206 protein-coding genes, 1 tRNA gene and 1 pseudogene (2 of these 208 cut by a window edge) are annotated in these 230,686 nt (G+C 41.4%); 95 read left to right on the top strand and 113 right to left on the bottom strand.

Going from position 1 to position 230,686, the window contains the following annotated elements; genetic code table 11:
• On the bottom strand, positions 1-72 hold the beginning of the coding sequence (locus ACN222_RS12890; RefSeq protein WP_044521420.1) for a TonB-dependent siderophore receptor. The gene continues 2,553 nt to the left of window position 1, outside the view; 72 of the gene's 2,625 nt are visible here — the first part of the coding sequence; it begins with the start codon at positions 70-72; the stop codon falls past the left edge of the window.
• A gap of 484 nt (positions 73-556) precedes the next feature.
• Here ACN222_RS12890 and ACN222_RS12885 point away from each other — a divergent pair, with 484 nt between their 5' ends.
• Positions 557-1,546, top strand: coding sequence for a helix-turn-helix transcriptional regulator (locus ACN222_RS12885; RefSeq protein ID WP_010996736.1), 990 nt, complete (start codon positions 557-559; stop codon positions 1,544-1,546).
• Between the two features lie 159 nt (positions 1,547-1,705).
• On the top strand, positions 1,706-3,517 hold the full coding sequence (locus tag ACN222_RS12880) for a TonB-dependent receptor plug domain-containing protein (RefSeq protein ID WP_049942437.1): 1,812 nt from the start codon (positions 1,706-1,708) through the stop codon (positions 3,515-3,517).
• A 178-nt stretch (positions 3,518-3,695) separates the two neighbouring features.
• On the opposite strand, the gene ACN222_RS12875 is transcribed toward ACN222_RS12880, so the two are convergent.
• The 4 genes from ACN222_RS12875 to ACN222_RS12860 all read right to left on the bottom strand — a co-directional run bounded on the left by ACN222_RS12875 (position 3,696) and on the right by ACN222_RS12860 (position 8,073).
• Positions 3,696-4,532, bottom strand: a complete 837-nt coding sequence (locus tag ACN222_RS12875) for an Rpn family recombination-promoting nuclease/putative transposase (RefSeq protein ID WP_010996733.1) — start codon at positions 4,530-4,532, stop codon at positions 3,696-3,698.
• Between the two features lie 93 nt (positions 4,533-4,625).
• Positions 4,626-5,564, bottom strand: a complete 939-nt coding sequence (locus tag ACN222_RS12870; RefSeq protein WP_231865561.1) for a DUF4351 domain-containing protein — start codon at positions 5,562-5,564, stop codon at positions 4,626-4,628.
• 120 nt (positions 5,565-5,684) lie between these two features.
• A complete protein-coding gene (locus ACN222_RS12865; RefSeq protein ID WP_010996731.1) occupies positions 5,685-6,704 on the bottom strand; it encodes a helix-turn-helix transcriptional regulator in 1,020 nt (339 codons plus the stop codon).
• A 490-nt stretch (positions 6,705-7,194) separates the two neighbouring features.
• Positions 7,195-8,073: a DUF4231 domain-containing protein gene (locus ACN222_RS12860; RefSeq protein ID WP_010996730.1), complete on the bottom strand. Its 879-nt coding sequence runs from the start codon at positions 8,071-8,073 to the stop codon at positions 7,195-7,197.
• Between the two features lie 775 nt (positions 8,074-8,848).
• On the opposite strand from ACN222_RS12860, the gene ACN222_RS12855 reads away from it, so the two are divergent.
• A complete protein-coding gene (locus tag ACN222_RS12855) occupies positions 8,849-9,418 on the top strand; it encodes a retropepsin-like aspartic protease family protein (protein ID WP_010996729.1) in 570 nt (189 codons plus the stop codon).
• A gap of 92 nt (positions 9,419-9,510) precedes the next feature.
• On the opposite strand, the gene ACN222_RS12850 is transcribed toward ACN222_RS12855, so the two are convergent.
• Positions 9,511-11,013: a sensor histidine kinase gene (locus ACN222_RS12850; RefSeq protein WP_010996728.1), complete on the bottom strand. Its 1,503-nt coding sequence runs from the start codon at positions 11,011-11,013 to the stop codon at positions 9,511-9,513.
• Positions 11,014-11,619: 606 nt separating this feature from the next.
• Here ACN222_RS12850 and ACN222_RS12845 point away from each other — a divergent pair.
• On the top strand, positions 11,620-12,069 hold the full coding sequence (locus ACN222_RS12845; protein WP_010996727.1) for a BON domain-containing protein: 450 nt from the start codon (positions 11,620-11,622) through the stop codon (positions 12,067-12,069).
• A 185-nt stretch (positions 12,070-12,254) separates the two neighbouring features.
• Here the strand turns inward: ACN222_RS12845 and ACN222_RS12840 are convergent, their stop codons facing one another.
• Positions 12,255-13,100, bottom strand: a complete 846-nt coding sequence (locus ACN222_RS12840; RefSeq protein ID WP_044521418.1) for a M56 family metallopeptidase — start codon at positions 13,098-13,100, stop codon at positions 12,255-12,257.
• Complete coding sequence (locus tag ACN222_RS12835) at positions 13,100-13,519, bottom strand: BlaI/MecI/CopY family transcriptional regulator (protein WP_010996725.1); 420 nt, start codon at positions 13,517-13,519, stop codon at positions 13,100-13,102. Before ACN222_RS12835 ends, ACN222_RS12840 begins: the two co-directional genes overlap by 1 nt.
• Positions 13,520-13,983: 464 nt before the next feature.
• Between ACN222_RS12835 and ACN222_RS12830 the strand changes: the two genes are divergently transcribed.
• The 5 genes from ACN222_RS12830 to ACN222_RS12810 all read left to right on the top strand — a co-directional run bounded on the left by ACN222_RS12830 (position 13,984) and on the right by ACN222_RS12810 (position 21,905).
• Positions 13,984-14,721, top strand: coding sequence for a 2-phosphosulfolactate phosphatase family protein (locus tag ACN222_RS12830; RefSeq protein ID WP_010996724.1), 738 nt, complete (start codon positions 13,984-13,986; stop codon positions 14,719-14,721).
• 629 nt (positions 14,722-15,350) lie between these two features.
• Positions 15,351-17,732, top strand: coding sequence for a phosphoketolase (locus tag ACN222_RS12825; RefSeq protein WP_010996723.1), 2,382 nt, complete (start codon positions 15,351-15,353; stop codon positions 17,730-17,732).
• Between the two features lie 206 nt (positions 17,733-17,938).
• Positions 17,939-18,970 (top strand): type I glyceraldehyde-3-phosphate dehydrogenase, encoded by a 1,032-nt coding sequence (gene gap, locus ACN222_RS12820; protein ID WP_010996722.1) that lies wholly within the window; start codon positions 17,939-17,941, stop codon positions 18,968-18,970.
• 231 nt (positions 18,971-19,201) lie between these two features.
• Entirely contained in the window at positions 19,202-20,632 is a 1,431-nt protein-coding gene (pyk, locus tag ACN222_RS12815; RefSeq protein WP_010996720.1) for a pyruvate kinase, read from the top strand.
• 274 nt (positions 20,633-20,906) lie between these two features.
• Positions 20,907-21,905 (top strand): transaldolase, encoded by a 999-nt coding sequence (locus ACN222_RS12810; protein ID WP_010996719.1) that lies wholly within the window; start codon positions 20,907-20,909, stop codon positions 21,903-21,905.
• Between the two features lie 148 nt (positions 21,906-22,053).
• Here the strand turns inward: ACN222_RS12810 and ACN222_RS12805 are convergent, their stop codons facing one another.
• Both ACN222_RS12805 and ACN222_RS12800 read right to left on the bottom strand, forming a co-directional pair.
• Positions 22,054-22,425: a hypothetical protein gene (locus tag ACN222_RS12805; RefSeq protein ID WP_126987023.1), complete on the bottom strand. Its 372-nt coding sequence runs from the start codon at positions 22,423-22,425 to the stop codon at positions 22,054-22,056.
• A gap of 271 nt (positions 22,426-22,696) precedes the next feature.
• Entirely contained in the window at positions 22,697-23,092 is a 396-nt protein-coding gene (locus ACN222_RS12800) for a hypothetical protein (RefSeq protein ID WP_044521417.1), read from the bottom strand.
• Between the two features lie 100 nt (positions 23,093-23,192).
• On the opposite strand from ACN222_RS12800, the gene ACN222_RS12795 reads away from it, so the two are divergent.
• On the top strand, positions 23,193-24,410 hold the full coding sequence (locus ACN222_RS12795; protein ID WP_010996717.1) for an acetate kinase: 1,218 nt from the start codon (positions 23,193-23,195) through the stop codon (positions 24,408-24,410).
• On the opposite strand, the gene ACN222_RS12790 is transcribed toward ACN222_RS12795, so the two are convergent.
• The 3 genes from ACN222_RS12790 to ACN222_RS12780 all read right to left on the bottom strand — a co-directional run bounded on the left by ACN222_RS12790 (position 24,399) and on the right by ACN222_RS12780 (position 26,816).
• Positions 24,399-25,358, bottom strand: coding sequence for a hypothetical protein (locus tag ACN222_RS12790; protein ID WP_010996716.1), 960 nt, complete (start codon positions 25,356-25,358; stop codon positions 24,399-24,401). The genes ACN222_RS12795 and ACN222_RS12790 overlap by 12 nt on opposite strands.
• Positions 25,345-26,256 carry a hypothetical protein gene (locus ACN222_RS12785; protein WP_049942433.1) on the bottom strand — a complete coding sequence of 304 codons (912 nt, stop codon included), beginning with the start codon at positions 26,254-26,256 and terminating at the stop codon, positions 25,345-25,347. The genes ACN222_RS12790 and ACN222_RS12785 overlap by 14 nt, the downstream gene beginning before the upstream one ends.
• 98 nt (positions 26,257-26,354) lie before the next feature.
• Complete coding sequence (locus ACN222_RS12780; RefSeq protein WP_010996714.1) at positions 26,355-26,816, bottom strand: hypothetical protein; 462 nt, start codon at positions 26,814-26,816, stop codon at positions 26,355-26,357.
• 289 nt (positions 26,817-27,105) lie between these two features.
• On the opposite strand from ACN222_RS12780, the gene sipA reads away from it, so the two are divergent.
• Together sipA and ACN222_RS12770 are read left to right on the top strand one after the other, a co-directional pair.
• Positions 27,106-27,348, top strand: a complete 243-nt coding sequence (gene sipA, locus ACN222_RS12775; protein WP_010996713.1) for a regulatory protein SipA — start codon at positions 27,106-27,108, stop codon at positions 27,346-27,348.
• Between the two features lie 87 nt (positions 27,349-27,435).
• Positions 27,436-27,993 carry a peroxiredoxin gene (locus tag ACN222_RS12770; RefSeq protein ID WP_010996712.1) on the top strand — a complete coding sequence of 186 codons (558 nt, stop codon included), beginning with the start codon at positions 27,436-27,438 and terminating at the stop codon, positions 27,991-27,993.
• A 167-nt stretch (positions 27,994-28,160) separates the two neighbouring features.
• On the opposite strand, the gene ACN222_RS12765 is transcribed toward ACN222_RS12770, so the two are convergent.
• Complete coding sequence (locus ACN222_RS12765; protein ID WP_010996710.1) at positions 28,161-29,402, bottom strand: hypothetical protein; 1,242 nt, start codon at positions 29,400-29,402, stop codon at positions 28,161-28,163.
• Positions 29,403-30,515: 1,113 nt separating this feature from the next.
• Here ACN222_RS12765 and ACN222_RS12760 point away from each other — a divergent pair.
• From ACN222_RS12760 to ACN222_RS12725, 8 genes are all read left to right on the top strand, one after another.
• Positions 30,516-30,779, top strand: coding sequence for a helix-turn-helix domain-containing protein (locus tag ACN222_RS12760; RefSeq protein ID WP_010996707.1), 264 nt, complete (start codon positions 30,516-30,518; stop codon positions 30,777-30,779).
• 571 nt (positions 30,780-31,350) lie between these two features.
• Positions 31,351-32,010, top strand: coding sequence for a DUF6391 domain-containing protein (locus ACN222_RS12755; protein WP_010996706.1), 660 nt, complete (start codon positions 31,351-31,353; stop codon positions 32,008-32,010).
• A 69-nt stretch (positions 32,011-32,079) separates the two neighbouring features.
• The gene (locus ACN222_RS12750) at positions 32,080-33,081 is read left to right on the top strand and encodes a glycosyltransferase (RefSeq protein ID WP_010996705.1); all 1,002 of its coding nucleotides are present in this window, start codon (positions 32,080-32,082) and stop codon (positions 33,079-33,081) included.
• A gap of 140 nt (positions 33,082-33,221) precedes the next feature.
• Positions 33,222-33,542: a hypothetical protein gene (locus ACN222_RS12745; protein ID WP_010996704.1), complete on the top strand. Its 321-nt coding sequence runs from the start codon at positions 33,222-33,224 to the stop codon at positions 33,540-33,542.
• Between the two features lie 140 nt (positions 33,543-33,682).
• Positions 33,683-34,033, top strand: a complete 351-nt coding sequence (locus tag ACN222_RS12740) for a YtxH domain-containing protein (protein WP_010996703.1) — start codon at positions 33,683-33,685, stop codon at positions 34,031-34,033.
• A gap of 84 nt (positions 34,034-34,117) precedes the next feature.
• On the top strand, positions 34,118-34,663 hold the full coding sequence (locus ACN222_RS12735) for a hypothetical protein (RefSeq protein WP_010996702.1): 546 nt from the start codon (positions 34,118-34,120) through the stop codon (positions 34,661-34,663).
• A gap of 232 nt (positions 34,664-34,895) precedes the next feature.
• Positions 34,896-35,705, top strand: coding sequence for a TPM domain-containing protein (locus ACN222_RS12730; RefSeq protein WP_010996701.1), 810 nt, complete (start codon positions 34,896-34,898; stop codon positions 35,703-35,705).
• 147 nt (positions 35,706-35,852) lie between these two features.
• Positions 35,853-36,473: a precorrin-8X methylmutase gene (locus ACN222_RS12725; RefSeq protein WP_010996700.1), complete on the top strand. Its 621-nt coding sequence runs from the start codon at positions 35,853-35,855 to the stop codon at positions 36,471-36,473.
• Positions 36,474-36,645: 172 nt separating this feature from the next.
• Here ACN222_RS12725 and ACN222_RS12720 read toward each other — a convergent pair whose 3' ends face one another.
• The 3 genes from ACN222_RS12720 to ACN222_RS12710 all read right to left on the bottom strand — a co-directional run bounded on the left by ACN222_RS12720 (position 36,646) and on the right by ACN222_RS12710 (position 39,016).
• A complete protein-coding gene (locus ACN222_RS12720) occupies positions 36,646-37,329 on the bottom strand; it encodes a hypothetical protein (protein ID WP_010996699.1) in 684 nt (227 codons plus the stop codon).
• Between the two features lie 25 nt (positions 37,330-37,354).
• Positions 37,355-38,191, bottom strand: coding sequence for a 4-hydroxy-tetrahydrodipicolinate reductase (gene dapB / locus ACN222_RS12715; RefSeq protein ID WP_010996698.1), 837 nt, complete (start codon positions 38,189-38,191; stop codon positions 37,355-37,357).
• Positions 38,192-38,269: 78 nt separating this feature from the next.
• A complete protein-coding gene (locus ACN222_RS12710; RefSeq protein WP_044522999.1) occupies positions 38,270-39,016 on the bottom strand; it encodes an ABC transporter ATP-binding protein in 747 nt (248 codons plus the stop codon).
• Positions 39,017-39,160: 144 nt separating this feature from the next.
• Between ACN222_RS12710 and ACN222_RS12705 the strand changes: the two genes are divergently transcribed.
• Entirely contained in the window at positions 39,161-39,382 is a 222-nt protein-coding gene (locus ACN222_RS12705; RefSeq protein ID WP_309295003.1) for a DUF4351 domain-containing protein, read from the top strand.
• Between the two features lie 16 nt (positions 39,383-39,398).
• Here the strand turns inward: ACN222_RS12705 and ACN222_RS12700 are convergent, their stop codons facing one another.
• The 5 genes from ACN222_RS12700 to ACN222_RS12680 all read right to left on the bottom strand — a co-directional run bounded on the left by ACN222_RS12700 (position 39,399) and on the right by ACN222_RS12680 (position 44,018).
• Positions 39,399-40,178, bottom strand: coding sequence for an ABC transporter ATP-binding protein (locus ACN222_RS12700; RefSeq protein WP_010996695.1), 780 nt, complete (start codon positions 40,176-40,178; stop codon positions 39,399-39,401).
• Positions 40,175-41,101: a branched-chain amino acid ABC transporter permease gene (locus ACN222_RS12695; RefSeq protein WP_010996694.1), complete on the bottom strand. Its 927-nt coding sequence runs from the start codon at positions 41,099-41,101 to the stop codon at positions 40,175-40,177. The genes ACN222_RS12700 and ACN222_RS12695 overlap by 4 nt, the downstream gene beginning before the upstream one ends.
• 22 nt (positions 41,102-41,123) lie before the next feature.
• Positions 41,124-41,726, bottom strand: coding sequence for a Uma2 family endonuclease (locus ACN222_RS12690; RefSeq protein ID WP_010996693.1), 603 nt, complete (start codon positions 41,724-41,726; stop codon positions 41,124-41,126).
• An 11-nt stretch (positions 41,727-41,737) separates the two neighbouring features.
• Positions 41,738-42,688, bottom strand: coding sequence for a branched-chain amino acid ABC transporter permease (locus tag ACN222_RS12685; RefSeq protein WP_010996692.1), 951 nt, complete (start codon positions 42,686-42,688; stop codon positions 41,738-41,740).
• 79 nt (positions 42,689-42,767) lie between these two features.
• Entirely contained in the window at positions 42,768-44,018 is a 1,251-nt protein-coding gene (locus ACN222_RS12680) for an ABC transporter substrate-binding protein (protein ID WP_044521412.1), read from the bottom strand.
• 440 nt (positions 44,019-44,458) lie between these two features.
• On the opposite strand from ACN222_RS12680, the gene ACN222_RS12675 reads away from it, so the two are divergent.
• Positions 44,459-46,528 (top strand): prolyl oligopeptidase family serine peptidase, encoded by a 2,070-nt coding sequence (locus ACN222_RS12675; protein WP_010996689.1) that lies wholly within the window; start codon positions 44,459-44,461, stop codon positions 46,526-46,528.
• A gap of 165 nt (positions 46,529-46,693) precedes the next feature.
• Here ACN222_RS12675 and ACN222_RS12670 read toward each other — a convergent pair whose 3' ends face one another.
• Positions 46,694-47,599 (bottom strand): carbohydrate ABC transporter permease, encoded by a 906-nt coding sequence (locus ACN222_RS12670; protein ID WP_010996688.1) that lies wholly within the window; start codon positions 47,597-47,599, stop codon positions 46,694-46,696.
• Positions 47,600-48,039: 440 nt separating this feature from the next.
• Between ACN222_RS12670 and nifX the strand changes: the two genes are divergently transcribed.
• The 3 genes from nifX (at position 48,040) to ACN222_RS12655 (ending at position 51,958) form a co-directional block, all read left to right on the top strand.
• Entirely contained in the window at positions 48,040-48,546 is a 507-nt protein-coding gene (gene nifX, locus ACN222_RS12665; RefSeq protein ID WP_010996687.1) for a nitrogen fixation protein NifX, read from the top strand.
• Positions 48,547-49,429: 883 nt separating this feature from the next.
• A complete protein-coding gene (locus ACN222_RS12660; protein ID WP_010996685.1) occupies positions 49,430-50,791 on the top strand; it encodes a hypothetical protein in 1,362 nt (453 codons plus the stop codon).
• A gap of 480 nt (positions 50,792-51,271) precedes the next feature.
• A complete protein-coding gene (locus ACN222_RS12655; protein WP_010996684.1) occupies positions 51,272-51,958 on the top strand; it encodes a Coq4 family protein in 687 nt (228 codons plus the stop codon).
• A gap of 81 nt (positions 51,959-52,039) precedes the next feature.
• On the opposite strand, the gene ACN222_RS12650 is transcribed toward ACN222_RS12655, so the two are convergent.
• From ACN222_RS12650 to ACN222_RS12625, 6 genes are all read right to left on the bottom strand, one after another.
• Positions 52,040-52,411 (bottom strand): hypothetical protein, encoded by a 372-nt coding sequence (locus ACN222_RS12650; protein WP_011317341.1) that lies wholly within the window; start codon positions 52,409-52,411, stop codon positions 52,040-52,042.
• The gene (locus ACN222_RS12645) at positions 52,404-53,405 is read right to left on the bottom strand and encodes an LLM class flavin-dependent oxidoreductase (RefSeq protein ID WP_010996682.1); all 1,002 of its coding nucleotides are present in this window, start codon (positions 53,403-53,405) and stop codon (positions 52,404-52,406) included. Before ACN222_RS12645 ends, ACN222_RS12650 begins: the two co-directional genes overlap by 8 nt.
• A gap of 98 nt (positions 53,406-53,503) precedes the next feature.
• Entirely contained in the window at positions 53,504-53,839 is a 336-nt protein-coding gene (locus ACN222_RS12640) for a hypothetical protein (RefSeq protein ID WP_010996681.1), read from the bottom strand.
• Between the two features lie 220 nt (positions 53,840-54,059).
• Positions 54,060-54,371, bottom strand: a complete 312-nt coding sequence (locus ACN222_RS12635; protein WP_010996680.1) for a hypothetical protein — start codon at positions 54,369-54,371, stop codon at positions 54,060-54,062.
• Between the two features lie 2 nt (positions 54,372-54,373).
• On the bottom strand, positions 54,374-54,649 hold the full coding sequence (locus tag ACN222_RS12630; protein ID WP_010996679.1) for a hypothetical protein: 276 nt from the start codon (positions 54,647-54,649) through the stop codon (positions 54,374-54,376).
• 147 nt (positions 54,650-54,796) lie between these two features.
• On the bottom strand, positions 54,797-55,222 hold the full coding sequence (locus tag ACN222_RS12625; protein ID WP_010996678.1) for a hypothetical protein: 426 nt from the start codon (positions 55,220-55,222) through the stop codon (positions 54,797-54,799).
• 1,000 nt (positions 55,223-56,222) lie between these two features.
• Here ACN222_RS12625 and cysK point away from each other — a divergent pair.
• Positions 56,223-57,182 (top strand): cysteine synthase A, encoded by a 960-nt coding sequence (gene cysK, locus ACN222_RS12620; RefSeq protein ID WP_010996677.1) that lies wholly within the window; start codon positions 56,223-56,225, stop codon positions 57,180-57,182.
• Between the two features lie 79 nt (positions 57,183-57,261).
• Here the strand turns inward: cysK and ACN222_RS12615 are convergent, their stop codons facing one another.
• Positions 57,262-57,777: an ArsC/Spx/MgsR family protein gene (locus ACN222_RS12615; protein ID WP_010996676.1), complete on the bottom strand. Its 516-nt coding sequence runs from the start codon at positions 57,775-57,777 to the stop codon at positions 57,262-57,264.
• Positions 57,778-57,853: 76 nt separating this feature from the next.
• On the opposite strand from ACN222_RS12615, the gene ACN222_RS12610 reads away from it, so the two are divergent.
• Positions 57,854-58,084 carry a hypothetical protein gene (locus tag ACN222_RS12610; protein WP_010996675.1) on the top strand — a complete coding sequence of 77 codons (231 nt, stop codon included), beginning with the start codon at positions 57,854-57,856 and terminating at the stop codon, positions 58,082-58,084.
• A 214-nt stretch (positions 58,085-58,298) separates the two neighbouring features.
• On the opposite strand, the gene ACN222_RS12605 is transcribed toward ACN222_RS12610, so the two are convergent.
• The 6 genes from ACN222_RS12605 to fdxB all read right to left on the bottom strand — a co-directional run bounded on the left by ACN222_RS12605 (position 58,299) and on the right by fdxB (position 64,120).
• The gene (locus ACN222_RS12605; RefSeq protein ID WP_010996674.1) at positions 58,299-58,910 is read right to left on the bottom strand and encodes a cupin domain-containing protein; all 612 of its coding nucleotides are present in this window, start codon (positions 58,908-58,910) and stop codon (positions 58,299-58,301) included.
• Positions 58,911-59,237: 327 nt separating this feature from the next.
• Complete coding sequence (locus ACN222_RS12600) at positions 59,238-59,723, bottom strand: hypothetical protein (protein WP_010996673.1); 486 nt, start codon at positions 59,721-59,723, stop codon at positions 59,238-59,240.
• An 89-nt stretch (positions 59,724-59,812) separates the two neighbouring features.
• Positions 59,813-60,406 carry a cytochrome c oxidase subunit 3 gene (locus ACN222_RS12595; protein ID WP_010996672.1) on the bottom strand — a complete coding sequence of 198 codons (594 nt, stop codon included), beginning with the start codon at positions 60,404-60,406 and terminating at the stop codon, positions 59,813-59,815.
• A gap of 143 nt (positions 60,407-60,549) precedes the next feature.
• Entirely contained in the window at positions 60,550-62,229 is a 1,680-nt protein-coding gene (gene ctaD, locus ACN222_RS12590; RefSeq protein WP_010996671.1) for a cytochrome c oxidase subunit I, read from the bottom strand.
• Positions 62,230-62,261: 32 nt separating this feature from the next.
• Positions 62,262-63,245, bottom strand: a complete 984-nt coding sequence (locus ACN222_RS12585) for a cytochrome c oxidase subunit II (protein ID WP_010996670.1) — start codon at positions 63,243-63,245, stop codon at positions 62,262-62,264.
• Positions 63,246-63,826: 581 nt separating this feature from the next.
• The gene (gene fdxB, locus ACN222_RS12580; RefSeq protein ID WP_010996669.1) at positions 63,827-64,120 is read right to left on the bottom strand and encodes a ferredoxin III, nif-specific; all 294 of its coding nucleotides are present in this window, start codon (positions 64,118-64,120) and stop codon (positions 63,827-63,829) included.
• 898 nt (positions 64,121-65,018) lie between these two features.
• Here fdxB and ACN222_RS12575 point away from each other — a divergent pair.
• Both ACN222_RS12575 and ACN222_RS12570 read left to right on the top strand, forming a co-directional pair.
• On the top strand, positions 65,019-66,608 hold the full coding sequence (locus ACN222_RS12575) for a helix-turn-helix domain-containing protein (RefSeq protein WP_010996668.1): 1,590 nt from the start codon (positions 65,019-65,021) through the stop codon (positions 66,606-66,608).
• A gap of 404 nt (positions 66,609-67,012) precedes the next feature.
• Positions 67,013-67,627, top strand: coding sequence for a hypothetical protein (locus tag ACN222_RS12570; protein ID WP_010996667.1), 615 nt, complete (start codon positions 67,013-67,015; stop codon positions 67,625-67,627).
• Positions 67,628-67,672: 45 nt separating this feature from the next.
• Here the strand turns inward: ACN222_RS12570 and ACN222_RS12565 are convergent, their stop codons facing one another.
• Positions 67,673-68,623 carry an SGNH/GDSL hydrolase family protein gene (locus ACN222_RS12565; RefSeq protein ID WP_010996666.1) on the bottom strand — a complete coding sequence of 317 codons (951 nt, stop codon included), beginning with the start codon at positions 68,621-68,623 and terminating at the stop codon, positions 67,673-67,675.
• A gap of 368 nt (positions 68,624-68,991) precedes the next feature.
• On the opposite strand from ACN222_RS12565, the gene ACN222_RS12560 reads away from it, so the two are divergent.
• The 5 genes from ACN222_RS12560 (at position 68,992) to ACN222_RS12540 (ending at position 77,343) form a co-directional block, all read left to right on the top strand.
• On the top strand, positions 68,992-69,108 hold the full coding sequence (locus ACN222_RS12560; protein ID WP_162470531.1) for an RNA polymerase subunit sigma: 117 nt from the start codon (positions 68,992-68,994) through the stop codon (positions 69,106-69,108).
• A 287-nt stretch (positions 69,109-69,395) separates the two neighbouring features.
• Positions 69,396-72,287, top strand: a complete 2,892-nt coding sequence (locus ACN222_RS12555) for a glycerol-3-phosphate acyltransferase (protein ID WP_010996665.1) — start codon at positions 69,396-69,398, stop codon at positions 72,285-72,287.
• Positions 72,288-72,497: 210 nt separating this feature from the next.
• On the top strand, positions 72,498-74,309 hold the full coding sequence (gene lepA / locus ACN222_RS12550; protein WP_010996664.1) for a translation elongation factor 4: 1,812 nt from the start codon (positions 72,498-72,500) through the stop codon (positions 74,307-74,309).
• A 710-nt stretch (positions 74,310-75,019) separates the two neighbouring features.
• Positions 75,020-76,207 carry a glycosyltransferase family 4 protein gene (locus tag ACN222_RS12545; protein WP_010996663.1) on the top strand — a complete coding sequence of 396 codons (1,188 nt, stop codon included), beginning with the start codon at positions 75,020-75,022 and terminating at the stop codon, positions 76,205-76,207.
• A 164-nt stretch (positions 76,208-76,371) separates the two neighbouring features.
• A complete protein-coding gene (locus ACN222_RS12540; RefSeq protein ID WP_010996662.1) occupies positions 76,372-77,343 on the top strand; it encodes a cyanophycinase in 972 nt (323 codons plus the stop codon).
• A gap of 32 nt (positions 77,344-77,375) precedes the next feature.
• Here ACN222_RS12540 and ACN222_RS12535 read toward each other — a convergent pair whose 3' ends face one another.
• The 4 genes from ACN222_RS12535 to ACN222_RS12520 form a co-directional block, all read right to left on the bottom strand.
• Positions 77,376-78,542 carry a cysteine desulfurase family protein gene (locus tag ACN222_RS12535; protein WP_010996661.1) on the bottom strand — a complete coding sequence of 389 codons (1,167 nt, stop codon included), beginning with the start codon at positions 78,540-78,542 and terminating at the stop codon, positions 77,376-77,378.
• Between the two features lie 57 nt (positions 78,543-78,599).
• Complete coding sequence (locus ACN222_RS12530) at positions 78,600-78,821, bottom strand: hypothetical protein (protein WP_010996660.1); 222 nt, start codon at positions 78,819-78,821, stop codon at positions 78,600-78,602.
• A gap of 235 nt (positions 78,822-79,056) precedes the next feature.
• Positions 79,057-79,536, bottom strand: coding sequence for a thioredoxin-dependent thiol peroxidase (gene bcp, locus ACN222_RS12525; RefSeq protein WP_010996659.1), 480 nt, complete (start codon positions 79,534-79,536; stop codon positions 79,057-79,059).
• 61 nt (positions 79,537-79,597) lie between these two features.
• On the bottom strand, positions 79,598-81,646 hold the full coding sequence (locus tag ACN222_RS12520; protein ID WP_010996658.1) for a pectinesterase family protein: 2,049 nt from the start codon (positions 81,644-81,646) through the stop codon (positions 79,598-79,600).
• 241 nt (positions 81,647-81,887) lie between these two features.
• Between ACN222_RS12520 and ispG the strand changes: the two genes are divergently transcribed.
• Both ispG and ctpC read left to right on the top strand, forming a co-directional pair.
• Positions 81,888-83,114, top strand: a complete 1,227-nt coding sequence (gene ispG, locus ACN222_RS12515) for a (E)-4-hydroxy-3-methylbut-2-enyl-diphosphate synthase (protein WP_010996657.1) — start codon at positions 81,888-81,890, stop codon at positions 83,112-83,114.
• 201 nt (positions 83,115-83,315) lie between these two features.
• On the top strand, positions 83,316-84,602 hold the full coding sequence (ctpC, locus tag ACN222_RS12510; RefSeq protein ID WP_010996656.1) for a carboxyl-terminal processing protease CtpC: 1,287 nt from the start codon (positions 83,316-83,318) through the stop codon (positions 84,600-84,602).
• A gap of 43 nt (positions 84,603-84,645) precedes the next feature.
• Here the strand turns inward: ctpC and ACN222_RS12505 are convergent, their stop codons facing one another.
• Complete coding sequence (locus ACN222_RS12505; RefSeq protein WP_010996655.1) at positions 84,646-84,831, bottom strand: DDE transposase family protein; 186 nt, start codon at positions 84,829-84,831, stop codon at positions 84,646-84,648.
• A 248-nt stretch (positions 84,832-85,079) separates the two neighbouring features.
• On the opposite strand from ACN222_RS12505, the gene argC reads away from it, so the two are divergent.
• Together argC and wecB are read left to right on the top strand one after the other, a co-directional pair.
• Positions 85,080-86,048 (top strand): N-acetyl-gamma-glutamyl-phosphate reductase, encoded by a 969-nt coding sequence (gene argC, locus ACN222_RS12500; protein ID WP_010996654.1) that lies wholly within the window; start codon positions 85,080-85,082, stop codon positions 86,046-86,048.
• Between the two features lie 59 nt (positions 86,049-86,107).
• On the top strand, positions 86,108-87,220 hold the full coding sequence (wecB, locus tag ACN222_RS12495) for a non-hydrolyzing UDP-N-acetylglucosamine 2-epimerase (protein ID WP_010996653.1): 1,113 nt from the start codon (positions 86,108-86,110) through the stop codon (positions 87,218-87,220).
• An 83-nt stretch (positions 87,221-87,303) separates the two neighbouring features.
• Here wecB and ACN222_RS12490 read toward each other — a convergent pair whose 3' ends face one another.
• The 5 genes from ACN222_RS12490 to sufB form a co-directional block, all read right to left on the bottom strand.
• A complete protein-coding gene (locus ACN222_RS12490) occupies positions 87,304-87,753 on the bottom strand; it encodes a hypothetical protein (RefSeq protein ID WP_044521398.1) in 450 nt (149 codons plus the stop codon).
• Positions 87,754-87,786: 33 nt separating this feature from the next.
• Positions 87,787-89,049 carry a cysteine desulfurase gene (locus ACN222_RS12485; protein ID WP_010996651.1) on the bottom strand — a complete coding sequence of 421 codons (1,263 nt, stop codon included), beginning with the start codon at positions 89,047-89,049 and terminating at the stop codon, positions 87,787-87,789.
• Positions 89,050-89,082: 33 nt separating this feature from the next.
• Positions 89,083-90,444, bottom strand: coding sequence for a Fe-S cluster assembly protein SufD (gene sufD, locus ACN222_RS12480; RefSeq protein WP_010996650.1), 1,362 nt, complete (start codon positions 90,442-90,444; stop codon positions 89,083-89,085).
• On the bottom strand, positions 90,444-91,232 hold the full coding sequence (gene sufC / locus ACN222_RS12475; protein WP_010996649.1) for a Fe-S cluster assembly ATPase SufC: 789 nt from the start codon (positions 91,230-91,232) through the stop codon (positions 90,444-90,446). The genes sufD and sufC overlap by 1 nt, the downstream gene beginning before the upstream one ends.
• Before the next feature lie 82 nt (positions 91,233-91,314).
• Positions 91,315-92,754 (bottom strand): Fe-S cluster assembly protein SufB, encoded by a 1,440-nt coding sequence (sufB, locus tag ACN222_RS12470; protein WP_010996648.1) that lies wholly within the window; start codon positions 92,752-92,754, stop codon positions 91,315-91,317.
• A gap of 225 nt (positions 92,755-92,979) precedes the next feature.
• Between sufB and sufR the strand changes: the two genes are divergently transcribed.
• Both sufR and ACN222_RS12460 read left to right on the top strand, forming a co-directional pair.
• Entirely contained in the window at positions 92,980-93,663 is a 684-nt protein-coding gene (sufR, locus tag ACN222_RS12465; protein WP_010996647.1) for an iron-sulfur cluster biosynthesis transcriptional regulator SufR, read from the top strand.
• Positions 93,664-93,770: 107 nt separating this feature from the next.
• On the top strand, positions 93,771-94,031 hold the full coding sequence (locus tag ACN222_RS12460) for a hypothetical protein (protein ID WP_010996646.1): 261 nt from the start codon (positions 93,771-93,773) through the stop codon (positions 94,029-94,031).
• 188 nt (positions 94,032-94,219) lie between these two features.
• Here the strand turns inward: ACN222_RS12460 and ACN222_RS12455 are convergent, their stop codons facing one another.
• Together ACN222_RS12455 and ACN222_RS12450 are read right to left on the bottom strand one after the other, a co-directional pair.
• Positions 94,220-94,855, bottom strand: coding sequence for a hypothetical protein (locus ACN222_RS12455; RefSeq protein ID WP_010996645.1), 636 nt, complete (start codon positions 94,853-94,855; stop codon positions 94,220-94,222).
• 359 nt (positions 94,856-95,214) lie between these two features.
• Complete coding sequence (locus ACN222_RS12450; protein WP_010996644.1) at positions 95,215-95,541, bottom strand: YbjQ family protein; 327 nt, start codon at positions 95,539-95,541, stop codon at positions 95,215-95,217.
• Between the two features lie 262 nt (positions 95,542-95,803).
• Here ACN222_RS12450 and ACN222_RS12445 point away from each other — a divergent pair, with 262 nt between their 5' ends.
• Positions 95,804-96,478 (top strand): tetratricopeptide repeat protein, encoded by a 675-nt coding sequence (locus ACN222_RS12445; RefSeq protein ID WP_010996643.1) that lies wholly within the window; start codon positions 95,804-95,806, stop codon positions 96,476-96,478.
• 7 nt (positions 96,479-96,485) lie between these two features.
• On the opposite strand, the gene ACN222_RS12440 is transcribed toward ACN222_RS12445, so the two are convergent.
• From ACN222_RS12440 to ACN222_RS12420, 5 genes are all read right to left on the bottom strand, one after another.
• Positions 96,486-97,388, bottom strand: a complete 903-nt coding sequence (locus ACN222_RS12440; RefSeq protein ID WP_010996642.1) for an ABC transporter ATP-binding protein — start codon at positions 97,386-97,388, stop codon at positions 96,486-96,488.
• Between the two features lie 57 nt (positions 97,389-97,445).
• Positions 97,446-99,146: an NAD+ synthase gene (locus tag ACN222_RS12435; RefSeq protein WP_010996641.1), complete on the bottom strand. Its 1,701-nt coding sequence runs from the start codon at positions 99,144-99,146 to the stop codon at positions 97,446-97,448.
• Positions 99,147-99,222: 76 nt separating this feature from the next.
• Positions 99,223-99,969: an NUDIX hydrolase gene (locus ACN222_RS12430; protein WP_010996640.1), complete on the bottom strand. Its 747-nt coding sequence runs from the start codon at positions 99,967-99,969 to the stop codon at positions 99,223-99,225.
• Positions 99,930-100,532: a nicotinate-nucleotide adenylyltransferase gene (locus ACN222_RS12425; RefSeq protein ID WP_010996639.1), complete on the bottom strand. Its 603-nt coding sequence runs from the start codon at positions 100,530-100,532 to the stop codon at positions 99,930-99,932. The genes ACN222_RS12430 and ACN222_RS12425 overlap by 40 nt, the downstream gene beginning before the upstream one ends.
• 12 nt (positions 100,533-100,544) lie before the next feature.
• Positions 100,545-101,924, bottom strand: a complete 1,380-nt coding sequence (locus tag ACN222_RS12420; RefSeq protein WP_010996638.1) for a nicotinate phosphoribosyltransferase — start codon at positions 101,922-101,924, stop codon at positions 100,545-100,547.
• 467 nt (positions 101,925-102,391) lie between these two features.
• Between ACN222_RS12420 and ACN222_RS12415 the strand changes: the two genes are divergently transcribed.
• On the top strand, positions 102,392-102,544 hold the full coding sequence (locus ACN222_RS12415) for a hypothetical protein (RefSeq protein ID WP_044521395.1): 153 nt from the start codon (positions 102,392-102,394) through the stop codon (positions 102,542-102,544).
• 278 nt (positions 102,545-102,822) lie between these two features.
• Here ACN222_RS12415 and ACN222_RS12410 read toward each other — a convergent pair whose 3' ends face one another.
• On the bottom strand, positions 102,823-104,940 hold the full coding sequence (locus ACN222_RS12410; RefSeq protein WP_010996637.1) for a PAS domain-containing sensor histidine kinase: 2,118 nt from the start codon (positions 104,938-104,940) through the stop codon (positions 102,823-102,825).
• 607 nt (positions 104,941-105,547) lie between these two features.
• Here ACN222_RS12410 and blaOXA point away from each other — a divergent pair.
• Entirely contained in the window at positions 105,548-106,399 is an 852-nt protein-coding gene (gene blaOXA, locus ACN222_RS12405; RefSeq protein ID WP_010996636.1) for a class D beta-lactamase, read from the top strand.
• 148 nt (positions 106,400-106,547) lie between these two features.
• On the opposite strand, the gene ACN222_RS12400 is transcribed toward blaOXA, so the two are convergent.
• Both ACN222_RS12400 and ACN222_RS12395 read right to left on the bottom strand, forming a co-directional pair.
• Positions 106,548-107,966 carry an LCP family protein gene (locus tag ACN222_RS12400; protein WP_044521393.1) on the bottom strand — a complete coding sequence of 473 codons (1,419 nt, stop codon included), beginning with the start codon at positions 107,964-107,966 and terminating at the stop codon, positions 106,548-106,550.
• Between the two features lie 279 nt (positions 107,967-108,245).
• The gene (locus ACN222_RS12395; protein WP_010996634.1) at positions 108,246-108,641 is read right to left on the bottom strand and encodes a hypothetical protein; all 396 of its coding nucleotides are present in this window, start codon (positions 108,639-108,641) and stop codon (positions 108,246-108,248) included.
• 108 nt (positions 108,642-108,749) lie between these two features.
• Here ACN222_RS12395 and ACN222_RS12390 point away from each other — a divergent pair, with 108 nt between their 5' ends.
• Entirely contained in the window at positions 108,750-109,913 is a 1,164-nt protein-coding gene (locus tag ACN222_RS12390) for an AI-2E family transporter (RefSeq protein ID WP_010996633.1), read from the top strand.
• A 60-nt stretch (positions 109,914-109,973) separates the two neighbouring features.
• Here ACN222_RS12390 and ACN222_RS12385 read toward each other — a convergent pair whose 3' ends face one another.
• The 3 genes from ACN222_RS12385 to purS form a co-directional block, all read right to left on the bottom strand.
• Positions 109,974-111,890: a hypothetical protein gene (locus tag ACN222_RS12385; protein WP_010996632.1), complete on the bottom strand. Its 1,917-nt coding sequence runs from the start codon at positions 111,888-111,890 to the stop codon at positions 109,974-109,976.
• A gap of 96 nt (positions 111,891-111,986) precedes the next feature.
• Entirely contained in the window at positions 111,987-112,661 is a 675-nt protein-coding gene (purQ, locus tag ACN222_RS12380; RefSeq protein ID WP_010996631.1) for a phosphoribosylformylglycinamidine synthase subunit PurQ, read from the bottom strand.
• 164 nt (positions 112,662-112,825) lie between these two features.
• Entirely contained in the window at positions 112,826-113,104 is a 279-nt protein-coding gene (gene purS / locus ACN222_RS12375) for a phosphoribosylformylglycinamidine synthase subunit PurS (RefSeq protein WP_010996630.1), read from the bottom strand.
• 144 nt (positions 113,105-113,248) lie between these two features.
• On the opposite strand from purS, the gene ACN222_RS12370 reads away from it, so the two are divergent.
• Positions 113,249-113,647 carry a Fur family transcriptional regulator gene (locus ACN222_RS12370; protein WP_010996629.1) on the top strand — a complete coding sequence of 133 codons (399 nt, stop codon included), beginning with the start codon at positions 113,249-113,251 and terminating at the stop codon, positions 113,645-113,647.
• Positions 113,648-113,660: 13 nt separating this feature from the next.
• On the opposite strand, the gene ACN222_RS12365 is transcribed toward ACN222_RS12370, so the two are convergent.
• Together ACN222_RS12365 and ACN222_RS12360 are read right to left on the bottom strand one after the other, a co-directional pair.
• Positions 113,661-114,629, bottom strand: a complete 969-nt coding sequence (locus ACN222_RS12365) for an SPFH domain-containing protein (RefSeq protein WP_010996628.1) — start codon at positions 114,627-114,629, stop codon at positions 113,661-113,663.
• Positions 114,630-114,803: 174 nt separating this feature from the next.
• The gene (locus ACN222_RS12360) at positions 114,804-115,241 is read right to left on the bottom strand and encodes an NfeD family protein (RefSeq protein ID WP_010996627.1); all 438 of its coding nucleotides are present in this window, start codon (positions 115,239-115,241) and stop codon (positions 114,804-114,806) included.
• A 266-nt stretch (positions 115,242-115,507) separates the two neighbouring features.
• Between ACN222_RS12360 and ACN222_RS12355 the strand changes: the two genes are divergently transcribed.
• Complete coding sequence (locus ACN222_RS12355) at positions 115,508-117,451, top strand: PP2C family protein-serine/threonine phosphatase (protein ID WP_010996626.1); 1,944 nt, start codon at positions 115,508-115,510, stop codon at positions 117,449-117,451.
• 307 nt (positions 117,452-117,758) lie between these two features.
• Positions 117,759-118,022 carry a ferredoxin-thioredoxin reductase variable chain gene (locus tag ACN222_RS12350; RefSeq protein WP_044521388.1) on the top strand — a complete coding sequence of 88 codons (264 nt, stop codon included), beginning with the start codon at positions 117,759-117,761 and terminating at the stop codon, positions 118,020-118,022.
• Positions 118,023-118,027: 5 nt separating this feature from the next.
• Here the strand turns inward: ACN222_RS12350 and ACN222_RS12345 are convergent, their stop codons facing one another.
• Both ACN222_RS12345 and ACN222_RS12340 read right to left on the bottom strand, forming a co-directional pair.
• Entirely contained in the window at positions 118,028-118,258 is a 231-nt protein-coding gene (locus tag ACN222_RS12345; RefSeq protein ID WP_010996624.1) for a hypothetical protein, read from the bottom strand.
• Positions 118,259-118,374: 116 nt separating this feature from the next.
• Complete coding sequence (locus ACN222_RS12340; RefSeq protein WP_010996623.1) at positions 118,375-119,166, bottom strand: YdcF family protein; 792 nt, start codon at positions 119,164-119,166, stop codon at positions 118,375-118,377.
• 80 nt (positions 119,167-119,246) lie between these two features.
• On the opposite strand from ACN222_RS12340, the gene ACN222_RS12335 reads away from it, so the two are divergent.
• Entirely contained in the window at positions 119,247-120,101 is an 855-nt protein-coding gene (locus tag ACN222_RS12335; RefSeq protein ID WP_010996622.1) for an HIT family protein, read from the top strand.
• 55 nt (positions 120,102-120,156) lie between these two features.
• Here the strand turns inward: ACN222_RS12335 and ACN222_RS12330 are convergent, their stop codons facing one another.
• The 4 genes from ACN222_RS12330 to ACN222_RS12315 form a co-directional block, all read right to left on the bottom strand.
• Positions 120,157-120,603, bottom strand: coding sequence for an acyl-CoA thioesterase (locus ACN222_RS12330; protein WP_010996621.1), 447 nt, complete (start codon positions 120,601-120,603; stop codon positions 120,157-120,159).
• Positions 120,604-120,679: 76 nt separating this feature from the next.
• Positions 120,680-121,768, bottom strand: coding sequence for a T3SS effector HopA1 family protein (locus ACN222_RS12325; RefSeq protein WP_010996620.1), 1,089 nt, complete (start codon positions 121,766-121,768; stop codon positions 120,680-120,682).
• A 140-nt stretch (positions 121,769-121,908) separates the two neighbouring features.
• Positions 121,909-123,144 carry a phosphotransferase family protein gene (locus tag ACN222_RS12320; protein ID WP_010996619.1) on the bottom strand — a complete coding sequence of 412 codons (1,236 nt, stop codon included), beginning with the start codon at positions 123,142-123,144 and terminating at the stop codon, positions 121,909-121,911.
• A 1,146-nt stretch (positions 123,145-124,290) separates the two neighbouring features.
• Positions 124,291-124,611 (bottom strand): TMEM14 family protein, encoded by a 321-nt coding sequence (locus tag ACN222_RS12315; protein WP_010996618.1) that lies wholly within the window; start codon positions 124,609-124,611, stop codon positions 124,291-124,293.
• A 113-nt stretch (positions 124,612-124,724) separates the two neighbouring features.
• Between ACN222_RS12315 and ACN222_RS12310 the strand changes: the two genes are divergently transcribed.
• The 3 genes from ACN222_RS12310 to ACN222_RS12300 all read left to right on the top strand — a co-directional run bounded on the left by ACN222_RS12310 (position 124,725) and on the right by ACN222_RS12300 (position 129,068).
• Complete coding sequence (locus ACN222_RS12310) at positions 124,725-126,071, top strand: ATP-binding protein (RefSeq protein WP_010996617.1); 1,347 nt, start codon at positions 124,725-124,727, stop codon at positions 126,069-126,071.
• A 153-nt stretch (positions 126,072-126,224) separates the two neighbouring features.
• Positions 126,225-127,505: a tellurite resistance TerB C-terminal domain-containing protein gene (locus tag ACN222_RS12305; RefSeq protein WP_010996616.1), complete on the top strand. Its 1,281-nt coding sequence runs from the start codon at positions 126,225-126,227 to the stop codon at positions 127,503-127,505.
• A 234-nt stretch (positions 127,506-127,739) separates the two neighbouring features.
• The gene (locus tag ACN222_RS12300; protein ID WP_010996615.1) at positions 127,740-129,068 is read left to right on the top strand and encodes an ATP-binding protein; all 1,329 of its coding nucleotides are present in this window, start codon (positions 127,740-127,742) and stop codon (positions 129,066-129,068) included.
• 111 nt (positions 129,069-129,179) lie between these two features.
• Here ACN222_RS12300 and ACN222_RS12295 read toward each other — a convergent pair.
• Positions 129,180-129,261: transfer RNA gene (locus tag ACN222_RS12295), tRNA-Leu, on the bottom strand.
• Between the two features lie 80 nt (positions 129,262-129,341).
• The gene (alr, locus tag ACN222_RS12290; RefSeq protein WP_044521383.1) at positions 129,342-130,529 is read right to left on the bottom strand and encodes an alanine racemase; all 1,188 of its coding nucleotides are present in this window, start codon (positions 130,527-130,529) and stop codon (positions 129,342-129,344) included.
• 475 nt (positions 130,530-131,004) lie between these two features.
• On the opposite strand from alr, the gene ACN222_RS12285 reads away from it, so the two are divergent.
• Positions 131,005-131,502 carry an HNH endonuclease gene (locus ACN222_RS12285; protein ID WP_010996613.1) on the top strand — a complete coding sequence of 166 codons (498 nt, stop codon included), beginning with the start codon at positions 131,005-131,007 and terminating at the stop codon, positions 131,500-131,502.
• A 290-nt stretch (positions 131,503-131,792) separates the two neighbouring features.
• Here the strand turns inward: ACN222_RS12285 and ACN222_RS12280 are convergent, their stop codons facing one another.
• On the bottom strand, positions 131,793-132,023 hold the full coding sequence (locus ACN222_RS12280) for a hypothetical protein (protein WP_044522996.1): 231 nt from the start codon (positions 132,021-132,023) through the stop codon (positions 131,793-131,795).
• Positions 132,024-132,438: 415 nt separating this feature from the next.
• On the opposite strand from ACN222_RS12280, the gene tatC reads away from it, so the two are divergent.
• Positions 132,439-133,233 carry a twin-arginine translocase subunit TatC gene (gene tatC, locus ACN222_RS12275; protein WP_010996612.1) on the top strand — a complete coding sequence of 265 codons (795 nt, stop codon included), beginning with the start codon at positions 132,439-132,441 and terminating at the stop codon, positions 133,231-133,233.
• A gap of 766 nt (positions 133,234-133,999) precedes the next feature.
• On the opposite strand, the gene ACN222_RS12270 is transcribed toward tatC, so the two are convergent.
• Positions 134,000-134,308, bottom strand: a complete 309-nt coding sequence (locus ACN222_RS12270; RefSeq protein WP_010996610.1) for a DUF3067 family protein — start codon at positions 134,306-134,308, stop codon at positions 134,000-134,002.
• Between the two features lie 228 nt (positions 134,309-134,536).
• Here ACN222_RS12270 and petC point away from each other — a divergent pair, with 228 nt between their 5' ends.
• On the top strand, positions 134,537-135,076 hold the full coding sequence (gene petC / locus ACN222_RS12265) for a cytochrome b6-f complex iron-sulfur subunit (RefSeq protein WP_010996609.1): 540 nt from the start codon (positions 134,537-134,539) through the stop codon (positions 135,074-135,076).
• Positions 135,077-135,097: 21 nt separating this feature from the next.
• Here petC and ACN222_RS12260 read toward each other — a convergent pair whose 3' ends face one another.
• A complete protein-coding gene (locus tag ACN222_RS12260; protein WP_162470530.1) occupies positions 135,098-135,256 on the bottom strand; it encodes a hypothetical protein in 159 nt (52 codons plus the stop codon).
• On the opposite strand from ACN222_RS12260, the gene petA reads away from it, so the two are divergent.
• Both petA and ACN222_RS12250 read left to right on the top strand, forming a co-directional pair.
• On the top strand, positions 135,189-136,190 hold the full coding sequence (petA, locus tag ACN222_RS12255; protein ID WP_010996608.1) for a cytochrome f: 1,002 nt from the start codon (positions 135,189-135,191) through the stop codon (positions 136,188-136,190). The genes ACN222_RS12260 and petA overlap by 68 nt on opposite strands.
• Positions 136,191-136,439: 249 nt before the next feature.
• The gene (locus ACN222_RS12250; protein WP_011317267.1) at positions 136,440-136,667 is read left to right on the top strand and encodes a photosystem II protein, Psb35-related; all 228 of its coding nucleotides are present in this window, start codon (positions 136,440-136,442) and stop codon (positions 136,665-136,667) included.
• A 131-nt stretch (positions 136,668-136,798) separates the two neighbouring features.
• Here the strand turns inward: ACN222_RS12250 and ACN222_RS12245 are convergent, their stop codons facing one another.
• The 6 genes from ACN222_RS12245 to grpE form a co-directional block, all read right to left on the bottom strand.
• The gene (locus ACN222_RS12245) at positions 136,799-138,388 is read right to left on the bottom strand and encodes a glycoside hydrolase family 57 protein (RefSeq protein WP_010996606.1); all 1,590 of its coding nucleotides are present in this window, start codon (positions 138,386-138,388) and stop codon (positions 136,799-136,801) included.
• Positions 138,389-138,586: 198 nt separating this feature from the next.
• The gene (rsgA, locus tag ACN222_RS12240; RefSeq protein WP_010996605.1) at positions 138,587-139,699 is read right to left on the bottom strand and encodes a small ribosomal subunit biogenesis GTPase RsgA; all 1,113 of its coding nucleotides are present in this window, start codon (positions 139,697-139,699) and stop codon (positions 138,587-138,589) included.
• Positions 139,696-139,953 (bottom strand): sulfurtransferase TusA family protein, encoded by a 258-nt coding sequence (locus ACN222_RS12235; protein ID WP_010996604.1) that lies wholly within the window; start codon positions 139,951-139,953, stop codon positions 139,696-139,698. Before ACN222_RS12235 ends, rsgA begins: the two co-directional genes overlap by 4 nt.
• Positions 139,953-141,083 (bottom strand): molecular chaperone DnaJ, encoded by a 1,131-nt coding sequence (dnaJ, locus tag ACN222_RS12230; protein ID WP_010996603.1) that lies wholly within the window; start codon positions 141,081-141,083, stop codon positions 139,953-139,955. Before dnaJ ends, ACN222_RS12235 begins: the two co-directional genes overlap by 1 nt.
• A gap of 625 nt (positions 141,084-141,708) precedes the next feature.
• A complete protein-coding gene (dnaK, locus tag ACN222_RS12225) occupies positions 141,709-143,670 on the bottom strand; it encodes a molecular chaperone DnaK (protein WP_010996602.1) in 1,962 nt (653 codons plus the stop codon).
• Positions 143,671-143,952: 282 nt separating this feature from the next.
• Positions 143,953-144,699: a nucleotide exchange factor GrpE gene (gene grpE / locus ACN222_RS12220; protein ID WP_010996601.1), complete on the bottom strand. Its 747-nt coding sequence runs from the start codon at positions 144,697-144,699 to the stop codon at positions 143,953-143,955.
• Between the two features lie 385 nt (positions 144,700-145,084).
• Between grpE and ACN222_RS12215 the strand changes: the two genes are divergently transcribed.
• From ACN222_RS12215 to ACN222_RS12200, 4 genes and pseudogenes are all read left to right on the top strand, one after another.
• Positions 145,085-147,097, top strand: a complete 2,013-nt coding sequence (locus ACN222_RS12215) for a GspE/PulE family protein (RefSeq protein ID WP_010996600.1) — start codon at positions 145,085-145,087, stop codon at positions 147,095-147,097.
• 47 nt (positions 147,098-147,144) lie between these two features.
• Entirely contained in the window at positions 147,145-148,263 is a 1,119-nt protein-coding gene (locus ACN222_RS12210; protein ID WP_010996599.1) for a type IV pilus twitching motility protein PilT, read from the top strand.
• Between the two features lie 107 nt (positions 148,264-148,370).
• Positions 148,371-149,595: pseudogene (locus ACN222_RS12205) on the top strand (type II secretion system F family protein).
• Between the two features lie 283 nt (positions 149,596-149,878).
• Positions 149,879-150,433: a hypothetical protein gene (locus ACN222_RS12200; protein ID WP_010996597.1), complete on the top strand. Its 555-nt coding sequence runs from the start codon at positions 149,879-149,881 to the stop codon at positions 150,431-150,433.
• 67 nt (positions 150,434-150,500) lie between these two features.
• On the opposite strand, the gene bioU is transcribed toward ACN222_RS12200, so the two are convergent.
• Complete coding sequence (gene bioU / locus ACN222_RS12195) at positions 150,501-151,505, bottom strand: (S)-8-amino-7-oxononanoate synthase BioU (RefSeq protein WP_010996596.1); 1,005 nt, start codon at positions 151,503-151,505, stop codon at positions 150,501-150,503.
• A gap of 362 nt (positions 151,506-151,867) precedes the next feature.
• Here bioU and ACN222_RS12190 point away from each other — a divergent pair, with 362 nt between their 5' ends.
• The 5 genes from ACN222_RS12190 (at position 151,868) to ACN222_RS12170 (ending at position 155,618) form a co-directional block, all read left to right on the top strand.
• Positions 151,868-152,347 (top strand): hypothetical protein, encoded by a 480-nt coding sequence (locus ACN222_RS12190; RefSeq protein WP_126987027.1) that lies wholly within the window; start codon positions 151,868-151,870, stop codon positions 152,345-152,347.
• A 151-nt stretch (positions 152,348-152,498) separates the two neighbouring features.
• Positions 152,499-153,095, top strand: coding sequence for a Uma2 family endonuclease (locus ACN222_RS12185; RefSeq protein ID WP_010996594.1), 597 nt, complete (start codon positions 152,499-152,501; stop codon positions 153,093-153,095).
• Positions 153,096-153,144: 49 nt separating this feature from the next.
• A complete protein-coding gene (locus ACN222_RS12180; RefSeq protein ID WP_010996593.1) occupies positions 153,145-153,339 on the top strand; it encodes a type II toxin-antitoxin system HicB family antitoxin in 195 nt (64 codons plus the stop codon).
• Positions 153,340-153,500: 161 nt separating this feature from the next.
• Positions 153,501-155,288, top strand: coding sequence for an aspartate--tRNA ligase (gene aspS / locus ACN222_RS12175; RefSeq protein ID WP_010996592.1), 1,788 nt, complete (start codon positions 153,501-153,503; stop codon positions 155,286-155,288).
• A gap of 120 nt (positions 155,289-155,408) precedes the next feature.
• Entirely contained in the window at positions 155,409-155,618 is a 210-nt protein-coding gene (locus tag ACN222_RS12170) for a hypothetical protein (protein WP_010996591.1), read from the top strand.
• Between the two features lie 40 nt (positions 155,619-155,658).
• Here ACN222_RS12170 and ACN222_RS12165 read toward each other — a convergent pair whose 3' ends face one another.
• The 4 genes from ACN222_RS12165 to ACN222_RS12150 all read right to left on the bottom strand — a co-directional run bounded on the left by ACN222_RS12165 (position 155,659) and on the right by ACN222_RS12150 (position 160,569).
• On the bottom strand, positions 155,659-156,852 hold the full coding sequence (locus ACN222_RS12165) for an MFS transporter (RefSeq protein WP_010996590.1): 1,194 nt from the start codon (positions 156,850-156,852) through the stop codon (positions 155,659-155,661).
• Positions 156,853-157,106: 254 nt separating this feature from the next.
• On the bottom strand, positions 157,107-158,912 hold the full coding sequence (gene modB, locus ACN222_RS12160) for a molybdate ABC transporter permease subunit (protein ID WP_010996589.1): 1,806 nt from the start codon (positions 158,910-158,912) through the stop codon (positions 157,107-157,109).
• A gap of 206 nt (positions 158,913-159,118) precedes the next feature.
• The gene (gene murQ, locus ACN222_RS12155) at positions 159,119-160,042 is read right to left on the bottom strand and encodes an N-acetylmuramic acid 6-phosphate etherase (protein ID WP_010996588.1); all 924 of its coding nucleotides are present in this window, start codon (positions 160,040-160,042) and stop codon (positions 159,119-159,121) included.
• A 92-nt stretch (positions 160,043-160,134) separates the two neighbouring features.
• Positions 160,135-160,569, bottom strand: a complete 435-nt coding sequence (locus tag ACN222_RS12150; RefSeq protein ID WP_010996587.1) for a DUF3110 domain-containing protein — start codon at positions 160,567-160,569, stop codon at positions 160,135-160,137.
• A gap of 333 nt (positions 160,570-160,902) precedes the next feature.
• Here ACN222_RS12150 and ACN222_RS12145 point away from each other — a divergent pair, with 333 nt between their 5' ends.
• Entirely contained in the window at positions 160,903-167,049 is a 6,147-nt protein-coding gene (locus ACN222_RS12145) for a translocation/assembly module TamB domain-containing protein (RefSeq protein ID WP_010996586.1), read from the top strand.
• Between the two features lie 34 nt (positions 167,050-167,083).
• Here ACN222_RS12145 and ACN222_RS12140 read toward each other — a convergent pair whose 3' ends face one another.
• The 4 genes from ACN222_RS12140 to ACN222_RS12125 all read right to left on the bottom strand — a co-directional run bounded on the left by ACN222_RS12140 (position 167,084) and on the right by ACN222_RS12125 (position 173,572).
• Positions 167,084-167,467 carry a response regulator gene (locus ACN222_RS12140; protein WP_010996585.1) on the bottom strand — a complete coding sequence of 128 codons (384 nt, stop codon included), beginning with the start codon at positions 167,465-167,467 and terminating at the stop codon, positions 167,084-167,086.
• Positions 167,468-167,579: 112 nt separating this feature from the next.
• Positions 167,580-172,463: a response regulator gene (locus tag ACN222_RS12135; protein WP_010996584.1), complete on the bottom strand. Its 4,884-nt coding sequence runs from the start codon at positions 172,461-172,463 to the stop codon at positions 167,580-167,582.
• A gap of 345 nt (positions 172,464-172,808) precedes the next feature.
• Entirely contained in the window at positions 172,809-173,045 is a 237-nt protein-coding gene (locus ACN222_RS12130; RefSeq protein WP_010996583.1) for a DUF6737 family protein, read from the bottom strand.
• Positions 173,046-173,083: 38 nt separating this feature from the next.
• On the bottom strand, positions 173,084-173,572 hold the full coding sequence (locus ACN222_RS12125) for a hypothetical protein (protein WP_044521360.1): 489 nt from the start codon (positions 173,570-173,572) through the stop codon (positions 173,084-173,086).
• Between the two features lie 561 nt (positions 173,573-174,133).
• On the opposite strand from ACN222_RS12125, the gene ACN222_RS12120 reads away from it, so the two are divergent.
• The 7 genes from ACN222_RS12120 to ACN222_RS12090 all read left to right on the top strand — a co-directional run bounded on the left by ACN222_RS12120 (position 174,134) and on the right by ACN222_RS12090 (position 180,012).
• A complete protein-coding gene (locus ACN222_RS12120) occupies positions 174,134-174,901 on the top strand; it encodes a D-Ala-D-Ala carboxypeptidase family metallohydrolase (RefSeq protein WP_010996581.1) in 768 nt (255 codons plus the stop codon).
• A 407-nt stretch (positions 174,902-175,308) separates the two neighbouring features.
• Positions 175,309-175,743 (top strand): hypothetical protein, encoded by a 435-nt coding sequence (locus tag ACN222_RS12115; protein ID WP_010996580.1) that lies wholly within the window; start codon positions 175,309-175,311, stop codon positions 175,741-175,743.
• Positions 175,744-175,790: 47 nt separating this feature from the next.
• A complete protein-coding gene (locus tag ACN222_RS12110) occupies positions 175,791-178,214 on the top strand; it encodes a tetratricopeptide repeat protein (RefSeq protein WP_231865540.1) in 2,424 nt (807 codons plus the stop codon).
• A gap of 31 nt (positions 178,215-178,245) precedes the next feature.
• Positions 178,246-178,641 (top strand): type II toxin-antitoxin system VapB15 family antitoxin, encoded by a 396-nt coding sequence (vap15, locus tag ACN222_RS12105; protein ID WP_010996578.1) that lies wholly within the window; start codon positions 178,246-178,248, stop codon positions 178,639-178,641.
• The gene (locus ACN222_RS12100; protein ID WP_010996577.1) at positions 178,607-179,023 is read left to right on the top strand and encodes a putative toxin-antitoxin system toxin component, PIN family; all 417 of its coding nucleotides are present in this window, start codon (positions 178,607-178,609) and stop codon (positions 179,021-179,023) included. Before vap15 ends, ACN222_RS12100 begins: the two co-directional genes overlap by 35 nt.
• A gap of 256 nt (positions 179,024-179,279) precedes the next feature.
• Entirely contained in the window at positions 179,280-179,546 is a 267-nt protein-coding gene (locus ACN222_RS12095) for a hypothetical protein (RefSeq protein ID WP_010996576.1), read from the top strand.
• 16 nt (positions 179,547-179,562) lie between these two features.
• Positions 179,563-180,012 (top strand): HNH endonuclease, encoded by a 450-nt coding sequence (locus ACN222_RS12090; RefSeq protein ID WP_010996575.1) that lies wholly within the window; start codon positions 179,563-179,565, stop codon positions 180,010-180,012.
• A 317-nt stretch (positions 180,013-180,329) separates the two neighbouring features.
• On the opposite strand, the gene alaS is transcribed toward ACN222_RS12090, so the two are convergent.
• Positions 180,330-182,972: an alanine--tRNA ligase gene (alaS, locus tag ACN222_RS12085; protein WP_010996574.1), complete on the bottom strand. Its 2,643-nt coding sequence runs from the start codon at positions 182,970-182,972 to the stop codon at positions 180,330-180,332.
• 359 nt (positions 182,973-183,331) lie between these two features.
• On the opposite strand from alaS, the gene ACN222_RS12080 reads away from it, so the two are divergent.
• From ACN222_RS12080 to ACN222_RS12070, 3 genes are all read left to right on the top strand, one after another.
• Entirely contained in the window at positions 183,332-183,532 is a 201-nt protein-coding gene (locus ACN222_RS12080; protein ID WP_010996573.1) for a heavy-metal-associated domain-containing protein, read from the top strand.
• A gap of 789 nt (positions 183,533-184,321) precedes the next feature.
• The gene (locus ACN222_RS12075) at positions 184,322-185,320 is read left to right on the top strand and encodes a GGDEF domain-containing protein (RefSeq protein ID WP_010996572.1); all 999 of its coding nucleotides are present in this window, start codon (positions 184,322-184,324) and stop codon (positions 185,318-185,320) included.
• A gap of 655 nt (positions 185,321-185,975) precedes the next feature.
• The gene (locus ACN222_RS12070) at positions 185,976-186,737 is read left to right on the top strand and encodes a hypothetical protein (protein WP_010996571.1); all 762 of its coding nucleotides are present in this window, start codon (positions 185,976-185,978) and stop codon (positions 186,735-186,737) included.
• Between the two features lie 69 nt (positions 186,738-186,806).
• Here ACN222_RS12070 and ACN222_RS12065 read toward each other — a convergent pair whose 3' ends face one another.
• The gene (locus ACN222_RS12065) at positions 186,807-187,493 is read right to left on the bottom strand and encodes a hypothetical protein (protein ID WP_010996570.1); all 687 of its coding nucleotides are present in this window, start codon (positions 187,491-187,493) and stop codon (positions 186,807-186,809) included.
• A gap of 157 nt (positions 187,494-187,650) precedes the next feature.
• Here ACN222_RS12065 and ACN222_RS12060 point away from each other — a divergent pair, with 157 nt between their 5' ends.
• Positions 187,651-188,853 carry a DUF4336 domain-containing protein gene (locus ACN222_RS12060; protein WP_010996569.1) on the top strand — a complete coding sequence of 401 codons (1,203 nt, stop codon included), beginning with the start codon at positions 187,651-187,653 and terminating at the stop codon, positions 188,851-188,853.
• Between the two features lie 118 nt (positions 188,854-188,971).
• On the opposite strand, the gene ACN222_RS12055 is transcribed toward ACN222_RS12060, so the two are convergent.
• Positions 188,972-191,086, bottom strand: coding sequence for a serine/threonine-protein kinase (locus ACN222_RS12055; protein ID WP_010996568.1), 2,115 nt, complete (start codon positions 191,084-191,086; stop codon positions 188,972-188,974).
• A 71-nt stretch (positions 191,087-191,157) separates the two neighbouring features.
• Positions 191,158-192,849 carry a serine/threonine-protein kinase gene (locus ACN222_RS12050; RefSeq protein WP_044521355.1) on the bottom strand — a complete coding sequence of 564 codons (1,692 nt, stop codon included), beginning with the start codon at positions 192,847-192,849 and terminating at the stop codon, positions 191,158-191,160.
• Positions 192,850-193,088: 239 nt separating this feature from the next.
• On the opposite strand from ACN222_RS12050, the gene ACN222_RS12045 reads away from it, so the two are divergent.
• Both ACN222_RS12045 and ACN222_RS12040 read left to right on the top strand, forming a co-directional pair.
• Positions 193,089-194,606: a phenylacetate--CoA ligase family protein gene (locus ACN222_RS12045; protein ID WP_010996566.1), complete on the top strand. Its 1,518-nt coding sequence runs from the start codon at positions 193,089-193,091 to the stop codon at positions 194,604-194,606.
• 163 nt (positions 194,607-194,769) lie between these two features.
• Positions 194,770-195,510 carry a DUF547 domain-containing protein gene (locus ACN222_RS12040; RefSeq protein WP_231865539.1) on the top strand — a complete coding sequence of 247 codons (741 nt, stop codon included), beginning with the start codon at positions 194,770-194,772 and terminating at the stop codon, positions 195,508-195,510.
• Here ACN222_RS12040 and ACN222_RS12035 read toward each other — a convergent pair.
• The 5 genes from ACN222_RS12035 to ACN222_RS12015 all read right to left on the bottom strand — a co-directional run bounded on the left by ACN222_RS12035 (position 195,495) and on the right by ACN222_RS12015 (position 199,755).
• Positions 195,495-196,250 (bottom strand): TIGR04283 family arsenosugar biosynthesis glycosyltransferase, encoded by a 756-nt coding sequence (locus ACN222_RS12035; protein WP_010996564.1) that lies wholly within the window; start codon positions 196,248-196,250, stop codon positions 195,495-195,497. The genes ACN222_RS12040 and ACN222_RS12035 overlap by 16 nt on opposite strands.
• Before the next feature lie 56 nt (positions 196,251-196,306).
• Positions 196,307-196,762: a rhodanese-like domain-containing protein gene (locus ACN222_RS12030; RefSeq protein WP_010996563.1), complete on the bottom strand. Its 456-nt coding sequence runs from the start codon at positions 196,760-196,762 to the stop codon at positions 196,307-196,309.
• Positions 196,763-196,970: 208 nt separating this feature from the next.
• Positions 196,971-197,723 (bottom strand): thioesterase domain-containing protein, encoded by a 753-nt coding sequence (locus ACN222_RS12025; RefSeq protein ID WP_010996562.1) that lies wholly within the window; start codon positions 197,721-197,723, stop codon positions 196,971-196,973.
• 144 nt (positions 197,724-197,867) lie between these two features.
• Positions 197,868-198,380: a flavodoxin FldA gene (gene fldA / locus ACN222_RS12020; RefSeq protein WP_010996561.1), complete on the bottom strand. Its 513-nt coding sequence runs from the start codon at positions 198,378-198,380 to the stop codon at positions 197,868-197,870.
• 433 nt (positions 198,381-198,813) lie between these two features.
• Positions 198,814-199,755 carry a DUF1338 domain-containing protein gene (locus tag ACN222_RS12015; protein WP_010996560.1) on the bottom strand — a complete coding sequence of 314 codons (942 nt, stop codon included), beginning with the start codon at positions 199,753-199,755 and terminating at the stop codon, positions 198,814-198,816.
• Between the two features lie 152 nt (positions 199,756-199,907).
• On the opposite strand from ACN222_RS12015, the gene ACN222_RS12010 reads away from it, so the two are divergent.
• The 5 genes from ACN222_RS12010 to ACN222_RS11990 all read left to right on the top strand — a co-directional run bounded on the left by ACN222_RS12010 (position 199,908) and on the right by ACN222_RS11990 (position 201,990).
• Positions 199,908-200,201, top strand: coding sequence for a DUF433 domain-containing protein (locus tag ACN222_RS12010; RefSeq protein ID WP_010996559.1), 294 nt, complete (start codon positions 199,908-199,910; stop codon positions 200,199-200,201).
• 21 nt (positions 200,202-200,222) lie between these two features.
• A complete protein-coding gene (locus ACN222_RS12005; protein ID WP_010996558.1) occupies positions 200,223-200,561 on the top strand; it encodes a type II toxin-antitoxin system RelE/ParE family toxin in 339 nt (112 codons plus the stop codon).
• Positions 200,554-200,847: a DNA-binding protein gene (locus tag ACN222_RS12000; protein ID WP_044521352.1), complete on the top strand. Its 294-nt coding sequence runs from the start codon at positions 200,554-200,556 to the stop codon at positions 200,845-200,847. Before ACN222_RS12005 ends, ACN222_RS12000 begins: the two co-directional genes overlap by 8 nt.
• A 53-nt stretch (positions 200,848-200,900) precedes the next feature.
• Positions 200,901-201,113, top strand: a complete 213-nt coding sequence (locus ACN222_RS11995; RefSeq protein ID WP_010996556.1) for a hypothetical protein — start codon at positions 200,901-200,903, stop codon at positions 201,111-201,113.
• Positions 201,114-201,231: 118 nt separating this feature from the next.
• On the top strand, positions 201,232-201,990 hold the full coding sequence (locus ACN222_RS11990; RefSeq protein WP_010996555.1) for a Uma2 family endonuclease: 759 nt from the start codon (positions 201,232-201,234) through the stop codon (positions 201,988-201,990).
• Between the two features lie 49 nt (positions 201,991-202,039).
• Here ACN222_RS11990 and ACN222_RS11985 read toward each other — a convergent pair whose 3' ends face one another.
• Positions 202,040-203,335 (bottom strand): acetyl ornithine aminotransferase family protein, encoded by a 1,296-nt coding sequence (locus ACN222_RS11985; protein ID WP_010996554.1) that lies wholly within the window; start codon positions 203,333-203,335, stop codon positions 202,040-202,042.
• 394 nt (positions 203,336-203,729) lie between these two features.
• On the opposite strand from ACN222_RS11985, the gene ACN222_RS11980 reads away from it, so the two are divergent.
• Together ACN222_RS11980 and ACN222_RS11975 are read left to right on the top strand one after the other, a co-directional pair.
• Positions 203,730-205,094 (top strand): hypothetical protein, encoded by a 1,365-nt coding sequence (locus tag ACN222_RS11980; RefSeq protein ID WP_010996552.1) that lies wholly within the window; start codon positions 203,730-203,732, stop codon positions 205,092-205,094.
• A 275-nt stretch (positions 205,095-205,369) separates the two neighbouring features.
• Positions 205,370-206,029, top strand: coding sequence for a pentapeptide repeat-containing protein (locus tag ACN222_RS11975; protein ID WP_044521349.1), 660 nt, complete (start codon positions 205,370-205,372; stop codon positions 206,027-206,029).
• A 1-nt stretch (position 206,030) separates the two neighbouring features.
• Here the strand turns inward: ACN222_RS11975 and ACN222_RS11970 are convergent, their stop codons facing one another.
• Genes ACN222_RS11970 through fraC form a run of 3 tightly spaced genes read right to left on the bottom strand, consistent with a single transcriptional unit; the run spans position 206,031 to position 208,449 of the window.
• Positions 206,031-206,810: an ABC transporter permease gene (locus tag ACN222_RS11970; protein ID WP_044521348.1), complete on the bottom strand. Its 780-nt coding sequence runs from the start codon at positions 206,808-206,810 to the stop codon at positions 206,031-206,033.
• 20 nt (positions 206,811-206,830) lie between these two features.
• The gene (gene fraD, locus ACN222_RS11965) at positions 206,831-207,862 is read right to left on the bottom strand and encodes a filament integrity protein FraD (protein ID WP_010996549.1); all 1,032 of its coding nucleotides are present in this window, start codon (positions 207,860-207,862) and stop codon (positions 206,831-206,833) included.
• Between the two features lie 47 nt (positions 207,863-207,909).
• A complete protein-coding gene (gene fraC / locus ACN222_RS11960; RefSeq protein ID WP_010996548.1) occupies positions 207,910-208,449 on the bottom strand; it encodes a filament integrity protein FraC in 540 nt (179 codons plus the stop codon).
• A gap of 272 nt (positions 208,450-208,721) precedes the next feature.
• On the opposite strand from fraC, the gene ACN222_RS11955 reads away from it, so the two are divergent.
• Entirely contained in the window at positions 208,722-209,858 is a 1,137-nt protein-coding gene (locus tag ACN222_RS11955) for a cob(I)yrinic acid a,c-diamide adenosyltransferase (RefSeq protein WP_010996547.1), read from the top strand.
• 107 nt (positions 209,859-209,965) lie between these two features.
• A complete protein-coding gene (locus tag ACN222_RS11950) occupies positions 209,966-210,886 on the top strand; it encodes a TIGR01777 family oxidoreductase (RefSeq protein ID WP_010996546.1) in 921 nt (306 codons plus the stop codon).
• 10 nt (positions 210,887-210,896) lie between these two features.
• Here ACN222_RS11950 and ACN222_RS11945 read toward each other — a convergent pair whose 3' ends face one another.
• From ACN222_RS11945 to ACN222_RS11925, 5 genes are all read right to left on the bottom strand, one after another.
• The gene (locus ACN222_RS11945; protein ID WP_010996545.1) at positions 210,897-211,079 is read right to left on the bottom strand and encodes a DUF6887 family protein; all 183 of its coding nucleotides are present in this window, start codon (positions 211,077-211,079) and stop codon (positions 210,897-210,899) included.
• Positions 211,076-211,252, bottom strand: coding sequence for a DUF6888 family protein (locus ACN222_RS11940; RefSeq protein WP_010996544.1), 177 nt, complete (start codon positions 211,250-211,252; stop codon positions 211,076-211,078). Before ACN222_RS11940 ends, ACN222_RS11945 begins: the two co-directional genes overlap by 4 nt.
• A 21-nt stretch (positions 211,253-211,273) precedes the next feature.
• Positions 211,274-211,519, bottom strand: a complete 246-nt coding sequence (locus tag ACN222_RS11935; RefSeq protein WP_010996543.1) for a hypothetical protein — start codon at positions 211,517-211,519, stop codon at positions 211,274-211,276.
• Between the two features lie 102 nt (positions 211,520-211,621).
• A complete protein-coding gene (locus ACN222_RS11930) occupies positions 211,622-212,044 on the bottom strand; it encodes a tetratricopeptide repeat protein (RefSeq protein ID WP_010996542.1) in 423 nt (140 codons plus the stop codon).
• Between the two features lie 78 nt (positions 212,045-212,122).
• Positions 212,123-212,479 carry an iron-sulfur cluster assembly accessory protein gene (locus tag ACN222_RS11925; protein WP_010996541.1) on the bottom strand — a complete coding sequence of 119 codons (357 nt, stop codon included), beginning with the start codon at positions 212,477-212,479 and terminating at the stop codon, positions 212,123-212,125.
• Between the two features lie 303 nt (positions 212,480-212,782).
• On the opposite strand from ACN222_RS11925, the gene ACN222_RS11920 reads away from it, so the two are divergent.
• The 5 genes from ACN222_RS11920 to ACN222_RS11900 all read left to right on the top strand — a co-directional run bounded on the left by ACN222_RS11920 (position 212,783) and on the right by ACN222_RS11900 (position 224,093).
• Positions 212,783-214,423: a DUF6930 domain-containing protein gene (locus ACN222_RS11920; protein WP_010996540.1), complete on the top strand. Its 1,641-nt coding sequence runs from the start codon at positions 212,783-212,785 to the stop codon at positions 214,421-214,423.
• Positions 214,424-216,645: 2,222 nt separating this feature from the next.
• Positions 216,646-216,822, top strand: coding sequence for a ribbon-helix-helix protein, CopG family (locus ACN222_RS11915; protein ID WP_010996539.1), 177 nt, complete (start codon positions 216,646-216,648; stop codon positions 216,820-216,822).
• A 294-nt stretch (positions 216,823-217,116) separates the two neighbouring features.
• The gene (zds, locus tag ACN222_RS11910) at positions 217,117-218,556 is read left to right on the top strand and encodes a 9,9'-di-cis-zeta-carotene desaturase (RefSeq protein ID WP_010996538.1); all 1,440 of its coding nucleotides are present in this window, start codon (positions 217,117-217,119) and stop codon (positions 218,554-218,556) included.
• Between the two features lie 43 nt (positions 218,557-218,599).
• Positions 218,600-219,055: an SRPBCC family protein gene (locus ACN222_RS11905; protein WP_010996537.1), complete on the top strand. Its 456-nt coding sequence runs from the start codon at positions 218,600-218,602 to the stop codon at positions 219,053-219,055.
• A gap of 1,003 nt (positions 219,056-220,058) precedes the next feature.
• The gene (locus ACN222_RS11900; protein WP_010996535.1) at positions 220,059-224,093 is read left to right on the top strand and encodes a PAS domain S-box protein; all 4,035 of its coding nucleotides are present in this window, start codon (positions 220,059-220,061) and stop codon (positions 224,091-224,093) included.
• A gap of 181 nt (positions 224,094-224,274) precedes the next feature.
• On the opposite strand, the gene ACN222_RS11895 is transcribed toward ACN222_RS11900, so the two are convergent.
• The 3 genes from ACN222_RS11895 to ACN222_RS11885 form a co-directional block, all read right to left on the bottom strand.
• A complete protein-coding gene (locus tag ACN222_RS11895; protein WP_010996534.1) occupies positions 224,275-224,514 on the bottom strand; it encodes a 2Fe-2S iron-sulfur cluster-binding protein in 240 nt (79 codons plus the stop codon).
• Positions 224,515-224,529: 15 nt separating this feature from the next.
• A complete protein-coding gene (gene cobQ / locus ACN222_RS11890; RefSeq protein ID WP_044521345.1) occupies positions 224,530-226,005 on the bottom strand; it encodes a cobyric acid synthase CobQ in 1,476 nt (491 codons plus the stop codon).
• A gap of 451 nt (positions 226,006-226,456) precedes the next feature.
• Positions 226,457-226,861, bottom strand: a complete 405-nt coding sequence (locus tag ACN222_RS11885) for an Npun_F0494 family protein (protein ID WP_010996532.1) — start codon at positions 226,859-226,861, stop codon at positions 226,457-226,459.
• A 156-nt stretch (positions 226,862-227,017) separates the two neighbouring features.
• Here ACN222_RS11885 and ACN222_RS11880 point away from each other — a divergent pair, with 156 nt between their 5' ends.
• The gene (locus tag ACN222_RS11880; RefSeq protein WP_010996531.1) at positions 227,018-227,455 is read left to right on the top strand and encodes a peroxiredoxin; all 438 of its coding nucleotides are present in this window, start codon (positions 227,018-227,020) and stop codon (positions 227,453-227,455) included.
• Between the two features lie 67 nt (positions 227,456-227,522).
• On the opposite strand, the gene ACN222_RS11875 is transcribed toward ACN222_RS11880, so the two are convergent.
• The 4 genes from ACN222_RS11875 to ACN222_RS11860 all read right to left on the bottom strand — a co-directional run bounded on the left by ACN222_RS11875 (position 227,523) and on the right by ACN222_RS11860 (position 230,184).
• Complete coding sequence (locus ACN222_RS11875) at positions 227,523-227,912, bottom strand: hypothetical protein (RefSeq protein ID WP_010996530.1); 390 nt, start codon at positions 227,910-227,912, stop codon at positions 227,523-227,525.
• 44 nt (positions 227,913-227,956) lie between these two features.
• Positions 227,957-228,844 carry an ABC transporter permease gene (locus ACN222_RS11870; RefSeq protein WP_096637144.1) on the bottom strand — a complete coding sequence of 296 codons (888 nt, stop codon included), beginning with the start codon at positions 228,842-228,844 and terminating at the stop codon, positions 227,957-227,959.
• Positions 228,845-228,959: 115 nt separating this feature from the next.
• The gene (locus ACN222_RS11865) at positions 228,960-229,979 is read right to left on the bottom strand and encodes a daunorubicin resistance protein DrrA family ABC transporter ATP-binding protein (protein ID WP_010996528.1); all 1,020 of its coding nucleotides are present in this window, start codon (positions 229,977-229,979) and stop codon (positions 228,960-228,962) included.
• Between the two features lie 100 nt (positions 229,980-230,079).
• Entirely contained in the window at positions 230,080-230,184 is a 105-nt protein-coding gene (locus ACN222_RS11860) for a hypothetical protein (protein WP_323790858.1), read from the bottom strand.
• Positions 230,185-230,589: 405 nt separating this feature from the next.
• On the opposite strand from ACN222_RS11860, the gene ACN222_RS11855 reads away from it, so the two are divergent.
• Positions 230,590-230,686, top strand: the beginning of a protein-coding gene (locus ACN222_RS11855) for a hypothetical protein (RefSeq protein ID WP_010996527.1). Its footprint extends 317 nt past the window's final position; 97 of the gene's 414 nt are visible here — the first part of the coding sequence; it begins with the start codon at positions 230,590-230,592; its stop codon lies off the right edge, out of view.

The following is a 230,686-nucleotide window of genomic DNA, read 5'->3' as shown; positions in this document are numbered from 1 at the left end:
TTGCACTAGCAATGATATGCACGAAAACACAAGACTTGCTGAAATGATTTCCTTCTGTTGCCAAGACTTCATACCGCTCACTCTTCTCACTATCCGAACTTTATATTGCAATTAATTTGCAAATATCTTGAGAAAGAGTGTACGTAATTTCCGATATAGAAGTCTACTCACAGACGGAGATTTTTGATCCCAAGCGGGAGGGATGAGGGACTGGGATAAAATCTACTCGGCTTTCCGGCTTCTTCTTTTACCCCAGGGAGAAATTCCACGCACCTATTTCTCTGAGTTATATTAATTTCCCAAATTCAGCAACCCTTGTAAAATTTGGCTCTCTTCAATTATGACCAATCTTTGACATTAGAGGGTTCTTAACCGCCTAGTCCCAGCACTGTCTCTTTTCTCTCAGGGAATAAGCTAATCAGCATTTAAGTTGCATAAATCCAGGGCTAAAGCCCTTACTACAAGCAAATCAGTCTGGAAAAATGCTGCGATCGCTCTTTTCTTCTTTATTGAGAAATAATATCATTATTTGCATAATGTCAACTTAAAACCAGCTATGACAGTCACTCTAACCCATGACGAATGGAATGAACTTCTTGGTGAGCCTATACACACAAACGAATTTGATTCTGGGTCGAAGTTGACTGAATTTTTATGGAAAGTACCACGGAAATTGGGTGAAGGTTATCGTCAAGAAATGGATTTGCATTCCGATATCTGGCTGGACTTTACTGATTTGGAATATAACGATGATGTATTTATAACATCTCCTGAAGGTCAACATGATCTACATTTTGATGTTTTGCTTTCAGGAAAAATTGTGACTGAACGCGGTCAATGTGGAGAAAGTTATACTTTGGTTTGTGGTGGTGGGATTCAACAGAAAACTGTTGCTCAAATCCAAAAAAATCAACGCCTTGTGGGGTTGACCATTGGGGTATCCCGTCAACTCCTAGCAAATTTGTTTCCAGGAAAAGATGGAGACTTGATACCACAACTGCGGAAATTATTTAAGGATGATGATTTACATCCAGTATTTTATCCCCAAAGTACCCCAACAATATATGGAGTAGCGCAACAAATTATCAATTGTCCCTTTCATGGGGTGACAAAACAAATATATTTGCAGGGGAAAATATTTGAGTTAATCGCCTTGCAGTTAGCTCCCCTTTTGGAGAATGAAGAGAAAAAGCAAACACCATCACTGAGACCAGATACGATTGCGCGAATTCATCAGGCTAGGGAAGTTTTGCGATCGCGGATGGACAATCCACCATCATCATTAGAGTTAGCACAAATAGTTGGAGTCAGCGATCGCACCCTTCGACGTGGTTTCCGGGAACTGTTTGGTACGACTGTATTTAGTTACCTAACTGTTATGCGGATGGAACAAGCCGAAAAACTTTTGCGGGAAGGAAAGCTTACTGTCGCAGAAGTGGCGAATATTGTGGGTTATTCTCATTTAAGTTTATTCGCCAGCGTGTTTAAGCGGCAGTATGGTATCCGTCCCAAAGAATGTTTAATGGGGAAAAAGTCCGTATCTTGATAGTGGTGACGAAATATAGATAGATTTTTTTCCTGGCTATTTTGTATACTCACTTTTACAAATATTTAGTAATTATTTGCAATAAGCTTGAATTCTTGGGCTTTCTGTGATGACAGAGAGTGGAAGTTGGCGTGTGAGGAGCTATTTTGAGGATAAAATATGAAATTTTGGCAATTTTCTACTAATTGTAATTTCAGACTATTAGTAATTTTATCAGGATGTTTGAGTGCTTTGGTAATCCAGCCAGGATGGGCGCAGGGAAAATCTCGCCTTCCCACTTCTCCCCCTACAACAAAAGTGGAAGATAAAGGGTTGCCAATTCCCCAACTCAGCGAAATAGAACTTCCTGCAACTAGCGCAAAATTATTAGTACAGCAACCCGCACCCATCAACACCAACCCCCCTTCCCAAGATGAGCAACAGGGGAGTGTCGCAATTACGGGAGTCAAAGCCAATCCCACAGATAAAGGTGTGGAGGTAATTTTAGAGACAACCGCAGGAGATAAACTGCAAGTTGCTAACCGCAGTACGGGGAATAATTTTATCGTTGATGTGGCTGGTGGGCAATTACGTTTACCCAATGGGGATGCTTTCACGTTTAAGTCAGAAAAGCCCATCGAGGGAATTACCGAAATTACAGCTACAAATATTGATGTGAATACCGTGCGGGTAACGGTGGTTGGAGAGAAAGCCTTACCTGCGGTTGAGTTATTTGATGATGATACGGGGTTGATTTTTGCAGTTGCATCGAAAGCCATATCTGCACAAACCCCGGAAACACCAACCGAAGAAAAACCAGCAGAAGAGAAACCGGAAGAACAACCCGCAGCGCAGCAGGATGACCCAATTGAGTTGGTGGTGACGGGGGAAGCAGATAGTTATGGCGTACCGAATGCAAGTACAGCGACGCGGACGGATACGCCATTGCGGGATATTCCCCAATCGATTCAGGTTGTACCCCAGGAAGTATTGCGCGATCGCAAGGTCAGAAGCGTGAATGAGGCAGTGCAAACAGTCAGTGGTGTTGTTGACGGTGGAACCATTTATGGTGCGCCTTCAGGAATTAAGACTATTCGAGGATTCACTCAAGGATTTGCAGTGGGAGGCACCGAAAACTTACGCAACGGGGTTCCTGATGCGGATTATATTGACATTGTTCCCATCGGAACGATCGAGCAAGTGGAAGTTCTCAAAGGACCCGCTTCAGTTCTATTCGGAGGTGTGGAACCTGGTGGAGTAATTAACACCATTACGAAGCAACCTCTGGGTGAACCCTATTACCAAATTGCGTTTGAGGCAGGAAATTACGGATACTATCAGCCTAGCATCGATCTATCAGGCCCTCTCACCGCAGATAAGACTGTACTTTATCGCTTGATTGCGGGCTACGAACATTCTAATAATATCCAAACTCCTTTTCCTCCCATTGGTTGGAAGTATGAACTACAAGAACTTGCTCAGATTTTAGGCAAAGAAACAGTGAGTCAGCAGCTTATTGATCGCTCTTCGCAACGGATTGAACAACTCAAGCAAGCACTGGGTGATCGTCGCCATACCCTTACGGTTTCTGTCGTAGCCACTGGAGAAGGTATATTCTGGGGGTATGGGCAAAAGCATTATTCAGGGACGATTCTGGAAGAAATTGGTCTGCAACGTCCGCGATCGCAAATGGGAGATTTGTTTTACCTAGAAAATATTTCGGAAGAGATGTTATCTGATATTGATGGCGATGTTCTCTTTTTTACGCTTTGGGGAAATCGAGCCAAGACAACCTTAGATAAGCTTCAGCGTAGACCCCTATGGCAACAGCTAAATGCTGTTCAACGCAATCAGGTCTATTTTGTCGGTGAACATTGGCATGAACCCGATATTTTCGCGATTAATGCGATCCTGGATGATCTCGAAAAGTACCTTATCAATTCTCAAAAAAACCAGTGCGATCGCATATCTTGTAGGTTGGGTGAAACGTAGTGCAACCCAACAAAACCGACACAGAAAATCAATCTACAAGGTTTAACGATGAAAAACTACTGCTTTAATCGCTCTAATTCTTCTCGGAAAATATGACGCAAATCCTCTTTCAAATCGTGATTGCGAATATATTCTGACAATGCCTCATTAATTAATGTTTGATAACCGCGATCGCTGCTTAAGAATTAGCATCCAACCCCGACAACCAAGCATCTAAATCAGCCATGCTGGTAAAATCAAGCAACGCTTCACCGAGATTTTCCAATTGTTCTAAGGGAAGGGATTCGATACGCGATCGCACTTCCTGCGGTAACTCCCCTACACGACGATTTAATTGACGCAAAATCAGCGATCGCGCTTCTACTTCCCTAATTTCTCTATAAACCCGCGTTTCTTGCAGTGTAATTCCTAACATCTCTTCTACCTCACGTTGACTCTTGCCTTCAAACTTGTACACCATAATCGTTGTTAATAAATCTATGATGGCACGATTTTCACCTTGAGGTACTTCCTGCTGACTCCTAGCTAGCAAATACCTAGCTTCTTCGGTTGCACGATTTTCTTCCAGGGTAGTTAAAACCATCAATGCAACCCACACAGGTAAAGAACGAATATCACCCAACTCATCTAAATATATGCGATTTACCTGGTCTCCATTCAACAGACTCCGAAAAGGACGAACTTCATCTTGTTCGATGCTGCGGGATGGGTAGATAATGACTATATGTAGGTCATTAAATCTATTCCGGTTACGATAAAAATATAAGTGAGATTCCGCAAATAATCGTTCGTAAAGCCTTTTATCTTCCTGGAACTGCACCTCACAGAAATAAACTGTACCCGGATTTGCGCTTTCGGGCGGCAAAAATACACCATCAATTTCAAATTTAGGTTCTTTGACTGCTACAGAATCAAATTTATATTCATCTGCATTTTCTGGCGGGTTTGTCAATAGTTGAAATAATAAACTTGGTGATTGTTGAAACAGCTTATAAAATATCGAATCTCGGCGCATGAAAAGTCTGCCTAAACCTTTGGAGGATTTTAGCAGCAAATATGCGTTAGAGGGAAGCTTAGTGTTAGCGATCGCCTACTAAATCCTTTATCTTCAAGCTTGTACACCATGATTATCATTAGCGTGATTTGCGTCTAGCCAGTTGAATAAGTCAGAGATCGCACTAAAATCTAATAAAGCCTCACCCAGTGTTGCCAACTGTTCTAGAGAAAGACTTTGAATCTGTTCCCGAACTTCTGCGGGTAAATCTCCCACCCGTTTTTGCAGTAACCGTAGTACAAGTGCTTGCGCTTGTTTTAGTTGCCCTTCTTCTTTGCCACGCTCGTAGCCAATGCGCTCACCTGTGGTAATGTAACTCATGGTACGCTCCTGCTCAAATTGTTTAAACTCTTGCCAAAATTCTGCTTCTAACGCTTTTGGTAAAATCATAACCCAATCAATAAAACGATAAAGGTTACGAATATCCCTTTCTTGTAGTCCTTGTGCGTACAGTCGCCGAATTAAGCTAAATTTCCATGCTTTGCGTTCTCCTGGTTGCTTAGTGGTTTGCTGTGTCTTTAAATGTGCCATTAACACCGTAGCAAAAGGATTATCGCTAGCTTCTAATTCTGCCCATCGATTTTGATAATCGAGTAGCTTGACACTACCAAATCGAAAGTCCAAACTACAGTCAGGATAATTGTAACTGTATTGATTTGGTCGCCAAGTTGAGTCAGCATCACACAAAATTGCTAGACTGATGGCGGGTTGACCAAATTTGTCAAAGATTCGCAGGTTATAAGAAAACATCCTTTCGGCAAAGTCATCTTCTGGTTTGGCTTGGATTTCTACATGAATCAATAACCAAACTTCCTCTCCTTGAAGTTGCCAAACTTTGACTAATTTATCGGCGTATCTTCTACCCTGTTCCGCTTCCCTGGCTATTTGTTGAAATTCCTTGTCGAGAAATTCATAGGGACGTTCCCAGTTAATTAGTGGGGCTGTTTGGGGGAAGAAAAACTTCATTGCTTGGGGAAAGTAGGCTTCTAAAATTTATTTCCACGGTGAATCATTATCGGCTCTTTCTCTTTCCTCGCTCATGGGTTAACTGCTAGATTTGTGTTTATCATCATCATGTTAAAACATCATGCAATTTAAGATTTTGTAGATTAATTAAGCCGTTTTTCTTCCTAATCTACACACTTTCGGACTCATGCCAAATTTCCGCTTGAATGCGGCTGCAAAATGCCCTGGGTTAGAATATCCCACATGAGATGCTACCTCAGCTACACTTTGTTTACCTTCCTGTAAAAGCATTTGCGCCATTTCCATGCGGTAGTTATGTAAGTAGCCAAAGACTGTTGTACCAAAGACTTCCCGAAAACCTAATTTTAATTTATTGTCATTGACACCTACTCTTCTGGCTAAATCTAGCAGTGTCGGCGGATTATCATATTGACTAATTAAAATGTCTTTGGCGTGATAAATTCTTTCAATGTCAGAGGCTTTGAGGTTAATTAAAGTTTGGCGATTTTGTTCAGTTTCCAATATTTGCGCTAATTGCAAAGCCAGCAGTTCCAGCACCTTGCTTTCTAGATAAATGCGTTGCACCATACCTTGATAGGGTGCATTTAAAAGCTGTGATAGTATAGTTTGCATGGTGGGCGTGATTTTACCCACAGGCAGATGAAAACGCGGTGGATGATCACTTTCTAGCAAAGGTTGCAATTGATTGGGAACAGGTGTCAACCCAGTAACAAAATTTCTGAGGAAATTGATGTCAAAAATAATTCTGATTATATAATAGCGATCGCCTGCAAAATATTGCTCGATTTCTTCAATATCTGGTAAGTAAAATAAATAATTATTGCCTCCTGTTTCTTGATATTTTTCCCTAACTCCTGCAATACCAGGGCAAATTACACTATGATTTCCAGCTAGATAAAATTTTGCGATTAGTGGATATTCTTCGTCATGATTATTTTGAATATTTACTTGGCGATATTGAGTTTTATCAAAAATTTCTAGAGATAATCCTGGGCGTAGCTGCACTTCCTGATAGGAAGTACGAGTAAAGTGACTTTCCCATTTATATACAAAGTCGAAGGACTGACTAGGATCTACAGCCTGTAACATCTGCAAGCTGCCTTCTACAACTTCATCGTATTGTTCTTTCGTCAGAATTTCCAACATTATTTGGCAGCAATTTCAAACAAATAATTGCTAAAATTTTCTATTTATGAAAATATTACCTGATAATTTACCCTATTTTAGGAATAATCACAATAGAGAATATATCTCATTTGCAATATCCATTACTTAAGGCAGTATATTTTTCCCGGAATGTTGAAATAGTTAACAAATTTGTTCTGCCACTATTAATTGTCAAAGAATTAAACTATTCGCAATGGGCTTCTCTGCGAGACGCTAAAAGCGAACGCCCCGCTACGCTAACGCAATACCGCAAGCGGTGAACGCGGTAGCGTTCTGTAGGAAAGACTAACGCCAATGCAACGCCGCTTTTTCCGTGATGTAACGAGGATTTAGCGCAAAGTCAGAGATTACGCCAAGAGGGTTTCCCCCATGTTGGCGTAAGCCTTCCCGTAAGGATCAAACTTGGGTAAATTTTCAAGATAGTTGCTCGGATAACTGACGCAAAGTAATTACTAATTACAAATTAGGATTAAGTCCTGTCATCTGTCTCAGAATTATTATTGTTAGTTTTTTCCGATTCTTTCTTCTCTTGCTGAATTTCACTAGCTTGCTGTACTTGTTGGAGATGAATATTATTTACCTGTACAATAAATTGTTCTATGGACTGGCTGGCTTTTTGTTGCTGCTGGCTAATGTCAGACAAATCATAGCAACGATAAGCTGGTGTCACTCCCAAAATGAATTTTTCTTGTTCAGCCTCTAATAATTCCAAAGTTGTGTTAGCTGCTACCCAATTTTTTTGGAAAGGAAATGAGGTGACAATACTCGCAACTATTGAGGCAATAGCAGGACAAATTACAGGTAGCCATTTCAGCCAAGCTTGTCCTGCTTCTAGTTTATCTACCAAAACTAAAATCGGGGTAATTCCTGATAAAATAACAGTGGAAATTTGCAGAACATAATAAAGATTTCGGGAAAGGTTACGAGCCTTTTTATAATCGTCAATCAAATCTTGGCAATACTGCAAAGCTTTTTCTCTGGCAGGAACTATCTGATTACTATCAAAAACAGAATTATTATTACTTAATAAATAACTGTAAAGTTCTGCTTTTTTGCTAATACTATACCGATAAGCAGTATTTTGTGAGTCCTGAAATAATTGTCTGTTGAACAGAAACAAGAAACTCAGAATCGTTAAAGCAATGATTCCACTAATTAGCAAGTTTTTGTTATCTGCATAAACGGTGAGGACGATACCAGCGCAAACAAAAGCTGCTGCTAACAAATATTCAAATAGTTTGAGGATGAATAATGTTTTCTGCCCAGCTAAGGAGGAGAGGGTTTCTAAGCCGGAGGAAATTTCTCTTTGCGGTTGCTGTTCAAGACTAGTGATGTCGGAAGTAATCATGATTGTGTTCTCAGTAATTTCTTCAGTAAAAGACAATACGTTTTAGCGAGAATGGAAATTAATCATAATTTCCATAAACCTTTTTAAATCAGGACTATAAAGATAAATATTTATTCAGCCCTTATTCACACAGAGTGCTTTAAAACACATTCTGCGTAGCACATTAGTATGTTATAACACGTCGATTTTGCAACTGTGTAGAAAAGCTACTAAGTCTCTTTGCTCACGTTTTAGTAGTAGATTACACCTATACCAACAGTCAGTATTTACCTAGTCAAGATCACTGTGAAAAAGATTCTGATTTTGACAGCTAATCCCACAAACACCAAGTCCGGGAAATTCAGACAGGATTAAAATATTCAAGAAACTGAGATCAGTGGGAAATTATTGCCAAATGGGCGGTGCGCCCTGAAGATTTGCGGCGATCGCTTTTAGAGGATGAACCGCACACTATAGCTTTATAAATGGTCTGTGAGTATCTATTTTAGGCACTCGTATTTTTATTGAGTCTTCACTTAATCTTTAATTTATTGGTAAGTGAATATATGTAATATATAGTAAGTTCTCCATAAGAAGCTCTATATTTTTAACAGTTAAACAATAAATAAATTTTCTGTAAAAAATCCTATAAATCAATTTTATTACCTGAAATTATTGTTTTTTATAGAAAAAATACTATAAGAACTAATGATTTAATTCTTTTCTAGATAGTTTCATATATCTAGGTAAACAGATTTTCTATAAATATTCCAGAAACATAATTGAGAACAAAATAATGATAAAAAATGACTGGAGGCAGGAAAAGAAAAATATTAAATTAGCTGTAATAGCAGTGATACCAACACTGTTGTGTTTGATGTTTTCCCACACTGTTAATGCTGAAGATCCAGGCGAATGTTTTATGATTACTACCTCTGGTAGAACCATTCCCTTGAGAAAGCTGTGTGGTGGTACAAAGACAGTTCAAAACAACGCAGAGAGAGTTTTTCGGGTTCCTATCAAACGGCGATTGGGTAGAACGCCTGTGATTGATGTGACCTTCAATGATAAGAAAACCTTTGAAATGATTGTCGACACAGGTGCGAACAATACCTTAATACCTCTAAAGTTAGCGATCGCTCTCCAACTCCAGCCTACAGGGGTGATGAAGGCTCAAATTGCTGATGGTACACAAGTGGAATTTTCTACTAGTAAGGTGAAATCGATCGCAGCTGGTGGAGCCATAGCTAAAAACATCCAAGTGGCGATCGCACCAAAAGCAGAATTTGGTCTACTAGGGCATGATTTTTTTGGCAACTACGACATCAAGATTTTAGAAACAGAGGTAGAGTTTCATCCTCGGTAATTGTTAGAGACGCGATTAATCGCTCGGTAATTGTTAGAGAGACGCGATTAATCGCGTCTGTACAATTAATTGTGAAAAATAGCGCGGTAAGCTTACCTCTTTATAGTTAAGTTTTGCTTGTTACTGACTTCTAGCGGTAAGAAAATAGTTAATACTTCGCCGTAGTGTGGGCGTTGGCGGACGATTAACTTACCACCGATCGCTTGAAATAAGTGCTTGGTAGCAGCGATATTTAAACTAATTGTGCCTGTTTCTGGTTGGAACATGAGTAATTGTCCCAAAGCTTTACGGATGGGTGGTGTAACTGGTGCGCTGGCTTTATTGCTATCTTTGCAGTGAGTGTGAGGAGACAATTGTAACTTTAATTGATCTCCTGCCGGAATCACTTGTACTTGAATATGGCTCCCGGCTGGTAAACTGCGGGTAAAATTCTCCATCAACCCTGTAAGTACACGATCCAGCATATTAGGATTGCTCACCACAGTGGGTAATTGTTGGGGTAAAACTACATCTAGGGTCAAGTTTCGCCGTTCGGCTGCTTGTTGCCAACGAGGGATACTTTGTTGCAACACTTGATCCAAAGACATTGCTGTTAAATGAGGATTCGCAGATTTCCCGGAAGTAGATGTTTCTAGTTCTGCTGCTTTAAATAGCAACTCCATGCGATCAATTTGCTCAGTACACTCATGATCGATAATTTCTAGACGATTCATCACATTGGCTGGTAAATCACGCCGCTTCAGCAGCAGACGAGTCATAGTACGAATAGTAGTCAACGGTGTACGGACTTCGTGAGCAAAAGCTTGCAATAATTCTACATCAGGTTTGATTGATGGAGGATTAGGTATGGGACATTGGACATTAGGTATGGGACATTGAGGATAGGGAATTTCCTCTACTCTGTTACCTTGCTCCTCTCCTCCCCGGCTTCTTCCTAATCCCCAATCTCTAGTTTCTTCCTCTGGTAATTCTTGGAGTAAAAATTGGCTAAACTGGAGTACTGTCAGGTAATCAGGTGCGATCGCTGGATACTGTTGTACTAAACTATCCAACTCCGTGAACAAATCAGGATTAGTCAGCATTACCCGCGCGCCTAGCGATCGCCAAGCCTGCTGGACTATCTCTGGCTCAAAGGAAAACGAGAAAGCTTTTTTACCGTTTTTATGTGTGGCGAGAACTAAAACTAATCTAAATTTATCTGTAAATATTAAACAAAATTGCTCAGATGCCAAAGGATCGGCAGGTAGTAAAGGTAATACAGGCTCACAAAGGGCAGTTTTTGACTCTGTAGAGGCGATCGCACTTGGCATTTGAAATGGCATCAATGCCAAAGGGTTAAACGGCCTGGCTGTAAAAGTAATCGTCTGTAAGTTTTGAGTGAGGATAGGTTGACTAAAGAGGGGTGCAGGTGCAGCTAAAACTAATCCTTGAAGCGCCTCAGATCCAACAGCAACTAAACTGTTAATGAGCAAATGTTCTGTCGCGGCTAGACTCATGCGCCACTGTCGCTCTGCTTTGGTTGGTGAGCATTCAGCCACAGTTCCCTGACCTTCGGCTAAAACTTCACTCAGACTTGGCAATATCCATTCGTACACAGAACTTCACCCCTTCTTTCAAGAGCGACTAGCAGCTCGGAAAATTCAAAATTTCTTTACTACCTATGAGCGTATAGTTATTTATGCCCTAATAACAGTCGTATAACCGAACAAGATAGGCGCAATTTCCCCTGTAATGGTTTTTAACGTCTACTATCTCAAGTATGAAGTTTTTGTGAATTGGTGGGACAGAATGAATGGAGGTACAGTTTTCAACTTTATCGCTTCAGATAAATAGATTTTTATACAAGTATAAAATAAGTTAAAAATAAAACTATATTAATACTTTTCATCTAAGACTATGTTTAAAAATTTATATGAAATTTGGCATATAAAGACTTCATTTTTAAGAAAATCTGATAGCATCTAACAACTGCCCTATTACAAGTATTGTTAGTTGGTGGTTTTGACTAAAACTAACTAGAAACTTTTAAGAAAAAGTTTGCGGATTTGAGTCCCAATGAGTGATCTAAGTTGTTAGTCTTACCTAATTTTTGCCTGCATCAACCATCTTGTACTGACAAGTTTAATGTTTATTTAGGATTTGCTCCTCCACGCGACACACAGGTAAATCTATCGCTTCAATTATTCCATTTGGAGACAAAAATGAAAAAAGTGTTTTCCCTATTAGTGACCGGCTTTCTATTAGTTGGTAATTTTGGCTGCCAAGAAGCTCCCACAAACACCAGTGGAGCTAATCAAGTACCTGCAAAACAGGCATCTGAAACGACAAAAACCACAGGTAAAATCATCAAATCTACTGTCAAAGAAACCCCAATTTCCGTAATTAATAGCAATACCAAAGATAAAACGGGAACAAATAAAACCGTAGCCACAAAAACTGAAGGAGATATAAAAGCCTTAGTTAGCAATAAATTACAGGTAGGTATCCCAGGTAATAAGCTTGTAGTAGAAAATCAACAAGGTGAAATTACCATCAAAGGTATAGCAAGTTCTCAGCAAGAACTAGAAAAGGCTGAAAAATTGGTCAAAGAAGTAAAAGGCGTTAAGACTGTAAAAGTAGAAGCTAAAGTTGAGCCTAGCAACAGGTCTTAGGTAATTAGGGAACACCAACAAATAAACTATTCCAATTTGACGGTTAGTAGGGTGTGTCAGTATAAATAATTTCTTGGTACAGCTAAGTTTTCTCGCACTGACGCACCCTACATTTTGGTTATTTTTTAATGAAAATGGATCACAAAGCCTTAGTTGAATGCTGACGCTGCGCTCCACATTTTTGTTCAAGTGTGAAATATGACAGTTAGTAAGGGCAGCAGCGCCAAAATAAAACCATGCCAAGATGGGAATTTGGCTTCTGGGGTGTGATTTGGTGGTGCTAATAAGGCTTCTATTCTTTGTTCCAATCGATCGCCTACACTATCACCCAAAGCTGCACAGCAAATTTCTGATTGTGAAAATACAGAACCATTACTAACCACTAATAACAGTGATTCTGCTAGTAACAGGGGATCAACTTGGGATGCGGCGTAACTATCGGCACGAAGTTCGCGCAAAACTAAAAGTTCTTGCCACAAAGCATCTGTATTTGGTAGCCAAGCAGTGCAAGAACGCACCCAACCCAGCCAGAAAAACCAAAAGGTGTCCCGATAATAAAAATGTCCTTGTTCGTGGGCGAGAACGCTTTCTACATGGTTGGGAGACAGCGTTTGTAGTAATCCTTGACTAACTACAAGTTCGGGTTGCCAGAAACCAATTTGTCCAGCAAATAGGGCTGCTGTGTTGAGTAGCCTGACTTGTTTACCTTCAAGATGAACTAAAGGGCAGTGGCGGGCGGATTGTAGTGATCGCCAGCCTTGAATAGCTAGTGTGGCAAACAAACAAGAGAAAATTCCCAGAAAAGTTAAAGCTAGTGCATAGCTGAACCAACCTGTATATAGTCCTCCCATTTTGCCTTGCGGCCCCATAAATAAGAGAGCGATCGCTGTCATCAAAATTAACAACGGTGGAAACAGAAAGAAAAACAATGTTCTTTGCCACCGTGCATCCCAATTGTCTTGGGGGTTAGTCCAAGAACTTCTGAAAATCCACGAAACCACCAAAGCTGTCAAAATCATCAGCAAGTGCATCATTGTTCCTCCCTGGCTTGGCGCGCAGCTTGAATACGTTTGGCGATCGCTTCTATTTGTTCGCTAGCTGCTTCATCAAGGCTATCAGCAAAAGCTGCCACTACATCAGGGTTACCCACTGCTAGAAAGCTATGTAATTGATCGTGGGCTTTAATTACCTGGGCTTGTTGTTTTGATAGTAATGGCCGCCAATAAAATGCCCGCCCTTTTTTATCACAAGCTAACCAACCTTTGTCTGTGAGGCGACGTAACACTGTAGTCACGGAAGTATAAGCTAATTCGCGGTTAGGGTCAGCCAGAATGCGATCGTGGACATCTTTGACGGTAGCTGAACCTACTTCCCAGACAATATTTAAAATTTCTGCTTCCAAAGGGCCTACAGACATTTGTTTAGGACGATAGTCGGGTAAAGGAGCCATATCAGTTGTGCATTGGATTATAGAGTTTGGATATTGGACTAGATGCTGAGATTCCCTTCTTTAATAATTATGTATAGGACTTGTGCATGAAAACGAAAGATCAAGGGTTTGGACAAGGGTATAGGGTACAGATGTATAAATGTTTGAAACCCTTACACCCCTATACCCTTACCCCCTTACACCAGGTCTCAACAGACAACTTGGGTGCGTAAGTCCTAATGTAGTGGGGAAGGTGGGGTTCCCTTTGAGGATAAGGGGTCAAGGGGAATGCTGAATCAGAATTTCTTCTTCTGCCTGCTGACCCTGGCCTTTTTTCAGATTACAGTCATTTGATAGAGATTGCACAATAGCAAATACTCTTGCCTAACTATAAAAAATAAGCTCAATTCAGCTGTCATGATGGGTAATGACACCCATTAGAATGTAATCTCGACAGTAGTATTTAGAGCAGGTGTATCCCCCGCGTGAAGCTATTTGTATACCATACTCCGGAATTAACCCCCAAAGATCAGGTTCCCGACTGCGCGATCGCGGTCGATGTCTTACGAGCTACCAGCACAATTGCCACAGTCCTTTCTGCTGGTGGCGAAGCTGTGCAAGTCTTCAGCGATTTGGATGAACTCATTGCAGTTAGTGAAGCATGGCCTCCACAAAAACGGCTACGAGCCGGAGAGCGTGGTGGTGGGAAAGTCACTGGTTTTGAACTGGGTAACTCTCCCCTTGACTGCACACCAGAACTGGTGGAGGGACGACGCTTGTTTATTAGTACTACTAATGGTACTCGTGCTTTAAAACGAGTACAAGACTCTGCCACTGTTCTCACAGCCGCCTTTATTAACCGGGCAGCAGTAGTACAATATCTTCTAGAAAAACAACCAGAAATAGTCTGGATTGTCGGCTCAGGCTGGGAAGGTAGTTATTCTTTAGAAGATACCGCTTGTGCTGGGGCGATCGCCCATAGTGTTGTGGAAAAATCCCAGCTACCCCCTGAGGAATTAGCTGGTAATGACGAAGTGATTAGTGCGATCGCTCTTTACTCACAATGGCAAAACAATTTATTAGGATTATTCCATCATGCTAGTCACGGCAAACGTTTGTTACGCCTTGAATGTTATGAAGACCTAAAATATTGTTCCCAAACCGATGTTTTAACTGTCTTGCCCATTCAGCAAGAAGCAGGTGTATTTAAAACTAAAAACTAAATATGCAAAATCCGTAACTAAAGAAATTTTCTGTTTTTTTAGATTTAGCATTTTTTAGGATTGTCACAGGATCAACGAAACAACCAAGGTTTGAGTCAGGGGTGTAACTTGGAATACTTACACCCCTGACAATTTTTATGGCGTGGCCCGTTGCCTATTCTCTGTTCCCTTTACTCTGCTTGAATACTTTCCTGACGGGCTGTTGTTAGGTTTTGTGCCACCGACCACTGAATCCTCACAACTAACAAAAACTCTATCCCTCTGTGGGTAGAGTTTTTTATTAACAATTTTTGGCAATTGTCTCAAAAGCTCCATTTAGTCATACCGAAAAACAAATAGTAGTTATTTGTTTTTTGAATTACGTTGTGACTTTCTTAACATTACCTAAAATTAATGTTAAAAATTACTCGCTAAAATGTGAAGTCTGTTAACCTTTCAGGGGAGCCAGTAACAGAATTTCTTTAGCCTTATTTTAGATGGGTACAAATGTATAAAATTGGCTAATCACGCCTAAAGTCCCTGTTAGCCACTGGAAAAATTCGTCACAAGTAAGATGAATCGCATCCCGTAGATCACTAAACTGGCATACTAACGAATCCGGCAAAATAATTGTGTAATTGGAGATTGATATGACTTTAGCAAGTCCTCCACAGATAAAGCCTTTAACAGACGAAGAACTGCATAAAATCAACGCCTACTGGCGTGCAGCCAACTATTTGTCAGTTGGACAAATTTATCTACTTGATAATCCCTTACTAAGAGAACCACTCAACAAAGAACACGTTAAACCCCGTCTCTTAGGACACTGGGGAACTACGCCAGGACTGAACTTTATTTATGTCCATCTCAATCGGATTATCAAGAAATACGACCAGAGTATGGTTTATATCGCCGGCCCTGGTCACGGCGGGCCTGGACTGGTAGCGAATACTTATCTAGAAGGGACATACAGCGAGTATTACCCCAACATCTCCCAAGATGCTGGCGGGATGCAGAAACTTTTCAAACAGTTCTCCTTCCCTGGTGGTATTCCCAGCCACGTAGCACCGGAAACCCCTGGTTCAATTCATGAGGGTGGTGAACTGGGTTATGCTCTTGTTCATGCCTTTGGTGCGGCTTTTGATAATCCTGATTTAATTGTGGCGGCTGTTGTTGGTGATGGGGAAGCGGAAACAGGCGCATTAGCTACTAGTTGGCATTCCAACAAGTTCCTCAACCCGGCTAGTGATGGCGCAGTACTGCCAATTCTCCACCTCAATGGGTATAAAATTGCTAACCCCACAGTCCTAGCACGGTTAAGCTACGAAGAGTTAGAAAGCTTATTTGTCGGCTATGGATACAAACCTTATTTTGTCGAAGGTTCTGATCCCGCCCTTGTGCATCAACAGATGGCAGCTATTTTAGATACAGTGATTGCGGAAATTCACAGTATCCAAAGAGAAGCCCGTGTACATGGATTTAGCAAGCGTCCCCAGTGGCCGATGATTATCCTCAGGACTCCCAAAGGATGGACAGGGCCAAAAGAAGTAGATGGCAAGAAAACAGAAGATTACTGGCGATCGCACCAAGTACCCTTTGGCAATGTTACAGGTAATCCAGAACACCTGAAATTACTAGAAGAATGGCTCAAGAGTTACAAACCAGAAGAACTCTTTGATGCTAACGGCAAACTCATACCAGAATTAGCAGAATTAGCACCAAAAGGCGATCGGCGTATGGGAGATAATCCCCACGCTAACGGCGGTATCCTGTTGCGTGACCTGGTGATGCCAGATTTTCAAAACTACGCCATTGAAGTTCCCCAACCAGGTAGAGTCATGGCGGAAGCCACCCAAGTCACAGGCAAATTCCTGCGGGATGTGATGAAGCTCAACCTAGACAGCCGTAACTTCCGTGTCTTCGGCCCTGATGAAACAGCATCAAATCGCATCAACGCCGTCTTAGATGTCACCGATAGAACTTGGGTTGCTCAAAAGCTACCAGAAGATGACCACCTTGATCCCAGTGGTCGGGTGATGGAAATCCTCAGTGAAACCTGCTGTCAAGGATGGTTAGAAGGATATCTGCTGACAGGTCGTCATGGATTCTTCTCCTGTTACGAAGCCTTTATCCATATCATTGACTCCATGTTCAACCAGCACGCCAAATGGTTGAAAACCACCCGCCACATTTCATGGCGCAGACCTGTGGCTTCCCTCAACTACCTACTGACCTCCCACGTTTGGCGACAAGACCATAACGGATTCTCTCACCAAGACCCCGGATTTATCGATCATGTAGTTAACAAAAAATCTGAGATCATTCGGGTATATCTTCCCCCCGATGCCAACACCTTATTATCGGTGACAGACCACTGTTTAAGAAGCCGTAACTATGTCAACGTCATAGTTGCAGGTAAACAGCCAGCATTACAATTCCTAGACATGGATGCAGCAGTTAAACACTGCACCAAAGGCATTGGTATTTGGGAATGGGCTAGCAACGACCAAGGTAGTGAACCAGATGTAGTCATGGCTTGCGCCGGAGATGTTCCCACCCTAGAAACTTTGGCAGCTGTAGACATTTTGCGCCAACACTTCCCGGATTTAAAAGTACGGGTAGTCAATGTTGTCGATTTGATGACACTACAACCCAAAACAGAACATCCCCACGGTCTAAATCCCAAAGACTTCGAGACTATTTTCACTACCGACAAACCCATTATTTTCGCCTTTCATGGCTACCCTTGGCTAATCCATCGCCTAACCTATCGCCAACCCAACCACAACAACCTCCATGTGCGCGGTTACAAGGAAGAAGGAACCACCACCACTCCCTTTGATATGGTTGTGCTGAACGACCTCGATCGCTTCCATCTAGTCATGGACGTAATTGATCGCGTACCAAAACTGGGCTACAAAGCAGCCTACGTCAAGCAACAACTACAAGACAAGCTCATCGAACACAAACACTACATTTCCCAACACGGCGAAGATATGCCAGACATTAGTGACTGGCAATGGCCGTATTAGGGACTAGGGAGGATCTCAGATCCCCGACTTCTTGAAGAAGTCGGGGATCTCGCAACCAAAACCTTAAAATATGCCAAGTAATTGGGCTTAAAGCGTCTGGGGCTGTCACGATCAGCTCAGTCAGACTAAAATTCACCTGGCTATTTGCAGTGTTGAAGCTAGGGTAAACGCCCAGATTAATTTGACAAAAATGTAGGAGGTTAGTTTTGGCGAAATTAAAAGTTGGCATCAATGGATTCGGTCGTATCGGGCGACTTGTGCTTCGTGCTGGCATTAACAACCCCAACATTGAGTTTGTCGGGATTAACGACCTCGTACCACCCGATAACCTAGCTTACTTATTAAAGTACGACTCTACCCACGGTAGGTTAAGAAGCCAGGTTGAAACCAAAGATGATGGTATTGTTATCGATGGACATTTTATTCCCTGTGTATCAGTCAGAAACCCAGCAGAATTACCTTGGGGAAAATTAGGTGCTGATTACGTCGTAGAATCGACTGGATTATTTACTGATTCTGAGGGCGCATCTAAGCATCTACAAGCAGGGGCGAGGCGCGTCATAATTTCCGCACCTACCAAAGACCCGGATAGAGTGCGGACGCTGTTGGTTGGGGTGAACCATGATTTATTTGACCCCAGCAAAGATTTAATTGTCTCCAATGCTAGCTGTACCACTAACTGCCTAGCACCCATTGCTAAGGTAATCAACGACAACTTTGGTTTAACCGAAGGGTTAATGACCACAGTTCATGCCATGACTGCTACCCAACCCACGGTAGACGGCCCCAGCAAAAAAGACTGGCGCGGTGGTAGAGGTGCAGCCCAAAATATTATTCCCTCTTCCACAGGTGCAGCCAAAGCAGTGGCGTTGGTTTTACCAGAGTTGAAAGGTAAGTTAACTGGTATGGCTTTCCGCGTTCCTACCCCAGATGTTTCCGTTGTAGATTTAACATTCAAAACTGCCAAAGCCACCAGCTACAAAGAAATTTGTGCAGCGATGAAGCAAGCATCTGAAGGTTCACTAGCTGGTATTCTTGGTTACACCGACGAAGAAGTAGTTTCCACAGATTTTCAGGGTGATACTCATTCCAGCATCTTCGACGCAGGCGCGGGGATCGAGCTAAACTCCAACTTCTTCAAGGTAGTAGCTTGGTATGACAACGAGTGGGGCTACTCTAATCGTGTAGTTGACCTGATGTTGTCAATGGTACAAAAAGAACAACTGGCTGCTGTTTAACAGTTATCAGTTATTCGGTGAGCAGTTAGTCTGACTTTTCACTGTATCTGGAAAACCCCTCTCCAAACCTCTCCCCTGCAAGGAGAGAGGCTTTGATTGCTCCCCCTTCCCTGGTAGGGAAGGGGGCTGGGGGGTTAGGTTTGGCGTTAACTTTTCCACATGACGCGAAAAGTTAGAACAGTTAGTCAGTCGTAACTGTTCACTGTTCACTATCCCCTATCCCCAATATCTATGCGTCGAACTAAAATTATCTGTACTGTAGGCCCGGCTACATCTGCACCAGAACGTTTAGAAGCGTTGGTAGAAGCTGGGATGAATGTAGCACGGCTGAATTTTTCTCATGGAGCTTATGACTTCCATGCCCAAACTGCTCAGTATTTGCGGCAAATCAGTGCTGACAGACAAAAGCCTGTGGCGATTATGCAAGACCTATGCGGGCCGAAGATTCGCTTGGGAACTTTACCACCAGAAGGGTTAATGGTAGAGGCTGGTCAGGAAGTGACTTTTGTCTTGCAAGAAAAGGGTAGTAGTCTTGATGAATTGCCTTTACCTTTGCCGACCTTGTTCGCAATGGTACGACCTGGGGAACCAATCTTAATTAATGATGGTCGTGTCAAGTTGATTGTGACAGATCGCGATGCCGATCGCATTCGGGCTATTGCCAAAATCGGGGGTCTTCTTTCTACCCGTAAGGGTGTTAACCTGCCAGCGACTCGTTTACCTGTCAGTTCCATCACCGAAAAGGACTTGCAGGATTTGCGTTTTGGCATCGATTTGAGTGTAGATTGGGTGGCGGTGTCTTTTGTGCGATCGCCTTATGACCTCGAACCAGCGCAACGGATGATTGAAGCGGCGGGGAAAACTATTCGGGTAATCGCCAAAATTGAACGTCCAGAAGCCGTTGAGCAAATTGATTCTATCATCGACGTTGCTGATGCGATTATGATTGCTCGTGGTGACTTGGGTGTGGAAATGCCTATCCATGAAGTCCCATTGATTCAAAAGGACATCATTCGCCGTTGCAACCAAGCTGGTAAGCCCGTGATTACAGCAACGCAAATGCTAGAGTCGATGATTAGCGCTCCCGATCCCACCCGTGCGGAGGCTACAGACGTTGCTAACTCTATTCTCGATGGTACAGATGCCGTCATGCTCTCTGGGGAAACGGCTGTAGGACAATATCCCGTCGCCGCCGTCCAGGTTATGCACGATATCGCCGTGACTACAGAAAAGTCTTTGCAAGAGGGTAGTAAACATTGCTTATCCCATGAAGCAGGTGGTCTGAGTGTCACCGAATCTGTAGCTGAAGCGGTCTGTCGTATCGCCTACGAAACAGGCGCAAAAGCGATTCTTTGCAACACCACATCAGGGAGTACAGCAAAGCTCGTGTCGAAATATCGTCCGACTACACCCATTTTTGCGTTGACCCCCGACGAAACCGCCTACCATCAGTTAGCACTTTCTTGGGGTGTGGAACCTTTATTAACCCCACCAGTCCACAATGCGGAAGAAATGTTTATGAATCTCATCAACACCGCCGTGAGAACGGGTTTGGTGCATGACGGTGACAAGGTAGTTATTACTTCTGGAGTGCCAATTGGTAAATCAGGCACAACTAGTTTAATTAAAGTGCATTCTATTGGACAACCAATCACCGCCTAATATTCCTAGAATAAGTCTGAGGCTTTTGCTTCTTAGCCAAATTGGGCAATGGTTAAGAAAAGTTGCCAAAATCAGAATTGTAAGGAATCAAAAAGGGTGTGAAGAAGAGGGGATAGGGTAAATCCTAAACAAAATGGGCTTACGCAGGTGTTATGGATTTTTTATTAGTCCAAAGCAATAACTAACGGTGGTCAGATTCCCGACTACTTCAAGAAGTCGGGGATCTAGCAACCAAGCAAGTAAGTCTTAACAAACTAAAATCATGGAGTATTTTATGACTAAAAATCTACTAGAACAATTGCGAGAAATGACTGTAGTAGTTGCTGATACAGGTGATATTCAAGCAATTGAAAAGTTTACACCCCGCGACGCGACCACCAATCCCTCTCTGATTACGGCAGCCGCTAAAATGCCAGAATATCAGGAAATTGTTGATCAAACCTTACTCCAAGCTAAAAAAGACGCAGGCGCAGGGGCTAGCAAAGGTCAAATTGTCTCCCTCGCTTTCGACCGTCTGGCGGTATCCTTTGGATTAAAGATTTTACAAATTATCCCTGGTCGCGTTTCTACAGAAGTAGATGCCCGCTTGTCTTACGATACTGAAGCTACTATCACCAAAGCACGGGAATTAATCGCTCAATATAAAGCGGCTGGTATTGGCCCAGAACGGGTTTTGATTAAAATTGCCTCTACTTGGGAAGGTATCAAGGCTGCGGAAATTCTGGAAAAAGAGGGTATTCATTGTAACTTGACATTGTTGTTTGGATTGCATCAGGCGATCGCTTGTGCCGAAGCCGGTATCACCTTAATTTCTCCCTTCGTTGGTCGGATTCTCGACTGGTACAAAAAAGAAACCGGACGTGATAGCTACCCTTCTGCGGAAGACCCAGGTGTATTATCAGTTACTACAATTTACAACTACTACAAGAAGTTTGGCTATAAGACCGAAGTTATGGGAGCTAGTTTCCGTAACATTGGTGAAATTACTGAACTAGCAGGTAGCGATTTACTAACGATTTCCCCTGGTTTATTAGGTGAACTACAAGCCACCATTGGTGAACTACCCCGTAAACTCGACCCAGCTAAAGCAGCAACTTTGGATATAGACAAGATTTCCATCGATAAAGCTACATTTGACAAAATGCACGCTGCCGATCGCATGGCTTATGACAAACTAGATGAAGGTATCAAAGGTTTTACCAAAGCACTAGAAGAGTTAGAAACACTACTAGCAGAAAGACTAGCTCGTCTAGAAGTAGTAGCAAGTCACTAGTACTTGGTAGCTTAGTGGTTAGTGGAATAACTAGCCACTAACTACTAAATCTTCAGCCCTGAATCCTGATATTCTTCCCCCAAAGGATTTAACATATCCAAACCCAGAAATTTAGACTAAATCGGTCTTTCTTAATGATGAATTGGTATTAACGACGGATATATCTTCCACGCACGACCGGACGGACATATCTTCCACGCACAACTGGACGGACATATCTTCCACGTACAACTGGACGAGTATATCTTCCACGTACAACTGGACGAGTATATCTTCCACGCACAACTGGACGAGTATATCTTCCACGCACAACTGGACGGACATATCTTCTACGCACACTCCGACGTTGAGCAAGTAAAAAACCTTCAGTTTGATTACTAATTAGGTTTGCATCTGTTTCAATACTTTGTTGATCAATACTATTGTTGATAGTGGTAGCTTTTGCCTCAGTGAGCAGGGGGGGATAAACTAAGCTACAAAGTAATATGGCGATTGAAGATAGTTTGGTAACACTTTTCATTTTGTTAAGCTTTAGTAAAAAATTTATACCAGTGATAAACATAGAATTTTAGTAAATACCTATGTCTCTATCTTCAGAATGATATTTTTGTTACCTATAAGTTCATCAAATAATAGAGAAGCAACTCATACCACAGATATAAATCATGAATAATTCAGTTAAATTACTTACCAATCAAACCATCTTTGATGATGGGTGGGGACTGATTGTTGATAACGTCCCCAACCTACGCAAATCATAGCTTTCTGGTTATCTACACACCCTTTAGGTATTAACGCTGCCAATCATACATTAATCGTCCATGACGGTCACGAACAAGTTCCCATCCTCCACGACGATAGTATTGACCGCGATAATTTGCTCTACGATAATGCCGACCACGATAACGTCCATTACGATAGTAATGCCTGTAATAATGCCGATTATGATAGCGCCGTCTGTGGTAATGCCGTCTAGCCCGTCTTCTTCCGTGATAACGCCGTCTATATTGTCGGTGAGCTATTAATGTTTCTTTGTGTTCACCTTCGACTAAGTTTGTTTCTGCTTCAATAGTTTGCTCATTCAAAGCATTATTGAGAGTATTCTCTTTAGCTTCAACTAATGTAGGCGGATAGATGAAAGCTAATAACAGGAACACGATTGAGGATAGCTTTTGGAAACGGTTCACGTCTTTGCTTTTCCTAAAATATCGGTAATAAGTTTAATAAATACCTGAAATTAGGAAATGATATAGCTCACACTTCACAAACCTGAATCACGTAAATGTAATGAAAGTACTAATTTTGAATGCTGGTTCAAGCAGCCAAAAGAGTTGTCTATATGAAATTCCCGATGATGCTCTCCTGAGTGAAGCACCCCAGCCGCTTTGGGAAGGGAAAGTTAACTGGACTCAAGACAGAAGTGTGGCGGAAATTGAGGTCAAAACAGCTAGAGGTGAAACGCTCCATGAGTCTATATATGGTGATTCCCGTCAAGCACACGTCACCTATATGCTTTATACCCTCAGTCGCGGTGCAACTAAGGTTATCGGTCAATTATCCGAAATCGATGTGGTGGGACATCGGGTGGTACATGGTGGGCAAAATTACCGCCATAGTGTAATTATTACTGAAGAAGTGAAACAGGCGATCGCTAAATTATCCAACCTCGCCCCAGCACATAATCCTGCCGCCTTGGAAGGTATCGAAGCTATCGAAAAAAGTTTGGGTGATGTTCCCCAAGTAGCAGTGTTTGATACTGGCTTCCATGCCACTCTACCCGATGCCGCCGCTATTTATCCCGGCCCTTTTGAATGGGTGGAACAAGGTATCCGCCGCTATGGATTTCATGGCATTAGTCACCAATACTGTTCGGCTCGTGCGGCTCAAATCCTTGGTCGAGATTTGGCATCTCTGCGGATAATTACCTGCCATCTGGGCAATGGTTGCTCTTTGGCAGCAATTAAAAATGGTCGCAGTATTGACACTACAATGGGTTTCACACCTTTAGATGGGTTGATGATGGGTAGTCGTTCCGGTGCCATCGATCCGGGGATCATTGTTCACTTAATGCGACAATCAGATTACTCTGCTGAAAGATTGGACTATGTTTTAAATAAAGCTTCCGGCTTACGCGGTATTTCTGGGGTTTCCAGCGATTTACCCCAGGTCATAGAAGCCATTACCCAAGGTAACTACCGCGCCCAACTGGCGTGGGATATGTACGTACATCGGCTGCGTTCTGGGATTGGTTCCATGTTGGCGAGTCTGGGGGGTTTGGATGTGTTGGTGTTTACCGCAGGCGTAGGGGAAAAATCAGCAGGTATTCGCCAAGCAGCTTGTGAAGCCTTTGGGTTTTTAGGGTTAAAACTTGACCCAGAAAAGAACCAAAACAAACCAGTAGATATAGATATCGCCACTGCTGATTCTACAGTACGGGTGTTAGTAATTCATACTCAAGAAGATTGGGCGATCGCACAACAATGTTGGCATTTGTTAAAAAGGTAAGCGGGAGAGTGAGCGTATCATGAATTTACCTAGTAGTGGCCAGATATAACGTAAAGTACGTTTGACAATTTCTGGTGTCAACCACGAAAGAATTAGCAACAACAATAAGTAAATGTTACTCAACTCCCCAACGCCATGAGAAATAATACCAGAAACACTACAAACGATAGCCCAAACCCAATTATCCAAATTTTCGCTTTTAAGAGTAGTAAATCTTCGTAAAATCTTTACCAATATAGGGCGGCTAAAAGCTATTGTGATAGTCGCACCTATCCAAGTTATGACTGATGTTAACCCATTAATTGAATGTGAATTATAAGCCAAAAAACCAGCAGGCACAATCGCGGCTATTTCCCAAACTAACAGATTTAACTTACTCCTCAAAGCACCTAAAATTTGTTCTATGAGCCAATAGTGAGCCGCAACAATTTTCTGGCAATCAAAATTGTTATTTAGCAAATCCCACTTAATTTTGTGCAAAATATCGCCATGAAATAAGACAACACTTTGTAAAACGCGCTCTTGTTTATGAGCATCAACAGATTGTAATTGCTCTTGCTGATAATAAGAGGTGAAAGTAAAACCAGGTTGTAAAGAGGTGTTCTTTTGTAGAGATTTACTCCAAAAGGCTTGCAGAATATTTATTAAAAAAATAGTATAAGACTTGGTGACAGTTATCCTAGTCCCATCTTCTTCCTTCCTGGTTGGTACAAAATTATGGCTAAAGCAAGTGCAGTACCAGAGAGGTAGCAAAAGCTTTGGTGGAATCTCAATAGAAATACCCTTGTTTCTAGCTTCTTGGATTTGTTCTACGACTTGCTGATTCAGGTAAAAACTATAATCATTTTGCTCAACATGAAGCTGTAAAATATTGCCTTGGGGAATTTGCAAGGAAATCGCAATTATAGCATCAGCAGGATTATTTGTTTGGATTTTATTGTCTTCCATTTACAGCTAAATTTGCCATATTTCTTACCAAATTAATCATAAAATCTAGCACTCCATGCCATTGTTTTTCACCTGCAACTACACCTTCATTGTGAACTTGCAGGATTAAGTTTTTTGTTTCTTCTGGTAAACTGAACAGGTCTTTATGATATCGAGTAATAATATCTCCGTCTAACTGCATAACAGTTTGAGCATAAATAGTATCAGTCTTGGTACTTGTCACATCTCCACCATCAAGAGCGGCTTTCAATTCAGAAATCTTCCGCAGAGTACGCACAAATTTATCATTAATCAAAAGCGTATGAATTTCTTGGCAATTTTGTTGCCATTCTTGTTGCCAATTTTCATTACGATTGTCTGTATTTCCACTATCAATAACAGGAGAGGGAGAAGGTAATATAGGGCGGGCTAATTCCACATATCGAGGGTCTGATTCAACTATATTTCCTTGTTTAATTTCTTTTAACAATGCCAAGCGCTTGTGATATTGTTCTACTTTGTCATTGTGCAGTTTTTCATCCTCGATAATTATATAAAAATACTCTCTTTCAAGTTGAGCAAATAGACGTTGATAACGCTCTCGCAATGGGCTATCATCAGGGATTCCTTTTACCTTAAAATAATCTTTATCATGTATGGAATAAATTTCTTGATAAGCTTCCCATGCACTAAATTTAGACCCAGTAATATTAGAAACAACCATAGTATTGACTTCTAAGGCTGTAATATCATCAACTAATACTTGTACAGATGATACAAATTTATCTAATAAATTTCTACATTTAATCTCAAGAGTATCTCTTGTTTGATTACTATTTGTTAATTTCTTATTATTAAATCTACTATCACGCGCATCTGAATTCTCAAGAGCGTCTATTCCTTGAGTTTTATTTTGCATAGCAATCACCCTTTATTATTCTGGCAAATCTTGTTATTAAGTGATACCTATAGGTAGAAGTAGAGGCTAATTATTGACTCTCAAACTTACAACGCCCTTCACAGTTGTACCGTTTTGCGAGAGTTATACATTTCCATCAGAATTTTATATATTTTCTGGACGCTTTCTATATTCTTCTGCATGATTTCTCGACTATCTTTCACTTGAACTAAATGAAAGTTGAGTAGTTCGGCATAAGGGCCACTAGCTAAGAACTGACTACCTACTTCGTTTTCTATATCTCCACTGATCAAATTAATTTTGGTGTAAATTCGGTTTCCTGGTTTAGCAATTTCGGTGATGTTGTTTAGTTCTTCTTCTAATTGCGTTGATGGCTCTGCTACCCAAGTAGTGATTTCCAGTTCCACAACTTCAGCGATCGCTGACTTAATAGCATCAATAATTCTGTTAGCATCTAAGTTGTTAGAGTCAAGATGCGTAATTATGGACTGGAAATCATCCTTTTCTGATTTCAGAATTTTACTTTTCTTTACCGATTCTTCAGTGACAGTAATTTCCATGATTTTATAAAAGATGAAGATTTTTAAGTGCAGATCAGGTTTAATTCTAAGTGATGTTGGAAATTTTACTAACTTTTGATGAATAAAGTTAAGTAAATTTAACAAATGAGTTCAGCACATATTCGATGATGCTTGCTCGGTAGGAGTATAACATAGCACTTAAAACTTAAAAGTGTAGCGAAAATTTTTAAGTTGAAGTAATGTCAATTTATTGCCGATAAAACAGAATATTGAAGGCTTCAGAATCCCGGTATCTTGGATACTGGGACTCTCGTTTCTTACAAATCATATGTCTGAAGAATTTATCGTTGGTAGTAAAGTCCGTGTAGTGGCATTACCGCCCTATATCAAAACCGCAGACCCCATGCCCATGCTACGCCCCCCTGATGTGATTCAACTTGGTGAAGAAGGCATTGTACTTGACCGTCGTCCTGGCGGATATTGGGGTGTCCGCTTTACTAAAGGTGCATTTCTCATCGATAGCCAATACATCGAAAGTGTGGATAAGCTTCCAGAAAATCATGATGTGTAAGGGTGTAAAGATTGTGAACTGGAATATCTATACCCCCATCCCCTAAAAATTGTAAACTTGTGTAAAGATATCATTCTTGTTTACATCATGATTTCCCGACGCAATTTTCTGCATATTTTGCTTGTCAGCTGCTTTGCTGTTATTAGCTGGTTAAACTTGCCCCCCACTGCCTATGCACTTGGGGGCAAACTCCCCCCTATCAACCAACCTGCACCCGATTTTACGTTACCAACCAATACAGGTGATGGTAAACTTTCTCTTGGTGATTTGCGGGGTAAATGGGTAGTCTTGTATTTTTACCCCAAAGACTTTACATCGGGTTGCACGATTGAAGCTCGTCGTTTTCAGCAAGATTTACCAACCTATCTAGATAAAAATGTCCAGATTATTGGTGTGAGTGCTGATGATATAGACTCCCATGCTGAATTTTGTGATTCCGAGGGTCTAAAATTTCCTTTGTTGGCTGATACTGATGGTGCAGTTAGTAAAGCCTACGGTTCTTGGATCGGTTATGTATCTATGCGTCATAGCTTTATCATCGATCCACAAGGTATTCTCCGGGAAACTTTTGTCAAAGTTAACCCGTCTGTTCACAGTACAGAAGTTTTGGCTCGACTTGAAAAATTGCAGTCCACAGCTTCTTGAACTTTGTTACCGAAAATTTGTGTTTAAAACCTCCCCTTTCTCAGGGGACTTTCATCACTAATGTTTGCAACCGTATCGGTATTACATCAAAAGCAAGACAAAAGCTAATCCGCCTAGCTCAAGATAACGGCAAAAACTAGGCTTATTAGCTTAAAAACAGAGAATTATCAACGCATTCCATCATTATCAATAGCATTGTATATGCCATCAGGGGCAAGTCCCAACCAAGGGTCAGAATTAGGAGTTAGAAATAGTTGAGCATATACTTTGTCATTGAGTATTGCCACATCACTAGTCTGATTACCTTCCACAAACCATTGATGAATTTGGCTGTGTAGAATATATTCATTTCTAACTGTATCTAAAGCCATTACTGACTCAAAGTTTTTTACCAATTTCTGTAAATTAGCTGCTTTAGTTTTAGCTCGTATTAAAGCAACGCTGTTTTGATCTAGTTTAGTATCAGCTATGTAAAGTTGAGCGATTTTGTTCCAAGATTCCTCATCTGTGATTTTTGCCAGCGTCTCCCGATTGTTAGTAGGCTGAATAGTCCTGAGTAAGGGACGCTCTACAGCCATCTTAGAAACTGCCAAAGAAGCTGCTAACTCTGCCGTTGGTGGCTGACTTGTATTACTTGGTGATTGTGTCAACCGGGGAAAAGAATTAATTCCTAGTTGAGATAAATCTGCTGTCCATTGAGTTTGGATTGCTTGCAGGCGATCGCTGTGATATTTTTTTAAAAAAGCATCACGATTGGCAACAGGAATCCGTCGATATTCTTGCGATAATAATTCAGCTTGTTGTAGTTGTTGCAAAAAAGCTTTAGGGCTGTAAAGTCCAGGTATAGCATCAATGGGACGACCAGACCCATCTAATATATGATGAATGCTGTTACCTGTAATCGTTCGTTCTAGTTTCCGACCATCGCCAAAGTCGATTGTCACCTTTGGTACAGGGCGCACTGATTCCCAGTGTAAAATAAAACGGTCTTGCAACAGATGAGAAATTTCTGCATTAGGATACAATGCAACACGGAAGAATCGACTATTAGCACAACTCAAATCCTGATCAAGCCTACCTAACAACCGTAAAGATAAAATCGGCTTACCACTAGCCTGAGCTGCTGCTTTAGCTTGTTCTATGTCGGTGTACCAGTAAAGACGAGAAGCATAACAGTCTCGTTGCTGGCAGAGTGCATCTAAAGCTTTTCTGACTTGGGGGTTATTAAGTTTACTGCTATGGGATTTAAGAAACACTTGCAACCCCTTTGTCCCCTGTTTTCGCAATGTTGCTACTTCCTGAGATAGTTGAGATGCTTGACTTACAGGAATTTGCGCCTCAGCAGCCTGTAAAAAACTCAAGCTGAATATCATCAAGATACAGGGATTTCTGAGATTACTAAATTTCATATATTTAATGTAGTAAAGGATATACAAGGATATACTAAGTGGGATGGGAATGCTCAAACGGTTATAGGCTACATTCCACCGTAGGCGATCGTGAAGTATCAATATGAAGACAAGTATTGGAGTGTAAGAGTTTCCAAATCAGAAAAATATGAAGAAACTTTATTAAAAAGTGCCAAACATATAGCGTTTCCTAGTCTGCTGAGGCACAAATATCTGCGTACCTCTGCATTTAAAAATATTATCTGTACTTCACTTAACTGGGAATCGCCATAACATATATCTTCAATTAAGATAAGAACCTCAAACGCTAATTTCCTAGGGCATCTTTTAGATTTAATAACCCTCATAATTATTGAATTTAAGGTATTGTGTATTTTTGATATAAAAACAAGAACTAATCTAATAAATCAATTTTTTCTAAATTAAGAATAGACTTTTTTCTTTTTGTAATTTGCTAATTGAGAAGAAGGTATTAACACTCTTTTATGACTTTGATGAAAGAAAAAAATGTAGGTTGGGTTGAACTTTAGTGAAACCCAACAAAACCAAGGATTTTTCGTGTTGGGTTACTCTATGAGAAGGCTGCGCCTACGTTCCTCAACCCAACCTACTCATAAATTTATCAAAGCCTTAACAATCAAGGATTGTGAATTTTTATTTAACGAGAGTAATAGAAGAGCGTTAACTAATATCCGTCCTCAATTTTATTACTAGCATACATGAGTTGCTAGTAATTTTTGATACAATAGTCTTACTTGATTGTGGCAATCCATCAAGTAAGACTATTGTCCACCAAAATCTTTTCTCCGTCGATATTATCAACCCCGGACATACTTAGATTTTGCCAATACTAAGATAAACTTTATACGTAGTCTAGATGTAAATGCTCAAAAAAATACGCACTACAATCAGATTTTTCAAGTATATTTAATTTTTTGAATACATTATTTTATACATATACAGAAAATTTAATTAAATTATCATTCCTTTAAAAAAGAAAAAAAATATTGTCAATTGTATTACAGCTAACACTTGAAATCCCTACAGCCAAAAGAATCTTCTAGAATTAAGAAAGGTGATAAGTACATATACCAACGGAGGAAAAAAGAACTCATGGCTGGTGGCGAGTCTCAGACCCCTGTTACTCTGTCAGACAGAGAACTGCAAATTATCGACTTAGTGGCCGCTGGCTTAACTAACCAAGAGATTGCAGCAAAACTGGAAATTAGCAAACGCACAGTTGATAATCACATTAGCAACATCCTCGACAAGACGCGAACGGAAAACCGAGTAGCGCTCGTCCGATGGGCTTTACAGTGGGGTAAAGTCTGCTTGAATGACGTTAACTGCTGTTCTCTACCAAACCAGAACGACTGACACAAGTTAATGGCGTGTGGCAAACGCCATTGAGTGCATCTAGCACAGCGACGAATGTTGTCTGGTAATACAGATAATTTTGATGGTTTACTGATTGTTTTCTCCTCACGCATCTTTTTTGTGAACCTCTAGCGCAAGTCTGATAAACGTCAACATCAAGCAGAACAGAATCATCATCTGTTAGTTATCGTGCGGAGTTATTTTCCTCATTGCTCAACAGAAGGGTGATAAAGGTATGAGGGATAACGGTGTAAATGTCTAAAACCATTACCCCTTCAAACCCGCACTTTGGTATGAGCGTCAGCGTTCAACTGAGCGCTCATGTCGTTCTCTTCGTTGCCTGCGGGACGCTACACGCAGCTTGCTTCCCCGGAAGAATACACTTAGCGTCTCATAGAGCATTACATCCTCATACCCTTACACCCATTCTGACCAGCAATGGGCGGCGACTTAAACTTATGTCAATAGACCTTGAAAAAATCATCAACAAAAATTAGCAACAATCCCTAGCTTCAAGCGTTACATTTGTAAGAAATCTATATTGCTCCATCAACTTGGGAGCAGTGTTCTTATGGATACCTCTGCTTATGTTCAAGGTAGCTCGTCTCCCTTTGATTTTCTAAATTTTGACTTGACAACACCTCAACCAAAACAGGATGCTGACTTACTAAAAAATCTGTCTTTCATACCAGGGTTGAAAGAAATCTTGATGCTGCGGCAAGTTCACGCCCTCGAACACGCCACAGTTTGGGTTTTGAGTGAAACTAGAAACACTCAAACGCCTATTAGTAGACCAAGCCCAGTTCAAGTTGACAACGAGCTACTAGGTGGTTTGTCTACAGACCAAGGCTTTTACCTCTACGGAGAGGTGAATATTAGCAATTTGCGGCGTGCTGTCACCCTTGCTCTCCACCGCCTGACCAATGGTGAATGGGATTTAGCTGTACACCCCCGGTGCGGTACGAACTTATCAGTGGCTATGCTACTAGCGGCTGGACTAGCAGTGGGTGTAAATCTCATGTTACCGTTCCGTCCTGTAGAACAATTGATAGGCTTAGGATTGGCAGCTACCACCGCATCTGAAATTGCACCCGATTTAGGCTTAATAGCGCAGCGATACATTACCACTGCGATTCCTTTTAACTTGGCAGTAGAAAATATTACTATTTCCCGCGATGTTTGGGGTCGCCAAGGGCATTTTATTAAGGTGGCATGGCGAGAGAGTCATTAGTCAAGTCGCTGCGCTCCAATTCAAAAAAAGTCGATAGTCAATAGTCATTCTCCTTGCTCCTATTCCTTCATGCGAAAACTTTATTTCTTAGTCCCAGGAACTGATGGCAAATTTGCTTGCGGTGGTCTTTGGGCAGAGTTAAAATCATTTAAATTGGCGCAACAAATTTGTCATGCCGAAGTTGTGACTTACCGTCAAAGAGAAGTCGGGAAGTTATTTCTTGATGAACTGTTGAAAGAGAAAAATTTAGACGACGTAATCTTTGTAATTAGCTGGGGTTTTGACATAGCTAAGTTAGCGGCAAAACTCAAGCCATACAATGTGGTTTATCATGCTCACAGTGCAGGTTATAAGTTCAGCCTACCTGCAAGTATTCCCATCATTACTGTGAGTCGTAACACTTTGGGATATTGGGGACAAAAAGCCCCTAATTCTCTCATTTATTATGTACCAAATGAAATTAGTCCTGAATTTAGAAATTTACATACAGAAAGAGACATAGATGTTTTAGTTCAGGCGCGAAAATCTTCTGAATATCTGATAAAACAACTCATTCCAGCTTTAAAAGAAAAATGTAAAGTCGAGGTAGTTAATTCTTATGTTGAAGATTTACCTGGGCTATTTAATCGCACTAAAGTTTATCTTTATGATTCTGCTGAATACTGGGCGCAACAGAATGTTAGTGAAGGTTTTGGTTTACAACCAATGGAAGCCTTGGCTTGTGGGTGTCAGGTTTTTTCTAGTGTTAATGGTGGACTGTCAGATTATTTAGACCCTGGTTTTAATTGTCATAAAATTTCTGGTTATTCCCAAGAATATGATGTCCAGCGTATTCTCAAGGTGATAGATTCTTCCATATCGGCAAATTTATCAGAAGATTTCTTTGTTGAATATCGTGTTGAAAATATTTTGAAGCGTTTGCAAGTAATTCTAAAGGAAATAAACGAATTTTTTGACCACAGACAATATCAAGAAAGTAATATACCTAGTTTAACTAAAGTGAGGTTGGTGAGGCTTTTTCTCAATAGAATATATAATAAATTTCAAAAGAAATATTTTCAAGGCTTGTAGAAAATTTTAGTAAGATATTAAATTATATAGGACTCATACCTAATTTTTGAAATAGATTTAGACGCGCATTAGCTTAGTTAAATCTGATTCCTAAAGCTACACTCACTTAACCCGTTTTCTAGAGACAAGGCGTAAAATAAATGGCAATAGTAGTTGTAGTTTTTAATACTGCCATTTCTGTAATACTACTTTATATAGCTTGGCGAGTCTGGCAGTTGAAACGACTCATAGCATTTATCGCCGATCGCCTCATCGATTATGAGCGCTGTAGTCATGATTTACTATATAAAGCACCGGAAAATATTTATCTTGGCCAGCAAAATCTTCAAAATCTGCGGTTGAGTAACCAAAGTTTACAGATCCAAATTCAGCAAGTAAGGCAAATTCTGAGTTTATTACTGCTCGGTCAACGCACCTGGGGGCGTTATGTCCGCAAACAAGTTTCTATATCGGAAAAATGAAGTCTGTAGAATCATATCAGGCATAAAAGCAACATTTTTGGTTGATATATTGTCACGCTAAATTAATCAGATAAAATTACTGGTGTTTTTCAAAAGGCGAAAACCACCTAAAATAAGTGTAAGGAGAGAAACAATATAAGATGTCTAATAACCGTTCTGGAACATTTATTGGCGGTATGATGCTGGGAGCTACCATTGGTGCTTTAGCAGGGCTGCTTGCTGCTCCACGCACAGGGCGCGAAACTCGTAAACTTTTGAAAAAGTCTGCTGATGCCATCCCCGAATTAGCAGAAGATTTATCAACAAGTGTACAAATTCAAGCAGATCGGCTGTCTACCAACGCTTTGCGAAATTGGGATGAAACTTTAGATAGATTACGGGATGCGATCGCAGCTGGTATGGATGCTAGTCAGCGCGAAAGCCAAGTCTTGAAACGCCAACAAGCTACCCCAGACGCTGATTCTCTTGCCCAAGAATTAGAAACCCCATAATTATGAGACAGAAATACATACAGTAAACCTTGTTTTCCTGTGTAGGTACAAGCCTAGTCGTAGATTATTTGAATTTTTATTGCCGTGGTTGAACCCCTGTTTTGGTTGGGACTGTCAATTGTCTTAGTCGCTACCAGCTTAACTGCTGTTTTGGTAGCGGCGATACCCGCTTTGCAGGAATTAGCACGGGCAGCTCGCAGTGCCGAAAAGTTATTTGATACTCTCTCAAGGGAACTACCACCTACACTAGAGGCCATCCGTACAACAGGCTTGGAAATTACAGATTTAACAGAAGATGTTAGCGAAGGTGTCAAAAGTGCCAGTCAGGTTGCAAGACAAGTTGATCAAAGCCTAGATGGTGCAAGAAAACAAGCTCAAAATCTGCAAGTAGGCACACGCAGCATATTTGTTGGTGTCAAAACCGCTTGGAAAACCTTTACCCGACAAAAAACTACAAGACGAGCAGTTGAGCGTTTATCTATCACAGAACCATCTTCTTTTGCTCTTCGAGAACGAGAAGCACTCAAAGCAGAAAATCGCCTACCCAAAGCAGAAGCATACCGGAGTCATGATGGTTACAGTGAAGCTTCTAACTGGAACAACGGCATTGATGATGAGGAATTTCCTTAGAGACGTTGCAGTGTAACTTCTGTACATAGGGCTTGCTGTGCAATGTTCCTAAAACGTTTGTACATATTCCAGCGTCTGTAGTTCTCTTTGACTCCCCAATCTCCAAGAATAATCTTTGCTTTCATCCCTAAGATTAGAGTAAAGTAAACAAGTGTAACAAACTATCACTTTTCTCATACTCTTTTGAAGTAACTTGTTCACTTTTACTGTTGATATTTGTATAAGAACGTCCATGCAGTCTCGTTTTTGGCGACGAATTTTAGTATCTATTACAGTATTTTTCTTGGCTGGGTCACTTTGGGTAATGAATTCCCCCTCTGCGCTGGCTTACGACAATCCTGAGTTGTTACCTAAGTTTTTCACACCAGTTGTAGACCTAGCTAAATCACTCCCTGACCCGCAAGAAGAAAAGCTAGTCGAAGACATAGAGCAATTTGAGGCTGATACTGGTTGGAAACTACGTGTACTGACTCAGTATGACCGCACTCCGGGTAGGGCTGTAATTAATTATTGGGGTTTGGATGATAAAAGCATTCTCCTAGTTGCTGACTCCCGTGGCGGGAACATCCTCAGTTTTAGCGTTGGTGATGCAGTTTATGAACTGTTACCCCGGACTTTTTGGATAGAACTACAAACCCGCTTTGGGAATTTGTATTTTGTCCGAGAACAAGGTGAAGACCAAGCGATTTTACAAGCTTTAGATTCAGTTAAAGGCTGTTTACTTAAAGGTGGTTGTAACGTTGTACCTGGACTACCCAGGGAACAGTGGATTTTAACCTTAATTACATCCATTATTGGTGGAATTATTTGTGGCTTTGCTGGACAACCCCGCAAGGAAGGACAAATTTTTGCTTGGCAATGGGCTTTAATTTTCTCACCATTGTGGGGAATTTTGTTCATAGCCTTTGGTATCGGGCCTGTGGTAACGCGCACAAGTGACTGGCTACCTCTAGTCCGCAACTTCTCCGGTTTCTTCATTGGGGGTTTAGTGGCTTACTTATCCCCTGTTTTTAGTCGTCCTTCGTCTAATGCTAATTCGTAGATGGGATTGGGGATTGGGGATTGGGGATTGGTGAAAAATATATTACTAGCCTCTAAGCTCTAATCTCTAATCTCTAATCTATCTCCTCTTACTTAGCGATCGCCCAAACTGATAAGCTGAAAGCTAGTCTCTGAGAATTGAATAGCAATGGAATGGCACGTAAGTGATGCTCAAAGTTTAGCAATTATCGATAGTGAAATTGGCGATCATGTGTTCTCGCCAGCAGAATATGAAATTGTTCGCCGCGTAATTTACGCTACGGCTGATTTTGAGTACAAGTCTTTAATCAGGTTTTCTGAGCGTGCTTTACAAGCCGGAGCCGCCGCATTGGCAGCACGGACTACTATTGTGGTAGATGTACCGATGGTGCAAACAGGTATTGCTTACGATATTCAAAAAACCTTTGCTAACCCAGTTTTTTGCAGTACAGAAACTTTGACTCGTCCCCAAATAGAAAAAACTCGCGCCGCATGGGGAATTGAAACTTTAGCCAAACGCTATCCAGAAGGTATTTTTATAGTAGGTCAAGCGCCAACAGCTTTAACTACATTAGTCAATTTAATTGAAGCAGAAGAGATTAACCCGGCTTTAATCATTGCTACTCCTGTAGGGTTAGGAGATATAGAAGATGCCAAAAGGCGCTTGCAAGACTCTTTAGTCCCTAATATCACAATCGACAGCCGCAAAGGTAATGCTGTTGTCGCAGCTGCGATCGCCGATGGTTTGATAGACTTGGCTTGGCAAGCTTATGGGCAGAAGAGGGAGTGATCAATTCAAAATTCAAAATTCAAAATTCAAAATACCCTACGGCTACTCCTGCGGAGAACTCGCAGGGTAGGCTACACCAACAAAATTCAAAATAGCCTACGGTAAGCTAAAGCTACAAAATTCAAAATTTCCCCTGCTCCCTGCTCCCTGCTCCCCTACCTCTTATCTCTCCCTACTCCTCAGTTCTGCGTCTGCGGCGTGGTTTATCTTGTCGGTCTGGGCGTAAACGGCTGCTGACTTCGTTAAAGAAATCCCTGCGTAGATAGGGATAATCGTTTACCCAGAGGTCGCGGCTGGGGATATAAACATCACTAAATTCTTCGATTCTGCTCAAATCAGGACGATCTGATAAGACAATCATCTCAGCAATTTGACCACGGGCGATGGCTTTATGGAAAGGACGTAGGGGTGCTTCTAACTCGACACTAAATCCTGTATCGTCGCCTACCTCAATATTGATCCGTTTTTCTCGGTTTTCGACAATTACCAATTCGCCTTTGCTGTTGACAGTTTCTTGTTTACCCATCAACTTATCTGTAATCCACCAATCCAAAATTCGCCCACGGAAAAAGCCACTGTACTTGTAACGGCGGCATTTTGCATTACGTAGGCTAGCTTGAAGTACGGGGTACCACATCCAGAAAAAGGCGGCGAATACACCCAAGAAAAAGATGATAAGGCCAAACTCTAAGCGAAAAACTGACCTAATCAGGAGAATCACAACTACGGATACTACAGAAGCTAGCAGGCGCTGCAAAAAGTTGGAAAACTTTCCCCAGTAGTACTTATACTGCGGGCCAGTGGCAATTAAAGGAATTAGTTGTTCAAATTTCTGGCGAGTCAGTGGAACTAACATGAGTGGGGAATGGGGAGTTTGAAGTTTAAAGGATCTTTTCTAAACCATATACTAACGACTTTAGCTGTAAGACTTTGCGAATCGCAAGTAAAACTCCAGGCATATAGCAGGCGCGATCGCTTGTATCATGGCGTAATGTATAAATTTGTCCTGGTGCGCCAAAAATTACTTCTTGATGGGCTATCAGTCCGGGTAAGCGGACGCTATGAATTCTAATTCCTTCCTCAGCTAAACTACCTCTAGCTCCGGGTATTTTTTCCGTCTCTTCCACAATAGCAGAGTTAAAAGTTTTACCCAATTCTGCTAGTAACTCGGCGGTTTGAATAGCTGTACCACTGGGTGCATCGGCTTTTTGATTGTGGTGCAGTTCGATGATTTCTACGTGGTCAAAATATTGTGATGCGGTGACGGCTGCTTGTTGTAGCAACACCATACCTATGGAGAAGTTAGGAATAATCAGACAGCCAGTGCTGGCTTTTTCGGCAAAATCAGCTAAATTTTGGATTTGTGCTGGGCTTAATCCTGTCGTACCAACAACCGGACGAATACCGTAGGCGATCGCACTGCGTACATTATCATAAACTGAGTCAGGATGAGTAAAGTCTACTATTACCCCTGGCGGCCCCTGTCTTTCTCCAGCGACATAACCCAGCATTGGTTCTAGTTGGTTTGTGATGGGAACTTCCAGAGGTTCACTTAACCCCGCTAATTCTCCTGCATCTTTACCTTGATGTTCTGGACTGCTGTCAATTGCACCCAATAAGTTTAAGTCTGGTGCTTGGGCTACTGCTTTGACTACTTCACGTCCCATTTTGCCAGCAGCACCATTGACAATAACTGGGATAGGAGCTTGATTTGTCATAACTCTTCCTGATTTTACCGATTACCAATCCCCACAGATATTATCAGTTTTCCCACGTAAATGATCTCAGCAATATAATCAACCCAAGTAGGCTTTTTTCACGCGCTCATCATTAATTAAGTTGGATGCAGCCCCTGATAAGGTAATAGAACCAGCTTCCAAAACATATCCTCTATCAGCGATTTGTAGGGCTAAATTGGCGTTCTGCTCCACAAGTAAAATAGTCACACCAGTAGCACGCAAATTTTCAATAATCGAGAATATTTCCCTCACAATAGCTGGTGCTAAACCCAAGCTAGGCTCATCTAACAGTAACAGTTGTGGTCTACTCATTAAAGCACGAGCGATCGCCAACATTTGCTGCTCTCCACCACTCAGAGTTCCGGCTAGTTGATTTTGTCGTTGTGCTAGCCGGGGGAACAACTCAAATTGTTGTTTAATATCGGCTTTAATCTCTGTTTGATTGGAGCGAATATATGCACCCAAAAGTAAATTATCTAAAACTGTTTGCTTTGCCAATACTCTCCGCCCTTCCGGACAATGGGCAATACCAAACTTCACAACTTCATGGGGTAGACGGCGCGTAATATTCCGTCCACTATAAATAATTTGCCCATTCTTCGGAGTAACTATCTTCGATATCGCCCTTAATGTGGTACTTTTACCTGCACCATTCGCACCAATTAATGTAACAACCTCACCTTTTTGAATAGTTAAATTAATCTTTTTCAGAGCTTGAATACCGCCATAGTTAACATCAAGTTCCTGAATCTCTAAAATTTTAAAATCTTGTCTATTTTCATATCGGCTTTCATCTGCGTTCATCGGCGGTTTAAATCTAGAAATATTGAGTTCTGACATAATATCTAACATACCTCAATATCAGTAAACCAGTTAGAATCATTGCTAGCATTTTTTGCTAGCTTTGTATTAGAAACTCATTTAGTCCAGCAAATAATGAGGTGGGATATGGCAGTATTGCGAGAATCGCCTTGGTATCAAGAAATCCTTGCTGAAGGTGAAAAACGTGGACTACAGCAGGGACTACAGCAGGGTATGCAACGGCAATTAATCCGACTCTTAGAACGGCGTTTTGGTGAAATTCCCCAAGAGTTAACAGCAAGGCTAGAAGGGGAGACTGTAGAGCGATTAGAAAACCTGATGATAGTGCGATCGCTGTTAGTTCATTAGCAGAATTTCAGCAGACTTATTCATTGCCCAAATAAGCCTCAATTACAGCCGGATCATTCCTGACTACAGATGGTTCACCTAAAGCAATTAATTGTCCAAAATCTAATACAGCAATCCTGTCACACAAACCCATGACTAAGGGTACGTGATGCTCAATTAAAATGATAGTTAAATTGAAGCGATCGCGGATCTCCCGAATAAAATCACTCAATTGCTGTTTCTCACTGGGATTCATCCCCGCCGCAGGTTCATCGAGTAGTAATATTTGCGGTTCTAAAGCTAAAGCACGGGCGATTTCTAAACGCCGTTGATCACCGTAGGCAAAGTTGCGGGCTTTTTCTTGGGCGCGATCGCTTAAACCCACCATCTCTAATAATTCTAAAGCTTTCTCTCTACTGCGAGATTCTTCTTTAGGTGCTGGTGGTAATCCTAAAACACCTGTAAATATAGTACTTTTAGTATGTAAATGACGGGCAATTATCACATTTTCTAGTGCCGATAATTCCCCAAATAAGCGAATATTTTGAAATGTCCGCGCAATACCCAAACTAGCAATTTGATGAGGGCGTAATTTAGCAATTGCTTTATTCTGATAAATTAATTCACCACTGGAAGGTGGAATTAAAGCTGTAATTAAGTTAAACAGTGTAGTTTTACCCGCACCATTAGGCCCTATCAAACCGAAAATTTCATAGTGATTAACTGTAAAAGATACATTATTTACCGCTACTAAACCACCAAAGCGGCGTGTGAGTGACTTTGCTTCTAATATAACTCTACTTTTATCTAGGCTCATCTATTTTTAGGCTTACCGAATTTAAAAATATCTGGAGTTACCAAACCCTGAGGAAAGAAAATAGTACCTGTAACTATTAACAACCCAAAAATAATTAACCTACCATCCCGGAGAAACTGGGCTAACCAAGTAGGAAAACCACCTGTATCAGCTAGTCCGCGTAAAACTTCTGGTAAAGCTGTAAATACCATACCACCAACAACTGAACCTAAAAAAGTTCTCGAACCACCAATTAAAACAAAAGTGAGGTAGATAATACTAGCATCAAATGTTCCTTGTCTGGCATTCCAAGTATTAAGAAAGTGGGCGCTAATCACACCCACAATACCAGCAAGCATCGCCCCTAAAGTAAATGCTAAAACTTTGTAGTAAGTTGGGTTAATCCCCATCGCCCCGGCTGCTAATTCATCTTCACGGATGGCAGTAAAAGCTCTACCTACTCGCACCCGTTCTAAACGGTAAAATAGCACCATACTAATTAATAGTAGTGGCAAAGTAATCCATAAATATTCGATTGGTGTTTGGAAGGGTTGAGGGATACCAAAAATACCGACAGCACCGCCTGTAATATCTAAATTTAGGGAGAGAACGCGTAAAACTTCCACAAAAGCGATAGTAGCGATCGCCAAATAAATTCCCCGCAAACGTAAAGCTGGAATACCTACAGCTATCCCTAATAAACCAGAGACTACAGCAGCAATTAACATTTCCAATAAAAGTAGCGGTATAGGAAATGAATTACTGTTAGTTTGAAAAACTTTGGTTGATAAAATCGCGGCAATATAACCACCTAAAGCATAAAATCCAGGGCTTGCTAAAGATAATTGCCCCGCCATAAGAGGTAAGTAAAGTGATAGTCCCAGTAACGCCCCCAACACCATAGAGACGATGAGAGAACCATAGGTGGAGAAAAATTCAGCCATTTTAAATTGCTTTTATGAAACTTTAAGCTGTTAATATTTGCTCTGCGGTTAATGTTAGTTCAGGAAAGGTGACTGATATAATACGCTCAGAACCTTTAAAAGATGAACGCTCATAGTTACCATTAGTATTTAATAGAAAGACAAATACAGTCGGCTCTTTTGGTGTTCCTAAATATTTTCTGTCTCCAATTGCTAAATAATCCACAATCCAATATTCTTCAATGCCTAATCTTTGATATTCATCCAACTTATCAATATAGTCATCCTCCCAATTAGTTGATGTCACTTCTACAGCCAATTGAATGGGTTGCTCAAGTGCAGAATAGGCTGAACGATTTGACCGCCATAAATCCCTATCAATTACACTAACATCTGGTTTGCGCCCTTGTTCTATGCCATCAGCAGTTGTAGTTCTAAAAACTGCTGTATTGTTGACTATATAATTTAAATTTAATCGCCTAATTTTATCATTAAAAGCAAACAATAGATAATTGGCAACATCATCATGATTTCTGGTTGAACGCACTTCTATAATTTCTCCATTTACAAGTTCATAAAAACCCTCCTCTGGACATTTATCGAGAAACTGATCAAAGGTTAATTTTTGTCTTGCGATTGCTGTCATGGCTTTGTACCTCAGACTTTCTGAATAAACCGACGACCTAATAATCCTTGGGGTCTAACTAATAGCATGATAAACAAAATGCCGAAAGCTACAGCGTCTTTATAACCAGAGTAATCAGAGGGAACCAGCGCCTCAACCACACCAATCAGTAAACCTCCCAGCACTGCGCCAGGAATGCTACCTAAGCCACCCAAAACAATCACCGCTAAACCCCGCAACCCAAAGCCAATCCCAAAATAAGGGCCTGCAATGCTTACACTAGAAGCGACTAATGTACCCGCCAAGCCAGCGAGAAAACTGCTGATAAAAAAAGTTAAGACAATAAAGCGATCGCTATTGATACCTAATAAACTAGCAGTAGTGGCATCTTCGGCGATCGCCTGAATTGCTTTACCGTATTTAGTACGATTAATAAAGTAAGTAAGAATAGCCACAATCACAACAGATACAGTAAAAATTACCACCTGTACGCTACGAATAGGAATCGGTTTTTCCAAAGTTCCAAAGTTAAACGCTGGGGGTAAATTCCCAAAAGTATTTGCTGGAAATGTATAACTTTCTGCACCTACTAAATATTGAATTAGGTTCACAATTACCACTGCTACCCCTAAGCTAGAAACCACAGTTAGTAAGGTGTCAGATCCTTTTTTTCGTAAAGGTTGAAAAGCAATTCTTTCCATTGCTACTCCCACTAAACCAGCTAAACTACTACCCATAATCAATGCCATAGCAAATGGTAATTGTATCGGCAAAGTAGCGTTAGCCAGCAAACCATTAAACCCAAAGGTTCCACCCATAAGAGCATAAGTAAAATATGCTCCCAGAGTAAAAATTGCCCCATGTGCTAAATTAATAATTCCCAAAATGGAATAAACCAATGTATAACCTAAGGCAAAGATTGCATAAACGCTGCCAATAGATAACCCATTCAATAATTGTTGTAAAAATACACTAATATCCATTTAATTTAGTCAGTTGTCAGTTGTCAGTTGTCATTAGTCAATAGTTTTCTTCACCCTCCCACTATCCACCCTAAATTTCCTATTTCAAAAATGTAAACTTACCTTGACTACCATCCTTTTCCATTTTAATTTGAGCTACATAAAAATCTTGTTGTACAACTTCACCAATTGGTGTAAAACTAATTTCTCCTAATGGTGTATTGTATTTACCTGTTAGTAGCTGTTTGTTCAATTCTGTACGTAATTCCGGTAACTGTATTTTACTAACTTTGTTCATGCTGTCTAATGCTTTGAGAGATTCTACATATACTTGTACTGCGGCAAAAGCTTGAGCGCTAAATTGAGGCGGTTCTTTCTTATATTGATCAACATAGGCTTGGCGAAATGCTTTATTAATTTCACCAGTATATTCTGGACTGTAAGCTTGAGCTATTAACACGCCATCACACAGTGCTTTACAAACTGCGAAAACATTTGAGGTATTTAAACCATTACCACCAATAATTGCACCTTGATAACCCAATTCACGCAACTGTCTAACTAAGTTGCCACCATCGGCAGCTAGTCCAGAAATAATCACCAAATCAGGTTTTAAATTAATCGCATTAGTCGCCTGAGATTGAAAGTCAGTATCAGTAGTTTGGAACTTTTGTACTGTTACTAATTCCAGCCCTTGTTCCTTAATAGTTTGTTGAAAAATCTCTGTTTCTGATTTACTAAAGGCATCATTTTGAGCGAAGAAAACCGCGACTTTTTTAATGTTGGGATTTTGCTTAAGTGCAGCTTTGACTGAATTGGGTGCAACTACAGACACAGGTGCAGAAACGCGCGCCACATAATCACCAATTTCTGGTATGCCTTTTGCTGTATTTGATGGCCCAATCACTGGGACTTTTGCTCTTTCAGCAATAGGATTAGCACTAAAGGCTTGTTGGGATAATGTAGGCCCTACAATACCTACGACTTTATCTTTATTGATAAGAGTTTGAAAAGCATTAATTGTTCCAGCTTCGTCACCAGCCGTATCTTGAAAAATCAGTTTAATTGGAGTACCGTTTACTCCACCCTTATCATTAAAATACTTTTCAGCAATTTTAGCTCCAGCGACTTGTTCTTGACCAAGTAGAGCTACATTACTCGTTTGTGCTAGGGCGATACCAATGGGAATGGTATTGTTATTGGCTGTTGTAGTAACATTTGTTGCAGCATTAGTTGTGTTATTTGGAGAATTGTTAGTCGAATTTGTGTCTGTGTTAGCACCACCACAAGCTGCCAGAAAAAAAGTACAAGCAGAGAATAATGCTGTGGTATACGCAAAAGTTATTTTCATTTTTGTGTTGATATAAAACAATTTACGAGAGTTTTATTAAATCATCTTTCTCCCCAAAGAGAAAGTCGTTCCTGAACTGTTATTAACAATACAGGATAAGAATATCTTTTCGCTATCTCCTTCTCTCTAGCAACTAATTCCTATGTATGGTTTGGTTATTAATATCACCACGACTTACCAGAGGTTAATATAGGTGGTGCAGGACATTTTGACCTAACCCTCCAGGGAACAATCAAGCAAATATCTAGTGGGCTTGCTTATCTAGAAGCCCTAGATAGTAAAATGGTTCTAACTTTGACATCTTGAGCAATAAATTACCAATCTATGGTTAAAGATCGCCCAGATAAACCGTAACCATGCCAATTCTGCGTCAATAGTACCTACATCAAGACTGGGGTTTATGTTTGTAGTATATGAAAAGATACTTTTAATCCAAAACTATGCCCTACTCTGAAAAATCCCTTAACTATCCACTCAGCCACAAAATTGATCACGTTGATGATTACCACGGTACTTTAGTAGCAGATCCTTATCGTTGGTTAGAAGATCCTGACTCTGAAAAAACTAGGGTTTGGATCGAGGCACAAAATCAAATTACTTTTGCGTATTTGGGCGAAGTTTCGATTAGAGAGAAAATTCAACAACGTCTTAACAAACTTTGGGATTATGAAAAGTATGGAATCCCATTTAAAGAAGGAGAAAATTATTTTTATTTCAAAAATGATGGCTTGCAAAATCAAAGTGTTTTGTATACATTGAAATCACTGGATTCTGAACCAAGAGTTTTACTAGACCCTAACAAACTTTCAGATGATGGGACTGTTGCTCTTTCGGGTTTAGCTATCAGCAATAATGGCAAGCTTTTGGCATATGGTATATCTACTTCTGGTTCTGATTGGCAAGAATGGAAGGTTGTTGATGTAGAAACTGGTGCAGATTTTCCAGATCATCTAAATTGGATTAAATTTTCCGGTGCATCTTGGACGAATGATAATCAAGGCTTTTTCTATAGTCGTTATGACGAACCAAAGGAAAAAACCAAATTGGAAGATGTTAACTATTACCAAAAGCTTTACTACCATCGATTAGGTACACCCCAATCTGAAGACGTACTAATTTACCAACGCCTTGATCAAAAAGAATGGGGTTTTAATGGAGTTGTCTCAGAAGATGGTTGCTATCTGATAATTTCGGTTTGGCTGGGTACTGATTCCAGAAATCTAGTTTTTTATAAGGACTTAACTAACCTCCATGCCGAAGTTGTAGAACTAATTAATCAATTTGAAGCAGATTATAGTTTCATTGATAATGATGAGAGCGTTTTCTACTTCCGTACTGACTGGGATGCACCACGGGGTAGAGTAATTGCTATTGATACAGCTAATCCGTCTCAAGAAATATGGCGAGAAATTATTCCTCAAGCTGAAGCAACTTTAGAAAGTGTCAATATCTTAAATAATCAGTTTATTGCTGATTATTTAGAAGATGCCCGATCGCAAGTTAAAATTTTCGACCTCAACGGTACATTAATTCGGGATGTAGAATTACCAGGATTGGGTGCTGTAGGTGGCTTTGGTGGTAAGCGTGACGATACAGAAACTTTTTACAAATTCACTAGTTTTACTACACCAGGAACTATTTACCGCTATAACTTAGTAACAGGAAAAAGTGAGGTTTTTAGAGAAACAATTGTAGATTTTAATCCTGATAATTACGAAACTAAACAAGTTTTTTATCAAAGTAAAGATGGTACACAAGTACCCATGTTTATTACACATAAGAAAGGCATTCAATTGAATGGGAATAACCCCACTTATCTTTATGCCTACGGTGGTTTTAATGTCTCACTCACGCCCAGTTTTTCTGTAAGTATGTTGGTATGGATGGAAATGGGTGGTGTTTATGCCATGCCAAATATACGCGGTGGCGGAGAATACGGCGAAGAATGGCATCAAGCAGGAATGAAGGATAAAAAGCAAAATGTTTTTGATGATTTTATTGCTGCTGCTGAGTGGTTGATTGCCAATAATTATACAAAACCGGAAAAACTAGCGATCGCTGGTGGTAGTAACGGTGGTTTATTAGTGGGTGCTTGCATGACTCAGCGTCCTGAATTATTCGGCGCAGCTTTACCAGCAGTTGGTGTGATGGATATGTTACGGTTTCACAAATTTACCATTGGTTGGGCTTGGACTGCTGAATATGGTTCCCCAGATAACCCACAAGAGTTTCCTGCACTCTACGCTTATTCACCACTGCATAATCTCAAACCAGGTACAGCATACCCCGCAACCTTGATTACCACCGCCGATCACGATGATCGCGTTGTCCCCGCCCACAGCTTCAAATTTGCCGCAGCTTTGCAAACTGCACACAACGGCAATGCACCTGTATTAATTAGAATTGAAACTAAAGCTGGACATGGTGCAGGGAAACCCACGGCGAAGATTATCGAAGAAGCCGCAGATAAATGGGCTTTTTTAGTCCGGACTTTAGCTGTTGAAGTTTAACCGCAGAGAATATTAGGACTTACGCATGAAAGGGTACAGGGGTGTAGGGGTGTAAATCTTTAAAATCCTTACACCTTTGTGTCCTTAACCCCTTATATCTAGTCTCAACAAACAGCCTGGGTGCGTTAGTCCTAAATATTGTTATTCCCGATCATAAACTGGGAATTATTCACCAGCAAAAACTCGCCGTTGAATCAGTGTAATACCAATAATCACCACTGCCAAGAGAAAGGCGATCGCCGCAGCATATCCCATCTGTAAATAACGAAATACCATTTGATAAATCAGCAGCACTACAGTCAAGGTGGCATTATTAGGGCCGCCAGTACCACCAGAGAAAATATAAGATTGATCAAATAATTGAAAAGTGCCAATTACCCCCACCGCGATCACAAAAAAAGTCACAGGTTTCAGCAGAGGAATTGTAATGTAAATAAATTGCTGCCACCAATTTGCACCATCTAATTCTGCCGCCTCGTAAAGTTTCGCAGGTATATCTTGTAAGGCTGCTAGATATATCACCATATAAAATGGTGCAGTTGACCAAATATTCATGAGCATGATGCCTTTGAGGGCAACAGCCGGATCACCCAACCAATTATAAGTAGGCAGTCCCAAAAAAGCTAGAAAATCATTTAATAGTCCATCTGTATTATAAATCCACATAAAAATTAGCGTCAGCACTGCTGAAGAAGTGACTGTTGGCAAAAAGTAAAGGATGCGCCACCAGTTCTTACCCCGGATTCCAGCATTTAAAGTTACTGCTAAAATCAATGCCAAAACAGTTTGGCTTGGTACAACAATGACCACATATTCTGCTGTATTTCTTAAGGCAATCCAAACTAATTCATCGTCAACTAATCGCTGAAAATTTCGCAACCCAATGAATTGATAGGCAACACCACCTAACAGTTGAACTTTGTTGAGCGACAGGAAAACAGAATAGAGAATAGGTAGAACTACGAAAGTTCCCAAAACCAGCAGAGTCGGCATCATGAATACATATCCGAACAAGCTGTCTGTGATGTTCCATCTATGGTTATTTCTCCACCTTCTGATTCGCAACACCATCTAATCTGCCTATAACTAGCTGTGGGTACTGTGCGATCGCTATCGTAGTGGAAGGGATGAGTTGACTCATAGATACCCTATGGATGATTTTTCCATATTTTTATGGCATTACATAGGCTGGTTTTCGGGAAAAATGAGGTGAAAAAGTTCTTGAGCCATCACCACACTTAAGGAATTGAGCCTAAGATAAATAGTATGAGCCTTCAACAACTGCATTAAGTGAGGTTGTTTTTAGGGCTATAGAGTCTTTGGAATCATGTTCTGCGGATACTGAACTACTAATTGTTAACCGTGACTGTGTAAAAATGCCTAATCTGACATCTTACACCTGATGAATTACAAGGTGCAGGGCATTGCCTATTCAATAATAGGTAATAATTTAACCTCAATTCAGCAATTATTAGCAGTTAGTCATAACTGATGAAAAAAGGAACACAAAAATGAAGATAGCATTTGCTACAAGTGATAGGATTAATGTTGACGCTCACTTTGGCTGGGCGCAGGAAATTGATGTTTATGAAATTTCAGACGGGGGTTATGAATTTATCGAAACTCTCTCCTTTAATAAGGAAACTCCTAAACCTAGTGAAGATACAACCGAAAAAAGCGAAGGTGATTGCAAACACGGTAAAAGCGATTGCAAAAAAGCTAAAAAAGAAGAGGAGCAAAAACCTAAGGTTCAAAATGGTGAAAGTGATGATAAAGTAGCTCAAAAAATCGCAGCTTTATCTGATTGCAAAATTGTATATGTGGCATCCATTGGCGGTACTGCTGCTGCCAAGTTAATCAAAAAAGGCGTAATGCCAGTTAAACCACGTTCAAAGAAGGAAGATATTATCTACCTTTTGAATAGATTAGTGCAAACTCTTAAAGGTAATCCTCCGCCTTGGTTGCGTAAAGCTCTACGTCAAAATCAAGAAAGTATCGGTGAACTAGAATCTGTGTAATAAATCCTCTCTAAGCTGATGCTAATTAGGCATTAATCTATAGATGGAAATTTTCGCTTCACATTCCATCTAAATCTCCCTATTTATGAATTAAGCAGGCTGCCAAAAACATACTAGGTTGAGGGCTGAAATTAGCACAAAAACTCTATCCTCGTATGGGTAGAGTTTTTATCAGTGGTCAGTAGTCATTAGCAAAACAGCCAAAATTGTCCACCAGGAAGGTATTGAACTCTTAATACTCTGCTGCAATTCCAGAATAAACAAGTCACGCAATCATTCTGATCAAATGTATTAGCTATGCTATTCACCTCATTTATTACTCTAGGACTAGCTATATTTTTTGTAGTTATTGGTCTAAAAATTACAAATCAAATCTGGCAAGTTATTTCCATACTAGTAGGGTTCTTTTGGCTATGCTGTAGCCTTAAATTTTCCTTGATTCCTTTAGAAGGATTATTGCTAATTGCTTTGTTTATGACTAGAAAATTAACACGCCACTATTATAGTGAATAAATCTTAATTGATTAATCTTGAGTAGAGGCGATCGCTTATATTAAGTTGGCTAACCTTGCTTTAACTTGCATATCTTTTCCTACTGGCTGTTAACAGTTGACGGTTGACAGTTAACTCTGAGCATAGTCTAAGGATCAGCAGTCAACAAACCATACACATGAATATGTAATTTAACAGCGTTATAGCTTCTTTTTCATGTATTTTCACATAATATTAACAAATATTACAGCATTCCTAAAAAATAATTTGAGCATTTATAACTAAAAACAGCGTATTAATTGATTCACGCATATTTTCTACTATAAGCTCTAACAATCACTTGAAACTCCAGTTTCAGTAAATTTACATTGCACACTGTTAAATAACATATATGCCACTTGAAACAGTAATCGGAACTTCCCTGAACTACTATCTGATTGCTTTTGATGCTGATGGCAAGGAATGTGATGGAACTCAACAAGTCAGCCAAAAGGTCATAGACATCTTATCTACACAGCCAATCACAGATGTCTTCTTAATTAGTCATGGCTGGATGGGTGATATTTCCTCCGCCCAAAAGCACTACAAAGAATGGATTAGAACAATGGCTGACAGCCATACTGATATTGAAAAAATCCAACAAATACGACCAGAGTTTCATCCTCTGTGGATAGGTTTACACTGGCCTAGTAGTCCTTGGAGTCATGAAGGCTTAAAAGCTGTTGTTTCTTATGACATCACAGATAATTCTCAACAGCAAATGATTGATGATTATGCTCAAAGCATAGCTGATACGGAAGTTACTAGAGAAGCACTGCGAGTGATTTTTACAGCAGCAATAGAGTATAAGTCTGCGCCGGATACTTTACCATTAGAAGTAAGTCAAGCTTATGAGGTATTGCTAAAAGAGGCCTCTTTGATTAGTGATGAAGAAGATGCTGACGGCTGGAGTCAAACTGAATTATTAAATTTAGATCCGGAAACTGTCTATCAAAATATTTTGTTAGAAGATACTCAAGATTTCAGCTTTGGTTTTACTGATACTGTTAAATCAGCATGGGATTCATTTTTAGGGCTGCCAAGATTAGTCTCTTTCTGGAAAATGAAAGACCGCGCCCGTAGAATTGGTGAAACTAGTGGTTTTAATTTTTTAAAAAAACTGCAACAGACAGCTGCAAAAACAGTACGGTTTCATCTTATGGGACATAGTTTTGGTTGTATATTTGCTTCGGCTACAGTCGCGGGGAATAAACAAAATAACGCTTTAGTTCGTCCTGTAAATTCTCTGGTTCTAGTACAAGGTGCATTATCACTCTGGTCTTTTAGTGCGAAGATTCCTTATAAGAATAATTTGGTTGGTTACTTTCACTCAATCATTGCTCAGAGGAAAGTTGCCGGTGCAATTATTACTACCCAATCTAAACACGATAGTGCTGTCAAGCTAGCCTATCCTGTAGCGGGGAAATTAGGATTATTTGCAGGTCAAAATATAGATACTGATGTTAGTTCACCTCCGCTTCCTAATGTTGGGGGAATTGGCAATTATGGTATTCAGGGAACAGACTTAGATATTATCAATATTGATATGCTTCCCCTACAATATTCTTACAATTTCCAACCACAGAAAATTTACAACTTAGAAAGTAGTCAATACATTTACGATCCTCAGGCAAATTTTGTTATGGGTTCCCACTGTGTTATTGACAAACCTGAAATAGCTCATGCGGTATGGTCAGCAGTTCTAAGTAGTTAATTTGACTAAACATCAAATCTTTCATTACATCTTCGGGTTTATTTATACTTATATCTTGCACCACTCTCTTATTACCAAAATTACAGGCTAAAAGGATTATTATTTCGTAGGTTGGGATGCTCCACACCACTTGCTTATTGAGAAGATGCAAGATAGCAGTATACCTATTTAGCATGGGAGATCGCATTTTTGTCTGAAAATAGAGGTTAGGGGCGAGAGAAGACAGATGAATAAATACTCCTCAGGATGAATGAAAATATGACTCAAGTAGTATAAAAATTAGGTCTGCATATTCCCACATTCATTATCGATAGGTCAATCCTGATGGCTAAAGTCAAAAAACTGGCAAAAAAATCTCTCCCTGATGCAAACTTAAAATTAGGAAGAAGAATTTAGTTAAGTCCTGTTAGTTAAAGTCTTGATATTTTTCTCCCTCTTCATCTTATCCCTCATCCCCCAACATTACATGAGGAAATTACCATGACCAATGTCATCAGTTACAACAATGACAAAGGACTTCTTGCCTATATTCAATTTTTGGCAGATAGAGCGTTAAAACCCAGCAACGGTAATACTGACCCAGTTTTTGACTTTGAGGATGCACTCGACCAAACAGAAATGGCGCAGTTAGCTGTTGATGAGTTAAAAAAAATTCCCGAAGTTAACACCTTGTTTGCGGAACGCTGGCTACCAGCACCTTTCAATTTAGATGATTTAGCTAAACTTCCAGAGGGAACATTAGGCCATGTCTACGCCATTGAAATGAAAGCTAGAGGTTTCGACCCCTACTTTTATAAGAAAGTCCCTGTAGTTGATGACATCTCATATCTGAAAATGCTGTGGCGCTCTACCCATGATATTTATCATGTCGTCGCTGGATTTGATACTGATGGGATTGGTGAAATTGGTCTTCAAGCTTTTGTTTTGGCTCAAACCCCAATTCCTATTAGTGTGATGTTGGTCAGTTTTGGCATGGTGATGACTAGTCTTTATCAACCAGCAAAATTCCAAGATTTAATGGCAGAAATAGCTCGCGGATATAGTTTAGGTTCCCATACGCCGAGGAAGTTAATCGCTCAGAAATGGGATCAGTTTTGGGATGTACCAGTGATTGAAATACGTGAGTGTTTAGGCATGAATACTGTAAAGCAACGTGAAAGAGCTTAGGGACTGGGAATAAAAGAAAAAACCCAGCCTTTGGGAAAACCTGGGTTACTGAAATGTAATCATTCGATATGCTTCAAAAATCTAGAGCCAATCTCGATAGGCAGAAATTTCATTGACACTAATCTCTAAAGGTTCACCTTTGCCAAAAGGGGGATAAACGCGAATTTTGGCATTTTTGGTAAACCTCTCTAGGCGATTCCCTAATTGAGGAATATTGCTGACTATGTGCCAGTAAGAGACAATATCTGGACAGTCAACAATGAGCATAACGATCGCATCTTTTTTGGTAAGATACCACTGGCAATTATTTAGCAATGCTTGAGTAATGCGATCGCAAGCCTGATAAAAGCATCTGCCAATAGACTGTTCTAATTCCAGATGCAGCATTCCATCCTCTTTTGACACCACACTAGGCGGTAAATCATCTGGTGGAAGCAGATTCAATTTAGACATAATTTTGTACCTCTTGGTTGTAGCGCTGCAAGCTTTCCTGATTTTTTTGCAAGGCAAAAGATGAGGGTTTGAGCGCTAATGTACCTAGATCCAATTCGTCTTGAAATTTCTTGATTTTGTCCCGACAAGTAGCCACATCACCAATGATGGAATTTTCAATCAAGTAGTCTTCATCAAAACAAATATTTGTGCGGTCAAATTGCTTATGACCGCTAGAACCGTTCTGCATTACTTGGGACGAATTGGCTGTCATTTTCTGGCTAAAATACCTAATAAAAGGTAAAGCTTCCGTGACTGCTTCATCATAGGTCTTACCTACATAAAAGAAGCGCGCTAAAACAAATTTTTCCCCACCACTAGAATTTAAAGCTCGATAGGTTTCCACCGTCTTTTTTAATCTCTCCAGAGCAAACGGCGGCCCTCCCATCAAAGCAAAGGAATGTTTCGCCGCAAATTCGATACCTACATCATCACCAGTGGCTAGATAAACGGGGATTTCTTGCTGTAAAGGTTTAGGGTAAACTGTGAGGCGATCGCACTGATAATATTGTCCGTTAAATGATACATCAGTTTCATATAAAAGCTTTTGAATCAATGCCAACGCCTCTAGCATCATCGCGCGAGATTCGCCCATTGGTGTGGCAAAATGCTTGTTATGTTGGGGAAATGGCCCCCCTTTAGCCACACCAAATAATAATCGTCCATTGCACAAATTATCTAAGGTAGCAATATCTTCCGCCACCCGAATCGGGTTGTGGAATGGTAATAACACCGCCGCCGTACCTAATTTAATAGTTGAGGTGACACCTGCTAAATGTGCCATCAACAGCAATATTGACGAACTGAGATTTACTTCATTAAAATGATGCTCTGTTACCCAAGCTTCGTCGAAACCCAACTTTTCCGCCTGTCGTACTAGCGCCACTTGTTCAAAAATGGCTCGACGCGAGTCTTGGTGATGATTTTCGTAATTGCAGAACAGTCCTGTTTTCATTATTTGCTAGCGATTCCTACTCTACCGGGACTTAAGGAGGTTGTAAGGGTGTAGGGGTGTAATAGTTTCAAAAATACCCCCATACCCCTTTCTTCCATCTACCTTGCTACCATCTGCAACTCCAGCCATAGGCGTGGGTCGTTATCTTTCAACTTTGACATGGGGTCTCGCAATAATCGTTTAGCATTCATGCAAACTACTTGCACTAATCCCATGTTTTCAGCTACTTCTCTGAGTATTTCTTTTTGAGTCTGCACATAAGGGAGCATTTCACCAGAACAATAAATCCCTATATATTGCAAACGTCTAGCAGGTCGTCCCCAGAAACAGGTGATGACTTTCACATGACACCCATCTAATAATTCCCCGACTTTTGGGTAGTAGTGATTGACGACTCTTGTGAATTCCTTAGCTAGGATATCTTCCGCAATCATTGCAATTGATATTTATGTAGCGTACATCACGCTAACTAATATAACATATTTTTGTCATTTAATGTTGACAATTCAGCATTATTTTCTTCCTATTATTAATAGAATGTATGTAAAAAAAACAAATTTAAATTAATATTTATACTTGTATATTTGAAAACAAAAGATCCCCGATTTCTTTAAGAAATCGGGGATCTTTATTGGTAAAATATTGATTAATACTTTATCTGGATTTGCGCTCTGCAACTAATACTTCAGCCACAATTTCTGGTAAATGACTCAAGTCGGCAAATCCTTCAGAAGCATGAATAGGGGAAGCAAAAGTATAGTTAGGATCACATTCTCCTGTGTCGTAAACTTGGATGTACCACCTATCAGGAAATCCTTCTATACCTAACTCTACAATGTACCAACTCTGACCCGTCAGACGAGAATTAAAGATGTTAAACCAATCTCTGTATTCATCTACAATATTCCAGTCTGCTAGGAGAAACTCTAACGCTATATGTCCAGCATCAGTTGCAGTTAGTAGCATTATTACCCCTCATTTGCTCCTTGAGATTGTTGAAAATCAGGATACAAGCCTAAACTTTTCGCTAACTCACGAGCTAAAAAAAATAAAAACTGCGCCCCATCTTGATTACCTTGATGTGCAAATGCTGTTGCTACTTGTACGATAGTTTCCACAAAACCAGCATCAATTAATTCTGCTTTAGCTTCTAATATTTCTGGTTCTTGACCATTCGGACATTGTAGTAATTCATCAATGAGATTAAAGTAGGAAGTTTGGCGTTCTTGTGTTGCTTCAGTCATAGTGAATTTGTTTTTTTACAAAATTGTTAGTTGTCAGTGGTCAGTCGCCAGTTGTTTTTATCTTGTCTATAAGCTCAGTTTTTAGGCTGTGATTTAAAGATATTTTTCCCACTGATACGATGTATATATTGGGTGTAACAACTGTATTTATTGTTCAATGCTTTGCTGCCAAAGTCTTTCTAACATTTCAATTTGTTCTCTTAAAACAGCAGCGCGGTAAACAAGATATCTGTCATAAACAATAATTCCTAGCCCAATGAATATAGGGGTTAGCAAAACGAACCATTGCAGGAGGACAGCGAGTTTATACTGTTCAGCAGTCAGCAGTTGATTCACGATATTTCGATCAGAAATTTGGGTGCTAACTTGGGGTAGTTCTAAGTTTTGAGTTGTGTTTGTGTTAGATAGAGCGGTATCTGCTGGATTAATATTATTGACTGCAAATGTTAATTTCTGTGTTTTAACGAACTCTATGTGTCTGACCCAAACAACACCAAATATTATTAGCCCTGGAGATAACACCGTAAAAGTAACTAAAAAAACCGTGAGAACATTTAAGAGTTTGACTTTCATCTTTGCTCTCCTATCTTACAGAAGGGAGTAGGGAGTGGGGAGTAGTCTGACAAACTTTTTCATGCTCTCATTATCAATAAAGTTCAATTGTTTAACTAAGTAGCCGACAGGGAAAAATAAAATATGTCATAATTGAAAAATAATATTATCTTGAAAAGTGGGTATAATTTGGCAAATTTCGATGCCGCAAATACCTAATTTAGATTATCAGCTATTAATTATTAAAGATGTTCACCGATTACTCTTTAATGATTAAGAAGTCCCCCCTAGTTCTTTGGTTTAACCCATTGAATTTCGGGGGGTAGAGGGGAATCTCTGCGTAAATCCTATTAGTTTTATATCAGCCGACCTTCTTGCCTATGGTTTATATGAGTCGGATCAAAATTATTAAATTTATTAGTTTTGTACTCAACTCTGCAAACCCTTATATCATAAAGATTATAAAAATTATTTGGGGTAGGGGTACTAGTATTTTTGAGGTGGGGTACTAGCATTTATTGACTGGGGTTCTGGCACTTATCAAATCAATCTCAAAGCTAAATAGGGGGCGAATGCAATCAACTTTGTGGTTGAGTGATTTATGCTAAAAACTTGTACTCAAGCAGAATATATGTATTGGTGAGTATATAAAAACAAGCCCGAAAAAACAATTAAAATTATATAAAATGTGCGATTTGAACAAAGGAATAAAATAAATTCACCAAATTATTAGTTATGTAGACGATGGCTACAAAAATAGAGTTCCATAAGCAAGGGATATTTAATGTTTTTTAATGTGTAAATGTATTCACTGTGACAAAAGACATTGAAAAAGAAAAATACCGGGTAAATGTTTTTAAATAGCTTTATTTAGTCACCAGTTTTATGCTTTAGTAAAAGTACATCACATATACTCTCACGCAAGCTGATTTGTAAATTTAATACGTCTAAGGTAATTGTTATAAGCTAATTGTTATAAGTAAACAATTCACTCTGAATTGAGAATTTTAGGAGTAAAATAATGCGAATTGCTAATGATGTAACAGAACTTATTGGAGGTACACCTTTAGTTAAGCTTAATAAGATTCCGCAAGCGGAAGGAGTAGTTGCCAGAATAGTTGTCAAACTAGAAGGAATGAATCCAGCCTCTTCCGTAAAAGACCGGATTGGGGTGAGTATGATTAACGCAGCAGAAGCGGAAGGTTTAATCATACCGGGAAAAACTATTTTAGTAGAACCAACTTCCGGTAACACAGGAATTGCCCTGGCGATGGTAGCCGCCGCCCGTGGCTATCGGTTAATTTTGACTATGCCAGAGACTATGAGCCAAGAAAGACGGGCTATGTTGCGGGCTTATGGTGCAACTCTAGAGTTGACTCCAGGTACAGAAGGTATGCGGGGAGCCATTCGCAAAGCCGAAGAAATTGTGGCTAGTACCCCTGATACTCATATGCTGCAACAGTTTCGCAACCCAGCTAACCCCAAAATCCACCGTGAAACTACCGCCGAAGAAATTTGGAATGATACCGATGGTGAAGTTGATATTGTGATTGCTGGGGTGGGTACTGGAGGAACAATTACTGGGATTGCAGAGGTATTGAAACAACGCAAACCTAGCTTTCAGGCGATCGCAGTTGAACCTAGCAATAGTCCTATCCTTTCCGGTGGACAAGCCGGGCCACACAAAATCCAAGGTATCGGTGCAGGCTTTGTTCCCGATGTCCTCCGTCTAGAATTGGTGGATGAAGTCATCAGAGTTAGCGATGATCAAGCGATGAGCTACGGGCGGCGTTTAGCCAGAGAAGAAGGTTTGCTATCTGGTATTTCCTCTGGTGCGGCTTTGTGTGCAGCTTTACAGGTGGGGAAACGTCCAGAAAATGCCGGCAAGTTAATTGTGATGATTCAACCTTCCTTCGGCGAACGCTACCTCAGCACCCCTTTGTTTCAGGATTTGACGAATGAAACTGCTGGTGTCAGTTAGTTGGGGTGCTTTATCCATAAACCTTTGTTGGAGACGTAGCGGTGCTACGTCTCTACGGTTAGGTTAATTCGGTCTGTGTTTAATGATTACACCCTTGTCTGTGGTGTTCTTGTTGACCGTGATGGTTGCATCCGCCTTGATGATCGTGATGATGATCGTGACTATGACCATTACCGTGGGCGCAGCCTTGCAAATCTTGGCTCATGAGATTTTCACTCATGGCGCGGAAGGATTCATCTACGGGTTTTAAGCCAATCCAAGTTTCCAGGGTTTCGACATCAAAACCTACTTCGCGGCGATCGCCTACTTGCAGTAAAGGGCGACGGATTAATAAAGGCTCTCTCAGCATTAAAAGTAAGGCTGTTTGTTCGTCTAGTTGTTCGGGAACAATCTCACCAGACTTGATTTGTGGCGCGGAACGATTAAACCAGTCGGTAACTGGGCGATCGCCAAAAAATGAACGCAGACGTTCCACAGTCCAAGGTTCTGTAAGTAGGTTGTAAGTGATCACTTCATGTCCCGCCGCAGTTAACAAAACTTTCTGACGAGTACCACCTTTACAACCGGGTTTTTCATAGAAAATTACTCTAGCCATTTGAAGTATCTCCTAATGAGTTGGGAATGGGGAATGGGTAATAGGTAATAGGGAACAGGAGGATAATTAACCCGATGTGCAACTTATTCTTGAAACCCCTCTCCATAGCTTGCTACTCTACGAGTTCTCCGTAGGAGTACCCGCAGGGTACCTCTCCCCTGCAAGGAGCTACGGTGTACACACAAGTCTTAAAATTCCCCCTAGCACTTGGTTTTGTCATCTAGGTTTAGGCTGTGCGATCGCTCTGGAAGCCTGTCATTGCGAGGAGGAACGACGAAGCAATCGCAAAAACCACGGGATTATGTGATTACTTCGCTCCGCTATCGCTACGCTCGTAATGACAATTTAAGGGGTTTATAACGCCTGAAACCCTTACAGCTACCACTTGTGTGTACACGGTAGCCTGCAAGGAGAGAGGCTTTAATTCTTGCTCCCCTTCCCTACAAGGGAAGGGGTTGGGGGTTAGGTTTGAAAAAGTTGCACACGGCGTTCATGATTAATTCCTACCTTTTGTCTCCCCCTTAAAACTTTTTAGCATTATGGGTAACTGCATCAAACTCAAATCTTTGTTTGGGGTCAGTTTCGCCATAGATATTAAAGGTGACAGTTGGTTCATCACCTATTGCTTGGACGCTATGAATTGCGTCGGGAGTGAAGCTAATCATGTCCCCTGGTGATAAAGTAATTTCTCCCATCGCCTCAATTTTGTCTTGAGAATCTGGGGTTTTTGTGTGTCGCCAAACAGTATTTTTTTCTTGCCCTTTTAAGACCGCGACAACTCCCCAAGTTCCATGATTATGAATAGTAGATAGGGTTCCTGGTGCAAAAGTTACTGTTTGCACAGTCAAGGGAAAACCCAATTCATCGTATAGGAGGAGAACAGAGGTTCCGGTGGTTGGAGATGGTGCTAAATACTGACTCCGCACCCAGTACGAATTGACAATCAAGCGCCTGACGAGCATTCGGATTTCAGGTAAACGAGTAGATTCATCGCTTACCTGATTGAGAACATCTTCCATCTCAGTCAAAAACCGATAAAGACGATAATTCTCTTGTAATAAATCCCAACTTCTCGCAGATTTACACACTTGATATTGACCGTCTCCTGTCAAGAGCCAATCCCTACCTTGCATGATATTTAAACTCTCGGTTAAGAAAATCTGGGAAGCACAAATATGGGAGTGTTAACATTCGGCAGCGAATCAGTTGTGGGGAAAGTTGGCACTATAACTTTAGGAGGAAACTGGTCGTTATTAGTATTAGAAAATGTAGATAGAGGTTGAGGGGAAGATGCGCTGAAAAAAGAGAACATATTCATGGTTGTTGAGTGTTAACTAATAACTGTTGACCTTTACGAGTTCGATAGTTGCTTTCCGACGCAAGGCGACACGCCACTCCCTCAAGTCGGGAAACCCGCCCACGGGACGGCTCAGGAATGCACTATCTCACTATTGACTGATTTAATCGTCTTCTTCTGCTGGACGCGTCAAAACATCCAGTAGGATTCCCGCACCGAAATCATGCTTGTCATCAACTTGCTTGACTCTTATGCTGATTTCCTTAGCTTGATCGATTTCCCCTAACTTAGCTAATACCAATCCAGCAGCTGCATAAGCATTCAAATATAACCTGATGGGGGATTCTTCCCGACGGTTAACCAATATTGGCTTCAGTTCCTCCCATTCATCAGGAAACTTCTCTGATTCTCTAATTTTATCTAATAATTTGTAAGTTGTTTGCAATGCTAAATAATAATTATTTTTATAGTAAAAAAACCTATATCCTGCTACTAATACATCCGTATTTTCTCCAGTTTTAGCTAAAGCTTGTTGAATATATTGCTCCGATACTGAAGTATTGTCCCAACTTTGTGCAGCTAAAATTAACAGATGTTTGATATCTTCAGGAACTTGGAACCAGGAAAATTTATTGGTGTCTGTGTGCAAAATAACCTCCTGGGAATTGGTAATAGCTAATGGGTAATAGGTAATTGAACAAACTATTATTAATTACCAATTACCCATTACCCTTGTATTTACAAAAGATTGAGCAGATAAACCAAGGTAAAAAGAACAATCCAGATGATGTCTACAAAGTGCCAGTAAATTTCTGCCATTTCGATGCCAGTATGTTTAGTTTCTGAATAATGTCCAGAACGGCGCGATCGCCACAACACACCTAAAATCAATAACAGCCCAATAAATACGTGCAGTCCGTGGAACCCGGTCATGATATAGAAGCAGTTGGCGAACACATTAGCAGTCAGGCCGTACCCTAAATTCTGGTACTCATATACCTGACCAGCTAAAAATACTGCTCCCATAATCGCCGTCAGGAAATACCAAATCCGCATTCCCCAGACATTACCCTTCTTAATCGCCATATCACCGAAGTGAATGACCACACTACTAGATAAGAGAATGGCGGTGTTAATTGCTGGAACAAACAACTCTACCTCTGTTCCTTCCGGCGGCCACACCTCGGTAGTCCCCTTAAAAAACAGATACGTAGCAAAAAATCCGCCAAACATCAAAGATTCAGAAATCAGGAAAGTCAACAACCCCCAAACCCGTAAATCTGGATGCGCCTCATGTCCCCCATGAGCCTCATGCGCCGTCACACTAGTCATATTCACTTCTCCATCAATTTTTCGGCTCTTTACCTCTCACCTAACCCCTCTCCTAAATTTTCTTCGTTCGCGGAGCGTGCCGAAGGTCAGAGAGGAGAACCTTTCTTATTCCCCCTTCCCTCGTAGGGAAGGGGGTTAGGGGGTTAGGTTGATACACTTACTTCCGGTGCGGCTTCCAAACTATGACCATAGTCATAAGGCCCATGAGTCACCACAGGCAGAACTTCCCAATTCTCCACCAAAGGAGGAGAACTAGTAGTCCATTCCAGGCTCAAAGCTTCCCAAGGATTATCCCCAGCCAATTCGCCCTTGCTCCAACTCCAGATAACATTGATGGCAAAAGGAATCACCGATAAGCCTAAGATGAATGCACCGATAGTACAAAGCACATTCAAATCCACAAATTGAGGATCATACATCGCCACCCGTCGGGGCATACCTTGCAAGCCCAATTTGTGCATGGGTAAGAAAGTTAAGTTAGTTCCAACCAAGGTCAGGGCAAAGTGAATCCGACCCCAACCTTCACCCAACTTCCGCCCTGTCATTTTGGGGAACCAGTGATAAATCCCGGCGTAAATCCCAAACACAGAACCACCAAACAGAACGTAGTGGAAGTGTGCCACTACATAATAGGTATCGTGGACGTGAACGTCAAAAGGCGCTGTACCCATCGTTACGCCGCTTAAGCCGCCCATGACAAACATGGATAACAAGCCAATAGCAAACAGCATGGCGCTGGTAAAGCGAATCTTTCCACCCCACAAGGTCGCCACCCAACCGAAAATTTTCACACCCGTCGGAACAGCAACAATCAAGGTAGAGATGGTAAAGAACATCCGCATCCAACCGGGTGTACCACTGGTAAACATATGGTGAACCCAGACGAACAAACCGACCACACAGATGGCGACACTAGAATAGGCGATCGCCTTATAACCAAAAATTGGTTTCCGCGCATGAACGGGAATCACCTCCGACATAATGCCGAAGATGGGCAGAATCATCAAATATACTGCTGGGTGAGAGTAGAACCAGAACAAATGTTGATAGATAACGACGTTACCGCCAGCATCTGGTTTGAAGAAGGAAGTACCAAAGTTGAGGTCAAATAATAGCAGAACTAAACCCGCAGCTAACACTGGTGTAGAGAGTAGTGCTAGTACGGATGTTGCCAAAATTGCCCAGCAGAACAAAGGTAGTTGATCCCATTTCATGCTCGGAACCTTCATCATCAAGATGGTGACAACGAAGTTCACAGAACCCAGAATGGAAGAAGTCCCTACTAATACAATCGCCAAAATCCACAAAGTTTGAGCAGTTGGCGCTGTGACTAAACTCAAAGGTGGGTAAGCAGTCCAACCAGACTGAGAACCACCAAAAATAAAGCTGAGTAACAAGAGTAAGCCGGCTGGTGGGTTTAACCAAAAGGCGATCGCATTCAGTTTGGGAAACGCCATATCCCGCGCCCCAATCATCAAGGGTATGAGATAATTACCAAAACCCCCAATAGCACTAGGAACAATCCAGAGGAAAATCATGATTGTTCCGTGATTGGTCATGAATGCGTTGTACAGATTCGGATCAATGAAGTCTGCATCAGGTGTTGCTAACTCGGTACGGATAGCGATCGCCATCAACCCACCGATTAGATAGAACAAAAACGCTGTCACCAGGTATTGGATACCAATAACCTTATGGTCTACATTAAAAGTAAAGTAATCTCGCCATTTCCAAGCTGGCAGAGTTAAGCCATGTCCAACCGCCAAATTTTTCGGCTGATTGTCATCTGGCGGAATGTGTGGTGGAAATTCAACTCGTGTCATAAGCTATTGTGCCAGAATTTTTGAAGAATCCACTAATTTACAGACGTTGTATGCAATGTCTCTAAAGTGGCTGCACTAATTCCCAAATCTTGGGTGTGGGGTGCGAGAAACTCGGATGTTGATAAATTAGCTGGGTTAACTGCAACAGCCTGATGTAGATTTTGTTGTTGAGCAACCTGATTTTCTGCAAGCCAGCTATCAAACTCCTCTGGTGTGTGGACAATAACCTGTGTCCGCATTGAACCATGATAACCACCACAAAGTTCAGCGCACACTACCGGATATGTCCCTGGTTTGGTAGCTACGAATCTTAATTCGGTAGGAACCCCAGGAATTGCGTCTTGCTTCAGTCGGAATTGGGGAACCCAGAATGAGTGAATCACATCCTGTGCTGAAAGATTAAGTTGTACATCAGCACCTACCGGAACGTGTAGTTCTCCGGCGGAAACACCGTTATCAGGATAATCGAATAACCAAGCAAACTGCATCCCAGTCACATTGACAACTAAGTCTGCGGTTTTACCGGCAGTTGTCGGACTTGCACCAATACCAATCCCTGGATTAATTGCAGATGTCGAGGTATCGTTTAGTGTTGCTGCTAATGCCGTACCTGAAGAGTGCGCCACATGAGCGGAAGCATGGGGATGAGTCCCAGGTTCTAATCCTCCCATTTGGTTAAAGACATCTACACTATAGATACCTAAGCAAATCACAATTATTGATGGAATTGCCGTCCAGAAAATCTCTAAGGGAACGTTCCCTTCCACTGGTACGCCATCGGTATTATCACCCCGACGACGACGATACTTAAATAAGAAAATCAGAATCGTGCCTTCTACTACCAAAAACAGCGCCACAGCAATGGTAAACATAATATTAAAAAATCCGTCTACCAAAGGCGCTTGTTCTGATGCTTGAATAGGTAGTAGGTTGTGATTTTGACCAATCCAAAGACTGATTACTCCAACTACTATTCCAGCAATTAGAGTCCAGAGTGAAACAGGAATTTGCTGCATACCACCTACTCATTTACTTATCGAAATTAGGAATTGGTAATTGGTGAGTCCAGTCCTGTAGGAGGGTTTCCCTCCGTAAGGAACTGGCGAACCCGAAGGGGAATTGGTAATTGCTTTGTCACTACCAGTCCCTAATCCCCCATCATCAATCCCCAGTTTCCTTTTATTTCACTTATTAACTTTTTAACTTATGCCTATAAAAATTGGGGGAATTATTCCAGATATCTTCATATCTTTCCCCCAAAACTTAACAATATATTTTTCGCCATATCCCCAGTAGCTTCTACTTCTCCAAAGCTACTGACATCAAAAAGACACAATTATTTTTAACAGCAAGTATGGTTTGTTTAATATTTAACAGTTAGTGATTTACGCATTTGTTTACCGTGAAGTTTTTGGTGATTCTCGGTATTTTTTGGTACAGAAATAAAACAAAACTCAATATATCATCCTTCAAATTGCAAAAACCTACTGTGTTCTCCAGGCTTTGGATTTTGGATTTTGAATTTTGAATTTTGAATTTTGAATTTGGTATTCCCCTCTTGTTACCTTGCCAATAATCATGTCTGATGGTGAAAAACTTAATTTTCTAAAGGGTTGTGTGTGTAGCAGTTCTTAGGACAAATCCGCGCACAAGCTTGACATCCAATGCAGTTTTCTGGATGAGCAACTACCATTACTTTGCGCTCGATTTCATCATCTTCCTCATCTTCTACAAATTCACCTTCTTCATTGAGTGCTTTCAAATCCAACACAGGATAACCACATACCTTAATACATCTGCCACAACCGATACATTTATCTTTGTCAATTGATTCGGCAAATTTAGGTGTCCAAGTGTTGCCTCCAAAGGTCAATCCTGTGAGTACCGCCATGTATATTCTCCTGGCAATTATGCCAATAAATTTCCCAGTGCTTTAATCATCATCTTAACTTAAGATTATCTATTTCTTTTGTTGTTAATCTATTAATTTGCGAGAATCAAAATTCCCTGACTTTATACATTTTTTTAGCTATTTTTGTGATTTAAATATTAATGAGAAAATTTATTATTAGGTTTAAAAATGTATTTAATGTGGAAATACTTATTGATTTTATCCGGTAGGAAACTTACTATAATAGATTAGTTTAAATAGTTGACTTCTGTAGCCAAGATGTATCTGCGAACACAAGGCGCTACATATTTTTATTTCAAAAATGTCATGGCTTGCAAGGAAGAAAATGACATCTATTATCAGCCTTCAATAAATTGATAATATTTTCTATATAAACAGTCTTTAAATATACATGGTTTGGGCTTCAATTGTTGATACCCAATTAAATTACCTATGTCATCTGCTATCTTCAGGCAAGATGATTAACCTACAGGAAATATTAAGGCTATTAATAATGATGATTAATCACATTTTTCATAAATGCAAATGTTCGCCAGAACTATTTTGGCTAAGGCTTTAAGGCTTAATCAAATGTTCGCAAGCGAAGTATTATTTAAATTCGTAAAAACCATTTGTAGGCTCATTATGAACAAATTTATCAAACTAGCTATGAAATGTTTATTGAATGAAGAAGTAATCTTAGGCTCTAGTGCAAAGTCTGAAATAGCTTCCAATTGGATGCAAAATCTCAAGATGGATGTGAGCAATTATTTCGGCAAGAATCAAGTATTCTTGCTGGATAGCTAATTAAGTAAGTGGTTAGTTATCAATCAACAGGACACATCCAGGGGGAAACTTGAGCCAAACATCTCAACGATTAGGGTGGGAAGAAAGTTATATGCCTTATACAATTCCTAACAACAGTTGCGTTGGATGTGACAACTGCCGTCCCCAATGTCCTACGGGTGCAATCAAAATCGAAAACAATAAATACTGGATAGATCCGTCTCTTTGTAATAATTGTGAGGGTTATTATGCTGAACCGCAGTGTGTGATAGCTTGTCCAGTCAAATCCCCCATACCGTGGCAAGCAAAGAAGGGGCGATGTAAAGTGGAACCGCGAGATGCAACTAGCCCAGACTTATTTTCTAATGGGAAGAATAACCCATTTGCATCGGCGATCGCAATTTGGGAAGCCTGCAACCTACTAGCGCAACGTACAGCCCTGAACTGGGAAACTGACGAAGCAGGCTATCTCTGCTACAGTCGAGCAGTCAACCAAGGACGAGGAAAAATCGCTTTTCATATCCAAGACCCGTTCCAAGTCAACGAAAAGGCCAAAGATGTAGCAGCCATTGAGGTATTTGATATTAGAGCTGCTTGTATCCATTTAATTCTAGCTGCCCATGCTACAGCCTTAGATAAACCTTGGGAACAGGAGTTTACTATTGACGAACGACAGCTAGAAAAATATTTAGGGTTAGAGAAACGCAAAGACCTGAGCAAAGCCGCCAAACTAGCCCTAATGAAAAATCTTGTGCAGCAAGCTTGCTCACTTATTATTTCTATGGACTGGCCTCAGCAAGGACAAGTGAAGGGGTTTTCAGTCGCCAATAGCCGCTTGTGGGACTTAGTAAGTATTCAGCACCACTTTCAAGAAGATAAATTGGGTTGTAAATATCTCGTTGGGCTAACATTTAAAGTCAAAGCCGGGATATGGAGCCAATATTTCTTAAACAAACAAGGATGCAAAGAACGCACTGCATTCTATCAATATGGTAGCCTACCCAAGACCCTGCTAACCACAGTCATGAGTATTTGGCAGCAGCACGAAGGAGCCGTAAGATTAATGCTATGGTTATTATTTAAAACCAAAATGGGTAAGGAACAACGCATCACAGTTCCTACCTTACTACGTATTGCTTATGGTCAAGAAAAAGTCAATATTGCTACTAGACATCGAGAAGAACGCAAACGCCTATTACGGACATTTGAAAATGATTTAGAAGTACTAAATCATTTAGGAATTAAACCCATCTTCGATCCCATCACTTATCCTCTTGCTATCCAACCTTTATGGGCGAAATTAGTAGATATTCCTGAAGACCCCGATGAAGCATTAGAGTTTTGGATTAATGATGCAGGTGGTGAAACTCGCCTCACTGATAGCGGCCCCCGTGGTAAGTGGAATCTATTGATGAATGCGCGAATTTTATCCTTTGAACTACCACCAGAATGGGAACGACAAATTGCTGAATCAGAAAAAAAACAACGGCGAACTGCTAAGAGTAGACAAAAACTAAAAACCGCAGGTGATTTAGTTGGTGAGCAAATTTTGCAAGCTCGCAAAAGTTTGAACTTATCTCAACGGGAATTAGCAAAGTTAACTGGTAAAAGCCAAAGCTGGATTCGAGACATAGAAAATGGTCGCTTAAAAGCAAAGCTAGAAGACCAGACACTTTTACGCAAAGTGTTACATATCGCTTAACCAATAAGTAGCAATTTCATAAATTAAACCGTCGATGTATGTTGTCATTTAGTCTCAAATTACTATTATTAATCGGCGGTTATCTATAAAGCAAAAATAAAATTATTGTAGGGGAGCCAATGCGTTGCGGAGGTTTTCTCCGTTGTAGCAACTGGCGTTGTGTTAGGCGCTGATTTTCCAGATAATTGGTCACGAAATAACTATCCTTGCGCCTAACGCACCATCCGTGAGGCGGTGCATTACGGCTAAATTTTCTTGTCTCTAAGTCCCAAATTCTTTCATAGCCGTAACACACCCTACTTAAGATTTACTATAATTATTTTGAATTTTGCGAAAAGTTCTGTAGGCGGGTTTCCCGCCGTAGGAAACTTTTCAAGACGAATTTTGAATTGGAGCGAAGCGACTTGACATCTACCACTACAGACAACTTTGTTAACATCTTATGGGAAGCGGCGGCGGCGTATCGTGAACAAAACAAAAATCGTCCCCAGCCAGAAGTCATAGTAAATGCTTTATTACAAGCGGAAAAATCAGCCAAGAAACAACACCTGACTTATGATTTTGATAGTTTAGTTGGACAATGGCGATTGTGTTTTGCAACAGGGACGAAAAAAGCTCAAAAACGCGGGGGAATAATTTTAGGAAAGGGTTGGTATGTACCGCAATTTACCAAAATTTATATATCTTTTAGTTCCGGTTCAACAGAAGATGTTAACAGAGGGGAAGTTGGCAACCAGGTGCAATTGGGGTCATTATTATTAAGACTTACAGGCCCAGCTAAATATTTAGGCAAGAAAAATCTTTTAGCTTTTGACTTTACCCAAATGTATATTAATGTATTTGGTCGAAAAATTTACCAACAAAATATTCGTTCAGGGAAAGTTAATTACGAAGATTTTTACAGCCAATCCATCGCTAAACAAGCATTCTTTGCTTTCTTTATAGTGACACAAGATTTTATTGCCGCCCGTGGACGTGGTGGCGGTTTGGCACTCTGGATTCGGGAAAGTAATGGGTAATTCAGAATGGTGTAGAGTATGTATGGCTAAAATCAAATAAGCGTCCTATTTTGTATGAGTAAAAGAAGCGATCGCTTGCTCAATTTCTTTACTGACTAGCTGATTTCCTTGTAAGCTGAGATGAATATGGTCTCTGTATAAGGCTTTGAAGTTATTTGTGGCGTTGAATATTGGTAAAAAGTCTATATATGCCATCTCCTGAGACTGAGTAAAGTCCTTCAGGCGTTGACGTGCTGTGATTTCGTAATCACGGGGGCCTGGTTCGCCCAATTCTCGTAATAAGGGAGTCATCACTAGCAGAAATTGGCTATTGTTTTCATGAGCGAATGCTTGAATTTTACCAATCGCATCTAGATTAATCCCTACACGATCGCCCCCTTCTTTCTGCAATGCAACTAATTCTGGGATTGACTGGGGTTTTTGGATGTAACGCTGCCATACTTCTATTAATGCTAGGGGTGGTTTTTTGTCTGGATAGTTGCGATCACGTCCTACTGGTAAAGATGTCGGTGCAGTGGCAAATAAATCATCAGTATTCAGTACTAATACGATTATTTGGGCATGAAAGTTACCATAACGTTGCAAGTAAGCTAGCTCGTTTCTCGGCCCCCAGGAATTAGCCGAAGCATTCAGTACCTCCACTTGTCGATAATTGTCATGAGTTGATGAACTAAGGGAAGTTGTCATCAAATTAGAGATTGTATTCGTTTGATCTGTCCACCAACCACCGTTAATAATCGAATCCCCCAACAGTAGAACTCGCAGTGTGGCGGGTGCAGGTATCTTGGCGATCGCCTTACTACGCATAGAATATTCATTGATTTCTATGCGATTACCAAAGCGACGGGTACGCTGGTTAGGAGCCAACAAGTAACCAATGTGCTGATCCCCGATGTAAACCAAAGGATTACCAAAACCAAAGAGCGATCGCAACCCTATCTCCAGCGCCAGCAATCCTATGGTTATGAGCGAAATCATTGTTAATACTAATTTCATTTATCACCAACCTTTCCTTAAACGCGGAAAACAACTAAATTTAAAGTAAATGATTATACTGATTTTTTCCCAATAAAAGATTACCCTCATTTGATTGAATATTTCCTCTCAAATTTAGCGAACATAGACTTTTGCTCAATTCCTCATCACCTATTCTCTATTCCTTAAGCCTGATTTTTTCGTATAAAACTGAACAAATAGTCTGGAGGAGTAAGTAAAATTGGTGATGGAAATGTTGCAAAGCTTAAACAAAATATTATTAGTAATTTCGCCTGATCAGCGAATAGAAAGACTAAAATCAAAACGGGTAAATTAGCCCAGTCAAAAAGGAGGATTACAAAGTTATGTCCGACTTAAATCGCGGAATTATGAAATTTGAAGGGGCCGACTCCCCTAAGGTAGTCACCGTCTCTACAGTATTACTGTTGGGAGCGATCGCTGGTTTGATTATTTGGGCGTTACAAGCAGCTTACGCACTCAACTGAGCGTGTAATAGCTTAGAGGGACAACAGAAATACAGTGAGGGCTTACACATGAAAACATACCCATTAGGGGTATAGGGTAAGAATCAAATCTATTAAACCCTCATATCCTCATACCCCTGAACCCTCACAAGTTTTCATTGCGTGAGTCCTCATAGATTTCCATCATGTGTCTTCGTCAAGCGACTAACAACATCCCCAGAATCAGCAGCCAAAATTGTAGAAAAACTTTAGATATTGAAGATTTGAGGTTTTAAGTGCAAGATTAATCTCAAATCAAAAATTCATAAATGAGAGAACTTTGGGGTGCCTTAGTTATATTAATTGTCTGTCCCTTCTTGGGCGCGTTACCTGTAATTGCTTGGATTACTTACGCGCTCAAGAAGAGACGTTTAGCTCACATAGGTACAAAAAATGTCAGTGTCTCCGCAGCTTTTTACCACGGTGGCACCATTGCAGGGATTTTAGCGGTTGTATCCGAAGCCCTCAAAGGAGTCGCCGCAATTTATCTTGCTCGTGCTTTTTTCCCTGAGGGGTCATTTTGGGAATTGCTTTCCTTGATAGCTTTGGTACTCGGCAGGTACTTTATGGGCAGAGGGGCGGGGACAACCAACGTCGTTTGGGGACTATTAGTACATGATCCCCTGCTCACAATCTTTGTGAGTCTGTTGGCAATTATCAGCTTCACCCTGTTGCAGTCGAGAAATGTGGTAAAGTACGGAGTCTTATTTGTGTTTCCTTTATTTGTGGTGCTTCTCCACGCCGAAGATTTTCCTAAGATTATTAGTGCTGTAGCACTCGCAGGATTGTTATGGTGGATTTATAAAAAAATTCCTGACGACTTGGATTTGTCTTCCCAAGAGGTAGATTCAGAGTCACAAGGCGTATTTGAATATTTACAAGGCAACGATATCATCCTCAGTTTAGATGATGAGTTAGATCCGGCGATCGTGGGACAGAAAGCCGCTACTTTATCTCAAATTAAGCGCTGGGGTTATCAAGTACCCAAGGGTTGGGTACTCACTCCTGGAGATGATCCAGAAAAATTATTAGAGTTTCTCCAACCTTCCGAATTATCACCCCTGGTCGTCCGTTCTTCCGCCATTGGGGAAGACTCAGAACAGGCTTCGGCGGCTGGGCAATATTTAACAGTTTTACAAGTTGCCAGTTATCAGCAACTACAACAAGCTATTACAGAAGTCAGAGAATCATATAATTATCCACCTGCTGTGCAGTATCGGCGCGATCGCGGTCTACCCGACACAGCCATGTCAGTTCTGATTCAACAACAAGTCCAAAGTGCCTATTCTGGGGTAGCTTTTAGCCGTGATCCTATTACCCAGCAAGGTGATGCGGTGATTATCGAAGCTTTACCCGGTAGCCCGACTCAAGTTGTTTCTGGCAAAGTCACACCAGAGCAATATCGGGCTTTTGTGCTGGAGGCTGATAATTTGTCCTCGGTAAAACTAGAAGGCACAGGAAGAGTACCGCAGGCATTAATTAAACAAGTGGCTTACTTAGCTCGTCGGCTAGAAAAGCGTTACTTGGGAGTACCGCAAGACATTGAGTGGAGTTACGACGGACAAACCCTGTGGTTATTGCAAGCAAGACCAATCACGACCTTATTACCCATCTGGACAAGGAAAATCGCGGCGGAAGTGATTCCCGGTGTGGTGCATCCCTTAACTTGGTCGATTAATCGTCCCTTAACTTGTGGGGTTTGGGGTGATATTTTTACGATAGTATTAGGCGATCGCTCTACAGGATTAGATTTTACAGAAACGGCAACCCTGCACTATTCTAGAGCTTATTTTAATGCCTCTCTCCTGGGAGAAATTTTCCTCAGGATGGGATTACCGCCAGAAAGTTTAGAGTTTTTAACAAGAGGTGCAAAAATCAGTAAACCACCGTTGCAGTCAACCTTACAAAATCTGCCGGGATTACTCAAGTTACTGAAACAGGAACTCAATTTAGAAAAAGACTTTAAACAAGATTACCAAAAGGTATTTATTCCGGGGTTATCTCAATTAGCCAATGCGTCCCTAGAGGAACAAGAGATAGAGGAACTGCTAGCCGGGATTGATTTCAACCTAGAATTGATGCGCCGTGGCACTTACTACAGCATTTTAGCTCCCCTGAGTGCCGCCATCAGACAGGGAGTTTTCCGGGTGAAAGATGAGCAAATTGATAATAGTGTCACCCCAGAAGTAGCCGCTTTACGCTCACTCAGAGCTTTAGCTGTAGATGCCAAACAGGTATTACCAGAGTGTGAACCTGAGCAAGTCTTCGATAAATTGGCGCAAGTCCCAGGGGGAGAAAAGATTCTGTATGAATTTAACGAACTATTGGAAGATTACGGTTATTTGAGTGATGTCGGCACAAATATTGCCGTCCCCACTTGGAAAGAAGACCCCCAACCCATCAAACAGTTATTTGTCCAGTTAATTCAACTCAGCGAGCCAGAAAAAGCCGAATTAGAAGCGAGGAAAGTTGTTGCACCGAAACGCAAACGCGGGACTGTACAACGACGAGTAGATATTAAAGGACGAGTCACCGAGCTTTATTCCCGGCTATTAGCCGAATTACGGTGGAGATTTGTAGCTTTAGAAAAAATTCTGCTGAAATCGGGGGTACTGAAGGAAGCAGGCGATATCTTCTTTTTAGAGTTGGATGAATTACGAAATTTATTAGCAGATACCAATGATGAGTTAAGAGTTAGCTTAAACGAACTGATCAAATTTAGGCGATCGCAATTTCACCAAGATAGTCAAATTGAACAAGTCCCCCTGGTAGTATACGGCAATATACCCCCTCATCCTTCAGAAACCACAGATATTTACTCTGACCAAATATTACAAGGTATTGCCGCCAGTCATGGACAAGCCGAAGGCAGAATCAAAGTGGTGCGAAACTTACAGAACTTACCAGACATCGACAAAGATACAATACTGGTAGTACCCTATACAGATTCCGGCTGGGCCCCTTTGTTAGTTAGGGCAGGAGGATTAGTTGCTGAAGCCGGTGGTAGACTTTCCCACGGGGCGATCGTCGCGCGAGAATACGGTATACCTGCGGTGATGGATGTTAAAGGCGCAACCTGGATTCTGCAAGATGGTCAACGAGTCAGAATCGACGGGTCTAGGGGGATTGTGGAACTATCCAACGATTTACGACCAGAATGATTAGAGTGTAGGGAGTGGTGGGTAAGTCATTGATTCCTAATTTTGAATTTTGTAGCTTTAGCTTCCCGTAGGGTATTTTGAATTTTGAATTTTGAATTTTGAATTGTTCCACCTTTTGCCTTCTTAATGCGCGTTGGCTAATAAAGCATTAAAATACATGAAGTAAAATGCTCTTTTAACCTTGGTTGCTGCTTCAGCACAGATTAGTATATGACTGACGTTCCCGCAGTTCGCATTCGCAATTTTTGTATTATTGCTCACATCGATCATGGGAAATCTACCCTGGCCGATCGCTTACTGCAAGCCACTGGCACTGTTGACGAGCGGCAAATGAAGGAACAGTTTCTCGACAACATGGATTTGGAACGGGAGCGCGGCATTACAATTAAGCTGCAAGCTGCCCGGATGAATTATCAAGCCAAAGATGGGCAGCAGTATGTACTGAATTTAATTGATACGCCTGGCCATGTGGACTTTTCCTATGAAGTTTCCCGCAGTTTGGCAGCGTGTGAGGGAGCTTTGTTAGTGGTAGACGCATCTCAAGGGGTTGAGGCGCAAACTCTGGCAAACGTATATTTAGCTCTCGAACATAATCTAGAAATTATCCCAGTTCTGAACAAAATCGACTTACCAGGGGCAGAACCAGACCGGGTAGTCGGCGAAATTGAAGAAATTATTGGTCTAGATTGCAGTGGGGCAATTCTCGCTTCGGCTAAAGAAGGAATCGGTATTAATGAAATTCTCGAAGCCGTTGTTGAGCGTGTACCACCACCACCCAATACAGTTGATCAGCGCTTACGAGCATTAATCTTCGATAGTTACTATGACATATATCGCGGTGTCATTGTATACTTCCGGGTAATGGATGGAACAGTGAAAAAAGGCGATCGCGTCTATCTCATGGCTTCCGAGAAAGAATACGAAATCGATGAATTAGGCGTTCTTTCTCCCACCCAAAAACCAGTCAATGAACTGCACGCTGGGGAGGTGGGTTATTTCGGTGCAGCAATTAAAGCAGTAGCTGATGCGCGAGTGGGTGACACTATCACCTTATGCAACGCCAAAGCAACAGAAGCTTTACCGGGATACACAGAAGCCAACCCAATGGTTTTTTGTGGAATGTTCCCCATCGATGCTGACCAATTTGAAGATTTGCGGGAAGCCTTAGAGAAGTTGAGGCTCAATGATGCTGCGCTGCAATATGAACCAGAAACCTCTAGCGCGATGGGTTTTGGGTTCCGTTGTGGGTTCTTGGGTTTGCTGCACATGGAAATCGTCCAGGAACGCTTGGAAAGAGAGTATGACCTAGATTTAATTATTACAGCCCCCTCGGTGGTGTATAAAGTCATCACCACCAAAGGCGAAGAACTGTATATAGATAATCCTAGCCATTTACCAGCCCCCAACGATCGCGAAAGGATTGAGGAACCATACGTGAAGGTGGAAATGATTACACCGGAAACCTATGTCGGCACTTTGATGGAGTTGTCGCAAAATCGCCGGGGTATCTTCAAAGATATGAAATATCTCACCCAAGGACGTACCACCCTCACCTACGAAATTCCTTTGGCAGAAGTTGTTACCGACTTTTTCGACCAAATGAAATCGCGATCGCGTGGTTATGCCAGTATGGAATATCACCTCATCGGCTACCGCGAGAACCCCTTGGTGAAGTTGGACATCATGATTAATGGTGATCCTGTGGATTCCTTGGCGATGATTGTTCACCGAGATAAAGCCTATGGTATGGGACGTTCAATGGCGGAAAAACTCAAGGAATTAATTCCCCGCCATCAATTTAAAGTCCCCATTCAAGCGTCTATTGGTAGCAAAGTCATCGCCAGCGAACATATTCCCGCCTTGCGTAAAGATGTACTCGCCAAGTGTTATGGCGGTGACATCAGCCGGAAGAAGAAACTCTTGCAGAAACAAGCAAAAGGTAAAAAGCGGATGAAATCCGTCGGTACAGTCGATGTACCCCAGGAAGCTTTTATGGCTGTATTGCGTTTAGATCAAAGTTAGAGATAATAGCTTAGTGTTCCTAGCTTGGCAATCTTTCCAGCTAACTAGGCTTGACATCTCATCTTGCGTATCTGCATTAGGTGAACCATCGGAAAATTATGCAGCGCATTTAATCACAATCATGCTAACCAAGAATGTAGAAGGGCAGAATGTACCTTCTACATTTTTGTATTTTTTGTCACTTCACTTTTAAACAACCATAACTAGTATTAACTTCAGCTAATAACTAATGATATGCCTGCGCTGATAGGATATCATCAAGATTCAAATCTAGATATTGTAAAAACTAATTTTTGGTGTACGTAAATACACGTAAAAATATATCTAATTAGACTCCATCAAAATTCAAAATTGTTCCTTTTGATAGTTATTAGTGGAAAAATGTATACTATAAGCTTTTCTAATTTTATATCTTAGATTTTACACTCCATCTACTGGTGGGGGGTAAGAGACTTCATTTTAGTTTGGCTTTAATCGGCTAATCTAAAGACCTTCATCAAAGCCCGCATAACTTTTTCTCACCAAAACCGCAAAAAATGTAAAAAAATCCGAAAATTTTAGTAACCAAATTCTGTGTAAGTGTCAATCTCATATTTTTAGATATTTATCAGCTAACGTTCTTTTACGTTCCAAGGTCACAAAAGCCAAAATGCTGACCATTAGGAGTTTTCTTAATTTTTAATTGCTGAAAGCATTGGGGAGTCTAGTCAATGAAGATATTGGTACTAAGTTGGGAATTTCCACCGAGAATAGTTGGCGGTATTGCTCGTCATGTAGCGGAACTATACCCTGAACTGGTAAAGCTAGGGCATGAAATCCATCTAATTACGGTAGAAGTCGGTCAAGCATCGATGTACGAAGTCGTGGAGGGAATACACGTACATCGAGTACCAGTTTCTTATAGTCATGACTTTTTTCACTGGGTGGTCAATCTGAACCAAAGCATGGGACATCATGGTGGGAAGTTAATTGCTGAGGAAGGGCCCTTTGATTTAATCCATGCTCATGATTGGCTAGTAGGAGATGCAGCGATCGCTCTCAAGCATAACTTTAAAATTCCCCTGATTGCTACCATCCACGCCACAGAATACGGACGCTACAACGGTATTCACAACGAAACCCAACGCTATATCCACACTAAAGAAAACTTACTCGCCTACAACGCCTGGCGAATTATCGTCTGTACCAACTATATGCGCCAAGAAGTAGAGCGCACCTTAGAAAGTCCCTGGGATAAAATCGATGTGATTTATAACGGTATCCGACCAGAAAAGAAACAGCACCACGAAGATTTTCATGCTCAAGATTTTCGTCGTCAATTTGCCGAAGACCATGAGAAGATTGTCTACTACGTTGGTCGCATGACCTATGAAAAAGGTGTATCAAATTTGCTCAATGCAGCTCCCAAAGTTCTATCGGAGATGGGCGGCTACGTGAAATTTGTGATTGTTGGTGGTGGTAATACTGATAATCTCAAACGCCAGGCTTGGGATTTAGGAATTTGGCACAAATGTTACTTTACTGGTTTTCTTTCCGATGAATATTTGGACAAATTCCAAACTGTGGCTGATTGTGCAGTATTTCCCAGCCTTTATGAACCCTTTGGGATTGTAGCTTTAGAAAGCTTCGCCTCGCGGGTTCCCGTAGTGGTATCCGATACAGGCGGCTTCCCTGAGGTAGTGCAACATACCCGAACAGGTATCGTAACTTGGGTGAATAACCACGATTCTTTGGCTTGGGGAATTCTAGAAGTTTTGAAAAATCCGGGTTATAGTCAATGGCTGATTGATAACGCCTATAAGGATTTAGAACATCGCTTTAGCTGGCCAAAATTAGCCCAACAAACCGAAGCTGTTTATCAACGAGTGGTGAAAGAGCGATCGCAAGTTGAATGGTAACAAAATGTAAAGATAAGCTGGGGTTTTCGCAGACGAACTCAGGGAATCAATAATTACTTGGCGTTATCCAGCGCTAACAAACAGTACAAGCCCTGTACGCTGGGAATTTTAGCCTTTGGAGTGCGAAATTAAGCAATAGTTGCAGTTTGCTCCAAAAGGTTCGTATGACAAGGGCATTCCCAAATATAGCAAAGTGCTGGAAGAATTTTATATCCCGTCTTACAGCATACCTGAAACTCTTGTTTCAGGGCAACACTGTCGAGGTTCTTCCTGCCCTAGCTGGCCCTGTCCTTAACTTAGGTGGGGGCGGCCCGGATGTGGAAGCGGCTATTCAGTGGATGATTCACCAAGTCAGGGGAACCGCTAAGGTTAACGTTGTTGTTCTCCGCGCTTACGGCGGGAATGACTACAATCACCTGATTTATCGAATGTCCGGTGTAAACTCCGTGCAGACGCTGGTTATCAGCAATCGCCAAGATGCTAACAGAGATGATATTGTCCAGAAAGTCCTCAATGCTGGTGTAGTTTTCTTTGCAGGCGGTGACCAATGCCAATATATTCGTAGCTGGAAAAACACCAAGTTAGAGAAAGCTGTAGCATCAGTTTACCGCAGAGGCGGAGCCGTTGGCGGCACTAGTGCCGGAGCGATGATTATGAGTGATTTCATCTACGACGCTTGTGCTTGTGAAGACCCCATCGAAACCAAAGACGCACTTGAAGACCCTTACCAGAATATTACCTTTACCTACAACTTCTTCCAATGGTCACATTTGCGAGGAACCATTATCGACACCCACTTTGATAGTCGTAAGCGCATGGGACGGATAATGGCTTTTATTGCCCGACAAATTCAAGATGGTGTGTCTAGAAGTGCCTTAGGGATAGCCATTAGTGAGGAGACATCAGTTGTTGTAGATAAATATGGTAAGGCAAAAGTCTTGGGGAGAAATGCCGCCTATTTCGTCTTAGGCGACCATCCCCCAGAAATATGCAAACCCCGAACACCACTGACATATTCCGACTACAAAATTTGGCGCGTCCCCTGTGGCGAAACTTTTGACTTGAATAACCCACCAGCCAGGGGTTATTACTTCAGGAGTGTGAAACGGGGGAGGTTCGATTCAGACCCTTATTAATTGACGGTTGACGGTTGGGAATAAATTGTTGTCTATACCAAAGTTGCTTGTTTGCGTAAACTTTGAATAGTAGCGATCGCGTGTTTCGCTACTATATCAATTTCTTCTGCTGTATTAAAGCGTCCAATACCAAAGCGAATTGAAGCATAGGCTAGCTTTTCTGGGCTTCCTAAGGCTGTGAGGACGTGGGAGGGCGCAGTTTTGGTGGAGGAACAAGCGGAACCGGAAGACACAGCCACAACAGGCTGTAAACCCAACTGGAGTGCAGCGCCGTCAACACCTTCAATGCTGATATTCAAGTTTCCGGCTAGTCTCTGGGTGGGATGTCCGTTGAGGTGTATTCCTTCCAGTTGTGCAAGTTGTGACCACAATCTATCCCTTAACTGAGTGAGGCGTTGATTTTCTGTTGTCTGTTCTGCGAGGGCGATTTCTACAGCTTTGGCAAAACCGACAATTTGCGGTGTGTACAACGTCCCAGAACGCATCCCCCGTTCATGTCCGCCGCCATGCTGCTGGGGTGCGAGTTGGACTCTGGGATTGCGCCTGCGGACGTATAATGCACCAATACCCTTAGGCCCGTAAACTTTGTGGGCTGTCAGAGACATCAAATCGATGTTCATCGCTTGCACATCCAGAGGAATTTTGCCAATAGCTTGGGCTGCATCTGTGTGAAAAATTATATTGTGAGTGCGGCACATCTCCCCAATTTCTGCCAAAGGTTGCAACACACCAATTTCGTTATTAGCCGCCATCACCGATACTAAAATTGTCTCAGGACGCAAAGCTTTTTCTAATTGGGCTAAATCAATTAATCCATCTGCTTGGACTGACAAAATAGTTATCTCAAAACCAAGTGTTTTTAAATATTCACAAGGGTCAATTACAGCATGATGTTCCGTTGCAACAGTGATAATATGCTGACCTTTTTGAAAATAAGCCTCAGCTACACCTTTAATTGCTAAATTATTCGCTTCTGTAGCCCCACTAGTAAAGATAATTTCTTCTGGACTAGCGTTAATTTCTGCTGCTAAAATTTCCCGTGCTTGTTTCACAGCCGCTTCTGCTTCCCAACCGTAAATATGACCGATACTAGCCGGGTTGCCAAATTTTTCTGTAAAGTAGGGAAGCATTACTGCTAATACTTGTTCATCTAGAGGTGTGGTAGCGTGGCAGTCAAGATATATAGGACGATTAGACATAGGTATTAACTTAATATTTGACTTAATTTTTTTAATATTGCCAGGACTTCATATAGTTCATTTTTTCGTTTTAAAAGCATTCTCTAGAATTGCTGGTCTTTGTACTAAATTTAGGAAATTGGTTTTAACTCTGTCTAAATATTGCTTTTCTAAATCGGTGATTTCTGGTAATGAATCAAACCATTCCTTGAAAAAAACTTCATCTGCTGATAATCGCAGACCAAATCTTTCTTGCAGATAACCAAGTCCGATATTTTTTGCTGGGATAAATTGAACCATATTTCAGCAAACAAACAACTTAAGCACTTCCTAATTACATAAATTTCAGACACCACAAGCCTCTAACCCTAGTCTCTAGCTCTTAAACTCAACGAGGTGTACTAACTAAATCAAGAAACACTATATCTATTTATTGTATGTAAAAATTTTGTCATGTAGTATCTATTATAAAAATATACAAAACGCAGCATCAGTCAATGACTGTTTACTGCGCTGATATTTGTCATAACCTAATTTAACTATTAATTAATTCTTGTAACTTATTTAACACTGCTTGAGCATGACCTTTAGTTTTGACATTAGGCCAAGCATAGGCGATGATGCCATCAGTTGATATCAGAAAAGTTGAACGCGCTACACCCATATATTCTTTGCCCATAAATTTCTTTAACCGCCAAGCACCATAGGCCTCTATGAGTTGATGTTCAGGGTCACTTAATAGGTTAATCGATAAATTATGTTTGTCAATAAATTTGCAGTGTGCCTTACCAGAGTCGGGACTGACTCCTAAAATTTTTGCTCCTAATTGATTAAATTCCTGATGTAAACCTGTGAAATCTTTGGCTTCTGTGGTACACCCAGGGGTGTCATCTTTGGGGTAGAAATATATGACAACCCATTGACCCTGAAAATCATTCAGACTCACTAAATTACCGTTCTGGTCAGGAGTTGAGAAATCTGGTGCTGGCTGTCCGGCTTGGGGAATGTTGCTCATGATGATACTGGTGTAATACTGTGTTGTTTGGAATACTGAGGATATTTGTTGAGGTTTCTACCTACTCTACATTGCCGCTACGCTGTAATTGAGAAGTTTCATCGACATTAATAGCACTGCGAATATTACCAGTTAAATCACAGTTTTCCACTGTACCCATACTGTTTTTGTACGCGTACACACCATAATATTTATTCTTATTGATATTACATCTACGAATTACAGGATTTCCCCTGTCTCTAATTTCTACACCAGAAAAACCATTACCAAAAATATTACAATCTTCCACTGTCCCACGTCCGTTGAGGTGAACTAAGATACCATCACCTTGTTGGTTATCGTGGATTCGGCATTTTTGAATGATGGGGTTGCTACTATCCCTAATTTCTATGCCTGATAGATTATTGTTGAAGATATCGCAATCTTCTACAGTTCCTTGAGCCTGATTACGAAATAGAATACCGCCTTCTTTATCTTGGCGTATTTTGCAGCGACGAATTATCGGTTGTGCTGCATCAACTGTGATTTCTGTAGTTGTATTCCCAAAGAGATCACAATCTTCGATTGTTCCGCGACTATTTTCATACAGATAAATTCCACTTTGTTTACCATCGTGAATTTGGCATTTTTGAATGACTGGGTTAGCTGTAGCACCATGAATACCAATTCCCGACAATGAATCAGATGTAATATCACAGTCTGCTAAAATTATCTGTCCTTGAGATATATCTACAGCAAAATATTGCTTATTTTCCGTTCCCGCACGACTACGGAAAGTCAAACCTCTGATTTCAGCTTGGTCAGTTTTCACTACAAGGCAACTTGCACCTTTACTTTCGATGATAATTTCCGCCTTCGCCCCATCACCAATAATTTTTAATGCTTTGTCGAGTACTAAACTTTCTTGGTAGAGACCAGGACGTACCAAAATACGCATCCCTGGTTGAGCATTTTGCATCGCTGCACCAATCGTTTTATAGTCGCCACCGCCTTCTTGAGACACAATAACAGTCGTCTTTGGTAATAATCTAGATATAGCTAAAGCCCCAGTTAACCCTAGACTACTGAAGCCAACTACTGTAATTAACCGTCGTCTCGTCCATCCTTTTGGTTTTGGTGGCGGCGGTGAGGATGGGTGCAAATTTTTTTCAATATCTGCTAACCGTTGCAAAATTATATGGGTATTTTGTGGGCGTTGACCGGGTAAACGCTCCATCATTTGATCAAGTAAATCTGCAAACTGTGGCAGAATATTTGTGCGATCGCCTACGGTGGGTGGAACGCCATAGCCTACAGTAGGCGGAACACTATTGCTTTCACTGGAGAGTAGCCCATCACGCCAGTGTAATTCATCTTTTAAATAATTATAAATTGTTGGGTCAGATGGTTCTTTTCCTGTGAGTAAATAAATGAAAGTACGTCCCAAGGCGAAAAAATCTGACTGCTGTACAGCTTGACCGTTAATTTGTTCTGAAGGTGTGTAACCTGCGGAAATAACGCCTGTAACCTGTCCCACCGCTTGCTTGGCTATGTAAGTTCCTGTCACTGACCGCGCTGTACCAAAGTCTATTAGCACCAAACGACCATCAGCCCTCAACATAATATTTGATGGTTTAATATCTCGATGAAACAAGCCTTGCTGATGGACTTGATGGAGAATGGTCACGACTTCTTTGAACCATTGCAAGGCTAACTTTTCGTCAATGGGTCGATAATCTCTTTGTCTTAAATATTCACCTAAATCTAAACCCTCAATTTTTTCCATGATCAGACAGTGCATTGGTTCTTGAATATTTCGCGGAAAATAGACAAAATAACCGTTGGCTTCTACTGTCGGGATTCCAGGATAATTGAGTAGAGCTAAAACTTGGGCTTCTCGTTGAAATAGCTCCACCGCTTTGGGATGATTGTTAATTAGGACTTTGAGGACTCTAGCTGTTTGAGTACGTGTATCGTTGACTGCAAAAGTTTTACCAAAGCCACCACCTCCCAGAACACTAACTACTCGGTAGCGTCCTTCCAGGAGTAATTCTGAGCCACAAGTCTGACAAAACAGGACATTATCAGGGTTTTGTGGTTTTGAGCATTGAGGGTTTATGCAGAGGCTCATCGCTTCGGCAAGTAACAGTTTTATCAGAATAGTTTAACCTGATCGGGATTCTTCGTAATAAATTAGGCGATCGCAATATCTCATCTCAAGTGGGACAATGAATTATAAAAATGTCAATTACCTTTCTTGATCATGATTTTTTCCATTTCATGGTTCAAAAAAGCTCCCACTGTGGCAATCTGAGAAACATAGGCTTTTAAATCTGATATTTTAACTACAGCAAATCCACCTAATTAAGGTTATGCAAACTCTGCCGACACCCACAACATCCAGTAATACAGCCAACCAAGCCACCTTTGATACTACAATCAAGCGTCGTAAAACCCGTCCTGTGAAAGTGGGTAATGTCACCATCGGCGGTGGCTACCCTGTGGTGGTGCAGTCGATGATTAACGAAGACACTCTTGATATCGATGGTTCTGTAGCCGCTATTCGGCGTTTGCACGAAATTGGCTGTGAAATCGTCCGTGTCACAGTGCCGAGCATAGCTCACGCCGTAGCGTTGGCAGAAATTAAACAAAAACTCATTAAAACTTATCAAGATGTGCCAATTGTTGCTGACGTACATCACAATGGAATGAAAATTGCCCTGGAAGTTGCCAAACATATAGAAAAAGTCCGGATAAATCCCGGCTTGTATGTGTTTGAAAAACCCAACACCAATAGAACTGAATATACTCAAGCCGAATTTGAGGAAATTGGCGAAAAAATCCGCGAAACTCTCGCACCCTTGGTAATTACCCTGCGCGACCAAGGTAAAGCCATGCGTATTGGTGTCAATCACGGTTCTCTCGCTGAGAGAATGTTATTTACTTACGGCGACACTCCAGAAGGCATGGTGGAATCTGCCTTAGAATTTATTCGCATCTGCGAATCTCTCGACTTCCGTAACATAGTCATTTCCATGAAAGCTTCACGAGTTCCCGTGATGGTAGCCGCCTATCGCCTCATGGCTAAACGCATGGATGATTTAGGAATGGATTACCCCTTACATTTAGGTGTCACCGAAGCTGGTGATGGTGAATATGGACGGATTAAATCCACAGCAGGTATTGCCACATTATTAGCTGATGGTATCGGCGATACTATTCGCGTCTCCCTGACAGAAGCACCGGAAAAGGAAATTCCCGTCTGTTACAGCATTCTGCAAGCTTTAGGTTTGCGGAAAACAATGGTGGAATATGTAGCCTGTCCTTCCTGCGGACGTACTTTATTTAACTTAGAAGAAGTATTACATAAAGTACGTGAATCTACTAAACACCTCACAGGACTAGACATTGCTGTCATGGGTTGCATTGTCAATGGCCCAGGAGAGATGGCTGATGCTGACTACGGTTATGTAGGTAAAACTCCTGGTTACATTTCTTTATATCGTGGCAGAGAAGAAATTAAAAAAGTCCCAGAAGATAAAGGCGTTGAGGAACTAATTAACTTAATTAAAGCTGATGGTCGTTGGGTAGATCCTTAGAGGAAGCAGGGGAGCAGAGGGAAGTAATAACTCTCTACTCCCACATTGATTCATAAACTTTCTGTAAACAACAATCGGCTAGGTCGCCGGATTACAAAGTATTTTGATGAAGTTAGGAATACATCCTCGGTCGTTACACTTTACCCTGTGTTAGATTGAGCATACTGACTATAAATCTTTCCCTCTGACGCAGCTGTCATTATGGTGATTACAAAAAGTAGGCTTGTTTTGGGTGCTACGGCAGTGACACTCTCCACGATCGCAGTTACTAGCCTTGGCATCCACTCGCGCGGTCAGGCTTTATTTAAAGCAAGTCCCAAGGAATTGGTAGATGAAGTATGGCAAATCGTTCAGCGTCAATACGTAGACGGCACTTTTAACCAAGTTGATTGGCAGGCTGTTCGTAAGGAATACTTAAACAAGTCCTACAGTAACCAGCAGGAAGCTTATAAGTCCATACGGGAAATGCTCAAACGCCTGAATGATCCATACACCCGGTTTATGGACCCTCAGGAATTCAAGAATATGCAGGTGGATACCTCTGGGGAACTTACAGGGATTGGCATCACCATCAGTCAGGATGAAAAAACGAAGCAATTAGTAGTGATTGCACCAATTGAAGACACCCCAGCTTTTAAAGCTGGGATTCTAGCTAAAGATGTCATCCTCAAAATTGACGGCAAAAGCACCAAGGGGATGGATACTAATCAAGCCGTAAATTTGATCCGAGGTACAGCCGGCTCACAAGTAACCTTGACAATTCAGCGCAACAATCAAGAAAAACAATTTAAAATCGTAAGGGCGCGGATTGAAATTCATCCGGTGCGCTATTCTCAAAAACCAACTGCTGTTGGCAAAGTGGGCTACATTCGCCTGAACCAGTTCAGTGCTAATGCCAGTAAAGAGATGCAGGAAGCCATCAAAAATCTAGAAAAACAACAAGTAGCTGGTTATATTCTAGATTTACGTGGTAATCCGGGTGGTTTGCTCTTTTCCAGTGTAGAAATTGCCCGGATGTGGATGGATAAAGGCACAATTGTCTCTACTGTTGACCGTCAGGGAGAACGGGAAAGAGAAGTGGCGAACGGACGCGCTTTGACAAACAAACCTTTAGTAATTTTGGTGGATAAAGGTTCAGCCAGTGCTAGTGAAATTCTCTCCGGCGCATTGCAAGATAATAAGCGTGCTGTTATTGTAGGTACTCAAACTTTTGGTAAGGGCTTAGTGCAATCAGTCCGTCCTCTAGATGATGGCTCAGGATTGGCAGTTACAATCGCCAAATACCTCACTCCCAATGACAGGGATATTAACAAGCATGGCATTGATCCAGATGTGAAAGTAGAATTAACCGATGCCCAACGCCAAGATTTATGGCTACGTGAGCGCGAAAAACTCGGCACAGTGGATGATTTGCAATTTGCTAAAGCATTGGAAATCTTAGGTAAACAGATTGCTGCCAAAGGTACGCCAACGGCAGAAAAGAAGTGATGAAGTTAGGAATGGGGAAGAAATTTCCCCACGCTCCCTAAAATTACTGTGGTTGGCACTTGCCAGCCCTAATTAATCCAATGCGACGGGCGATCGCATCTTCTCTTGAATCAAAAGGCCCCCATTGTTCAATAAACTCTGAATTACTCTCCCCAAGTTTTTCACCGGGGATAATGTCACAGTTACCAGTGTTGTGCTTGATAATATACCAAGCTTGTGTGTTTTCCATCTGTGAATAAAAATTTTATTTTTTATTGGGAAAATTGTCTGGGATTAGCATTAAGCACTCTATCATTTTTGTCCTATTGCCCTAAAAAATATCCCAAATGTAGGGTGCGTCAGTGTGATATACCCTAACTATAGGCAGAAATTATTCATGCTGACGCAACCTACCCAACTACCAAACCATCGATTTCGGATAATTTATTTTTTGGTGTTCCCTAAGGTAAAATTCAGTATACAAATGCTGAAGCCATTATGAATAAACCGAAAATTTTTATTGATGGGGAAGCGGGAACTACAGGCTTACAGATTTACTCACGCCTCAACGAGCGAGATGATATTGAGCTAGTTAGTATTGCAGCATCGAAGCGCAAAGATGCGGATGAGCGAGCAAAATTGCTCAATTCCGTCGATGTAGCCATTCTTTGTTTACCTGATGATGCAGCGCGGGAAGCTGTTAGTTTAGTTAACAGTAGTCAGGTGAAGATTCTCGATGCTAGCACCGCTTATCGCACGGCTCAAGGTTGGGTATATGGTTTTCCGGAAATGAACCCAGGACAGCGAGAGAAAATCGCCAATGCTCAGTTTGTGAGCAATCCGGGGTGTTATCCTACAGGGTTTTTAGCTTGTGTACGTCCGTTAATAGCTCAAGGTATTCTTCCCAGTAGCTTTCCCATAACAATTAATGCGGTGTCTGGCTACTCTGGGGGTGGTAAGAGCCTGATCCAAAAGTATGATAGCTTCCACGAGCAGCAGAAAGGCGCAACTTCAGATTATCCCTTCGGTATCTATGGTTTACAGTTCGGTCATAAACACGTTAAAGAGATGCACCAGCATTCTGGGTTAGCATCACCACCATTGTTTATCCCTGCGGTGGGTGACTTCGAGCAGGGAATGTTGGTGCAAATACCCTTACCTCTGTGGACTTTGGACAATCCGCCATCGGGTGAAGAGATTCATCAAGCGATCGCCCAATACTACCAAGGGGAAAAGTTTGTGCAGGTAGCCCCATTTAAAGACCCTAGCCTGTTACGTGACGGCACATTTTTAGACGCAACGGCAGTTAACGGTACTAATATTGTTCAGGTTTTCGTCTTCGGTAACGATAATACGAAAGAAGCACTGTTAGTGGCTCGACTAGATAATTTGGGCAAGGGTGCATCAGGAGCAGCAGTCCAAAACCTAAATATTATGCTAGGTCTTCCAGAAGAGTTAGGATTATGACGTTATTAGTTATCAGATTAACTAATGACTAATAACTAATGACTACTGACTAATGACCAATGACTAATAAAAAACGAGTTTGCATTATCTTAGGGACACGCCCCGAAGCCATTAAACTAGCTCCGGTAATTCAGGTCTTCCAAAAATCTCCAGACTTTGAGCTGCAAGTGATTTTAACTGGACAGCATCGTGAGATGGTGGAACAAGTGATGCAGCTGTTCAACCTCAAGGCGGATTATGACCTAGAGATTATGCAGCCTCAACAGTCTCTAAGTGATATTACTTGTCGTAGTTTACGCGGTTTGGAAGGTTTATTTATTCAAAATAAGCCAGATTTGGTGTTGGTACAAGGAGATACGACAACAGCTTTTGCGGCAAGTTTAGCAGCCTTTTACCAAAAAATTCCTGTAGGTCATGTGGAAGCTGGGTTGAGAACAGATGAATTATTTAATCCTTACCCAGAAGAAGCTAATCGGCGGTTGATTTCCCAAATTACCCAGTTGCACTTTGCACCAACGACTTTGGCTGTGGAAAACTTGCAGCGTTCTGGTGTTTTAGGGGAAATTCACTTAACTGGTAATACTGTAATCGATGCTTTATTATATGTAGCCGCCAATGCACCAGCTTGCGATGTAGCTGGTTTAAACTGGGATGAGTATCGTGTGCTATTAGCTACAGTCCATCGGCGGGAAAATTGGGGTGAGCCACTACAGGCGATCGCTCAAGGATTTTTGCAGATATTAGATAAGTTTCCTGATACCGCCTTGCTCTTACCCTTACACCGCAATCCCACAGTCCGCGAACCATTGCAAGCATTACTAGGGAATCATCCACGGGTATTTTTAACAGAACCCCTTGATTATGCCGAATTGGTAGGAGCAATCGGGCGATCGCACTTTTTATTGACTGATTCTGGTGGTTTGCAAGAAGAAGCGCCTAGTCTGGGTAAACCAGTTCTGGTTCTCAGGGAAACGACAGAAAGACCGGAAGCAGTCACGGCGGGTACAGCTAAACTTGTGGGTACTGACAGCAAAACTATTACCTCTGCTGCCAGTGAGTTATTGAGTAATCCAGTAGCTTATGATGCGATGGCTAATGCAATTAATCCCTTTGGTGATGGTCATGCAGCCGAACGCATCTTAGAAATTGTGCAGAATTACTTCACTAGATGAGGTAGTGGCGATCGCCCTTACCCTCCGCCGAGGATCTACCCGACTCCGAAGAATTACGTAGATTAGGGATAGACTAAATGAGGCTAAATGGATTCGTGATAGGAATATACGGCATTTTGTTTACTCGGATGTTCTTGACGCACATCAAGTCCCCTACTTTCAAAAACACAAGCTTTACCATTTACTTTCTTCAAACCAGTACCTATCTCACCAAATCTGGTTGGTTTTTTCTTTTGAAATGATTCTGCAAGTAAGCGAAGAGCTTGGTTTTGCGTTCTTCTAGAAACAAATCTACTCCACGTCCGTCGCCAAAATGCTTCAGGACGATATCGAGCGCGTACTACAATCTCTTTGCACTCTTTTCTAGGATGGTTTTGTTCTCGCCTTGTGGGACGTAGGGAAAATTCTGCTGATGTCGGGGATGTTTTCTTGAACTTAACAACTTGATATTCCCAACTAGACCCTCCTGCGATCGCCACATGAGGAATCAAAACCCAAAGCAAGCATAGCAAAGTTAAAGTTGATTTTTTCATAAAAATCAAAAGGTGGGCATTGCCCACCCTCAATTAACCAAAGATACCAGCAAAAAAGTCAATGGTTTCCTTGAGTGCTTTGATGAATACATCAATGTCCTCGCGGGTGTTGTAGAAAGATAAGCTGGCGCGTGCGGTTGCGGCTAAACCCAAGTGGCGGTGTAATGGTTGGGTACAGTGGTGTCCAGAACGGATGGCTACACCTTCTTGATCTAATAATGTAGATAAGTCGTTAGCGTGGACTCCTGTGGTGGTAAATGTCGCTAAAGCGGCTCTACCTTCTCCATTAGCATCGGGTTTGGGGCCGTAGAGGGTAATTTGGGGAATTTGCTCTAATTGTTGGTACAAATAAGCTGTTAATTCGGCTTCATAGGCGTGGATTTGCTCCATACCGATATTAGTAAGATAATCTATCGCTGCACCGAGTGCGATCGCTTCCCCAATTGCAGGTGTACCCGCTTCAAATTTATGGGGTAATTCGGCATAAGTAGAATGGTCTAAATATACCTCAGCAATCATCTCACCACCACCAAAAAATGGGGGCATGGCTTCTAATAATGCCAACTTACCATATAAGAATCCGATGCCTGTGGGAGCGCACATTTTATGCCCAGATGCTACCAACCAGTCACAGTCTATTTGCTGGACATCAACTGGTATATGGGGAACACTTTGACAAGCATCAACTAAGAATTTCGCGCCGTATCTGTGAGTAATTTCCGCAATCTCTGCCACTGGATTTATACAACCCAATGTGTTAGAAACATGGACGATGGAAACCAGTTTTGTTTTTTCACAAATCAGTTGTTTAAACTGTTCCATATCCAAGGTTTGTTCTGGTGTTAGTTCCACGAACTTGAGAACTGCACCCGTTTTTTGAGCTACAAATTGCCAGGGAACTATATTACTGTGGTGTTCCATCACCGACAGAATAATTTCATCACCAGCTTGTAAATTGTTCATTCCCCAGCTATAGGCTACGAGGTTAATCGCTTCGCTGGCGTTGCGGGTGTAAACAATTTCTTTACGGGAGGCTGCATTAATAAATTTAGCAACTTTATCCCGTGCGCCTTCGTAAGCGTCGGTGGCTTTGGCGCTGAGGGTATGCGCTCCCCGGTGGACGTTGGAGTTATATTGCTCGTAATAATCCCTGAGTGCATTTAAGACGAACAAGGGTTTTTGCGATGTCGCCGCGTTATCTAGGTAAACTAAAGTTTTACCGTTGACTTCCTGATGCAATATGGGGAAGTCGGCGCGGACTTTATCTGCAAGGGTTTTGGTAGGTGTATAAGTCATGGGGAATTAGTCAATAGTCAATACTCATAGTCATTAGTCATTAGTTAGAGATTTAAAACTAGTGACAGTGTTTAGTAATTTGTCTCGCAAGGAAGGTACGGGAATTTGGTTGATGATTTCGGCGGCGAAAGCGTTTACTAATAACTTGCGTGCGTCGTTAGCATCTATTCCCCGGCTTTGCAGGTAGAATATTTCATCATCTTCCAACTGGCTGACGGTTGCGCCGTGGGCGCATTTTACGTTGTCGGCGGTAATTTCTAGTTGGGGTTTGGTGTCAACTCTAGCTTTTGATGATAACAGCAAGTTGCGGTTTAACTGGGCTGCATCGGTTAGCTGTGCGGGTTTGGGAACGAAAACTTTACCGTTGAAGACGGCGTGAGCGCGATCGCCTACAATACATTTATGTAATTGCTTACTTGTACCATAAGGATGATTGAGTGCGATCGCACTATGAGTATCAGCTAATTGGTTAGTGGCTACCATTGTCAAACCGTTGAGAGTAGTTTCGGTTTGTTCACCAGTCTGCAAAATCTCTAAATTATGGCGTGATATTTTCCCACCCAAAGTTACGGCGTGACAAGTATAGCGACTGTAACGCGCCTGGGTTACCGCAGTTTTCCCGATATGGAAAGCCTGCTTACTTTCATTCTCAACTCTAGTGTGAACCACTTGGGCATTGTCGGCGATCGTAATTTCCGTAACTGCGTTGGTTAGGTAAACCCCCTCGTCTACATTTGGGGTAACAAACTCCTCAATTACACTCACCTGAGAACCACTTTCCGCCACCACTAAACACCGGGGTTGGGAAATTGTCGCCGTCTCACCAGCCACAGCAATAAATACCAGATGTATTGGTGTTTCCACAATCACATTCTTCGCCACCAACACCACAGCCACATCAGAGATACCAGCCGTATTCAAAGCGGTGAATACTTCTAACGCACCTTCCGATTGTGCTAAATATTTTTGTACACGTTCCTGCTCGGTGATGGGTAACGCAGATAGATTATCTACAACTATACCGGGAGGTAAATCTGCAACTGCTGATAAATCAGGCGCATAAACACCGTTGACAAATACCAACCGGTTATTTGCGGCTTCTGACAAACTCAGCGCCGAGATATCAGCTGGCTTTACTTCCCCTTGCTGAAATTCCACCCGTCGCAAAGCTGACAAATCAGTAAACCGCCATTCTTCCTCACGGGTAGTAGGAATAGTTGAATGACGCACCCAATTCGCCGCACTTCCACGTAATTCCTGTAACCATCCCTCTGTCGCTGGTACAGTTACCTGATTCAACAAACTAACCAAATAACTATCTCTATCCAACAAACTCGATGTCAAACTCACCGCATCTGAGTTAGCAATTGCACTAGGAGAAACTTGCATCGTCATTACACACCCACCTCAACAGCAGCATCTTCTAGCAGCCAGTCATAACCACGAGACTCTAACTCTAGTGCCAATTCCTTACCACCACTAGTAATTATCTGCCCCCGTGCCATCACATGAACAAAATCCGGCACAATATAATCAAGCAACCGTTGATAGTGAGTAATCAAAATCGTCGCATTTTCCGGACTAGCGAGTTGATTCACACCATGAGCCACAATTTTCAGTGCATCAATATCTAAACCAGAATCAGTCTCATCCAAAATTGCCAACTTCGGTTCCAGTAGCGCCATTTGCAGAATCTCATTGCGCTTCTTCTCACCACCAGAAAACCCTTCATTCACACTCCGATTCAGGAAAGCCGGATTCATCTTTACCACTTCCAGCCTTTCCTCAATCAAATCATCAAAATCAAAGGTATCAATTTCCTCCAACCCTTGGGCTTTGCGACGAGAATTATAAGCCACCCGCAAGAAATCCAAATTACTCACCCCAGGGATTTCCAAAGGATATTGGAACGCCAAAAACACACCAGTCCGCGCCCGTTCCTCCGGTTCCAACTCCAGCAAATTCTGTCCCTGAAAAACTACCTCACCACCAGTCACCGTATAAGCAGGATGTCCCGCCAACACCTTAGACAAAGTACTCTTACCAGAACCATTCGGCCCCATAATTGCATGAACTTCACCAGAACGCACCTCAAGATTCACACCCTTGAGAATTGGCGTACCATCAACCTCAGCCGTCAAACCCCTTACCGACAAAACAACTTCACTATTTTCAATAATCATCTTCTCTCTCTTCTCTCTTCTCTTCTCTTCTCTTCTCCGCGTACCTCAGCGCCAACCTCAGCGCCCCTCTGCGTTAAAAACCCTAACCCACACTACCTTCCAACTTCAGACTCAACAACTTATCAGCCTCCACCGCAAACTCCATCGGTAGCTGATTAAACACATCCTTACAGAAACCGCTAATCATCATAGAAATAGCGTCCTCCGAAGAAATACCGCGTTGAGCAAAGAAAAATAGCTGATCTTCCCCAATTTTGGAAGTAGAAGCTTCATGCTCCACCTTCCCCGTATTATTCTGCACTTGAATATAAGGGAAAGTATTAGCGTGGGCATTATCGCCAATTAACATAGAGTCACACTGAGAATAGTTCCGTGCGCCTTTAGCTGTCGGGTTGATTTTCACCAAACCCCGGTAACTATTACTAGATTGACCGGCAGAGATTCCTTTAGAAATAATTGTGCTACGGGTGTTCTTCCCGATATGAATCATCTTTGTCCCGGTATCGGCTTGCTGCATATTATTTGTCAGCGCCACCGAGTAAAATTCACCAACGGAGTTATCACCAACCAATACGCAACTAGGATACTTCCAAGTAATTGCTGAACCAGTTTCCACCTGTGTCCAAGAAATCTTAGAATTTACACCTTGACACAAACCGCGCTTGGTAACGAAGTTATAAATCCCGCCTTTACCGTTAGCATCGCCAGCATACCAGTTCTGCACTGTGGAATATTTAATCTCGGCGTTATCTAAAGCCACAAGTTCCACCACAGCCGCGTGGAGTTGGTTGCTGTCGTACATAGGTGCGGTGCAACCTTCGAGGTAAGAAACATAGCTACCTTCTTCAGCGACAATCAAAGTCCGCTCAAACTGTCCCGTATCACCGGAGTTGATGCGGAAGTAGGTAGACAGTTCCATTGGGCATTTTACGCCTTTAGGAATATAGACAAAAGAACCATCGCTAAATACTGCTGCGTTGAGGGCTGCAAAGTAATTATCAGCAATGGGAACAACGCTACCCAGGTATTTCTTGATGAGTTCTGGATGTTCTTGTAAAGCTTCGGAAATTGAGCAGAAAATAACGCCATCTTTGGCGAGCTTCTCTTTAAATGTTGTGGCGACAGAAACGCTATCAAAAATCGCATCTACGGCGACATTTGCCAGACGCTTTTGTTCAGATAGGGGAATACCCAGCTTCTCGAAGGTTTCTATGAGGGTGGGGTCAACTTCGTCCAAGCTGTTGAGTTTAGCCTTCTTTTGTTTCGGCGCTGAGTAATAGATGATATTCTGATAGTCTATGGGCGGATACTTGACACTTGGCCAAGTTGGTTCCGTCATTTTTTGCCACTGGCGGAACGCTCTGAGGCGAAATTCCAGCATGAACTCCGGTTCGTTCTTCTTGGTAGAAATCAAGCGGACAACATCTTCATCGAGTCCACGGGGGATAGTGTCGGCTTCAATATCAGTGACAAAGCCGTACTTGTAAGGTTGGTTGACTAAGGTTTTAACAGTGGCACTCATTGGTAGTGTTCTCTCGTGTTCGGTACTGAATCTCTTGATAAGGATGGGAGACGGGCTTTGTTCTAGCCGAATCTCATCTCATATTACTGAGTGGTGACACGGCTGTTAGAATGGGGGTGGAGAGTAAAACAACATCGATGTTGTTTAATGTATCTCCATTTTACGCTAGATTAACAACAACAATGTTGTCAAAGTCAAATTTTCTCAAAAAATTTTTAGAAAAAGATGGCGACTACTCAGCAAGCCTCAACTAAACAAGAGATTTTAGAGTATCTCTTGAAACACTCACAGGCAACAGCCCTTGACCTAGCTAATGTTTTAGATGTCAGTCCCCAAGCAATTCGTCGTCATCTCAAAGATTTGGAGACGGAGGAGTTAGTAGTATATTCCAATACAATGCAAGCAGGTATGGGACGACCTCAACACGTTTATCAATTAAGTCGCCAAGGAAGAGAACGCCTGCACAAAAATGTGAGCGATCGCCACGGCGATTTTGCCGTATCCTTATTAGATACCCTAGCCGAAACCGTCGGACACGACCAATTCAAGACTATTTTACAGAAACAATGGGAACGTAAAGCCCAAGAATACCGCGATCGTGTAGGTAAAGGTTCTCTACAAGAACGGGTAGCGAACTTAGTCGAATTGCGAAAAAATGAAGGTTTCATGGCCGAATATCACCCTGTAGATTCCTCTGAATCAACACAGAAAGAAAGATTTATCTTTATCGAACATAACTGTGCAATTTCCAACGTTGCTGAGTCATTCCCCAGCGTTTGCGGTCATGAACTAGAAATGTTCGCGGCCGTTCTCCCAGATTGTACAGTTGAGCGTACCCACTGGCTGATTAACGGCGAACATCGTTGCGGCTATCTAGTCCAAGCCCACAAACCAACATCTCATATATAAATTGGTTTTCTCATCTCAGTTTAGGTCATGAATCATAGCCGATTGGTAAAAGCGTTTACCAATTAGTCGCTATATAATTACCCAAGACTGACTTCTTAAACAATTTTATGGATTTACCATCTCAACAACCATCAACCCAATTTCTTACTTTAGAAGAATCAGCAAAAGTTGATGCGGCTCTTTTATCATCCCCGGAAAAGTTTTTAACAAGATTGACCATTTCCTCACTAAAACTATTACAGCATATTGCCCAAGAGTATGGTGTATCTATAGAAGATTTGACAACACAACAAGTTATTTCTTGGTTTGAGAAAGACAGCAAAATTAGAAGAGAGCAAGGTATAGAATCTTCATATTTGAAGTGGTAAAGCTCTAATTTTTTCAAAAAAATAACTGAATGATTCTAGTTTATTGAAGCATAATAATTATCGCAGTTACCCATTAAAGGAGTGATACAGATAGGGACGTACAAGAGTGCGTCCCTACGAAGATTAATATTTATCTGCGGTTAATCTTTTTTCCGTACCTTAACTGTACAGGATATATTAAGCTGGCATTAAGCGTTGTAATTGTTAGAGCGAGGATTGCGAACTCCTGCGGCTGCACCTATCATGGAAGCAACTAAACCTAATAAAGAACCAAATACAAACCACCACAAACCTCTAGAAGTTGCGGCCGCAATATCACGAGCTTGTTCGGCTGTAACGTTAGGTACATTTTGTGGTATTGCAGCACCTGGTTGTTGCACTTGGTTGATGACTTCTCCTGCGTTAGAAGCTGCAACACCGAAAGCACCCGATACTCCACTGGCTAATAACCATGAGCTAAGTGCTAAAGTGGTCGCCCAAAGAATTGCGCCGTTAAGTAGTGCTGTATTTCGGTTCATTGGACCACAGGCCCGTGCTGTTACCCAACCACCAGTAAACAGAGAAATCAACAAAGCAATAGTTGACCAAAGTCCTACATTGCCTGCAACATTAGGCGCAATTGTTCTAGGTGCGCCTGAGCCGGAAACTGTACCAGCACCAATTGCACCAAATAAAGCGCTCAAGATTAGTTGAGTAGCTAAAGCAACTAATACACCAGAAATTATCGGGCCCCAACGCACACGGTCATGGTAATCACCTACTCTTCCCACCACCGTAGGTTCAGGTTGAATAACATCGTCGCCTACTCTATTGACGTATGACATAAGTCTTTATTTCTCCTGACTACTTTAACTTCAGCAAAATTTTTCTTAATTTTTATGCTTACGTTAAAATTAAATGGCTAATTGCAGATTTTAATATCTATCAGTAGAAAGAGTTATTTGCTCTGTCTTGAGTAATAATAAATAGATTATATTTATATAAGTCTATTTATTTTTATTGAAATAAAAATGTCTATTTTTTATATAGATTGTAGTTAGATAAACTTAGTAAGATTACCATTGTATTTAGTAATCTAAAATATTTTGATATTGAATAATGGGTAATAATATTAAACAATTACCCATCCTTAATAAATAAGAAACTATAACCGCAGTGTATGTAAATGGAGTATTCAGCCGCCCTAACGTACTCTCACTGCTGTACCTGTTGCAGTAATCAATAATAAAACACCTGACTGGTCTACATTAATTGTTCCGGTGTCTATTTCAATACCGATGACAGCGTTGGCTCCTAAACGTTGCGCCCGGAGTTCTAATTCTTCTATGGCTTTACGTTGTCCCTGCTCAAATAAACGTTCATAGCTGCCAGTCCGTCCACCGATAACATCACGGATACCAGCTAGAAAATCTCGGAGAAAATTGCTACCATAGACAATTTCTGCGGTAACAATACCTAAATATGAATCAATTACTGCACCTTGAATTACATCTGTTGTTGTGACAATCATAAGTTTTCCTGAGAAATTGCTGATGAGGGAACTTAGCTCCTAGTTTATCAAGCTGATACTCAATCGGAAGATTGACACTAAATATTTATGTCGTCATGGTTAATTAACTCAGTAGAAACTCTGGGTTTTTTGTATGGAAACCTTTGAGAGAATTTACGTATTATTAATATTTTGTGAAAAGGGATAAATACAGTTTTCAAAATGCAAATTTTTTGTTTTAATAAACAAGAAAAAAGTTCACTATAACTTAGGGAAAATTACTGTGTACAAACACATATCATTCGTGTTGAGTGTGTTGTTGTTGGGTGGTGGCGCTGCGACTATCCCTTCAATAGCCCAAGCGCAGGTTTTGGTTGTGCAAGCTAACAATGCAGAGTTAAAGCGATTGTTAGAGGATGGTAAGAGGTTAGTGGATGCAGGGGATTATAATGGGGCGATCGCAGTTTATCAACAAGCTGCCAGAATGGAACCGAGAAACGCCAGAATTCATTCGGGAATTGGGTATTTACACGCAAAACAGGGAAATTTTCAGGCTGCACTAGCAGCATACCGTAGGGCGATCGCTATCAACCCAAATAATAGTGATTTTTTCTATGCAGTAGGTTATATCAAAGGCAACATGGGCGATACACCTGGTGCAAAAGAAGCTTACCGCCGTGCCATCCAATTGAACCGCAACAATGTTAGCGCTTATGTGGGTTTAGGTATCACTCAATCTCGGTTGGGAGATTTCCGGTCAGCTAATTGGGCATTTGAGCAAGCAATTAAGCTTGATAGAAACAATGCCCAGACTTACGAGTTTATGGCAGCGATGTATAAACAACGACGGCAAACTAAACAAGCAAGTAACCTACTGCAAAAAGCCCGCGACTTATACCAAAGGCGGAACGATGCAGATGGTGTAGCTAGAGTAGAGGCGATGTTGCAGCAGTTATAAAGCTCAATTAATTTAGTTGCCTTCCTGTTAACTCAACAAAAATATCCTCTAAATTAGAGGGACGAACCATCATTCCTGTTTTATCTGGCTGTTGATTTAGATAAATATTTGCCTCTTCTAATGAAGGAAAAAATAGATATTCCCAACCTCGTGAACTATCATTGCTGGTTGTGGTCACCCTCAACTGTTTCATGACTAGGCCTTCGCCGTGAGCAGAACGCAATTGCTGTAAAGTCCCCAAAGAAATTAACTTACCGCCATCCATAATACCTATGCGTCCTGGTTTAGCAGAGCCAAAAGCATCACATAAAAATTCCACCTCATCCATGTAATGAGTTGTTAATAACATCGTCATACCTTGTTTATTTAAATCCCCAATAATTTCCCACAACCGACGACGAGTTTGGGGGTCTAGCCCTACCGTCGGTTCATCCAAAAACAAGATTTGTGGTTGATGCAATAAAGCTCTAGCTATTTGCAGTCTTCGTTTCATCCCTCCAGACAGAGTTTTTACCAAGCTTTCCCGCCTGTCTGCTAATTCAACATAATCCAGCCATTGATTAATTAGTCGTTGTCGTTGTGGGTTAGGGATGTGATGTAGCCTCCCATGTAGTTCCATATTTTCCCACACACTTAAATCGCCATCTACACTAGTTTGCTGCAAGACAACGCCAATACTCTGCTTGGCTAGCATAGGTTGGCGTACTACATCATAGCCAGCTACCTCCATCTTTCCTTGGGATGGTTTTGTTAGTGTAGTCAGCATCCGAATAGTGGTAGATTTTCCTGCACCGTTAGGGCCGAGAAGTGCAAATATTTCTCCAGCCTCAATGTTGAATGACAAGTCATTAACTACAGGGGTGTTGTTATAAAATTTATAGACGTTTTCGAGAAGAACAGCAGCCATCATTGAGTAAATTGGTTACACCATTTTCTCATCTACACTACCATTCATTGAATCAGGCTTTCAGAATGTGTAACTTAGGCGGTAATTGTTTTTAATCGCATTCCAGTTGCTAGCAATTGGCATTCGCCAACCAGTGCCAAAAGCGCGGTCGGTGATTTTTAGTCCTGGGGGTGCTTGGCGGCGCTTAAATTCAGCTCGTGCAACCATCTGGATAACTCTGTCTACCACTACAGGTTCATGACCTGCGGCGACAATTTCCCCTACGGATTGATGGTTGTGAATGAAGCGCTGTAATATGTCGTCCAAAATTTCGTATGGGGGTAGGGAATCTTGGTCAACTTGACCGGGTTTGAGTTCGGCGCTTGGTGCTTTAGTAAGGATGTTTTCGGGGATGATTGGGGATTGGTGGGAATTTAGCCAGTTACAAAGGGAGTAAACGCGGGTTTTGGGAACGTCGGCGATGACTGCTAAACCGCCGTTCATGTCGCCGTAGAGGGTGCAGTAACCGACTGCCATTTCCGACTTATTACCGGTGGATAATAACAGGTAGCCAAATTTATTAGCGATCGCCATTAATAAGTTACCGCGAATCCGTGACTGGATGTTCTCCTCAGCTAAACCAAATTCTGTGCCGGCAAATAACTCTACTAAACTCTGGTCAAAGCTCTGCATTAACTCCCCTATGGGTAAGATTTGGGTCTTAATTCCCAAGTTGTCGGCTAATGCTAAAGCGTCGCTAATAGAATGTTCCGAACTGTAAGGAGATGGCATTAAAACACCAAAGACATTTTCCTTACCTAAGGCCGCAGTGGCAATTGTCGCCACCAGTGCAGAATCAATCCCACCGCTTAAACCAAGCACGACTTGAGAAAAACGGCATTTTTGAGCATAATCTCGCACACCCAAAACTAAAGCGTGCCAAATTTCCTCATCTTCTGATTCATAAACAGGAGCAACAGAATTTAGTTGTAAATCTCGTTGTGATTCATCAAAATCTACTGTAATTAAATCAGATGCAAAACCCTTAGCCCGACACATCACTTCGCCTTGACGATTTAAGGCAAAACTCCGACCATCAAAAATTAAATCATCGTTACCGCCGACTTGGTTAGTGTAAATTACGGGTTGTTGAAACCTCAATGCACTATGTCTGAGCATTGCTTCTCTAAAGCTTTGCTTACCCAAACTGTAGGGCGAAGCCGATAAATTAACGATTAAATCTACACCTAAAATTGCTAAGTCGGAAATGGGATTAGCTGTGTAACTGCGTTTGCCCCAAAACTCCTCATCATTCCATAAATCTTCGCAAATTGTCACACCAATATTAATATTATCTAAGGCAAAATAATTCGCTTGTTGTCCAGCTTCAAAATAACGATGCTCATCAAATACATCATAGGTAGGCAATAGTCGCTTATGAAACATTTGTTTGACTTTGCCATTTTCTAATAAAGCTGTGCTATTAAATAAAGGTTTTCCCCCAGTAGTATGGGCTTGATGATTTGGTTCAACTGTCCCTACTAACACAGCTAAATTTACAGGCAAATCTCTAGCTAATTGCTGTAAAGTAACACTCATGGCCTCTACAAAACTGGGATTTAATAATAAATCCCGTGGGGGATAGCCACACAAAGATAGTTCTGGAGTTAGCAACAATCTTGCGCCTTTTTTTATTGCCTGCTGTGCTATTTCCAGAATTTTTTGGGCATTACCAGTTAAATCACCAATAATAGGATTAATTTGAGCGATCGCTATTTTCATTGTTTTTAATTAATAGGTTTTTGGTAGAGAGGTTGCATTGCAACCTCTCTACAATAATTTAGGCAATAATTACCAATTAGATAAATACCAAAGGTTTGTCCTTGAAAGGGGAAAAGGCTTCAGCATCAAACTTATATAAACTCGCAGGACGACCTGCACCTCGTGATACTTTGATTCCGGTATCAGATAAAAATCCCAACTTCAATAAACGCGCTCGAAAGTTGGAATAATCAGAGAAATTTTCGCCTAAAACTGTTGTGTACAACTGATATAAATCATTCAAAGTAAACATTTCCGGTAAGACTTCAAATGCAACTGGACTGTACTCTAATTTATTGCGTAAGCGGCGATGTCCATAAGCCAAAATTTCATTATGGTCAAAAGATAATTTTGGCACTTGCTTGACTGGATACCAAGCAATACCAGTCACGCCATCAGCAATTAATTCTGCTTCCTCAAATCTGACGAGAGCAAAATAACTAACGGATAGGTAACGTACACCATAACTGCCAGTTGCTTCCCTTGGGTCACGATTGGGGCCGCCAAATGTATATAGCTGTTCCAAATAGAGATTTTTGACTCTAATTTTCTCTGCCATAATGCGATAAGCAGCGTCTTCTAAAGACTCTCCTTCTCGCACCAAAGTACCAGGAAGACTCCAATAATTTAAAAATGGTTCTTGCTGTCGCATTACTAACAGAACTAACAGCCGATTTTTTTCAGTATCTACAGAAAAAATTACATTATCAACACCAACCTTAAAATCGGCTAAAGGTTGTTGATTTAACGAAGTTGAAAACTTTTTTTGGTTGCGTCCGGGCATTTGTACAAATGCTGTTGATGAATGTATTCGACTATAGGGGGGGTGAGAGCTTCAGTTTCTCCACGTTCACGATATGCTGTTGAGGAAACATCTAGACCTGTAAAAGAGGCGATCGCAATTTTACCGCCCAGTTGTTGCACAGCTTCTAGACTAGTCCCATCTATGGCATATCCTGGTCGTGGCACAATCAACAGTTGCACCTGCTGTAATAATTCTTCAACTCGATACCAACGGGGTAACTGACTCAGTAAATCTGAACCAATGATCAAAGTAAACTCTGTATTTGCACCCCAACGTAATTTCGCCTTCTCCAATGTTTCCAGAGTTCTAAAGCTACTCAAATCCTGTTCTAAAGCTATATTCTGCCGAGGCGCTTCTATATCCGCAATCAACAGCCGCAGCATTGCCGCCCGATGCTCTAATAGTGTTTGATGAGATTTAAACGGGTTATCCGCCGCCCAAACCGCCACCCAATCATAACGCTCAGACAACCAGCGTAAAATAATCTGATGTCCTGCTGTTGGTGGGTCTGCACTAGTACCAAATAAAGCAATTTTTTTCATTGTCAGTTGTCGTTAGTTGAGACGTTGCAATGTAACTTCTGTCAAATCTTGCAATGCGGTGGAAATTTGTATGGGTACGGGAACGGGATTATCTAAACGTCTTGTTTGTTCGGGTAAACTGGCGACAGAGGCGGCTGTGCGTTGGCGAATTGCGGACAGAGTTTCTCGTGGTTGTAGGCGTTGACCTTCTTTGACTACCAATTCCAACAAAGGTTTTTCTGTAATTAAGGGTGTATCTGTGATTAACCCCAATCTGTCTGCTTGAACCTGACCATCCCCAAAGGAACGAAAAATCTGCTTACGCCCTGGGTATGTTGTTTTACCACTGGACTTTTTCATCACTGGGATGTCATCAATTTCTACGAGTTTATAAACTCCATTCACGGGGGAACCTGTAACTAGCTTGGTTCCTAGTCCGTAGCCGTCGATTTCTGCACCGGCTGCTTGGAGTTTGGCAATTTCCCATTCATCTAAGTCACCACTAGCAAAAATCGATACATCTGGCAGGAGCGATCGCACTTGTTTTGATAAGCTAACTAAGTCACCAGAATCTAACCTGACACCAGATAATTCCATTTTTCCGGTATTCACTTTTTCTGCTAAGTGTTGGGCAGCCGCGATAGTATCATAAGTATCAATTAACAAAGGCGCGCCGGGAAAATAGCGATGAAACGCACTAAAGGCTTGTTCTTCACTGCCTTCCATCGCCGACAACGCCATAACCAAGGCGTGAGCCATCGTACCACTTGGCTGTTGTCCCAGTTGTAGCGCTGCTAACACATTGGAGGTGGCATCTAAACCACCCGCTAAAGCTGCCCGTGCTGCCCATAAAGACGCTTGGGGGCTAAAGGCTCGTCTCGTACCAAATTCCAAAAGTGTTGCTTGCTCACCAGCTATATCACGGAGACGTGCTGCTCTTGTGGCTACTAAGGTTTGGTAATTGAGTGTATTTAATAAGTAAGTTTCTACTAACTGTGCTTGCCATAATGGTGCTTCCACCCGTAACAGTGGCTCGTTAGCAAATACGGCTGTCCCTTCTGGTACTGCCCACACATCCCCAGTAAACCGCCCCTCGGCTAGCAATGACCAAAAGCCTTCTCCTGCATGAGCAAAAATTCCTGTGGCTTGTAATGCGGCTATTTGTTCCGGGCTAAATCTTAACTTTTCTAAATATTCCAGTGCTTGCGCCAACCCCATCGCAATTAAGTAGCCAAAACCTTCTGGCGATCGCCGCACAAATAACTCAAAGCTAGCCCGTCGTTGTTCTACACCTTCACCTGTATAACAAGCAGCCATTGTCAGCTGATAAAGATCGGTAAGTAGGCTGTAATCAGCCGCAGAGATGTTTAGTTCTGGGGTTTGCTGAACATCCCAGATGGGGATAGTTGTCATGCAAGCGCTTCCTTAAAAGAATGCTCTTTTTATTATGGTAGAATTTACCATAAATATTGTCAACCCCTAAGAAGAAATAATTTATTCACAAGCAAATACAAGCTTTATAGCCTTTTGTAAAGTTTAAAATATCCATTAATTAATGTTTATTAATAGTTAATTTCGATAATATTCCGATGATAATTATGTTTGCATAACGCCCACAAAAATTTTCAACGCTTTTGGCAGCAAGGAAGAGAAAGAAAATATCAGCGCGTTTCCCCTTGGTTTTTCACCTTTTCTGATGGGAATTTTTGGGTTAAAATCTAAGTGAAAACTGTCAACTCTCCCACAATTTAAAGTATTGCAAAGCTATCCGAAAAAGTATTACTTTTGTTCTCGATATGTTGAGAGTAAGACTCAGATCAACTTATTGGGATTAGAGTAGATAAATCACCAGAAATTGACTCAAATAGGAGTCCAACTTTATGGCTATTACCAAAATGATCGCTGGCGTAGTACAGTATGTTTCTGAAGCCTTCTTGCGGATTTTTGGCCCTAATGACGATGCTTATCCAACTATAGGCGTACAACCATTTACAGGTGATCCTTATAAAAAGCGTACAGCAGAGATTTGGTAAATATAGCAGGGAACAGGCTGATGGTTATTTTCTGTTCTCATCTTCCTAGATACTGCTACTACGAACTCATCAATAAATGACAAATAAAATTTTGATTAGCAAAAAGGTATGGGATAATTATTCCATGCTTTTTTGTATAATCACTTAATCATCATTAGGCAAGATTTTTCAGTATTATTCAAAAGTTATACCAATTAAAAATTAAAAATTAATAATCAATACAGGACAAGCATTTGGGGCTGTATATCTGTCGCATTCTTTTTTAAAATTGGTATTATTTATTGTTGAATAGGAATTTCAATGATAAATTCTGTACCTTTCCCAGGGTGGGAATTACATTGCAGTTTACCGCCATGCTTTTCGGTGATGATTTGGTAACTGATAGACATCCCCATACCTGTTCCTTTGCCCACAGGCTTGGTAGTAAAAAACGGATTAAATATCTGTTGTTGAGTTTTTTCTGACATACCCATACCGTTATCAGCGATCGCCATCCTAATCCAATTAGCACCGCTAACTGAAGTAGAAATCCGAATTGTGGGAATTTCCCCATTACCCATTACCCATTCTCCTTTAACTATTCCGTCCTCTAAAGCATCAATGGCGTTTGCTAGAATATTCATAAAAACTTGATTAAGCTGCCCCGCATAGCATTCTACTGATGGTAAAGTCCCATAGTCCTTAATCACTTGAACGGCTGGACGTTCTGGTTGCTCTTTGAGGCGATGTTGTAAGATCATTAAAGTACTATCGATGCCTGCATGAATGTCCACAGCTTTAAATTCAGCTTCATCCATGCGAGAAAAAGTACGCAACGACAACACAATTTGGCGGATACGTTGAGTACCCACCTTCATAGAGTTTAAAATTTTTGGCAAATCTTGTTGGATATATTCCAGGTCAATTTCCTCATGCAAATCTTGTAATCCAGGTTCATAATTGGGATTTTTTTGTTGATAAACTTCAATAATTCGCAGTAAGTCTTGAGTATGCTCCTCAAGATAATTGAGATTACCGTGGATAAAGTTAACAGGATTATTAATTTCGTGGGCGACACCAGCAACCAACTGTCCTAAGCTAGACATTTTCTCTGCTTGAATCATCTGCGTCTGAGTGCGTTGGAGTTCTTGCACAGTTGTTTCTAAATCTTGCGCTTGTTGTCTGAGTCGGGCTTCAATTTGTTGGCGATCGCGGATATCACGGGCAATAGTGGATAAAAATTCTACTTCCCCTTGTTCATTTTTATGGGCAATAATCACTTGAGAAACAGGGAACTCTTCTCCGTTGCGCGATCGCATTAAAGATTCTCCAGACCAAATTCCCTGTTCCATAACTGTAGGTATAATTTCAGTCTGAAATCTCTCTAACATTGACACTCCCGTCGCCGAAGCGATAGGAAATTTCTCAGTTGTGGGGATACCCAGCAAATTCTGTGCCGCTTGATTTAAGTAGCAATTTATTCCAGACGCATCAGCTATACCAACAATATCAGGGGTTGCTTCCAAAATTGCCAGTAATCTTTTTTGTTCCCGTTCTGCTTCTACGCGCTCACTAATATCCCTCACTACCGCAATGGCATGAGGCTTACCATCGTAGTAAAGCAGTTTTCCTGTGACTTCTATATCAAAGCTAGTACCGTCTTTGCAAATACCTACAGCTTGGGTATGATATTTCTGCCCAGCTTTCACTGTTTTGATAAAATCCCCAAACTTCTCATAAGATTCGGCGTGAATATAATCTGTGGGGTTGAGATTGAGAAACTCAGATTGAGAATAGCCGTGCATCTCACAAAAAGCAGGATTCACCGCAACTAACTTGCTAGTATCCAAATCTATAACGCCGATACCATCATTCACAGTCTCAAAAATGCCCCGATACTGGGCTTCTTGTTGACGTAGCGTGACTTCAGTTTGTTTGCATGAGCGAAGCTCAACACTATCGCTCACATCTCTAGCCATCGCCAAAATATAGTTATCGTGACCAACCAAAGTCCACGATAGCCAGCGATAGGAACCATCTTTGCAGCGATAGCGATTTTCCAACCGAAAAACCCGAATTCCTTCACTTAACTTAGACATTTCAGCCAAGGTAGCGGCTCTATCTTCTGGATGTACTAGCTCCATGAAGGGTAAAGATAAAAGCTCCGCTTGAGAATAACCCAAAATATCTTCACCAGCCTGATTCACTCGCTGAAAATGGCCATTAAAGTCAGCAATACAGAGTATATCCACTGAAATATCAAAAAATAGCAACAAGTTTTTAGATTCACTGAGTTCCTGTTCCAGTCGGGCGATAACTGCACTAGATTCTTGGGTAGTTGCAGCCAACTGTTGCTTTAATTGAGCGTTTTGTTGCTGGAGTAGATTTATTTGCTGCTTCAGTGTTTCATTATACATAAGCTATTTAATAAGTCGTCAGGTTTAATCTGGAGTTATGTAGATGTGCTTTTAAGACTGGTTAATTGGCAATTGAAAATACATCTTTTCCTGTTACTTATTAGCTATCACCATTCTGAACTGCGGGAGAGACGCTCCAGATCCTCATCAGCGTCTTGCAGAGAAAGGCTTTAGCTCTTAACAGAGTCGTTGAATACTAACGGCACAAGTCTATTAAGTAGAACAGTGTAAATAATTAAATGTTTGTAGTAAGAACTAAAGTTCTCTCTGCAAGACGCTCCGCGAACAGAAAAGGAGTAAAGTCCTTACTACGAAATGAAGCCTAGTATTTTTACATCACTTAACATAGGTTGGTTTTTTCAAGTCGTTCTACTTAGCATCTCTTGAACTGATAACTAGCAAATTACGCAAATTTATTATTCCCATTTATCTTGGGTGTTTATTACTTTTTGCAATAAATCGACGGTGATCAGAACGTGAACCAGCAGATAGCAACTATAAAATCACACAGACTAATCAACCAAACAGAGAAATAGATTTCTGGAACTACAAACACCATTGCTGTATTATCACTGGTTTGTAAATCAGTTTTGTAGGAAAGATCGTTATGTCTCGAAATCGACGAATGTCCCTAGCAATGATCGTTGCTATGACTACCCTTGTGCCATTTTTAACAATTAGCAATTTTCGAGATATGCCTGGACACTCCCAGGAAATTCAGACACCTGCAATTCCGGTGAATGTTAACCTTGGGCGTTCATTTAATCAACTGGGAATCAAAGGTTCTATTCTAATTTACGATCGCAACAACAAAAAATTTTACGAACACAACGCTGCTCGCAACTCACAATCGTTCCTTCCTGCCTCGACTTTTAAAATTTTTAATTCTCTGGTAGCTTTAGAGACTGGGGTAATTTCCAATGATGTGGCTATTTTGACTTGGGACGGTATGCAGCGCCAGTTCCCCACATGGAATCAAGACACCAATATACGCCAAGCATTCAGAAATTCGACAGTATGGTTCTACCAAGTACTGGCTCGAAAAATTGGTCATGAACGGATGGAGAAATTTATCAAGCAAGTCGGCTATGGGAATCTTCAAATCGGCACACCTGAGCAAATTGACAGATTTTGGCTAGAAGGGCCTTTGCAAATTACACCCAAACAACAGATTGAGTTTCTACAACGTCTGCACCGCAAAGAGTTACCCTTTTCCCAACGTACTTTGGATTTAGTTCAAGACATCATGATTTACGAACGTACCCCCAATTATGTATTGCGAGGAAAGACAGGCTGGGCGGCAAGTGTTACCCCGAATATTGGCTGGTTTGTGGGATATCTGGAACAAAACAATAATGTATATTTCTTTGCTACCAATATTGATATACGCAACAATGATGACGCTGCTGCCCGAATTGAAGTTACTCGGCGCAGTCTCAAAGCTTTAGGATTGCTGTGAATCAATTCAAAATTCAAAATTCAATACAGCCCCAAACGCTTGTCCTGTCTTGATTTTGAATTTTGTACCCTACGGGGAAGCAAGCTACGCGGTAGCGTAGCGTAGCAAAGGGTATTTTGAATTGGTATAAGTCCTACCTGACGGGATATTAGAACTTAATAGAATCCTCTAACAGAGATTTTTGTTGTAACCAATCTTTGCCTACTTGGATACTAATATCTGAGTTGAGACTACCAGTGCTTTCTACCCGCACTTCGCCAAAACCTAAGGCGTTGCGAATGGACTCAGCGCTGTTGCCGTCGCCTTGCTGGGCAATAATATTAGTGACTTCCAAGGGTTCAGTCCAAGCATTAGCCACGTAAACGTTACGATAGCCGGCTTTTTCTAAGGCATTAATTAAAGGACGTAGTTGAGAGCGATCGCTACCTGTGCTATCCTGAATTGCCACTCGTACAGCCGTTGGATCATTTACCGGGTTTTCTGATAGAGATTCCAAACCAAAATGCTGTGCCATAAGTTTAGCGATACCATTTTTACTTGGTATCCAATAGCTGGCATTATACTCATTTGGTTCGCTGAAACGTCCGGGTAGCATTAACATTTGCATATTGGTGCGATTAGTCCGCACACCAAAACCCACTAGCGCTACCAATTCCTCAACTGTCAAGTTGGTGTCGATATTATCTTTAACTACGTTGAGAATTTTTGGTAACTGAGCTACTGTTACAGGGTTAAGAGCTTGATCCATTAAAGCACGCATCACCATTTGCTGGCGTTGAATCCGGCCAATATCTCCTAGTTCATCATGACGAAAGCGGAGTAATTGTAGTACCTGGTCGCCATTCAGATGCTGTTTACCTGCCTTTAAATTAATATATAAGTGTTGGGAATGATCTTGATATTTCATATCTTTGGGGACATAAACTGTCACTCCGCCCAAAGCATCAATGAGTTTACCAACTCCCAAAACGTTAATGCGGATATAGCGATCAATACCCACACCACCCAACAGATTACTAACAGTTGTGGCAGTTAAAGCAGGCCCACCCTCCACGTTAGCGGCATTAATTTTTCTGACTCCATGCCCTTCTATACGCGTGCGGGTATCTCTGGGAATGGAAAGCATAGCAATTTTTTTGGTCTCTGGGTCAAACTTCACCATGAGCATGACATCAGCAAGACCATCAAAGGAATTTACCTGGGGTAGGTAGCGGAGATTTTGGGTTTCAGTAGGGGGATTTTGAACATCTGGTGGAAGTACGCTCATCCCCATGACTAATAGATTCACAGGCCGAGTTAATTCAGAAAAACGTAATCCACTACCAGAGATGGCATCACCATCAAAGACTGCTTCTTCTTGGGGGCTGAGTTGAGCTTGCTGCAATGGTGTACTGGTTAATGAAACAGCTAATAGCGCTCCGGCTGTTGCTGATACCATCGCAATTCCACCCATACCCATCCAAAACCATAGCCAACGCCCCGGTTTCGTATTGCGCGAATTTTTGCCACTGGAGTTAGGGGCGTTTGACGATGGATTTCCTTCTGCTGAAGTTCTTTGAATGGTCACAGACTTCCTCACACTATACTGATGAATTAAGTAAATTTGCTGACTTAAAATAATGCAGATAAATCAACCCATAATAGCTAACTTTTAATCAATTACATTGACATTTTATTTTGCTTTCAACCACAACACTTATAGCAGGATTTTTCCTCATTGTGGCAATTTTCTAATTGATTTATAGCAGTATGGCAATAGTCCGTTCCCTTTGACTAGGTCTATCAGAAAATTATGCGTAATTTTGTTAGCCATTAAGTAAAAATGCTGCCTAATCATCTGAGAAACTCAAGATAAATATTTGCTAAACACCTGTTCTGCAAAGCGACTCAACCCTGGTAAACGATGGGACTTACCTTGGAATAAGCGCAAAATTAACCAGATACTTACCAAGAAGTAACCAGATGTAAAAAAGCCATTCAGAATTAACAGGCGCAGGGTGAAAAATTCCGCAGTTGCTGCTCCAGTAGCCAACAAGAGATACCCCAACAACCAAGTAAACGCCAGAGTAATAGACAGACGACTCACCGCCAGTTGTTCCCGGCTACCTTGACAGCGATAAACAGTCCAGAGGGATGGAAAAAAGCCAATAACAGGGATTAGATGTAAAATAAGCTGTGTTTTAGGAATAGTTGACTCTTCCTCGCTCACCGTGATGTTTTGATTTGATTGAAAGTCTTCCATTGTTTTTTCGTCAAATCCTAAACTAGAGGGATGAATGACAATGATGTAGTTAGAGATAATAAGCTATAGATACAGAATTTTTTAGTTCTATCCCGCAATCGGCTCAAGATGCAGACACTCAAGCTACTCAACTGGTGGCAAACACTAACACCAATAGCGAGAATTGGGGCGATCGCTCTGTTCGCTCCTTTATTAGTTCTCAATGGTTGGGCAATTTCCGCAATTTTTGATTACTTCCATTCCTTAATAGTCATTTTAGTCGGAGCTTCAGTTTTAGCATTTCTGCTCAACTACCCTGTTAGTTGGATGGCGCATCGCGGCGCGAGGCGAGAGCAAGTTGCTATTTTAGTGTTTTTATTGGCTCTATCAATTTTGTTAGCTCTGGGTGTGACTTTATTTCCTCTGGCGCTTACCCAAGCTCAACAACTGGTAGCACGTATCCCAGAGTTAATTGATTCTGGGCGATCGCAGCTCATGATGTTAAACGAGAAAGCAGAGACTGTAGGTTTACCGATTAACCTGGATGCTTTGGTAGTACAGATTAATGATCGCGTCAAAGGACAACTCCAGGCGATCGCCGGACAAGTCCTCAATCTGGCCGTTGTCACCTTCACCAGTTTGCTAGATTTTCTGTTGACAATGGTGTTAACTTTCTATCTTCTCCAGCATGGCGGTGAACTTTGGCAAAGCTTAGTAGAATGGCTCCCTAGCAAGTTCCGCGCTCCATTCTCCCAAACAGTACGCTTGAGCTTTCAAAATTTCTTTATTACCCAGTTAATTTTATCTACTTGTATGGCATCAGCCCTCATTCCTGCCTTCTTATGGCTGAAGGTGCCATTTGGGCTATTATTTGGGCTGACCATTGGCATTATGGCGCTTGTGCCATTTGGTGGTTCTGTGGGTATTGCACTTACTACCTCACTAGTCGCATTGCAAGATTTCTCGATGGGAGTCAGAGTTTTGATTGCGGCTGTAATTGTCCAGCAAATTCTGGAAAACTTAATCGCTCCCCGTATCTTGGGCAATTTTACTGGCTTGAATCCAGTCTGGATATTAATATCTGTTTTGACAGGAGCTAGAGTTGGTGGACTTTTAGGGGTAATTGTTGCCGTTCCCACTGCTGTAATAATTAAGACTGCTTTGACTGCCTTACGTCCCTCTAGTGTAAATAATGCAATAGAAGTAACAGATACCACAGAAATAGCTGCATCCGTAGTACAAAAAGAGAATCCCAAAAATACCCTAAGTATTTCCGAACCAACTACGCCGTAATTTGGGCATTTATGGGAAACGGGTCATAGGGAATATGCTTTTCTCTAGAGGTGAACAAAATTAACGATTTGGATAAACATGGCGCATTTCAAAGCGGCTTTGCTCCCACAGTGGTAGTAAGGCTTGCTTTGCAGCATTTAACTGGGCTTGGGAGCAGCTTATTTTGCCATGTTCGATAATCCAGATAAAAATGCGAGTAATTAAAACTGCTTTAAAACTATTTTCATGTTGATAATTATTAATTCTACCCACTTGAGCATCTAAATAATAAATTACGTCTTTAAAACTCCATTTTTGGAAATTACTTTTAACTCTATCTTTTGTATTATCAGTTTCCATTAAAGATAAGTTACGGATAATATAATCCATCCCTTCTATTGATGAATCTGTATTCCGTACTAAATTAGTGAATGCCCTGTAATATACCCGCAATAATGTAGTCGAACTATTTTCTATATATATATTTAGCCAAGATTGTATATCTTGGAGATAAGGAATTAACTCTTGAATTTCATTGATTTTTGTAATAGAAATCCTGTTATTTTCGGTATTCAATATATTATTTAATAATTCCTCTTCAGACAACGGATATTTAGCCGAATAATAATCAATAACTTTAGGAATAAATTGATTTAATAGCCATTGTTGAGTGTATTTAGCTGTCCAAGTACCCCGTGGGCCGATATCTTGCTGCCATGTATTCATTTCGCCTTTTTCCAAAGATTGTAGATGCACATCATTTATTTCATAAACTATGTTAATTATGCCGTTTGGTAATATAGATAAATAATTGACAGGTTTGGGTAAAATAAAAGCATGATCCCGAATCCCACGACTAACACGAATGGAAATATCTTCCTGTTGAAATAAATGCCACTCTGATTTACCTTGCACATAGTTAAACTCATTGGCGAAGTTGTGCATTAATCGCCATAATTTTGCATCTACAGAAAACAGATTAACTCCACGCACACCTAAAAAATCTGTAAATTCAAAATCCCAAGTTTCTAAAGCATTTTCAAAAGCAATAATCGCTTTTTTATATTCTTGAGCAACTATATCGATACATAAACATAAGTCTGCTGTTTCTAAGTCAGATAATATAACTGTTGTTTGACCTAGATTAACTTCAAAAGCGTTATCATCTAATTGTTTAAGAAAACTCCGGCAACCCCATTCTGGACGGGTATTTAAGCCTGTCATGAGGTTACCTAAAATATATTGATGATTTAAGCTAACCTTTAGTCCTCTTAAGATAACGCTGCTAAATTGTATTTGACAATTACCTTCACCAGAAGCTTTAGGTAAGTTACACTCTATAACTACTTTAGGCTTGACAACAGTCAGGCGATCGCCTTCTCTAAAGGTAGAGGTTCTAAAGTCAGTATTAGCGACAATTTCCTGTAAATTGTACCGTCTTAATGATTTTTCTATGAGGCTATATTGTGTATATTTAGAAATATTAGCTGTGTTTTTATCAATATTTTTAACTAAATTAAAATTAAAGTTATTATAGAATTCTGTGGCTATATGGGTGTTTTTTAAAGAATCGACACTTTTGTCAAAGATTAATTCTTCTTTGTGGTAGATAAAATATTTAAAAATCCTCACATGATAGCCATTAGTCACTAAAAAGTATAAAGGTTTTAAATAAGTACTATAAAACTTGGCGCGTTCGATAGCTTCTGGAAAATTATTAGAATTTGGCTCTAAATATATAGCAATGATTAAAGCTGTTTCAGCATTTTGTTTAATAACATCATCAGTAGAGAAATATATATAAATACTTTCTAGATTTTTTTCAATGTTTTGAGTATTTAAAGGATAGTTACCAGCCGAATATGTCTTGGGATAACAGAGATGACGAAACATAGGTACAATAAAATTTATCTCGACATCATCTTTGTTTTTTAAAACACGATAATCAAAAGATTGTATCCATTGAATAAATTGTTTAGTTTCATTAGAAATTGACATTATATAGTTACAATAAGCACTTTAATAGAAACTGAGAAAGGCACAGCCTGACTGTGCCTCTATCTTGTTTAACTATGATGGGTGCGAAGGTCAACATTATGCCAACGCCACCACCTTCTCAAGCAACCCTTGGAATAACTTTAATCCATCGCTACCACCAAGCACAGGGTCAGAAGCCCTTTCTGGGTGAGGCATCATGCCTAAAACATTGCCTTGGCGATCGCAAATCCCGGCTATATTATTCAGGGAACCATTGGGATTTTCACCCGCATAACGGAAAAGCACCTGCCCATTATCTTCAATCTCAGATAAAGTTGCCTCATCAGCATAAAATCTGCCTTCTCCGTGGGCAATTGGGAGAGTGATGACTTCACCAGGGTTGTAAGCTTGAGTCCAAAGGCTATTGGTACTCTCAACAGTGAGAGGGACGCGATCGCAAATAAAATGCAAATCTTGATTTCTCGCCAAGGCTCCAGGTAAGAGTCCGGCTTCAGTTAATACCTGAAAACCGTTACAAATCCCCAGCACCAACTTACCTTTTTGGGCGTGTTCCACCACCTGCTGCATCACAGGAGAGAACCGAGCGATCGCCCCACAGCGTAAATAGTCACCATAACTAAATCCACCAGGGATAATCACCACATCCAAATCAGCAATATCGGTGTCTTGATGCCAAACCATGCGAGTTGGCTGTCCTAGCAAGTCTCTAGTGACATAGGCAACATCGCGATCGCAATTAGAACCAGGAAATACAACAACGCCAAATTTCATGATTAGTCAGTTGTTAGTTGTTAGTTGTGAGCCAGTACGGTCTTGGGGGTTTCCCCCATGAGTAACTGGCGTTAGCGCAGCGTTAGCGAGGAACGAGCGTCACCCGGAGGGTCAGTTGTCGGTTGTCAGTTGCTATTGTTGTTTTCTTACTTATTGCCCGATCCCTAAAATACTCCGGTCTGGGTTTCGACTTCAATCAAATCAAAGCGATAATTTTCAATTACTGGATTAGATAACATTTGATCACAAATGCGGTTTAAGTCTTGACGCGCTTTTGCTTCATCAGAAGTAGTAATGTTGAGTTCAATGTACTTACCAATCCGTACATGATCAACGTTATCGTATCCCATTTGCAGGAGACCAGATTGTACGGCCACACCGGCCGGGTCTAAAACTGAAGGACGAAGTGTCACGAAAATTTTGGCTAGATACTTAGTTTGCACGGAGTTTTTCTGAAAGCTGCGATCGCTATACTATAACTTTCTGTTCCAACTGAGTAAAAATAAGTTAATCGAGACGTTAAAGTTAATTTATTAGTTAGGCAGTAGAACAGCTTCTAATCCAGTGGCAAATTTAAATAATAGTCTATGAGAGCCATACGCACCCGCAGTCAAGAGCGCATCTTAAACCTGTTGCAAACCATTAAACAAGGCATTTCTGCCCAGGATATTTATGTAGAACTCCGTAATCGCAATCAGAGTATGGGGTTAGCAACAGTTTATCGTTCCTTGGAAGCCTTAAAACTAGAAGGCTTGGTGCAGGTACGGACTTTACCTAATGGCGAAGCTCTCTACAGCCTAGCGCAGCAAGATAAACACCATCTTACGTGCCTGCAATGCGGTGTATCTATTCCTATTCATCAATGCCCTGTTCACAACTTAGAAGAACAGTTACAAACTGCCCATAAGTTTAAGATTTTCTACCACACTCTGGAGTTTTTCGGTTTGTGTGGTAAGTGCCAAATGAATCACGCGAGTGAAATTTAGTCAATAGCCGAAACTACTGACCACTGACCACTGACGACTGACTATCCGAAACAATCGAGCGAATACCCTCTAAAGTAGCGGGAATAGCGCGGGGGTCCATAAACATGACTTTACTGCTATCGCTCTTACCGATGGTTGCGCCCATATCGAGATAACCCAAAGCCAATAACACCTCTAGGGCTTGTTCAGCAGTACCATTGGAACTGATTTTCTGGGCAAGAATTTCTGCTGATTCGGCAATAGCCTGAGCTTTGAGAACTTGTTGCTGACGTTCAGCCTGAGCTTTGAGAACGATCGCTTTTTGTTCCGCCTCTGCTTGTAAGATTACCGACTTTTGCCTGGCTTCCGCATCTAATATTTGGGCTTCGGCCTTACCTCTGGCAGAATTGACAGCCGCTTCCCTCTCACCCTCTGAATTTAAAATTGCTGCTCGTCTGCGTCGTTCGGCTGACATTTGCAATTCCATCGATTCCCGCACAGCTTGGGAAGGAATAATATCTCGCAGTTCTACCCTTGTGACTTTTACACCCCAAGGATCAGTGGCAATATCCAATTCCCGTAATAAAAGTTCATTAATTTGGGAACGAGCCGTAAAGGTTTGATCTAACTCCAACTGTCCCATTTCCGAGCGAATTTGGGTCAGCACCATATTCACCATTGCCGAGTGGAGGTTTTCTACTTTGTACCAAGCCTTTTCCATATCGACAATTCGCCAGTAAACCACTGCGTCTACTTCAATTCCTACGTTGTCGCGGGTAATACATTTTTGGGGTGGAATATCTAAAACCTTTTCGCGGATAGTTTCTTTGTAGACGGCTTTATCTATAAAAGGAAGGACAAGATTTAGTCCTGGGCCTAGCTTTTTGTGGTAGCTACCTAATCTTTCTACTAAAACTTCATTACCTTGATTAATCACCTTCACAGACCCCGCAACGGCAGAACCACCGAGCGCTAAAGCAATCAATAAAAATAACTGTTCCATTGCCAACCTCTAAATATTTCTGTATAAGTTATAACCAACTGTTAATTAGGACTTACGCGCCCAGGCTGTCTGTTGAGAGTGGGTATAAGGGTTTTAAACATTTACACCCCTAAACCCCTGTACCCTTATCCAAACCCTTGATTTTTCATTTTCATGCGTAAGTCTAGTTAATGACTAGTGACTAAAATGCAGCAAATTTTCAGGCATCACCACTAAAGTAGTGCCTTCCCTCCTGACTACATAAACCCTTTGGTGAGCAGCGATAGTGATTTGCTCGTCGTCGCACTTTGCCCGCCAAGAATTTCCTTCGTATAATACTCGTCCTGCTTGTCCGGGGAGAATTTCTGTTAAGGTTTCCGCCGTAATTGCATCTTGAATTTTTGACCTACGTTGTCGTGGTTGCAAAAATCGGCGGGAAAGTGCAATCAAAACGGTAGAAAGAAACAACCAAGCCACAACTTGCAGCCATAAAGCTAACCCCAATTGAGATAGTAACGCCACCATTAAGGCGCTAATTCCCATCATGAAGGCGATAAACGCCGATGGTAAGAACAATTCTGTTAAGCAGAGAATTGCTCCAGCCAGTAGCCAGATTAAGGTAGATATTGGCATAGCGCCATCCTAGACACTACATTCACACAAACCAACTTAGTCGCTGGTTATCTGGATTTGGTGATTGGTAATTGGTGATTGGTAATTGGTAATCAAACATAACTCTTACCCATTACTCATTACCTTTTTCCCAGCAATTTTGATTAAAATCAGTAACAATGTGTAGCCACAGGTACACAAAACAAGTCTATTCTGTCCTTCAAGCCTTTGACTGCTAAAGTTAATCGAACTTCACCACTTAATTTATTTTTAAAATTTATACTTGTATGCTTTCTATCGAACGGATAATTTATTGCATAAATCAAAATTGTGATAACCCGATTAATTTTGCGGGAGAACGTGTTTGCGCTAGTTGTCAAACTCCTTTAGTTCACCGTTATCTTTGGGCTACAGGCTCACTAGCAACCGAGATCCCACTAGGTACAAAAGTATCAGATAGATATGAGGTAATAGGACAACAGGTTTGGTTGGACACTCGGCCGGGATTATTACCAGAAGTACCTCAAGAATTACCGCCGGATGTTATTCCTTATCTTCGCTTATATCCAGAGCGATCGCATCTCCCCCAAGTCTATGGTTTTGTTACCTCTCTACCAGAAGGCGCAGACAATATCTTATTACTAGAAAATGTCCCCATCGATGAAGAAGGGAATATTTATCCAACTATCATCGATGCCTGGGAAAAAGCCAAACCAGTCAGACAAGTTTACTGGTTATGGCAGATTCTCCAATTGTGGACACCATTACTGGAGTTAGGACTAGCTCAAAACCTGCTGAAAGCCGACAATTTGCGCGTCCAAGGTTGGTGTGTGCGACTGTTAGACCTGAATGCCACAATACCTACAGAACAGCCTAATTTAAAAGATTTAAGCGATTCTTGGCAGCCTCTACTAGAGTTGACAACAACTTCTGTTACTCCAAGGTTGCAGAATATCATCCAGCAGATGGCTAACTCAGAAGTAGAGTTAGAAACTATTGCGACTCAACTTAATGCTTTATTACTCGCAGCCGCCGGAGAATTGCCATTAACTTTAAGCATGGCAGGGGTGACAGATGCAGGCCCCCAACTCAAACAAAATGAAGATACTTGCTATCCCAATACTGCTGTTGACTCCCATGAATTATTAGTACCAAATTTAGCGATCGTTTGTGATGGCATTGGCGGACATCAAGGGGGCGAAGTAGCCAGTCAATTGGCAGTGCAGTCTCTAAAATTACAAATTCGTGCTTTATTCACCGAAGTAGCAACTCAGCCAGAAATTGTCCCACCAACTTTGTTACAGGAACAACTCGAAGCTAGTCTGCGTGTGGCTAACAACCTCATCAGTTCCCGTAATGATGAACAAAAGCGCCAAGGTAGAGAACGCATGGCCACAACGCTGGTAATGGCAGTACAAGTACCGCAACGAGTATTAACCACATCTGAGTGGCAATCAGATAATGCCCATGAGCTTTATTTGGTTAATGTGGGTGATAGCCGTGCTTATTGGATAACTCGTGAATATTGCCAACAGCTTACAGTAGACGATGATATCGTCACGAGGGAAGTCCGTTCTGCCCGGAGTTTGTATCGGCAGGTACTCCAACGACAAGATGCCAATGCTTTAACTCAAGCCTTGGGAAACAGAGATGCTGAATCTTTACGGTTGGCGATTAAGCGATTCATCATCGATGAAGATGGGATTTTATTATTATGTTCCGATGGGTTAAGTGATAACAACTGGGTAGAAAATTCTTGGCAAGATTACGCTGTACCAGTATTAACTGGTCAAATGACTGTTGAAGATGCTGCCCACCATTGGATTAATCTAGCCAATGAGAAAAATGGCCATGATAATACTTCTGTTGTGCTGACTCTTTGCCGTGTTTCTAAAGAATATTTAGTGCCAATCACACCAACGCCACCACTGGTAGAGATTCCAGAACCAGAAATAGCAGAACTGGAAAGATACCCAGAAGAATCTATCTTGACGGAAAGTTCTCAAGCATTGCTGGATTTGGAACTCCCAGATGAACCCAGCCCAGCCCCAATTAAACAACCAAAACGCCGTCAACCTTTATTATTGGTTGGGGGATTATTGGCGTTACTAGTAGGGGGTACAGGTATAGGATTATTTGCTTGGTGGCAACTTAGTCCCCAATCATTTCAGCAGATGTGTCAAAAACTACCCCCGTCATTGCAGCAATATTGTTCACCGAGGGGCAGATGAGGAGCAGGGGAGCAAAGAAGAATACTATGAACTATTGACCAATCACAACTGACTAATGACAACTGACTAATGACAACTGACTAATGACTATGGACTAACGACTATTTATTGTAGAATTGATTCTGTCGTTAAAGCGCACAGCAAAGGCAATTTTGCTCACTAATTGCGCTCAAAGCCTGCGTAGGTAAGCTTTGTTTGTATATAAGTTAGAGAGTTGTGAAACAGAGCATCTGTAAATGTTGAGTGCTATGGGAGTTGCTGTTGTAAACAATACTTTTTGTTAAAAAAGCAAGTTAGTTCAGTGAGGATGGCCGTGGAGATACTTGTTGAAAAAGGTGTGAATGTTGTTATGAAAGTTGGCGATCGCGTCTGTGTAAAAGAATCGGTAGTAGTTTACCATCATCCTGAACATCGCGGTAAAGCTTTTGACCTCAAAGGCTCAGAAGGCGAAATTGTGGAGATTGTCACCCAATGGCAAGGTAGACCTGTTAGTGCTAATTTACCTTTTCTTATCCAGTTTAGTAAAAAGTTTAAGGCTCATCTACGGGAAAATGAGTTAGAAGTTATCTAAAGTATCTAAATCTTTGAGGAGCGGCGGAACCATGAGAAAATATTAACTTCGCCGCGCATTCTTTCTAGTTCCTGGCGATGCTGCTCGGCAGTTGCGTAGTACCATTCACAATGGCGCTGAAACTCAGAACGTTTTTGCACTTCATAATAAAACTGATGAGTTGTCTGATAAGCTGCAAAAGTATCCTCGGCTTGGGGTTGGGGTACAGGTAGAATGTAGGGTAAGTTTTCGTTCATGGATTTTAGGGAGCAGGGGAAGTAGGGGGAGCAGGGGAAGCAGGGTAAGCAAAGAAGAATTACTATTGACTATTGACAACCGACAACTGTACAGACGCGATTAATCGCGTCTCTAATTAGACCCAACCTCGTAACCAATAAACAAAGCTGCCAACGTATTCTTTCAGGGCGTTTGTGAATAGGTGTAAGTTGTAAGTATCTGGTAATAAATTCAATATAGCGGCTTTGGGGGTGTTGCCGAGTTCCTGGAGTTCACCTTCGCTAACTAAAAAGTCAGTGGGTGCGGGGATAACGTTCATACCTTGACGCTGGAAAATTTTCAGCGATCGCGGCATATGTAATGCTGAAGTTACCAACAATACTTGATCAATACCACGAGATACTAATATTTTCTTGACATTTACGGCATTTTGATAGGTATTAAGTGAATCGGGTTCTTCAATCAACACACTAGCCGGAATACCTAGAGATGTGAGGATATTTGCCATATCTGTTGATTCCGATGAACCGCTTCCGCGCCAATCGATGCGTCCCCCACTGAGGATGATGAGTGGGGCTTTGTTTTGGCGATATAATTGGGCAGCATAGATGACGCGATCGCCTTGTTCACTTAAATCTGGTGTAATCCTTGGGGGAAAGACTGATTTAGTTGCACCACCTAAGACGATGATGGCTTCAGCGTTGGGTAATTGTGCCATGGGTAGATTTTGCCATTCTAGCGATCGCACCAAGTATTTAGCAACCCAGGCGTTGCTGCACAATAGCAATAAAGTTAACGATAAAGCTATGGCTGTAGTCGCTATACGTGGACGTTTACGCAAAGTTACTAGTGCTACTACTAAACCGACACTAGCTAATCCTAAAGGATAAAAAAATAGAGGCAGTAATTTAGATAAATATAAGAACATATTTATGGTTGTGGAATTGGGTATCGCGGGTTGAGTTTTGGCTGTGCTAAGACAAGGTAGCAGATGAGTCTTAGATTTCCATGAAACAGCAAAAAAATCAATTCAGCCATCTCACAGCCATTGAAAGAACTTATCTATCATTTCCTGCACAGTTTTTACTAAATCAAAACCTGCTACAAGGCCAAATTTTAGACTTTGGTTGTGGATTTGGGAATGATGTTAAATTATTGCAGCAAAAAGGCTTTGATATTACTGGTTATGATCCTTATTATTTTCCTCAATATCCTGAAAATAAATTTGACACTATAATTTGCTTCTACGTTTTAAATGTTTTACTCCCCGAAAATCAAGCTAATGTCCTCATGGATATATCCCACTTATTAAAACCAGGAGGTAAAGCGTATTATGTAGTCAGAAGAGATATTAAAAGGGAAGGGTTTCGAGAACATTATATTCATAAAAAACCTACATATCAATGTCTTGTCAAACTACCATTTCACTCAATCCATTTAGATGAAAGCCGAGAAATATACGAATACACTCATTATAATAACCAGCGTCATTCATCTAATTATTGTATATTTTGCAATCCCCATAAAAACTTAAAATTATTAACAGAATCGGCAACTGCCTACGCTATCTTTGATGGTTATCCAATCAGCAAAGGACATATATTAGTTATTCCCAAACGTCATGTTAGCGACTACTTCGAGCTACCCCAAAAAGAGCAATCAGCTTGTTGGTTAATGGTAAATAAAGCACAGGAATTTTTGAAAGCAGAATTTGCCCCTGATGGCTTCAATATAGGTATGAATATCAATCGAGCCGCCGGACAAAATATTATGCACGCGAGTATCCACATCATCCCACGTTATCAAGGCGATGCCATAGGAGCGAAAAGTGGCATTAGAAACGTCATACCTCAAAGAAAATAGTTAAAACTTTGCGTCCCTCAGCGCCAACCTCCGCGATACTTTGCGTTAAAAAAAGTTAAACAACCTCTCTAGCCTTGCGTCTTTCCACCTCCTCTGTGTCCTTCCGATAGCCATCCAACCACTGAATAATTTCCATAGATAACTCTTGCTTACTTCTAGTATTAGCATCAATACAAACGTGTCGAGTTACAGCCTTAGCCACTAATACATCTGCCAAATAAATTTCATAATTAATCTCAAACTTTTCCGCACCAATCTTTTGCGGTACCAAGCTAATTATCACCTGAGCCCCACAAAATAGCGGACGCAAAAAATCTACACTGGCATGGACAATTGGGAAAGCCATACTAGGATTAGTAAAAAACTCTTTGAGACTAATTCCTGATGTTCTCAAAGACGCTTCATAACCTTCATGACAAATGCTGAGGATATTAGCAAAATAAACTACTCCCGCAGCATCCGTATCTTGAAAGTTAATTGTCCGATGATAAGTAAAAGGCATATGGAAAATTACCAAATAAAAAAAAGAGCAGACTAGAAGTCCGCCCTACAAAATCATATTACTGTGCAAGAAAAATTTATAACTTTAATGGTGAATATATATCTTCAGAAGTAGGGTTAAGATAAGGACGCTGTAAATCTATAGAATGATGTTGAAAGTGTTTGTTAATCGTCTTCATTCGTTCTTCGACTGCATTCTTACCCTTCTGCCAAGCTTCTAACAAAGCATTCGCCACAATTTGACAACGATTCATGCCAAAAGTCTCTTGTGCGGCAAATTTTTGCGTAGGTTCTTCAGCCAGACTCAACCCAGGTGCTAAAAATTTGGTAAACAGGGGTATCTCTGGCTGGAAATAAGCTTGATACTCTTGATATATAACCTGAAGAATTTTATGTATTACTGGATAGTTTTCGTGTTCAAAATAGAGTACGCCTGAGTCATAGCGTCCATAGGCGCAGGGATTGTACAGAACTTGAAAGGTAAAAGGAAGTGCGGCGGCGTTGAATTGTGCTGTTAAACTATCCATAAGTGCGATCGCACCATCTGCACTGAAATTAAAATAGATTCTCCCTGTACCTAAATCAGCATCCGGGTTTCCTGACTGTTCCTGTCCCACATCACTCACAGCTAAGTAGTAGCCGTTTTGCAATCGATTATTAGGCATCCAAATCGCTACTGATTCCCCTACAGTCGCAGATTTTTTACCGGGTTTGAGATGGCAATCTGGTTCTATGTATAAAGTTAAACCACTCTTAGTCACTGCCATACTACCATCGGGTTCCTTACGTAACACCTGCCAACTAGGGTCAAAATAACCCCGTCCGTGATTACTGGCTTGCAGTTGTTCGTAAAATTCCCAATCGATACCCACATTGGTATTAGTTGCTAAATTTTGTGGCATCGAGTAATTAGCATTGTTGTCAGTTGCCAAATTACTTTGCAATACACCGTTGTAATAAATTCCATAAAGGAAGTTACGCAGCAATAAGGCGAGATATTTATTTTGTAGAGCAGGGGAGTTGTGCTGAAATCTATCTGCTACTTTGGTTGGTAAAGCAAAAGGCTGATAACTGGGATGGTTGATACAAAAGTTCGGCTCAATTTGGATATTAGTAGCAATATCCATCAGAGAATTAAACAGTGGGTTAGCAGAATAGTCTAGCATCAATCAATTCCAAACTCAAAATTGATAATTTAGAAAACCCCTACAGGGTAAACATCCTGGCTCTAATATTAATTCTTACCTAATCGATGACAAATTCAAAACTGATAATTTTGCTTTTTGAATTGTTCATCATCGTGCTTTTAGCAACCACGTAAGCGGGTTTTTTCGTAATACAGGGGAACTAACTGTTTTTCTTTCTCAGGATGTGATATTTGAGGAAACTTTGCTACCGGAGAGAGAATTTCTGCCTCCGAGATACCAAAAATACTCAGTATGGATTGCTCAGGCATAGTCAGCAGATTTTTAGCTATTTGAAGCATATGAAGGTGAGAAGTATCAAATAATTTACAGTTATTAATCTTGTCTTGAATTTGGTGAATTAAAGCCAAGCCGACAAACTTGATAACTCGCACCAAAAAATTAGGATGGTATTCCAAAATCATGGGAAAGGCTTGCAAATAAGCTTGTAATAAAGCCACTAAAGATGGTTGAATCTCCTCTAGTGGTATCATTGCTAGTTCTAGAGACTCTGCTAATTCCAGAGTAGGATCTACAACTAAACTCTCAAGCCAAATTTCTAAATAACTAGCTAAAATAGTTCCTAAATCAAAAGCCGGATCTCCCCAAGTGCAAGCTTCCCAATCAATCAATCGCACTAGGCAATTATCTAATTGGTTCCATCGGGAATGAATTAATATATTGTTGAGTTTGAGGTCATTATGAGTTAAACAACAAGCATCCCACTCATAAGCCAAGTCAGCGATCGCTGCTTCTAAACTCTCATAGCATTGATAGAGAACGTGAAATTTTAAGGCTTCAGTAGGAATTTTACCAAAAATCTCTGGACTCAGAAAACTTATTCCTTGTGCCGGATTGTAAAAATGATAGCGGAACTGTCCTTGAGGCGCAGTCGCCATGAAATCACGATATTCTTTCCCCTGGAAGGTAGTACGGTGTAGCGCTGCTAATGTCGTCCCAATTGCCGCCGCAATTTCTTTGGGGAAAACATTCGTGTTTTGATAAGATTTAGCTAAATCCAGGTACTCGCTTAAATAACTGCGAACGAGGATGGAATTTTCCTCATCAAAATGTACCACCAAAGGAGCGATCGCAGAAATATTTCCGAGAATGGGAAACTTTTGTAGTAATTGGTGAAATAGCCATTCATTAAACAATTCATGGAGAATCCCATCATCTTCTATACTACGTTCTTGTTTAACTAGCAGTTTGCGATTATCTGCTAAATTCACCACTAAATTGTAGTTCTTCTTGGTAATTGGCAATTCAAATATGTCTGATTTGCCATCTTCTGAGCTACACAGTTCTGCTGCTTGCAGATGCTGGATAACGTTTTGAGAAGACAGTGGTAATAACATTGATTATTTCCTAGTTCGTAAAATTGCTGAGATAATCACCTAATCTCAAGATTGGTCTCGTTTTAGTCGTCTAGGTAGATAACAACAAGGATATAAGTATCAATCATGATTGCTTTAATCTATAAATATCTCATCTCCTTTACTAATACCTGCCAAAATGGCAAAATAGCCTTTATTTTTGCTTTAATTTTTGATGTAATCCCCGCCAAATCTTTAAAATAAATATTCACTTTTTGGAAAAACTATGTCAGATTATTTAATTTTTTATATAAACTTATAATTGATTGTTTACTGGTGATTCCTAAACCATAATTTATTACACTTTGCGTGTCAGATGTCAGTTTTTGAAAGGATCTGGCTTAATACTCCATCCCCTCGTGGATAAAGTTTTTTATTAACTGAATCACCTATCTAAAGAGAGATTTATACTGATTCATATATTAGACATAAGATTTTTCATAGGATGAATCTATCAGAAGTAAGGTATACGAAAACCCATACCATGCCGACTATGACATTGATATGCAAAAGCTAATTTCACTTACTACGTTAGATAAAATAGGAAATCTCATTTTCAGGTATTAAAATGTTTTGTAACAATTAATACATTTTTACTCTAAGCTTTTTAAAGCTATTAATTTAATATGTGTATTATTTTTATTTATCATCACCAAGTTCAAAAAACCGGATACTTTGGGTAACCGGCAATAATTTTTTGAAAAAATATTAAAATTACATTATGTAATACAATAATGTTTCATTGCCTACGTCCACTAAAGAGGAGTTTTTGTATAAACTTCTGATGAGCAAGCAAAGAAACATAGGCATTTCACCTTTTCCAAATAAGCAAAAATTATGTCATCAGTAAAGATTTTTGCTTAATTTAAGTTGTTATTTACAATACAAAATGTACTTAATAAACCGACATTTCTAGAGCAAAAGATTTTCGTGATGTGAGATACACCTAATTTCACCGGATATGCTGTCAAAGTCATTCACATATTATTAATACCAATGTACTATAGTGAGACAATCCTCAACAAATCTAAAATACTAGCACTTACCCATAAAAACGAAATATCAAGGGTTTGGATAGGGGCGTAAATGTTTAAAACCCTTACACCCTTATACCCTTCGTAAGTCCTATTACTTAGGAGCTACCATTTGATTGACTAAAACTACCAGTGACAACATCCCTAAAATAGTCATTAATCCCGCAGGCATAAACTTGCGTGTTCTAACCAACCTTAATGCAAAGAAGACTACCAGTGCAGCAGTCACCACAGTTGCTAAAATTAAACCCCAAGTTTGTCCTTGGAGTTGTAAGTAAGCAGCAACAAATAGTAATAAACCACTAAAAACACCACTAAGGAGAGAAACTTGACTATTAGCCTGAAAGTAGCCAATAATGCCACCAATAAGCGCTAACATACCATAGGCGATCGCAGCAGTTACACTTAAATTCATTGTTAAACCTTATCTAGATGTTGATGATGTGGTCAACAGTCAACAGTCAACAGTCAATAGTGAAGGTTTTGGACTAATGACTACTGACTACTGACTACTGACTAAGTTAATTGATGGATAATCCAGCAATGTCGGCAATTACTTCTCTCTATCCCCAAGTACAATTTCTCCAACGCCAAGCAGCATCCCTTTTACTGTACCAATCAGTCCTACAAACTGATGTTGGGATTGCATTCCAAGAACTGTTACAAGCCATACGTTATGCTGATGCTGATGCTAGGGGTTCTCTTCAAGCCTATGGCAATTACTTTCACGCTTTAGCCACTAGGAAGCAAAATTGGGAAGATTATTTAGTTTCGCAAATTTTGATAGCTGAGAATCCCTTTAGCAAACTTACTCAACAGCAAGACTTTGAAGATTTCCCCCCGGCTTTAATCTCAGCCGTAAAGCATGATTTACAAGTCTTACAGAGTCTTTATGAATGTAATAGTGCTGTTTTGAGTCAATGGGTGCAAGCCGTGGCTCATTTACCTATTTCACCTGTAGTATGGTATTTGGAACAAGATGATATAGGGTCAGAAACAGCATTATCGTTACATCATCTAGAGCATTGGGCAGATGCGGCAGAAGAATTAGCCATTTATTATCAAAAATTTGGGACAGGTTTATTTGCTCAATACCGCGCCTTACGCTGGCAAGATGGTGAATTTCTTGGTATTTCTTACCATGACCCAGTTAAACTAGGTACACTCGTGGGCTATGAGTTACAACAAGAAGCCTTATTGAAAAATACAGAATTTTTATTATCGGGTGAGAAAGCACTGCACGTATTACTTTATGGTAGCCGAGGGGCCGGGAAATCTTCCTTAGTCAAAGCCTTATTAAATGAATATAGTCATCGCCAACTCCGCTTATTGGAAGTTTCAAAAGCAGACTTAAAAGATTTACCCAAGATTGTGGAACAGTTACGCGGACTGCAACAAAAATTTATCATTTTTGTTGATGATTTATCCTTTGAAGAAGACGATGATGCCTTCAAAGCGCTAAAAGTTGTTTTAGAAGGAAATTTGACAGCCCGTCCCCAAAATGTGGTAGTCTACGCTACCTCAAATCGTCGCCACTTGATTCGAGAGTTTTTTGCTGATAGACCCGGCTTGAAAAATAATGAAGAAGTCCATGCTGGGGATACGATGCAGGAAAAACTTTCCTTTAGCGATCGCTTTGGCTTAACCCTCACCTTTGAATCTGCCGATCAAAGCACCTATCTAAAAATTGTACGCCATCTAGCAGCCCAAGAGAGAATTAGTATTAACCCAGAAGAGTTAGAATATCAAGCATTACAGTGGGCAACACGCCATAATGGTCGTTCTGGGCGTACTGCACAGCAATTCATAGATTTTCTAAAAGCAGACACATCTCTGTTTGCTGCAAATAACAATATCTTAAATACCCACTCATGAAAATAATTGTTGCATGATTTCAATATTTTGTTACTTTCACAACAATCTCATCCACAAACACTTACAACTAGAGTGACTAACACCAAAATATGAAGAGTAATCATTGGCAACGCTGCTCAGTCAAAAAGCTTAACTACGCTAAAAATCAGCAATATGCAACAAGTCATAGTAAGTAATCGATTTATTTTAGGCATAGTTGCCTTTAGTGTGAGTTTTGGTTTGAGCCTAGTTCCCAAATGGAATTTTAGTCAAGCTTTTTTCACAGGTGTAATTACAGTAGTAGCTACTTATGCAGCCGCCTTATTTGTAGATAAGCGACGGAGGAATTATGAACTATTACTTTTAAGTTCACTCCGTAAACGCATTCAAGAAACCGAGGGACTGAAGTCCAGGCTAGCCAGAGAAATTGAACAACTAGAGACCCATCGCAGTTTATTATACACAGAGTCACAGCAGCTAAAAAATCAAATTTTAGATAGCCGTAATCAAAGAGATAGTTTGCATCGAGATTTAGGAATTTTTGCCAGTCAAAGGAAACAGATAGAATCGGAGCTTGCTAACCTAAAATCTACAATTTGCAGCTTGGAAGAAAATCAAATAGAACTGAACAATTCCTTATCTACACTGGCATCAGAAAAACGTAGATTAGAATCTAACCATCATGTTTGTCGGGCAGAAATTACCCAGTTACGAAATCAAATTAGTGATCTAAATCAAGAAAAACAAGAACTTGAAAACAGTATTACTTTGCTAGGAAGGATAAAACCTCAATTAGAAGAAAAACTTTATGAACTGCGAATTAATATTCAAGATTTAGAGTTAGAGAAAAGCAAGCAATCTCAAATACTTCTAGATACGAGCAATGAACAGGAAAGCCTAGCTGCAAATATTGACTATTTACAAATTCAAAAAACAGAACGCCACAATGAATTACAACAAATCCAAAATGAAATCTTTTTGTTGCAACAAGAACGAGACATCCTGCAAAATCAAGTTTGGGAACTCTTACAACAAATAGAAACCGTTAATCAAGAACCTATTTCTATTAATACATCAGAACAAGAAGGAACATTTTTTTCCTTTTCAGATATTCTCGAAAATTTAGATAAAATAGATGCTAAAAATGATACGTCCCAAGCTTTGCCTGAAGAATGGCATACTTTATTAAAGCAGTTACCTAGTCATGAAATTCAAGTATTAAAAATTATAATCGGGCAAGATAATCCCCAAGCATCGATCAAAAAAATTGCTGAAGCTAACATCACTATGCCGAATTTGCTGATTGATTCTATCAATGAGCGAGCTAATGATACTATTGGTGAATTAATAATTGAAACCGATCTAGACGTACCAAAGATTTACGCAGAACATATAACCAATGTCAGAAATATAGTCGCATTGTATGAACATCTAATAGCTAGATACGCATCCTGAAATTTAATATCCCTAGCTCATCGTAAAATTTTTATAAAAATATGGTGTAATTATTGCCAGAACCTATATACATATAGACTGGAAATTATCCAACAAAAGCATGATGTTATTCTAATTATTTAAAGGGTTGCACCACAACATACAATAAAAAGCGGCTAGGGACTAGAGACTAATAAATTTAAATCCCCACTCATCGCTATAAAATTGGCATCGATATCCCGTACAGAAAAATACATGGCAAAGCTCAAAATCCCGAAAAAAACTTCAACTGCTTTGATTAATTCACTAGGTGCAGGAGTAGTACCCAGATTAGGAGTAGAACACATAGCAGTTGGTCGAGAAAAAGAACTTAAAAGCCTATTACAAAATCTCGATGATATTGCCGAAGGTGTAGCAGCATTTCGTTTTATCATTGGTAACTATGGCGCGGGAAAAAGCTTTATCCTCCAGATGGTTCGTAACCGAGCAATGGAGCAAGGTTTTGTAGTTGGTGATGTTGATTTATCTTCGGAACATCGCCTAGCAGGAAGCAACAATGAAGGTCTAGCAACCTATCGAGAATTGATGAGTAGCCTTTCCACCAAAACCCGTCCTGATGGTGGTGCGTTAGTTTCAATTCTAGAAGGATGGATTAACAAAATTCAGCAAGAGGTAGTTAAAGAAACTCAGCTACGTCCCAATGATGAGGGTTTTGATGACCAAGTAGAAGCCAAAATTCGAGAAGTTGTTCAGTATATAGAAGACTTAGTTCATGGGTTTGATTTTGGTAGCATTATTGTTGCTTATTGGCGTGGCTACCGCTTAGACGATGATGATTTAAAAAATTCTGCACTGCGTTGGTTACGGGGAGAATTTAATACTAAAACTGAAGCCAGGACAGCTTTAGGCGTAAGGGTAATTATTGATGATGATAGTTGGTATGACTATATTAAACTCTTAGCTAAATTCGTGGCAGAGATTGGTTATAAAGGATTGCTGATTTTAATGGATGAAGCAGTGAACCTCTACCAAATATCTACTACAGTTACTCGTGAGAAGAACTATAACAGATTACTAGCAATGTTTAATGACACTATGCAGTGTAAAGCAGAACATTTAGGTATTGTTATAGGTGGGACAACAAAGTTTTTAGAAGACCCGAATCGAGGACTTTTTGCAGACCAAGCTTGGCGTAGACGCACAAAAGAGAGCCGCTTTGTGCAACAAAGCGATATACAAGAGTTTATTGGGCCAGTCATCCGCCTTAATCCTTTAAGTGAAGCAGAAATTCTGACACTTTTGCAACGTTTAACGGAAATTCACGCCCTCCATTTTGGTTATGACAAGATTTTGACCAACAAGGAATTACAAGAATTTGTCAAGGAAATCGTCGGTCGTTTAGGCGCAGAAGCCTTATTAACACCAGGAGAAATTGTTAGGGATTTTATTAGTGTGTTGAACATCCTACACCACAATCAAAACATTAAGTTTAGCGAGCTAGTTCATAGTTCTAGTTTTAAACCTACTGCTGTGGGTCAAGATATCGGTGTAGATGAAGATAATGCAGCTGAATTTAGCTTGTGATTTTGAAGTTTTATTCGATATTAAGGATTTGACAATAAAAATTTAAATAATAAAAAGGGCTTCAAGACTAATATTTATCTGAAACCCCTTTTATTATTCTATGAACTATAGTGCGGATGAAAGGACTTGAACCTTCACTCCTCTCGGAACTAGAACCTAAATCTAGCGCGTCTGCCAATTCCGCCACATCCGCTTATGCAACTATACTAGTATAGCACTTTATCTCAGGGAATAGGCAATAGATAATAGGTATTAGTTAAAAATTCGTAACAATCACATCACGCCTACACGAGGTAGGCGATGTTTAAATCCACAAAGAACTTCCCAGGAAATAGTGTTTAACGCTTCTGCCCAATCATCGGCTGTGATTTTTTCCTTTCCTTGTTTCCCAAGTAAGGTGACAATTTCCCCTTCTTGTAGGTCTGGTAAAGCACTAGCATCTATCATCAACTGATCCATCGTGATAGCACCGATTTGTGGCACTCGTTGACCACGAATTAAAACCTGCATTTTGTTGGATAGATTACGCGGTACGCCATCAGCGTAACCAATACTCACAACGGCAAGGCGCATTTCATGAGGGGCTATAAATTGGTGTCCGTAGCTTACGCCAGTACCGGCAGCAATTGTTTTGACGTGGGTAATTCGCGCTTGGACTTGGATGACTGGTTTTAGGCTGATTTTATTCTGTAAATGAGGGGCTGGATAGAGTCCATACACGGCTAAACCTACCCGTACCATATCATAGTGTAATCTCGGATCTGCCAGGGTTGCAGCCGAGTTTGCTAAATGCAGGCTAGGAATTTTAATACCCAAAGTTTTGATTTGAGCGATCGCCTCCTCAAATCTTCTATGCTGTTCTTCCATAATCCCTGGATCTGGGCTATCTGCGGTCGCTAGGTGGGAGTAAACACTAGCAATATCCAAATGGGGTAAACGCTCTACTAACTGTACAAACTCCCCTGCTTGTTGCCAGTTAGTACCCAGTCTAGACATACCCGTATCTAACTTAATATGTACAGGTATAGGAGAATCATGCTGGATGGTTTCCAAGGTATTGGAAAATATTAAAGCTTGTTTGGGACTACCAATAGTTGCTTGGAGTTGCCATTGAGCGATCGCCTGAATTTGTTCTGGTGTATGGGTAGCCCCTAAAATCAAAATGGGCGCTTGAATACCGGCCTCTCGCAATTGAATACCCTCTGGAACAGTGGCGACACCCAAACAACTAGCCCCCGCTTGTAATGCTGTCTGTGCCACCGTCACAGCACCATGACCATAAGCATCTGCTTTAACTACTGCCATTAACTGAGTACGCGGTGATAAAAACTGCTTAAGTTGCTGGACATTGTGCGACAACGCCTCTAGGTCAATTTCTACCCAAGCGCGTTGTGAAAACCAAGCATAGGTATCACATTGTTGATGAGAAGCCATACTTGAGGCTTGTTGGCGACTTAACATTTCACTCCCCCTTATCACACCACTGCTTTTTAAATGCGTATTTATTCCGAATTGCGTTGGCGTTAGCCTTGCCGCAGGCTATTGCGAATTGGTTTTATAGCCACATCAGAGTTAATCAGGAAGTTTAACTCGCATTTCGCAACAGATACAACATACTTGAGTAAAATTTTGAAATTTTCTCGTTCAGATGTTGATCAGGGAGGGGGTTAGAGACTGGAACCTAGTGTATTTTACTCAATACTCCACCTCTTAATTAAAATTAACAGGTTCTTTTTGCTACTAATAACTAGCAGTAATAAGAGCTAAACTTCTGTTTTTGACTGAGGTAATAGCCAATTAATAGGGGTTCTGAGCCATTACCAATAACCGACAGGATCAATTACTCAATTATTGCGGAAGTATACTTTAACCTCCTCTCCCAAGAAGAGGAAAATCGTGTTAATATATGTAAAACTAATACCTTGAGCGCTGATCAATGGGTAAGGTTTTAGTCCTAAACGCCTCTTACGAACCGCTCAATATAACGAGCTGGCGACGCGCTGTAGTTCTGTTAATCAAAGGCAAAGCAGAACGCGTTGAACATAACGGTAGGTTCCTTTACTCGGACTTTCCGTTACCAACTGTAATCCGGTTGCGTCATTACGTCCGCGTTCCGTATAAAGAAATTCCTCTGACCCGTCGCAATATATTGCATCGTGACGGACATACTTGCCAATACTGTGGCTATACCGGGGACGAATTGACACTGGATCATGTAAATCCGCGATCGCGCGGCGGTGGCGATAGCTGGGAAAATATTGTAACGGCTTGCGTGCGTTGCAATGTCAAAAAAGGCAGTCGCACACCCCAAGAGGCACGTATGCCTTTGCGCCATCTTCCTCGTCAACCCTATAGCAGTCTCTATTTTGAGGTCAGCAAGCATCTCAAAAGTGGATTGCATCAAGAGTGGCAAAAATATGTTATAGGACTTTGACACTAACACAGTAACCTTCAATACCCAGTTGTTTTGTCACCTAAAAGTAGGTGTTATGTCTACTTGTCTATTTGATTGCACTTTATCAGCCTGATTTTAAGCCTGATAAAGTACCAAACTGGGTATAAATTCGATTTTTCCTTAATCCTGCTACGGATATTTTGCCTACGAGTGGTGTAGGGGAGTACTCAATTAACCAGTTAAATAGCCAACAGCCTCCTATTATAACACCCAAATCAGGGAAATAGTAAAATAAACTGTGAGTGCAGTTTTTATAGAATAATTTTCTTTCAATCTTTACATTTACGCTGACGCAAGCACTCTCCTGTTTGCTCGTCTCTCGCTGATAGTTGCCACGGAATTATCTGTGATTGAGTATTTTTGCTATCAGCAGTCAAAGCAGTTTTACTCAACACCTGAGTCACGAAACTTGAAACATTACTATCACTAACAAGATTGACCCCGGCATTAGAAAAACACATAGGTAATGCCATGAGGCTAATGTATATCCGCCTATTCATCCCAACCTCAGCAAAAATTTTCAATCACCTACAGTGGAAGCTCTGCGAAAATAGCAAGGAGAGCCTATCGTTATGTTCTGTAGATGCCACCTGGTGAACCGGAGTTTAGAAACTCTGTACATTGTAATAATTGATGCTATCTCAAGTTACTTAATGCTGCTGTTCGCAGAGACGTGATGAAAAAATTAATTTTTCCTGCTTTTGTCGTAGCAGTTGTTATCTAAACTCACGGAGCAAGTATTTTTTCCAAGTGCAGAGTCAAGAGTGGATTACTTCCCCATATTCTTATAGTCTGACATATTTTTCTGTTCATCCTCGCCCAATCTGTAAATTTTAGCTTTGAATGGGTTTCTTCTATCGTGGTAGCTGCTTCCCCAGATACAATAGTTAGCAAATGTTGCCTACCACCTGAGCCATGACCCCCTCACAAGAAGTAGATACAATAACCACTCCTGAGATTGATACAGAAGGATACGGCAACTCAGATATTGATTCTCCCGATGAGTTGCCTGGTGAAGTCGAAATGTCTCTATTCGACCACCTAGAAGAATTAAGACAGCGCATCTTTTATTCACTGATTGCCGTAGCAGTGGGTGTAGTTGGCTGCTTCTTCGCTGTCAAGCCAATTGTTCAGTTACTAGAAGTCCCAGCCCAAGGTGTTAAATTTCTCCAGTTAGCCCCCGGAGAATATTTCTTTGTTTCTCTCAAAGTTGCAGGCTACACTGGCTTGTTACTTTCTAGTCCCTTCATTCTCTACCAAATTATTTTGTTTGTTCTTCCTGGATTGACTCGGCGCGAACGTGGTCTACTTGGGCCTATTGTTTTAGGGTCAAGCGTGCTGTTTGCCGGCGGTTTAGTCTTTGCTTATTTACTTTTGATTCCCGCCGCTTTGAATTTTTTCATCAGTTACGGCGCGGATGTTGTGGAACAACTCTGGTCTATCGACAAATATTTTGAATTTGTACTATTGCTTTTATTTAGTACTGGGTTGGCTTTCCAAGTTCCCATAATTCAACTTTTACTAGCTAATTTAGGGATTGTTTCATCCCAAAGAATGGTTTCTGGCTGGCGATTTGTAATTATGGCAGCCGTAGTTTTAGGTGCTGTACTTACACCTTCTACTGACCCCTTAACTCAAAGTCTTTTGGCGGGCGCGGTGCTTGCCCTTTACTTTGGTGGTATTGGTGTAGTGAAGCTCACAGGTAAATGAAAAACCTGCGACGGGAGAATTCAGAAGTCAGGATATATCAGGTTTTGATATCTTCGGTTTAGTATTTTGAAGAAAACAAAAACTACGAGGATTTCTTGATTTTATATCATTTTTAATTCTGATTTCTGAATTCCTACCTCGCTTGAAATCCCAACTGAAAAAGTTAATAAAATTAGTAATGAAACCTTAGAAAAAGTTGAGATTCGTATTAGCAAAGTGATTAAATGTAGAGGAATTTTCTAAAGCACGAAAACCAGCATACGAACTATAGATAGGTTTTGGTGATTTGGGCATTAAAAAATCTAGCGCCCAAATTATCAAACTTTATCAGTCAAAAGATAATATCAATCAATAGATTAATATTATCTGTGACTAATTTTTCCCCATGTCAGATAGCTGATTTTCTATCTGAAGTTTTTGTGTTAGTGGTATTTTTAAATGATGATGAAGTTGCTTTAACTCAGCCAGATATAGGACTCATACTTGATTTTTGAAATACACGTAGGGGAGCCACTGCGTTGGACGGGTTTCCCGGCTTGGAGCAAGTGGCGTTGGGCAATGCCCACCGGCTCATGGTTTTGGTGGGCATTGCCCACCCTGCAGATACTGAGAATTTTATGCGTAAGCGCAGGCTACGCCAACAGAAATCAAATCGGACTCCTATAGAGATGTCCCTTTAGGTAAGAGAGTTTTATAGCCTGTAGCCGAAATTATAAAAAATTATTTTAGGACTCCTTAATAATCACCACTTTCTAATCTTAATCTTTCAGATAATCCATTCAGAAGCACGTTCACCTAAATCTAGAGGTATGCTCACAGCTTTACCGAGTCGCGGGCGCTCTTTGGTTTGTGTAATAAATGTTTTCACCTGGACTGCACCGCCTAAAGCATGAAGGTAATTGGCGACACTATCAAGATGTTCTTGATATTCGGTTTCATTCATAGGAAAAGAAGCTTGCTCCAAATATTTCCACATTACTTGCAAAAATATCTTGCCTTGTGTCCGGCGAAACTGGACATCATAAGAGTATCCCCATTTATCCAGCAATAGTTGGCGTAATTCCTGTCCTGTCATAGTTTTTCTCAACCAGATTTTACATTTAGTTATGACGTTAAGTTCCGTAACTCAAGTATGATAAGGATATAAAGAAATGTAATGCTAACAGAAAGGATGCGAGATATATCTTGAAACAAAGAATAACAGCATCGTTACAAGCGTTAGCATTTCAACCAGACAGGAGTTGCTCAAGCATTTAGCGCTCTTGTCGAATGCTTAACAAAATACACGAAGAGCGCGTAGATTATGGCTCAATTTTCTGAATCCGTAGACGTTCCCGATATGGGGCGACGTCAGTTCATGAACCTGCTAACTTTTGGAACCGTTACTGGTGTGGCTCTGGGTGCATTGTATCCCGTTGTCAATTACTTTATTCCACCTGCTGCTGGTGGCGCTGGTGGCGGTACAACAGCAAAAGACGAGCTGGGCAACGATGTTAGCGTCAGCAAATTTTTAGAAAGCCATAATGTAGGCGATCGCACTCTAGTTCAAGGACTCAAGGGTGACCCCACCTATATCGTGGTAGAAAGCAAAGAAGCCATCACAGATTACGGCATCAACGCCGTTTGCACCCACTTGGGTTGTGTCGTCCCCTGGAACGCGGCAGAAAACAAATTTAAATGCCCTTGCCACGGTTCCCAATACGATGCAACTGGTAAGGTTGTTCGCGGTCCAGCACCAAAGTCTCTGGCTTTGAGTCACGCTAAAACCGAAAACGACAAAATCGTTTTAACTTCTTGGACTGAAACCGACTTCCGCACCGGTGAAGAACCCTGGTGGTCTTAATGATTTGTTCTGTGTCAGTAGTCAGTTGTTAGTTGTGAATTTGCCACTGACCACTGACCACTGACCACTGACTATTGACTCTTGACTAAATTCAATCGTTGCCCCTATAGAGATGAGAAATGCTTGTACAAGAGCGAGGTTAACTCGCACTGCTAGAGCGATGGTAAAAACATTGTTCATAGCGATCGCCAGCGTGACATTTTTCTTCACCAGCGACTTAGCCCTTCCCCAATCAGCTGCTGCATATCCTTTCTGGGCGCAGCAAACTTACCCAGAAACCCCCCGCGAACCGACAGGTAGAATTGTTTGCGCTAACTGTCACCTAGCAGCAAAGCCCACAGAAGTAGAAGTTCCTCAATCCGTACTACCCGACACCGTATTTAAAGCAGTTGTCAAAATCCCTTACGACACCAGCGTGCAACAAGTTGGTGCTGATGGCTCTAAGGTCGGCTTAAACGTCGGTGCTGTACTGATGTTACCCGAAGGCTTCAAGATTGCTCCTGAAGACCGCATTCCCGAAGAACTGAAAGAAGAAATCGGCGATGTTTACTTCCAACCCTACGGCGAAGATAAAGACAACATCGTCATTGTCGGGCCTTTACCCGGTGAACAGTATCAGGAAATCGTCTTCCCTGTTCTTTCTCCCAACCCCGCCAACGACAAGAACATTCACTTCGGTAAATATTCAGTTCATGTTGGTGGCAACCGGGGACGCGGACAAGTTTATCCTACAGGTGAAAAGAGCAACAACAACCTTTATAGCGCTGCTGCTACCGGTACAATTAGCAAGATTGCTAAACAAGAAGGCGAAGATGGTAGCGTTAAATATTTAGTAGACATCAAAACTGAGTCTGGAGAGGTTGTCAGCGACACTATTCCCGCAGGCCCAGAACTGATTGTTTCTGAAGGACAAGCAGTGACAGCAGGCGACGCTTTGACCAATAACCCTAACGTTGGTGGTTTCGGTCAACTAGACGCAGAAATTGTTCTCCAAGATGCTAATAGAGTTGGCTGGTTGATTGCTTTCGTTGCTCTGGTGATGTTAGCTCAAGTCATGCTAGTTCTGAAGAAGAAGCAGGTGGAAAAAGTCCAAGCTGCGGAAATGAATTTCTAAATTCTCTGATAAATCAATACTTTTAAGACAGGCTACAGCCTGTCTTTTTTATTTCTTAAAGTCCTGAAGAAGCAAGTTTCACAGTCAAACAAGAAAGATGCTTTTCTCCCCCTGCTCTTTCAAGCTAGAGGTGGGAAATACCCTACCGGACTGATCGGTATGCACACCTCTAAAGGTATTGCAAATTTTGTTGCAATAAAGTTATATTTATTTACATAAAGTTACATAAATATAAAAAAGAGGTTTGTGATGGCTATCTTATTTGCAGTATTACTTTTAGGTTGGGTTGCAGCTTCGGTTATAGGTTCTCTAGCCTACTTCCTGGGAGAACAGAAAAAGCCCATCCATGAGCGCAACTGGCGTTCTGAGTCTTTTGAGAAGTTGGCGAAATCGATTACTGGTATGGAAATAGATTACAGCGATCGCGCTCCTGCTTATGCGATGGATGCTTACACCAGCCGGACTCTGCCCCAATAGCAGTAAAATGCTTACACCCATACAAATAAAACCCCCAATCGTTGATATTGGGGGTTTTGCTTTTCATGACAAAAAAGGAAGTCCGAGGCTAACCAAGAGATGAAATTGATTCACTCACAACTCAGCACTCCTTACAAAGGACGGTAAACCCGATAATTAATATTGGGGAAAATGTTATCCATTACCTCGACTTTTTCTAACCAACCACTGTCAAACTTGCCGACTTTGGCGTCTTCGTATAGCTTATTAAAACGCATGAGGTGCGATCTCGTCCGTCTCACAGCATAAGGAACCATTGTTCCCGTCCGCATAATAAATGCCCAGTCAGAAGATTGTGCCAACAGCAGTTCTCTTGCTGCTTGGTTAAGCGCCCTCCATCCCAACTCATCTTCTGGTTCTAGGGTAGATATTTCGATCATGCGTTCAGCCGCTTTGTGCAAATGTGGATAAATCCAAGCATTTGTTTCATTTAACCAATATTCATGGAAACCCTTATAACCCCAGCTTGATTGGGAAGGACGACAGACTTGTTGTGTAGGCTCATTCCGTAAATAGTCTGCCAAATGAGTCATCGCATAAGTTCCTTGGTCATACCATGACTTGCGAAACAGGTAATCAATAAACCAAGGCCCTTCATACCACCAATGGCCAAACAATTCAGCATCGTAGGGCGAAACGATAATCGGCGGACGCTGCATAATTCCATACAGATGCTCTGCTTGGCGTTCGCGGTTATACATAAAATTGGCTGCGTGTTCTGCTGCCTTTTCCTTTGCCCAATAAGGATCGTATAGTGCTTTATCTGATAAACCTAAACCACGTCCAGTAATTTTGTGATACTTAATACCTGTATTTTTACGTTGACCGTTGGGCATGATGTAGGGCTTGATGTATTCATACTCAGCTTCCCAACCCAAATCTTTATAAAATTCTCGATATTCTGCTGCACCTGGATAACCAACCTCAGAAGACCACACCTGCTGAGAAGACTCATGATCTCGACCGAAGGCTGCAACACCAGTTTCCGTGAAAATTGGCGCATAAGTGCCGAACCGAGGACGAGGACGAGCATACAAAATACCATGTCCATCAGTGAGGAAGTAACGTAAACCGGCATCCGCCAGCATTCGTTCCAACCCTTCATAATAGGCACATTCCGGCAACCATATTCCTTTGGGTGGACGACCAAAAGTTTCCTCGTAGTGTTCACAAGCCACCTGAATCTGCGCCCACACTGCTTGGGGATACATTTTCATCAGTGGCAAATAGCCGTGGGTAGCACCACAAGTGATAATTTCTAGGTTGTTAGAATCTTGGAACTGTTTAAAAGCTGTTACCAAATCACCGTTGTAGCGCTCCCACATCTGACGCGCTTCGTTAAACTCAGTGGCGTAGTGTTCAGCTAAGTAACGCAGGTGTCCATTTTGGGCATTACGTTCGCCTTCCAGTTCTATCAGTTCTTCGAGTTGGGCTAAATGTGCGTCATAGCGTTCTTGCAATAGAGGATCGCGGAGCATCGACACAAGAGGCGGTGTCATACTCATAGTAATTTTAAAGTCGATACCGTCTCGCTTTAAACCATCAAATACTTTCAACAAGGGAATGTATGTTTCGGTGATGGCTTCATAGAGCCATTCTTCCTCTAGCACGTAGTCACTTTCTGGGTGACGAACGAAGGGTAGATGTGCGTGAAGTACGAGCGCGACGTAGCCGATAGCCATAGTGTTCTGGGGTGATACTTGTAAAGTGAAGGTCGAGGGATAAGGGGGAAATTAACAATATTTTAAGACCTTCTGGGGATCGTATCCGATTGACTTGATAAAAGTGATGACTGTTGGCTGTTGACTGATGAGAGGGGAGCCATGAGTGCTGGCTAAAGTTATTCTCCCTGCTCCCTGCTCCCTGCCCCTTAATTGTCCCTATTCTTCCTCTTGATACAAATCTTGCAAGCCTTGTACTTGAGTGCGTCGGGAGGTTCGGCGATATTTTTTACTTTCTAGTTTAGGTTCGTATTGACTCTGACCTTTGCCTTTGGTTTTGAGCTTCAAAGTAGATTCGGGATCGGCTTGTTGGTAAAGCTGAGTTTGCCTGGCGATCGCATCTGCTAAAAATTCTAGATAATGTTCATATCGTTCCCAATCACCACGCACAGCACAATCTGGCTCGTCTCGATGTGAGCAGTCGTTAAACCGACAACTAGCAATCGCTAAACGTTCTCTGGCTTCTGGGAAATAATGTACTAATTCTTCTGGACTACAATCCACATCAGGCTGATTAAATCCCGGCGTATCTGCCAGTAAACCACCGTTGGGTAACTCAAATAACTCTACATGGCGGGTGGTATGACGACCACGAGCCAGTTTACCGGAAACTTCCCCCACGCGCAGGTTAATGTTGGGAATCAGAGCATTAATCAAGCTGGATTTACCCACACCAGAAGGGCCAGCAACTACGGTAATTTTATTGCTGAGATATTTGGCTATTTGGTCAATATTTATCTGATTTTCGACGCTAATAAATAAGGGTTGATAACCCCAAGCTAATAGGCGATCGCTAATTTGTTGCTGTATTTCTGGTGAAACTAGATCGCTTTTATTCAAACATAAAACCACATCTAGTCCAGTAGTTTCCGCCTTCACGAGAAATCGGCTAAGTTGATAGGGTTCGAGGGGAGGGTCAGCCACAGCAAAAACCAGCAGGATTTGGTCAGCATTGGCGATTGGTGGCCTATCTAACTGGGTTTGCCGCGATAGAACATCAGCGATCGCCCCCCGTCCCCCAGCCCAATCTGGCTCCTCTACGACCACGCGATCGCCCACCATCACCTGTTGCCCGATTTTTTTCAACCGGGTTCTGCGAGTGCAAAGAAGAAGAGACAGGGGACAGAGGGGTAGAGGAGAATCTAAATGCACCTCCTCCCCTGCACCTCTGCTCCCTTGCTCCCTTACCTCTTGGTCTAGCTGTACTTTGTAAAAATTGGCCTGCACGGCTACAACCGTACCCAATAACTGTCCAGTGGTGAAAACTCTCATTGGGCAGTTACAGGACGGCGGATTAATAAAGAAAAATAGCCAGTACAGTCTGTGATTTGTTCTACCTGATAACCTGCCATTGTCAAGCTATCAGGAACTTGCTCAATTGGTTCCCCTGGGTCTAACCAGACTTCCAATAATGCTCCTGGGGGCATTTTCTCCAAACGGAGTTTTGTTCGCACGAAATTAATCGGACAAGGAGTGCCACGGAGGTCAAGTTGAGCATCAGGCGTTGAAACAGAAGAGAGCGTCATTACTTAAACAAATTTCCCAAAAATCCTTCCAGACCACCTTTACCGGTACGGTCTCCCTTAATTTTAGCCAGCTTCTCTAGCAATTCTCTCTCCTCAGGGATTACTTTAGTGGGGATATCAATTAATACTGTTAACAGATGATCGCCCCGACTAACAGGATTCCCCAAGCGAGGTACACCACGATTTTCTAGTTTCATCACCGTATTCGGTTGAGTACCCGCAGGAATAATCAACTCCACAGGCCCATCTACTGTGTTTACTTCTAGCCGGCAACCTAAAATTGCTTGCAAGTAGCTAACTTTAATTTCCGAGATAACATTAATGCCATCCCGTTGAAATTCTTCGTCTTCATTGACGAATAGGTATACATATAAATCCCCTGGAGGTCCACCACGTTGACCCGCATCACCTTCGTCTTTGATACGTAAGCGCGTACCATTGTCCACACCTGCGGGAATGGTAATTTTTAGTTTTTTGGTAACTTGATTTGTCCCCTTACCATCACAAGTATCACATTTGTCTTCAATTACCATGCCTGTACCATTACAGGTAGGACAAGTAGAGACTTGAGTAAAGCTACCAAATGGGGTTCTGGTGACGCGGCGGACTTGACCGGAACCGCTACAAGTCGAACAAGTGCGGGGACGAGTTCCTGGTTTTGCTCCTGAACCACTACAGGTTTCACAGGTTTCTAAATGGGAAATGCGAATTTCCTTTTCCCCACCGAATACCGCTTCTCGAAAGTCTAACTTTAGGTCTAGCCGTAAATCATCACCCCGCGCTGGCCCGCCGCGTCTTCTTTGCTGCGTTGGGCCACCCATACCGCCACCAGCAAAACCACTGAAAATACTTTCAAAGATATCGGCGAAACCACCCATATCGCTCATATCTTGGAAGCCGACACCAGCACCTGAAACACCTTCCGGACCGAAGCGATCGTAACGTGCGCGGGTTTCCGGCTCAGAAAGTACTTCATAAGCACGGTTAATTTCCTTAAAACGCTCTTCGGCTCCCGGTTCTTTATTCACATCAGGGTGATATTTCCGGGCTAGACGGCGGTAGGCTTGTTTGATTTCTTCTTTGTCAGCGTCACGAGCAACGCCTAGAATCTCATAATAGTCGCGGGCCATATAGCAAAGGTAAAGGTTAGGAGGAAGAAAGCAATAGGCAGTAGACACCACAAGGTCAACTTGCCGGGGCTAGATAGAAGGCAAAGTTAAATTATGTTAATAACTGATTTTACCTTTTACCTTTAACAAAAATCATTAACAAGTCAAGTAATGGGTACTTTCCTCGTAAAACGGAAAAAGCAACCGAAGTTAGGAGCAGGGGAACCATAAGTTTGGGCTTTCACTGCTAAGTCGGCTGTCTCTTTTACAATTGTGCTACGTGCTACGAGGAAACCCCTTCATGAACTAGAGGGGCTAGCCGCACGATTAGGTGTGGAAAACCCTCCATGTTGGGGATTAGAGATTAGGGACTGGGAACTGGGGATTATTTACTATAGGATTCATACTTGATTGCTGAAATGTATGTAGGGGAGCCACTGCGTTGGTGTTCGCGTAGCGTCTCCGACAGGGGAGGATTGGCTCATGGGGTTTCTCCATGAGCAACTGCCGAAAGGATTCCCCAGCTTGGAGCAAGTGACGTTCGTTGCTCCTTGCCCACCCTACAGACTGAGATTTTTTCAATTATCAAATCATATTCCTATATTTAATTCTCAATAGCTAATACTTAATCGCCGATACCCAATCTCTAATCTATCGCTTCATAATCAGCCTGTGCTGTACTTTCATCATCAAAATCAAAGTTAAATTGTGGTATTAAGGTTCCACTGATGGGGTGTTCTATATCTGAAGGTGATGAACCATCAGACATTACCTCTAATTCATCATCTGTTTGAGTGTTAGCTCGCTGGTAAACATTAGCGCCGATAGAAAAGAGTGTTTGTTGGAAATCATCTAAACATTGTTGAAACTCTTTGAGGGAGATGGCAGGATTAGTCATTACACTCTGAATTTGTGCAACTTTTTCGTTGGCTAAAACTTTTATTTGTTCTCCAATTAAATCACCATTATCTTTTAAAGTAGATTCATAAATAATCAACAAATTATCTGCTTGATTTTTCAATTCGACCAGTTCTTTGCGTCTCCTATCTTCTTCTGCAAAAACTTCTGCTTCTTGCCGCATTCTTTCCACTTCATTGGTACTTAATCCACCAGTATTAGTAATTCTAATACTTTGTTCTCTGCCTGTGCCTTTATCTTGAGCAGCAACTTTGAGAATGCCGTTGACATCAATTTCAAAGGAAACTTCAATTTGTGGGACTCCACGGGATGCTGGAGGAATGCCTGCCAAAAGAAATTTGCCTAAGCTCTTGTTATCCCGTGCCATTGTCCGTTCACCTTGGAGGATGTGGATTTCTACCGAGGTTTGACCATCAACAGCAGTGGAAAATATTTGAGATTTGCTGGTAGGAATTGTGGTGTTACGTTCGATGATTTTGGTGAATACTTCTCCTAAAGTTTCAATCCCTAAAGATAAAGGTGTGACATCCAATAGCAAGAGATTATCAACTTCGCCACCTAGTACCCCAGCTTGAATTGCTGCACCCAGAGCTACGGCTTCATCAGGATTAACCGAACGGTCTGGGGCTTTACCGTTAAAAAACTTGATTAAGGCATTCTGCACCGCCGGAATACGGGTAGAACCACCCACCAAAATAATCTTATCTATATCTTGTGGTTTCAGATCTGCATCTTTAAGGGCTTGAATCATTGGCTGGATGGTAGCTTCAATTAACTGTCCTACCAACTCTTCAAACTTAGAACGACTAAGTTCCATTTCTAGATGCTTGGGTCCAGTTTCATCAGCCGTAATAAAAGGCAAGTTAATTGAGGTACTTGCCATACTGGAGAGTTCAATTTTAGCTTTCTCGGCTGCTTCTCGTAAGCGTTGCAGCGCCATCTTATCTTGGGCTAGGTCGATTTTTTCTTGTTGTTGGAATCGTTCAATCATCCAACACACGACACAGCCGTCAAAGTCATCACCACCTAGTTGATTATTACCACTGGTGGCTTTGACTTCAAATACACCGTCCCCCAATTGGAGGATCGATACGTCAAAAGTTCCGCCGCCCAAGTCAAAAACTAAAATTAGCTGCTCTTGGTCTTGCTTTTCTAACCCAAAGGCTAAAGCCGCAGCCGTTGGTTCATTGATAATTCTTAAAACTTCCAGCCCGGCAATAGTACCAGCATCTTTAGTAGCTTGTCTTTGAGCGTCAGTAAAATAGGCAGGTACGGTAATTACTGCTTGTGTAACTGCTTCACCCAAAAAGTTTTCCGCGTCCTGTTTGAGTTTTTGCAGAATCATAGCGGATATTTCTTGGGGCGTGTAATTTCGTCCACGAATCTGCACATCAACAGTATCATCTCGACCTTTGACACAGCCATAAGGTACACGATCGCGTTCTGTTTCTGTATCTTCCCAACGACGACCGATAAACCGTTTAATGCTAAAAATCGTGTTTTCGGCATTAGTTACAGCTTGGCGTTTTGCTAGTTGACCGACCAAGCGATCGCCACTTTTGCCAAACCCCACAATGCTCGGTGTGGTTCTTCCGCCTTCAGAATTGGCGATCACTATCGGTTGACCACCTTCCAAAACCGCGACACAACTATTTGTCGTGCCTAAGTCGATCCCAATAACTTTTCCCATACGTAAATATTTTTACTGAGTGCTTTTGCGCGAACTATCTTTTTTTGGGTACGAACTTAGGCTGACTTTAATGTTAGGAAGCTAAGTCAATTCAAAATTCAAAATTCAAAATTGAAGAAGATAGGAGGTAGTCGCTGAAGGCAAACCGCAGGCGCTAGGCAGAAGTTTTACTATTACCCAGTCCCCAGTTCCCAATCTCCAGTCCCCAGTCCCCAATCCCTAACAATGCTCGCCTCTTCTATGACCTAAGCACTATTGGTCAGCGAGGCGAGCTGATACAGCTTAACTGTCGGCTGGACTCGACTGATTTTCTTGTGCAGGCAGCGTATCTTCCTTTGGAGCAGCCACCTTGACCATAGAATGGCGTAGCACGCGATCGCCCAAGTAATATCCACGTACTAACTCTTCTAACACTGTTCCTTCAGGATGTTCATCAGTAGGTTCCCGCATTACTGCTTCATGAAGGTTGGGATCAAACTCTTGTCCTTCGGGACGCATTGGTGATACACCCAGGCGCTTCAGGGAATCTACGAGTTGTTTGTATACTCCTTGATAACTTTTGTGAATTGTCATCTCACTTTCAGTTTGTGGCTTAAGATGCGATCGCGCCCGCTCAAAATTATCGACAATAGGTAGCAACTCCAAAATTGTGTTTCGTTTTACCTGTAAGTCCAACTCTTCTTTTTCTTTTTGAGTGCGCTTGCGGTAATTTTCAAAATCTGCCGCGATCCGCATATATTGCGTACTGCGTTCATCTAACTGCGTTTTGAGAGAACTGATCTGTTGAGTCAATTCAGCCAAAGCAGCTGTATTCGCTTCCTGTATCTGTGTTGCTGTGAAGCCATTATCTTCTGTAGCTGTAGTGTCTCCCACTACATTGGTTGGGATTGCCACTGGCTCAGTTACTTCGTTAGCAGATTCGTTATTGTTAATTTGGGCTGGGGATTCACTCATAATTGCTTGCTTTACCTCTGTTGATTCACCCAATTGCTGGCTTGTATGGTTTACCTGTTTATTTTCGTCGATCATTGTCCAAGTCTACTCACCCCAAATAGGATTTACGGCAGTATTTCATCACAATGAACAACCCTGACAATTGATGGCTGTACACTGAGACTGATTTTTTTGCCTAAATTTTTTTAGAGATGAGGGTAACATCATCTTATTTTTACAAATGGTGAACAGGTTAGCGTCAACATTCTAGGGGCGGTATTCCGAACGAAGAGTCATTAGTAATTAGTCAGTTGTCAGTTGTTAGCTGCCAATAGTTTTCTTTTCCCCCCGCTTTCCTGCGTCTTGTTGTCTCCAATCCCTTCGTAAAGTTTTGACTGGAATTTACTAAGTGTGGATGAAAATTTTTAGCCTCTGGCTGGGAATACTCTAAATAGAGGTTTTCCCTACTCATTGCTCACCTATGACTTACTCGTCACCACAACGGCGCAGTACCGCTCTTACTACAAGAACAGAGTTTTCGCCTTTCGGTAATAAGCTAGTGCAGTCTGGCTACATTAATACCGAACAGATGAGACAGGCGCTGATTGAAAGTCGCAAGTCTGGTAGACCCTTAACAGAAGTTTTGGAGTCAATTACTGGGCGACAATTGTCACCTGAGTATCTCAGGCAGTACAAGAAACAACAATTATTTGAACTGAAAATACTATACGGTGTTGAATACCTCGATCCGGAGGTCAACAATATCGGTAGCTCGATGGTGGGTAATTTAATTGAAACCCTCATCCCAGTTGATATCTGCCGTCGTCATCGTTTAGTTCCACTATCTAAAAATGATGAACATACGCCGCCTTATGTTTTAGTGGCGATGGTGGCTCCCGATAACTTGGAAGCATCGGATGACCTAAACCGCATCTTACGCCCCCAAGGTTTAACATTACAGCGTATGGTAATTACCCAGGAGGATTACCAACAGCTAATTAACCAATATTTGGATGAATTAGCTGTGCGGCAAAAGCACCTGGAACAAGAAAAATTTACAGATATTAATCAGGATTTAGAAAATCTTGGCAATCTCGACCTAGAAGATGCTCCTGAAGAGATGGAGGCTGATTTAGGTTCAGCAATGAAGGGTGCAGAGGATGCACCAGTCATCAACCTCGTCAATAGAATTTTGGCGAAGGCTTTGCATGAGAAGGTTTCTGATATCCACATCGAACCCCAAGAAGAAAACCTGCGGATTCGCTTCCGCAAGGATGGGGTACTGCGGGAGGCTTTTGACCCCCTACCGAAAAAAATTATTCCGGCTGTTACAGCTAGATTTAAAATTATCTCCAATTTAGATATTGCCGAGCGACGTTTACCCCAAGATGGACGTATCCGGCGGATGTTTGAGGGACGCAAGGTTGACTTCCGGGTGAATACCTTACCTAGTCGCTATGGGGAAAAGGTAGTACTACGAATTTTGGATAATTCTTCTACCCAACTGGGGCTAAATAAGTTAATCACTGACCCAGAAACATTGCAGATTGTCCAAGATATGGTGAGTAAGCCTTTCGGGTTGATTTTGGTGACTGGGCCGACTGGTTCAGGTAAAACCACTTCCTTGTATTCGGCACTGTCTGAGAAGAACTCACCAGGTATTAATATCAGTACGGTAGAAGACCCGATTGAGTACAGTTTGCCGGGGATTACTCAAGTACAGGTAATTCGGGAAAAAGGGCTAGATTTTGCCACAGCATTACGGGCTTTTTTGCGACAAGATCCTGATGTGTTGCTGGTGGGTGAAACAAGAGACAAAGAAACAGCGAAAACAGCGATTGAAGCGGCTTTAACAGGTCACTTGGTCTTAACTACATTACACACCAACGATGCCCCTGGTGCGATCGCTCGTTTGGGCGAAATGGGTATTGAACCATTCATGGTTTCCAGTTCTCTAATTGGGGTATTGGCACAACGTCTAGTGCGCCGTGTTTGTAGTGAGTGCCGTATTGCTTATACTCCCACCACTGAGGAATTAGCTCGTTATGGAATGTCTGCTTCTCAAGAAGTGTCTGTCACCTTCTATAAAGCTAACATTGTCCCAGCAGAAGCGATCGCCGAAGCCAAAGCTAAAAATGAGCTTTGTCCAGCTTGTAACGGTGTCGGCTATAAAGGACGCTGTGGTGTTTATGAAGTGATGCGGGTTACAGAAAACCTACAAACTTTAATCAACGAAGAAGCACCAACAGAACGCATCAAAGAAGTAGCCGTAGAAGAAGGGATGAAAACCTTATTGGCTTATAGCCTAGACCTCGTTCGCCAAGGTGCTACCACCTTAGAAGAAGTGGAACGGGTGACATTCACAGACACAGGTTTGGAAGCTGAGTTAAAAGCTAAACGCAAGACTGGTCTTACCTGCCGGACGTGTAGTGCCATATTACAACCAGAATGGCTAGATTGTCCCTACTGTCTAACACCCCGTTTTGAAGATTAGTCATTGCATTTATTTGTTTGAATTTTGAATTGGAGCAAAGCGACCCTATGGAAATGATGATTGAAGACTTGATGGAGCAGATGATTGAAATGGGTGGTTCGGATATGCACTTATCCGCAGGGTTGCCCCCCTATTTCCGTATCAGTGGCAAACTCACACCCATAGGCGAAGAAGTACTGACCGCCGACCAGTGCCAAAGACTGATTTTTAGTATGCTCAATAACACCCAACGTAAAACCTTAGAGCAGACTTGGGAGTTAGATTGTTCCTATGGTGTCAAAGGTTTGGCTCGCTTCCGGGTCAATGTTTATAAAGAGCGTGGTGCTTATGCTGCTTGTTTAAGAGCGCTCAGTTCCAAAATTCCTAATTTTGAAAAGTTGGGTTTACCGGATGTTGTACGGGAAATGTGCGACAAACCTAGAGGGTTGATTCTCGTCACAGGGCCGACAGGTTCCGGTAAAACAACCACTCTGGCGGCAATGATTGACTTAATTAACCGCACGAAGGCAGAGCATATCCTGACAGTAGAAGACCCCATTGAATTTGTATACGAACCAATTAAAAGCTTAGTTCACCAACGACAATTAGGTGAAGATACAAAAAGCTTTGCTAACGCTTTAAAAGCAGCTTTGCGGGAAGATCCAGATATTGTTTTGGTTGGGGAAATGCGGGATTTGGAGACGATTTCTTTGGCGATTTCTGCCGCAGAAACCGGACACTTAGTATTTGGTACGCTGCACACTAGTTCTGCTTCTCAGACTGTTGACCGGATTATCGACGTTTTTCCCCACGAAAAACAAACTCAAGTACGGGTACAGTTATCTAACTCTTTAGTAGCTGTATTTAGCCAAACATTAGTGCCGAAGAAAAATCCCAAGCCCGGTGAATACGGCCGTGTCATGGCACAAGAAATTATGATTATTACTCCTGCTATTTCTAACTTAATTCGTGAAGGTAAAACCTCACAAATTTATTCCGCCATTCAGACTGGCGGTAAGTTAGGAATGCAAACATTAGAAAAGGTTTTAGCTGATTATTACAAATCAGGCACAATTTCTTTTGAAGCAGCAATGTCTAAAACATCTAAGCCAGATGAAATTCAACGCCTCATCGGTCCTTCTGCCCCACCACCAGGGGCTAAAGCCGGAGCCGTCAAAGCACATTAAAAAAAAGTCAATAGTTATTGTTTATTAGCCATGAATAATAACTATTAATTATTTTTGAATTTTGTAGCTTGCTTCTCGTAGAGTATTTTGAATTTTGATATTGATATATGCCAACATTTATTGCCCAAGTTCGGGACACGCAAGGAAAAACGAGAAAAGAGAAAGTTGTTGCTGAATCTTTGGCACAAGCTCGTACTAATCTTAGAGATCAGGGATTGGTCATCCAAGAACTTAAACAGTCGCAAAACTTTGCTGCCAATTTTGATTTCCAAAAGTTTCAGAATTCCTTCGTCAAGGTAACAGTAAAGGAAAAGGCAGTATTCTCTCGACAACTTGCCACATTGGTAAATGCTGGTGTAGCAATTGTCCGAGGGTTGGGAGTGCTAGGCGATCAGTGTACCAATGCTAAACTCAAACAAGCCCTCAATGATATTAGCAATGATGTTCAAAGTGGGGTCAATCTTTCGGATGCTATGCGTAAGCATCCTGGCTGTTTTGATGGTTTGTATGTGAGCATGATTCAAGCCGGGGAAGTCGGTGGTGTTTTAGATGAAGTTTTGAATCGTTTAGCCAAATTGTTAGAAGACATGGCTCGATTACAAAACCAAATTAAGTCAGCCCTAGCTTATCCTGTGGTGGTTGGTATTCTAGCAACTGGTATTTTTGTGGGGATGACTGTTTTTCTTATCCCCATTTTTGCCAAGATTTTCGTGGAATTAGGAACAGAATTACCTCCATTAACCGCATTTTTAATGACTTGTAGCCAAGTTTTAAGAAGTTTGTGGTCGTTAGTGATTATTGCTGGAATTGTTGGCTTCAAATTTGCCTATTCACAGTATTATAAAACTCGTATTGGGAGGGAAACAATTGACCGCCTTTCTTTAAAGATGCCTTTATTTGGTGACTTGATTCAAAAATCTTCAGTAGCCCGTTTTAGTCGTACTTTTGGTTCTTTGACTCGTTCTGGTGTACCTATTCTTACTTCTTTAGAGATCGTGCGAGATACATCAGGAAATCAGGTTGTTGCTAATGCTATTGATGCCGCACGAGCCGAAATTCAGCAAGGAGGTATGATTAGTATCGCTCTCCAAAAAGAAGCGGTTTTTTCCACCAATGGCAATTCAAATGATTAGCATCGGTGAAGAAACCGGGGAATTGGATGGAATGCTGATGAAAATTGCCGATTTTTATGAAGATGAGGTTGAGCAAGCCGTCAAAGCATTAACCAGCGTTTTAGAACCAATTATGATTTTAGTTCTAGGGGGTATGGTGGGAACAATTCTATTAGCGATGTATTTACCCTTATTCAAAGTATTTGAAACACTGGGATAGATGAGATATGAGGAAAATTAATTTTTTGAATTTTGAATGGATTATGAAAAAAAGTGAGTTTTAAAACCGAGTGGAACTGTGGGGGAAAGAATCATTGTTTCCCTTGGCACAGTCTCTCGTAGAGAAGGTAAGTAAAAACTCCTCCTGCTCCTTGTGGGCAGCTATCTTTAATTTTGTTGACGGAGCCTACTCTTCTCCTGTCGGAGACGCGAACGAGAACGCTACGCGAACCCGTAGGGTATTTTGAATTTTGAATTTTGAATTTTGAATTTTGAATTGATTCATGCCTGTGCAAAAATCTGACTATGAAGCGAGTTTGGCAGAGTATAGTAATTATGAAGCGGCGATCGCACTACTCAAACAACATCGACCATATCTAGAGATGATTCCTAGTTTGCGTCGTCCTGATGAAAGTGTAATTATTATCCCTCTGCCAATTGTTCGTCTGCGTGATCCTGTTGCTACAACCACACAGGCCAATTGTTTACCTTGTGATGTGGCAATTATCATGTGTGATCCTGAATGGAAGGTTAAAACGGGAGCCGAGATTCTATTATTTATTCATCGTCCCCATGAAGACTTTTCTGATTTGTTGGGACGTTGGCGACAAACCCAGGTTTTGCTCAACCAAGATTATGAATGGTTAATGCCCCTCCGCCACAGCCATATTTTAAGTGAAGGGGCTGATATCGTCTATCCCTTGTTTGTGGTTTTTAGTGAAACATCTGAACGCATCCAACGCGGACTGAGAGGTGCAGAATTGCCCTTCGTGATTCAAGCACCATATTCACCAGTCGATGAAGCCAGAAAAGAAGAGAGGTTAGAAGCGAGGGACTAGCAATTTAAGTATTGAATTCTTGACAGGAATCCATTTGTCTAGGCTCTCAACTTTAACCTCTAAGCTTTTACTTCACAAACTGGGGCATGATTTCAGCAGCCGTAAATATGCCATGAATGCCGCGTTGATGCAATTGCATACCAGCTTTGAGATAACCAAAAGCGGGACCGCAGACATTAGCTGCCATGCTGGTTTCATCTCCTAAGGTGAAGGTATGGGTGGAAATCTTGCCTTCAAAGGTACGTCCTGTAACCTTAACATTAGTGCTGAGGGGCTTTTTGGGATTGCGGGTATCTACTACACCACCCACAGTCACGCGATCGCGCTCTACTATCCCTGCTAGCTCTAACATTACATCATCGGCGTGTTCCATGTTCTTCAAGGTCAGTACGCCATTGGTTTTGTCTAGTAATGCTTCTACTTCTGCATCAGTCATTGCTCTAGCAACTTCTACTGTATAACCAGGCATATGACCAATATCTTCCCGCACTGTAGCGCGGTAAGCTTCCCAGTTGGCAATACCAACACCAAAGGTAATCTCTACCTGATGAATTTCGGCGTAGCTTTGGGCTGCTAAAGCGGCGGCGGCGGTTAATAGTCCCGGTGTTGCACCACAGCCTGTCATGTAGGTAATACCAGCCGCTTGTAGTTCGTCTTTCATGGCAATGAGCTGTTCTACTGCACTGGTACGCTTAATAGCATCTACCAATACACCACGCCAGCCAGATTGAATAAACTGTCTGGCTACGGAAGGAATGAAGTCATTAGGTAGGTTGGGCAAAGCTAGAAAATACCCATCTACAGGTTGACTGCTATCGATTAAATCTTGAATACTGTTGTTGCCTAAACTACCTACTGGTTCTAAATAACCCACCGAACCTTGAGACTGGTAGGTAACAATGCAATCTTTAAAATTTAAACCTGCCGCAGCATAAGCATAGCCTTTTTGGTCTGCCACGGCTACCAATTTCATCTCCCTTTTACCAGCTAGTACCTTGGCGGCTGCTTGTCCGAGTCCACCGAAACCTAATACTCCGATACGTATAGCTGGCGTAATATTTGCTGTACTCATAGTCAATTAGTTAAGTTGAATCACAAGCCTTGAGTATGAACCATTTTGGTTTATGGCGTAGCCGTTTTGCGGCTTGCCGTTAGGCATCGCTCAAAGCTATAAAGGTTAATTATGCTTTATTATCCACCCTGATGAGTTTTTTCACCGGAAATTCTTGCTGGGTAATTAGGACTTGAATAAATTTTCACAAAAAATTATATCAAAAGCGATCGCTAAACAAGATGATCCAATCAAGGAAGAGACTGAAAAAACAGATTCTTATTTACGATTACATCAAGGATAATTATGCTTTATTAATTGTTATCTTGAACTTGGCATAGGGAATGATATCAGTATGTATCTACCTATTTTTTAACTATAACATGATTGGAAAACTTAATCACAATGTTAATGTTTCTCAGGAATATGAGAAATTAGCACGCGAAGATGAAAAAGTCGGACTTTTACTTCAAGAACAAGGCGAACATAGACACTCAATTTATTTTCTTATCCAAGCGATGGAGAAATATGTACGAGCAAAAATATTTACTTTTGTTGACGCTAAAAATCCATACTTTAGAAAAAGAGAAAGAACCCATTCTATTGAAGATGCTTTGGATTTCTTAATTGAAGTTATAAGCGGCAATACAGTTATTAGAGAGCAAGTTAAAAATCAGTTACGTGAATATGTTGTTGGGGAAATAAAATTTAACTGGTTACACAATAATTTACGTTATCCTTTTTATTCTGAACGCTATAATTCTTACTCATCTTTTGAGATAACGAGCCATGATAATGATGTGATTGCTCAGAAGTTAAAAGCATTAAAAGCATTTCTTGCTGATATTGATAGATTTAGATAATTAAAAATTGTCTGTGTAACCGCGACTTCAGTTGCTAGAGACAGCGTAATTTTGAAAAAGTAATTGGTTGTAATGCTATCGTTCCAAGTCTTCAAAAGAGAAAGCCCTTTTTTCGTTATCTTAGAAAAGTAAATCATTACACGATTGAACGATGGTTGCTTTACCCGATAGCATTTTCATGAGCGCCGAGGAATATCTAATTTGGGAACCCACCCAAGAGTTACGTTACGAGTATTGGGATGGTGAAGTTGTCGCCATGACTGGTGGTACACGCAACCATAATCGGGTTTCCGGAAATTTTTTCAAACTCCTAGATGATGCCCTAGCAGATAGATCCTGTGAAGTATACATTGTAGATGTGAAGGTGCAGGTAGAACCGGGGCGGAAGTATTTTTATCCTGATGTGGTGGTGACTTGCGACGATCGCGATCATGATCCACAATGGGTAAAATTTCCCAGTTTGATTATCGAAGTGTTATCACCTTCAACGGAAGCAGCTGATCGGGGGAAAAAGTTTGCTGCATATCGCCAATCTCCAACCTTGCAAGAATATGTCCTAGTACAAGTAGCACAGCCAGGTGTGGAAGTATTTCGGCGCAATGAACAGGGGAAATGGGTACTCTCGGAATATAATTTGGGTGAGAAATTGCTACTAGAATCGGTGAACGTAGAAATAGCGATCGCTGATTTGTACCGACAAGTTGAGTTTGCCGCAGAAGCAACGGAAAATGAACAGGCGATGGCATAGCGAAAAAGTATCGCCATCGCTCATCATTTAATTAAACAATAATTTCCCGATGACAAGAGAATTTAACGTGGTTATGGAACGGGACTCTGATGGCTATTTTGTCGCGTCTGTATCTAGTTTGGCGGGATGTCACACCCAAGCTAAATCTTTAGACGAACTAATGGAGCGTATGAAAGAAACTATCGAACTTTGCGTAAAAGTTGAACAAGAACAAGCTGAAGTATTAGAGTTTGTGGGTATGTAGAGGGTTTCTGGTAAAAATATACTAAGGGTGTACTGAGGTTCTAGAATGTCGCGCAATGAGATTATGCCAACTGTTCTTCAATTAGATACGATTGATGCTAGATAATGGGAAGGCTTTGGCATTCACTAGCAAATCTAGCCCGGAAGAACAGATTAACAACTATGCGAACTCACTATTGCGGCGAACTCCGACAAAAGGATATTGGAGAAACTGTTACCTTATATGGATGGGTAGACCGTCGCCGCGATCATGGGGGCGTGATATTCTTGGATTTACGCGATCGCTCTGGCATTGTCCAAGTTGTCAGCGATCCGCAACGCACCCCAGATTCCTACGAACTGGCTAACTCTCTACGTAATGAATACGTTGTGGAAATTACTGGTAGGGTAACACAACGTCCAGAAGAATCACTGAATACCCGCATCCCGACTGGGGAAGTGGAAATCTACGCTGATAAAATTGAACTACTCAATGGGGTGCGGAAACAGTTACCATTCCAAGTTTCTACCGCCGACACTGAGACAGTTAGGGAAGACTTGCGGCTAAAATATCGTTACTTGGACTTGCGGCGCGATCGCATGGCGCGTAACATACAACTACGTCATCAAGTGGTGAAAGCGATGCGTCGTTATTTGGAAGACGTAGAAGGTTTCATCGAAGTGGAAACCCCAATCCTCACCCGTTCCACCCCCGAAGGCGCGCGGGATTATGTGCTACCTAGCCGCGTCAATCCTGGGGAATGGTTTGCTTTACCCCAATCACCACAACTATTCAAACAGATCCTCATGGTATCTGGGTTAGATAGATATTATCAAATCGCTCGATGCTTCCGTGATGAGGACTTACGTGCAGATAGACAGCCAGAATTTACTCAGTTAGACATGGAAATGAGTTTCATGTCTGAGGAGGAAATTATTGAACTTAACGAAAAGTTAGTTAGTTATATCTTCAAAACCGTTAAAGGGGTTGAGTTACCGCTTCCGTTCCCCCGTCTCACCTACGCCGAAGCAATGGAACGCTACGGTTGTGATAAACCAGATACCCGCTACGATTTACAACTAGTTAACGTTTCCGATGTCATGAAAGACTCTGGTTTCAAAGTCTTTCGGGATGCTGTCGCCAATGGTGGTATCGTCAAAATTCTGCCCATACCCAATGGTAACGAGCAAATCTCTAATGTGCGGATTAAACCAGGTGGGGATTTATTTAGAGAAGCCAGCGAAGCCGGTGCAAAAGGTTTAGCTTATATCCGGGTGCGTGAAGATGGTGAAATTGACACCATCGGCGCGATTAAAGATAACCTTTCAGAAGAACAGAAACAGGAAATCTTGCAGCGCACAGGTGCAAAACCCGGACATCTGTTATTGTTTGGTGCTGGTGATGCAGTTACCGTGAATAAAACCTTGGATAGATTGCGGCAGGCGATCGCCAAAGAATTTGGTTTAATTGATCCAGATAAAATCAACTTGCTTTGGGTTGTTGATTTCCCCATGTTTGAGTGGAATGCAGATGAGAAGCGCCTAGAAGCACTACACCACCCATTTACCGCACCCCACCCTGATGATTTGCATGACTTAAAAACAGCCCGCGCTCAAGCCTATGATTTAGTATTCAATGGTTTTGAAGTGGGTGGCGGTAGTCGGCGGATTTATCAACGGGAAGTCCAAGAACAAGTGTTTGAAACCATTGGTTTATCCCCGGAAGAAGCACAAAATAAATTTGGCTTTTTGTTAGAAGCATTTGAATATGGTACACCGCCGCATGGTGGTATCGCCTACGGTTTAGATCGGTTGGTGATGTTATTTGCTGGCGAAGAATCAATTCGAGATGTTATTGCTTTTCCGAAGACACAGCAAGCACGTTGTTTGTTGACAGATGCACCTTCTGGGGTAGATGTCAAGCAGTTGAAGGAATTACACGTTGCTTCGACTTATAAGCCGAAGTCTTAGGGATGAGAAATAAGATACCTGGATTTTTGAGAATGCGGGTATCTTATTTTTAACGCAGAGGGGGCAGAGGTTAGCGCAGAGGTATGCGGAGGGTAAGAGTTTGAAAGTTGGAGTTATGCAATGTCATCCACCGCAATTACAACAGTTATCAAAATGATGGAGTCTCTACCTGTAGAGATTCAGGCGCAAGTTGTAGAACATTTTCGAGAGTATATTAGCGATTTACAAGATGAAGCACGATGGGAACAATCGTTTCAGAAGACACAAGCCAACCTGGTTGCTGCGGCTCGTCGTGCTAGAGAAGAAATGCGTAAGGGTGTAGGGGTGTAAGGGTGTAAGGGTTTTTAACCCAATCCCCAGTCCCCAATCCTCAAGACGCTTGATTTGTAATTGTTTGGGGTGAATCATCGGCTTTTAGTTTTACCCAAACGAAGAAGGGAATTGCTAAAAGCTGGGTTGCAGAGGAGAAGACGATCAATGTAGTGATGGAATGATCGTAGAGAATCCCCATGAGAGCGCTGCCTAAGAACCAGGATAGACCGTAGCCAGTGCTGAAAATGCCGTAGGCGGTGGCGCGTTTATGCTTGGGAACCATGCCGGCGATCGCCGCTTTTAAAATGGATTCTTGCGCTCCCATACCAATACCCCAAAATGCTATGCCTAAAAGTGCCAGATTGGTATCACCTAAAAATACCAGTGGGGCAAATAAACATGAGATAAAAGCGGCGATGATTAAGATAGAAATGCCTAATCGGTCAAATACGTAGCCAAATATTAAAGCAGCGATCGCATCTACACCCATCGCTAAGGCGTAAAACAGAGGTATTGTCTCCCCTGTAGCAATGCCTGATTTTTGAAAATGGAAGGCAATTAGGGGAAAATCTGCATATCCGGCGGCAATAACAGCTACTGCACCTAGATAAATCCAAAATATGCGCGGTAATCCTTCTTGTTGCTTTTGTTCCTCTGTTTCCTCTTCAAAATCACTGGGGTTGGGATAAAGAAATTGTAATACTAACAACACCACCAATCCTAAGACCGCAGGTACAATCAAAATTGTGAAGGCGTGACGATACTCTCCCTGGAAATAGACCATTGCAGCCACAGCCAAAGGTCCCATGACTGCACCGGTCTGATCCATTGCTTCATGTAAACCAAAGCCAAAGCCTCTGCCAATTTGACTCACACCGTGGGAAAGCAGCGCATCTCGTGGGGGAGTACGCACAGCCTTACCAGTACGTTCAGCCATCATCAAACCTGCGGCTGCTTCCCATCTGCCAGTAAAGGCTAACAATGGTACAACGGCAGTGTTTAAGATGTAACCTAGAGTTGTAATTCCCCAATATTTGCGTGACTGGTCGCTGAGATAACCAATCACTAGGCGCAATCCATAGCCAATCAATTCACCAAAACCAGCTACTAAGCCTACCACAGTGCCGCTAGCACCCAAAACCTGTAAATAAGCCCCTGTGATACTGCGCGCCCCTTCATAGGTCGCATCGGCACAGAGGCTCACGAAACCCAATAAGATGACAAACTTCAACGCAGCTGATTTCTGTGGCATACCATTCTTTGTAATTTACGGCTTTCATATTGAAACACTGAATTACAAACAACAGTTGTTGGTGAACTGCAAAATTAGATTGTCTGTGCTTTGTTGTTGTGGGAGTAGGTAATAAATTTTTTACTGAAGATGGCTGGAAAATGTACTTTTAAACGCAGAGAGGCGCGGAGGAAAGCGCAGAGGGGCGCGGAGTCTTTTTTTAGGACTAAAGTCTTGAGTACAAGAGTTTAAGTATTGACGCTGTTATATTTATGTTAGTTCATCAGAATTAGGCGTAGAGGATCTAAATGCACATACCAAGGAAATGGTTTTTCTTTGATAGTCAGCCATTTTTCCTTGAAGACTTCTGCTTGTAGGTGATAATCTTGTGGGCTGTTGGCTGGGGAATGGAGTTTTAAAAATAATGTGATGCGATGGGGGGTTTCACTTGTCCGTACTAACCAGCAGGGGAAGGTGTTTTCTTGGTTGGGGTCATTGGTAAAGGTGATTTGATGGGCGCGGATACCGATGTGAGATAATTCGTTGGGAATTGGTGCAATCACTTTGAGATGACAACCCCAATCTATTGCTTCTACTTGTTGCGCTGACTGAACAACAGCACTGGAGAAGTTTTTACAGCCAGTAATTTGAGCCACACTCACAGTAGCGGGATGCTCAAAAATTTCATATTTAGAACCATAATGTACTGGGCTACCATCCTCCAACACTAAAAGATTGGGACAAATCCGGTAAGCTTCTTCCATGTTATGGGTGACAAACAAAGACACACCTTGGTAGTTTGTGAGGGTTTCTGTCATTTGCTGTTCTAGTTGACTCCGCAGATGGGTATCAAGGGCAGAAAATGGCTCATCTAGGAGCAACGCCTCTGGTTGACTGGCTAAAGCCCTAGCTAAGGCTACCCGTTGTTGTTGTCCTCCAGAAAGTTGGTGGGGATAGCGATCGCCTAATCCTTGTAACTGCATGGCGATCAGTTGTTCTTCTACCTGCACCCGCATACTGTTGTCTGATAGTTTTTTGGGTAAGCCGAAAGCAATATTTTGCGCCACTGTCATGTGGGGAAACAGGGCGTAATTTTGGACTAAAAAACCGATGCGGCGATCGCGGCTAGGCAAATTAATTCCCTGTTCGGAATCAAATAATACCCTACCATTCAAAACTATCCGCCCTCTGGTAGGTGTTTCAATCCCCGCAATACACCGCAGAATCATACTCTTACCTGCACCTGAACCCCCCAACAACCCCAAAGGTTGCTCATCGGTGGTGAAAGCAACTTTTAAATGAAAACTCGGCAGATGTTTTTCTATATCTACCAACATTTCCACTTGAGAAGCAGGCGCAGACAATAAAACTACCTCACTCCCTTGTCCTTTTGTCTGTCTTACTTGTCCCCCTCGTCCCTTCTTATCCCTCACCTCTTGCCAAAAATTTACAGCAAAAATCCCCGATAGGGAAATCACCATAATCATCATTGCCCAAAACCACGCTTCGTCCGTCGCCCCGGCTTCCACGGCAAAATAAATTGCCATTGGGATTGTCTGGGTTTGTCCAGGGATATTCCCAGCCAACATTAAAGTTGCACCAAATTCGCCCAAAGCACGGGCAAAGGATAACATTGTCGCGGCTACAATACCAGGGAATGCCAAAGGTAAACTGATACGCCAAAAGATAGTAGATTCACTAGCCCCCAAGGTTCTCGCTACCCGCAGTAAATTACCGTCAATCTGGGTAAAGGCTCCCAGTGAGGTTTTATACATGAGCGGGAAAGAGACAATTGTCGCAGCGATCGCCGCCCCATACCATGTAAAAACTATACTGATATCAAAAGGCTCCATCAGTTTCCCTATAGGGCCGTTTTTCCCGAAAAACAGCAGTAGCAGAAAACCGACAACCGTAGGAGGTAAAATCAAGGGAGCTACAAAGATACCCTCAATCAAAGATTTGCCTTTACCTCGATAACTCAACATCCAATAAGCAGCAGCAATCCCTAAAAAGAAGGTGATGAATGTGGCAAGTAAGGACGTTTTGAGTGATATCCAAAGCGGCGACAAATCAATTGGCATGGTGATATATGTATAGTTCGTAATTCGTAATTACTAAGCTGTCAGAGTTCTATGATTCCTCATTCTGGCTTCAAATAATAATCTACCAACTTTTTACGCAAAAGGTTGGTAGATGACAACAAATTACCGAATATACTTAAAAATCAACGGTCAACAGTCAACGGTCAACATTGCAAGATTTTTGACTAATGACAACTGACAACTAACTAATCATTTTGATTTTTATAACTAGCAACCGCTTCCCTCAGATTTCCTTGATGTGCTGATAAAAGCCGATCGCCTGCGTCTTTATCCAAACCAGTCCAGTGCATCACCAGCGCCAATTTGACCCATTTGCTACTACGTTCTAATAAGAAACCAGCCGCTTCCCGACTTAACCCGGTGAGGTCTTGCAAAATTCGCAAAGCGCGATCGCGTAATTTCTGATTTGTGACTGCTACATCCACCATGCGATTACCGTAAACTTTGCCCAGCTTGACCATCACCCCAGTCGAGAGGATATTTAGCGTTAATTTAGTAACTGTACCGGCTTTGAGGCGAGTAGAACCAGCCAATATTTCTGGCCCTGTTAACAAACGAATATCAATATCGGCTGTAAAACTCACTTGTTCAGCAGGAACACAAGCAATGAAAATTGTCAAGGCTCCCCGTTGACGAGCAGAGTTAATTGCACCCTGGACAAAAGGCGTTGTCCCACCAGCCGTAATCCCAACGACGACATCTAATTGGGTAATGTGACGTTGAGCGATCGCTGCGTCTCCATCTTCCGCCCGGTCTTCTAAATCTTCCGAACTGCGTACCAGTGCGCCAGCACCACCAGCGATAATCCCCTGTACCAACTCTGGGGGTGTACAAAAAGTTGGTGGACACTCAGCCGCATCTAACACACCCAACCTACCACTGGTTCCAGCACCGACATAAAACAAGCGTCCTCCCTGACGCAGGCGATCGGCTGTCTGCTCAATTGCTGTTGCAATCTGGACTTTAGCCGCCGCCACTGCCTCCACAGTCTTGAGGTCTTCACTATTAAACAACTCCACCAATTCCAGAGAACTGAGTTGGTCTAAGTTCTGACTCAAAGGATTGACTTGTTCCGTCAATAAATGTCCACGTTCCTGCAAATCTGCCATGTATTTTGATGTCCCCTGCAATTATGTAATTTAGTCAAGAATCCCCATGTACAGACGTTTCATAAAACGTCTCTAATGACTAAACGACTAAGTTACAACAATCCTTCTAATTTGCGACGAATATTTTCCAATTCAGTCTCAGAAAACTCCGAATCTTGAGCCGGTGGTACTAGGTCAGATTCAAAATTTTCGTCATCAGTATCCTCGTCATCATACTGACCATCAGGTTGCCAGTCAGTTTCTTCCACGTTAATATCTGGGGGAATTACGAGGTCGCTATTTTCTGGGATCAATTCCCAATCATAATTAGCACTGGCGCAAAATTCCTTAACATCCTCAACATCAATCCCCTCTACTGTGGGAGTGGGGAAATCCTGAGCTTCCAACATGAGGGCAAAACGGACAGCATCATCTTGGGATTCAAACATGAGAATTTTATTGCGGTCGCCCACACGAACGGTATGAATCCCTTCATTTTCCGTATTAGCGTTAAAAATTAAAACAAAAACCCGCATTGGCGTAATCATCTATATGTTCCGAGGTCTATTGATTAATTAAAGTTCTAGACCGTGTACCTGGGAAAGTCACAGCAATATTTTCACTTTAATTCAGATTTGACTGACAATATTAATGGCTTATTTTTCCGCATTGAGGATATGGGAGATGAAAAGGTAGGGTAGCAAGGAGCAAAAATTCTCAGTCAACAGTCCACAGCCCCTAGTCAATTTCACTCACCGAGTTGATCCGAATGTCAAAAGTCCCAATTGATTTGTATCCTGGTATTGGCATAGTAAACGCAAATGCCAAATAATGCTTGCAGTGCGTCAACCACCTCCAGCAAATAAAAGTAAACTCATACCATGAATAACCCTCCCAAGCAAAATCAAAGCCCACAAACCTCACGTAGGAGTCTATGGTTGCTGATTTTGAGTCGTGGCGGTATGGCAGTAGGTGGACTTTTAATTGTGGGTTTGATGGGAGGTGTTTGGCGTTTATGGACTTTTGTACAGAGGGAATTAACACCGTTAGCGCAAGAAAGTCTGACTACAACTCTTAACCGTCCCGTACAACTGGGAAAAGTCACTAATTTTTCGTTAACTGGAGTACAGTTTGCGGCTTCGTCCATTCCTCCTACGCCTACAGACCCGGATAAGTTAACAGTGGATGCAGTGGAGGTGGGTTTTAATCCACTGCTGTTAGTTTTTAATCGCCAGTTAAAACTAAATGTGACCTTAGTTAATCCCGATGTTTACATCGAACAGGATAACCAAGGACGCTGGATTACTACGACCATAGCGCCACCGGGTGCAGCAGGAGCCATTAAAACGGATTTAGATCATATCAATTTCCGCAATGGCAAGTTATCGCTGCTGCCACAGGTGAGGAATTTGGCAGTGGGTGAAGCTAAAACCACATCCCCCTCATCTTCTTTATACCCCCCTACCTCCTGCCCCCAGCCCCCCTGCCTCCTGCCTCCACTAGAATTTTCGCAACTAAATGGAACTGCTCAATTACTGGAAAACAACCAGCTAATTAAGTTCTCAGCTAAAGGTCTATCCGATAGCGGAGGCAGTGTGGATATGGAGGGCGAAGTACGTCCTAAGACGACTGCGGCGAATATTCAAGTGCGAGGACAAGAATTACTGGCGGCGGATGTTACTCGCTTGGTCAAGTTGCCAGTGGGTTTAGCAGCCGGTAAAGTTAATGGTGATTTGCGAGTCGAGCTAGTACCAGGGCAAACCCCTTTGCTATATGGCAGTGCTGATTTGCAAAAGGTGACAGTCCAAATTCCTCGCGCACCGCAACTATTGACGAATACCCAAGCTAATGTTTACTTCCAAGGCACAGAAGTAAAGTTAGAAAATGTTGTGGCTAACTATGGCAGCATCCCTCTAGTGGCGGCAGGGATAATCGACACCAAAGCAGGCTATAAACTTGCAGGGCGTGTTAACTCAGTGAGTGTAGCCAATGCCCAAAACACACTCAAATTAAAATTGCCTGTACCTGTGGCTGGACAATTGCAAGCCGATTTACAGGTAGTGGGAGCCGCAAATCAGCCTATTCTCTCAGGTATAGTTAGGACTATTAATACTGCCCGCATCGATAAAGTTGATTTTCAAAGTATTAGTAGTAAGTTTGAGTTTTCGCCTAACGACAACTTAGTTAGTTTGGCAAATGTTCAAGGCAAGACCACAACAGGCGGAGCAATTACTGGCGGTGGCAGAATCTTACTTGGGGAAAATCCCCAACTGAATCTGAATTTTATTGCCAGGAATGTAGCCGGAGATGCGATCGCCAAACTATACAATGTTAATACTCCATTTCAAATTGGCACTGTATCGGCTACTGCCCAAGTCACAGGTACGCCTACTAATGTCAGGACTTCGGTAAACTTTGCCGCACCTCAGGCAGTCTATCCCACCACCGGGGAAGTGATTATCGGTGCTAATCGTAACATTAACTTTCGCAATGTGGCTGTGAGGGTGGCTGGTGGCACGGTGCGGGGTTATGGCAATTTTGCTAACGAACGTTGGCAGGCTGTAGCTCAAGCTAACGGTGTGAATTTGGCACCATTTGTCAACCAGAATCAACTCAAAAATGTTTCCTTAGCAGGGGCGCAATTTAACGGTCGTTTAATTCTGGCTGGTACTGCTACACCCTTTCAAATTGCCAGCATTCGTACAGAAGGGGCAGGGGTGCAAATTGGTGGCGGGAGAGTTGCAGTATCTAACATTCAACTGCAAGACCAGGCCTTTGCCGCCAAATTGGTGGCGAATAATGTCCGCCTAGCACGCATCCTGAAAAATGCGCCGCCAGCTTTAGCTAATCCTTTGGCTGGGACATTCCAAGTAGCCGGTAATAGAGAAAATTTTAGCCTCAAAACCTTACAAGCTACAGGTGATGCCCGCCTTAGTGTAGGTAGAGGAACAGTTACGGCCGGGAATATTCAATTAGCTAACGGTGTATATCAGGCACAAGTCCAAGCCAATAATGTCCCTGTGCAACGCCTGGCAACCTTACCACCCCAGTTTCAAGGCAACCTGACGGGGAAATTTGCTGTTACTGGTTCTGCTGAGTCCTTCAGTCCCCAATCTATCCAAGCCAGTGGTCAAGCACGGTTAAATGTTGGCAATGGTACGATTACCTCCTCTAACATTCAATTAGCTAACGGTACATATCAGGCGCAAGTCCAAGCTAATAACGTTCCTGTGCAACGTTTAGCCCCAGTACCACCAAAGTTTCAAGGTAATTTAACTGGACAATTCAATGTTGCTGGTTCCGTTGCACCCTTCAGTCCCCAATCAATTCAAGCTAGTGGTCAAGGGCGGTTAAATGTCGGCAATGGTACGATTACCTCCTCTAACATTCAATTAGCTAACGGTAGATATCAAGCGCAAGTCCAAGCCAATAACGTCCCTGTACAACGTTTAGCCGCCGTACCGTCCCAGTTGCAAGGTAATTTGAACGCGCAATTAAATCTGGCTGGTTCTGTTGCACCTTTTACTCCCCAATCTATCCAAGCTAGTGGTCAAGCACAGTTAAATGTAGGCAATGGTACAATCACAGCCGCCAACATCCGAGTTGCAAATGGTAACTATCAGGCGCAAGTACAAGCCAATAACGTCCCTATACAACGTTTAGCTGCTGTACCGCCCCAGTTGCAAGGTAATTTGAACGGGCAATTTAATGTTGCTGGTTCTGCTGCATCCTTCAGTCCCCAAACCATCCAAGCCAATGGTCAAGCACAACTACAAGTGGCGGGAGGGGGTACGATTAATGCGGCGAATATCCAACTGGCTAAAGGTCGTTATCAAGCCGTAGTGGCGGCGGCTGGGGTGGAGTTAAATCGTTTTAATCAACAGTTGCAGGGTCAGTTTGCTGGCCAGTTGCAACTAGCTGGTAACTTGGGTTCGACGCGGTTAGCTGATGTCAGTGCTAGGGGTCAGGTACAATTAACTCAAGGCCTCCCTGGTGTTGAGCGTCCCTTGAATGCTGCGATCGCCTGGAATGGTGAAAGGTTAACAATTCAACAAGCTACAGCCCCCGGTTTAAATATTAGTGGTGATATCTTAGCCAACGCCACCAGACCAGGCATACCAGAAATTACCGCCCTTAATCTCAATGTCCAAGCCCAAGACTTTAATCTACAACAGTTACCAGTTACCTTACCGAATCAAGTAGCTGTGACAGGCAGAGCAGATTTTAACGGTAAAGTTACAGGTAAATTACCTTTGCCCAATGTCAACGGGCAACTCAGTTTAAAGGATTTAGTAGTCCAAAATATTGCTTTTGAACCTTTATTAACAGGTAGGATTCAATCAGGACAAGGATTAAACTTAAATTTAGCCGGGAATAGCGATCGCCTTGCCCTGAGTTTAGATAGTAATAATCGCCCCCAATCCTTCCTAGTACAGTGGCAACAAGCCTTAGCCTCAGGTCAAGTTAAAGGCAATGATTGGGCTGTGAAAGTTGCCAACTTCCCCTTAACACTGTTCAACTTGTCACCACCGCCAAGTCTGCGTTTAGGTGCTGGTAGAGTAGCCGGGACAGTAACAGGGGATGTGCAGTTTAACCAACGTACATTTGCGACTAACGTCAATTTGGCGATCGCTAATCCCGAAGTTGGCAGAATTAAAGGCGATCGTCTCACAGCCCAATTCCGCTACAGTGATGGTACAGCCACCCTCACCAGTAGCCAATTTATCAAAGGCAACAGTCGTTACGCCTTAGCTGGTAATTTTGGGCTGACCCCCAAAGGCCCCCGCGTCCAAGGCAAGCTGAACGTCACTCAAGGTAACATCCAAGATGTGCTGACAGTAGCACAAATCTTTGATTTACAAGATTTCCAGGGTAATGGAGACGAACCCAACTACGGTACGGCCTCTGACCTCCAGACCTACGCCCAAGGTTTGCCTGATCAGTCTTTATTCGACCAAATCAAACGCTTTTACGAAATTGATGCGATCGTTGCCAAACAAGAAGAACAACGTAATGCTTCACCCATACCAAACCTAGCAGATTTGCAAGGAACTTTTAACGGAGAAGTGGCTGTAGACACTGCCACCGCTAATGGTTTAGCAGTACAGTTCAATTTGAATGGTCAAAACTTTGTCTGGGGTAAGGAAACAGAACCCAATCGTTTTTATCGCGCCGACAATATCATTGCTGAAGGTAGTTTTGCTGATGGAGTTTTGCAGCTGCGACCAGTGCGTATTGAGTCCGAGAATAGTTTGTTAGCTTTCACTGGTAATGTAGGCGGGAACGAACAATCTGGACAACTGCGCGTCAATAACTTTCCCCTTCAGTTACTCAATAACTTCGTCAATCTCCCAGTCGGTGTGACGGGAAATCTCAGTGGGACAGCAGCTTTAGCAGGTAGTATTGCCAACCCTCAAGCCAGAGGAGAATGGCAAATCACCGAGGGTACACTCAACCAAAAACCTGTGGAATCAGCCACAGCTAGTTTTAGTTACGCCAATGGTCGCTTAAATTTTGGTAGTACCGTCGCTATTACTGGGCCGCAACCTGTGAATATTTCAGGTAGCATACCTTATCAGTTACCTTTTGCCTCCGTCGCTCCTGATAACAATCAAATCAGTTTAGATGTCAAAGTTGAAAATGAAGGATTGGCACTACTAAATCTCTTAAGTAATCAAGTAGCCTTTGAAGACGGTCAAGGTCAAATAGACTTGAAGGTAAGCGGAACCAGAGAACAGCCTATAGTCGAGGGTATTGCTACTATCCAAAAAGCTACTTTTGCGGCTCAAGCTTTACCAGAAAAAGTCAGAGATGTTACAGGTAGAGTCCGGTTTAATTCTGACCAAATATTAGTAGAAGGTCTAGAAGGCAAATTTAGTCGCGGACAAGTACAAGCATCTGGAGCAATTCCCGTATTCGACAACAGTAGCGTCGCTATCGAAAATCCTCTAACTGTCAACCTTGAACAGTTACAACTTAACCTCAAAGGCTTGTATCAAGGCGGTGCTAATGGAAATATTCAAGTTACTGGTTCTGCCCTCAATCCTAGAATTGGCGGTAAGGTGGATTTGTATAGTGGTCAAATATTATTAGCAGAATCTAGTGATCCTAACCAACCTGCAAATAATGTTTCTGCCATCTCACTAACGAAGTTTAACAAACAAGATACACCCACAACTGCAAGTGCCAACACGAGTTTTAATAATTTAGAACTGGAGTTAGGTAAAAACGTAGAAATTGCCCGTCCTCCTCTTCTCAGTTTCGCTGCTACGGGGAATCTCAAAGTTAATGGTTCTTTAGCTGATCCTGTACCTGTAGGTACTATTCGCTTAAGAAAAGGTGGCGTGAATTTATTTACAACTCAGTTTAACTTGACTCGTGGTTACGAACATACCGCCACCTTTAGAGCTAATCAACCCCGTGACCCTGATTTAGATATTCAACTACTGGCTAAAGTGCTAGAGGTGGTGCAGAACAGTGACCTAAACAGAGTTAATTCTGTCGGGTTAGGTGCTTTAGAAACTGTGAGAGTTGAAGCTAATATTAAAGGCCCAGCCAGCAGACTGAATGAAAGCTTGGAATTAAGAAGTAGCCCCTCACGGAGTGAAACTGAATTAGTCGCCCTTTTAGGTGGTGGATTTGTCGATACTCAAGGACGTGGGGACAGTACCTTAGGTTTAATTAACATCGCCGGGTCAGCTGTTTTCGGTAACTTTCAATCTGCTTTTAATCAAATCGGTACTGCTTTTGGTTTAAGTGAACTACGAATTTTCCCCACTGTGATTTCTGACAATCCAGAAGCTAGTAATAGTAATAGTAGTAGAGTAGGTTCCAGTATAGAATTGGCAGCTGAAGCGGGAGTAGATATTTCTAACAAGTTCTCTATTTCTAGCATCAAAATTCTAACGGCAAATGATCCTTTCCAATGGGGTCTTAATTACCGTATCAATGATGAATTTCGTGTACGTGCTTCTACTAATTTAGAAGATGATAGTCGTGCAGTAATTGAATATCAAACCAGGTTTTAAGAATGGGTAATTGTAAAAATTGGATATCAGTACTTTAGGCTAAATTCCAACCAAGGGCAGTAGCTACTTGACCAGCTAATTCTAGCGGATTGAAGGGTTTAGCGATCGCACTCACCATTCCCAATTGGGAGTAACGGCGACGGTCAGAGGCTTGGATTTTGGCGGTTAATAAGATTACTGGTATTTCTTTGGTGACGGAATTGGCTTGCAGTTTCTCAAATGTAGCGATTCCATCCATGTCCGGCATCATCACATCTAGTAAAATTGCATCTGGTTGGTAAGTCTCGGCTTTATTTATGCCTTCTTGTCCTGAACTGGCTGTGACAACTTCCCAACCCGCAACTGTTTCCAAGCAAATTTTGGCAACTTCTTGAATATACTGCTCGTTATCGACAACTAAAATTCGTTTGTTGTTCATAGTTAAGTTAGTTATTAGTTATTAGTCATTAGTCATTAGTCATTAGTCATTAGTGATTTCCCCTTCATCCCCAATCCCCAATCCCCAGTCCCCAATCCCCAATCCCTAATCCCTAATCCCTAACATTAGTCGGTGTAATTCGCTGAAGTAGTTCGATTACCCGTTGTTCAAACTCTTTGGTTGTGACACGGCCTTTGGTTAAAAATTCTGTATGTCCTAGCTTGAGGCGTTTACGTTCTGATTCATCCAAGTCTTTAGCCGAGTAAACCACTACAGGGATATTACATAGGCGCTGGTGCTTCTGTAGCCAATCTACAACAGCAAATCCGTCGGTTTCTGGCAAAATTAAATCAAGAATGAGTAAGTCAGGATTTACTTCTTGACTGAGGTGGATGGCTTCCCGTCCTGTTTTGGCTGAGAAGGTTTCAATATCATGTCTTTCAAACAGGGTAACAAACAGTTCAGCTAAATCTGCATCATCTTCAACAATAAGAATGCGGACTCGGTGGGAAGATTTGGCTATTGCTTGTCTGAGAGAATGTAACAGATAGCTTTCTTGGACTGGCTTACTCACCCAATCAACAAAATCGCGGCTAGGTTGGTGATTGCTTGTTGGTTTGTAGACACTGCAAATCACAATCGGGATATGTTTGGTTTCTGTACTTTCCTTCAACATAGCCATTGTTTCCCAACCATTCATCCCCGGCATGAGCAAATCTAGTACAATCACATCTGGATGTTGAGTTGATGCTGAGGCGATCGCTTCTTGTCCAGTAGCCACTGTGAATACTCGATATCCCCCTTGTTCTAATAGTGACTGTAGTTCTGTGCGGATGAGTGGATCATCGTCACAAACTAAAACTAGGGGGGAGTGAGTACTGGAGATTAGGGAAGGTGGAGACTCCTCTGGGGATAAGGGGTGATGGGGGAGAGAGTCGGGAAGTTCTGAATTTTGGGATATGGGTAAAATTGGTAAAGTAAAGTAAAAATTACTACCTTCACCCAAGACACTTTCTGCCCAGATGCGTCCGCCATGCTGCTGTATAATACTTTGGCAAATAGCTAAACCCAAACCAGTACCGTCATGGTTGCGTGAATCGGAAGAATCTACCTGTTGAAATCGCTCGAAAATACTATCAAGTTTGTCGGCGGGAATACCGCGTCCGTTATCCTTCACCGTCAGCAATAGTTCATCGCCGTAGTGTTGTGCTACTAACCACACTGTTTTCTCCGCCGTCGAGAATTTAATCGCATTACTCAACAGATTAGTTAATGTCTGCACAATCCGGTCTGGATCAACCCATAATTGAATTGATGGACTGGAAACAGATAATTTCACTCCAGCTTTATTAGCTAAAGGCTGCATAATACTAACTGCGGACTCAATCAAGTCGCTCAGGTCGCAACTTTCTCGCTCCATTTTCACCCTACCTGATTCGATGCGTTCTATATCTAATATGTCGTTAATCAAACGTACTAGGCGTTCTGTACTGTCAGTGGCAATTTCCAACAAACGTTTTCCCTGTTCTGAGTCGGCTGATAATAAACCACTAGCTAGCATTCCTAAGGAACCATGAATAGAAGTTAAGGGGGTGCGGAGTTCATGACTGACAACAGAAACAAACTCATCTTTCATCCGTTCAATTTGTTTTCTTTCTGTAACATCACGTAAAATTACAGTATAAAATACTTCTTTATCTAGTTGAAATTTGGAGATAGAAGCCTCAGCCGGGAATTCTGTTCCATCTTGACGACAACCAAATATCTCTCGCCGTTCTCCCATGCGCCGCGCCAAGCTGGGAGCCTGCCCAAAATCAGCTACGTGCTGACGATGCGTCTGAGTGAAACGCTGGGGTATAAGTGTATCCAGGCGCTGTCCGATAATTTCCTCGGCAGAGTAGCCAAAAATTTTCTCTGCACCTTGATTAAATAAAGTGATTTGTTGGTTACCGTTAATAGAAATAATGGCATCATCAGCAATATCTAAAATGCGTGCCAGTCGCACTTGTGATATGCGTAGTGCTTCCTCTATACGCTGGCGTTCGTCAAGTTCTGACTGCAATTGTCGATTGACGTTGACTAACTCAGCAGTCCGTTCTGCTACTCTCAACTCTAGTTCGTTATTGATTTTTTGCAGAGTTGCTTCTATTTGCTTGCGGGAAGTAATATCTCTGACTATACCCAACATCCGCACGGCTTCGCCCATTTCGTTGTAGTAGAGTTTGCCTGTTCCTTCAATCCAATGAATATTACCATCTGGCGAAATGATGCGAAATTCATGACTATAGTCGGTTTTTTGCTGGCGAGCAGAATTGATTACCTCTGCCAAGCCTCCCCTATCTTCAGGATAGATACAAGCTTGAAAGGCTTCATAAGTCCCATCAAATTTCCCTGATTCTATGCCAAATAATCGGGCGTGGCCTTCAGACCAGATAATTTGGTTAGTAGTTATATTCCAGTCCCAAATGCCTAAGTTGACTGCTTCTAGGGTCAGGGAAAGACGTTCTTGACTTTCTCGTAGTGCTGCTTCGGCTATTTGGCGATCGCGCCGATTGCGTAATGCTACTATGCCATAAGCCACATCTGCTGTCAGTTCCTCTAAAAGTTTCACTTCATCACTATCAAAAGCATTCGCTTCCGCAGCGTAGATGTTCAAGGCACCAAAAGCTTGACCATTATTCATTAAAGGTAAAGAAATGGACGATGCGTAACCCCGATTATTAGCTTGACAGCGCCAAATTTCAAATCTAGGATCAGTCAAAATATTTTGAATAATGGCAGTTTTTCCGGTGCGAATTGCCGTTCCTGTCGGCCCTTGACCCCGGACTGTATCTGCCCAAGTAAGATTGAGAGATTGCAGATATCCTTCTTCATAACCAGCTTGAGCCACCGGATGAATGCTTTTTTCAGCATCATTTTCTGCAAAAGCCACCCAAGCCAATCGATAGTTACCAACATCCACTAAAATTTGGCAAACTTTTTGCAATAACTCACTCTCATCTTGAGTACGTATTACTAATTGATTGCAATCACTTAAAGTTTGCAAGGTGCGATTAATGCGTTTAATTTCCAGTTCTGCTTGTTTGTATTGGGTGACATCCCTTGTAATTGACAACTGCACCAAATTACCATCTTTTTCATTTCGCACAGGTACAGCGTGAGTCGCCATCCAACGACGATTACCACGACAAGTGATAATTTCAAATTCCAGTGTTCCCTGTTTTCCTTGACAAACGCTTTCATTGAGCTGGCGAAACGCCTGCTGACATTCAGGAACTACCAACGAATACACCCGCTTACCAATCACTGCGCCAACACTATCTGCTTCTATCGCTGCCACACCGGCTGGATTGATATCCAATAAAGTACCATCAGTAGCCACTATCATCACGCATTCTGGTTCAGCGTTGAAAATAGTGCGCCAATCTGTGAAGCTAGGGGATGGAGGAGAAATTTTTTCCCCTACACCCCTACTCTCACTCACCCTACGTAGTAATTTCACCCGTTCTAACCGATTGATAATTCGCGTTACTAGTTCAGGCCCGACAATGGGTTTGCTAACAAAGTCGTCAGCACCAACACTAAATACCTGATTGACAATTTCCCCATCTTTGTGAACCGTCAGGAAGAGTATGGGCAATTCACTCCATTGGGGGTCATTTCTCACCACCTGGCAGAGTTCTATACCATTGGTATAAGGCATCTCTACATCTAGAATTAACAGGTCTGGATTCACATCTCTTAAGGTTTCCCAGAATTGACGCGGATCATCTAAGGTAATTACTTGTAATCCCCAAGGATGAAGTAATGTTTGCAGTATGGCAAGAATTTGCGGGTCGTCGTCTACTGCTAAGACTTTTGCTTCTGCTTGAGGAGGTTGTGGCTGGAGAATAGCTGCTGAAGTTGTTTCTGGTGATGCTGCTTGCGGTTCATGTGCTGCAACCTCTTGCCTTAATAACTTGACCCAATTTTGCAAACTCTGAATCTCAGTTGGCGTTAATCTCTTACCAGATTTCAATAGTTGCTCAATTTTCCTGGCTAACTTCGACCCTTCAGGTAAACCAAAAGTCCCCAGTGAGCCGGCTAATGTGTGGGCTTCTCGTATTGCCTGTGAGTATAATTCTGAGTTTAAAGCTTCTTGGGTAAGCGTGATCATTTGCGATCGCTCAAAAGTCATCGCCGCTTGTTCCAATACCTTAACTTGCTCATCTACCCGCACGTAAAACTTTTGCCAAATACCAGCTATTGCAGTTAGTGTTTGCTGCTGAGATTTGCCTTTTGAAGTAGGCTGTTTTACCTCCTCCTTGCTTCCTTGTTCTTCTTCCTGTGCTTTGAGGCGATAACCAATTCCATAGACTGTTTCTACTAAATCACCAGGCGCTCCCGCGTTACGCAACTTCATCCGCAAGCCCTTTATATGGGTGCGTACCGCTTCTTCCCCTGGAGTGTCTTCATAAGACCATATATGTTCTAAAATCATGCTACAGCTAAACACTCGGCGGCTGTGACGCAAAAATAACTCCAAAAGTGCATATTCCTTGGGAGTTAGTGATAGTAAATTTTGATTGTATCTGACTTCACAACTACTGGGGTCAAGCTGCAAATTGCCCCATTCTAGAATTGGCTGTGCCGTTGTAACACCCCGACGCAACAAAGCCCGCACACGCGCCACTAATTCTTCTTCATCAAACGGTTTAACTACATAATCATCTGCGCCTGCATCTAACCCAATCGCCTTCTCATGACTACTATCACAACCAGTTAATAATAAAATTGGCATCTGCCGACCACTTGAGCGTATTTGCCGACAAAGGCTAATCCCATCCAATCTGGGTAGCATCACATCCAAAAGAATCAAATCATAATCGTAAGTTTGGATTAATTCCCAAGCGGTAATACCATCAGATCCCACTTCAACTGCATAATTCTGATTCGTGAGAACGGCTGTCAGCGCATAAGCATTTAACTCGTCATCCTCGACAATTAAAATTTTCATATTATTAAGTTTACTAACGTTAATTATTGAATAGACTTAATAGATTAGGAAAGAAATCTTCTGGATTAGGGAACTCCAAAAAAGAAATTATTCCGTTGAAAGTTGTTGACCGTTGACTGTTAACTGTGAACTGTGAACCGTCAACGGTCAACAATCCCAATAAAATATTTTTTTACTTGGAAATCCTTTAAACCCAAATTAATAAAATTCTTGTACTTAAAACTATCTTAGTTCATAACTCTTATAAAGATTAAGTTTAATTAACTAATATAAATATTTATCAATCTTTAGGAATAAATTATTCAGTAGCAAATCGCAAAAAGTCGATTTGGCAATACTGTTGTATTAAGAATCCAACTCATCAGATTCTAAAACTCCACTGCGAATCATTAGTGGCGGCCAAATCAACAAAAAAAATCCCATCCAAACTAATACAGGGATAGCAACAATTACAGTTACCCAGATAATTTTTAACAGTAACCAGCTACCACCAATTAAACTTAAACCTGTGAGTAAAATTGACCAAGGTTGACACCACCAAGGTTTATAATTCCAGGGATTGAGGGTTTTTTGCTCAGACATAAGTTATATTTTGTTCTAGTTTGAATTTTCAATTAATATTAGCGTCTTCGTCTTAATTGCTCTGTCCATGCTTCTAAAGAGATATACTGATTTTCTATAACATCTAGAGCTTCTATTACACCAGTTTTAGACACACGAAACCAATAAATGGTTGTATTATGGTCTGGCTGGTCTTCATAGATGCGAACTTTGTAGTGAGGATCATCAGGGGTAGGTAAACCATCAACGATCGCATCTACCTTGATAGCACCTCTTGATAGTCTCTGAATTGTTCTAGCTTTGCGTTGTACCTGTGGAAGATTCCAGACTAAGCTACGAGCTGTTTTTTCATCAATTTCTTTAGCAGTCTGACTGACATTGACAGTATTAGTTTTATGAAGTCTAGCTAGCAATTGTGGTTGAACTAGTTCCTTGTGAATTTGCTTGGCAGTACTTTGAGTGTTCCCTGCACTTGCTGGAGACATTCCTTGTCCATGTACTCCTATTAGTAAAGCACTCATCAGGGGATACCAGATAATTCTTTTCATGCAGATGTCCTTGATGACGTGTGTACTAGTCACAGCTTTTGAGTTGATATCGACAATTTCTATTAATAAATTTTAATACAAAATCAGGAAATAATTATGTGTTTTAGCTACTAATGTACTATTTATCACAATATCATTATTCTAAATATAACTGAATTAGATAATACCCATTTGTAGAAATAAGGTGACAGATGCCTGGAAAATCAGTTATTTTCCTAAGTTCTGATGTTCATTCATATATCAATAAAATAATTAAACCTGGTATCATTTTTACTAATTATTTGCGATTTTATTTTACAGAGTTATACTAGATGACTAGTCAAAACTACTAGTATATAAAGGGACTAAGGCTTATTTATTCAATACGCTGCTCAACTCCTACTACTACCCTAAGCGCAGCTATACCCGCCTACATGGCTTTGTATGACTTTTTCCAATGAGTAATCTTGTCTTATTGGAAATTTGACCGAGGGAATTGTAGTTCTTTATCACCACATTAAACAGCAAGAGAAAAACTCTGAAGCAGTAATACTTCGATTCATTACCCAAGGAGATGTATTCATGGCAGAATCTACCGTAGAATTTTCTAGCTTAGAGAAATTTCAAGCCAGTAATAGTACTGTTAAGATTAGCGAAGCTGATACTGATATTATCAAAGAAATTCAAACCCTACTGAATAAGAAGGGACTTTATAAAGGTAGTGTTGACGGCATTGCTGGTAATCTCACCCAAAAAGCATTTGCAGAATTTAAAGAGAGCGTTTGGCTAGATTCCCCTGATTTATTGGGGCCGACTACTGCGGCTACATTACTAGAGATTGCCGAAGACCATCAAACTAATGAAGAACAAACTCGAATACTCACACCTTTACCTGCATCAACATTAGGAACTAAAACTGGACGTTCCTTAAGGTTGGTGACTGGAGAAACAGTTTACGAAAATGAATTGGTGGTGGCGGGTATTCCCTTAACTTGGGGAGAAATCACTAAGGGATGTGACCCCCAAAGAAATCCCGAATCGAAAACAATTATTAACAACATTATCAAAGCAGCCAGAGGCTTTGGCAAAATTCGAGATAAATACGATAGCCCAATTTCCATTAATTCCGCCTATCGTACATCTGCTGTGAATCGTCGCATAGGTGGCGCTCGTTTTTCGCAGCATATTAACGGTCTAGCTTTGGATATTGCTCCTGTAGATGGTAATTTTGGCAAACTCTTACAAATTTGCCGTGCTTCTGACTGTACAGGACTAGGTAGAGGAATGCACCGAGGTTTCATCCATTGCGACTGGCGGCCAGGCGGTCGTGTGGTTTTTGATTATCCTTAATCAGTTCCATTGTCAAAGGATAGCCTCTAAGTAGGTGCGATCGCACTAAGTAAAGGTGAGATACATAAAACATAACCCCTTCCCGTGTTGGAAAGGGGTTAAAAATATCGCACCTTATGCCCTAATACTAGTAATAGATTAGACTAATATTTTTACTTTGTAAGTACAACAATAAGCTGCTACATATAGCGCCTATCGTTTGTATGCAATGCACTCTGACCTCTCTCCAAACCTCTCTCCTACAAGGAGAGAGGCTTTGAGTATTACTCCCCTTCCCTTGTAGGGAAGGGGCTGGGGGTTAGGTCTGTATTTGACTCAACTACAAACTGCTACATTACTTTTCACACCTAAGTAAATACGCTAAGATCCTACCTAACAGTTACAAACGTATTGTATAAGTTCTCACAATGATAGATATCGCCTCAATCGTTACATTTCTTGCACCCTATCTGCCATCTCTGCTGAATGTGGGTAGTAAAGTTGCCGAAGGTGCATATCAACAAGCTGGTGCAGATGGTTGGGATAAAGCCAAGGCTATTTGGGGTAAGTTACATCCTAAAGTAGAGGCGAAGGAAGCCGCCAAAGAAGCGGCTGGAGATTTAGCAGAGAATCCAGAGGACAAAAGTTTCCAAACTGTTTTGCAAGTGCAACTCAAGAAGATTTTGGATGCTGATACAACACTGGCTGAGGAAATAGCCAAGATTTTGCAAGTAACAAAATCTGATAATAGCTCAGTTAATCTCAATGCTCAAGCTTACAATGACGCTATACAGATAAATACAGCAGGTGATGTTAATCAGCCAAAATATGACTTTACCAAGAATATCAACAGCCCAAAGTAACTAACTATATTGCTGTTTATGGTACTGCACAGCAAAAAATAGTCGAGTTGATAGAAAGCAGTACCAAGACGGAATCGCCGGGGGTTCTCAAAGCGGGGAATCCCGGTAAAAGTTTGGCTTACTGGCAAGGACGAACAAAAGAATACGCTCAAATACAGCAATGGTTAACTGATGATAATACCTTTTTAATCGGTATAGAAGGCATCGGTGGTACAGGTAAATCAACGCTGGCGACGAAGATTTATGACGAAATAGCAGATTTTCCCAAGCGGTTTTGGGCTGATGTCAGTAATGGTGCAAGTTTTAGCGATTTAGCCAGACAAGTATTAACAGAATTTGGCTTTTATGTACCAGAACAAGAAACGCAGTTAGTGGAGGCGTTGGTTAGGTGTTTACGTTCTGGGCAATTTTTACTGATTATTGACAACCTGGAAAGTGTATTACAACCTGATAGACAGTGGGGAAGTTTATTTTACGGCGACTTTTTCCAAGCATGGATCGAATCTGGTGGTAATAGTAAGGTGCTAGTCACCACCAGGGAAAGACCAGAATTAAAAGGCTTTGAGTGGTTAACCCTGAAAGGTTTACAAGTAGATGAAGGGGTAGCACTGTTAACCGCATTGGGCATTAAAGGAAATTTAGGGGAGTTTGTGGAATTAGTCGATGGACATCCCCTATTGTTGAGATTAGTAGCAGATTTATTAAAGGAAGAATACCCCCAAGACCCGGATTTAAGTAGATTAGCAGATTTAGGCTTAGGGAATTTGCAGCAGTTGTTGACAGATTCTCAAGTGGTAGGTGTGCATCGCCGGGAAAATGTGGGGATGGTGTTGGTGTTGGATGCCAGTTTTCATAGATTGAGTGAGTTACAAAAGGCGTTATTGCTGAATATTAGTGTGTATCGTGGTGCGGTTGACAGTGCAGCAGCCGTGGCTATGTTGCCAGGAAATTCAGCAGCAGAGATTGAGAAAGAATTAAGGAATATTGTTAAGCGTTCTTTGTTGGTAGAAAAACTCAATGGTAAGCGGCGATTTGAGTTTCAGCCTGTGGTGTTGGAGTATGTGCGGTATAAAGCCGGCGATCAGAGTGAGGCGCATCAACGAGCCATTGATTATTATCGCTCAGTTGCTAAACAACCACCTTGGACAACAAAAGACGATGTTAGAGAATATTTGGAAATATTTGATCACTTTTATCAGTTGCAAGATTATGACTCTGCCTTTGATAACATTCGAGTCTGTAGTAAGTTTTTAGGCCTGTGCGGTTTTTTCGTAGACAAAGTAGAATTATATGGTCAGTTAATCAGTAAATGGAAAGAAATTGGTGAGCGAGAAAATTGGAATTATGGGGCTTCTCTCACTGCATTAGGCAATGCTTACCGTTACCTGGGAGAGTACCAACGGGCGATTGAGTTGTTCCAGCAGTCTTTGGAAATATTTAGGGATATAGGCGATCGCAACGGCGTAAGTAATTCCTTAATCGGTTTAGGCAATACTTACAACTCCGTGGGAGAGTACCAACGGGCGATTGAGTTGTTCCAGCAGTCTTTGGAAATATCAAGAGATATAGGCGATCGCAATGGCGTAGGTGGTTCCTTAATGGGTTTAGGCAATGCTTACAACTCCGTGGGAGAGTACCAACGGGCGATTGAGTTGTTCCAGCAGTCTTTGGAAATATCGAGAGATATAGGCGATCGCAATGGCGTAGGTAATTCCTTAATTGGTTTAGGCAATGCTTACCATTCCTTGGGAGAGTACCAACGGGCAATTGAGTTCCGCCAGCAGTCTTTGGAAATCTTTAGGGACATGGGTGATCGCAATGGCGTAAGTATATCCTTAAACAATTTAGGCAATACTTACTACTTCCTGGGAGAGTACCAACGGGCGATTGAGTTCCACCAGCAGTCTTTGGAAATATCAAGGGATATAGGTGATTGCAATGGTGTAGGTAGATCTTTAAACAATTTAGGCAATGCTTACTACTCTCTGGGAAAGTACCAACAGGCGATTGAGTTCCACCAGCAGTCTTTGGAAATCAAAAGGGACATAGGCGATCGCAATGGCGTAGGTACATCCTTAAACAATTTAGGTACTGCTTACTCCTCCCTGGGAAAGTACCAACGGGCGATTGAGTTGTTCCAGCAGTCTTTGGAAATTAAAAGGGACATAGGCGATCGCAATGGCGTAGGTACATCCTTAATGAATTTGAGCAATGCTTATTATCGGTGTGGCAAAATTCGAGAAGCATTTGCAGTCTGGCATCAAGCCGAGTCGATTTTCCAAGAACTTCAGCTTCCTTTTGAAGCTATGCCTTATCCTCAGTGGCTAAAATCATTAATAAAATTCGCTCAACGTGGTTGGTTTCAGTTTATTTTGTGTTTCATTTTTGGGCTGATAGCCTTTCCCTTTGCCCTTGTATGGTTGATTCTGCTATTTTTATGGCCTTCAATCAGTTCCCAATTTAGAAGATAAAACTGATATCTTCTGTTTGTGGTTTTTGGGCATGGTTGCGTCGCTTGTGGCGTTGGGTTCGCTCTTGGTTTCGGCGGTGATTTTGTTTCATGCAGCGAATGGAGTGCGATATTGTAAATATAAAGACAAAAAAGAAAGCTATAAACATATAATTAGAAATAAAAGAATCTTTGACACTATGTTACAAAATACCTATCAACTACCCTTGACATTTGAGCAAATTCTTACTCTAGTTAAACAACTGTCTGATTCAGAAAAGCTTTTACTCAGCAAAGAGCTAGAAAAAGAAACATTGAATAAGAAGTTAAGCCAGTTACTAGAAACATTTCAAACTGATGAATTATCTTTAGAGGAAATTACAGAGGAAGTAGAAAACGTCCGTTCTCAAATTTATGCCAGAAAACAAAGCAATCAAGATAATTATTGATACTAATCTTTGGATTAGCTTTCTGATTGGTAAGGGATTGAAAGAATTAAAGAATCTTTTAGTTGAAGAAACAGTCCAAGTAGTGATTTCTGAGGAAATATTACAGGAAATTATCATAGTAACTCAACGTCCTAAGTTACAAAAATATTTTCCGCGCAACAAAGTTGATGAATTAATTCAAATTTTGCAGGCTATTGGTTTATTTATAATAATTACAACAGAAGTATCTATTTGTCGAGATCCGAAAGATAATTATCTCTTAGCATTAGCAAAAGATAGTAATGCTAATTTTTTAGTTACTGGTGATCAAGATTTATTAATGATTGAAAGATTTGAAAATACTGAAATTGTTACCTACCAACAACTATTATTGAAATTATAAAAATGAAGCTACGAAAATGTTAGGTTTCATTTTACATTGTGATTGTTGAGTTTAGTCAACCTTTGTGTTTTGTAGTAAACAAATGAACCAGATTCAAGATTTACTAACAATTTAGAATTGTGTAGGTTGGGTGGAGGAACGGAACCCAACATTCTCAAGACTTTGTTGGGTTACGCTATCGCTACACCCAACCTACTATTCTCTTAACTAAACCGTATTGAGCTATAATCAATCACAACATTTCATAGAATTAACTATGACAACTCCATTGCTGCCAAAGCTTCACAATCTACCAGCTAACTTACCTTTAGAGGGTGTAATCAGCATTGAGTTACAAGCGGGAATACCTATATTTAGAGCTTCTAATATTGTCCAAAACCGCATTGAAGTTTTACTAGCCAAACAACTAATTTCTCCACTCACATCCGAAGAAGAACAAGAACTAGATAGCTACGAAGAAATTGACGACTACCTGAGTTTTCTCAATCGCATAGCTCGCAATCTTTTACAAAACCCCCAATAACCAGCATTATATAAATGTGGCTAGTCGTAAAATTTCCGATGCAATTCAGCAACAAATACGTCAACGAGCCTCTGAATTATGTGAATATTGCCACGCCTCTGAAAAATGGCAGTATGTATTATTTACGGTGGATCATATTATTCCCTTAAGTCAAAACGGTGAAGATACTATAGAGAATTTGGCTTTAGCTTGTTTTCATTGCAACCGTAGAAAGTCAGCCAAAACCACAGCTTTAGATCCTGAATCTGGTTTAGAAGTTCCATTATTTAATCCAAGACAAAGCCTCTGGAGTGAGCATTTTATTTGGTCTGCCGATAAACTAAAAATTAATGGGTTAACACCGACTGGCAAAGCAACAATAGCGGCGCTAAATTTAAACCGAGAAAGAATTGTGAATATTCGTGCGGCTGACAAAGTAGTTAACCGCTATCCTCCGCCAGAAGATCCAATCGAAGAAATAAGTTAAGCATTCAATATTAAGTTAACGTGAGTTCGATAAATTGGGAAGAACCCCTCTCCAAACCTCTCCCCGACGCGGGGAGAGGCTTAAAACCTTCATTATTTGGTACTCAGTTATAGATTTTGAGCAGCCTTCCCTTGTAGGGAAGGGGTTGGGGTTAGGTTCCGTCGAACTCAAGTTAAGTCATGAGAAATGATGCTCAAGTACAAAATTGCAACAAGACAATTGAGTGTCTTTCACAACTAAAAAAGCCTGTAGTTTTTCTCCGTGGGTTATGAGGGTGGTTTTGCAAGTACACCCCTCATAACTTAATTTCTCACGCCCTAACCTAAGGCCGATTTTAACTCACTCTGGGCTTGTTCCAGGGCTGCTGGTAGTTTACTCGCATCGCGTCCGCCGGCTTGGGCGAGGTTTGGTCTACCGCCGCCGCCGCCGCCGCAAATTTTGGCGATCGCCCCAATGAATTTACCCGCCTGTAAGCCTTTTTTGTTAACTTCTGGGCTGAAGGCTGCAACTAAGCTAACTTTGTCGGCTTCGGGAACGGAACCCAAGACCACTGCACCGTTACCGATTTTTTGTAGTAGGCGTTCGGCTGCACTTTTCAAGGATTCGGGGTCTACGCCTTCCAATTGGGCAACTATGATTTTATAGTCCCCGCAAGTGTCTGCTGTTTGTAGTAGGCTGTCGGATTTGGCGATCGCCAATTGTCCCTTCAGGGTTTCTAGTTGCTTCTCTGTAGTTCTCAGTTCATTTTGCAGAGTGGTGATTCTCTCTGGTAGTTCTTCGGGTTTGACTTTAAAGCGATCGCTTAAATCTTTAACTACTTTATCTCGCACATTTAAGTAATCCAGCACAGCCAGGCCGGAAACGGCTTCAATCCGCCGCACACCAGACGCAACACCCGCTTCAGAAATAATCTTAAATACGCCAATCTCCGCAGTATTACTTACGTGCGTACCACCGCATAATTCCATAGATACACCAGGGAAATCTATGACTCGGACTTCATCACCGTATTTTTCCCCAAACATCGCTACCGCCCCTCTAGCTTTCGCCTCAGCTAAAGGTAATAGTTCGATTTTGGCTGAGTGGGCTTCAGCAATCCAGGTGTTGATTTGTTCTTCAACTTGTTGGATTTCCTCTACTGTCAAGCCACGGGGAGAGTTGAAGTCAAAGCGCAATCTGTCGAAAGAGACGAGAGAACCGGCTTGCGATATGCCACCATCAACGATGGTCTTTAAGGCTGCTTGTAATAGATGGGTTGCAGTATGGTTAGCTTGGGCGCGACGACGACCAGCGCGGTCTATTTGGGCGGTGACGTTATCGCCTACGCGCAGGGTTCCGCGTTCGATGCGTCCGAAATGCACGAAGAAATCAGATTCTTTTTTGACATCTTCCACCTGAACAACGATACCATCACCGGAGATATAACCGCGATCGCCGATTTGTCCCCCGGATTCTGCATAAAATGGGGTTTCGTCAAGGACAATCTGTACTTCTGTTCCCGCTTCTGCTTCTTCTTGAACAACACCATCGACTAACAAAACTTCCACTTTCGCCGTTGCTGTAGCTTGGCTATAACCGATGAACTCGGTAGCGTGGATGTGTTCTGCTAATTTGTCGAGGGAACCTTGCACCGTTAAATCGATGGTTTCGTGGGCGCCTCGGCCTCCTTGTTGTTGGATTTCCATTTGTTTTTGGAATCCCTCAACATCAACTGTCAGGTTATTTTCTTCAGCAATTTCTTGGGTGAGTTCGAGGGGGAAACCGTGGGTATCGTAGAGAGTGAAAGCATCTTTACCACTAATCACGGTTTTACCTTGTTTTTTCACCTCAGCGATGATTTCCGCTAGGAGTTTCTCCCCTCTATCAAGGGTTTTAAGGAAATTAGCTTCTTCCCGTTCCAGTTCTGCTTTAATGACGGTTTCCCGTTGGCGGACGTTGGGGTATGCTGATTCGGAAAGAGCGATCGCAGTTTCGGCTACTTGGTTGATAAACTCCCCGCTAATCCCAATCAATCGTCCATGACGCACCACCCGCCGAATTAAACGCCGCAACACATAACCCCGTCCCACATTGGAGGCGCGGATTTCATCAGCAATCATGTGGACAACGGAACGGACATGATCACCAATTACCTTGAGGGAAACTTTAGTACTCTCATCGCTGCTATGGTAGTCAATGCCAGCAATTTTGGCTGCTGTCTCGATAATCGGGAAAATTAAGTCAGTTTCGTAATTATTCGGTACTCGTTGCAGGATTTGGGTGATTCTCTCCAAACCCATCCCGGTATCAATATTTTTGTTTTGCAATGGTGTTAAATTACCCGACGCATCCCGGTTGTATTGCATGAATACCAAGTTATAAAACTCGATAAACCGGGTATCGTCTTCTAAATCTATATTGTCGTCGCCCCTTTCTGGGTGGAAGTCGTAATAAATCTCCGAACAAGGGCCACAAGGGCCAGTGGGGCCAGATACCCAGAAATTATCATCTGCACCCATGCGCTTGATTCTGGCTTCCGTGACACCAATTTGATCGCGCCAAATTGCGTAGGCTTCATCATCTTCCTCAAAGACGCTGACTACTAAGCGTTCCTTGGGTAAGCCAAAAACTTCTGTGGAGATTTCCCAGCCCCAGGCGATCGCTTGTTCTTTAAAATAGTCACCAAAGCTGAAGTTACCCAGCATTTCAAAGAAGGTTTGATGTCGTTTGGTGCGTCCTACATTCTCGATATCGTTAGTACGGATGCACTTTTGCGAAGTCGTCGCCCGTTTAAATTCTGGTGTGCGCTGCCCCAGGAATATTGGCTTAAATGGTAGCATCCCCGCGATCGTCAGCAGCACGGTTGGATCTTCCGGCACAAGGGAAGCACTAGCCAAAATTTGGTGTCCCCTTTGGGCATAGAAGTCAAGGAATCGGGTGCGAATTTCGTTACCACTCAGGTGCTGCGGGTTTGAAGACATGGGAGGAAAGGAAAAAGTAGTTTAATGGGGGACTAGGGAATGGGGATTAGGGATTAGTACTATTTCTTTTATCCCATTCCCCAGTTCCCAATACATAAAAAGTATGCCTCAAGGTAGGATGACTATGCTAAGAGTCAGCAGCCTTGGGACTTGGGTCTACTAAGTGTATTTTCATAAGTAGCTTTATATATTTTTGCATTTTGTTAGCTTTTGCTGCCAGTGTCCTTTGTAGGTAGACTTACCTCCGCATTTTTTCTGTATTTCTATGTATGTATTTTCTCAACTACCTATCTTTAGTCAGATGAGTATTGACCATTTGCTTAGATAAGTTGAATTCAAAGTACATACCGAGGTCAGTCATGTCTCTAAAACTTAATGTTCCTGGTATTGCCTGTGATGGCTGTGCAGTAAAAATTACTGAGTCTATTCATGTGATGGAGCCAGATGCTCTAGTGAGGGTAGATGTTAAAGAGAAAACAGTCACTGTAGACTCTAAAGCTTCTGAGGAGTCTATTAAACAGGTAATTGTGGCTACCGGTTATACGATAGAAGGCTATTAATAATTCTCATATTTTTACCAAGATATAAAGTTGATATCACTGCATTTAGGTAATGTTTACTTTCATCTTTATATCTATGGATTGCAATAGCAAATAACACTTGATATTGAGCTTAAGTGAAATTAATATCTAATACTTTTTGTTCCTTTTGCAAATGATATTATCAATAACTGCTAAATTCTACACAAAATAGTCTTTTAAAAAAGGATATCTCACACATTTTTCTCAAAAAATCCTTTTGTGCAGCGTATATATACCTAAAGATGTAAGTAACATATATTTGAGTAAATACCTCATAAAGACCTATTTGCTAAGTAATATTACATGGAAATATTGGGTAGCTAGCATAAAATATAGTCATTTTGAGTAGTTATCTATACTTAATTCCTCGAAATATAAAATATTTATAATTATTAATTAATAAATTATAAAAAAATCTTAAATCACAAGAAATAAATTGAAAATCAAAAATTCAATTAATATTCTTAGGCTCTAAATACCTGAGTAAATACAGTGATTGTGTGGCTATAATATAAAATTTTCAGTATTTTTACTGTTTAAAGAATAAAATATAAAAACTAGAGATAGGTAACAATAGTCCATCTTTATATGGTTTTCATCTATCTTAAGTAATGTATTAAGATGACATTAAAATTACTGGGTAATATTATATTTAGAGTTAAGACTATATCAGTATATGTAAGGGTCTCTTGTTTCCAGAGACAATATATTCATGAATCGGCAGAATATCAGTAATTATTAGCTAGAAAAAAGGCAAAAAATACAGCCATGACTATGACAATTCTGGTCTTTGGAAGTTATGACTTTCTCACAAAACTTCCCGATCAGATCCATAAAAGAGCTACTGATAAGTTAGTAGTGATTACGGATTTTCATCAGGCCGCATCGCAGATCCAAACTGCATCACCCGATGTCATATTTGTACAGGCAAGCCTCAAGGGTAGTTTAGAATTGTGCAGCTGGTTGAAAGAACAAACTCAGCTATCGTATATACACTGTATTCTCGTGGAAGACCGTCCTCAACAACTAGCACAGCGAAGTCAAAACGGCTGGGAATGGGAGTTTGAGATGACTGCCACAGCACTTCACCAAGGTGCAGATGCTTATATTTGGCAACTGCCGACGGAAGTAATGGCAACTCACAATCTGATGTTAGGTCAATTCACAGTTGGTTTGCGTAAAGCGCAGAAGTACCGCGATTTGCTGCAAAAAAACCATATCTTATCAGCGATCGCCTTAGCTGATTCTTTGACAGAATTGAACAATCGCCGCGCGTTGGAATGGGATTTACCCAGACAGATTACCAAAGCTCGTAGTCAAAATCTTCCTTTGAGTTTGGTGATTCTAGATGTGGATTATTTTAAGAAAGTCAATGATCAGTATGGACACTTAATTGGCGATCGCCTGTTGCAGTCGTTGTGTACTCGGCTACGCCATAATTTACGCTCTCAAGATACGCCGTTCCGTTATGGTGGTGAGGAGTTTGTCGTTATTCTGGCTAATACCACTGGTGAAGAGGCAATGATCGTGGCGGATCGCCTCAATCGGATAGTAGGTGAACAGCAGTTTAGTATCAATAGTAAACTCATGATTAGTGTCACTATTAGCTTGGGTGTAGCCTGTCTGGAAACAGATGATGATGAACAGGGAAATAGCCTGTTACATCGCGCTGATCAATGCCTACTAGCAGCTAAAGCATCTGGACGTAACCAAGTTATCGGGGAGCATCAATTATCTAAATTTTCATCTCTAGAAGCCGTTTCTTGATAGTGTTCTGCCTACCGCTACGTTTAAAAAACGCACTGATGATATGTGAAGCTGTAGCGTAAATTAGTTGGCTGTCAATGTCAACAAGTAGTACTTTTTATTCGCTTCATCTTGTTAAGACTACATGAATTAGTAAGCGTATAAATAAGTCTGTAACCGTTTTTGTTAAAGCAGCAATTATTCACGTATAGAAGACTCTAAAAGCTTCATCTCAAACGGATGTAAATCTCTAACAATTCATTTGTATAATTCCTCAGCTAGGAGACGCTGCAATTGAATTAGTTGTAAGGGTTTTGAAGATTTACACATCTATATAGCAAAACCCTGATTCTTTCTCATGTGATTAACTCCACTGACGAAATAACAGCATTTAGTAAAATTTAGAACATTTTTTTAAAATTTTGTTATTCATTGGTTAATCTAGAGTTAACCTAAATATTGTACGTCCACCTTTTCTATACTCTAGGTAAACGAATCTAAAAAAAAGAGTTTATTAGGCGATCGCCTTTCATCTGTCAATTTTTTTTGGATCTGCTTTGACACCTTCCTTTTGCGTGGTTTTTACATCTCACCAACCACTAACACCTGACCACTAAAACAAACTTCATCTATCTAAATTATCAAATTCGTATCTATCAAAAGGAGTAATTTTTTGATGGCAAAACAATCGGACACGGTAAATTTAGGATTATTTAAAAATATGCGATCGCTGATAATCACAGTAGTCTTACCTGCGACTGTTTTTCTTCTCTTCATGCAGATTGTATTTAAGCTAAATGGCATTCCCTTTTATACATTGGTTGCAGATCCCAACGAAATTGGCAAGCTACCTCCCTACGCCGGCATGATTTCTATGTTAGGCATACTTTTTTGGTGTGCATCGGCAGCAATTTCTATATTTACTGCTAGCTTTTTAAGTAAAAATAAGCTTGTGAGGTCAAAAAAATGGTCAGATTTCCTCTTATTCTCCGGATTTCTGACTTTGTTCATCCTTCTTGATGACTTATTTCAGATTCACGAATATTATTTTCATCCCTTTGTAGATTTGCAGGCTTGGGAAAATCCTAGAAGAGTTCAAAATTTCTTTGAGACAGTATTTTTTATTATTTATGCCATTTTAATGGGTATGTATTTATACCGTTTTAAGTCTATCTTTAAAATAACTAATTACAAGATTTTACTTTTAGCTCTTTTGTTCTTTGCAATATCAACTATCGTTGATATCGCTACACCAGAAAGTATGTTCTTACATTACACAATTGAAGAAGGCTTAAAATTCTTAGGGATTGTAACTTGGTTCAGCTATTTCATGGATTGTTGTTATCACCAGTTAAGGAGTTCAATTTGGATTGAGCATGAAAGAATGCACATAGGAGATATACAAGAAATTACTTCTTCTATAAAAGATCATGGGTAGGAGAAATTTTACTGTCGATAATTAAGTAGGTTTGATCACTCGGTTCTGTCTGCTTGTATTTGCCTTTCTTCAAGTCTCCACTGGAGCATTAGCGATCGCTGTTTGACAATCGGCGATCGCTGATTTTTGACGTATGGCTTGGACTAAAGCTTCGTAACTCGCCCAGTTATTCTGTAGTAAAGTTTTGGCTTGGAGGACATGAAAGCGTTGTTTTTGTTGACAAACTGACTCAGAAAAACCCAAAACTTTAAAGATAGTTGCTAATTTGCTTTTATCATCAATTCCACCTTCAGCACGCTCAAAAACCAAAGTTTCCGCAGCGATTCCTGCCATACAAATAGTGCAGTAGCGTTCCAATACCTGATTGCTGATTTTACCTTGTTGTACTTGAGACATTAATTCAACATCATCAAAAGTAACACCACCTTGGCCAGGTAGCCCTTGCCTCCACGCTTCCCAAGCGCTGAGAGTGTAACCAGTAACAGGAACACCCAAGAGGTATGCCACCAAAAAGTGTCCAGCCTCGTGGTGAATAATGCGATCGCGGTGTTGTGGTGAAAACCCCGCAATCCAATCCAAGAGGATAGTCCCGCCTTTGCCTTGCAAGCTAAAACTATCAAAAGTTGCTATACCTAAAATTGTGAAGGTAGCGATCGCGGGGATTGCCGGTGACAAGTTAATTAACGGCCCCAATAAAGCCGACATAGTTATGAGAAAAACAGAGATTGCAACTAGATTTAAAGCAGTCTGACTCATATTTACTTTTTTAAGTACAAATTAACTTTTCTTCATTATATGGATCAACGCTCCATAAGAGAGACTGGAGGAATAGAAGACGCAGGGGGTGCAGGGGAAGCAGGGGAGAAGAAAACCACTGACTATTGACCACTGACTACTGACTATTGACTAAAAGATGAATCCACAAGTACAGTCCCACAAAAATAATTCCCAAGATTGGTCATGGCCGTTTTGGCCTACTTTACCGCTTTATCCCTACGGTAGAAGGCGCACACTTTGCCGGGAAGTAGTTAAAGATACTATTTGGACATTTGACCAAGTTCAAGGCATTCTCTACACCGTAGTGCCGATTAGGATGACTGTAATCAAGCTAAATGCAGGTGGTTTGCTAATTTATGCACCAGTCGCCCCAACTAAGGAATGTGTCCGACTGGTTAATGAGTTAGTTGCCCAACATGGTGAAGTTAAGTACATAATTCTACCTACCAGTTCTGGTCTAGAACATAAAATATTTGTCGGCCCCTTCGCTCGCAAGTTTCCCCAAGCACAGGTATTTGTTGCCCCCCATCAGTGGAGTTTCCCATTTAACTTACCACTGAGTTGGCTGGGATTTCCTCAAAACCGGACTCAAGTACTACCAGAAGACTCTAGTCAAACGCCTTTTGCGGATGAGTTTGATTATGCAGTATTGGATATTAATCTGGGACGAGGTTCTTTTGTTGAGGTAGCATTTTTACATAGGCGATCGCATACTCTACTTGTTACCGATGCGGTTCTTTCTGTGCCAGCAGAACCACCCGCCATCTTGGAATTAGAACCGTACCCCTTACTATTTCACGCCAGGGATAACGCACGACAAGTCATTGAAGATAACCCAGCTAATCGTCGTCAAGGATGGCAGCGTATTTCCCTATTTGCTATTTACTTTCGCCCCAGCGCCCTGGGATTAACTGAATGGGGGCAGATGTGGCGCGATGCACTCAAAGCACCCGATCATTCTGCCAAAGCATACTTTGGTTTTTTCCCCTTTCGCTGGCAAGAAAATTGGCAACAGTCCTTTGCTGCCTTATCTGCCAATGGACGGCCTTTTGTCGCCCCGATTTTACAAGTGCTGATTCTGCCCCAAGCCCCAAAAAAAGTTCTCAACTGGGCTGATACAATAGCACAGTGGAATTTTCAACAGATTATTTCCTGTCACTTTGACTCACCATTTATCACCAGTCCTGCACAATTTCGCCAGGCTTTCACTTTCTTAGAAAAGAACTCTGTTGACAGCGACAATCAGGCTCTGTTGGTAGAAGATTTGCAATTCATCAAAGAGCTGGAAGCAAATTTATTGAAACAAGGCATTGCCACACCACCGAGAGAGAAAGTTTAAACCAATTCGCAATAGCCTTTGCTACGCAACGCTACCGCGAACGGCAAGGCTAACGCCAACGCAATTCGCTTTTTAGGTGTTGTAACGGTGATTTAAACCCCTACATTTTGAATTGGTATTACGGTGTAGTTGTTGGTGTAGGCGTGGGTGTTTCTGTGGGCGTTTCACTTGGGGTAGGTGTAGGGGTAGGTGTGGGGGTTTCGCTGGGGGTAGGCGTAGGTTCTGGTGGTGGGGTGGGATTTTCTGCTGTGAGGGTGAGTCGATAATCTGCGGATGTGGACGCAGTAGACACGACAACGAACTCATAAAATCCAGATTCTGGGAGTTCAGTTGATAAACTACGTTTTTCAGAATCTTCTAAAAATATTGTTTTTCCTGAGGGGGAATATACAGACAATAAAACTTTAGGGTTGGCTTTTAGCTGCAATTCTAGAGATTGGTCTTGAGCTAAGTCAGCAATAAAAACTTTACCGCCAGCAGGCTGGAGAGTGCCACTGACTGTTTTATTTATAGCGCCTGGATCAAAGACAATTTTTTGAAAGGCGCTACCCGCAACGATCGCACTCAGTTTATCACTAACAAAGGCTTGCCAAACTTGTCCAATTGGTTGCTCAATAAAGTTTTTGCCCTTCTGTTCAGGAAATGCTTTGAAGAAGGCTGCATCACCTAAATCATATAAAGAACGGCTACCAACGTTGATTTGATTAACTTCTACTTTCCAGCGATCGCGTTCTGCGGCAGTATAAGTACCTAGTTGTCGTCTAGCTTTATTACTCAGGGGTTTGAGTTTATCTAACAATTCGGCGGCGACTGCATCCCATTCTGCCCGTAAGTTTTCATCTTCTGCCCCATCGCTGAGGGTGCGTCCCCGTTCACTGGGGTTTCTGTCCCAGAAAATTTGATTAACTACATTAATATAAAAGTTAAAATCTATACCCAACTGTTGACGGCGATCGTTCAATCTTTGTTTGCGTCGTCGTTCTGTGGGGGAGTATTTATCTAGGGGGTTGGTGGGTTGTGTCTCTGTGGGTGTGGGAGTGGGTTCAACGGAGATAGAGTGGCGATCGCTGTTACTCATCCCTAACCAAACTAAGCCAGCCGTACCGACTAATAAGAGTGCGGCGGTTGGTATCAACCAGTTTTTTCTTTGAGGTGCTGGGGAAATGGTGGGAGTGGGGAGAGATGGGGCAATAGCAATTGTATCGGGTGTAGGAACAGGTGGTGGTATGGGAACGGAGGTAGGAGTGGGGGCTTGGGTAGGCGGGTAATTGGTTGGTGCTGGGTTAAGTGCGTGTAAGACTTGCTGGGCTGACTGATAGCGATCGCCTGGTCTAGCCGCCAGCATTTTATCTAACACTTGCCCCAAAATGGGACTAAGGCTAATTTCTCGTTGCCAATTCCAAGATAAATTATATGTATCAAGTAATTCCTGGGGTTGTTTTCCAGTCAGTAAAACTACTGCCGTGACCGCCAAAGCATATAAATCACTGTGGGGAGAGACATTTCCAGTTTGCATCTGTTCTGGTGGTGCAAATCCCACTTTACCTAGTAGGGTAGCGGCTGGAGGAGATGCAACTACACCCGGTTGATAATATTGAGATGCAACAACGGCTACTACTTGTTTGACACCACCAAAATCAATCAATACTGGTAGTTTGTCAACACTGCGAAGAATGAGATTATCTGGCGATATATCTCGATGAATCACACCCAGAGAATGGATATAGTCCAAAACTGGGAGAATTTGCTGCAACAGTTGGCGGATTTCTGCTTCTGTGAATCTTAACCCTTGCTGTATGCGGTGATTTAATAACCCACTGTAAGTTTCCCCTTCTACATAATCTTGAACTAAAAATAAATATTCCTTACCCGCTAGATTGACACGAAATATTTCTCGAAAGCGGGGTATTTGGGGATGTTGTAGCTGATGGAGAACCTTAGCTTCTCGTTGAAACAACTCCTCTGCTTTTTGTAAGACGTAGGCTGTTTGAACTTGGGGTGAAAATTCTTTTAAAATACAAAGTTCGCGGAAACGGTTAATATCTTCAGCTAAATAAGTGCGCCCAAATCCCCCCTGACCAACTTGACGTACAATCAGATAGCGATCGCTTAAAGTTAACCCCGGTTGAATACTCTGAGTTATAAAATTATCCACTAACTTCTCACCACACGTAAGACAGAACCGAGTCCCTGGGTAATTCTCGTGTCCTTTTGAACAATATAATTTAGTCATTCGTCATTCGTCATTCGTCATTAGTCCATAGTCAGTTGTCAGTTGTCAGTTGTCACCAATTACCAATTACCCTACTTAGATTGTGCTTTACTTACTTGATCAGCTGCGATCGCATACCAAACTTGACCGAAAGTTTGTTGATTCAGTTTCCCACGCTGCTGACCAGGAAACAACCGATCAAATTTCTCATTTGTGTCTTTATTTAGTTGGCTGGCTGTGTAATTTCCCAGTTGTCCAGAGCGTGCTTGTCTTCTCCAGGTTTCATAATCTTTTTGGGTATAGCTTCCCAGTTTTCGCCGAGCTGCTGTACTGAGGTTCGCTTGTTCTATTTTATTCAAAAATTCTCCAGCGACAGCGTGCCATTCATCTCTTAGGGGCGCATCTTCTGGCTTCGATGTTAAGCTACGTCCTTTTAATTCTGGCTTTTGAGCATAAAATAAGCTATCTGCCATCTGAATAAAAAATGTTTCGGGGATTTCTAGCTGTTGACGACGACTGAGAACTTCACTGTTACTAGTTTTGTTTTTGTCGGTGACTGGTTGTGCTAGTGGGTTGGGTAAGGATGGTAATTCGGGTAAGGAAATAGAAGGGATGGTAATTGAAGATACGCCACGAACCACGGAATTCACTAATGCCCAAGTACCTGCACCTGTTAAGACAACTAAAGCTGTTCCCCCAAAACTCACAGCGAAAGGACGTAGCCAAACAGGTAAAGGTAACTTTTGGCTCACTGCTTGAGTTTTGTTGTGTAGTTTACTAGCGAGAACTGTTACCTTGCGTCCGGGGGACACTACCATCGTTTTAATCTTGGTGAGATGGGTAGTTGGCGGCTTGGTAAGTGATGAGGGTGAGGGTAAGTCTGTGAGGATTTGGGCAGCATTTTGATAGCGATCGCCTGGCTTATAAGCAAGCATCCTTTTTAACACAGATTCCAGTTGAATACTGGCGTTGATTTCTTTCCCCCAACGCCATACCCCCTGATAGCTGTCGTATAATTTTTGTGGTTCTTTACCTGTAAGTAAGACTAGAGCCGTCACCGCCAAGGAGTATAAATCGCTGTTTATAAATACTTTTCCTTGTCGTAGTTGTTCCTCTGGAGCGTAACCTTTTTTACCTAGTAAAGTGTTATTACCAGCCAACTTAGTAGACCAGAAACCTTGAGACGCTGGTAGTTGTTTCACACCACCAAAGTCAATGAGTACGGGTAAATTATCAGAACGGCGCAAAATCAAGTTATCAGGAGAAATATCACGGTGGACTGTATTTTGAGAGTGAATATAAATCAAAATCGGTAAAGTTTGCCGCAATAGAGTAATCACTTCCTCTTCAGTAAAAGTTTTCCCCTGACTTTGACGTTGTTCTAAAAGTTGGAGATAATTATCACCCTCTACATAATCTTGTACTAAAAAGAAGAAATCCTTAGTACCAATCTGGGCTTGTAGGGAACCATGAAAACGCGGAATCTGAGAATGCTGGAGTTTCTTGAGGACATTTGCTTCTCTCTCAAATAATTCCTTGGCTTTTTGTAAATCCTCTTTTTGTTCTACTTGGGGTGCAAATTCCTTCAGCACACAAGTTTTATTAGACTTTTTAATATCTTCAGCCAAATAAGTGCGTCCAAAACCACCCTGTCCTAATTGACGTATGATGCGATAGCGATTATCTACAACTTGCTTCACAGCAAGCGGTAAAGGCTCACCGCAGTGAGTACAAAAACGATTACCGCCATTATTTGCGTGTTGCTTACTGCAATAAACCTGCATGGTGCTGAAGGATAGGTAAGGGTTTTTCTAAATTACTACAACAACTGTAGTCGCATTTACGAATATTCTCTAAAGATGGGGAGTGGGAAGTCGAGGAACAGAACAGGTAAGAGAGAGGGGAAATATTATGTAAGGAAGTTGTACTGCAATGTTTCTAATGACCACTGACTTTTTTTGAATTTTGTTGGCGTAGCCTTGCCGTAGGCTATTTTGAATTCCCCGAAGGGGTTAGGTGCATTATGAATCAAGAATCTAGAAAAAAGGACGTGATTGAGGCTTGGGGAGATTTTGTTTCTACTTCCCTGGAATCTTTGCTGAAAAAGCATCTCGGAATCTCTGATGAGTCAGCAGTTTTAAGTTTATTTCGTGATGTAGTCGCTCATGTACCTGCATATCAGGCTTTTTTAGCAGAGAGAGGTATTGATGCGGGGACTATTCAAAATTTAGAGGATTTTGGCAGATTACCTGCGATCGCTAAAGATAATTATATTTCTCGTTATCCTCTGGCTGATTTGTGTCGCCACGGCAATTTGTCTGGTTGCGATATGATAGCTGCTTCTTCTGGTTCCACAGGTAAACCCACATTCTGGCCTCGTTTCTTCACTGATGAGCTGCAAATCGCTACACGCTTTGAGCAGATTTTTCACGATAGTTTTGCTGCTGACACGAGACGCACCTTAGCAGTGATTTGTTTCACACTAGGAACTTGGGTTGGTGGTATGTTTACTACTAATTGCTGTCGTTATCTTGCCAGTAAAGGCTACCTCATCACCGTCATTACACCGGGTAATAATAAGGAAGATATTTTACGGGTAGTGCAGGAACTCGGCGGTAATTTTGACCAGGTGGTGTTGTTGGGATATCCGCCATTTCTGAAAGATGTGATTGATACAGGAATTGCCCGTGGTGTAGAGTGGCAACGCTATCAAATTAAACTGGTGATGGCGGGGGAAGTATTCAGTGAGGAATGGCGTAGTTTAGTTGGGGAAAGAGTGGGTTCCCAAAACCCTTGTTATGACTCAGCATCACTTTACGGTACAGCCGATGCAGGGGTGTTGGGTAACGAAACACCATTGAGTATTTGTATTCGCCGTTTTTTAGCACAAAATCCCGAAGCAGCCAAAGCTTTATTTGGTGAATCCCGTTTACCTACGCTGGTACAATACGACCCGGTTAGCCGCTTTTTTGAAATCCAAGACGGTCAATTGCTGTTCTCTGGTAATAATGGCGTTCCCCTCATCCGCTACAACATCTTAGATACGGGTGGAATCATCAGTTATGATGCTATGCTTCAATTCCTCACAAATTGGGGCTTTAATCCCCTGGAAAAGCTTGCTTCTACTACTCCCAACTCCCCCAGAGGAATTAATCAACTACCCTTCGTCTATGTCTTTGGACGCTCTAATTTTACAGTCTCCTATTTTGGAGCTAATATCTACCCCGAAAACATCTCCGTCGGTTTAGAACAACCAGTTATTCAAGCATGGGTAACAGGTAAATTTGTCTTGCAAGTAAAAGAAGATGCTGATAAAAACCGCTTTTTATCCGTAGTTGTAGAATTAGCGCCAGGGGTAGAAGAAAGCGAAGACAAACGCCAAGCCATAGCCACCTCAATTCTCACCCAACTATTGCGCCTGAACGGTGAATTTGCCAACTATGTCCCCCCAGAATATCAAACACCACAGATAGCCCTAGCGCCAATGGGCGATCGCGAATATTTCCCCATCGGCGTAAAACATCGCTATACACGCCAATAATTCTTCCCTTCTCTCCGCGCCTCTGCGTGATAAATCATACCAATTTGAAAAAAGAATGCGACAGTTATACAGCCCTAAATGCTTTTCATCTCTTGATTCTTAATTTTGAATACTGCGACAAGCTCAGTACAAGTTTTGAATTTTGAATTTTGAATTTTGAATTTTGAATTGGTATCACTCCCTAACTCCACAACAACAGAAAATGATGGACTTTCAACCTTGGGATGAACTACTTTGCCAGTATGTTGATGAACATGGTCGTGTAGACTATCTAGCATGGAAAACACAACAACCCCATGCACTAGCTAACTGGTTACACAACTACAAACATCTGCGTCTAGAAACTAACACCAGTACTAGCGAGCAATTAGCGCTATGGATTAACCTCTACAATGCTTTGACGATTTCGACAATTTTAGAACGATATCCAATTAAGTCAATTCTGCCCCGATTTCGCGGTATTCCCAATTGGTTGGCTTTTTTGTGGTTCTTTCAAAGAAAAGCTTATCAAATTTTTGGCGATCGCTACAGTTTGGCGCAAATCGAGAATCAAATCTTGCGCGGTAAATTGCAGGAGCCACGCATCCATTTTGCTATTGTTTGCGCTTCTGTTGGTTGTCCTGTCTTGCGCTCAGGCGCTTATTTTCCTGAACAAGTGATGCAACAGTTAGATGAAGATAGCGATCGCTTCATTAATAATCCTGAAAAAGTCCGCTATGATTTCTCAACTCAAACACTCTACTGTAGTAAAATTTTCAAGTGGTATCGTCAGGATTTTCTCAAGGCTGCGCCCTCGCTTCCAGAATATATCGGCTCCTACTTGAAAATAGATGCGCCTTTGACGGCTTCAACACCAATAGTCTATCTTGATTACGACTGGAGTCTAAATCAGCGAATATCTTGATAAAACTGCTTGAGATAATTTGCATCCACGCCAATCCCCCACAAAACCCCGATGTAGAGGTAAATAGCTGTAGCTTTCCAACTACCCCAACGCGCCACCCGACGATCAGAACTTTGAACGATACGATTCACTAAAGCAATACGTCCTTTTTGTACCAATTTGAGACATAAATCGCCGTCTTCCATAATTGGTAATTCCTCATTGAACCCGCCACAATCCCAAAAATCATTCCGCCGACAAAACATCACCTGATCCCCAAACAAAAGGCGCAGTCCTTGAAAAAATAAGTGAGGTTTAAACAATAGGGGAGCGTAATAGGTTTTGAGATAATTATGTAAGGAAATACCCCAGCGAGTTGTTTGAGAACCAGTCATTAAAGATATAAATCCCCCACAGGAAACTTTTGTTTCTGCTAAAGTTTTTTCGATGACAGCAACTAAGTCATCGGGAACCCAAGTATCTGCATGGAGAAAGCAAAGAATATCTCCCGTTGCAGATAACGCTCCATAGTTCATCTGCACAGAACGTCCACGACGCTCACAAAAGATAACTTGTACACCCGTGGCTTGACGAAATGACTCAAAGTTTTGTTTGGCGATCGCTATTGTCTCATCTTCACTGCCACCATCTACTACTATCACTTCCTTAGCCGGTGGGTTAAGTAAAGTTAGCTGGCGCAGTGTGCGTCCTAAACTAGCTGCTTCATTCAAGGTAGGAATGATAATTGAAACTTGAGACATACACTTCCATAAGTTTCGTCTGTTTTAATACCTATAATATCTGTGGGGGTTAGTAATTAATCACGATAGTTAGTTTTTAGTAGATTTCCCCACATTACATCATAGGGATGGACAAGCTTTGTTGGTGATTTGTCATCTGTATAAATTGGTCTTCCTTCATTTGCCCATTGAAAAATACCACCACTCAAGTTAAAAATCTGAGTAAATTCTTGATTTCTTAATTGCTGGGCTATTTTGCCACTACGATAACCAACCGAGCAATAGACAACTATTGGTGTGTTTTTATCACCTAATAATAATTTCGTAAAATCTGGCGTAATTGGGTCAATATTTACTGCTGTTTTGATATGACTGACAGTATACTCTGCTTGGCTTCTTGCATCTAATATCAATGGCTGTGGCTTTGTCGAATCTGATAGCCATTCAGCAAATTCTGTTGTCGTAATTTGACTAATCTTAGGAAATTTTATTCTTATTAAAAATTTGATTAAATTTAGAGTTATTATATACACTTTTTAAATTATAGCTGGGGACTAGGTGAAAAGTCTTTTTGTGTTTAGGTTGTATCATCTATTGATGTCCTAACACTACTGGCGACAGCTATATCTTATCTTGGCTATAAGCCTGTACTTCCCATAAGAAGTATTTCATGCCATGTGCAACTTATTCTGGAAATCCTTATGAAGATTTAGGTTTGAGAGAACGCTGCACATGGTGTGACTAATTTTGCCAATGATGGGAAACTAAGTAAGAAGTCTGCATTGGCTGTAGATGACGGAGTTGCCAAAAATTTAACAGTTGATCGCCTACTGTTTGCGGATAGAAGTAGTGAAAAAAATGATGCCCTTTAGGACACTCCCAAAGATGATCCTCTGGTTTCAAGCAATTTGACCAGTCTTGTAATGTGGTTGAAGAGACAATAGGATCATTTTTACTACCACATATCATTAGGGGCATATTTACGCCACCTTCGGGTAAATGAACTAACTTGAAAAGAGAATGTAACAAAGGAGATTGTTCTAAATCTCTATCTAAAACCGCTACTAATTTTTTAGTAGTATGAGATGGTTGTTCACCAAAGAGATTGCGGACAGTATTTGCCAAAATCTGCTCACGACTAATGGTAAATAGTTGTCTTTGCAAATAATAGTGTGCGTGCCAAGTATTGGCTGGTTGGGAAGCCACAGCCAGGAGACTGAGCGATCGCACTTTTTTGGGATACCGACGAGCAAAACTCAGCGCGATCGCCCCACCCGCCGCATGACCTGCTAAATTTACAGGATAAGGACACTGCCCCATAAACTCTGCTAGTAAGTCTACCGCTTCATCTATAGAACTGCCTTCATCTCTGTGATGGCGATATTCCCACTGCGCTACATTCACGTCTTTCGATATGTACTGTAGCAGTGGTTTATCAAAACGTTGCAATACAGGACTAGAACTTATCCAAAGAACATCGAGATCATCAGACATAAAGACACCAAATTATTAGGAATTAATACTGATCAATAGTCAATAATTCATAATCAACAGTCCATAGTAAGAGCTATAAACTGTTGATTATAAAGAAGTCGATGGAACCTGAACAGAAGCTTAAATCTGTCAACTGAAAAATTTTTACAAACCAAATTCAGACTTTAATTGAGCAACCCAACTTTTGATGCGATCGTCTGTTAAGTCAGATTGATTATCTTCATCAAGAGCTAGTCCTACAAACTTGCCATTTCTTAGTGCCTTGGAATCATTAAAATCATATCCATCAGTTGACCAATAGCCGACAGTTTTACCACCACGTTGAGAAATTTTTTCTTCCAAAATACCGATCGCATCCTGAAAATTATCTGCGTAACCTATTTGGTCACCAGTCCCAAAGTAGGCAACCAATTTACCATTAAAATCTACATCATCCAGTTCTGAATAGAGTCCTTCCCAATCGCTTTGCAGTTCGCCAATATTCCAAGTAGGACAGCCAATAATCAAATATTGATAATCATTCAAGTCAGTTACTTCTGCCTGGGAAACATCGTGTAATGTCACCACATCATTACCAAACTCGTCTCGAATGATTTCTGCTACTGATTCAGTTTTACCAGTTTGAGTACCGTAGAATAAACCAATTTTCTTTGACATTATGACACCTGATCTTTAGAAAAACAAAGTGATATTCGTGATGCACTAGGCAATGGAACCGGGATTTTTCCTCAGCACAGATTAGAGTGAGTTGGAAAACTCAACTCACCGAAACCTGAAGTGTGATACTACACTTACTACGAAAAATAAGTTTTTTAGTCTGTGTAGATAAAAATGCCTTCGTGCAGGCGCAAACGTAGAGAAGGGCGTTAACTTATTGAATATTTATTTCAATAAGCTTTGAAAATATAGTATCAGATTTATTGAGACTATTTTGCATTAAATAATTATTAAATTTTGTAACGAAAGTGAGTGCGACAAATTTAAAAAGCCCCTCTCCGCGTCGGAGAGGGGTTGGGGAGAGGTCATCGAATTCACATGAACAAAAGTGAGAATTTTAGTGGGCGATCGCATACAATCCTTCTCAAGGTTATTATTTCCCTATCCTCGCGGTATCACACTCAGCCAGTCTAGTCATTTCAAATAGCTGTTGGGCATTATTTCCCAGAAAGCCATCAAATAGCGCTTCCTTTCCAGGTTCCACTTGTAGGGGATAACGTTGGGCTACTTCGTAATAGGCGTAAGTCCAAGGAATTTCAACTTCTTGACCACTAATATCATCTATGACTGTTACCATTTCCTTAACTGCTTGGGTTGCTGTTTGACGCAAACCCCAGGTAACATCGCCTTCAATTTCTGCCTTCATAGGTACACCCAAATTAGCCAAACCACGGGCAGTATGATCTATATCTGCATATTCTGGAGTTTGATGGCGATTAACGTAGCCTGTAAAGTGGTTAACAGCATAGCCGTGTAATAATACCCACGCGCCATATTGAGTAATGTTATTCACTTCTTCTACAACAGAACGCCTGGGGGTTAACCAAGGACGAGTGAAAACTTTTTGTAATTGTTGGGCGATAACTTCATCGTTGCCTTTTTCTTGATGAAAATATTTAACAGGAGAGGTAAAGTTATCGGGAATTGTTGATACTGTTTGGACAATTAATTGAGCAATCTTATCTGGCAATTCATCGACAATTAATTCACTGATGAATAACTTCGGTAAATCGAACTCCGCTTGTTGGGGATGGCGATAGTGAAGCGCGTATAGATGAGTTTGGGGAAAAATATATTCTCCCGCAGGTTCGTAACCCAAAGCTTCGGCTATTTGGGATAAGTAACCAATTCCCAGATTTACTTTACCTTGTGGGCGATCAATAGACAAACGTAGCGATCGAAAGGCAATATGGTCATTAGCCACAGTCCCACCAGCCGACGTAATCATTTGTTGATATGTGCGGGCGTAAGTGACTCTGGCGCTATAGTTTTGCCACAGTAATGAAAAAAGATTAAGTGCAGTTCTCGGTGTCATACTAATTAACTGTAGAGGGTTAACCACAGTTTAGTCATTCAGCAGGAGAAATTACACCTAAACGCCATGCAGTAAATCCAAATGCGTAGACATCGCCTCTAAATTAAGACTGTGATACATTAAAATCAAATACTGCCAAAAATTCTATCAGTATGACAGCTACAACAAACTCTCGTTATGTCGCGAGACAACCGGAAATTTTATCAGGTGAACCGATTATTCAAGGAACTAGAACACCTGTGAGAGCGATTGTTGAAAATTGGCGTTTAGGTATTAGACCAGAGGAAATCACGCTACATTTACCTCATTTAACTTTAGCCCAAGTCTTTGATGCTTTGAGTTTTTACTTAGATAATCAATCAGAAATCAATAAATATATTGAACGCAATCATCTCCCTGATGAATTAGTTCATCCTGCTATTAAAGCTAGATTAAATCAACAATGACAGTTTTTGCTCAAGTTTATCATGGAAGTTCAACCAAAAGAAATCAGAAACTATTTAAGACTTGATGGTATTGATATTTTTTCTGATTGGTTTGATTCTCTGCGGGATAGAAAAGCAAAAGCTAAAATCAGAGCAAGACTAGACCGAGTAGAAAATGGTAATTTAGGTGATTGCAAATCAGTTGGTGATGGTGTTTTTGAACTCAGAATAGATTATGGTTCTGGCTACCGCATATACTTTGGGCAGGAAGGATTAACAATTATTATTCTTTTGTGTGGTGGGGATAAAAGCACTCAAGATAAAGATATTGCTAAAGCTAAAGAATATTGGGAAGACTACAGGAGTAGAGATGATGCCTAGAAGTACCAGCTATCATGAAAAACTGATACAAGACCTTCAAAATCCCCTAGAAGCAGCAGCTTATATCGAAGTTATTTTAGAAGAAGGCGACCCAAAAATGTTAAGTAAAGCACTCCAAAATGTCATAGAAGCACATGGTGGAGTGGATCAGCTTTCTACACCAGTCAAGGAACTCTACAATAAACTTGACCAAATGTTATCAGATAAAGGGGAAATTGAGTTTTATAGTCTAAATTCTTTGTTAGATGCTTTAGGTTTACATTTGGCAGTAACAGTAAAGCCATAATTCTAGTGTTTATATTTTTATGATCATACACCGCAATTAATCAGGTCAGATTAATGAGTCCGTCACTTCAAAAAATTTTCAGCGAAATCGAGCAGTTGACTCCAGAAGAGCAATTAACAGTGATGGGGCATTTAGTAGAGCGTGTAAAAAAACACATCTTCCAAGCCCAAGGAAAACGCAAGTGGAGCGACTTGAAAGGTATGGCTTCCTATCCGCTTTTTGGTGAAGATGCTCAAGATTGGGTTTCGCAGCATCGTCGAGAATGAATTGGAAGTGATGTAAGTAGATTCGATCATAGCTGAGAACTAGAGATCAGCCAGATTATGATAGTAATAACACCTGTGCATCCAATCCTCGCATATCACCCTTAGCCCCAATTAAGTCATGTCAATCGCCCAAGATTTACAACCAGTAGCAGGTATAATATTTCCACCAGGAGATATTGAAAGTGACCAACCAATAGAAGATATAATATTTCCGCCAGGAGATATTGAAAGTCACGAACCACCATTGGAAAGCGATTTACATCTACGCCAAATTATTCTGTTATTACAATGCTTAGAATTGTGGTGGCAAAACCGCAATGACTTTTATGCTGCGGGAAATCTGACAATATATTATAGCCAACGTCAACTCAAATCAGAGGACTTTCGCGGCCCTGATTTTTTTGTAGTGCAAGGATGTGAAAAGAAACCGCGCAAAAGTTGGGTGATTTGGCAAGAAGACGGTAAGTATCCCAATATCATTATTGAGTTACTATCACCTTCGACAAAAGCCACGGATAAAGATTTAAAAAAGCAAATTTATCAAGATATCTTTCGCACACCAGAATATTTTTGGTTTGACCCCAATAATTTAGAATTTGCCGGGTTTCATTTAGTAGACGCTCATTACCAACCGATAGAAGCGAATCCCCAAGGTTGGTTATGGAGTCAGCAGCTAGATTTACATTTGGGTGTGCAGGACAATCAGTTACGCTACTTTACAGCACAAGGGGAGTTGGTGCCAACACCAGAAGAATTGGCAGCACAGGAAAAACAGCGCGCGGAACAGGAAAAACAACGCGCGGAACAAGAAAAGCAACGTGCGGAACGCCTAGCCGCTAAGTTGCGAGAATTGAATATTGACCCTGATAATCTCTAAAATGTGAGTTTTTCGTCAATAGTAGAGAAGCTACATAGGATGTATCTACTTATCTTAAAATTCCTGCGAGGATATCCAGGCTGGTTTGGATTTGTTCGCGGTTGATAACTAGCGGTGGACAAAAACGAATTGCGGCTTTACCACAACCTAGTAATAACAGTCCGTGATAGAAGGCTTCTTGGATAATGCGATCGCGCAATGTAGAATCAAAATTACCGTCTTCATCTAATAAATCCACCGCCACCATTAATCCTTTACCTCTGGGTAAGGACATTCTGGGGAATTGTTCATGCAGTTGGGTTAAACCAGTTTGTAATAATTCGCCCATTTGGGTGGCGTTATCCATCAAGCCACTTTCTAGTAGTTTGAGGGTGACAATACCAGCCGCACAAGCTACTGGATTGCCGCCGAATGTGGTGGCGTGGGAACCGGGAGGCCAAGTCATCAATTCAGCACGGGCTAAAATTGCGCCTAAAGGCATACCGCTAGCGATACCTTTGGCGGTGGTAATAATATCAGGTGTGACATTCCAATGCTCAATGGCAAATAAGCGTCCGGTGCGCCCCATGCCTGATTGCACTTCATCAACTACCATTAATATGCCATAGCGATCGCAGATATTACGGATTCTCTGCAAAAATCCATCCTCTGGCACGATATAACCGCCTTCTCCCTGGATTGGTTCAACGACAATGGCTGCTACTTCATGGGCAGGGATAATTGTAGTCAATAAATTATTTTCTAGGTAATCTAGGCTGGCGTGAGTGCCGTAGGGAATGTGAGTCACTCCTGGTACTAACGGCCCGAAATTGGCACGCTGTACAGTTTTAGAACCAGTCAAAGACATAGCCCCATAGGTGCGCCCGTGGAATGCGCCTAAAAAAGCAATGATGAGCGATCGCTTGGTGTAATATCGAGCTAGTTTAATGGCTCCTTCGTTGGACTCAGCACCGGAATTGGTGAAGAATACCTTTGTATCGTGAACAAAAGGGGCTTGGCTGGCTAGGTTTTCGGCTAGTTCCACCATCGGCTCATAATAGAAATCCGTCCCCGACATATGTATGAGACGCGCCGACTGTTCTTGAATGGCCCTAACTACTTCTGGGTGGGCGTGTCCGGTGGAGGTAACGGCGATACCTGCTGTCATGTCTAAAAATACATTGCCGTCTACATCTTCCACCATGCAGCCTTCACCACGATTCACCACCAAGGGATAGTCGCGGGTATAAGAAGGAGAAGTAACAGCGCGATCGCGTTCTACAATTGCTTTAGCTCTAGGCCCCGGTAAGGATGTCACCAAACGAGGTGTATAAGGTAAATGTTGATTAATAGGGATACTTAACATTTTGTTTTCAGGTATTTCTGTATCCGGATAATTAAACTGCCAAGTGTAATTCTTAACAGTAGTGTGTGATTCTCTATGTGTATAACTTAGTAATTGACAAACCGACAAGAATATATGATTGCGATCGTCAGAAAATACAAACAATTTTTCATGAATCTGAAGAGAGATTCCTCAGCAATCTGCATTTTCCCTCAATTACTGAGTGTTTATATTGGCTAGTAGACAGACTATAGTCAAATGTTCAAGAATAGGAATGAAAGTTTAGTCATCAGTATGCAGGTTATAATGTGACGTTAGGCTGACTTTCTCCCTAGAAGTGGGAGAGCTTTGATGCCCTGTCAAATGCCTTAAAAGCGCACTATCAAATTAGTATTGGGAAATTTGTTGGCAATTTATGAGTATCCTGTTCAGCCCAAAAATGAGACTCTTGCTAGGTGTTGCAGCTTTATCACTGGTGGGTATAGCGAGTAGTACTATATATGATAGTTACTCCCAAGCTAAACAGCCAGACCAAAAATCTCTGGATGATAAAAGTTTCGACTTAAATCAACAGGTAATAGCTAATAAATCTCAACCCAGGGTAACTCAATCTGCTATTCACAATCCCCCAATAAATACCCCTTTGGGGCAGAAAACAGGAATCAATCAGGCGGGAATATCTTCCCAAAATATAACGCCGCAAAATACGCCTAACTCAATTCCCAATGTAGCCACAACATCTATTACTTATCCTATTATTGATGAGTGGAGAAAGTATAAATTTAGCGTCAATGGTAATCAAATTTTGTCTCCAGTACAATTACCGACGGCTAAAGTTAATGTTAATCAATCAGATTTATTAACAGTCCTCGTCAATACAAGGCAATATTTTCAAGAACACGGTTCAGAAGACCCTGATATTTTACGTCCCGGATTACTCAGTACACAAAAAGTCACCACAGAAGATATCCTCAAAACTCTAGACTTCATGATTGAAGTCCTCAAAGAAGACATCGCCAAAAATCGCATCACTCGCTTACAAAATCCCAACTTTATCAACCGTAACTTCCGAGTTATTAAATGGACAGCATATAACCCTGAAAATCCGGTACAAAAGCAACTGAGGTTGACAAAATATGCTGTATTTACTCACCCAGGATCTCGAAAACGCACAGCAACTTTTAACACACCCATTTATAGTTTAAAAGACAATAATATTGCCGACAAATTCTATACCAGATATACAAAACAGGATGTTTTATCTGGCATTTATGAACCGGGAGGTAAAGAATTTGGAAAAGTTAAACCTCTGGCTTATTTAACCAGGAATGGACTCGAAGAAGCCTTAATGCAAGGGACAATTCTCATAAATTTTACTGATGGTTCTAGAGCCTTTTTTAACGTTGATAGAAATAACGGGATGTCTTATGTCCGTGGATTAAAAGCAACATCACAAAAGCGTTATTGGTATTTTCGGCAAGTTGATGCAATTAAAGGCTACGGACACAAGATAGACGCTAAAATTTCCGTTAAACCAGGAGTTACTTTTGCCGGAGATGTTTTAAATATTGGTTTAGGCAGAGTAGTTTTGTTAGAGCATACGCAAGGTGGACGTAAGCAATTACAAATGGGAGTTATTGCAGATACAGGCGGAGCATTTTTACCTAATTTATACCAACTCGATTATTTAGCTGGAATTTTCCCCAACCAAAACTCTTTTAGGCAATATATTAGGCAGTTACCTGAATATGCCACAGCATATTTTTTGGTGAAAAAGTGAAACCTAAACTTAGCATAACTAGTCTATGAGTGATGAGTGCTGATTTTCTCGTCATCAATTCCCCATCACCTTGCTCATTATTAGTGTTTCATGACTTTGATCAGCTATCTATGTTGTTAAAATAGCTGAACTCAAGGCATTTTGCAGCATAGCAAAATAAATTCCATTTTTTAGGAAAATTTTGCTATGTTCATTTAGCTCTCAGGGTGTAATCTCGTTATACAGTATCTTTCATAATAGTCTTGTTCGCTCATTGACACTCGCAGGTGAATAACATGAGAAATTTTGCTGAACCACAAGCATTACTCCTGAGTCAAATCAAAGATAAACTTTGTCAGCGTCGAGATTTTAATGGCTGTAATTTGAGTGGAATTGATTTAAGTACAGTTGATTTAAGTGGTGTTAACTTAATCGGAGCAGATTTAAGTTTTGCCAATTTGTTTGGCTGTATTCTTACGGGTGCAAACCTGACTGGAGCAAACTTAATGCAGGCTAATTTGCGTGAGGCTAAGTTGTATGAAGCTATTTTATCAGAAGCTAATTTGACAGATGCCGATTTAACACAAGCAAATTTGTGTGGAGCTTTGTTATGGCGATCGCAATGCCGTAATATTAATCTTTGGGGTGCTTCTTTATGCGCGGCTGATTTACGTGAAGCTGACCTCACTCAAGGCACATTAGTAGAAGCATCTTTAATTGAGGGCAATTTATCCAGAGCCAATTTGACAGATGCAAAGTTATCTGGAGCCACACTACTGGAAGCTAATTTAACAGAGGTCAACTTCACTAACACTGATCTGAGATGGGCAAATTTGACCAAAGCTAACTTAACTAATGCCAACCTAGAAGGAACAACAATAGCTTTCGCTAAATTACGCGATACCATTATGCCTGATGGCAAAATCTGCAATCCCCAAATAGTGATTTGGGAATGATTTAAAACTCCCGGCGTGAAAAAAGGGAAATAGCGATCGCCAATAACATGGCAATATAAACAAAACCATAGACAGCATTACCCATGAGTGCGATCGTGTCAGGTAGTGCTTGTAGACCATAAACAGCATCATTTTTTAAATCTAATCGAGATAAATCTGGCAATATCAGATACAAAATCTGACTAATACCTTCCATAGCAGGGTTACGACTAAGGCGGCTAAACTCTACTATATTTTGGGTAATATTGCCCACGAGATACACGGCAAAAGTTAAAGCTATAGCCAGTAAGGAGCTAGTAAAAACCCCAAAGGTAATAGCTACAGCCGTCATCAAAGATAACTGCAAACATAGAAACAAGACGGCAATTAAAATACTCGGCGTTGTGTGGGGAATATTCCCAAACTGCAAAAAGAGTAAATAAATTGCCGTCATACTGACAACTAAAACAGCCAGTACGGACGATAAACCAAAAAATTTCCCCGTGACAATTTCTCCACGGCTTACAGGTTTAGCAATTAATAACAAAATAGTCCTTTTATCTATTTCCTTATTAATCAATCCTGTACCCACAAAGACAGCGATAATTAAACTGATGAAACTCATCGCCACCAAACCGAAATCTAGAAACATTTTATCTTCAGTTGATGCAGCAAACTCAGGCAAAGCCCGAATAGCTACAGCCAACAGCAAAACATAAAAACCGATAATATACAGGATGCGATCGCGTACCACTTCCTGAAATACATTCTTAGCAATTACAAAAGTTCTCATCATAGTCATTCTCCCCATTACCCATTCCCTCACTGCTGCGGTGGCGCTGCACCTGAGAATAATTTATTCAAGCGATCGCATTGTATTTCTGCAACGGCTTTTTTCTCCTCCGGTATTCTACTGTTAGTAGTAGTATTAATTGGCGTTGTTGCCACTGGGTCAATTTGGCATGATTTCCGCAGAAAATAACCACGGGGATTAGCAGTCGGGCCTGTCCAAATACTGAGTAAATCTAACCTGTAGCCTGACTTATTATTGACTACACGCGGTTCAACACGCCAGAGTACTTTTTCTTCATATTGTGCCAAATTATTATCTAACACTTCCCTACCTAATTGACCAACTCTAACATTTGCTTCCAGAAGCCATCTTTCAACCTCTGACCAAGGTCTTTCAGCAATTTGTTCCTCAACTAATGGTTGCAGTCTATCCAAAATTACAACTCCATTAGTAGGAATTTTTTGTTGCTCTTCTCTAGTAATGACAAAAGTACTACGCCCAAAGTTTTCAGCTAATAAACTAGGATATTCTTGTAACCATTTATCCAAAACAAAGTAAAACTGAAGCCAGCAACTGATCATCATACAACTGGCAACTAAAACAATGATTTTTTGTCGAGCATCTGGTTTAGGAATCCGAGTTTTAGAGTCAGTGTCGCTCCCTTCAATAAATTCAGGAATTGCTGTGATTAATGCTGATATTGTCGGCCAAAGGACTATTGTTCTAGATGTAATAACATCTTCCTGATTACTAAAAGCAAACACACTAACTAAAAATCCTGTAATCACTGCGCCTACTGGCATGAAAGTACCAGGAACTCTTAAGGGGTCATCAGTTGTGTACCAAGCTGTACCTGCAATTAAAAATAACCAACCGCAAAGAGCAATTATATCTCTGATATAACCTGTAGCAAAATAAGACATTATCCAAGAAAACACACTCAAGTAAATGAATGTCTGCCAAGAATAAGCTGTGGTTGGTATTAATATTTTTCTGATTCGTTCATAAACATCTTCAAAAATTTTAAATATTCCGAAAAGGTCTTTAAATAATAAATTCACAAGTTACCTCCCTTTATATTTTTAAATACAAATATTCTTGCTTTCGCCTACCTATTACGTATCAATAAAATAATAGTTATAGCGGTGTAACTTAACGAGTTAGCAATAAGTGTCGTAGTTACTAAATTTGTATCTTGAAGCCTAATTCTACTAATGAAACGGACTTTCTGACGGTAAAATGGCTGCGGTTCTTCTTGCTTTTTCCCTATATCTTCACTTAAGGTGAAAACAAAAAGCCGCAAAAGAAAAAATTTCATTAAAAAAGTGGAAAAGAAAATGATAAAAGTGGTAAAAATCAGAACACCTTGGGTATTGGTTGATCTAAAAATATTAAAAAATATGTAATTAATTAACTCAGCCTTAATCGGTACTGGTAATACAGGCTCCACGAAAAAAAATATCACCCAGCCGATGACACCAGAAAAGCTGTTGACGGCGATCGCATAAAAAATACTAGTCTTCTTATCAAAGTTGAGTCTCCTATGGTAGATATAACCTTCTATAGGAATAGCAATCAGTAAAAACAACAAGTTAAACAAAATTGCGCCAATCGGCCAAATCCTGGGTATAGTCAAATCTTCAAACATAGACACTCAACAAAAAAGGGAAACTGTAGAGAGTATAGCTGTAATAATGAGGGCTGAGTTATGAGTACTAAGTGCTGAGTCATAATTCTCCTATCCCCAATCCTTACTAACTCTCTTGGTGTGCCAGTATACTCCGATTTATCTTTAATTAAGACTTACGCACCCAGATTTTCTGTTGAGAACGGGTGTAAGGGTGTAAGGTTTTGAATTTAGAGCGTAGCGACCTAACCTCCGGTAAGATAGGAAACTGCCACGTTACAGCTTTTCAACAGATGACAAGGAACGGCATCGGTATCCGCACAGCACAAGTGCGTTCAGAACGGCTTACTGGCCAAATTCATGTATATGATGGTGTCGGTAAAGGTAAGTCACAAGCAGCGTTGGGTGTAGTTTTACGCTCCATAGGCTTAGGAATAAACGCACCGAACAATTCCAATCGTGTACTGCTACTACGCTTTTTAAAAGGGCCAGAACGAGATTATGACGAAGACGGAGCGATCGCTGCTTTACAGCGTGGATTCCCCCATTTAATTGACCAAGTACGCACCGGGAGAGCAGAATTTTTTGGCCCAGAAGAAATCACAACTTTTGACCGTAGTGAAGCGGGACGGGGTTGGGATGTCGCCAAAGGCGCGATCGCTTCTGGTTTATATTCTGTTGTTGTCTTAGATGAAATTAACCCAGTTCTCGATTTAGGGTTACTTTCGGTAGATGAGGTAGTGGGGACATTAAAATCAAAACCCCAAGAGTTAGAAATTATTGCCACAGGAAGAGGTGCGCCACAAAAATTACTTGACATTGCGGATTTACACTCAGAAATGAAACCCTTACACCACCCCAAAGCCACAGAACTTTTGATGACGGGGATTGAAATTTATACTGGTGCAGGTAAAGGTAAATCTACCAGTGCTTTAGGTAAGGCATTACAAGCAATTGGCAGAGGTATCAACCATCCAGGGTCAACGCGGGTATTAATTATGCAGTGGCTCAAAGGTGGTAGCGGCTATACAGAAGATGCAGCGATCTCAGCCTTGCGGCAATCATACCCTGAGGTGGTAGATCATCAACGCTGTGGTCGAGATGCGATCGTTTGGCGCAATTCTCGACAAGAATTAGACTACGTAGAAGCAGAACGGGGTTGGGAAATAGCTAAAGTTGCGATCGCCTCTGGACTATACAAAACCATCATCCTTGATGAACTCAATCCCACTGTTGATTTGGAACTACTCCCGGTAGAACCAATTGTCCAAGCTTTACTTCGTAAACCCCGCGACACCGAAATCATCATTACTGGACGTTGCCAAAATCAACCTGCTTACTTTGACCTAGCCAGTATTCACTCCGAAGTTTACTGCCACAAACATTATGCTAATCAAGGTGTAGAACTAAAAAGGGGCGTAGATTTTTAAATTAGTCATTAGTTCTTCCTCCTGCTGTCTTGCCTCTCCCCAATCCCAGCAACATAAGTTGAAAATTTGATAAAAAACTTTAAAATAAGGGTTTGGGGAGGTGCATTATGAAAGTAGCAATTACAGGCGCAACAGGATTTGTCGGAACTCGCTTAGTACAACGACTTCACAAAGAAGGTCATCAAATAATTGTCTTAACCCGTAACACTGCATCGGCTCGGAGGAATTTTTCTGCACAGACATTTGCCAATGTAGAAATTGTTGCTTATACACCCACTACATCCGGGGCGTGGCAAGATGTAATTGCTGGTTGTGATGGTGTAGTCAACTTGGCAGGAGAACCTATCGCAGAGGCACGCTGGACACCAGAACACAAACGAGAGATTCTTAACAGCCGTCAACTAGGCACACAGAAAATAGTCGAAGCCATAGCGAAAGCTAACCCCAAACCTACAGTATTAGTTAATGCTTCTGCTGTTGGTTACTACGGTACAAGTGAAACCACTGCCTTTGATGAAAATAGCCCCTCTGGTAGGGATTTTCTCGCTCAAGTTTGTCAAGCTTGGGAAGCAGAAGCCCAAAAAGTGAAAGAATCAGGCGTTCGCCTAGTGATATTACGTTTAGGTATTGTTCTAGGGTTGGGTGGTGCTTTAGGAAAAATGATTACCCCTTTTAAACTCTATGCTGGGGGGCCAATTGGTAGCGGTCGTCAATGGTTTTCTTGGATTCACATTGATGATTTGGTAAATCTGATTGTGCAAGCTTTAACCAACTCACAACTAGAAGGTGTATATAATGCTACGGCTCCCAATCCTATCCGCATGAATGACTTAAGCCAAACTATGGGACAAGTAATGAACCGTCCTTCATGGTTGCCTGTCCCAGGTTTTGCTATAGAAGCTCTTTTGGGAGATGGGGCGATCGTTGTTCTAGAAGGTCAACAAGTACTTCCTAAACGAGCTTTAGCATCTGGCATTAAATACCAGTATCCCAATTTACAACCAGCTTTACAAGAAATTTTGCAGTGAAGTTAATTGTTCACGATGCCAGTCTTTTTTTTAGCTCAGTCTCTAACTGTTCACCTGTGCTAACCACAACCCTGTTTGGTTTAGCCCTAACAATTGAGAGATAGTGTTGAAAGGCTTCTTCATCTTGGGGATGACGTTTTACGTATTCCCTCAATTCTACTTCTGTTAAGTGTACATAATTGGCATCACTCATTGTATGATAGTCTCTCCATTGCTCAAAATCTCTGCTTGAATTGTTTGTCCTATAAGTATGACTATTCTCTGTGAGCGAGTATCGTACCTGGTTAGTTCTATCGTTTGTAGTAAGTTACTCGCTCGTACACATAAATTGTAGAAAGCTTTTAACTGTTCAACCGTTGGTTCCATTTATCAACGAGTGCTGATTAATTATTGACTAGAAAGAAATTTTCGGGATACCCAACTAATCAAACCACTCAGAATTGCACCACCCATCAAAATGCCGATCGCTGGGTTAAATACAGGTTGCCAAAGTTTGTGCCACAAATCTAGACCTAGATTAACTCCGATCGCTTCACCCATGACCGCGATCGCAAACCAAATAAAGCCTAACAATACCAGAAATACATCTGCTACTAAAATCAAATTTAGCCAGTTTAATAATTTTTCTTTCATGAGGAAGTGGGGATTGGGGATGAGTGATTGGGAACTGGGGACGAAACAATGATCTTGAATATAAGTTCTAACCTCTAGTCTCTATCCCCAATCCCCTAGCCACTATTCATTAAACAACCAGCCTTTAACTTTGGCCAAGCTCTGCCAATCAGGTTTTCTGCTTAAACCATCTGCAATACTATTTTGAATCTCATCTCGCCAATCGGGATTGACCAACATTAATTGTTGTGTAATATCAATATGTTGCCGCAAGCCTTTTTGACCAGTTTCTAGCATAGCCACAGCGAGATTTACCCTAGCTTGTGGGTCTTGAGGATTGATTTTCACTGCCTTTTGTGCTGCCTTAAGAGCTAAGTTTGGCTTATCCTCCAGCAAATATAACCAAGCTAGACAGATCCAAGCGGCGCTGGCTTTGGGAGCGCGATCGCATACTTCTTTAAACACGGGGATCAAATCAGCAGCAGGCTCTCCAGCTTTATAACGTTCTAATCCTGTATCAAACAGGGAATCAACAGTGTTAGTCATTAGTTATTAGTCATTAGTCATTAGTCATTAGTCAGTAGTTACTCGGAACTAACAACTGACCACTGACAATTGACAATCTTACACCCCAAATGACTTACCGCAACCGCAGGTCTGAGTAGCATTAGGATTGGTAAATTGGAAACCACCACCGATCATGGCATCGCTATAATCAAGCATTAAGCCATAAAGATATAAAATACTTTTGCGATCGCAGACAATTTTGAAGCCATCGTAATCAAAAACTTCATCCTGAGGAGTGATCTGGCTTTCCTGTTCAAAGTCCATCATGTAAGACATCCCAGAGCAGCCACCTTGGCGTACTCCTACCCTCAAGCATAAATCTTGACCTTGCTTTTCTTGGAGGGACTTTACTTGCCGCAAAGCGGCTTCGCTCAACAGTATCCCGCTTTGTTGAGACTGAGTTGCTTGTGTCATCCGCTTTTCAACTCCTTAAATGATGTAAAATATCCGCTTCGGGCTTGTGATTGCCCTTGGTTTGTCTTTACTAGTTTTTTTATTCATTCTAGCGACAATGATGACGCTAATCGTTAAATTGTGAACAGTCTATCAAAAGCAGGGCAAGATTTTTATTCTAGAATTGAGAGACTCAGTGTATTTAAAGATTTGGTATTTTTAGAGTTCCAGCCTGAGCTATAACCAAGCCAAGAACATTTGCTTCATGGCCAGCCATTGCCAAAAGTGTACTTTTCCATCGCCTGTTTCTGATTAACCTACTCTATGACAAGTTTTAATCGCTCTACCAGTCGTCGGTTGAAGAAATTAACCCAAATTCCTTCTGTATGGGAGGGCGATCGCCGTCCGTTGTCATCATCGCCCACCCCGAATTTCAATTCAGAGTCCAAGGGCGATTGTATTCTCTGGGTGGATGGCTCCCAAGGCATTGTGCGGGGAATGGATGTAATATCAGAAGATACTGGCCCAGAGGCGATCGTTCGCACCTTAATGCGAGCAATGGAACATCCCCACAGTCCAGCCAAACCCGCACGACCCCAAAAAATTGTCGTGCGCGATCGCGAAATTCAATTTTATCTGCGTGGTGTCCTCCAAGATTTGGATATTGCGATCGATTATTCGCCGGAATTACCCTTAATTGATGAACTGTTTCGGGGATTTGCAGAAATCATCGACAGTCAAATTCCTGATGTTCCTCCCCAGTATGCCAAACCTTTACACGAAAAAGCCTATGCTATTTGGCAAGCCGCACCCTGGGAATTTTTAGAAGAACAGCAAATCATATCTATAGAAATTAATAAGTGGGATGTAGGTACACTCTACGCCTCGGTCATGGGAATGCTGGGGATGGAGTATGGAATTTTGTTTTATCGTTCCGAAGATTCCCTCAAGCGATTTCGTGCAGCAGTTTTACAAGATGACGAATCCCAAGGTCACTTAGAAGAGGCTTTTCTCAAACAAGATTGCTTGTTCCTCACTTTTGAGCGTGAAGATGATACTGATGATGAAGCTGAATTTGATGATTTAGCTGATTTGGCATTATCAGAAATTAGCCCAACTTTTGGCAATATCCATCCATTAGAAGGATTGCGCTCTGTCTTATACGATGAGGAGGCAGCTGTTGTCTTCCTCGCTTTAGAAAGTTTTTGTCGCTTCATTCGTGACCATCGTCGTCAGTTGTCCAGTGGTGAGTTCCCCAATATCAACCATCGTTATCGGATCTCCTTACCTGCATCCGACGAAACAACAAAAGCCGTATCTGTCACCGTCTCTACCATGCCACAACTCGCCGCAGAGTTAGAAGAAATGGCAGACTTAGTATTAGATGACGAAGAATTTGGTGAATTAACTTCCATCGAGTCGCACTCTCTACGTGATGACTTAATACCAGAAGACTCATTTCTCAGTTTGGGTGTAGTGTCCTGGGAAATGCTCGACTACCTACGTCAAGGAGTAAAATATCATCAACTGGGCGAATTTAAACCAGTAGGTGATGGTTTACCTGTAATTTTGATTCAAACCTCCCGCCCCAAAGCCAAAACGGTGATCGAAAATATTGAAGCAGTGGGAGGATTAAAAGCTATCTGCTTCAATCCGGGATCTGACCCCTTGGATGGCGATCGCTATGACTTGGGTTTACTGCAAACTCAAAATGGTGAATTATTCCTATTTGGGGAATTTTTGGATGATGATCCTGTTCATGTAGAAGCTCGTCGCAAGTGGAATCAACGTTGCAAAAATACCAAAGGCTTCTGTGGGTTAATTATTGCCAAAGGTTTGACAGGTGCTTCCCGTGGCAATCCTCAATTACGAGATATGATGGCTTTATTTGAAGCGCGATCGCTCTCACCCAAGGATTTAGGTCTAGGAACTCTTCAGCTGATGCCCCAGTTTCAATTAGAGTAAAATCCAGTTCAATACCAATCTTGACTCAAGCAACAAGGCGAGAAGCAATACTCCTTGAAATAATTCTTTTCAGAAAATAAATGAGTTTTATATCGTTTATTTTTCTGGCGTTGCTGATTAGTGTGATGATTTTTATCGGGCTACGCCCCGCTAACGCTAACACGCATTCGCCCTTCTCTACGAGACGCTGTGCGAAGTCGTTCTCGTTCGCGCCAGCGTCTCCGTTCGCACAGCCTCTCCGACAGGAGAAGGAGAAGGGTAGAATCGATATTCTGCTTTGTACAAAAGTCTCAATTCATCCCGCATTTATGCAACGCCATTTTTCTTATCCAGATTCAAAATGAGGATTTTCAGGAACGCATAAGGACTTCCTAAAATCGTCCTGACAATATTTTATGGCTATCGCCAGTAGTGTTAGGACATCAATAGATGATACAACCTAGACACAAAAAGACTTTTCACCCAGTCCCCAGCCATAAATACTTTTCCCAACCCATACCCGCTTTACAAAAGGGTTTCTACAAGCTCAAAACCCTTACACCCAGTCTCAACACACAACTTGGGTGGGTAAGTCCTATGCTTGAGAAAAATCCACAACCAAACACGAATAAACGAAGGGTTCGCTATTTCTCGCGGCTTTTGGACGAACATCTGTTATTTTTCCAACACTAAAGTGCTAACTACAAAACAGTCTTAGTCGTGCTGTTGTTCTTCACTGAGGAGAATTCTTCTCTATCCCCTATTGCATATCTAGGCAGCAACCAGTAAAAACTGTGAAGTTTCTAAGCTCTTAGCTGACATTATTACTTTATTAAAATTTTACAAACTAGGATTACCCTTGTAACTTCTGTTAACTATCTGGGTAAATTAAAATTATTGTGCCTAAATTGCCAGGCATAAAATTTATCAGGGTTTTTGGGAAAACAATCTAGCTGAGGTGAATAAATAATTAACCGGGATATTTGTTTTGTTATGTTTTTGATTAATTGTCAATAATTTTAGTCAAAAATTTAGCAATAATGACTTTGACTTCATACTTTTCTTATAAAGACAAAAAAAGTCTAGATTGTACTTTTGATAAAGATGAATACAAGTATAATAAACATAGATATAATAGCCATATAACGACCACTTAATTGCTGAGATAAAGGTTCCTAATTATTGTTCTTATGGGTGCTAACAGTAGGGAACTAAAGCTAGTTGTTCTGGAAAGATATAGTTCAAGATCTAGTTTTTATTTAAGCCATTGATTGAAAGCTCCTGCAACTCAATCCATGAAATAAAATAATAAAATTAGATAAATCATCTATGATTTTGCTAAAAATAGTACGCTAAACAGATATATCTGATCATCATGTACTAAGCAAAAATATTCTGGTGGATAAGTACATTAACTAGCTGATTTAAATTTTTGTAAAGCTGCACTGTTGTCAACCACAAAGTAAACCAATTAATAATCAGCAATTGATACCATATGTGAATCAGAACAGTGAAAATTACAGGAACAAAACACAATTAATCCCATCCTTACTATTTAGGTAACAAAGGATTTTTAATAAGCTGTTCCAATCCCTATAGTTGTTAGTTTTTCACGGGATTAACCATAAATCTTAGAGAAAATAACCACAAAATTATAAGATGGAACTGTTTGATTTTATGATTCCGACTGATGTTATCGTCCTTAGCTAATACACCAATAATATGTATCTGAGGCTAGGAAAAAACAAGTAATGCAGATGTAAAAAACCGTGTTAATTGTCCAAAATATGATTTTTACGAGTGTACAAATTCAATTGTGCCAATCATGAGAGTGATTGCTTGATGATATGTACTCTAACGTAGTTGCTGATGGAAGAGTCATTATCCAAGATCGTGGGTGATGTTAGCTGGACTAGAATGTCACATAGTTTTGATAATTCAAAATTTTGGAGAATTTTACGAAGTGAGCATTAAATTAGTCAGACCCACCTCTACAATTTAATTGCCGAACTTTAGTGACCTATTGCTAAGGTTATTCCCTGGAATAGTTGAGTGTACCTCATTATTCCTTCACCAGTGGTAATTAATTTCTTATATTTTCAGGAAGAACGATGAATAATTTGACAAAAAAGACATTTTTATCATCAACGGTATCGCTTGTTTCGTGACACAAATTCTGATAATCTTATCGTCTTCATCTTTGATTAAGTTGTTTTTGATGATGTCAATACACAGCAAATAGCATGATAATGACTAATAAAAAATGGGCCGTTAAACGCATAACTGTCAACTTAGCAGCACAGGAAGCAGAAAAACTGGAAAAATATTGTCAACAGACAGGTAGACCAGCAACTGATGTGATTCGGGAACTGATTAGAAGTTTACCTGTATCAGATGACAGCAAAGAAACAAATCGCTAGGAGGTAGTGTAATTTTTTTGCTGCACATTTACGACTACATCTATATGACTACTCAACAAACATCTATGATGCTTTTTTAGTCTGCTTTTACTAACGAAAGTTAGTTTACTGGAATATGCACACTTCAAGTAAAGTGTTTCTAATAACCAGCATCAAAAGGAGTAATAAAAGCTTATTGATCATCAGGTGCATGACTTTGTTGTCTTTCAATACACTGCTGAAATTTATATAACTAGCAAATTCCGACACCAAGCCAGTTACAATTTGTAAAGAAGCTGAAGAAGGAAGAACGGAATGCGCGTTGCAATCGTAGGAGCGGGATTGGCTGGGCTAGCAACCGCTATAGATTTAGCTGATGCTGGCTGTGAAGTCCAAATTTTTGAATCCCGTCCGTTTGTTGGTGGTAAAGTTGGCAGTTGGATTGATGGCGATGGTAATCACGTTGAAATGGGTTTGCACGTTTTTTTCGGGTGCTACTACCAACTATTTGAACTCATGAATAAGGTGGGGGCGTTTTCCCATTTACGCCTCAAAGAACATACCCACACCTTTGTCAACAAAGGGGGACGGACAGGTGCTTTGGATTTTCGTTTCTTTACGGGTGCGCCCTTCAATGGGTTGAAAGCGTTTTTTACCACCTCTCAACTCTCATTACAGGATAAACTGCAAAATGCGATCGCTCTAGGTACAAGCCCCATTGTGCGTGGATTAGTAGATTTTGAAGGGGCAATGAAAACCATCCGCAACCTAGATAAAATTAGCTTTGCCGATTGGTTTCGCAGTCACGGCGGTAGTAATGGTAGCATTAAACGAATGTGGAACCCCATTGCCTATGCCTTGGGATTTATTGACTGTGAAAATATCTCCGCTCGTTGTATGTTAACAATCTTCCAATTCTTCGCAGTTAGAAGCGAAGCCTCTGTACTGCGAATGTTGGAAGGTTCGCCTGATGAATATTTACATCAGCCCATTCTCAGGTATTTAGAAGCTAGGGGAACAAAAGTTTATACTCGTCGGCAAGTACGGGAAATTAAGTATGCTGAAGCAGAAGGGCAAACTCGCGTTACTGGTATAGTAGTAGCCAAAGGTGATGAAGTAGAAGAAATTACCGCAGATGCCTACGTTTGTGCTTGCGATATTCCTGGAATACAGCGAGTTTTACCTCAAGAATGGCGGAAATGGTCGGAATTTGATAACATTTATAAGCTAGATGCAGTACCCGTTGCCACTGTGCAGATGAGATTTGATGGCTGGGTAACAGAACTGCAAGATGAAAATAAACGCAAACAGCTAAAAGAGGCTGCCGGTCTAGATAATTTGCTCTATACCGCAGATGCTGACTTTTCCTGTTTTGCTGATTTAGCTTTGACTAGTCCTAGTGATTATTATCGTCAAGGTCAAGGGTCGTTGTTGCAACTGGTATTGACCCCAGGAGACCCATTTATCAAAGAAAGTAACGAAGCGATCGCCCAACACGTTCTTAAACAAGTATATGAACTGTTCCCCTCATCACGGGAGCTAAACATGACTTGGTACAGTGTAGTCAAGCTGGCTCAATCTCTCTACCGAGAAGCCCCAGGTATGGATGTTTACCGTCCTAACCAAAAAACTCCTATAGCCAATTTCTTTCTGGCGGGTAGTTATACGCAGCAAGACTACATCGACAGCATGGAAGGGGCAACAGTTTCAGGACGGCGGGCGGCAAAAGTCATCCTAGATAATATTAAAAAATAGAGTTAGAACTGCTAATCTAATCAAATCTCAAATCCGAAATAGAATGTCTAACTGGCTAGAACATAGCGTACAGGTAGAAGTGGAAGCCCCTATAGATTTAGTATGGGGGTTATGGGCTGACTTGGAACAAATGCCTAATTGGATGAAGTGGATTGATTCTGTCAAAGTTCCACCAGAAAATCCTGATCTATCACTTTGGAAACTCAATACTGGTGGACTGGAATTTACCTGGAAATCTCGCATTACCAAGGTTATTACCAACCAAATTATTCAATGGGAATCGATTGATGGTCTGCCCAATCAAGGCGCTATCCGCTTTTACGATCGCCACGGTCATAGTATCGTCAAGATGACTATCTCCTATGCTATCCCTGGCTTTCTAGGCAAAATCATGGATAATTTGTTTTTGGGTAAGGCTGTGGAATCGACAATTCAAGCTGATTTAGAAAGGTTTAGGGAGTATGCCCTGAATCTTCATCAGTCATCAGTTAATCGTTGAAAAAGTGTAGAGACGCGACAATTGCGTCTCTATTACGTAGTGACTGAAACAGTTAGTAGTTACGTTAATGCCCTGCTAAGGGACTTCCAACTAAAAAATATACAATCACTGTGGTAAGCAGGGGAGGCAGGGAGAGCAGGGGAAGCAGGGGAGGAAGAATACAATGATCATATTTGCTCTGACCCATTGAATAATTTATTTTCTGGAAGTCCCTAATAAAAATTAAAATATATCCTTATGGGATTGGTTAGCTAGAGGAGAAAACCGCGACCACCCTTGGATGTCGTGATAGTGGAATATCACGGCATTTTCTAATAAAAGCAGCAGCAAGCGATTAGCGATTACATCAGCTTGCTAAACTAGGATTAGGCAAAAATTTTAGCTCTTTTTACAACTAGTAAAACCACTAGATACTGACGTTTTTTTCATAACTATAGGACTCATAATTGATTTTTGAAATATACGTAGGGGAGCCACTGCGCTCTTACGGGTTTCCAGGCTTAGAGCAAGTGGCGTTGGGCATTGCCCACCAAAACCATGAGTCGTTGGGCAATGTCCACCCTACTGATACTGAGAATTTTATGCGTAAGCGCAGGCTACGCCAACAGAAATCAAATCGGATTCCGATATTAATCAAATTTAAACTAATTAAAACAGATTTTTTTATTAAAAGCTAAATATGGAGCGAACCATATTAACTTTCAAAACTTTGATATTTTTTATACTGTAACAATCCTTGGGAAGAAATTAACTCCTAGAGTTGCTTAGTTTGTATTTTGTAAATAGTTATATAATCAATTTAAGACATTTTAATCATAAGAAAGTTATAAAAATTACAAAATAATATCCCAGTATATTAGCCAAAATTAACATCAGAACTGTGATTTGAGAAAAAAGCTAAATTTTGTCATCTGGACTGAAGATTCTTACTTTTTAAGCTGATTTTGTGCTGTTCAGATTTTTAATATCACTTTTTTATTGCTTTCACGGAAACACTTAACTAATGCCATCACTTTATCCTGTGGATTTACCTACCATAGAGCAGGTAATGGAATGTTACCCTTTAACTGTGTTACCGGATACTCTGCTCGTTGATGTAATTGCTCTCATGAATCCGGTAAGCAGATGTACAATAGATTCTGCATCTGATTTTAGTAGTTGTGTTTTAGTAGTTGAGGAAAAAAACTTAGTAGGTATATTCACTCTACGGGATATAGTCAGGCTCACTGGCGTAGGGGTAAATATATCCAGGAAAAAAATTTCCGAGGTGATGACTCAGCCAGTCATTAGCTTGACACAGGCTGCGGCTCAAAATGCTCTCACCGCTCTAGCTTTCATGCGCCAGCATCACATTCGCCATTTGCCTGTGGTAGATGAGCAAGGACAATTGTTAGGCTTGATTACTCAAGACAGAATACGTCAGGTGGTTCAACCAGCGCATCTGCTGAAACTGCGATGTGTAACAGAGGTGATGGTAACGCAAATTATTCATGCACTGCCAACTACATCTGTGTTGGAATTATCTCAGATGATGAGCGATCGCCGGATCAGTTGCGTTGTCATTGTCGCACCGCAAGAGACAAAACTGATCCCTGTGGGGATGATTACGGAGAAAGATATTCTCAAAGTCCACTTACAAGGACTAGATATCGCCCAAACCCCAGCGCAAACCGTGATGAGTTCCCCTGTATTCAGTATTAGTCCCAGCGAATCTTTGTGGACTGTTAATCTGTTGATGCAAGCGCGAGGGGTGCGACGGTTAGTTGTGGTGGGTGAACAAGGCCAACTCCAAGGACTAGTGACACAAACCAATCTCCTGCAAGTGCTTGATCCTTTAGAAATAGTCAACGTCATCCAAGCCTTAGAAGCCAAAGTTGCAGAGCAAACATTTCAACTCCAGCAAACCAACCAGCAGTTAGAAGCAGAAATCAAACAACGCCACCAAGTTGAGGAATCACTGCGCCAAGTACAACAAGAACTAGAGTTGCGGGTGGCGGAGCGGACAGCCGAACTGGTGCAAGCTAATGCACGTCTGCGACGGCGTGAACAGCAGTTGCAAGCCTTGTTTGATCAGGCTTTGGATGCGATCCTGATTGCTGATGATGAGGGATGTTATGTAGATGTCAATGCAGCAGCTTGCGAATTATTTGGTGTATCTAGGGAAGAACTGTTAGCTTCCACAATTGCGGATTTTGCTGCACCAGAATTTAATTTTACCCAAGCTTGGCAACAGTTCCGTGAACAAGAACAAATGTCGGGTGAGTTTCAATTGCATCGTCCCAACGGTACAGTAAGAGCAACAGAATTTGCGGCGGTTGCCAATTTTATACCACATCGTCATCTTTCCATCATCCGGGATGTGAGCGATCGCCAGCAGGCTAAAGCAAATCTGCAAAACAGCGAGCAACGGCTACAACTGGCACTCTCAGCCAGCAGCACAGGTATGTGGGACTGGAATCTGCAAACAAATGAGGTGGTCTGGTCTGAGAGTATGTGTTCTTTATTTAATATCGATCCCCAGACATTCAACAACAGGTTTGAATCATTTGTAAATTTCATCCACCCTGAAGACCGAGAATTTGTAGAACAACACCTGATGCAGTCTATTGATCAAAATACCATCTGTAATATCGAGTTTCGAGTAGTGTGGCTTGATGGTACAGTACACTGGGCAAGTGGCAAAGGAAACGTCTTCTACGATGAAGTTGGGAAACCAATCCGCATGATTGGAGTGCATCAGGACATTACAGAACGCAAACAAGCTGAGGCAAAACTGCAAAAAAGCGAGCAACGGCTAAAACTAGCACTCTGGGCCGGTAATACTGGTACTTGGGACTGGAATCTGCAAACTAATGAAGTTATCTGGTCTGATCATCTGTTTTCTTTATTTGGTTTAACCCCTGATACGTTTGATGTCAGCTATGAAAATTTTTTAAATCTCATTGTCCATCCTGAAGACCGAGAGTTCCTGCATCAATCAGCGTTGCGAGCCATTGAGCAACAAGTACCCCATGATATCGAATTCCGGTTTCTTTACCCAGATGGTACAGTTGGTTGGTCATTATGTAAAGGTCAAGTATTATACGATGACATCACGGGTGAGCCACTCCAGATGATTGGGGTGAATATGGACATTACTGAGCGTAAAAACGCTGAGGAAGCTGTCAGAGAAAGCAATCAAAGGCTACAGGCGATTATAGATAATTGCCCGGCTGTTATCTATGTTAAGGATATGCAGGGACGGCATATTCTGGTGAATTCCGAATTTGAAAGAATCACCCACCTGACACGAGAGCAAGTCAAAAATAAAACTAATGTAAAAGTCTTCTCTCCTAAAACTGCTCAGTCCTTAAGTGTAAATGATCAAGAGGTTCTCTCTTCTAGGACTCCTGTGCAGTTTGAGGAAGAAATTCAATTTGAGGATGGGCTACACACTTACTTAACTGTCAAGTTTCCCCTCTGCGATGCGACTGGTGAACCCTATGCGATTTGTGGTGTTTCCACAGATATAACAGAGCGCAAACAGGCCCAAGAGCAAATCCGTCAACAAGCAGCTTTAATTAATGTTGCGACAGATGCCATTTTTGTCCGTGATTTAGCAAACCGCATTTTGTTCTGGAGTCGAGGGGCAGAAAACTTATACGGTTGGACAGCAGAGGAAACTGTGGGGAAATTAGCCCATGAACTTTTCCATAAAGAATCCTCATCTCAATTGGAAGCAGCTGTAACAACCACTCTCGAACAAGGTTCTTGGCATGGAGAATTAGAGCAAACCACCAAAAATGCTCAAGAAATTATTGTTGCTAGTCGGTGGACACTGGTACACAATCAATTCGGAGATTCCCCATCAATCTTAGTAGTTAACACCAACATCACCGAGAAAAAACAACTAGAACTACAATTTTACCGCGTTCAACGGCTGGAAAGTATCGGCACTCTAGCCAGTGGCATTGCCCACGACCTCAATAATGTGTTTGCTCCCATTGTGATGATTGCCCAACTGTTGCCTTCCAGATGTAAAAATGTGGATATAAGGACTCAAGAACTGTTCAAAACTCTAGAAACCAGCTCCAAGCGTGGCTCTGATTTAGTAAAACAAATTCTCACCTTTGCCCGTGGTACCGAAGGTCAACGCATCTTCCTGCAACCTGGACATTTGCTCAAAGAGTTAGCCAAAGTCATCCAACAGACATTTCCTAAATCCATTGAAATCATTACTGATATTCCGACAAACACCTTGTGGATGGTGCAAGCCGATCCCACCCAATTAGAACAGGTGTTCATGAACTTGGCAGTCAATGCCCGTGACGCTATGCCCAATGGTGGTAAGCTTACTATCACTGCCACCAATCGGGTAATCGACTCTACCTATGCCCGAATGCACTTAGAGTCGGAAGTAGGAGACTACATTGTTGTCACCATCTCAGATACAGGCACAGGAATTCCGCCAGAAATCTTAGAACGCATATTTGATCCCTTTTTTACCACGAAAGAAGTCGGTAAAGGTACAGGGCTAGGACTATCAACGGTTTTAGGTATCGTCAAGAACCACGGCGGTTTTGTAGAAGTGGCAAGTCAGGTAGGTCAAGGCACAGAATTTCAGGTGTTCTTACTCAGAGGAAAAGGAACAGCAACCGAGACCATAGCAAAAACAGAATTGCCTAGAGGTAATGGCGAGTTGATTTTAGTTGTCGATGATGAAACGATCATCCAACAAACTGCACAAGAAGCCCTGGCGGATTATAACTATAAAATTTTGGTAGCTAACGATGGCATTGAGGCGATCGCGCTCTATGTCGAATATCAACCGGAAATCAGTGCCGTCTTGCTAGATATGCTCATGCCCAACATGGACGGATTAACCGCCATCCGCACCCTACGCACCATCAACCCCAATGTCAAGATTATTGCCACCAGTGGCTTACCCGCCAACGAGCAAAAAGCGATTGTGGCTGGTGCAGACAGATTTATATCTAAGCCCTACACAACCACGGATTTATTGACTACTTTATCGGATGTCATCGGGGTTACAGAGTAGAACATTGCTTACTTACAAAATGTCTTACCAAAATACTTGCAATTATGCTACTTTCTCAAAAATGATGAAGAGTTCTATTTAAGCCAAGACGGGGCAATAGAGATGCACCGCACTGACTCTCAAAACTCTTGCTCTGGCTAGATTGTAGCAACTCTTACAAGAAACTAAGGGCTACATTTTCTTACCAAGTTGGGTCGCTAAATAGATGAATAATTAACTCTTCGCGCCCTGGTGGTACAGCACTAAGACAAGCACGGATGACTTCGCCATCTTCAAGTTCCACAGTGCAAGCATGACATGAACCCATCAGACAACCAGTGGGAATGAATACTCCCGCCCGATCTGCTACATCTAATAGGGCTTCTCCCACTTCAGCATTAGTGGTGACATCATCTGGCAAGAATCGGACGCAAACATTCATGAGATACTAGCCTCGCTAGGGCAGAAAGGGGGTCAAGTCTAAATGGTTTTCTACTTCAGTAGCTATATTATCTAACATCTGCTCTCGTTGTTCGCGGTAGTTAGCCACACCTGTAGGTAGAGATTTTAAACCGCGCTGTTGACGAAGACGATTTAACCAAGCACGCCGCCAGGGGCCATTGTCAAACAATCCGTGTAGATAACTACCCCAAACAGATTGACAGCTATCTACTAAGCCTAAGTTAACGTCATCGAATAGAGGTTGGAAAGCTTGGCTATCGCCTTGTGGTTCCACGCGCGATCGCCCTTGGTGAATCTCAAAGCCGTTGACTGGTAAACCCTGTTGCGGGAAATTGGAGCTAACTTGGCGCTGACGAGCAATCTTTTGTCCGGTGATTACGGTTCTAATTGGTAAGAGATTCAAGCCCTGATATCTACCAGCTTGGCCTTCGATACCTTCTGGATCGGCGATCATTTGCCCCAGAATTTGGTAGCCACCGCAAATACCCAAAACTGTACCCCCGGAGGCTGCGTAGTTCTGGATTGCTTCTGCCATGCCAGTCTTTTGCAATAATATCAAGTCGGCAATTGTAGTTTTTGTCCCTGGCAAAATTACTGCATCTGGGTGTCCTAAATCTTGTTTCGGGCTAATGTATTTGACCGCAACGGTGGGTTCTGATTCTAGAGGGTCGAAGTCGGTAAAGTTGGCAATTCGCGGTAAGCGAACAACTGTGATTTGGAGATCTGCGTGGGCTTTGTGTGTTTTGCGTTCTAACAAGTCTAGGGAATCTTCGGCGGGGAAAACTTCTTGTAAGTAGGGAATTACACCGACCACAGGAATACCAGTCCGTTCTTCTAACCATTTGATTCCTGGGTCTAGAAGCGATCGCTGTCCCCGGAATTTGTTAATGACTACACCTTTAATTAGTTGGCGTTCTTCTGGGTCTAATAATTCTAGTGTGCCGACTACGTGAGCAAAAGCACCACCACGGTCAATATCAACTACTAATAGAGTTGGGGCATTCAAATATTTTGCTACCCGCATATTAGTTAAGTCGCGGTGCTTAAGGTTGATTTCTGCTGGACTACCCGCGCCTTCACAAACGACTAAATCAAATTCGGTTGCTAAATGTTGTAGAGATTCTTCAATTGCCCGCCAACCAGGTTCAAAATACTGCTCATAATAATCAGCAGCATTGACTCTGCCTACAGGTCTACCTCTAATAATGACTTGAGAAGTCATATCTCCTTGAGGTTTGAGTAGAATTGGATTCATTTCTACCCACGGTACCACCCCTGCTGCCCAGGCTTGTACTGCTTGTGCGTAGCCAATTTCTCCCCCATTGGCTGTGACATAGGCATTTAATGCCATATTTTGCCCCTTGAAGGGTGCTACTCGCCAACCACGCCGTGACAAAATGCGACAAATAGCCGTACTTATCAGTGATTTTCCAGCGTGGGATGTTGTTCCCACTACCATTATTGATTTCATAGCCACTTTTAGTTATTCAAAATAAGGGGTGAGATAGTTGGGGGATAATATAGCAATTTACTGCTCAAATGTCAGAAGTTTGGGCAGCTACTGAAGTAAATTGATGATAGGTATTGTCTGCAAGTTTAGAGAATATACCAGCGTCAGGACTTACTCATCAAACCCTAGTTAACAATCTCACCAATTCAATCAAATGAAAATGGTAAAGATTTCATAAATGGGTTGATGTTTCTCCGTATATATTGTTCCCTAGAACTTCCTCATCCTAACTTTTGGGTTTTTTATTTTAGGAGTAGGGGTGTGAGGGTGTGAGGGTGTAAGGGTGTAAGGGTGTGAGGGTGTAAGGGTGTAAGGGTATGAGGGTGTAAGGGTGTGAGGGTGTAAGGGTGTGAGGGTGTAAGGGAAAGAATACCCCTAAACCCCTAAACCCCATACCCCTACACCCCTACATTCAAAAGGGGAGCCGAAACCAACGAATTACAATATCGTATAGGCGATCGCGCCAGGAAGGTGCAGGCAAGTTTTTTCCTTGGTATTTTTCTATAAGTTGGTGTCCCAGAGGAGTGAGGCGGAAACCGTCTGTAATGCCTTGTCCGTCTACTTCTCGCCGTAATAAACCCACTTGGATTAACCAATCTAATTCGTTATCGCATACCAATTCTGGTAATGAATTTTTGGTATAACCGTTTTTAACACCAGTTTCATTGGCGATCGCACCTACGGAAACGCTCTGACTACGCATGGTTGCAAATAGTCCAATATTGAAGGGAGAACAAATGAGCGATCGCCTTGCTCTTTCTATGGTGGTTTGTGGGTACGAGAAAGCTTTGGGTGTTGGGGAGACCATTGTAGGCATAATTCTTAATTCGATTCGTAATTAGAATTGAATACTGGGAATTGGGCAGGAAAAGAATTTTTCCCAGTCACCAGTTTCCTAAGATTGTCATGAAAGTATTGTAAATTATTGTAAAATTTCAAAGTCATCAAAAATCTGAAACAGGAAAGGTTCATTATGCCTCTAGCGGTTGGTACGGATGCACCTGCATTTACCGTCAAAGATACCAACGGTAACACCGTTTCGTTATCTGATTTTGCTGGGAAGACAGTGGTTTTGTATTTTTACCCCAAAGATGATACACCAGGCTGCACTAAACAAGCTTGTAGCTTCCGTGATGCTCAATCTGATTACAAAAACAAGGATGTAGTTGTTTTGGGTGTGAGTGCTGATGATGAAGGTTCTCATCAAGCATTTACCCAAAAATATAATTTGAATTTTCCCTTGCTGGCTGACACGAATAAAACCTTAATCAGCGCTTACGATGTTGACGGCGGCGGTTATGCCAAGCGTGTCACTTACGTAATTGGCCCCGACGGTAAAATTGTTCATGTTGATGCGAGTGTCAACACAACAACCCATGCTGGCGATGTTTTAGCGGCTTTGGGACTGTAAGTTAAGTGCTGAGTAGTGAGTAAGGAGTCATGACTTTTGATTTTTCTCTTACTCCCTACTCCCTAGATTAATTGTTACCAGGGATAGTCAAAGTTGATGGACTATCGGCTGATGGTGTTCCAGTGACAGGCAACGTGGGAAGTATCTGTCCCTGGGGCTGAACATTAGTAGCCTTATTTTGCCTTTCTCTAAATGCCCTAGCTGCATCGTCTATTTGTTGACTCTGGCTATTAGCGTCAAATGAGCCATTCCCTAAGTTTGCCCGATGGATTAACTCAAACATATTGAAATTGCCAGAGTCGAAGTTAAGGTTATTATTTTGATTGTCCGAATTATTACCGCCTGCATCTACTGTGCCGAGTTGAGCCAAGCTTGGCTGTGCTGTCAGCAAGGAAGCAAAGCTGATTCCTGCTAATCCTACTAAGAGTTTGCTAACTGGTAAAAATAGTTTTTTCATGGGTTTTGACTCTAAGATTCCTCTAACACCATCTTGCTTTGATTTTAAGCAAGAGTCCGCCGTAGTTGGGGCTGAATACTCAATAATGCAACAAAAGCAAAGCTAAACAATATTAGCAATGCTCCCCCAAAAGTGACATCACCCCAAGGGGCCTGCATCACTACATCACCCAATCCCCATTGACTGTGGAGATAGAGATAACGAATTGGTTCAATGGCGTAGCTGAGGGGATTGAGGGTAGCAACCACCTGCAACCACTTGGGCATGAAAGACAAAGGGGCGAGGGCTGTACTAGCAAAGAGTAATGGTAGGTTGGTGACAAAGATGACTGCAATTAACTCGATGTGTCCGGGTAGGGCAAAAGCCAATCCCAAGGAAATTGCGGTGACACCTAAAGCGAGTAGGAAGACAATTAAAGCGATCGCACCCAACCCAGCTACATCTGGTAAGCCAGCGCCAAGGAAAGCCGCAGCAGCAACGATTACGGCAGCTTGCAGTAAACTTTGGCTGACAATAAAAATAGCTGAAGCAAAGACAATGGAAAAGCGGGAGGCGAGGGGAGCGACTAATAACCGATTCAAAAAGCCGAACTCACGGTCAAACATGATCGGTAAACCAGCATTCAAAGCCCCGGCAAAAGCTGTAAATACTATTACACCCGCAGCTAAGAATTGTCCGTAATTTGTCGTACTGCCGAATAAACCTTTGGGAGCATTTTGGAACAAAGCGCCAAATAACACTAACCACATTACAGGCTGAATAATCCCAGCTAATAAGGTGGAGGGACGGCGTTGTAATTGAATAAACAAGCGACGAGTTAACGCCAGGGTTTCCTGCACTAGATCACCAAAAAAGTTAGGTGCAGTATTAAGGTTCGTTTGCGGTGATGTGGCTGGTTGCCAATTGATATCTGATTTGGGGGTGACACTCATAATTTTGGGGATTGGGGATTGGGGATTGAGGGTTGGGGATTGGGGGTTGGGGGTTGGGGATGAGGAATCAGATTTATTTATCTTCTCCCAGTACCCAGTACCTAGTACCCAGTCCCTATCTCATATTCTGTTTCTTCTCAGCCTTGGGATCGCGGTTGGCTACTGCTGCTAATTCGGCATCAAGTAGGGTGCGTCCGGTGGCTGCTAGATAGACATCATCGAGGCTGGGACGGGATTGGGCGATACCAAAAATTGGTAGGCTGGCGTTGTTGAGTGCTTGCTGGATGGTTATTAAAGCATCATTTTGTGGTGTTACTACCAGGTTCAAGGAATTACCTTGAGCGTTGTTGATGATAACTTCCTTGACAAAAGGTAATCCTTGCAGTAGGGATTTAGCTTGTTCTGCTTCTGCTGTGGGGGAGAACTCGCGGATTCTTAAGGTGATGCGATCGCCTCCAACCCTATCTTTTAGCTCTGAAGGTGTACCAACGGCAATCACTACACCACGGTCGATAATAGCCACGCGATCGGCTAGCGCGTCAATTTCTTCTAAATAGTGGCTGGTAATCACAACCGTTGTCCCCGATACTCGGAGTTTTCGCAAGAATTCCCAAACCACGAAACGGCTTTCAATATCAAGTCCTACTGTTGGTTCATCTAACACCAGTACATCTGGCGAGTGCAGTAAGCCAGCCGCTAAGTCTAGGCGTTTGCGTAACCCACCGGAATAGGTTCCTGTTTTTTTATTGGCGTATTCTTGTAGACCGAGTAAATCTAAAACTGTATCGATTCGCTGTTTGGCTATGGCATTGGGAAGGTGATAAAGTGCTGCTTGTAATTGCAGCAGTTCTTTTCCTGTTAGCACTTTATCTAAAGCGACTTCTTGAGCAACATAGCCTAGCCGTTGTCTAGCTACTCTGGGGTTATCCAACACAGAAATACCAGATACCTCGATTTTGCCAGCATCTGGAGTGGTGAGGGTACACAAAGCACGTAGAGTAGTGGTTTTACCTGCACCGTTGGGGCCGAGTAAACCAAAGATTTCCCCTGGTTCCACCTGGAAAGAAACATCTTTGACGGCTTCAACAGTACCGTAACGCTTTTGTAGATTTTGAATTAAAACGGCGGGAGCCATGACAGCTAGACCCTAACTATACAATTCTCAACAATATCTATATATATTGTAGTTGAGTCGTGTTATGTCAGGCGATCGCATAGCTACATATCGGCTATTTTTATGAGTTGGCTGGAGATTGGGGGATCTTCGCCAAGTAGTTCGCCAAATCCCTTGAGATGGAGAAATTCAACAACGCCTCAGCTAATTCTTCTATTTGAGTGATTGATTAACTACGCATCTGCTGGTCTGTTTCTAGTGGAATATTACCCATTTTTGCAGCATGACTTGGTAAACTACACATTCCTACCTAATCTACTCTGCATTTAAAACAGATCAATCAGATTTTACATAAAAATTTCCTTAAATTATTGATTTCCAAAATAAACTACAAATGAGATACTCTATCCTCATAAAATTTATATCTCAGGCTCTCAGAGAGAGATTATGTAGCCTTGTTAAATCTCGTGTTAAAATGGGGAGTAAGGATAAAATTCGGTCACAATTTTTGTTGCTAATATTAACAGGCTTTTACCTTTTATTATTGACAGGCTTGTCTCCGGGATTTCCATCTCTAAGTACTCATAATTTTGGAGACAACTTATGTCAAACTATATGATGTCTGCTATTTATGGAATCTAATAAGTACAAAATTGAGTACAAGTTTCATTCAATTACTATTGAAGAGGAACAATTAAGCGGAAAAGCTTATTACTACAAGATTTCTG

Origin of the sequence: Anabaena sp. FACHB-595 (assembly GCF_048568275.1) — a bacterium.
Taxonomy (GTDB): Bacteria; Cyanobacteriota; Cyanobacteriia; order Cyanobacteriales; family Nostocaceae; genus Trichormus.
The sequence above is the reverse complement of the archived record's forward strand: the minus strand, read 5'-3'. Positions and strand labels throughout refer to the sequence as shown.

Excerpts from the sequence above, each read along its gene's own strand:
- ACN222_RS12025 (WP_010996562.1), bottom strand. The coding sequence starts at position 197,723 with ATGTCTGATGATCTCGATGTTCTTTGGATAAGTTCTAGTCCTGTATTG.
- ACN222_RS12795 (WP_010996717.1), top strand. The coding sequence starts at position 23,193 with ATGAAAGTACTAATTTTGAATGCTGGTTCAAGCAGCCAAAAGAGTTGT.
- ACN222_RS12360 (WP_010996627.1), bottom strand. The coding sequence starts at position 115,241 with ATGCCAATATCTACCTTAATCTGGCTACTGGCTGGAGCAATTCTCTGC.
- modB (WP_010996589.1), bottom strand. The coding sequence starts at position 158,912 with ATGCCAATTGATTTGTCGCCGCTTTGGATATCACTCAAAACGTCCTTA.
- ACN222_RS12215 (WP_010996600.1), top strand. The coding sequence starts at position 145,085 with ATGACTTACTCGTCACCACAACGGCGCAGTACCGCTCTTACTACAAGA.
- ACN222_RS12750 (WP_010996705.1), top strand. The coding sequence starts at position 32,080 with ATGCGAAAACTTTATTTCTTAGTCCCAGGAACTGATGGCAAATTTGCT.
- ACN222_RS11900 (WP_010996535.1), top strand. The coding sequence starts at position 220,059 with ATGCCATCACTTTATCCTGTGGATTTACCTACCATAGAGCAGGTAATG.
- ACN222_RS12180 (WP_010996593.1), top strand. The coding sequence starts at position 153,145 with ATGACAAGAGAATTTAACGTGGTTATGGAACGGGACTCTGATGGCTAT.
- ACN222_RS12790 (WP_010996716.1), bottom strand. The coding sequence starts at position 25,358 with ATGGAAGACAATAAAATCCAAACAAATAATCCTGCTGATGCTATAATT.
- ACN222_RS12150 (WP_010996587.1), bottom strand. The coding sequence starts at position 160,569 with ATGATTACGCCAATGCGGGTTTTTGTTTTAATTTTTAACGCTAATACG.
- ACN222_RS11895 (WP_010996534.1), bottom strand. The coding sequence starts at position 224,514 with ATGAATGTTTGCGTCCGATTCTTGCCAGATGATGTCACCACTAATGCT.
- ACN222_RS12165 (WP_010996590.1), bottom strand. The coding sequence starts at position 156,852 with ATGCCACAGAAATCAGCTGCGTTGAAGTTTGTCATCTTATTGGGTTTC.
- ACN222_RS12675 (WP_010996689.1), top strand. The coding sequence starts at position 44,459 with ATGCCCTACTCTGAAAAATCCCTTAACTATCCACTCAGCCACAAAATT.
- sufD (WP_010996650.1), bottom strand. The coding sequence starts at position 90,444 with ATGACGATGCAAGTTTCTCCTAGTGCAATTGCTAACTCAGATGCGGTG.
- rsgA (WP_010996605.1), bottom strand. The coding sequence starts at position 139,699 with ATGAGAGTTTTCACCACTGGACAGTTATTGGGTACGGTTGTAGCCGTG.
- ACN222_RS12320 (WP_010996619.1), bottom strand. The coding sequence starts at position 123,144 with ATGTTATTACCACTGTCTTCTCAAAACGTTATCCAGCATCTGCAAGCA.
- ACN222_RS12785 (WP_049942433.1), bottom strand. The coding sequence starts at position 26,256 with ATGCAAAATAAAACTCAAGGAATAGACGCTCTTGAGAATTCAGATGCG.
- ACN222_RS12460 (WP_010996646.1), top strand. The coding sequence starts at position 93,771 with ATGGATTTACCATCTCAACAACCATCAACCCAATTTCTTACTTTAGAA.
- fdxB (WP_010996669.1), bottom strand. The coding sequence starts at position 64,120 with ATGGCGGTACTCACAGGATTGACCTTTGGAGGCAACACTTGGACACCT.
- aspS (WP_010996592.1), top strand. The coding sequence starts at position 153,501 with ATGCGAACTCACTATTGCGGCGAACTCCGACAAAAGGATATTGGAGAA.
- ACN222_RS12280 (WP_044522996.1), bottom strand. The coding sequence starts at position 132,023 with ATGAATAGGCGGATATACATTAGCCTCATGGCATTACCTATGTGTTTT.
- ACN222_RS12235 (WP_010996604.1), bottom strand. The coding sequence starts at position 139,953 with ATGACGCTCTCTTCTGTTTCAACGCCTGATGCTCAACTTGACCTCCGT.
- ACN222_RS11945 (WP_010996545.1), bottom strand. The coding sequence starts at position 211,079 with ATGAGTGATGCCAATTATGTACACTTAACAGAAGTAGAATTGAGGGAA.
- ACN222_RS12655 (WP_010996684.1), top strand. The coding sequence starts at position 51,272 with ATGACCAATGTCATCAGTTACAACAATGACAAAGGACTTCTTGCCTAT.
- ACN222_RS12095 (WP_010996576.1), top strand. The coding sequence starts at position 179,280 with ATGACAACTCCATTGCTGCCAAAGCTTCACAATCTACCAGCTAACTTA.
- ACN222_RS12325 (WP_010996620.1), bottom strand. The coding sequence starts at position 121,768 with ATGCTAGACTATTCTGCTAACCCACTGTTTAATTCTCTGATGGATATT.
- ACN222_RS12065 (WP_010996570.1), bottom strand. The coding sequence starts at position 187,493 with ATGAGTCAGACTGCTTTAAATCTAGTTGCAATCTCTGTTTTTCTCATA.
- ACN222_RS12535 (WP_010996661.1), bottom strand. The coding sequence starts at position 78,542 with ATGTCTAATCGTCCTATATATCTTGACTGCCACGCTACCACACCTCTA.
- ACN222_RS12335 (WP_010996622.1), top strand. The coding sequence starts at position 119,247 with ATGAAACAGCAAAAAAATCAATTCAGCCATCTCACAGCCATTGAAAGA.
- zds (WP_010996538.1), top strand. The coding sequence starts at position 217,117 with ATGCGCGTTGCAATCGTAGGAGCGGGATTGGCTGGGCTAGCAACCGCT.
- ACN222_RS11995 (WP_010996556.1), top strand. The coding sequence starts at position 200,901 with ATGAGTCCGTCACTTCAAAAAATTTTCAGCGAAATCGAGCAGTTGACT.
- sipA (WP_010996713.1), top strand. The coding sequence starts at position 27,106 with ATGTCTGAAGAATTTATCGTTGGTAGTAAAGTCCGTGTAGTGGCATTA.
- dnaK (WP_010996602.1), bottom strand. The coding sequence starts at position 143,670 with ATGGGAAAAGTTATTGGGATCGACTTAGGCACGACAAATAGTTGTGTC.
- ACN222_RS12450 (WP_010996644.1), bottom strand. The coding sequence starts at position 95,541 with ATGATTGTCACAACAACAGATGTAATTCAAGGTGCAGTAATTGATTCA.
- ACN222_RS11875 (WP_010996530.1), bottom strand. The coding sequence starts at position 227,912 with ATGAAAAAACTATTTTTACCAGTTAGCAAACTCTTAGTAGGATTAGCA.
- ctpC (WP_010996656.1), top strand. The coding sequence starts at position 83,316 with ATGGTGATTACAAAAAGTAGGCTTGTTTTGGGTGCTACGGCAGTGACA.
- ACN222_RS12635 (WP_010996680.1), bottom strand. The coding sequence starts at position 54,371 with ATGCTACTAACTGCAACTGATGCTGGACATATAGCGTTAGAGTTTCTC.
- ACN222_RS12410 (WP_010996637.1), bottom strand. The coding sequence starts at position 104,940 with ATGTATAATGAAACACTGAAGCAGCAAATAAATCTACTCCAGCAACAA.
- ACN222_RS12630 (WP_010996679.1), bottom strand. The coding sequence starts at position 54,649 with ATGACTGAAGCAACACAAGAACGCCAAACTTCCTACTTTAATCTCATT.
- ACN222_RS12700 (WP_010996695.1), bottom strand. The coding sequence starts at position 40,178 with ATGAGCCTAGATAAAAGTAGAGTTATATTAGAAGCAAAGTCACTCACA.
- bcp (WP_010996659.1), bottom strand. The coding sequence starts at position 79,536 with ATGAGCAACATTCCCCAAGCCGGACAGCCAGCACCAGATTTCTCAACT.
- wecB (WP_010996653.1), top strand. The coding sequence starts at position 86,108 with ATGACTAATAAAAAACGAGTTTGCATTATCTTAGGGACACGCCCCGAA.
- sufB (WP_010996648.1), bottom strand. The coding sequence starts at position 92,754 with ATGAGTGCCACTGTTAAAACCTTAGTCAACCAACCTTACAAGTACGGC.
- ACN222_RS12645 (WP_010996682.1), bottom strand. The coding sequence starts at position 53,405 with ATGAAAACAGGACTGTTCTGCAATTACGAAAATCATCACCAAGACTCG.
- ACN222_RS12485 (WP_010996651.1), bottom strand. The coding sequence starts at position 89,049 with ATGACTTATACACCTACCAAAACCCTTGCAGATAAAGTCCGCGCCGAC.
- ACN222_RS12595 (WP_010996672.1), bottom strand. The coding sequence starts at position 60,406 with ATGACTAGTGTGACGGCGCATGAGGCTCATGGGGGACATGAGGCGCAT.
- ACN222_RS12505 (WP_010996655.1), bottom strand. The coding sequence starts at position 84,831 with ATGGAAAACACACAAGCTTGGTATATTATCAAGCACAACACTGGTAAC.
- ACN222_RS12200 (WP_010996597.1), top strand. The coding sequence starts at position 149,879 with ATGCCTGTGCAAAAATCTGACTATGAAGCGAGTTTGGCAGAGTATAGT.
- ACN222_RS12260 (WP_162470530.1), bottom strand. The coding sequence starts at position 135,256 with ATGAACAATGTTTTTACCATCGCTCTAGCAGTGCGAGTTAACCTCGCT.
- fldA (WP_010996561.1), bottom strand. The coding sequence starts at position 198,380 with ATGTCAAAGAAAATTGGTTTATTCTACGGTACTCAAACTGGTAAAACT.
- ACN222_RS12365 (WP_010996628.1), bottom strand. The coding sequence starts at position 114,629 with ATGGAACAGTTATTTTTATTGATTGCTTTAGCGCTCGGTGGTTCTGCC.
- fraC (WP_010996548.1), bottom strand. The coding sequence starts at position 208,449 with ATGTTTGAAGATTTGACTATACCCAGGATTTGGCCGATTGGCGCAATT.
- ACN222_RS12075 (WP_010996572.1), top strand. The coding sequence starts at position 184,322 with ATGACTATGACAATTCTGGTCTTTGGAAGTTATGACTTTCTCACAAAA.
- ACN222_RS12810 (WP_010996719.1), top strand. The coding sequence starts at position 20,907 with ATGACTAAAAATCTACTAGAACAATTGCGAGAAATGACTGTAGTAGTT.
- ACN222_RS12045 (WP_010996566.1), top strand. The coding sequence starts at position 193,089 with ATGAATCAAGAATCTAGAAAAAAGGACGTGATTGAGGCTTGGGGAGAT.
- ACN222_RS12605 (WP_010996674.1), bottom strand. The coding sequence starts at position 58,910 with ATGCAAGGTAGGGATTGGCTCTTGACAGGAGACGGTCAATATCAAGTG.
- cobQ (WP_044521345.1), bottom strand. The coding sequence starts at position 226,005 with ATGAAATCAATAATGGTAGTGGGAACAACATCCCACGCTGGAAAATCA.
- ACN222_RS11940 (WP_010996544.1), bottom strand. The coding sequence starts at position 211,252 with ATGGAACCAACGGTTGAACAGTTAAAAGCTTTCTACAATTTATGTGTA.
- ACN222_RS12330 (WP_010996621.1), bottom strand. The coding sequence starts at position 120,603 with ATGCCTTTTACTTATCATCGGACAATTAACTTTCAAGATACGGATGCT.
- ACN222_RS12885 (WP_010996736.1), top strand. The coding sequence starts at position 557 with ATGACAGTCACTCTAACCCATGACGAATGGAATGAACTTCTTGGTGAG.
- ACN222_RS12880 (WP_049942437.1), top strand. The coding sequence starts at position 1,706 with ATGAAATTTTGGCAATTTTCTACTAATTGTAATTTCAGACTATTAGTA.
- dnaJ (WP_010996603.1), bottom strand. The coding sequence starts at position 141,083 with ATGGCCCGCGACTATTATGAGATTCTAGGCGTTGCTCGTGACGCTGAC.
- ACN222_RS12440 (WP_010996642.1), bottom strand. The coding sequence starts at position 97,388 with ATGATGGCTGCTGTTCTTCTCGAAAACGTCTATAAATTTTATAACAAC.
- ACN222_RS11955 (WP_010996547.1), top strand. The coding sequence starts at position 208,722 with ATGACAAGGAACGGCATCGGTATCCGCACAGCACAAGTGCGTTCAGAA.
- ACN222_RS12705 (WP_309295003.1), top strand. The coding sequence starts at position 39,161 with ATGGCAGTATTGCGAGAATCGCCTTGGTATCAAGAAATCCTTGCTGAA.
- ACN222_RS12615 (WP_010996676.1), bottom strand. The coding sequence starts at position 57,777 with ATGGCTAGAGTAATTTTCTATGAAAAACCCGGTTGTAAAGGTGGTACT.
- ACN222_RS12245 (WP_010996606.1), bottom strand. The coding sequence starts at position 138,388 with ATGGCTATCGGCTACGTCGCGCTCGTACTTCACGCACATCTACCCTTC.
- ACN222_RS12765 (WP_010996710.1), bottom strand. The coding sequence starts at position 29,402 with ATGAAATTTAGTAATCTCAGAAATCCCTGTATCTTGATGATATTCAGC.
- grpE (WP_010996601.1), bottom strand. The coding sequence starts at position 144,699 with ATGATCGACGAAAATAAACAGGTAAACCATACAAGCCAGCAATTGGGT.
- ACN222_RS12125 (WP_044521360.1), bottom strand. The coding sequence starts at position 173,572 with ATGAAAAGAATTATCTGGTATCCCCTGATGAGTGCTTTACTAATAGGA.
- ACN222_RS12865 (WP_010996731.1), bottom strand. The coding sequence starts at position 6,704 with ATGTTGGAAATTCTGACGAAAGAACAATACGATGAAGTTGTAGAAGGC.
- ACN222_RS11980 (WP_010996552.1), top strand. The coding sequence starts at position 203,730 with ATGAGTATCCTGTTCAGCCCAAAAATGAGACTCTTGCTAGGTGTTGCA.
- ACN222_RS12190 (WP_126987027.1), top strand. The coding sequence starts at position 151,868 with ATGATTGGAAAACTTAATCACAATGTTAATGTTTCTCAGGAATATGAG.
- ACN222_RS12005 (WP_010996558.1), top strand. The coding sequence starts at position 200,223 with ATGGAAGTTCAACCAAAAGAAATCAGAAACTATTTAAGACTTGATGGT.
- ACN222_RS12340 (WP_010996623.1), bottom strand. The coding sequence starts at position 119,166 with ATGTTCTTATATTTATCTAAATTACTGCCTCTATTTTTTTATCCTTTA.
- ACN222_RS11880 (WP_010996531.1), top strand. The coding sequence starts at position 227,018 with ATGCCTCTAGCGGTTGGTACGGATGCACCTGCATTTACCGTCAAAGAT.
- alr (WP_044521383.1), bottom strand. The coding sequence starts at position 130,529 with ATGTTAAGTCGCCAACAAGCCTCAAGTATGGCTTCTCATCAACAATGT.
- ACN222_RS12050 (WP_044521355.1), bottom strand. The coding sequence starts at position 192,849 with ATGCAGGTTTATTGCAGTAAGCAACACGCAAATAATGGCGGTAATCGT.
- ACN222_RS11870 (WP_096637144.1), bottom strand. The coding sequence starts at position 228,844 with ATGAGTGTCACCCCCAAATCAGATATCAATTGGCAACCAGCCACATCA.
- ACN222_RS12115 (WP_010996580.1), top strand. The coding sequence starts at position 175,309 with ATGATAGATATCGCCTCAATCGTTACATTTCTTGCACCCTATCTGCCA.
- ACN222_RS12055 (WP_010996568.1), bottom strand. The coding sequence starts at position 191,086 with ATGACTAAATTATATTGTTCAAAAGGACACGAGAATTACCCAGGGACT.
- ACN222_RS12625 (WP_010996678.1), bottom strand. The coding sequence starts at position 55,222 with ATGAAAGTCAAACTCTTAAATGTTCTCACGGTTTTTTTAGTTACTTTT.
- ACN222_RS12710 (WP_044522999.1), bottom strand. The coding sequence starts at position 39,016 with ATGAACGCAGATGAAAGCCGATATGAAAATAGACAAGATTTTAAAATT.
- sufC (WP_010996649.1), bottom strand. The coding sequence starts at position 91,232 with ATGATTATTGAAAATAGTGAAGTTGTTTTGTCGGTAAGGGGTTTGACG.
- ACN222_RS11930 (WP_010996542.1), bottom strand. The coding sequence starts at position 212,044 with ATGACTAACACTGTTGATTCCCTGTTTGATACAGGATTAGAACGTTAT.
- murQ (WP_010996588.1), bottom strand. The coding sequence starts at position 160,042 with ATGGCAGATTTGCAGGAACGTGGACATTTATTGACGGAACAAGTCAAT.
- ACN222_RS12770 (WP_010996712.1), top strand. The coding sequence starts at position 27,436 with ATGATTTCCCGACGCAATTTTCTGCATATTTTGCTTGTCAGCTGCTTT.
- blaOXA (WP_010996636.1), top strand. The coding sequence starts at position 105,548 with ATGTCTCGAAATCGACGAATGTCCCTAGCAATGATCGTTGCTATGACT.
- ACN222_RS12520 (WP_010996658.1), bottom strand. The coding sequence starts at position 81,646 with ATGAGCCTCTGCATAAACCCTCAATGCTCAAAACCACAAAACCCTGAT.
- ACN222_RS12875 (WP_010996733.1), bottom strand. The coding sequence starts at position 4,532 with ATGCGCCGAGATTCGATATTTTATAAGCTGTTTCAACAATCACCAAGT.
- ACN222_RS12415 (WP_044521395.1), top strand. The coding sequence starts at position 102,392 with ATGGCTATTACCAAAATGATCGCTGGCGTAGTACAGTATGTTTCTGAA.
- ACN222_RS12845 (WP_010996727.1), top strand. The coding sequence starts at position 11,620 with ATGAAAAAAGTGTTTTCCCTATTAGTGACCGGCTTTCTATTAGTTGGT.
- ACN222_RS11950 (WP_010996546.1), top strand. The coding sequence starts at position 209,966 with ATGAAAGTAGCAATTACAGGCGCAACAGGATTTGTCGGAACTCGCTTA.
- ACN222_RS11865 (WP_010996528.1), bottom strand. The coding sequence starts at position 229,979 with ATGGCTCCCGCCGTTTTAATTCAAAATCTACAAAAGCGTTACGGTACT.
- ACN222_RS12185 (WP_010996594.1), top strand. The coding sequence starts at position 152,499 with ATGGTTGCTTTACCCGATAGCATTTTCATGAGCGCCGAGGAATATCTA.
- ACN222_RS11915 (WP_010996539.1), top strand. The coding sequence starts at position 216,646 with ATGATAATGACTAATAAAAAATGGGCCGTTAAACGCATAACTGTCAAC.
- ACN222_RS11905 (WP_010996537.1), top strand. The coding sequence starts at position 218,600 with ATGTCTAACTGGCTAGAACATAGCGTACAGGTAGAAGTGGAAGCCCCT.
- ACN222_RS12435 (WP_010996641.1), bottom strand. The coding sequence starts at position 99,146 with ATGAAAATAGCGATCGCTCAAATTAATCCTATTATTGGTGATTTAACT.
- ACN222_RS12660 (WP_010996685.1), top strand. The coding sequence starts at position 49,430 with ATGCCACTTGAAACAGTAATCGGAACTTCCCTGAACTACTATCTGATT.
- dapB (WP_010996698.1), bottom strand. The coding sequence starts at position 38,191 with ATGACAAATCAAGCTCCTATCCCAGTTATTGTCAATGGTGCTGCTGGC.
- ACN222_RS12780 (WP_010996714.1), bottom strand. The coding sequence starts at position 26,816 with ATGGAAATTACTGTCACTGAAGAATCGGTAAAGAAAAGTAAAATTCTG.
- nifX (WP_010996687.1), top strand. The coding sequence starts at position 48,040 with ATGAAGATAGCATTTGCTACAAGTGATAGGATTAATGTTGACGCTCAC.
- ACN222_RS12855 (WP_010996729.1), top strand. The coding sequence starts at position 8,849 with ATGATAAAAAATGACTGGAGGCAGGAAAAGAAAAATATTAAATTAGCT.
- pyk (WP_010996720.1), top strand. The coding sequence starts at position 19,202 with ATGCGTCGAACTAAAATTATCTGTACTGTAGGCCCGGCTACATCTGCA.
- argC (WP_010996654.1), top strand. The coding sequence starts at position 85,080 with ATGAATAAACCGAAAATTTTTATTGATGGGGAAGCGGGAACTACAGGC.
- ACN222_RS11920 (WP_010996540.1), top strand. The coding sequence starts at position 212,783 with ATGACAAGTTTTAATCGCTCTACCAGTCGTCGGTTGAAGAAATTAACC.
- ACN222_RS12345 (WP_010996624.1), bottom strand. The coding sequence starts at position 118,258 with ATGAACGAAAACTTACCCTACATTCTACCTGTACCCCAACCCCAAGCC.
- ACN222_RS12385 (WP_010996632.1), bottom strand. The coding sequence starts at position 111,890 with ATGTCAATTTCTAATGAAACTAAACAATTTATTCAATGGATACAATCT.
- ACN222_RS11935 (WP_010996543.1), bottom strand. The coding sequence starts at position 211,519 with ATGAAAGAAAAATTATTAAACTGGCTAAATTTGATTTTAGTAGCAGAT.
- ACN222_RS11885 (WP_010996532.1), bottom strand. The coding sequence starts at position 226,861 with ATGCCTACAATGGTCTCCCCAACACCCAAAGCTTTCTCGTACCCACAA.
- ACN222_RS11985 (WP_010996554.1), bottom strand. The coding sequence starts at position 203,335 with ATGTTAAGTATCCCTATTAATCAACATTTACCTTATACACCTCGTTTG.
- ACN222_RS12565 (WP_010996666.1), bottom strand. The coding sequence starts at position 68,623 with ATGAAATTAGTATTAACAATGATTTCGCTCATAACCATAGGATTGCTG.
- ACN222_RS12310 (WP_010996617.1), top strand. The coding sequence starts at position 124,725 with ATGGATAATCCAGCAATGTCGGCAATTACTTCTCTCTATCCCCAAGTA.
- petC (WP_010996609.1), top strand. The coding sequence starts at position 134,537 with ATGGCTCAATTTTCTGAATCCGTAGACGTTCCCGATATGGGGCGACGT.
- ACN222_RS12305 (WP_010996616.1), top strand. The coding sequence starts at position 126,225 with ATGCAACAAGTCATAGTAAGTAATCGATTTATTTTAGGCATAGTTGCC.
- ACN222_RS11925 (WP_010996541.1), bottom strand. The coding sequence starts at position 212,479 with ATGACACAAGCAACTCAGTCTCAACAAAGCGGGATACTGTTGAGCGAA.
- ACN222_RS12555 (WP_010996665.1), top strand. The coding sequence starts at position 69,396 with ATGAGAGAACTTTGGGGTGCCTTAGTTATATTAATTGTCTGTCCCTTC.
- ACN222_RS12145 (WP_010996586.1), top strand. The coding sequence starts at position 160,903 with ATGAATAACCCTCCCAAGCAAAATCAAAGCCCACAAACCTCACGTAGG.
- ACN222_RS12680 (WP_044521412.1), bottom strand. The coding sequence starts at position 44,018 with ATGAAAATAACTTTTGCGTATACCACAGCATTATTCTCTGCTTGTACT.
- ACN222_RS12350 (WP_044521388.1), top strand. The coding sequence starts at position 117,759 with ATGGCCGTGGAGATACTTGTTGAAAAAGGTGTGAATGTTGTTATGAAA.
- ACN222_RS11990 (WP_010996555.1), top strand. The coding sequence starts at position 201,232 with ATGTCAATCGCCCAAGATTTACAACCAGTAGCAGGTATAATATTTCCA.
- ACN222_RS12130 (WP_010996583.1), bottom strand. The coding sequence starts at position 173,045 with ATGTCTGAGCAAAAAACCCTCAATCCCTGGAATTATAAACCTTGGTGG.
- ACN222_RS12545 (WP_010996663.1), top strand. The coding sequence starts at position 75,020 with ATGAAGATATTGGTACTAAGTTGGGAATTTCCACCGAGAATAGTTGGC.
- ACN222_RS12270 (WP_010996610.1), bottom strand. The coding sequence starts at position 134,308 with ATGACAGGACAGGAATTACGCCAACTATTGCTGGATAAATGGGGATAC.
- ACN222_RS12250 (WP_011317267.1), top strand. The coding sequence starts at position 136,440 with ATGGCTATCTTATTTGCAGTATTACTTTTAGGTTGGGTTGCAGCTTCG.
- ACN222_RS12300 (WP_010996615.1), top strand. The coding sequence starts at position 127,740 with ATGGCAAAGCTCAAAATCCCGAAAAAAACTTCAACTGCTTTGATTAAT.
- ACN222_RS12650 (WP_011317341.1), bottom strand. The coding sequence starts at position 52,411 with ATGTCTAAATTGAATCTGCTTCCACCAGATGATTTACCGCCTAGTGTG.
- sufR (WP_010996647.1), top strand. The coding sequence starts at position 92,980 with ATGGCGACTACTCAGCAAGCCTCAACTAAACAAGAGATTTTAGAGTAT.
- ACN222_RS12120 (WP_010996581.1), top strand. The coding sequence starts at position 174,134 with ATGGCAGAATCTACCGTAGAATTTTCTAGCTTAGAGAAATTTCAAGCC.
- ACN222_RS11975 (WP_044521349.1), top strand. The coding sequence starts at position 205,370 with ATGAGAAATTTTGCTGAACCACAAGCATTACTCCTGAGTCAAATCAAA.
- ACN222_RS12530 (WP_010996660.1), bottom strand. The coding sequence starts at position 78,821 with ATGGTTCAATTTATCCCAGCAAAAAATATCGGACTTGGTTATCTGCAA.
- purQ (WP_010996631.1), bottom strand. The coding sequence starts at position 112,661 with ATGAAATTTGGCGTTGTTGTATTTCCTGGTTCTAATTGCGATCGCGAT.
- ispG (WP_010996657.1), top strand. The coding sequence starts at position 81,888 with ATGCAAACTCTGCCGACACCCACAACATCCAGTAATACAGCCAACCAA.
- ACN222_RS12430 (WP_010996640.1), bottom strand. The coding sequence starts at position 99,969 with ATGCCCGGACGCAACCAAAAAAAGTTTTCAACTTCGTTAAATCAACAA.
- ACN222_RS12720 (WP_010996699.1), bottom strand. The coding sequence starts at position 37,329 with ATGTTAGTTCCACTGACTCGCCAGAAATTTGAACAACTAATTCCTTTA.
- ACN222_RS12010 (WP_010996559.1), top strand. The coding sequence starts at position 199,908 with ATGACAGCTACAACAAACTCTCGTTATGTCGCGAGACAACCGGAAATT.
- cysK (WP_010996677.1), top strand. The coding sequence starts at position 56,223 with ATGCGAATTGCTAATGATGTAACAGAACTTATTGGAGGTACACCTTTA.
- ACN222_RS12395 (WP_010996634.1), bottom strand. The coding sequence starts at position 108,641 with ATGGAAGACTTTCAATCAAATCAAAACATCACGGTGAGCGAGGAAGAG.
- ACN222_RS12840 (WP_044521418.1), bottom strand. The coding sequence starts at position 13,100 with ATGCACTTGCTGATGATTTTGACAGCTTTGGTGGTTTCGTGGATTTTC.
- ACN222_RS12135 (WP_010996584.1), bottom strand. The coding sequence starts at position 172,463 with ATGAAAATTTTAATTGTCGAGGATGACGAGTTAAATGCTTATGCGCTG.
- ACN222_RS12685 (WP_010996692.1), bottom strand. The coding sequence starts at position 42,688 with ATGGATATTAGTGTATTTTTACAACAATTATTGAATGGGTTATCTATT.
- ACN222_RS12100 (WP_010996577.1), top strand. The coding sequence starts at position 178,607 with ATGCCAGAAAACAAAGCAATCAAGATAATTATTGATACTAATCTTTGG.
- ACN222_RS12755 (WP_010996706.1), top strand. The coding sequence starts at position 31,351 with ATGGATACCTCTGCTTATGTTCAAGGTAGCTCGTCTCCCTTTGATTTT.
- ACN222_RS12860 (WP_010996730.1), bottom strand. The coding sequence starts at position 8,073 with ATGATTACTTCCGACATCACTAGTCTTGAACAGCAACCGCAAAGAGAA.
- ACN222_RS12420 (WP_010996638.1), bottom strand. The coding sequence starts at position 101,924 with ATGACAACTATCCCCATCTGGGATGTTCAGCAAACCCCAGAACTAAAC.
- vap15 (WP_010996578.1), top strand. The coding sequence starts at position 178,246 with ATGGTTGCGTCGCTTGTGGCGTTGGGTTCGCTCTTGGTTTCGGCGGTG.
- ACN222_RS12210 (WP_010996599.1), top strand. The coding sequence starts at position 147,145 with ATGGAAATGATGATTGAAGACTTGATGGAGCAGATGATTGAAATGGGT.
- alaS (WP_010996574.1), bottom strand. The coding sequence starts at position 182,972 with ATGTCTTCAAACCCGCAGCACCTGAGTGGTAACGAAATTCGCACCCGA.
- ACN222_RS12690 (WP_010996693.1), bottom strand. The coding sequence starts at position 41,726 with ATGACAGCAATCGCAAGACAAAAATTAACCTTTGATCAGTTTCTCGAT.
- ACN222_RS12740 (WP_010996703.1), top strand. The coding sequence starts at position 33,683 with ATGTCTAATAACCGTTCTGGAACATTTATTGGCGGTATGATGCTGGGA.
- ACN222_RS12140 (WP_010996585.1), bottom strand. The coding sequence starts at position 167,467 with ATGAACAACAAACGAATTTTAGTTGTCGATAACGAGCAGTATATTCAA.
- ACN222_RS12035 (WP_010996564.1), bottom strand. The coding sequence starts at position 196,250 with ATGTCTCAAGTTTCAATTATCATTCCTACCTTGAATGAAGCAGCTAGT.
- ACN222_RS12760 (WP_010996707.1), top strand. The coding sequence starts at position 30,516 with ATGGCTGGTGGCGAGTCTCAGACCCCTGTTACTCTGTCAGACAGAGAA.
- ACN222_RS12455 (WP_010996645.1), bottom strand. The coding sequence starts at position 94,855 with ATGTCATACGTCAATAGAGTAGGCGACGATGTTATTCAACCTGAACCT.
- ACN222_RS12060 (WP_010996569.1), top strand. The coding sequence starts at position 187,651 with ATGAATCCACAAGTACAGTCCCACAAAAATAATTCCCAAGATTGGTCA.
- ACN222_RS12835 (WP_010996725.1), bottom strand. The coding sequence starts at position 13,519 with ATGGCTCCTTTACCCGACTATCGTCCTAAACAAATGTCTGTAGGCCCT.
- ACN222_RS12695 (WP_010996694.1), bottom strand. The coding sequence starts at position 41,101 with ATGGCTGAATTTTTCTCCACCTATGGTTCTCTCATCGTCTCTATGGTG.
- lepA (WP_010996664.1), top strand. The coding sequence starts at position 72,498 with ATGACTGACGTTCCCGCAGTTCGCATTCGCAATTTTTGTATTATTGCT.
- ACN222_RS12015 (WP_010996560.1), bottom strand. The coding sequence starts at position 199,755 with ATGACACCGAGAACTGCACTTAATCTTTTTTCATTACTGTGGCAAAAC.
- ACN222_RS12745 (WP_010996704.1), top strand. The coding sequence starts at position 33,222 with ATGGCAATAGTAGTTGTAGTTTTTAATACTGCCATTTCTGTAATACTA.
- ACN222_RS12080 (WP_010996573.1), top strand. The coding sequence starts at position 183,332 with ATGTCTCTAAAACTTAATGTTCCTGGTATTGCCTGTGATGGCTGTGCA.
- ACN222_RS12355 (WP_010996626.1), top strand. The coding sequence starts at position 115,508 with ATGCTTTCTATCGAACGGATAATTTATTGCATAAATCAAAATTGTGAT.
- tatC (WP_010996612.1), top strand. The coding sequence starts at position 132,439 with ATGACCCCCTCACAAGAAGTAGATACAATAACCACTCCTGAGATTGAT.
- bioU (WP_010996596.1), bottom strand. The coding sequence starts at position 151,505 with ATGAGTACAGCAAATATTACGCCAGCTATACGTATCGGAGTATTAGGT.
- ACN222_RS12670 (WP_010996688.1), bottom strand. The coding sequence starts at position 47,599 with ATGGTGTTGCGAATCAGAAGGTGGAGAAATAACCATAGATGGAACATC.
- ACN222_RS12070 (WP_010996571.1), top strand. The coding sequence starts at position 185,976 with ATGGCAAAACAATCGGACACGGTAAATTTAGGATTATTTAAAAATATG.
- ACN222_RS12725 (WP_010996700.1), top strand. The coding sequence starts at position 35,853 with ATGGAATGGCACGTAAGTGATGCTCAAAGTTTAGCAATTATCGATAGT.
- ACN222_RS12000 (WP_044521352.1), top strand. The coding sequence starts at position 200,554 with ATGCCTAGAAGTACCAGCTATCATGAAAAACTGATACAAGACCTTCAA.
- ACN222_RS12585 (WP_010996670.1), bottom strand. The coding sequence starts at position 63,245 with ATGCAGCAAATTCCTGTTTCACTCTGGACTCTAATTGCTGGAATAGTA.
- ACN222_RS12490 (WP_044521398.1), bottom strand. The coding sequence starts at position 87,753 with ATGAAAAAATCAACTTTAACTTTGCTATGCTTGCTTTGGGTTTTGATT.
- ACN222_RS12560 (WP_162470531.1), top strand. The coding sequence starts at position 68,992 with ATGAAATTTGAAGGGGCCGACTCCCCTAAGGTAGTCACCGTCTCTACA.
- ACN222_RS11970 (WP_044521348.1), bottom strand. The coding sequence starts at position 206,810 with ATGACTATGATGAGAACTTTTGTAATTGCTAAGAATGTATTTCAGGAA.
- ACN222_RS12315 (WP_010996618.1), bottom strand. The coding sequence starts at position 124,611 with ATGAATTTAAGTGTAACTGCTGCGATCGCCTATGGTATGTTAGCGCTT.
- ACN222_RS12540 (WP_010996662.1), top strand. The coding sequence starts at position 76,372 with ATGACAAGGGCATTCCCAAATATAGCAAAGTGCTGGAAGAATTTTATA.
- ACN222_RS12575 (WP_010996668.1), top strand. The coding sequence starts at position 65,019 with ATGCCTTATACAATTCCTAACAACAGTTGCGTTGGATGTGACAACTGC.
- ACN222_RS12285 (WP_010996613.1), top strand. The coding sequence starts at position 131,005 with ATGGGTAAGGTTTTAGTCCTAAACGCCTCTTACGAACCGCTCAATATA.
- petA (WP_010996608.1), top strand. The coding sequence starts at position 135,189 with ATGAGAAATGCTTGTACAAGAGCGAGGTTAACTCGCACTGCTAGAGCG.
- ACN222_RS12730 (WP_010996701.1), top strand. The coding sequence starts at position 34,896 with ATGCAGTCTCGTTTTTGGCGACGAATTTTAGTATCTATTACAGTATTT.
- ACN222_RS12390 (WP_010996633.1), top strand. The coding sequence starts at position 108,750 with ATGCAGACACTCAAGCTACTCAACTGGTGGCAAACACTAACACCAATA.
- ACN222_RS12170 (WP_010996591.1), top strand. The coding sequence starts at position 155,409 with ATGTCATCCACCGCAATTACAACAGTTATCAAAATGATGGAGTCTCTA.
- ACN222_RS12370 (WP_010996629.1), top strand. The coding sequence starts at position 113,249 with ATGAGAGCCATACGCACCCGCAGTCAAGAGCGCATCTTAAACCTGTTG.
- ctaD (WP_010996671.1), bottom strand. The coding sequence starts at position 62,229 with ATGACACGAGTTGAATTTCCACCACACATTCCGCCAGATGACAATCAG.
- ACN222_RS12805 (WP_126987023.1), bottom strand. The coding sequence starts at position 22,425 with ATGAAAAGTGTTACCAAACTATCTTCAATCGCCATATTACTTTGTAGC.
- ACN222_RS12425 (WP_010996639.1), bottom strand. The coding sequence starts at position 100,532 with ATGAAAAAAATTGCTTTATTTGGTACTAGTGCAGACCCACCAACAGCA.
- ACN222_RS12825 (WP_010996723.1), top strand. The coding sequence starts at position 15,351 with ATGACTTTAGCAAGTCCTCCACAGATAAAGCCTTTAACAGACGAAGAA.
- ACN222_RS12640 (WP_010996681.1), bottom strand. The coding sequence starts at position 53,839 with ATGATTGCGGAAGATATCCTAGCTAAGGAATTCACAAGAGTCGTCAAT.